Source organism: Burkholderia sp. AU44665 (assembly GCF_030504405.1).
In the GTDB taxonomy this organism is placed as follows: Bacteria; Pseudomonadota; Gammaproteobacteria; order Burkholderiales; family Burkholderiaceae; genus Burkholderia; species Burkholderia semiarida.
The window spans coordinates 1-208,043 of the sequence record NZ_JAUJRI010000011.1; the positions used below are offsets into that span (position 1 = coordinate 1).

192 protein-coding genes, 3 tRNA genes, 1 other RNA gene, 4 pseudogenes and 1 riboswitch are annotated in these 208,043 nt (G+C 67.8%); of the genes and pseudogenes, 98 read left to right on the forward strand and 102 right to left on the reverse strand.

Annotated elements, in window-relative coordinates; genetic code table 11:
• The 6 genes and pseudogenes from QZM15_RS21630 to QZM15_RS21655 all read right to left on the reverse strand — a co-directional run.
• A pseudogene (locus QZM15_RS21630) lies at window positions 1-876 on the reverse strand (hypothetical protein); the annotation flags it as partial.
• A 289-nt stretch (window positions 877-1,165) separates the two neighbouring features.
• Complete coding sequence (locus QZM15_RS21635; protein WP_196755129.1) at window positions 1,166-2,176, reverse strand: HoxN/HupN/NixA family nickel/cobalt transporter; 1,011 nt, start codon at window positions 2,174-2,176, stop codon at window positions 1,166-1,168.
• 166 nt (window positions 2,177-2,342) lie between these two features.
• A complete protein-coding gene (gene fusA / locus QZM15_RS21640) occupies window positions 2,343-4,454 on the reverse strand; it encodes an elongation factor G (RefSeq protein ID WP_060966749.1) in 2,112 nt (703 codons plus the stop codon).
• Window positions 4,455-4,669: 215 nt separating this feature from the next.
• Entirely contained in the window at window positions 4,670-5,170 is a 501-nt protein-coding gene (locus QZM15_RS21645) for a DUF192 domain-containing protein (RefSeq protein WP_034208197.1), read from the reverse strand.
• A 160-nt stretch (window positions 5,171-5,330) separates the two neighbouring features.
• Entirely contained in the window at window positions 5,331-5,543 is a 213-nt protein-coding gene (locus QZM15_RS21650) for a hypothetical protein (RefSeq protein WP_006398520.1), read from the reverse strand.
• Between the two features lie 282 nt (window positions 5,544-5,825).
• Complete coding sequence (locus QZM15_RS21655; protein ID WP_302107227.1) at window positions 5,826-6,404, reverse strand: pseudouridine synthase; 579 nt, start codon at window positions 6,402-6,404, stop codon at window positions 5,826-5,828.
• 277 nt (window positions 6,405-6,681) lie between these two features.
• On the opposite strand from QZM15_RS21655, the gene icd reads away from it, so the two are divergent.
• Both icd and QZM15_RS21665 read left to right on the forward strand, forming a co-directional pair.
• Window positions 6,682-7,938 (forward strand): NADP-dependent isocitrate dehydrogenase, encoded by a 1,257-nt coding sequence (icd, locus tag QZM15_RS21660; RefSeq protein ID WP_006478026.1) that lies wholly within the window; start codon window positions 6,682-6,684, stop codon window positions 7,936-7,938.
• A gap of 282 nt (window positions 7,939-8,220) precedes the next feature.
• Window positions 8,221-10,449: an NADP-dependent isocitrate dehydrogenase gene (locus tag QZM15_RS21665; RefSeq protein ID WP_302107228.1), complete on the forward strand. Its 2,229-nt coding sequence runs from the start codon at window positions 8,221-8,223 to the stop codon at window positions 10,447-10,449.
• Between the two features lie 123 nt (window positions 10,450-10,572).
• On the opposite strand, the gene QZM15_RS21670 is transcribed toward QZM15_RS21665, so the two are convergent.
• Window positions 10,573-10,797 carry a hypothetical protein gene (locus QZM15_RS21670; protein WP_006490888.1) on the reverse strand — a complete coding sequence of 75 codons (225 nt, stop codon included), beginning with the start codon at window positions 10,795-10,797 and terminating at the stop codon, window positions 10,573-10,575.
• Between the two features lie 600 nt (window positions 10,798-11,397).
• Here QZM15_RS21670 and QZM15_RS21675 point away from each other — a divergent pair.
• The 3 genes and pseudogenes from QZM15_RS21675 to QZM15_RS21685 all read left to right on the forward strand — a co-directional run bounded on the left by QZM15_RS21675 (window position 11,398) and on the right by QZM15_RS21685 (window position 15,335).
• A complete protein-coding gene (locus QZM15_RS21675) occupies window positions 11,398-13,005 on the forward strand; it encodes a multicopper oxidase family protein (protein ID WP_124861202.1) in 1,608 nt (535 codons plus the stop codon).
• A 545-nt stretch (window positions 13,006-13,550) separates the two neighbouring features.
• A pseudogene (locus QZM15_RS21680) lies at window positions 13,551-14,108 on the forward strand (hypothetical protein); the annotation flags it as partial.
• A 48-nt stretch (window positions 14,109-14,156) separates the two neighbouring features.
• Window positions 14,157-15,335 (forward strand): YadA family autotransporter adhesin, encoded by a 1,179-nt coding sequence (locus QZM15_RS21685; protein ID WP_302107229.1) that lies wholly within the window; start codon window positions 14,157-14,159, stop codon window positions 15,333-15,335.
• A gap of 272 nt (window positions 15,336-15,607) precedes the next feature.
• On the opposite strand, the gene QZM15_RS21690 is transcribed toward QZM15_RS21685, so the two are convergent.
• Window positions 15,608-15,811: a cold-shock protein gene (locus QZM15_RS21690; RefSeq protein ID WP_004196460.1), complete on the reverse strand. Its 204-nt coding sequence runs from the start codon at window positions 15,809-15,811 to the stop codon at window positions 15,608-15,610.
• 547 nt (window positions 15,812-16,358) lie between these two features.
• Here QZM15_RS21690 and clpS point away from each other — a divergent pair.
• From clpS to QZM15_RS21705, 3 genes are all read left to right on the forward strand, one after another.
• A complete protein-coding gene (gene clpS, locus QZM15_RS21695) occupies window positions 16,359-16,673 on the forward strand; it encodes an ATP-dependent Clp protease adapter ClpS (RefSeq protein ID WP_006398529.1) in 315 nt (104 codons plus the stop codon).
• Entirely contained in the window at window positions 16,670-18,970 is a 2,301-nt protein-coding gene (gene clpA, locus QZM15_RS21700) for an ATP-dependent Clp protease ATP-binding subunit ClpA (protein WP_302107230.1), read from the forward strand. Before clpS ends, clpA begins: the two co-directional genes overlap by 4 nt.
• Before the next feature lie 103 nt (window positions 18,971-19,073).
• Window positions 19,074-20,453 carry an amino acid permease gene (locus QZM15_RS21705; protein WP_302107231.1) on the forward strand — a complete coding sequence of 460 codons (1,380 nt, stop codon included), beginning with the start codon at window positions 19,074-19,076 and terminating at the stop codon, window positions 20,451-20,453.
• Between the two features lie 31 nt (window positions 20,454-20,484).
• Here QZM15_RS21705 and dut read toward each other — a convergent pair whose 3' ends face one another.
• The 5 genes from dut to QZM15_RS21730 all read right to left on the reverse strand — a co-directional run bounded on the left by dut (window position 20,485) and on the right by QZM15_RS21730 (window position 26,699).
• A complete protein-coding gene (gene dut / locus QZM15_RS21710; protein ID WP_060966753.1) occupies window positions 20,485-20,931 on the reverse strand; it encodes a dUTP diphosphatase in 447 nt (148 codons plus the stop codon).
• A 53-nt stretch (window positions 20,932-20,984) separates the two neighbouring features.
• Window positions 20,985-22,196, reverse strand: a complete 1,212-nt coding sequence (gene coaBC, locus QZM15_RS21715; RefSeq protein WP_059646201.1) for a bifunctional phosphopantothenoylcysteine decarboxylase/phosphopantothenate--cysteine ligase CoaBC — start codon at window positions 22,194-22,196, stop codon at window positions 20,985-20,987.
• Between the two features lie 67 nt (window positions 22,197-22,263).
• Entirely contained in the window at window positions 22,264-22,764 is a 501-nt protein-coding gene (lspA, locus tag QZM15_RS21720) for a signal peptidase II (protein ID WP_099316742.1), read from the reverse strand.
• 2 nt (window positions 22,765-22,766) lie between these two features.
• Window positions 22,767-25,604 (reverse strand): isoleucine--tRNA ligase, encoded by a 2,838-nt coding sequence (ileS, locus tag QZM15_RS21725; protein ID WP_059576856.1) that lies wholly within the window; start codon window positions 25,602-25,604, stop codon window positions 22,767-22,769.
• Window positions 25,605-25,706: 102 nt separating this feature from the next.
• Window positions 25,707-26,699 carry a bifunctional riboflavin kinase/FAD synthetase gene (locus QZM15_RS21730; RefSeq protein ID WP_302107232.1) on the reverse strand — a complete coding sequence of 331 codons (993 nt, stop codon included), beginning with the start codon at window positions 26,697-26,699 and terminating at the stop codon, window positions 25,707-25,709.
• 122 nt (window positions 26,700-26,821) lie between these two features.
• On the opposite strand from QZM15_RS21730, the gene purN reads away from it, so the two are divergent.
• From purN to nadC, 6 genes are all read left to right on the forward strand, one after another.
• Window positions 26,822-27,484, forward strand: coding sequence for a phosphoribosylglycinamide formyltransferase (gene purN, locus QZM15_RS21735; protein WP_302107233.1), 663 nt, complete (start codon window positions 26,822-26,824; stop codon window positions 27,482-27,484).
• A complete protein-coding gene (locus tag QZM15_RS21740) occupies window positions 27,481-28,746 on the forward strand; it encodes an RsmB/NOP family class I SAM-dependent RNA methyltransferase (RefSeq protein ID WP_059646213.1) in 1,266 nt (421 codons plus the stop codon). Before purN ends, QZM15_RS21740 begins: the two co-directional genes overlap by 4 nt.
• Before the next feature lie 18 nt (window positions 28,747-28,764).
• Complete coding sequence (locus QZM15_RS21745) at window positions 28,765-30,147, forward strand: mechanosensitive ion channel family protein (protein ID WP_226290192.1); 1,383 nt, start codon at window positions 28,765-28,767, stop codon at window positions 30,145-30,147.
• Between the two features lie 214 nt (window positions 30,148-30,361).
• Window positions 30,362-31,558, forward strand: coding sequence for an acyl-CoA desaturase (locus QZM15_RS21750; protein WP_059576842.1), 1,197 nt, complete (start codon window positions 30,362-30,364; stop codon window positions 31,556-31,558).
• Window positions 31,559-31,771: 213 nt separating this feature from the next.
• Complete coding sequence (gene nadA / locus QZM15_RS21755; protein ID WP_302107234.1) at window positions 31,772-32,908, forward strand: quinolinate synthase NadA; 1,137 nt, start codon at window positions 31,772-31,774, stop codon at window positions 32,906-32,908.
• On the forward strand, window positions 32,905-33,786 hold the full coding sequence (gene nadC / locus QZM15_RS21760; RefSeq protein WP_059646218.1) for a carboxylating nicotinate-nucleotide diphosphorylase: 882 nt from the start codon (window positions 32,905-32,907) through the stop codon (window positions 33,784-33,786). Before nadA ends, nadC begins: the two co-directional genes overlap by 4 nt.
• Before the next feature lie 95 nt (window positions 33,787-33,881).
• Here nadC and nadB read toward each other — a convergent pair whose 3' ends face one another.
• From nadB to radC, 4 genes are all read right to left on the reverse strand, one after another.
• On the reverse strand, window positions 33,882-35,468 hold the full coding sequence (gene nadB / locus QZM15_RS21765) for an L-aspartate oxidase (protein ID WP_124861212.1): 1,587 nt from the start codon (window positions 35,466-35,468) through the stop codon (window positions 33,882-33,884).
• 159 nt (window positions 35,469-35,627) lie between these two features.
• The gene (gene rpmG, locus QZM15_RS21770) at window positions 35,628-35,795 is read right to left on the reverse strand and encodes a 50S ribosomal protein L33 (RefSeq protein ID WP_006478046.1); all 168 of its coding nucleotides are present in this window, start codon (window positions 35,793-35,795) and stop codon (window positions 35,628-35,630) included.
• 17 nt (window positions 35,796-35,812) lie between these two features.
• Entirely contained in the window at window positions 35,813-36,046 is a 234-nt protein-coding gene (gene rpmB / locus QZM15_RS21775; RefSeq protein ID WP_004186391.1) for a 50S ribosomal protein L28, read from the reverse strand.
• Window positions 36,047-36,283: 237 nt separating this feature from the next.
• Window positions 36,284-37,057 carry a DNA repair protein RadC gene (gene radC, locus QZM15_RS21780; protein WP_059646221.1) on the reverse strand — a complete coding sequence of 258 codons (774 nt, stop codon included), beginning with the start codon at window positions 37,055-37,057 and terminating at the stop codon, window positions 36,284-36,286.
• A 135-nt stretch (window positions 37,058-37,192) separates the two neighbouring features.
• Here radC and QZM15_RS21785 point away from each other — a divergent pair, with 135 nt between their 5' ends.
• The 7 genes from QZM15_RS21785 (at window position 37,193) to QZM15_RS21815 (ending at window position 43,411) form a co-directional block, all read left to right on the forward strand.
• Window positions 37,193-37,648, forward strand: a complete 456-nt coding sequence (locus tag QZM15_RS21785) for a peptidylprolyl isomerase (protein ID WP_034208176.1) — start codon at window positions 37,193-37,195, stop codon at window positions 37,646-37,648.
• A 2-nt stretch (window positions 37,649-37,650) separates the two neighbouring features.
• Entirely contained in the window at window positions 37,651-38,631 is a 981-nt protein-coding gene (gene ispH, locus QZM15_RS21790; RefSeq protein WP_059576830.1) for a 4-hydroxy-3-methylbut-2-enyl diphosphate reductase, read from the forward strand.
• 268 nt (window positions 38,632-38,899) lie between these two features.
• Window positions 38,900-39,544 (forward strand): amino acid-binding protein, encoded by a 645-nt coding sequence (locus tag QZM15_RS21795; RefSeq protein WP_124861214.1) that lies wholly within the window; start codon window positions 38,900-38,902, stop codon window positions 39,542-39,544.
• A gap of 211 nt (window positions 39,545-39,755) precedes the next feature.
• Window positions 39,756-40,706 carry a branched-chain amino acid ABC transporter permease gene (locus QZM15_RS21800; protein ID WP_006478051.1) on the forward strand — a complete coding sequence of 317 codons (951 nt, stop codon included), beginning with the start codon at window positions 39,756-39,758 and terminating at the stop codon, window positions 40,704-40,706.
• Between the two features lie 19 nt (window positions 40,707-40,725).
• The gene (locus QZM15_RS21805) at window positions 40,726-41,895 is read left to right on the forward strand and encodes an ABC transporter ATP-binding protein (RefSeq protein WP_059576825.1); all 1,170 of its coding nucleotides are present in this window, start codon (window positions 40,726-40,728) and stop codon (window positions 41,893-41,895) included.
• 23 nt (window positions 41,896-41,918) lie between these two features.
• Window positions 41,919-42,695, forward strand: coding sequence for an ABC transporter ATP-binding protein (locus QZM15_RS21810; RefSeq protein WP_059576822.1), 777 nt, complete (start codon window positions 41,919-41,921; stop codon window positions 42,693-42,695).
• Window positions 42,695-43,411 (forward strand): ABC transporter ATP-binding protein, encoded by a 717-nt coding sequence (locus tag QZM15_RS21815; RefSeq protein ID WP_059576820.1) that lies wholly within the window; start codon window positions 42,695-42,697, stop codon window positions 43,409-43,411. Before QZM15_RS21810 ends, QZM15_RS21815 begins: the two co-directional genes overlap by 1 nt.
• A 184-nt stretch (window positions 43,412-43,595) precedes the next feature.
• Here the strand turns inward: QZM15_RS21815 and QZM15_RS21820 are convergent, their stop codons facing one another.
• The 3 genes from QZM15_RS21820 to QZM15_RS21830 form a co-directional block, all read right to left on the reverse strand.
• Window positions 43,596-44,051, reverse strand: coding sequence for a GNAT family acetyltransferase (locus QZM15_RS21820; RefSeq protein WP_059646226.1), 456 nt, complete (start codon window positions 44,049-44,051; stop codon window positions 43,596-43,598).
• Window positions 44,052-44,064: 13 nt separating this feature from the next.
• On the reverse strand, window positions 44,065-45,249 hold the full coding sequence (locus tag QZM15_RS21825) for an acetylornithine transaminase (protein WP_302107235.1): 1,185 nt from the start codon (window positions 45,247-45,249) through the stop codon (window positions 44,065-44,067).
• A gap of 295 nt (window positions 45,250-45,544) precedes the next feature.
• On the reverse strand, window positions 45,545-46,576 hold the full coding sequence (locus QZM15_RS21830) for a CDP-6-deoxy-delta-3,4-glucoseen reductase (RefSeq protein ID WP_006478058.1): 1,032 nt from the start codon (window positions 46,574-46,576) through the stop codon (window positions 45,545-45,547).
• A gap of 108 nt (window positions 46,577-46,684) precedes the next feature.
• Between QZM15_RS21830 and QZM15_RS21835 the strand changes: the two genes are divergently transcribed.
• Complete coding sequence (locus tag QZM15_RS21835) at window positions 46,685-47,719, forward strand: NAD-dependent epimerase/dehydratase family protein (RefSeq protein WP_059576812.1); 1,035 nt, start codon at window positions 46,685-46,687, stop codon at window positions 47,717-47,719.
• On the opposite strand, the gene QZM15_RS21840 is transcribed toward QZM15_RS21835, so the two are convergent.
• On the reverse strand, window positions 47,702-47,890 hold the full coding sequence (locus tag QZM15_RS21840) for a hypothetical protein (RefSeq protein WP_011546000.1): 189 nt from the start codon (window positions 47,888-47,890) through the stop codon (window positions 47,702-47,704). The two genes, QZM15_RS21835 and QZM15_RS21840, sit on opposite strands and share 18 nt — an antisense overlap.
• A gap of 106 nt (window positions 47,891-47,996) precedes the next feature.
• Window positions 47,997-48,713, reverse strand: a complete 717-nt coding sequence (locus QZM15_RS21845; protein WP_302107236.1) for a 16S rRNA pseudouridine(516) synthase — start codon at window positions 48,711-48,713, stop codon at window positions 47,997-47,999.
• 114 nt (window positions 48,714-48,827) lie between these two features.
• Here QZM15_RS21845 and copC point away from each other — a divergent pair, with 114 nt between their 5' ends.
• The 4 genes from copC to QZM15_RS21865 all read left to right on the forward strand — a co-directional run bounded on the left by copC (window position 48,828) and on the right by QZM15_RS21865 (window position 51,819).
• Window positions 48,828-49,202 carry a copper homeostasis periplasmic binding protein CopC gene (gene copC / locus QZM15_RS21850; protein ID WP_059576805.1) on the forward strand — a complete coding sequence of 125 codons (375 nt, stop codon included), beginning with the start codon at window positions 48,828-48,830 and terminating at the stop codon, window positions 49,200-49,202.
• Between the two features lie 66 nt (window positions 49,203-49,268).
• A complete protein-coding gene (locus QZM15_RS21855) occupies window positions 49,269-49,769 on the forward strand; it encodes a DinB family protein (RefSeq protein WP_059576802.1) in 501 nt (166 codons plus the stop codon).
• 179 nt (window positions 49,770-49,948) lie between these two features.
• A complete protein-coding gene (locus QZM15_RS21860) occupies window positions 49,949-50,722 on the forward strand; it encodes an SDR family oxidoreductase (RefSeq protein ID WP_006478064.1) in 774 nt (257 codons plus the stop codon).
• 167 nt (window positions 50,723-50,889) lie between these two features.
• Complete coding sequence (locus QZM15_RS21865) at window positions 50,890-51,819, forward strand: LysR family transcriptional regulator (protein WP_060311862.1); 930 nt, start codon at window positions 50,890-50,892, stop codon at window positions 51,817-51,819.
• A gap of 73 nt (window positions 51,820-51,892) precedes the next feature.
• Here the strand turns inward: QZM15_RS21865 and QZM15_RS21870 are convergent, their stop codons facing one another.
• The gene (locus QZM15_RS21870) at window positions 51,893-52,780 is read right to left on the reverse strand and encodes a LysR family transcriptional regulator (RefSeq protein WP_124861224.1); all 888 of its coding nucleotides are present in this window, start codon (window positions 52,778-52,780) and stop codon (window positions 51,893-51,895) included.
• Window positions 52,781-52,886: 106 nt separating this feature from the next.
• On the opposite strand from QZM15_RS21870, the gene QZM15_RS21875 reads away from it, so the two are divergent.
• Complete coding sequence (locus tag QZM15_RS21875) at window positions 52,887-53,777, forward strand: alpha/beta fold hydrolase (RefSeq protein ID WP_226222725.1); 891 nt, start codon at window positions 52,887-52,889, stop codon at window positions 53,775-53,777.
• Window positions 53,778-53,807: 30 nt separating this feature from the next.
• Here QZM15_RS21875 and QZM15_RS21880 read toward each other — a convergent pair whose 3' ends face one another.
• Window positions 53,808-54,707: an SDR family oxidoreductase gene (locus QZM15_RS21880; protein WP_226222723.1), complete on the reverse strand. Its 900-nt coding sequence runs from the start codon at window positions 54,705-54,707 to the stop codon at window positions 53,808-53,810.
• A gap of 43 nt (window positions 54,708-54,750) precedes the next feature.
• Window positions 54,751-55,488 (reverse strand): SDR family oxidoreductase, encoded by a 738-nt coding sequence (locus tag QZM15_RS21885; protein WP_059576789.1) that lies wholly within the window; start codon window positions 55,486-55,488, stop codon window positions 54,751-54,753.
• Between the two features lie 120 nt (window positions 55,489-55,608).
• Here QZM15_RS21885 and QZM15_RS21890 point away from each other — a divergent pair, with 120 nt between their 5' ends.
• Entirely contained in the window at window positions 55,609-56,511 is a 903-nt protein-coding gene (locus tag QZM15_RS21890) for a LysR family transcriptional regulator (RefSeq protein WP_226222721.1), read from the forward strand.
• A gap of 121 nt (window positions 56,512-56,632) precedes the next feature.
• Here the strand turns inward: QZM15_RS21890 and QZM15_RS21895 are convergent.
• The 3 genes from QZM15_RS21895 to QZM15_RS21905 all read right to left on the reverse strand — a co-directional run bounded on the left by QZM15_RS21895 (window position 56,633) and on the right by QZM15_RS21905 (window position 59,050).
• Window positions 56,633-56,717: transfer RNA gene (locus QZM15_RS21895), tRNA-Leu, on the reverse strand.
• A gap of 92 nt (window positions 56,718-56,809) precedes the next feature.
• Window positions 56,810-57,985, reverse strand: coding sequence for an ABC transporter substrate-binding protein (locus QZM15_RS21900; RefSeq protein WP_226222719.1), 1,176 nt, complete (start codon window positions 57,983-57,985; stop codon window positions 56,810-56,812).
• A gap of 123 nt (window positions 57,986-58,108) precedes the next feature.
• Window positions 58,109-59,050, reverse strand: a complete 942-nt coding sequence (locus QZM15_RS21905) for a CysB family HTH-type transcriptional regulator (RefSeq protein ID WP_027785173.1) — start codon at window positions 59,048-59,050, stop codon at window positions 58,109-58,111.
• A gap of 214 nt (window positions 59,051-59,264) precedes the next feature.
• Between QZM15_RS21905 and QZM15_RS21910 the strand changes: the two genes are divergently transcribed.
• The 6 genes from QZM15_RS21910 to cobA all read left to right on the forward strand — a co-directional run bounded on the left by QZM15_RS21910 (window position 59,265) and on the right by cobA (window position 65,488).
• Window positions 59,265-60,944 carry a nitrite/sulfite reductase gene (locus QZM15_RS21910; protein ID WP_059576781.1) on the forward strand — a complete coding sequence of 560 codons (1,680 nt, stop codon included), beginning with the start codon at window positions 59,265-59,267 and terminating at the stop codon, window positions 60,942-60,944.
• 25 nt (window positions 60,945-60,969) lie between these two features.
• On the forward strand, window positions 60,970-61,512 hold the full coding sequence (locus QZM15_RS21915; RefSeq protein ID WP_059576779.1) for a DUF934 domain-containing protein: 543 nt from the start codon (window positions 60,970-60,972) through the stop codon (window positions 61,510-61,512).
• On the forward strand, window positions 61,509-62,261 hold the full coding sequence (locus QZM15_RS21920) for a phosphoadenylyl-sulfate reductase (protein WP_226222716.1): 753 nt from the start codon (window positions 61,509-61,511) through the stop codon (window positions 62,259-62,261). The genes QZM15_RS21915 and QZM15_RS21920 overlap by 4 nt, the downstream gene beginning before the upstream one ends.
• Before the next feature lie 75 nt (window positions 62,262-62,336).
• On the forward strand, window positions 62,337-63,299 hold the full coding sequence (gene cysD / locus QZM15_RS21925; RefSeq protein ID WP_059576774.1) for a sulfate adenylyltransferase subunit CysD: 963 nt from the start codon (window positions 62,337-62,339) through the stop codon (window positions 63,297-63,299).
• A 22-nt stretch (window positions 63,300-63,321) separates the two neighbouring features.
• A complete protein-coding gene (locus QZM15_RS21930) occupies window positions 63,322-64,638 on the forward strand; it encodes a sulfate adenylyltransferase subunit 1 (protein ID WP_059576771.1) in 1,317 nt (438 codons plus the stop codon).
• Window positions 64,639-64,738: 100 nt separating this feature from the next.
• Window positions 64,739-65,488, forward strand: coding sequence for a uroporphyrinogen-III C-methyltransferase (gene cobA / locus QZM15_RS21935; RefSeq protein WP_059576768.1), 750 nt, complete (start codon window positions 64,739-64,741; stop codon window positions 65,486-65,488).
• A gap of 134 nt (window positions 65,489-65,622) precedes the next feature.
• Here the strand turns inward: cobA and QZM15_RS21940 are convergent, their stop codons facing one another.
• Genes QZM15_RS21940 through lptF form a run of 3 tightly spaced genes read right to left on the reverse strand, consistent with a single transcriptional unit; the run spans window position 65,623 to window position 68,280 of the window.
• Entirely contained in the window at window positions 65,623-66,006 is a 384-nt protein-coding gene (locus tag QZM15_RS21940) for a sirohydrochlorin chelatase (RefSeq protein ID WP_060311876.1), read from the reverse strand.
• Window positions 66,007-66,033: 27 nt separating this feature from the next.
• Complete coding sequence (lptG, locus tag QZM15_RS21945; RefSeq protein WP_059576762.1) at window positions 66,034-67,182, reverse strand: LPS export ABC transporter permease LptG; 1,149 nt, start codon at window positions 67,180-67,182, stop codon at window positions 66,034-66,036.
• A gap of 3 nt (window positions 67,183-67,185) precedes the next feature.
• Window positions 67,186-68,280: an LPS export ABC transporter permease LptF gene (gene lptF / locus QZM15_RS21950; RefSeq protein ID WP_059576759.1), complete on the reverse strand. Its 1,095-nt coding sequence runs from the start codon at window positions 68,278-68,280 to the stop codon at window positions 67,186-67,188.
• 122 nt (window positions 68,281-68,402) lie between these two features.
• Between lptF and QZM15_RS21955 the strand changes: the two genes are divergently transcribed.
• Genes QZM15_RS21955 through QZM15_RS21965 form a run of 3 tightly spaced genes read left to right on the forward strand, consistent with a single transcriptional unit; the run spans window position 68,403 to window position 71,158 of the window.
• On the forward strand, window positions 68,403-69,914 hold the full coding sequence (locus QZM15_RS21955) for a leucyl aminopeptidase (protein ID WP_059576757.1): 1,512 nt from the start codon (window positions 68,403-68,405) through the stop codon (window positions 69,912-69,914).
• A gap of 34 nt (window positions 69,915-69,948) precedes the next feature.
• Window positions 69,949-70,365 carry a DNA polymerase III subunit chi gene (locus tag QZM15_RS21960; protein WP_006484796.1) on the forward strand — a complete coding sequence of 139 codons (417 nt, stop codon included), beginning with the start codon at window positions 69,949-69,951 and terminating at the stop codon, window positions 70,363-70,365.
• Window positions 70,366-70,390: 25 nt separating this feature from the next.
• Window positions 70,391-71,158, forward strand: coding sequence for a DUF2486 family protein (locus QZM15_RS21965; RefSeq protein ID WP_124861230.1), 768 nt, complete (start codon window positions 70,391-70,393; stop codon window positions 71,156-71,158).
• A gap of 142 nt (window positions 71,159-71,300) precedes the next feature.
• Here QZM15_RS21965 and QZM15_RS21970 read toward each other — a convergent pair whose 3' ends face one another.
• On the reverse strand, window positions 71,301-71,627 hold the full coding sequence (locus tag QZM15_RS21970) for a c-type cytochrome (RefSeq protein WP_059576751.1): 327 nt from the start codon (window positions 71,625-71,627) through the stop codon (window positions 71,301-71,303).
• Window positions 71,628-71,753: 126 nt separating this feature from the next.
• Window positions 71,754-73,427, reverse strand: coding sequence for a dihydroxy-acid dehydratase (gene ilvD, locus QZM15_RS21975; RefSeq protein WP_302107237.1), 1,674 nt, complete (start codon window positions 73,425-73,427; stop codon window positions 71,754-71,756).
• Between the two features lie 135 nt (window positions 73,428-73,562).
• On the opposite strand from ilvD, the gene QZM15_RS21980 reads away from it, so the two are divergent.
• Window positions 73,563-74,477 (forward strand): LysR substrate-binding domain-containing protein, encoded by a 915-nt coding sequence (locus tag QZM15_RS21980; RefSeq protein WP_059646287.1) that lies wholly within the window; start codon window positions 73,563-73,565, stop codon window positions 74,475-74,477.
• Between the two features lie 89 nt (window positions 74,478-74,566).
• Window positions 74,567-75,463, forward strand: a complete 897-nt coding sequence (lgt, locus tag QZM15_RS21985; RefSeq protein WP_059576743.1) for a prolipoprotein diacylglyceryl transferase — start codon at window positions 74,567-74,569, stop codon at window positions 75,461-75,463.
• Window positions 75,464-75,597: 134 nt separating this feature from the next.
• Here lgt and QZM15_RS21990 read toward each other — a convergent pair whose 3' ends face one another.
• The 5 genes from QZM15_RS21990 to QZM15_RS22010 form a co-directional block, all read right to left on the reverse strand.
• Window positions 75,598-76,338: an SIMPL domain-containing protein gene (locus QZM15_RS21990; protein WP_059576741.1), complete on the reverse strand. Its 741-nt coding sequence runs from the start codon at window positions 76,336-76,338 to the stop codon at window positions 75,598-75,600.
• Between the two features lie 180 nt (window positions 76,339-76,518).
• Window positions 76,519-76,980 carry an EVE domain-containing protein gene (locus QZM15_RS21995; protein ID WP_059576737.1) on the reverse strand — a complete coding sequence of 154 codons (462 nt, stop codon included), beginning with the start codon at window positions 76,978-76,980 and terminating at the stop codon, window positions 76,519-76,521.
• A gap of 108 nt (window positions 76,981-77,088) precedes the next feature.
• Window positions 77,089-77,270, reverse strand: a non-coding RNA gene (gene ssrS / locus QZM15_RS22000) — 6S RNA.
• 81 nt (window positions 77,271-77,351) lie between these two features.
• Entirely contained in the window at window positions 77,352-77,666 is a 315-nt protein-coding gene (locus QZM15_RS22005; protein ID WP_011352906.1) for a cell division protein ZapA, read from the reverse strand.
• Window positions 77,663-78,013, reverse strand: coding sequence for an ATPase (locus QZM15_RS22010; RefSeq protein WP_006478092.1), 351 nt, complete (start codon window positions 78,011-78,013; stop codon window positions 77,663-77,665). The genes QZM15_RS22005 and QZM15_RS22010 overlap by 4 nt, the downstream gene beginning before the upstream one ends.
• Before the next feature lie 154 nt (window positions 78,014-78,167).
• Window positions 78,168-78,417, forward strand: a riboswitch (cobalamin riboswitch).
• Between the two features lie 41 nt (window positions 78,418-78,458).
• Between QZM15_RS22010 and QZM15_RS22015 the strand changes: the two genes are divergently transcribed.
• The 5 genes from QZM15_RS22015 to cobC all read left to right on the forward strand — a co-directional run bounded on the left by QZM15_RS22015 (window position 78,459) and on the right by cobC (window position 82,838).
• Entirely contained in the window at window positions 78,459-79,574 is a 1,116-nt protein-coding gene (locus tag QZM15_RS22015; RefSeq protein WP_302107238.1) for an iron ABC transporter permease, read from the forward strand.
• Window positions 79,571-80,386, forward strand: a complete 816-nt coding sequence (locus tag QZM15_RS22020; RefSeq protein WP_302107239.1) for an ABC transporter ATP-binding protein — start codon at window positions 79,571-79,573, stop codon at window positions 80,384-80,386. The genes QZM15_RS22015 and QZM15_RS22020 overlap by 4 nt, the downstream gene beginning before the upstream one ends.
• 61 nt (window positions 80,387-80,447) lie before the next feature.
• Window positions 80,448-81,503 (forward strand): nicotinate-nucleotide--dimethylbenzimidazole phosphoribosyltransferase, encoded by a 1,056-nt coding sequence (gene cobT, locus QZM15_RS22025; RefSeq protein WP_302107240.1) that lies wholly within the window; start codon window positions 80,448-80,450, stop codon window positions 81,501-81,503.
• A gap of 13 nt (window positions 81,504-81,516) precedes the next feature.
• Window positions 81,517-82,269: an adenosylcobinamide-GDP ribazoletransferase gene (locus QZM15_RS22030; RefSeq protein ID WP_302107273.1), complete on the forward strand. Its 753-nt coding sequence runs from the start codon at window positions 81,517-81,519 to the stop codon at window positions 82,267-82,269.
• Window positions 82,254-82,838 carry an alpha-ribazole phosphatase gene (gene cobC, locus QZM15_RS22035; RefSeq protein WP_302107241.1) on the forward strand — a complete coding sequence of 195 codons (585 nt, stop codon included), beginning with the start codon at window positions 82,254-82,256 and terminating at the stop codon, window positions 82,836-82,838. The genes QZM15_RS22030 and cobC overlap by 16 nt, the downstream gene beginning before the upstream one ends.
• A 92-nt stretch (window positions 82,839-82,930) precedes the next feature.
• On the opposite strand, the gene QZM15_RS22040 is transcribed toward cobC, so the two are convergent.
• From QZM15_RS22040 to cobU, 4 genes are read right to left on the reverse strand one after another with little or no spacing between them, the layout of a single operon-like run.
• A complete protein-coding gene (locus tag QZM15_RS22040; protein WP_302107242.1) occupies window positions 82,931-83,848 on the reverse strand; it encodes a cobalamin-binding protein in 918 nt (305 codons plus the stop codon).
• On the reverse strand, window positions 83,845-84,864 hold the full coding sequence (gene cobD / locus QZM15_RS22045; RefSeq protein WP_302107243.1) for a threonine-phosphate decarboxylase CobD: 1,020 nt from the start codon (window positions 84,862-84,864) through the stop codon (window positions 83,845-83,847). Before cobD ends, QZM15_RS22040 begins: the two co-directional genes overlap by 4 nt.
• On the reverse strand, window positions 84,857-85,801 hold the full coding sequence (cbiB, locus tag QZM15_RS22050) for an adenosylcobinamide-phosphate synthase CbiB (protein ID WP_302107244.1): 945 nt from the start codon (window positions 85,799-85,801) through the stop codon (window positions 84,857-84,859). Before cbiB ends, cobD begins: the two co-directional genes overlap by 8 nt.
• Window positions 85,795-86,349, reverse strand: a complete 555-nt coding sequence (gene cobU, locus QZM15_RS22055) for a bifunctional adenosylcobinamide kinase/adenosylcobinamide-phosphate guanylyltransferase (protein WP_302107245.1) — start codon at window positions 86,347-86,349, stop codon at window positions 85,795-85,797. Before cobU ends, cbiB begins: the two co-directional genes overlap by 7 nt.
• 74 nt (window positions 86,350-86,423) lie before the next feature.
• Between cobU and QZM15_RS22060 the strand changes: the two genes are divergently transcribed.
• The 4 genes from QZM15_RS22060 to QZM15_RS22075 all read left to right on the forward strand — a co-directional run bounded on the left by QZM15_RS22060 (window position 86,424) and on the right by QZM15_RS22075 (window position 89,516).
• Window positions 86,424-87,926, forward strand: coding sequence for a cobyric acid synthase (locus QZM15_RS22060; protein ID WP_302107274.1), 1,503 nt, complete (start codon window positions 86,424-86,426; stop codon window positions 87,924-87,926).
• Window positions 87,927-88,008: 82 nt separating this feature from the next.
• Window positions 88,009-88,146 (forward strand): hypothetical protein, encoded by a 138-nt coding sequence (locus tag QZM15_RS22065; RefSeq protein WP_180278209.1) that lies wholly within the window; start codon window positions 88,009-88,011, stop codon window positions 88,144-88,146.
• A 150-nt stretch (window positions 88,147-88,296) separates the two neighbouring features.
• Complete coding sequence (locus QZM15_RS22070; RefSeq protein WP_060966783.1) at window positions 88,297-88,710, forward strand: DoxX family protein; 414 nt, start codon at window positions 88,297-88,299, stop codon at window positions 88,708-88,710.
• A 146-nt stretch (window positions 88,711-88,856) separates the two neighbouring features.
• Entirely contained in the window at window positions 88,857-89,516 is a 660-nt protein-coding gene (locus QZM15_RS22075) for a ParA family protein (protein WP_060311906.1), read from the forward strand.
• 134 nt (window positions 89,517-89,650) lie between these two features.
• Here the strand turns inward: QZM15_RS22075 and panD are convergent, their stop codons facing one another.
• The 4 genes from panD to QZM15_RS22095 all read right to left on the reverse strand — a co-directional run bounded on the left by panD (window position 89,651) and on the right by QZM15_RS22095 (window position 92,246).
• Window positions 89,651-90,037 (reverse strand): aspartate 1-decarboxylase, encoded by a 387-nt coding sequence (gene panD / locus QZM15_RS22080; RefSeq protein WP_011885716.1) that lies wholly within the window; start codon window positions 90,035-90,037, stop codon window positions 89,651-89,653.
• A gap of 44 nt (window positions 90,038-90,081) precedes the next feature.
• On the reverse strand, window positions 90,082-90,921 hold the full coding sequence (panC, locus tag QZM15_RS22085; RefSeq protein WP_124659002.1) for a pantoate--beta-alanine ligase: 840 nt from the start codon (window positions 90,919-90,921) through the stop codon (window positions 90,082-90,084).
• Window positions 90,922-91,180: 259 nt separating this feature from the next.
• Window positions 91,181-92,053, reverse strand: coding sequence for a ScpA family protein (locus tag QZM15_RS22090; RefSeq protein WP_012329011.1), 873 nt, complete (start codon window positions 92,051-92,053; stop codon window positions 91,181-91,183).
• A gap of 4 nt (window positions 92,054-92,057) precedes the next feature.
• A complete protein-coding gene (locus tag QZM15_RS22095; protein WP_006484044.1) occupies window positions 92,058-92,246 on the reverse strand; it encodes a DUF3460 family protein in 189 nt (62 codons plus the stop codon).
• Window positions 92,247-92,494: 248 nt separating this feature from the next.
• On the opposite strand from QZM15_RS22095, the gene QZM15_RS22100 reads away from it, so the two are divergent.
• On the forward strand, window positions 92,495-94,309 hold the full coding sequence (locus QZM15_RS22100) for an autotransporter assembly complex family protein (protein WP_302107246.1): 1,815 nt from the start codon (window positions 92,495-92,497) through the stop codon (window positions 94,307-94,309).
• A gap of 40 nt (window positions 94,310-94,349) precedes the next feature.
• Window positions 94,350-98,402, forward strand: coding sequence for a translocation/assembly module TamB domain-containing protein (locus QZM15_RS22105; protein WP_302107247.1), 4,053 nt, complete (start codon window positions 94,350-94,352; stop codon window positions 98,400-98,402).
• Window positions 98,403-98,493: 91 nt separating this feature from the next.
• On the opposite strand, the gene metG is transcribed toward QZM15_RS22105, so the two are convergent.
• Together metG and QZM15_RS22115 are read right to left on the reverse strand one after the other, a co-directional pair.
• The gene (metG, locus tag QZM15_RS22110; RefSeq protein ID WP_059576690.1) at window positions 98,494-100,650 is read right to left on the reverse strand and encodes a methionine--tRNA ligase; all 2,157 of its coding nucleotides are present in this window, start codon (window positions 100,648-100,650) and stop codon (window positions 98,494-98,496) included.
• Between the two features lie 378 nt (window positions 100,651-101,028).
• Window positions 101,029-101,676: an OmpA family protein gene (locus tag QZM15_RS22115; protein ID WP_059576687.1), complete on the reverse strand. Its 648-nt coding sequence runs from the start codon at window positions 101,674-101,676 to the stop codon at window positions 101,029-101,031.
• 352 nt (window positions 101,677-102,028) lie between these two features.
• On the opposite strand from QZM15_RS22115, the gene apbC reads away from it, so the two are divergent.
• The 5 genes from apbC (at window position 102,029) to QZM15_RS22140 (ending at window position 107,783) form a co-directional block, all read left to right on the forward strand.
• Window positions 102,029-103,120, forward strand: coding sequence for an iron-sulfur cluster carrier protein ApbC (gene apbC, locus QZM15_RS22120; RefSeq protein ID WP_059646323.1), 1,092 nt, complete (start codon window positions 102,029-102,031; stop codon window positions 103,118-103,120).
• A 133-nt stretch (window positions 103,121-103,253) separates the two neighbouring features.
• The gene (gene sodC, locus QZM15_RS22125; protein ID WP_059576681.1) at window positions 103,254-103,790 is read left to right on the forward strand and encodes a superoxide dismutase [Cu-Zn]; all 537 of its coding nucleotides are present in this window, start codon (window positions 103,254-103,256) and stop codon (window positions 103,788-103,790) included.
• A 268-nt stretch (window positions 103,791-104,058) separates the two neighbouring features.
• On the forward strand, window positions 104,059-104,628 hold the full coding sequence (gene dcd, locus QZM15_RS22130) for a dCTP deaminase (protein ID WP_006398615.1): 570 nt from the start codon (window positions 104,059-104,061) through the stop codon (window positions 104,626-104,628).
• A gap of 81 nt (window positions 104,629-104,709) precedes the next feature.
• Complete coding sequence (locus QZM15_RS22135; protein ID WP_060966788.1) at window positions 104,710-106,989, forward strand: arginine/lysine/ornithine decarboxylase; 2,280 nt, start codon at window positions 104,710-104,712, stop codon at window positions 106,987-106,989.
• Window positions 106,989-107,783, forward strand: coding sequence for a lysozyme inhibitor LprI family protein (locus QZM15_RS22140; RefSeq protein ID WP_059646326.1), 795 nt, complete (start codon window positions 106,989-106,991; stop codon window positions 107,781-107,783). The genes QZM15_RS22135 and QZM15_RS22140 overlap by 1 nt, the downstream gene beginning before the upstream one ends.
• An 82-nt stretch (window positions 107,784-107,865) precedes the next feature.
• Here the strand turns inward: QZM15_RS22140 and QZM15_RS22145 are convergent, their stop codons facing one another.
• The 5 genes from QZM15_RS22145 to QZM15_RS22165 all read right to left on the reverse strand — a co-directional run bounded on the left by QZM15_RS22145 (window position 107,866) and on the right by QZM15_RS22165 (window position 113,819).
• Complete coding sequence (locus tag QZM15_RS22145; RefSeq protein ID WP_302107248.1) at window positions 107,866-108,549, reverse strand: HAD family phosphatase; 684 nt, start codon at window positions 108,547-108,549, stop codon at window positions 107,866-107,868.
• A gap of 104 nt (window positions 108,550-108,653) precedes the next feature.
• The gene (gene argH / locus QZM15_RS22150) at window positions 108,654-110,063 is read right to left on the reverse strand and encodes an argininosuccinate lyase (protein WP_059576672.1); all 1,410 of its coding nucleotides are present in this window, start codon (window positions 110,061-110,063) and stop codon (window positions 108,654-108,656) included.
• Window positions 110,064-110,152: 89 nt separating this feature from the next.
• Window positions 110,153-112,495 (reverse strand): fimbria/pilus outer membrane usher protein, encoded by a 2,343-nt coding sequence (locus tag QZM15_RS22155; protein WP_367032345.1) that lies wholly within the window; start codon window positions 112,493-112,495, stop codon window positions 110,153-110,155.
• 70 nt (window positions 112,496-112,565) lie between these two features.
• Window positions 112,566-113,276: a molecular chaperone gene (locus QZM15_RS22160; RefSeq protein ID WP_059576669.1), complete on the reverse strand. Its 711-nt coding sequence runs from the start codon at window positions 113,274-113,276 to the stop codon at window positions 112,566-112,568.
• A gap of 6 nt (window positions 113,277-113,282) precedes the next feature.
• Window positions 113,283-113,819: a spore coat U domain-containing protein gene (locus tag QZM15_RS22165; protein ID WP_059576666.1), complete on the reverse strand. Its 537-nt coding sequence runs from the start codon at window positions 113,817-113,819 to the stop codon at window positions 113,283-113,285.
• A gap of 296 nt (window positions 113,820-114,115) precedes the next feature.
• On the opposite strand from QZM15_RS22165, the gene QZM15_RS22170 reads away from it, so the two are divergent.
• Window positions 114,116-115,111, forward strand: coding sequence for a spore coat protein U domain-containing protein (locus QZM15_RS22170; protein WP_059576663.1), 996 nt, complete (start codon window positions 114,116-114,118; stop codon window positions 115,109-115,111).
• 7 nt (window positions 115,112-115,118) lie between these two features.
• Here the strand turns inward: QZM15_RS22170 and QZM15_RS22175 are convergent, their stop codons facing one another.
• Window positions 115,119-115,928, reverse strand: a complete 810-nt coding sequence (locus QZM15_RS22175; RefSeq protein ID WP_302107249.1) for a helix-turn-helix transcriptional regulator — start codon at window positions 115,926-115,928, stop codon at window positions 115,119-115,121.
• 226 nt (window positions 115,929-116,154) lie between these two features.
• Between QZM15_RS22175 and QZM15_RS22180 the strand changes: the two genes are divergently transcribed.
• On the forward strand, window positions 116,155-116,907 hold the full coding sequence (locus QZM15_RS22180) for a class I SAM-dependent methyltransferase (protein WP_060311923.1): 753 nt from the start codon (window positions 116,155-116,157) through the stop codon (window positions 116,905-116,907).
• Between the two features lie 120 nt (window positions 116,908-117,027).
• On the opposite strand, the gene ppc is transcribed toward QZM15_RS22180, so the two are convergent.
• Window positions 117,028-120,057: a phosphoenolpyruvate carboxylase gene (ppc, locus tag QZM15_RS22185; protein ID WP_099316710.1), complete on the reverse strand. Its 3,030-nt coding sequence runs from the start codon at window positions 120,055-120,057 to the stop codon at window positions 117,028-117,030.
• 208 nt (window positions 120,058-120,265) lie between these two features.
• Here ppc and hemC point away from each other — a divergent pair, with 208 nt between their 5' ends.
• Genes hemC through QZM15_RS22200 form a run of 3 tightly spaced genes read left to right on the forward strand, consistent with a single transcriptional unit; the run spans window position 120,266 to window position 124,430 of the window.
• Window positions 120,266-121,270, forward strand: coding sequence for a hydroxymethylbilane synthase (gene hemC, locus QZM15_RS22190; RefSeq protein WP_099316709.1), 1,005 nt, complete (start codon window positions 120,266-120,268; stop codon window positions 121,268-121,270).
• Window positions 121,270-123,240, forward strand: a complete 1,971-nt coding sequence (gene hemDX / locus QZM15_RS22195; protein WP_059576648.1) for a fused uroporphyrinogen-III synthase HemD/membrane protein HemX — start codon at window positions 121,270-121,272, stop codon at window positions 123,238-123,240. Before hemC ends, hemDX begins: the two co-directional genes overlap by 1 nt.
• Window positions 123,241-123,242: 2 nt before the next feature.
• Window positions 123,243-124,430 carry a heme biosynthesis protein HemY gene (locus QZM15_RS22200; protein WP_104011964.1) on the forward strand — a complete coding sequence of 396 codons (1,188 nt, stop codon included), beginning with the start codon at window positions 123,243-123,245 and terminating at the stop codon, window positions 124,428-124,430.
• 232 nt (window positions 124,431-124,662) lie between these two features.
• On the opposite strand, the gene QZM15_RS22205 is transcribed toward QZM15_RS22200, so the two are convergent.
• The 3 genes from QZM15_RS22205 to QZM15_RS22215 form a co-directional block, all read right to left on the reverse strand.
• Entirely contained in the window at window positions 124,663-125,967 is a 1,305-nt protein-coding gene (locus QZM15_RS22205) for an MFS transporter (RefSeq protein WP_059576642.1), read from the reverse strand.
• A 195-nt stretch (window positions 125,968-126,162) separates the two neighbouring features.
• The gene (locus QZM15_RS22210) at window positions 126,163-126,921 is read right to left on the reverse strand and encodes an SDR family oxidoreductase (RefSeq protein ID WP_034208109.1); all 759 of its coding nucleotides are present in this window, start codon (window positions 126,919-126,921) and stop codon (window positions 126,163-126,165) included.
• A 53-nt stretch (window positions 126,922-126,974) separates the two neighbouring features.
• Window positions 126,975-128,414, reverse strand: a complete 1,440-nt coding sequence (locus QZM15_RS22215) for an aldehyde dehydrogenase family protein (protein ID WP_059576639.1) — start codon at window positions 128,412-128,414, stop codon at window positions 126,975-126,977.
• 278 nt (window positions 128,415-128,692) lie between these two features.
• Between QZM15_RS22215 and ppa the strand changes: the two genes are divergently transcribed.
• Complete coding sequence (gene ppa / locus QZM15_RS22220; protein ID WP_006489643.1) at window positions 128,693-129,220, forward strand: inorganic diphosphatase; 528 nt, start codon at window positions 128,693-128,695, stop codon at window positions 129,218-129,220.
• 54 nt (window positions 129,221-129,274) lie between these two features.
• Here ppa and QZM15_RS22225 read toward each other — a convergent pair whose 3' ends face one another.
• A complete protein-coding gene (locus tag QZM15_RS22225; protein ID WP_302107250.1) occupies window positions 129,275-130,117 on the reverse strand; it encodes a GIY-YIG nuclease family protein in 843 nt (280 codons plus the stop codon).
• Window positions 130,118-130,206: 89 nt separating this feature from the next.
• A complete protein-coding gene (locus QZM15_RS22230; RefSeq protein ID WP_059576635.1) occupies window positions 130,207-131,382 on the reverse strand; it encodes a GNAT family N-acetyltransferase in 1,176 nt (391 codons plus the stop codon).
• Window positions 131,383-131,491: 109 nt separating this feature from the next.
• Here QZM15_RS22230 and QZM15_RS22235 point away from each other — a divergent pair, with 109 nt between their 5' ends.
• On the forward strand, window positions 131,492-133,213 hold the full coding sequence (locus QZM15_RS22235) for an NAD+ synthase (RefSeq protein ID WP_060311931.1): 1,722 nt from the start codon (window positions 131,492-131,494) through the stop codon (window positions 133,211-133,213).
• 83 nt (window positions 133,214-133,296) lie between these two features.
• Window positions 133,297-133,635, forward strand: a complete 339-nt coding sequence (locus tag QZM15_RS22240; RefSeq protein ID WP_006398637.1) for a P-II family nitrogen regulator — start codon at window positions 133,297-133,299, stop codon at window positions 133,633-133,635.
• Between the two features lie 177 nt (window positions 133,636-133,812).
• Here the strand turns inward: QZM15_RS22240 and QZM15_RS22245 are convergent, their stop codons facing one another.
• Together QZM15_RS22245 and QZM15_RS22250 are read right to left on the reverse strand one after the other, a co-directional pair.
• Complete coding sequence (locus QZM15_RS22245; protein ID WP_059576905.1) at window positions 133,813-134,898, reverse strand: porin; 1,086 nt, start codon at window positions 134,896-134,898, stop codon at window positions 133,813-133,815.
• 542 nt (window positions 134,899-135,440) lie between these two features.
• Window positions 135,441-136,367, reverse strand: a complete 927-nt coding sequence (locus QZM15_RS22250; protein ID WP_226222658.1) for a LysR family transcriptional regulator — start codon at window positions 136,365-136,367, stop codon at window positions 135,441-135,443.
• A gap of 134 nt (window positions 136,368-136,501) precedes the next feature.
• Here QZM15_RS22250 and QZM15_RS22255 point away from each other — a divergent pair, with 134 nt between their 5' ends.
• Window positions 136,502-136,999 (forward strand): GNAT family N-acetyltransferase, encoded by a 498-nt coding sequence (locus QZM15_RS22255; protein WP_059646352.1) that lies wholly within the window; start codon window positions 136,502-136,504, stop codon window positions 136,997-136,999.
• A 71-nt stretch (window positions 137,000-137,070) separates the two neighbouring features.
• Here QZM15_RS22255 and QZM15_RS22260 read toward each other — a convergent pair whose 3' ends face one another.
• From QZM15_RS22260 to QZM15_RS22275, 4 genes are all read right to left on the reverse strand, one after another.
• A complete protein-coding gene (locus QZM15_RS22260; RefSeq protein WP_302107251.1) occupies window positions 137,071-137,850 on the reverse strand; it encodes an ABC transporter ATP-binding protein in 780 nt (259 codons plus the stop codon).
• Window positions 137,851-137,868: 18 nt separating this feature from the next.
• Complete coding sequence (locus tag QZM15_RS22265) at window positions 137,869-138,582, reverse strand: ABC transporter permease (protein WP_059576621.1); 714 nt, start codon at window positions 138,580-138,582, stop codon at window positions 137,869-137,871.
• Complete coding sequence (locus QZM15_RS22270) at window positions 138,579-139,268, reverse strand: ABC transporter permease (protein WP_006489645.1); 690 nt, start codon at window positions 139,266-139,268, stop codon at window positions 138,579-138,581. Before QZM15_RS22270 ends, QZM15_RS22265 begins: the two co-directional genes overlap by 4 nt.
• A gap of 226 nt (window positions 139,269-139,494) precedes the next feature.
• On the reverse strand, window positions 139,495-140,277 hold the full coding sequence (locus tag QZM15_RS22275; protein ID WP_059576902.1) for an ABC transporter substrate-binding protein: 783 nt from the start codon (window positions 140,275-140,277) through the stop codon (window positions 139,495-139,497).
• 366 nt (window positions 140,278-140,643) lie between these two features.
• On the opposite strand from QZM15_RS22275, the gene QZM15_RS22280 reads away from it, so the two are divergent.
• A complete protein-coding gene (locus QZM15_RS22280) occupies window positions 140,644-141,354 on the forward strand; it encodes a pirin family protein (RefSeq protein ID WP_302107252.1) in 711 nt (236 codons plus the stop codon).
• A gap of 69 nt (window positions 141,355-141,423) precedes the next feature.
• Here QZM15_RS22280 and QZM15_RS22285 read toward each other — a convergent pair whose 3' ends face one another.
• A complete protein-coding gene (locus tag QZM15_RS22285) occupies window positions 141,424-141,978 on the reverse strand; it encodes a periplasmic heavy metal sensor (RefSeq protein ID WP_302107253.1) in 555 nt (184 codons plus the stop codon).
• A 224-nt stretch (window positions 141,979-142,202) separates the two neighbouring features.
• On the opposite strand from QZM15_RS22285, the gene QZM15_RS22290 reads away from it, so the two are divergent.
• Together QZM15_RS22290 and QZM15_RS22295 are read left to right on the forward strand one after the other, a co-directional pair.
• Window positions 142,203-142,928, forward strand: a complete 726-nt coding sequence (locus tag QZM15_RS22290; RefSeq protein WP_006493394.1) for a response regulator — start codon at window positions 142,203-142,205, stop codon at window positions 142,926-142,928.
• Complete coding sequence (locus tag QZM15_RS22295) at window positions 142,912-144,228, forward strand: ATP-binding protein (RefSeq protein WP_059576612.1); 1,317 nt, start codon at window positions 142,912-142,914, stop codon at window positions 144,226-144,228. Before QZM15_RS22290 ends, QZM15_RS22295 begins: the two co-directional genes overlap by 17 nt.
• A 42-nt stretch (window positions 144,229-144,270) precedes the next feature.
• Here the strand turns inward: QZM15_RS22295 and QZM15_RS22300 are convergent, their stop codons facing one another.
• On the reverse strand, window positions 144,271-144,537 hold the full coding sequence (locus tag QZM15_RS22300) for a hypothetical protein (protein WP_011545926.1): 267 nt from the start codon (window positions 144,535-144,537) through the stop codon (window positions 144,271-144,273).
• 500 nt (window positions 144,538-145,037) lie between these two features.
• On the opposite strand from QZM15_RS22300, the gene QZM15_RS22305 reads away from it, so the two are divergent.
• The gene (locus QZM15_RS22305) at window positions 145,038-146,795 is read left to right on the forward strand and encodes an ABC transporter permease subunit (RefSeq protein WP_027813839.1); all 1,758 of its coding nucleotides are present in this window, start codon (window positions 145,038-145,040) and stop codon (window positions 146,793-146,795) included.
• Window positions 146,796-146,817: 22 nt separating this feature from the next.
• On the forward strand, window positions 146,818-148,155 hold the full coding sequence (locus QZM15_RS22310) for an AAA-associated domain-containing protein (protein ID WP_059576606.1): 1,338 nt from the start codon (window positions 146,818-146,820) through the stop codon (window positions 148,153-148,155).
• 76 nt (window positions 148,156-148,231) lie between these two features.
• Here the strand turns inward: QZM15_RS22310 and QZM15_RS22315 are convergent, their stop codons facing one another.
• Both QZM15_RS22315 and QZM15_RS22320 read right to left on the reverse strand, forming a co-directional pair.
• On the reverse strand, window positions 148,232-148,726 hold the full coding sequence (locus tag QZM15_RS22315) for a hypothetical protein (RefSeq protein WP_059576585.1): 495 nt from the start codon (window positions 148,724-148,726) through the stop codon (window positions 148,232-148,234).
• Window positions 148,723-149,274 carry a hypothetical protein gene (locus QZM15_RS22320; RefSeq protein ID WP_059646366.1) on the reverse strand — a complete coding sequence of 184 codons (552 nt, stop codon included), beginning with the start codon at window positions 149,272-149,274 and terminating at the stop codon, window positions 148,723-148,725. Before QZM15_RS22320 ends, QZM15_RS22315 begins: the two co-directional genes overlap by 4 nt.
• 289 nt (window positions 149,275-149,563) lie before the next feature.
• On the opposite strand from QZM15_RS22320, the gene QZM15_RS22325 reads away from it, so the two are divergent.
• The 3 genes from QZM15_RS22325 (at window position 149,564) to QZM15_RS22335 (ending at window position 151,919) form a co-directional block, all read left to right on the forward strand.
• Complete coding sequence (locus tag QZM15_RS22325; protein WP_081083214.1) at window positions 149,564-149,773, forward strand: hypothetical protein; 210 nt, start codon at window positions 149,564-149,566, stop codon at window positions 149,771-149,773.
• Window positions 149,774-149,911: 138 nt separating this feature from the next.
• Window positions 149,912-151,333: an alpha,alpha-trehalose-phosphate synthase (UDP-forming) gene (otsA, locus tag QZM15_RS22330; protein ID WP_060311941.1), complete on the forward strand. Its 1,422-nt coding sequence runs from the start codon at window positions 149,912-149,914 to the stop codon at window positions 151,331-151,333.
• Window positions 151,326-151,919, forward strand: coding sequence for an AAA family ATPase (locus QZM15_RS22335; protein WP_099316945.1), 594 nt, complete (start codon window positions 151,326-151,328; stop codon window positions 151,917-151,919). The genes otsA and QZM15_RS22335 overlap by 8 nt, the downstream gene beginning before the upstream one ends.
• 30 nt (window positions 151,920-151,949) lie before the next feature.
• Here the strand turns inward: QZM15_RS22335 and QZM15_RS22340 are convergent, their stop codons facing one another.
• Together QZM15_RS22340 and QZM15_RS22345 are read right to left on the reverse strand one after the other, a co-directional pair.
• Window positions 151,950-153,317, reverse strand: coding sequence for an MFS transporter (locus QZM15_RS22340; protein WP_059576575.1), 1,368 nt, complete (start codon window positions 153,315-153,317; stop codon window positions 151,950-151,952).
• A gap of 182 nt (window positions 153,318-153,499) precedes the next feature.
• Window positions 153,500-153,880: a DUF5594 family protein gene (locus QZM15_RS22345; protein ID WP_302107254.1), complete on the reverse strand. Its 381-nt coding sequence runs from the start codon at window positions 153,878-153,880 to the stop codon at window positions 153,500-153,502.
• A gap of 117 nt (window positions 153,881-153,997) precedes the next feature.
• On the opposite strand from QZM15_RS22345, the gene QZM15_RS22350 reads away from it, so the two are divergent.
• Window positions 153,998-154,399: a hypothetical protein gene (locus tag QZM15_RS22350; protein WP_060311945.1), complete on the forward strand. Its 402-nt coding sequence runs from the start codon at window positions 153,998-154,000 to the stop codon at window positions 154,397-154,399.
• A gap of 195 nt (window positions 154,400-154,594) precedes the next feature.
• Here the strand turns inward: QZM15_RS22350 and QZM15_RS22355 are convergent, their stop codons facing one another.
• On the reverse strand, window positions 154,595-154,912 hold the full coding sequence (locus tag QZM15_RS22355; protein ID WP_302107255.1) for a hypothetical protein: 318 nt from the start codon (window positions 154,910-154,912) through the stop codon (window positions 154,595-154,597).
• A gap of 143 nt (window positions 154,913-155,055) precedes the next feature.
• Between QZM15_RS22355 and eco the strand changes: the two genes are divergently transcribed.
• Window positions 155,056-155,556 carry a serine protease inhibitor ecotin gene (eco, locus tag QZM15_RS22360; RefSeq protein WP_059576564.1) on the forward strand — a complete coding sequence of 167 codons (501 nt, stop codon included), beginning with the start codon at window positions 155,056-155,058 and terminating at the stop codon, window positions 155,554-155,556.
• A 29-nt stretch (window positions 155,557-155,585) separates the two neighbouring features.
• Here eco and QZM15_RS22365 read toward each other — a convergent pair whose 3' ends face one another.
• Window positions 155,586-156,209, reverse strand: a complete 624-nt coding sequence (locus QZM15_RS22365; RefSeq protein WP_226290237.1) for a TetR/AcrR family transcriptional regulator — start codon at window positions 156,207-156,209, stop codon at window positions 155,586-155,588.
• Window positions 156,210-156,324: 115 nt separating this feature from the next.
• On the opposite strand from QZM15_RS22365, the gene QZM15_RS22370 reads away from it, so the two are divergent.
• Window positions 156,325-157,065 carry an SDR family NAD(P)-dependent oxidoreductase gene (locus QZM15_RS22370; protein ID WP_302107256.1) on the forward strand — a complete coding sequence of 247 codons (741 nt, stop codon included), beginning with the start codon at window positions 156,325-156,327 and terminating at the stop codon, window positions 157,063-157,065.
• A gap of 52 nt (window positions 157,066-157,117) precedes the next feature.
• On the opposite strand, the gene QZM15_RS22375 is transcribed toward QZM15_RS22370, so the two are convergent.
• Together QZM15_RS22375 and QZM15_RS22380 are read right to left on the reverse strand one after the other, a co-directional pair.
• The gene (locus QZM15_RS22375; protein WP_302107257.1) at window positions 157,118-157,450 is read right to left on the reverse strand and encodes a hypothetical protein; all 333 of its coding nucleotides are present in this window, start codon (window positions 157,448-157,450) and stop codon (window positions 157,118-157,120) included.
• A gap of 210 nt (window positions 157,451-157,660) precedes the next feature.
• Window positions 157,661-157,737, reverse strand: a tRNA-Met gene (locus QZM15_RS22380).
• Window positions 157,738-157,910: 173 nt separating this feature from the next.
• Between QZM15_RS22380 and QZM15_RS22385 the strand changes: the two genes are divergently transcribed.
• The 4 genes from QZM15_RS22385 to QZM15_RS22400 all read left to right on the forward strand — a co-directional run bounded on the left by QZM15_RS22385 (window position 157,911) and on the right by QZM15_RS22400 (window position 159,936).
• Window positions 157,911-158,492, forward strand: a complete 582-nt coding sequence (locus QZM15_RS22385) for an RNA polymerase sigma factor (RefSeq protein ID WP_124659343.1) — start codon at window positions 157,911-157,913, stop codon at window positions 158,490-158,492.
• A gap of 12 nt (window positions 158,493-158,504) precedes the next feature.
• Window positions 158,505-158,813: a hypothetical protein gene (locus tag QZM15_RS22390; protein ID WP_060311957.1), complete on the forward strand. Its 309-nt coding sequence runs from the start codon at window positions 158,505-158,507 to the stop codon at window positions 158,811-158,813.
• A gap of 2 nt (window positions 158,814-158,815) precedes the next feature.
• The gene (locus QZM15_RS22395; RefSeq protein ID WP_059646395.1) at window positions 158,816-159,112 is read left to right on the forward strand and encodes a 4Fe-4S dicluster domain-containing protein; all 297 of its coding nucleotides are present in this window, start codon (window positions 158,816-158,818) and stop codon (window positions 159,110-159,112) included.
• 107 nt (window positions 159,113-159,219) lie between these two features.
• Entirely contained in the window at window positions 159,220-159,936 is a 717-nt protein-coding gene (locus QZM15_RS22400; protein ID WP_302107258.1) for an O-methyltransferase, read from the forward strand.
• 39 nt (window positions 159,937-159,975) lie between these two features.
• On the opposite strand, the gene QZM15_RS22405 is transcribed toward QZM15_RS22400, so the two are convergent.
• Together QZM15_RS22405 and QZM15_RS22410 are read right to left on the reverse strand one after the other, a co-directional pair.
• Window positions 159,976-160,050, reverse strand: a tRNA-Arg gene (locus QZM15_RS22405).
• A gap of 147 nt (window positions 160,051-160,197) precedes the next feature.
• Window positions 160,198-160,380 carry a rubredoxin gene (locus tag QZM15_RS22410; RefSeq protein WP_034190709.1) on the reverse strand — a complete coding sequence of 61 codons (183 nt, stop codon included), beginning with the start codon at window positions 160,378-160,380 and terminating at the stop codon, window positions 160,198-160,200.
• Between the two features lie 198 nt (window positions 160,381-160,578).
• Here QZM15_RS22410 and QZM15_RS22415 point away from each other — a divergent pair, with 198 nt between their 5' ends.
• The 5 genes from QZM15_RS22415 (at window position 160,579) to QZM15_RS22435 (ending at window position 168,674) form a co-directional block, all read left to right on the forward strand.
• A complete protein-coding gene (locus QZM15_RS22415; RefSeq protein ID WP_124659341.1) occupies window positions 160,579-160,983 on the forward strand; it encodes a DUF4399 domain-containing protein in 405 nt (134 codons plus the stop codon).
• Window positions 160,984-161,215: 232 nt separating this feature from the next.
• Window positions 161,216-163,201 (forward strand): ATP-binding cassette domain-containing protein, encoded by a 1,986-nt coding sequence (locus tag QZM15_RS22420; protein ID WP_179231736.1) that lies wholly within the window; start codon window positions 161,216-161,218, stop codon window positions 163,199-163,201.
• 220 nt (window positions 163,202-163,421) lie between these two features.
• Window positions 163,422-165,404 (forward strand): DNA topoisomerase IV subunit B, encoded by a 1,983-nt coding sequence (parE, locus tag QZM15_RS22425; RefSeq protein ID WP_059583758.1) that lies wholly within the window; start codon window positions 163,422-163,424, stop codon window positions 165,402-165,404.
• 227 nt (window positions 165,405-165,631) lie between these two features.
• A complete protein-coding gene (gene parC / locus QZM15_RS22430) occupies window positions 165,632-167,953 on the forward strand; it encodes a DNA topoisomerase IV subunit A (protein ID WP_124861306.1) in 2,322 nt (773 codons plus the stop codon).
• Between the two features lie 262 nt (window positions 167,954-168,215).
• Window positions 168,216-168,674 carry a CopD family protein gene (locus QZM15_RS22435; RefSeq protein ID WP_059583755.1) on the forward strand — a complete coding sequence of 153 codons (459 nt, stop codon included), beginning with the start codon at window positions 168,216-168,218 and terminating at the stop codon, window positions 168,672-168,674.
• Window positions 168,675-168,725: 51 nt separating this feature from the next.
• Here QZM15_RS22435 and QZM15_RS22440 read toward each other — a convergent pair whose 3' ends face one another.
• Window positions 168,726-169,610 carry a LysR family transcriptional regulator gene (locus QZM15_RS22440; RefSeq protein ID WP_226222543.1) on the reverse strand — a complete coding sequence of 295 codons (885 nt, stop codon included), beginning with the start codon at window positions 169,608-169,610 and terminating at the stop codon, window positions 168,726-168,728.
• Window positions 169,611-169,722: 112 nt separating this feature from the next.
• Here QZM15_RS22440 and QZM15_RS22445 point away from each other — a divergent pair, with 112 nt between their 5' ends.
• The gene (locus tag QZM15_RS22445) at window positions 169,723-170,169 is read left to right on the forward strand and encodes a multidrug/biocide efflux PACE transporter (protein ID WP_059583771.1); all 447 of its coding nucleotides are present in this window, start codon (window positions 169,723-169,725) and stop codon (window positions 170,167-170,169) included.
• Window positions 170,170-170,214: 45 nt separating this feature from the next.
• Here the strand turns inward: QZM15_RS22445 and QZM15_RS22450 are convergent, their stop codons facing one another.
• The 7 genes from QZM15_RS22450 to QZM15_RS22480 form a co-directional block, all read right to left on the reverse strand.
• Window positions 170,215-171,420 (reverse strand): chromate transporter, encoded by a 1,206-nt coding sequence (locus QZM15_RS22450; RefSeq protein ID WP_302107259.1) that lies wholly within the window; start codon window positions 171,418-171,420, stop codon window positions 170,215-170,217.
• Between the two features lie 203 nt (window positions 171,421-171,623).
• Window positions 171,624-173,963 carry an EAL domain-containing protein gene (locus QZM15_RS22455; RefSeq protein ID WP_302107260.1) on the reverse strand — a complete coding sequence of 780 codons (2,340 nt, stop codon included), beginning with the start codon at window positions 173,961-173,963 and terminating at the stop codon, window positions 171,624-171,626.
• 216 nt (window positions 173,964-174,179) lie between these two features.
• Entirely contained in the window at window positions 174,180-175,064 is an 885-nt protein-coding gene (locus QZM15_RS22460) for a PhzF family phenazine biosynthesis protein (protein WP_302107261.1), read from the reverse strand.
• A gap of 13 nt (window positions 175,065-175,077) precedes the next feature.
• Window positions 175,078-175,536, reverse strand: a complete 459-nt coding sequence (locus tag QZM15_RS22465) for a RidA family protein (RefSeq protein WP_006478174.1) — start codon at window positions 175,534-175,536, stop codon at window positions 175,078-175,080.
• Window positions 175,537-175,580: 44 nt separating this feature from the next.
• Window positions 175,581-176,762, reverse strand: a complete 1,182-nt coding sequence (locus QZM15_RS22470; protein ID WP_302107262.1) for a PLP-dependent aminotransferase family protein — start codon at window positions 176,760-176,762, stop codon at window positions 175,581-175,583.
• Window positions 176,763-176,914: 152 nt separating this feature from the next.
• On the reverse strand, window positions 176,915-177,823 hold the full coding sequence (locus QZM15_RS22475) for a DMT family transporter (protein WP_059646429.1): 909 nt from the start codon (window positions 177,821-177,823) through the stop codon (window positions 176,915-176,917).
• Between the two features lie 54 nt (window positions 177,824-177,877).
• Entirely contained in the window at window positions 177,878-178,570 is a 693-nt protein-coding gene (locus QZM15_RS22480) for a VOC family protein (protein ID WP_302107263.1), read from the reverse strand.
• Between the two features lie 239 nt (window positions 178,571-178,809).
• Here QZM15_RS22480 and QZM15_RS22485 point away from each other — a divergent pair, with 239 nt between their 5' ends.
• From QZM15_RS22485 to QZM15_RS22500, 4 genes are all read left to right on the forward strand, one after another.
• Window positions 178,810-180,270, forward strand: a complete 1,461-nt coding sequence (locus tag QZM15_RS22485) for a PLP-dependent aminotransferase family protein (RefSeq protein ID WP_059583742.1) — start codon at window positions 178,810-178,812, stop codon at window positions 180,268-180,270.
• 163 nt (window positions 180,271-180,433) lie between these two features.
• The gene (gene htpG / locus QZM15_RS22490; protein WP_302107264.1) at window positions 180,434-182,332 is read left to right on the forward strand and encodes a molecular chaperone HtpG; all 1,899 of its coding nucleotides are present in this window, start codon (window positions 180,434-180,436) and stop codon (window positions 182,330-182,332) included.
• 8 nt (window positions 182,333-182,340) lie between these two features.
• The gene (locus QZM15_RS22495; protein WP_302107265.1) at window positions 182,341-182,937 is read left to right on the forward strand and encodes a chorismate lyase; all 597 of its coding nucleotides are present in this window, start codon (window positions 182,341-182,343) and stop codon (window positions 182,935-182,937) included.
• The gene (locus QZM15_RS22500) at window positions 182,937-183,413 is read left to right on the forward strand and encodes a DNA-deoxyinosine glycosylase (protein WP_124861326.1); all 477 of its coding nucleotides are present in this window, start codon (window positions 182,937-182,939) and stop codon (window positions 183,411-183,413) included. The genes QZM15_RS22495 and QZM15_RS22500 overlap by 1 nt, the downstream gene beginning before the upstream one ends.
• Window positions 183,414-183,448: 35 nt before the next feature.
• On the opposite strand, the gene QZM15_RS22505 is transcribed toward QZM15_RS22500, so the two are convergent.
• Entirely contained in the window at window positions 183,449-183,865 is a 417-nt protein-coding gene (locus tag QZM15_RS22505) for a hypothetical protein (protein WP_302107266.1), read from the reverse strand.
• Window positions 183,849-184,658: a nucleotidyltransferase domain-containing protein gene (locus QZM15_RS22510; RefSeq protein ID WP_316252150.1), complete on the reverse strand. Its 810-nt coding sequence runs from the start codon at window positions 184,656-184,658 to the stop codon at window positions 183,849-183,851. The genes QZM15_RS22505 and QZM15_RS22510 overlap by 17 nt, the downstream gene beginning before the upstream one ends.
• Here QZM15_RS22510 and QZM15_RS22515 point away from each other — a divergent pair.
• Window positions 184,608-184,973, forward strand: a pseudogene (locus tag QZM15_RS22515) (DNA-deoxyinosine glycosylase); the annotation flags it as partial. The gene QZM15_RS22510 and the pseudogene QZM15_RS22515 sit on opposite strands and share 51 nt — an antisense overlap.
• Window positions 184,974-185,036: 63 nt before the next feature.
• Here QZM15_RS22515 and QZM15_RS22520 read toward each other — a convergent pair.
• From QZM15_RS22520 to QZM15_RS22530, 3 genes are all read right to left on the reverse strand, one after another.
• Complete coding sequence (locus tag QZM15_RS22520; RefSeq protein ID WP_124658765.1) at window positions 185,037-185,360, reverse strand: helix-turn-helix domain-containing protein; 324 nt, start codon at window positions 185,358-185,360, stop codon at window positions 185,037-185,039.
• On the reverse strand, window positions 185,357-185,719 hold the full coding sequence (locus QZM15_RS22525) for a type II toxin-antitoxin system RelE/ParE family toxin (RefSeq protein WP_302107267.1): 363 nt from the start codon (window positions 185,717-185,719) through the stop codon (window positions 185,357-185,359). Before QZM15_RS22525 ends, QZM15_RS22520 begins: the two co-directional genes overlap by 4 nt.
• A gap of 315 nt (window positions 185,720-186,034) precedes the next feature.
• Window positions 186,035-186,220 (reverse strand): hypothetical protein, encoded by a 186-nt coding sequence (locus QZM15_RS22530; RefSeq protein WP_104011977.1) that lies wholly within the window; start codon window positions 186,218-186,220, stop codon window positions 186,035-186,037.
• A gap of 148 nt (window positions 186,221-186,368) precedes the next feature.
• Here QZM15_RS22530 and QZM15_RS22535 point away from each other — a divergent pair, with 148 nt between their 5' ends.
• From QZM15_RS22535 to mctP, 3 genes are all read left to right on the forward strand, one after another.
• Window positions 186,369-187,286, forward strand: coding sequence for a hypothetical protein (locus QZM15_RS22535; protein ID WP_059583726.1), 918 nt, complete (start codon window positions 186,369-186,371; stop codon window positions 187,284-187,286).
• Between the two features lie 198 nt (window positions 187,287-187,484).
• A complete protein-coding gene (locus tag QZM15_RS22540; RefSeq protein ID WP_006490660.1) occupies window positions 187,485-187,727 on the forward strand; it encodes a DUF3311 domain-containing protein in 243 nt (80 codons plus the stop codon).
• Complete coding sequence (mctP, locus tag QZM15_RS22545) at window positions 187,724-189,274, forward strand: monocarboxylate uptake permease MctP (RefSeq protein ID WP_059583724.1); 1,551 nt, start codon at window positions 187,724-187,726, stop codon at window positions 189,272-189,274. Before QZM15_RS22540 ends, mctP begins: the two co-directional genes overlap by 4 nt.
• A gap of 89 nt (window positions 189,275-189,363) precedes the next feature.
• On the opposite strand, the gene QZM15_RS22550 is transcribed toward mctP, so the two are convergent.
• The 5 genes from QZM15_RS22550 to QZM15_RS22570 form a co-directional block, all read right to left on the reverse strand.
• Window positions 189,364-189,819 (reverse strand): VOC family protein, encoded by a 456-nt coding sequence (locus tag QZM15_RS22550; protein WP_059583723.1) that lies wholly within the window; start codon window positions 189,817-189,819, stop codon window positions 189,364-189,366.
• Window positions 189,820-190,064: 245 nt separating this feature from the next.
• Window positions 190,065-191,018: a transaldolase gene (gene tal / locus QZM15_RS22555; protein ID WP_059583766.1), complete on the reverse strand. Its 954-nt coding sequence runs from the start codon at window positions 191,016-191,018 to the stop codon at window positions 190,065-190,067.
• A gap of 168 nt (window positions 191,019-191,186) precedes the next feature.
• Window positions 191,187-192,398: a benzoate/H(+) symporter BenE family transporter gene (locus QZM15_RS22560; protein WP_302107268.1), complete on the reverse strand. Its 1,212-nt coding sequence runs from the start codon at window positions 192,396-192,398 to the stop codon at window positions 191,187-191,189.
• A gap of 55 nt (window positions 192,399-192,453) precedes the next feature.
• Window positions 192,454-193,629, reverse strand: a complete 1,176-nt coding sequence (locus QZM15_RS22565) for a VWA domain-containing protein (RefSeq protein WP_059646457.1) — start codon at window positions 193,627-193,629, stop codon at window positions 192,454-192,456.
• 25 nt (window positions 193,630-193,654) lie between these two features.
• Window positions 193,655-194,497, reverse strand: a complete 843-nt coding sequence (locus QZM15_RS22570; RefSeq protein WP_059646686.1) for a MoxR family ATPase — start codon at window positions 194,495-194,497, stop codon at window positions 193,655-193,657.
• 245 nt (window positions 194,498-194,742) lie between these two features.
• On the opposite strand from QZM15_RS22570, the gene QZM15_RS22575 reads away from it, so the two are divergent.
• Window positions 194,743-195,102 (forward strand): cytochrome c, encoded by a 360-nt coding sequence (locus QZM15_RS22575; RefSeq protein ID WP_006478192.1) that lies wholly within the window; start codon window positions 194,743-194,745, stop codon window positions 195,100-195,102.
• Window positions 195,103-195,142: 40 nt separating this feature from the next.
• Window positions 195,143-195,502: a cytochrome c gene (locus tag QZM15_RS22580; RefSeq protein WP_104011979.1), complete on the forward strand. Its 360-nt coding sequence runs from the start codon at window positions 195,143-195,145 to the stop codon at window positions 195,500-195,502.
• A 110-nt stretch (window positions 195,503-195,612) separates the two neighbouring features.
• Here QZM15_RS22580 and QZM15_RS22585 read toward each other — a convergent pair whose 3' ends face one another.
• On the reverse strand, window positions 195,613-196,047 hold the full coding sequence (locus QZM15_RS22585; RefSeq protein ID WP_006490655.1) for a DUF1841 family protein: 435 nt from the start codon (window positions 196,045-196,047) through the stop codon (window positions 195,613-195,615).
• A gap of 240 nt (window positions 196,048-196,287) precedes the next feature.
• On the opposite strand from QZM15_RS22585, the gene QZM15_RS22590 reads away from it, so the two are divergent.
• Window positions 196,288-197,217: a DMT family transporter gene (locus tag QZM15_RS22590; protein WP_302107269.1), complete on the forward strand. Its 930-nt coding sequence runs from the start codon at window positions 196,288-196,290 to the stop codon at window positions 197,215-197,217.
• Between the two features lie 106 nt (window positions 197,218-197,323).
• Here the strand turns inward: QZM15_RS22590 and nth are convergent, their stop codons facing one another.
• Together nth and rsxB are read right to left on the reverse strand one after the other, a co-directional pair.
• Complete coding sequence (gene nth, locus QZM15_RS22595) at window positions 197,324-197,968, reverse strand: endonuclease III (RefSeq protein WP_006478196.1); 645 nt, start codon at window positions 197,966-197,968, stop codon at window positions 197,324-197,326.
• Window positions 197,965-198,980, reverse strand: a pseudogene (gene rsxB, locus QZM15_RS22600) (electron transport complex subunit RsxB). The gene nth and the pseudogene rsxB overlap by 4 nt, the downstream one beginning before the upstream one ends.
• Window positions 198,981-199,136: 156 nt before the next feature.
• Between rsxB and QZM15_RS22605 the strand changes: the two are divergent.
• Window positions 199,137-199,769, forward strand: coding sequence for a TetR family transcriptional regulator (locus QZM15_RS22605; protein WP_059583716.1), 633 nt, complete (start codon window positions 199,137-199,139; stop codon window positions 199,767-199,769).
• A gap of 108 nt (window positions 199,770-199,877) precedes the next feature.
• Here the strand turns inward: QZM15_RS22605 and QZM15_RS22610 are convergent, their stop codons facing one another.
• Both QZM15_RS22610 and QZM15_RS22615 read right to left on the reverse strand, forming a co-directional pair.
• A complete protein-coding gene (locus QZM15_RS22610; RefSeq protein ID WP_059583714.1) occupies window positions 199,878-201,371 on the reverse strand; it encodes a polyhydroxyalkanoate depolymerase in 1,494 nt (497 codons plus the stop codon).
• A gap of 212 nt (window positions 201,372-201,583) precedes the next feature.
• Window positions 201,584-203,413: a glycoside hydrolase family 15 protein gene (locus tag QZM15_RS22615; RefSeq protein ID WP_302107271.1), complete on the reverse strand. Its 1,830-nt coding sequence runs from the start codon at window positions 203,411-203,413 to the stop codon at window positions 201,584-201,586.
• A gap of 166 nt (window positions 203,414-203,579) precedes the next feature.
• Here QZM15_RS22615 and QZM15_RS22620 point away from each other — a divergent pair, with 166 nt between their 5' ends.
• On the forward strand, window positions 203,580-204,827 hold the full coding sequence (locus QZM15_RS22620; RefSeq protein ID WP_089465027.1) for a lactonase family protein: 1,248 nt from the start codon (window positions 203,580-203,582) through the stop codon (window positions 204,825-204,827).
• Between the two features lie 121 nt (window positions 204,828-204,948).
• On the opposite strand, the gene QZM15_RS22625 is transcribed toward QZM15_RS22620, so the two are convergent.
• Window positions 204,949-208,043 (reverse strand): DNA translocase FtsK (locus tag QZM15_RS22625; protein WP_302107272.1); only part of this gene is annotated, 3,095 nt, incomplete at its 5' end.

Below are 208,043 nucleotides of genomic sequence, written 5' to 3' on the forward strand. Positions count from 1 at the left end.
GCCACCGCCACCGCCACCGCCACCGCCGCCGCCGCCACCGCCGCCACCGCCGCCACCGCCGCCGCCACCGCCACCGCCACCGCCACCGTGACCACCGCCGTGACCGCCTCCGTGACCGCCACCACCGCCGTCACCGTGGCCACCGCCACCCGAAGTACCGCCACCCGAAGTACCGCCACCCGAAGTACCGCCACCCGAAGTGCCGCCGCCCGAAGTACCGCCACCCGAAGTACCGCCACCCGAAGTACCGCCACCCGAAGTACCGCCACCCGAAGTACCGCCACCCGAAGTACCGCCACCCGAAGTACCGCCACCCGAAGTACCGCCTCCCGAAGTACCGCCACCCGAAGTGCCGCCACCCGAAGTGCCGCCACCCGAAGTACCGCCACCCGAAGTGCCGCCACCGGAAGTACCGCCACCCGAAGAGCCGCCACCTGAACCGCCGTTGCCCGACGCGTTGCCACCGCGGCCCGTACCGCCCGGGCTGCCCGAGGTTCCCCCCGTCGTTCCCCCGACACCGGCAGGTCCGACGGCGCCGTTCCCGTTGTTTCCGCCGCTACCGTTCCCGTTGCCACTGCCGCTACCTGTCCCACCACCATTTCCGCCGCCGCTGCCGCTCGCGCCGGGACCGCCATTACCGGCGCCCCGGCCGGCATAGACGTGCGCCGCGCATCCAGCCGGATCGGCGGCGCACGGCGAGGCGTTCTCGACCAGCGTCATGATGGTGTCCGCACTGGCGTTCGTGTCGGACGCGGAGTCGGGTGTCGTGTTTTGTGCGACGGCATACGAGCAGCAGCACGCCAACGCGGCTGCGGCCAGCAAGGTTGCACGAGGGCGCCGTCCCGCCGCGCGGAACGGTTGTGTCGTTTTATGCATCATGGCCTCCCCATGCGCGCGATGCCTCGTTGCCGCGCGACGATTTACGTGTAGTGCAGGGGGCTCAGAAGATTCGTTGTCCTATCGTCGGCCGATGACGTTCGGGCCGGCGCTTGACGCCAGCCGCGGACGCGGATCGGCACGCGGGCCCGCCGTGCGGATCCCACTCTGCGAGATTCGTGCCATCGGCCGCTCAGGGCCGTGACGAAAGGCGTGCGCAGTCGCGCGAGCGCGCATGCAGCACCGTTGGGAGGCGTTTTGTTTCCGGAATGAAACGTAGGGGCGTCGTTCAGCGCGCCGGCGCGTCGGCCGCGCGTTGCCAGCGGTGGAACAGGATCGACGCGATCCAGCAGAAGAGGAACAGCGCGACGATGCCGTAGCCGATCGAGCCGAAGCGTTCGCCGATCGCATCGAGCGTGTCGCGCACGGGGCCCGACAGCGCCAGCTTGTCGGCCAGCAGGCCGGCCGCCTCGATCCCGCCGATCGCCAGCGCGACGGCCGCCGACACGAACGTGATGCTCGCGTTGTAGAGCAGCTTGCGCTGCGGATCGTCCATCGCCCAGCCGTATGCCCGAATCATCAGCACGTTGTCGGTCGAGTCGATCAGCGTCATGCCGGCGGTGAACAGCGCGGGAAACAGCATGACCGTATAGACCGGGAGGCCCTGGCTCGCCTGCGCGGCGGCGATCGCGAGCAGGCCGATTTCGGTTGCAGTATCGAAACCTAGCCCGAACAGCACGCCGACCGGGTACATGTGCCAGCTCTTCGACACGAACCGGAACAGCGGGCGCAGCAACCGCGATACGAGTCCGGCGGGACGATGGTCGTGCGCGCCGTCGTGCGTATGCCCGGATGCGCCGCGATAGCGTCGCCACACGTCGCGCAGGATCATCAGGTTCACGCACGCGAGCACCAGCAGGAAGGTGGCCGATACGGCCGTGCCGATCGTGCCGCCGATTTCGCGAAATGCGTCGAACCGGTCGCGCAGCGCGAACGCGGTCAGCGCGATGCCGAGCGTCGCGACGATCACGATCGTCGAATGGCCGAGCGAGAAGAACAGGCCGACGCTCACCGGACGCTGGCCGTCCTGCATCAGCTTGCGCGTCGCGACGTCGATCGCGGCGATGTGATCCGCGTCGACCGCATGACGCAGCCCGAGCCCGTACGCGATCGCCGCGGTGCCGAGCAGCAGCGGATGGTCACGCAGCACCGCGAGCGCCCACAGCCAGACGGCGACGTTCGCGGCGATCAGGCCGGCATAGAGGGTCAGCAGGCGGCGCAGGGCAGGGGTGGGCGGCATCGGGCGGGTTCCATCTGACGAATCGCCATCCATTGTGGCACGCGAAAAAAAGCTCGGCGCGCCGATCAAAAAGGGCCGCGATTCGCCGCGTGCGCCGGACGAAAAAAAGCCCGTCCGGAACCGGACGGGCTTCGCGTACCCGCGACAGCGCGCGGGTGAGCAGTGCTTACTTCGTCTTCGCGTTGATCACGGCTTCCGACACGTTCGCCGGCGTTTCCGCGTAATGCTTGAACTCCATCGTGTACGTCGCACGGCCTTGCGTGGCCGAGCGCAGCGACGTCGAATAGCCGAACATCTCCGCGAGCGGCACTTCGGCGCGCACCAGCTTGCCGCCGCCGCCCGCGATGTCCTCCATTCCCTGCACGATGCCGCGCCGGCTCGACAGGTCGCCCATCACGTTGCCCATGAAGTCCTCGGGCGTCTCGACCTCGACGGCCATCATCGGCTCGAGCAGCACGGGCTTCGCCTTGCGCATCGCCTCCTTGAACGCCATCGAGCCGGCCATCCGGAATGCGTTTTCGTTCGAGTCGACGTCGTGGTACGAACCGAACGTCAGATGCACCTTCACGTCGACGACCGGGTAGCCCGCGAGCACGCCCGACTTCAGCGTGTCCTGGATACCCTTGTCGACCGCCGGGATGTATTCACGCGGAATCACGCCACCCTTGATCTCGTCGAGGAACTCGTAGCCCTTGCCCGGGTTCGGCTCGAGCGTGATCACCGCGTGGCCGTACTGGCCGCGACCGCCCGACTGCTTGACGAACTTGCCTTCGACGTCGGCCGCCGTCGTGCGCACCGTTTCGCGATAGGCGACTTGCGGCTTGCCGACCGTCGCCTCGACGCCGAACTCGCGCTTCATCCGGTCGACCAGGATTTCGAGGTGAAGCTCGCCCATCCCCGAAATGATCGTCTGGCCGGACTCTTCGTCGGTCTGCACGCGGAACGACGGATCTTCCTGCGCGAGCCGGTTCAGCGCGAGGCCCATCTTTTCCTGGTCGGCCTTCGTCTTCGGCTCGACGGCCTGCGAGATCACCGGCTCCGGGAATTCCATCTTCTCGAGGATGATCGGCTTGGCCGGATCGCACAGCGTGTCGCCGGTGGTCGCCTCCTTCAGGCCGACGGCCGCCGCGATGTCGCCCGCGCGCACCTCCTTGATTTCCTTGCGCTCGTTCGCGTGCATCTGCAGGATCCGGCCGAGCCGCTCCTTCTTGTCCTTCGTCGCGTTGAGCACCGTGTCGCCCGACTCGACGACGCCCGAATACACGCGGAAGAAGATCAGCTGGCCGACGAACGGGTCGGTCATGATCTTGAACGCGAGCGACGAGAACGGCTCGTCGTCGCTCGGGTGGCGTTCCGCCGGCTTCTCCGGATCGGCGAAGTCGTGGCCGAGGATCGCGGGCACGTCGACCGGCGACGGCAGGTAGTCGATCACCGCGTCGAGCATCGCCTGCACGCCCTTGTTCTTGAACGCGCTGCCGCACAGCATCGGCACGATCTCGTTGGCGATCGTGCGCTTGCGCAGCGCGGTCTTGATCTCGTCCTCGGTCAGCGATTCATGGTCGTGCAGATACTTCTCGAGCAGTTCCTCGCTCGCTTCGGCCGCGGCCTCGACCATCTTCTCGCGCCATTCGTGCGCGAGATCGACGAGGTTCGCGGGGATGTCCTCGTACGTGAATTTCACGCCCTGGCTTTCGTCGTCCCACACGATCGCCTTCATCTTCACGAGATCGACGACGCCCTGGAAATGGTCCTCCGCGCCGATCGGAATCTGGATCGGCACGGCGACGCCCTTCAGGCGCTCGCCGATCTGCTTCTGCACGCGGAAGAAGTCGGCGCCGATCCGGTCCATCTTGTTGACGAACGCGATGCGCGGCACCTTGTACTTGTTCGCCTGGCGCCACACGGTCTCGGATTGCGGCTGCACGCCGCCGACCGAATCGTAGACCATGCATGCGCCGTCGAGCACGCGCATCGAGCGCTCGACCTCGATCGTGAAGTCGACGTGCCCGGGCGTATCGATGATGTTGATCCGGTGTTCCGGATAGTTGCCGGCCATGCCCTTCCAGAAGGCCGTGGTCGCCGCCGACGTGATCGTGATGCCGCGTTCCTGCTCCTGCTCCATCCAGTCCATCGTGGCCGCGCCGTCGTGCACTTCACCGATCTTGTGGCTCACACCGGTGTAAAACAGGATGCGCTCGGTCGTCGTGGTCTTGCCGGCGTCGATGTGAGCGCTGATCCCGATGTTTCGATAGCGCTCGATGGGGGTTTTGCGGGGCACGTGAACCTCCTGGTGGTTCGGATCGTAAGGGGGCCGGCTGGGCCGGCCCGGACTGGAACAAGCGAGATTTAAAGGATAGCGCTTGTCCGTGGCTTTTGCAGATGCGGGCAGCGTGTGCCGAATCAAGGCGGGCGCCGCGGGCGGGCGAAAAAAAAGCCGGCGCGCTGCGAGCGGCCGGCTCGGGTCGACGCGCGGCGCCGCCGCGGCATGGTCGGTTACTGCGGCTTGGGCAGCCCGTCGAGCTTCATGCCCGGCTTGATGCCCTTCGCGGCGAACCAGCCCTTGCTCATCTCGAGCGCATAGACGCCGTTGTTGCGCGGGCAGTGGTTGTCGGTCGTCTCGGCCTTCATCTCGTCGATGTCGGTGATCGTGCCGTCCGCGCGGATGAACGCGATCGACAGCGGAATCAGCGTGTTCTTCATCCAGAAGCAGTGCACGGCGTTCTCGTTGAAGACGAACAGCATGCCTTCGTTCGGCGCGAGCTGCGAACGGTACATCAGCCCCTGTTCGCGGTCGGCGTCGTTCGCGGCGACGGCCGCGTCGATCACGTACATGCCGGCGCGCAGCTTCACGCGCGGGAACTCGCTCGGCTGCTTGGCGCCGGGCGGCACTTGCGCGCCGGCGGCCTGCATGCCGAGCGCGAGAACGGCGAGCGCGGCGGGAAACACGGCGGCGCGCGCAAGGCGGCCGAGCGACGGGCGCAGGGAGAATGGCACAGCATGGCTCCTGTCTGGAAAGCAAGACCCGCATGGTACGCGATGCGCGGCGGCGGGCACAAAAAAGAAAAAGGCAGATCGCCTTGCGGTGATCTGCCTTTCAACGCCGTAAGAACGGCAGGACTGCGTGTTCTTGACTGCGTTATTACAGCTTGCTTACTTAGTTCGAAGCAGCTGCCGGAGCTTCGGCTTCGCTAGCTGCCTTCTTCGCTGCGTGGTGCTTCTTGGCGTGGTGCTTCTTGGCAGCCTTGTGCTTTGCCGGTGCCGAAGCAGCTGCCGGAGCAGCAGCCGAAGCAGCTTCCGGAGCCGATGCTTGTGCGAAAGCAGCCGTTGCGAAGAGACCAGCGACCAGAGCGGCGATCAGTTTGTTCATGTTGTGTTCCTCAGCTTTAGTTAATTAACCAAATGACCCGGCAATAGGAGTCATGTCGTCTAACGGTGCCATCCACCTTTCGGTTGACAGACGCTTCGAGAAATTTCTCTTTGCGCTGCGGGCGCCGAATCGTATTCGAATAAAACGTCGCTTTCGTGACGCAAACACGGGGTTCGGCTGCCAATGCCGGATAGCTAAGGTTGGCATCTGCGTGGTTTAACGCGCGATCTGCGCGCCCGGTTGACGAAACAGACGACGAAAAATTCGCGCGGCCCGGATCCGCTACACGGCGGTTGCGAAACCGTCCCACGGCGCGCGCGGCGGCAGCGCGATTGTTTCGCCCGGCGCAATGCCGAGCGCGAATATATCGAGCGCGCCGATGCCGACGCGCACCAGGCGCAACGTCGGAAAGCCGACGGCCGCCGTCATCCGGCGCACCTGCCGGTTCTTGCCCTCGGTGATCGCGAGCTCGATCCACGTGGTCGGGATCGCGGCGCGGTAGCGGATCGGCGGATTGCGCGGCCACAGTGTCTCGGGCGGCTCGATGAATTCGGCGCGGCACGGGCGCGTCACGTAGTCGCCGAGATCGACGCCGCGCGCGAGCGCCTTCAGGTCGGCCGGCCCCGGCGCGCCGTCGACCTGCGCCCAGTAGCGCTTCACGAGCTTGTGGCGCGGCTCCGCGATGCGCGCCTGCAGCGCGCCGTCGTCGGTGAGCAGCAGCAGCCCCTCGCTGTCCGCATCGAGCCGGCCGGCCGCGTACACGCCGGGCGTTTTTACCCAGTCGCCGAGCGACGGCCGCGTCTCGTGCGCGGAAAACTGGCAAATCGTGCCGAACGGCTTGTTGAGGGCGATGAGGTTCATGGCAGGGCGCCCGCCCGGCGCCCCGCACGGAGCGGGGGCGGGCGGTCTATGGCAAATGGCGGAATCTTAATGCATAATACGGAACGGCAAGTCCTCTGTCTTATATAAGACATAAGTGAGGTCTTGATACGCAGTGCCGCGGTTCGCGCCGAAGTGCCCGGTTGGGGCGCTAGAATAGCGGCTCGCTGTTGCCGTCACGGGGTGGCCATGCCGCGCCCCCGTCGCGCGCGCAGCTTCGACCAGCATCACCTGCTCAGCCACGTCACTGGAGTCGATCATGCCGTATCAGCACATCAAGGTTCCGGAGGGCGGTGACAAGATCACCGTCAACAAGGACTTCTCGCTCAACGTTTCCGATCAGCCGATCATTCCCTATATCGAAGGCGACGGTACGGGCTTCGATATCACGCCGGTCATGATCAAGGTCGTCGACGCGGCGGTCGCGCATGCGTACAAGGGCAAGCGCAAGATCCACTGGATGGAGATCTTCGCGGGCGAGAAGGCGACCAAGGTGTACGGCCCGGACGTGTGGCTGCCGGACGAAACGCTGCAGGTGCTGAAGGAATACGTGGTGTCGATCAAGGGTCCGCTCACGACCCCGGTCGGCGGCGGCATCCGTTCGCTGAACGTCGCGCTGCGCCAGGAGCTCGACCTCTACGTGTGCCTGCGCCCGGTCCAGTACTTCAAGGGCGTGCCGTCGCCGGTGCGCGAGCCGCAGAAGATCGACATGGTGATCTTCCGCGAGAACTCGGAAGACATCTACGCGGGCATCGAATGGGCCGCGGGCTCCGAGCAGGCGAAGAAGGTGATCAAGTTCCTGCAGGACGAGATGGGCGTGAAGAAGATCCGCTTCCCGGAAACCTCCGGGATCGGCGTCAAGCCCGTGTCGACCGAAGGCACCGAGCGGCTCGTGCGCAAGGCGATCCAGTACGCGATCGACAACGATCGCAAGTCGGTCACGCTGGTGCACAAGGGCAACATCATGAAGTTCACGGAAGGCCTGTTCCGTGACGCCGGCTACGCGCTCGCGCAGAAGGAATTCGGCGGCGAGCTGATCGACGGCGGCCCGTGGATGCGCGTGAAGAACCCGAAGACGGGCAACGAGATCGTGATCAAGGATTCGATCGCCGACGCGTTCCTGCAGCAGATCCTGCTGCGCCCGGCCGAATACGACGTGATCGCGACGCTGAACCTGAACGGCGACTACATCTCCGACGCGCTGGCCGCGCAGGTCGGCGGCATCGGGATCGCGCCGGGCGCGAACCTGTCGGATTCGGTCGCGATGTTCGAGGCGACGCACGGCACGGCGCCGAAGTACGCGGGCAAGGATTACGTGAACCCGGGTTCCGAGATCCTGTCGGCGGAAATGATGCTGCGCCACCTCGGCTGGACGGAAGCAGCCGACACGATCATCGCCGCGATGGAGAAGTCGATCCTGCAGAAGCGCGTCACGTACGACTTCGCGCGCCTGATGGAAGGTGCGACGCAGGTGTCGTGCTCCGGCTTCGGCGAAGTGCTGATCGAGAACATGTAAGACCCCTTCCGGGGTGGGCCGGCACGATGCCGGCCGCCCCGGCGCTGTCTGCCGGCGCCGGAGCGTTTCGTGGATGGCAGGTTTGTTGGCAGGGCGGCCCGGCATCCGGGCCGCGGCGCCGCGATGCGGCCCGCAGGCCCTGCAAGGTAGAACATGACGGCCCTCGCAACACCACCGCCCGGCTGAGCCGGCGCGCCCCTTTCGCGATCGACCCGGTCGCTCCCCGCCGGTTACCGCCGGCGCTCTTCAGTCCCACCATCACGTAGCAATGCTTTGACCACCATGTCCACTTCGCCCAAGATCATCTACACCCTCACCGACGAAGCGCCCGCGCTCGCGACCTATTCGCTGCTGCCGATCGTCAAGGCCTTCACGCGTTCGTCCGGCGTCGCCGTCGAAACGCGCGACATCTCGCTCGCCGGCCGCATCATCGCGGCATTCGCAGACATCCTGCCGTCGGAGCAGAAGGGTTCCGACGATCTGGCCGAGCTGGGCCAGCTCACGCTGAAGCCGGAAGCGAACATCATCAAGCTGCCGAACATCAGCGCATCGGTGCCGCAGCTGAAGGCCGCGATCGCAGAACTGCAGGCGCAGGGCTACGCGCTGCCGGCCTATCCGGAAGATCCGTCGACGGACGAAGAGAAGGCCGTCAAGGCGCGCTACGACAAGATCAAGGGCAGCGCGGTGAACCCGGTGCTGCGCGAAGGCAACTCCGACCGCCGCGCGCCGCTGTCGGTCAAGAACTACGCACGCAAGCATCCGCACAAGATGGGCGCGTGGAAGTCCACGTCGAAGGCGCACGTCGCGCACATGACCGAAGGCGACTTCTACGGCAGCGAGAAGTCGGCGCTGATCGCCGCGGCCGGCAGCGTGAAGATCGAACTGACGACCACCGACGGCGCGAAGAAGGTGCTGAAGGAAAAGACGGCCGTGAAGGCCGGCGAAGTGATCGACGCGTCGGTGATGAGCCGCAACGCGCTGCGCAGCTTCATCGAAGCGCAGATCGCCGACGCGAAGGCGCAGGACGTGCTGTTCTCGGTGCACCTGAAGGCGACCATGATGAAGGTCTCGGACCCGATCCTGTTCGGCCACTTCGTGTCGGTGTTCTACCGTGACGCGCTCACCAAGCACGCGGACGTGCTGGCGAAGGTCGGCTTCAACCCGAACAACGGGATCGGCGACCTCTACGCGCGCCTGAAGGATCTGCCGGCCGACACGCGCGAGGCGATCGAAGCCGACGTCAAGGCCGAGTACGCGGTGCGCCCGCGCCTCGCGATGGTCAACTCGGACAAGGGCATCACGAACCTGCACGTGCCGAGCGACGTGATCGTCGACGCGTCGATGCCGGCGATGATCCGCGATTCGGGCGGCATGTGGGGCCCGGACGGTCAACTGTACGACGCGAAGGCCGTGATTCCGGACCGCTGCTACGCGGGCGTGTACCAGGCCGTGATCGAGGACTGCAAGCAGCACGGCGCGTTCGATCCGGTCACGATGGGCAGCGTGCCGAACGTGGGCCTGATGGCGCAGGCGGCCGAGGAATACGGTTCGCACGACAAGACGTTCCAGATTCCGGCGGACGGTGTCGTGCGCGTCATCGACGAAGCCGGCAACGTGCTGCTCGAGCACGCGGTCGAGTCGGGCGACATCTGGCGCATGTGCCAGACGAAGGACGCACCGGTGCAGGACTGGGTCAAGCTCGCGGTCAACCGCGCCCGCGCGACCGGCGCGCCTGCCGTATTCTGGCTCGATCCGGCGCGCGCGCACGATGCGCAGATCATCGCGAAGGTCGAACGCTACCTGAAGGATCACGACACGAACGGCCTCGACATCCGCATCATGACGCCGGTCGAAGCGACGCGTTTCTCGCTCGAGCGCATCCGTGCGGGCAAGGACACGATCTCGGTCACCGGCAACGTGCTGCGCGACTACCTGACCGACCTGTTCCCGATCATGGAACTCGGCACCAGCGCGAAGATGCTGTCGATCGTGCCGCTGATGGCCGGCGGCGGGATGTTCGAAACGGGGGCGGGCGGCTCGGCGCCGAAGCACGTGCAGCAGTTCGTCGAGGAAGGCTTCCTGCGCTGGGATTCGCTCGGCGAATTCCTCGCGCTGGCCGCGTCGCTCGAACACCTCGGCAACGCGTACCAGAACGCGAAGGCGCTCGTGCTCGCGAAGACGCTCGACCAGGCGACCGGCAAGTTCCTGGACGAGAACAAGTCGCCGGCGCGCAAGGTCGGCGGCCTCGACAACCGCGGCAGCCACTTCTACCTGTGCCTGTACTGGGCGCAGGCGCTGGCCGAGCAGAGCGAGGACGCCGCGCTGAAGGCGCAGTTCGAAGGTGTGGCGAAGGCGCTGTCGGACAACGAGGCGCGCATCCTCGAAGAACTGGCGGCCGCGCAAGGCAAGCCGCAGGCGATCGGCGGGTACTACCGTCCGAACGTCGAGCTGACGAGCCAGGCCATGCGCCCGAGCGCGACGCTGAACGGCATCGTCGACGCGGTCGCCTGACGCCGGCCGCGCACTCGCGCGAGCCGTTGCATGTGCCGGTGCGGCGGATTGAACCGTTCGCCGCCCGGCACACAAGAAAAACGCCCCGGTCGCCCGGGGCGTTTGTCGTTGCGGGGTGGCCATTCAGACGTGAACGATTTCCCATTCGGCGATTTCATGCGGCACTTCGAGCGTCGCGGTGTCGAGTTCGGACAGTTGCTCGCAGTCGCCGCGCGAGATGTGGTCGGCCGCCACTTCGGGGCACGAGAACGCGCCGAGCAGGGCGTTGCCGAACGTCGCTTCCCAGCCGCCGTTACCCGGCAGGATGTAGAACGACCCGAGCGCTGAACCAAAGCGAAATCCCTTCATTTCCGTTCTCCCTTTCTGATCACAAGCGATTCTGTTGCGCCGTCCGCCGGTTCGCCCGGCTGTGGCCCGACTGGCTGCTTGCGCCGGATTCCGTGTCGAACGTCGTGGCGAAGCGTCAGTGCATGGAACCAAGTCTACGTCCGCGCCCCGCTCGAATGGTGCGCGTAGAGCGACTTCTCGAAACAAAAATTCCCTTTTAAAAACAAAGTATTATTTGCAACGTTTTGTATTGCGGAACGTTTTTCGGCATCGCGAAACGGGAAATTTGTGCCCTGCACCACGAATTTTTATAACGCAGTGACTTGTTCCGCATCGTGAAAAATCGGCGGGTGCGAGCATCCGGACGCGGCGGCGGAGAGCGCGAGGGCCGAGCGGAAGGCGCACAGCGCGTTCGCTGGAATGTGCGAAGGGGCGGCGCCCATGCGTGCCGAAACACCGCCCGGCGATGGCGGTCGTGACGCCGTCCGGCGCGGTAACGATGCGTGCTGCGGCGTATCGCCACCCGTCCCGCGGCGGCGTTTTTCGATCCGGCCCTGCGGTTATGATGACGCGATCGCCGCGGCTCTCGCGCGGCGCTGCACGGATAACGAGGATCGATTGATGAGACGGAGAACCTTCCTGTCGCGCACCATCGGTGTCGCGGCCGCGTCGCTGTTCGCGCGCGCCGCGTCGGCGCAGCATGCCGGTCACGCGGGCATGGCCGGCATGGATTCGATGGACGACATGCCGGGCATGTCGGGTATGTCAGGGATGTCGGCGCACGCGCAGCACGGCAAGCCCGCGCCGGCTGCCCTGGCGGCCGCCGACGCGCTGCCGGCCGGCGCGCCGCTCGCGACGTTGCGCACGCTGGCCAACGAAAGCCGCGAGCCCGGCACATTCCGGGCCACGCTGGTCGCTCGACCGGTGGCGCGAGCGCTGCTGCGCGGTGCGCGGCCGACCACGTTCTGGCAGTTCGGCCCGGGCACGCAAGGCCCCGTCGTCGGCCCGCTGATCGACGTGCGCGAGGGCGATACGGTCGAGATCCGGTTCGTGAACAAGCTGCCGCAGCCGTCGACGATCCACTGGCACGGCCTGCCCGTGCCGCCCGACCAGGACGGCAACCCGTCCGATCCGGTCGCGCCCGGCGCGTCGCGCGTGTATCGCTTCACGCTGCCGAAGGGTAGCGCCGGTACGTACTGGTACCACCCGCATCCGCACATGATGACCGCCGAGCAGGTGTTTCGCGGGCTGGCCGGCCCGTTCGTCGTGCGCGCCGCGGAGGATCCGCTTGCCGGCTGGCCCGAGCGCCACCTGTTCGTGTCGGATCTGAAGCTTGCGCGCGACGGCACGATCGCGCCGAACGACATGATGGACTGGATGAACGGCCGCGAAGGCCAGTTCGTGCTGGTCAACGGTGCGCGCCGGCCGCGCATCGACGTCGCGGGCGACGAACGCTGGCGTGTCTGGAACGCGTGCAGCGCACGCTACCTGCGCATCGCGTTCGACGACGGTCGCGCGTTCGAGCAGGTGGGCACCGACGGCGGGCTGTTCGACGCGCCGCGGCGCGTGACGTCGCTGCTGATTGCGCCGGGCGAGCGCGCGGAACTGTTGGTGCGTGCCGGCGATCGTGTGTCACGCGCGGTGCTGCAGGCGGCCGAGTACGACCGCCGCAAGATGGCGATGTCGCACGACGACGGTCACGGCAGCCTGCCGCCCGATCCGGCGCTGGCGCTGGCCGATGTCGCGTTTGCGCCCGCCGAGGCCCGCGCGCTGCCTGCCACGCTGCGCACGGTGCCGCCGCTGGGCGAATCGGTCGCGCACAAGACGGTCGCGTTCGGCGAGGAAATGGACATGGACGCGATGATGAAGGGGGCGGCGCACGGCCGCCCGGCGGGCATGCGCTTCACGATCAACGGCGATACGTACGCGCCGCATCGCGCGACGCTGACGAGCCGCCGTGGCGACGTCGAGCGCTGGGAGATCCACAACGCCACCGACATGGATCACCCGTTCCATTTGCACGGCACGCAGTTTCAGGTGATCGAGCGCGCGTCGAACGGCTCGCGCATCCCCGAGCCGTTCCGCGCATGGCGTGATACCGTGAACGTGCGCAGCGGCGAAACCGTGACGATCCTCACCACGCAGGAGATGTCCGGCGAGCGCATGTTTCACTGCCACATCCTCGAACACGAGGATCTCGGGATGATGGGAACGCTGAAGGTGATGTGATGCCGGATCGATCCGCCGTCGGGCTGGTTTGACGGCGGATCGATCGTCCCGCGATCGCACAGCGGCCATTCCTGTTCAGACGCATCCGATGTTCGATATCCACGCAATCGGACAGCGCTTAATTTCGTACTTGGCTCATATTCTTTTGAGTTGACGGTCCCTATACTCGGTCGAGTGCAATTTCCATGACGCGCTACGGTGCCGGCCCATGCGGGCGGGCATCGCCGGTGTCGCCATGACGTTGCGCGGTATTGACGCGGGCGCAAGACGATATCCGTTTCTCTTGAATTCAAACGATGTCGCGCCATGAGTGACGAAATCAAGTATTTAGGACTCTTATGAAATTAATAAGAAACCCGATGGGCGGTCTGATGAACGAAAAGCGTGCCGTGCGCGTTCTGACCTTGCGTACCATCGCGGCAAGTGTGATCGGCATGTCGAGTCTGTTGGCCACGGATGCGCGCGCAACTGTCGTTGCAGGAGCAGATCGATCAATTGAGCAACGCAGTCGGCCGGTTGGGCGCGACGGCTGATTCGCTGGCCGGATCGATCAACAACATCAACGACAGGCTTGCAAATTCTTCGTTGCCGTCACCCGGCACGGGGCAAAACAGCGTCGCCTCGGGAAAAACTCGAACGCGTCCGCCACGGACAGCACGGCGCTCGGCAATTCGGCGTCGGCGACGGGCGACGCGAGCGTCGCGCTGGGCAAGGGCGCGAACGCGAGCGCCGACCAGAGCATGGCGGCAGGCACCGGCGCGACGGCATCGGGCGCGAACAGCTCCGCGGTCGGCGTGAATGCGTCGGCGACGGGTGTGGACAGCACGGCGCTCGGCAATTCGGCATCGGCGACGGGCGATGAGAGCATCGCACTCGGCAAGGGCGCGAACGCAAGCGCCGACCAGAGCATGGCGGCCGGCACCGGCGCGACGGCATCGGGCGTGAACAGCTCGGCGGTGGGTGTGCACGCGTCGGCGACGGGTGTGGACAGCACCGCGCTCGGCAATTCGGCATCGGCCACGGGCGATGAGAGCATCGCACTCGGCAAGGGCGCGAACGCAAGCGCCGACCAGAGCATGGCGGCTGGCACCGGCGCGACGGCATCGGGCGTGAACAGCTCGGCGGTCGGCGTGAATGCGTCGGCGACGGGTGTGGACAGCACGGCGCTCGGCAATTCGGCATCGGCCACGGGCGACGCGAGCATCGCGCTGGGCAAGGGCGCGAACGCAAGCGGCGAGCAGAGCATGGCGGCCGGCACCGGCGCGACGGCATCGGGCGCGAACGGCTCGGCGGTCGGCGTGAACGCGTCGGCGGCGGGCGTGGACAGCACGGCGCTCGGCAATTCGGCGTCGGCGACGGGCGACGCGAGCGTCGCGCTCGGCAAGGGCGCGAATGCGAGCGCCGAGCAGAGCATGGCGGCCGGCACCGGCGCGACGGCATCGGGCGCGAACGGCTCGGCGGTCGGCGTGAACGCGTTGGCCGCGGGTGTGGACGGCACGGCGCTCGGCAATTCGGCGTCGGCGACGGGCGACGCGAGCGTCGCGCTCGGCAAGGGCGCGAATGCGAGCGCCGAGCAGAGCATGGCGGCCGGCACCGGCGCGACGGCGTCGGGCGTGAACGGTACGGCGCTTGGCGCGCAGGCCGCGGCGGCCGGCAATGCGAGTCTCGCGGCCGGAGCCGGTGCGTACGCATCGGGTGCGAACAGCACCGCGGTGGGTGTCGGCGCGCTGGCGGGCGCGGACAACAGCATGGCGTTGGGCGCGGCAGCGGCGGCAACGGGCGACGCGAGCATGGCGAACGGCGTGCGCGCCCAGGCGCTCGGCGCGCGCAGCGTCGCGGTTGGCACGGGCGCGGTCGCGGCCGGCAACGGCAGCGTGACGCTCGGCTCGGGGGCATCGGCGGCCGGCGCGCACAGCACGGCAATCGGTACGGACGCGGTCGCGACCGGCGCGAACTCCGTGGCGCTGGGGAGCGGCTCGGTGGCGGATCGTGACAATACCGTGTCGGTGGGCACGCCGACGAACGAAAGGAAGATCGCCAACCTCGCGGACGCCGTGCTGCCTTCGGATGCCGTGAACCTCCGTCAACTCAACGCGGTCGCGCGACGTGCCTACAGCGGCGTCGCGGCGGCCACCGCGCTGACGATGATTCCGGATGTCGATCCCGGCAAGACGATTGCCGTCGGCATGGGCTTTGGCAGCTATCTCGGCTATCAGGCCGGCGCGTTCGGCGCGTCGGTCCGGCTCCGCGAGAACCTGAAGATGAAGATCGGCGCCGGCTTCAGCTCCGCGGCGACGACGTGGGGCGCGGGCGCGTCGTACAGCTGGTAACGAATGGCGCTGGCGGCGTTGCCGGGGTGTCGGATCCGGTACGCCGCACGTGTCGCCAGCAAGTGCGGGTATCGGGCGGGCGCGGCGCTTCGGCGGCGCGCCCGTTTTTCATGAGCCGCGCATTCGCATCTTTGGCGCGACAATCGTATATTGCGCGCCGCGATTGTATGAAAACGGCAATCAAATCGCCGATGCATTGGCGCTTTGAAAGATGCGCCACAAAAAAAGAAACCCGGCATATGCCGGGTTTCTTCATCCGAAATCCGTTGCCTTCAGGCAGCCTGGATATTCGAAGCCTGCTTGCCCTTCGGGCCTTGGACGACCTCGAAGCTTACCTTCTGGCCTTCCTTGAGGGTCTTGAAACCCTGCATGTTGATGGCCGAGAAGTGCGCAAACAGATCTTCACCGCCCTCGTCGGGAGTGATGAAACCGAAGCCCTTCGCGTCGTTGAACCACTTAACGATACCAGTTGCCATTTTCCTACTTCCCCTGTCACACAGTCGCTGCTACTTACCACGAGCACGCTCGAAAAGCTAAACGACCGGAAAATACAGCCGTTCCCCCCTCACAAGCTCACCTTCGGCCTCTTTCATTTCGCCGTCAGACGAATTGAAAAAAGTGCCAGCTTGATTGTTGGCGCTCTTTATTGGAGTGTCAAGTGGAATTTTTAGACGGTTGGAGGGTCGTTGTAAAGAACCCATTTTCAGGGTTTTTCCGGCTTTGCTTTGCAGCATGTGGCCAAGCGCGGGGGCTTGAAAAGCCGCATAATCGGCTCATATACCAGGCTCGAGTGACACGCGTTCGAGTCGTCCCGGCTTGTGGGATACTGGATGCGGACACGACGTTCCGGTGCGACTCCCCCTGACGGTTCGTGTTCCGCGCCATGCGTGAAAGCCGGCACCGCAGCCGGCTTTCGTATGGCGCGAGGGCGATCGCGTGTTCCGGGATACCGGGGAGGGCGCCGGCCGGTCGGTCGGGTAATGGCAGGATTGCGGGCCTGTCCGAGTTGTTTAGAATGGGTGTATGGCGATTATCCCGGACAAGCAGGACAGTACCGTCCTGGAACGCAAGCAGCAGAAGCTGAAGCCGCCTTCGATGTACAAGGTGGTGCTGCTGAACGACGACTTCACGCCGATGGAATTCGTCGTGATGGTGGTCCAGGAGTATTTCAAGAAGGATCGCGAGACGGCCACGCAGATCATGCTGAAGGTCCATCGCGAAGGGCGAGGGGTTTGTGGGGTCTATACGCGGGACATCGCGTCGACCAAGGTTGAGCAAGTCGTTACCCATGCGCGGCAGGCAGGGCATCCGCTGCAGTGCGTGATGGAGGAAGCATGATTGCCCAGGAATTGGAAGTCAGCCTGCACATGGCGTTCATGGAAGCACGCCAGGCGCGCCATGAGTTCATTACGGTCGAGCACCTGCTGCTGGCCCTGCTGGATAATCCGACGGCAGCCGAGGTGTTGCGCGCATGTGCGGCCAACATCGAGGACTTGCGTCAGAACCTGCGCAATTTCATCCACGACAACACACCTACCGTCCCGGGCACCGACGATGTCGATACCCAGCCGACGCTCGGGTTCCAGCGCGTGATCCAGCGCGCGATCATGCACGTCCAGTCGACGTCGAACGGCAAGAAGGAAGTCACCGGCGCGAACGTGCTGGTCGCGATCTTCGGCGAGAAGGATTCGCACGCCGTCTACTACCTGCAGCAGCAGGGCGTCACGCGTCTCGACGTGGTGAACTTCATTTCGCACGGTATCGCGAAGACGAACAGCGGCGAAGCCGCGAAGTCGACCGACGCGAACGCGGAAAGCGAGGACGCGAACGCGCAGAAAGAAACGCCGCTCGCGCAGTTCACGCAGAACCTGAACCAGATGGCGAAGGACGGCCGCATCGATCCGCTGATCGGCCGCGAGCCGGAGGTCGAGCGCGTCGTGCAGGTGCTGTGCCGTCGCCGCAAGAACAACCCGCTGCTCGTCGGCGAAGCCGGCGTCGGCAAGACCGCGATCGCCGAAGGGCTCGCGTATCGGATCACCCGCGGCGAAGTGCCGGACATCCTCGCGAACGCGCAGGTGTATTCGCTCGACATGGGCGCGCTGCTCGCGGGCACCAAGTATCGCGGCGATTTCGAGCAGCGTCTGAAGACGGTGCTGAAGGAGTTGAAGGAGCGGCCGCACGCGATCCTCTTCATCGACGAAATCCATACGCTGATCGGCGCGGGCGCCGCGTCGGGCGGCACGCTCGATGCATCGAACCTGCTGAAGCCGGCGTTGTCGTCGGGCACGCTCAAGTGCATCGGCGCGACGACGTTCACCGAGTACCGCGGCATCTTCGAGAAGGATGCGGCGCTGTCGCGGCGCTTCCAGAAGGTCGACGTGACGGAGCCGAGCGTCGAGCAGACGGTCGCGATCCTGCGCGGGCTGAAGTCGCGCTTCGAGGAGCATCACGGCGTCAAGTACTCGTCGGGTGCGCTGTCGGCCGCGGCCGAACTGTCGGCGCGCTTCATCACCGACCGTCACCTGCCGGACAAGGCGATCGACGTGATCGACGAGGCGGGTGCCGCGCAGCGGATCCTGCCGAAGTCGAAGCAGAAGAAGACGATCGGCAAGGGCGAGATCGAGGAAATCATCTCGAAGATCGCGCGCGTGCCGGCGCAGAGCGTGTCGCAGGACGATCGCAGCAAGCTGCAGACGCTCGATCGCGACCTGAAGAGCGTCGTGTTCGGCCAGGATCCGGCGATCGATGCGCTCGCGGCCTCGATCAAGATGGCGCGCGCGGGCCTCGGCAAGATGGACAAGCCGATCGGCGCGTTCCTGTTCTCCGGCCCGACGGGTGTCGGCAAGACCGAAGTGGCGCGCCAGCTCGCGTTCACGCTCGGCATCGAGCTGATCCGCTTCGACATGTCGGAATACATGGAGCGTCACGCGGTGAGCCGGCTGATCGGCGCGCCGCCGGGCTACGTCGGGTTCGACCAGGGCGGCCTGCTGACCGAAGCCGTCACGAAGAAGCCGCATTGCGTGCTGCTGCTCGACGAAATCGAGAAGGCGCATCCGGACATCTTCAACGTGCTGCTGCAGGTGATGGACCACGGCACGCTGACGGACAACAATGGCCGCAAGGCGGATTTCCGCAACGTCATCATCATCATGACGACGAACGCGGGCGCCGAGTCGATGCAGAAGGCGACGATCGGTTTCACGACGCGCCGCGAAACGGGCGACGAGATGACCGACATCAAGCGCCTGTTCACGCCGGAATTCCGCAACCGCCTGGATGCGATCATCAGCTTCCGCTCGCTCGATGAGGAAATCATCATGCGTGTGGTCGACAAGTTCCTGATCCAGCTCGAGGAACAGCTGCACGAGAAGAAGGTCGACGCGCTCTTCACCGACACGTTGCGCAAGCATCTCGCGAAGCACGGCTTCGACCCGCTGATGGGCGCGCGGCCGATGCAGCGGCTGATCCAGGACACGATCCGGCGCGCGCTGGCCGACGAACTGCTGTTCGGCAAGCTCGTCAACGGCGGTCACGTGACGGTCGACGTCGACGAAAGCGACAAGGTGCAGTTGTCGTTCGACAAGCTGGCGAATCCGCCGCACAAGCCGAACGAAGAGACGGTCGAAGTCGAGTAAGCGATCATTCGTAGTTCATGCGAACGGCGCGGGAAGTTCTCCGCGCCGTTTCGTTTTATCCGGCGCCGGCGGCGCGATGGTGGTGCAGGGGAGTGGTAACGCAGTGACACAACAACAACGGTCGTTCGACGATATCGTCGCGCGCGAACAAGGGTTGCGCCACGCGCTGACGTCGGGGCAGATGGCGATGATCGCGATCGGCGGCGCGATCGGCACGGGGCTGTTCCTCGGCAGCGGGTTCGCGATCGGGCTCGCCGGCCCGAGCGTGCTGGTTTCCTATGCGATCGGCGCGCTGATCGCGCTGCTGCTGATGGGCGCACTCGCGGAAATGACCGTCGCGCATCCGACGGCCGGCTCGTTCGGCGCGTATGCCGAGCATTATGTCGGCCCGCTCGCGGGCTTCCTGGTGCGCTATGCGTACTGGTTCGCGGTCGTGTTCGCGATCGGCACCGAGATCAGCGCGATCGCCGTGTTCATGAAGTACTGGTTCCCGGCCGTGCCCGGCTGGTACTGGGTGATCGGCTTCTCCGCGCTGCTGATCGCGGTGAACCTCGCGAGCGTCACGCTGTACGGGACGGTCGAATACGCGTTCTCGTTGCTGAAGATCGCGGCGATCGTCGTGTTCATCGTGCTCGGCGCGTTTCTCGTGTGGTCGGCGCCGGCCGCATCGGGCATCGGTTTCGCGAACTACACCGCGCACGGCGGCTTCATGCCGAGGGGGCCTTGGGGTACCTGGGTCGCGGTGATCGTCGCGATTTTCAGCTACATGAGCATCGAAGCCGTCGCGATCGCGGCCGGCGAGGCGCGCGATCCGCAGCACGCGGTCACGCGCGCCTTCCGCTCGACCGTGTTCCGGCTCGTGCTGTTCTACCTGCTGACGCTGTCGCTGATGCTGGCGATCGTGCCGTGGACGCAGGCCGGCACCGACGAAAGCCCGTTCGTGAAGGTGATGGCCGCGACGCACGTGCCGTATGCGGCGGGCGTGATCAACTTCGTGCTGCTGATCGCGGCGCTGTCGGCGATGAACAGCCAGCTCTACGTGACGACGCGGATGATGTTCAGCCTGTCGCGCGCGCGCCTCGCGCCGGCGGTATTCGGCCGGCTGGGCGCGAACGGCGTGCCGCGCGCCGCGCTATGGATTTCGACGAGCGGCGTCGCGGTGGCGGCCGTGCTGGTTGCGCTCGCGCCCGACACCGCGTTCACCGTGATGATGGCGATCGCGATGTTCGGCGCGCTGTTCACGTGGCTGATGATCTTCGTCACGCACCTGCGCTTCCGTTCGAAGTATCGGGGCCCAGCGCTCGCATTCCGGATGTGGGGGCACCCGTTCGGCAGCCTGCTCGGCGCGGCGCTCGTCGCGGCGATCCTGCTGACAACCGCTTTCACGCGCGAATTCCGGATGACGATGGTGGTCGGCGTCGTGTTCGTCGTGCTGCTGACGCTCGCCTACGCGCTGCATTACCGGCACCGGCACGCGCGCTGATCGTGCGGCCCGGTTTTTCGTGCTGCGTGGCTCAGTGGCGGCCGGTGCTGCCGAAGCCGCCTTCGCCGCGATCGCTCTCGGTGAATTCGTCGACGATGTTGAACTGCGCCTGCACGACCGGCACGATCACGAGCTGCGCGAGCCGTTCGAACGGGTTCAGCACGAATTCGGTCTGGCCGCGGTTCCACGTCGAGACCATCAACTGGCCCTGGTAGTCGGAATCGATCAGGCCGACGAGGTTGCCGAGCACGATCCCGTGCTTGTGGCCGAGGCCCGAGCGCGGCAGGATCAGCGCCGCATAGCCGGGATCGGCGAGGTGGATCGCGAGGCCCGTCGGCACGAGCGTGGTTTCGCCCGGCTTCAGCGTGACCGGGGCGTCGAGGCACGCGCGCAGGTCGAGGCCGGCGCTGCCGGTGGTCGCGTAGGCGGGCAGGTAGTCGCGCATGCGCGCGTCGAGAATCTTCAGGTCGAGTTTCATGCGGTCGTCGAATCGGTCGGGAAGGGCGCGGCGGCCAGTGCCGCCGCGCGGGATCAGATCAGGCGATTGTCGGGCAGGCGCTTCGCGATTTCCGCGACGAGCGCGTGCGCGAGTTCGTCCTTGGGCGCGCGCGGCAGGCGCGTGAGGCCGGCGGCCTCGAACAGCACGACTTCGTTGTCGTCGCGCCCGAACGTCAGCGGGCCGAGGTTGCCGACGAGCAGCGGCACGTTCTTGCGCTTGCGCTTCTCGTCGCCGTGCACGTCGAGGTCGCCGCTTTCGGCCGCGAAGCCGACGCAGAACGGCGGATCGGGCAGCGCGGCGACCGACGCGAGGATGTCGGGGTTCTCGACGAACGCGAGCGCCGGCATCTTGCGGTCGGCCGTCTTCTTCATCTTGTGCTCGGCCGGCTGGTCGACGCGCCAGTCGGCGACCGCCGCCACCGCGATGAAGATGTCGGCATCGGCGACCGCCTGCATCACCGCGTCGTACATTTGCTGCGCAGTCTGCACGTCCTGGCGGGTCACGCCCCACGGCGTGTCGAGCGCGACCGGCCCGGCGACGAGATGCACGTCGGCGCCCGCCTGCTGCGCGGCGCGCGCGAGCGCGAAGCCCATCTTGCCGCTGGAGCGGTTCGTCAGGCCGCGGACCGGGTCGAGCGGCTCGAACGTCGGGCCGGCCGTGATCAGCACGCGCCGGTGCGCGAGCACTTTCGGCGCGAAGTGCGCGACGATCGCTTCATAGATCGCCTCGGGCTCGAGCATGCGGCCGTCGCCGACTTCGCCGCATGCCTGCGCGCCCGAGTCCGGGCCGAGCACCGATACGCCGTCCGCGCGCAGTTGCGCGGCGTTGCGTTGCGTGGCCGGGTTCTGCCACATCTGGCGGTTCATCGCGGGCACGACGAGCAGCGGGCAGTCGCGTGCGACGCACAGCGTCGACAGCAGGTCGTCGGCGAACCCGTGCGCGAGCTTCGCGAGGAAATCCGTCGACGCGGGCGCGATCACGATCGCGTCGGCTTCGCGCGACAGGTCGATGTGCGCCATGTTGTTGTCGATGCGCGCGTCCCACTGGCTCGTATAGACGGGCCGCCCCGACAGCGCCTGCATCGTGACGGGCGTGATGAACTGGGTGGCGGCGTCGGTCATCGCGACCTGCACGGTCGCACCGGCCTTCACGAGCAGCCGCGTGAGTTCGGCGATCTTGTAGCAGGCGATGCCGCCCGTCAGGCCGAGAACGAGGTGTTTTCCTGCGAGTTCTGCGTGTGCCAACTCAGGCCTCCTGGGGTCAAACGGAACGGCCGGCGCGAAGCCGGCCGTCGACACGGAGTATGCGCGCTCAGCGCGAGCCGCGCACGCGCCGCAGCTCGTCGTAGACCAGCAGCACCGCGCCCACCGTGATCGCGGAATCGGCGAGGTTGAACGCCGGGAAGTGCCACGCGCCGAGATGGAAATCGAGGAAGTCGATCACGTGACCGTAGACGAGCCGGTCGATCACGTTGCCGAGCGCGCCGCCGAGGATCAGCGCGAGCGACAGGCTGAACAGGCGTTGCTGGCCGTGACGGCGCAGCAGGAAGCAGATCACGAGCGTCGCACCGATGCCGAGCGCGGTGAACGCCCAGCGCTGCCAGCCGCTCGCGGCCGACAGGAAGCCGAACGCGGCGCCGCGGTTGTACACCAGCACGAGATTGAAGAACGACGTCAGCGCATGCTGCGCGCCGTACGCGAACGTTTTCAGGATCGCGATCTTCGACAACTGGTCGAACAGGATCACGATCAGCGAAATGCCGAGCCAGGGCGCGAGCGCGCCGCTGGCCGGTTTCGACAGGGTCTTCGCCATATTTATGCAGCGCTCCGGATTTCGCCGTTTTCAAACAGGTTCGAGAAGCAGCGGCCGCACAGCGTCGGATGATCGGCGTGCGCGCCGACATCTTCGCGGTAGTGCCAGCAGCGTTCGCACTTCTGGTACTTCGACGCGGCCACGTCGACGCTTTCCTGCGCGTCGTCGTCGACCTTGACGACCGTCGCGGCCGACGTGATCAGCACGAACTTCAGATCGTCGCCGAGGCTCGTCAGCGCGTCGTAGCGCGCGCCGCTCGCATGCACGGCCACTTCGGCCTGCAGCGACGAACCGATGCGGTTCGCGGTGCGCGCTTCCTCGAGCGCCTTCGTCACGTTGCCGCGCACGTCGCGCAGCAGCGCCCACTTCTCGATCAGCGCGGCCGCGCCGGCGACTTCCGGATACGCATAGTAGGTCTCCGTGAAGATCGTGTCGCTCGCCGGCTGGAACACCTTCCACGCTTCTTCCGCCGTGAACGACAGGAACGGCGCGAGCACGCGCAGCAGGCCTTGCGTCAGGTGGTACAGCGCCGTTTGCGCGGAGCGGCGCGCGCGCGAATCGGCGGCGCTCGTGTACAGGCGATCCTTCAGCACGTCGAGGTAGAAGCCGCCGAGATCCTCCGAGCAGTACGTCTGCAGCTTCGCGACGACCGGGTGGAACTCGTACTTCTCGTAGTGGCCGAGCAGTTCCGTCTGCAGTTGCTGCGAGAACGCGACCGCGTAGCGGTCGATCTCGAGCCATTCGTCGACCGGCACCGCGTGCTGCGCGAAGTCGAAATCCGACAGGTTCGCGAGCAGGAAGCGCAGCGTGTTGCGGATGCGGCGATAGCCTTCCGTCACGCGCTTCAGGATTTCCTCGGAGATCGCGAGCTCGCCCGAATAGTCGGTCGACGCGATCCACAGTCGGATGATTTCCGCGCCGAGGCGGTTCGCGACTTCATGCGGGTCGATGCCGTTGCCGAGCGACTTGCTCATCTTGCGGCCTTCGCCGTCGACCGTGAAGCCGTGCGTGAGCAGGCCCTTGTACGGCGCGCGGCCGTCGAGCATCGATGCCGTGAGCAGCGACGAGTGGAACCAGCCGCGGTGCTGGTCGGAGCCTTCGAGGTACAGGTCGGCCGGGAACTGCAGCTGATCCTTGTGCGAGCCGCGCAGCACGTGCCAGTGCGTCGTGCCCGAGTCGAACCACACGTCGAGCGTGTCGCGGTTCTTTTCGTACAGGTTCGCGTCGTCGCCGATCAGCTCGCGCGGGTCGAGCGATTGCCATGCCTCGATGCCCGACTGCTCGACGCGCTTCGCGACTTCCTCGAGCAGCTCGAGCGTGCGCGGGTGCAGCTCGCCGGTTTCCTTGTGCACGAAGAACGCCATCGGCACGCCCCACTGGCGCTGGCGCGACAGCGTCCAGTCGGGACGGTTCGCGATCATGCTGAACAGGCGCTGCTTGCCCCACGACGGGTAGAACGCGGTCGCGTCGACGCCTTCGAGCGCCGTCTCGCGCAGCGTCTTGCCGCCGTCGCGCGGCGCCACGTCCATGCCGGCGAACCATTGCGACGTCGCGCGGTAGATGATTGGCGTCTTGTGGCGCCAGCAGTGCATGTAGCTGTGCGTGTACTTCTCGCTGCGCAGCAGCGAGCCGGCCGCGTTCAGCGCGTCGACGATCTTCGGGTTCGCGTCCCAGATCGACAGGCCGCCGAACAGCGGCAGCGACTCGATGTAGCGGCCGTCGCCCATCACCGGGTTGATGATGTCGGAATCGGTCATCCCGTGCGCCTTGCACGACTGGAAGTCCTCGATGCCGTACGCGGGCGACGAGTGCACGACGCCGGTACCCGTATCGGTCGTCACGTAGTCGCCGAGGTAGACGGGCGCGGTGCGCTGGTAGCCGGGGTGGGCCGACGCGAGCGGGTGGTGGAAGCGCAGGTTCGCGAGCTTCACGCCGGGTGCGGTCGCGACGACGCGGCCGGTCAGCTTGAAGTCGGCCATGCAGGCTTCGACGCGCTCCTGCGCGATGATCAGCAGCCCGCGCTCGGTGTCGACGAGCGCGTAGACGATTTCCGGGTGGAGGTTCAGCGCCTGGTTGGCGGGAATCGTCCACGGCGTGGTGGTCCAGATCACGATGCCGCCTTCGGCGCGCGGCAGCGCCGGCAGGCCGAACGCGTGCGCGGTCTTTTCCGGCTCCGCGAACGCGAACATCACGTCGATGGTCGGGTCGGTGCGGTCCTTGTACTCGACCTCCGCTTCCGCGAGCGCCGAGCCGCAGTCGAAGCACCAGTTCACCGGCTTCAGCCCGCGATACACGTAGCCCTTCTCGATGATCTTGCCGAGCGCGCGGATCTCTTCCGCCTCGTTCACGAAGTTCATCGTCTTGTACGGGTTGGCCCAGTCGCCGAGCACGCCCAGGCGCTTGAAGCCGACCTTCTGCTTCTCGATCTGCTCGGTCGCGTACGCGCGCGCCTTGCTCATCACTTCGGCCGCCGGCAGCGACTTGCCGAACTGCTTCTCGATCTGGATTTCGATCGGCATCCCGTGGCAATCCCAGCCCGGCACGTACGGCGCGTCGAAGCCGGCCATGTTGCGCGACTTGACGACGATGTCCTTCAGGATCTTGTTGACCGCGTGGCCGAGGTGGATGTCGCCGTTCGCATACGGCGGGCCGTCGTGCAGGATGAACTTCGGCCGGCCCTTGCTGGCCGCGCGGATCTTGTCGTAGATGCCGCGCTCTTCCCACTCCTTGACCCACTGCGGCTCGCGCTTGGGCAGGTCGCCGCGCATCGGGAACGGCGTGTCGAGCAGGTTGACCGGATACTTGGCCTGCGGTTTCGAATCGGCTTTCTTGTTGCTCATGATGGGATCGCTATCTAAATCGGGGGACGCTCGGGCGTCGTGAATCGGGTAGGCGCGCGAGCAGGCGCGCGAGGGTGCGGCGCCAGGGCGCCGCCGTCCGGATCAGCTAATTCGGTCGGTGGCCGACGTCGCGAAGCCCGTCGCCCGGCTGCCCGGCGCACGGTCGCGCTCGATGAAGTACGCGCGCGCGTTCGCGACGTCCAGCGCGATCGCGCGCGACAGCGCCTCGAGATCGTCGAACTTCGCCTCGTCGCGCAGCTTCTTCAGGAATTCGACACGGACCAGCTTGCCGTACGCGTCGCCGTGCCAGTCGAGCAGGTGGACTTCGAGCAGCACGCGGCCCGAATCGTCGACGGTCGGGCGCAGCCCGAGGCTCGCGACGCCCGGTAGCGGCTCGGGGCCGAGGCCGTGCACCTGCACGACGAAGATGCCCGCGAGCGCCGGCCGCTTGTGCGCGATCGGCAGGTTCAGCGTCGGGAAGCCGAGATCGCGGCCGAGCTTCAGCCCGTGCGCGACGTGGCCGCTGATCGCATAGCCGTGGCCGAGCGCCTGCGCGGCCGCGTCGAGATCGCCCGCGGCGAGCGACGCGCGCACGCCGGAGCTGGAAATGCGCGTGCCGTCGCTGCCGGCCACCGTGCCCATCTGCTCGACCTCGAAGCCGTGCTGCTCGCCGGCCGCCTTCAGCGTGTCGAAGGTGCCCGCGCGCTTCGCGCCGTAGCAGAAATCGTCGCCGACCATCATCCAGCGCGTGTGCAGCCCGTTCACCAGCGTGCGCTCGACGAACGCCTGCGGCGACTGGCTCGCGAACGTGTGGTTGAAGTGCTCGACGACGACGCGGTCGACACCGTGCTCGCGCAGCGCCTCGAGCTTGTCGCGCAGCATCGCGATGCGCGGCGGCGCGCCGGCCGGATTGAAGAATTCGCGCGGGTGCGGCTCGAACGTCATCACGCACACGGGCAGGCCGCGCGCGTCCGCCGCCGCGCGCACGCGCGCGAGCAGGGCCTGGTGGCCGCGATGGACACCGTCGAAGTTGCCGATCGTCAGCGCGCACGGGGCGCGGCTCTCGGCGTTGGGCAGGCCGCGGAAGACTTTCACGATAGCGGATGCAGCGTCGGGGAATGAGCGGTGGAATGCCGCAAAGCAGAAGATTATAAACGTTCGGGCGGGCCGACGGCCGAGAAGGCGGGAAACGCGAGGGCGAATGGTAAAATTCGCGGATGAAAAAACTCGTGATCCTGATTTCCGGTCGCGGCAGCAACATGGAGGCCATCGTCCGCGCGTGCGCGCAGGAACGCTGGCCGGCCGAGATTGCCGCCGTGATCGCCAACCGGCCCGATGCGGCCGGACTGGCTTTTGCCGCGTCGCACGGGGCGGCGACGGCGGTGGTCGACCACCGGTCGTTCGACGGCCGCGACAGCTTCGACGCGGCGCTCGCCGCCGAGATCGACCGTTTCTCGCCCGATCTCGTCGTCCTCGCCGGCTTCATGCGCATCCTGACGCCCGCATTCGTCAGACGATACGAAGGCCGGCTGCTCAACATCCATCCGTCGCTGCTGCCGAGCTTCAAGGGCACCCACACGCACCAGCAGGCGCTCGACGCCGGCGTCGCGCTGCATGGCGCGAGCGTGCATTTCGTCATTCCGGAGCTCGACAGCGGCGCGATCGTCGCGCAGGGCGCGGTGCCCGTGCGCGCCGGCGACGACGCGGCCGCGCTCGCGCGGCGTGTGCTGGCGGTCGAGCATGTGCTGTATCCGCGTGCGGTGCGCTGGTTCGTCGAGGGGCGGCTGCGCCTCGAGAACGGCCGCGCAGTGGTGGCGCCCGACGAGGCGCGCTGGATTTTCGCGGATCAACCGCATACCGAAACGAGTGAGGGCGTATGAAGCTGCACGGATTCCTGATCGGCCAGACCGAGACTTTGCTGGCCGAGGTGCTGAAATTCGCCGGCCCCGCCGACGCGACGACGAGCCGGTTCTTCCGTGCGCACCCGAAGCTCGGGCACGCGGAGCGCGGCGTGATCGCCGAGGCCGTGTTCGCGGTGCTGCGCCGGAAGATGGAGTTTTCGCATCTGGCCGAGAGCGGCACCGGCACGCCCGCGCGGCGCCTCACGCTGCTGGGCCTGATGCAGACGGTCGGTCGCAATGCGCTGAAGCCGTTCCTGTCCGACACCGAGTCGGCATGGCTCGAACACGTGTCGAAGATCGATCCGGCGAGCCTGCCGGTGCGCATCCGCACGAACCTGCCCGACTGGATTCACCAGGCGCTGTCGGCCCGTTTCGACGCCGAGGAGCTCGCGCAGCTCGCCGCCGCGCTGAACTACCCGGCGCCGCTCGACCTGCGTGCCAACGCGCAGAAGGCGACCCGCGACCAGGTGATCGACGCGCTGCGCGCGAGCGGCATCGATGCGGGCGCGACGCCGTTCGCGCCGTTCGGCGTGCGCGTGGTCGGCAAGCCGGCGCTGACGCGCCTGAAGCTGTTCGAGGAAGGCGCGATCGAGGTGCAGGACGAAGGCAGCCAGCTGCTGTGCTCGCTGGTCGCGCCGCGGCGCGGCGAAATGGTCGTCGATTTCTGCGCGGGCGCGGGCGGCAAGACGCTCGCGCTCGGCGCGATGATGCGCTCGACGGGGCGCCTCTATGCGTTCGACGTGTCGGAGAAGCGCCTCGCGAAGCTGAAGCCGCGCCTCGCGCGCAGCGGGCTGTCGAACGTGAACCCGGTGCTGATCGACAGCGAGCACGACGCGAAGATCAAGCGGCTCGCCGGCAAGATCGACCGCGTGCTGGTCGACGCGCCGTGCAGCGGCCTCGGCACGCTGCGCCGTAATCCCGACCTGAAGTGGCGCCAGACGCGCACCGCGATCGACGAGCTGACGCCGAAGCAGGCGTCGATCCTCGCGAGCGCCGCGCGCCTCGTGAAGAAGGGCGGCCGGCTCGTCTACGCGACCTGCAGCGTGCTCGATGCCGAGAACGAGCGCATCGTCGAACAGTTCCTCGCCGATCATCCCGAGTTCGTGCTGGTGCCGGCGCAGAAGGTGCTGGCCGACCAGCGCGTCGAACTCGAGACGGGCGACTACCTGTCGCTGTGGCCGCACCGTCACGCGACGGACGGCTTCTTCGCCGCGGTGCTCGAACGCCGCGCCGCGCAGTAACGGCTGGCCGGACGGACGATGGAGAGTCTGCAGAGCCGCCTGCTGTCGCGCCGGCTGGCATCGGTGATTCGCGATTTCCACCAGCCGGTGATGATCTGGCAGGCGGCGATTCTCGTCGGTGCGCTGTGTCTCGCGTGGGTGGCCGCGCGCTTCGTGCACGCTCGGATCGATGCGCGGCGCCGGGCGGCCGGACGCGCGCCGGGCGCGGGCGCGCAAAGCCTGAAGCGTGCGTTGTTTCCGTTATTCGGCGGCGTGTTCGTCGGCGGCGCGCAGCTCGCGTTCGAGCCGTTCATGTCGACGTCGCTGCTGTCGCTCGCGCTCGTGCCGCTGTTCGGCATCGGGCTGATCTACGTGCTGTTCTTCTTCGCGCGGCGCGTGTTCGCGCGCGACGGCCACACGCACGCGTGGCTGTCGGTCGTCGAGAAGATCGTGTCGACCGTCGTGTGGGCCGCGATGGTGATGACCGTGCTCGGCATCCAGCGCGACGTGCTCGGCTGGCTCGACAGCGTGCAGTTCCGGGTCGCGACCGCGCACCTCACGCTGCTGTCGGTGATCTCCGGCGCGCTGTGGGTGTGCGTGACGCTGATGGTCGCGATGTGGCTCGGCTCGGTGCTCGAGGATCGCCTGTCGCGCGCGAGCACGCTCGATGCGAACCTGAAGGTCGTGCTGTCGCGGGTCGGCCGCGCGCTGCTCGTGTTCGCGGCGATCCTGATCGGGTTGTCGCTCGTCGGCATCGACGTGACGGTGCTCGGCGTGTTCGGCGGCGCGGTGGGCGTCGGCCTCGGGTTCGGGCTGCAGAAGATCGCGAGCAACTACGTGTCGGGCTTCATCATCCTGCTCGACCGCTCGCTGCGGCTCGGCGATGCGATCAGCGTCGGCGGGCTGCAGGGCGTCGTCACGCAGATCCGCACGCGCTACACGGTCGTGCGCGGCCTCGACGGCAACGAGACGCTGATCCCGAACGAGAAGCTGATCACCGACGTCGTGCAGAACCAGTCGTCGTACCTGACGCGCGGCTACGCGAAGGTCGCGGTGCAGGTCGCCTACACGAGCGACGTCGAGCAGGCACTCGCATTGCTTGCCGAAGCCGCGAAGGACGTGCCGCGCGTGCTGGCCGAGCCGGCGCCGACGCCGTACCTCGCGAGTTTCGGCGCGGACGGGATCGACCTGGAGCTGGGCTTCTGGATCGAGGATGCGGCGAAAGGCACGTCGGGCGTGCGTTCGAGCGTGAACCGCAACATCTGGCGGCTGTTCGGCGAGCACGGGATTTCCATTCCGTTTCCGCAGCGCGAAGTGCGCGTGGTCGGGCTGCCGGACGGCTTTCCCGCGGCCGCAGCGGCGGCCGGGCGCGATCCGGCTGCCGCCAACGGTGCGCTGGACGCTCGCGCGCCGGCGGCATAGCGCTCGCGGCCGGTCAATCGTACCGATTTCGCGGTCGAAACCGGATCGCAGGCCTTTCCCAGTCCGCCCATGGACCGCGCGGATTGCGTGAGGGCAAGAAAATGTTCATTTTTTACAAAGACTTGGAACGGTTGAAGTAAAATTCTGGTCTACACGCGGTATGCTTTCATTCTTCTGACGCCAACGGGCGTCGCTCTCATCACAGGTAACTGCCTTGTTGAATTCCCTGCTCGATTTTCTTTCCCACGGGCTCCTGCATTTTTCGTGGTGGCAGGTCGCGTTGTTCGCGCTCGCCGTCACGCACGTCACGATCATCGGTGTGACGGTCTACCTGCACCGCTGCCAGGCGCACCGCGCGCTGGAGCTGCATCCGATCGCGAGCCATTTCTTCCGCCTGTGGCTGTGGATGACCACCGGCATGCTGACCGGCCAGTGGGCCGCGATTCACCGCAAGCATCACGCGAAGTGCGAGACCGAGGAAGATCCGCACAGCCCGCAGACGCGCGGCATCTGGAAGGTGTTCCTCGAGGGCGCCGAGCTGTATCGCGCGGAAGCGAAGAACGAAGAGACGATGCGCAAGTTCAGCCACGGCACGCCGAACGACTGGATCGAACGCAACGTCTACTCGAAGTACCCGATTCTCGGCGTGAGCCTGATGATGGTCATCGACGTCGCGCTGTTCGGCGTGCTCGGTCTGACCGTGTGGGCCGTGCAGATGGTGTGGATTCCGTTCTGGGCGGCGGGCGTCGTCAACGGCTTCGGTCACTTCTGGGGCTATCGCAACTTCAACTCGGCCGACGCGAGCACGAACCTGTTCCCGTGGGGCATCGTGATCGGCGGCGAGGAACTGCACAACAACCACCATACGTTCGCGACGTCGGCGAAGCTGTCGAACAAGTGGTACGAGTTCGACATCGGCTGGATGTACATCCGCATCATGTCGGCATTCGGTCTCGCGAAGGTGAAGAAGGTCGCGCCCACGCCGCGCCTGAACAAGCCGAAGACGGTGCTCGACCAGGAAACGCTGCAGGCCGTGCTGTCGAACCGCTACGAAGTGATGGCGCGCTACGGCAAGGCCGTCAAGCGTGCCTACCGCCAGGAGCTCGCGCACCTGAAGGAACTCGGTTCGAGCGAGAAGTACCAGCTGATGCGCAGCGCGCGCAAGTGGTTCCACAAGGACGCCGACGGCCTCGACGAGCCGCAGAAGAAGCTGCTGCCGGAAATCTTCGCGAACAGCCAGAAGCTGCATACGTACTTCCAGCTGCGCCAGGATCTCGCCGCGATCTGGGACCGTTCGACCGCGTCGCGCGAACAGCTTCTCGCGCAATTACAGGATTGGTGCCATCGCGCAGAACAAAGCGGCATCAAGGCGCTGCAGGAATTCGCGACGCGCCTGCGCCGCTACGCCTGATTCGAAATCGATTAGAATCTCAGGACGTCACAAACCCCGCGTTGGCGGGGTTTTTTCATTTGGGCGGCTCGTTTTTGCAGGATGGCCCAGGCGCCGGAATTGGTGTGAAGTTTGGGCGCCGCGTCAGGGCCGAAAAACCGCTCACACCGACCGCGAAGCATGGGACCCAAGTAAGCGCTAAAGCGCTAACTTGGGTCGACAGGAGATATGGAGATGCAATCGACGATCAAATCCGTCGAGTACGACCGGCCGGTGTCGGCAGGCACCGTCTGTAGCGTCGGGCAAGCATGGGCCAAGGTGCCCGATGCGCCGTCCGCCGAGGAGCGCGCTGCGCTGAAGGCGCGCATCAAGGCATTGCTCACCCGTGAAAAGGCCGTGCTCGTCGCCCACTACTACGTGGATGCCGAACTGCAGGAACTGGCCGACGAAACGGGCGGCTGCGTGGCGGATTCGCTCGAAATGGCCCGCTTCGGCCGCGATCACGACGCGCAGACGCTGGTCGTCGCCGGCGTGCGCTTCATGGGCGAGACCGCGAAGATCCTGAGCCCGAACAAGCGAATCCTGATGCCCGATCTCGACGCGACCTGTTCGCTCGACCTCGGCTGCCCGGTCGACGAATTCTCGGCGTTCTGCGATGCGCATCCGGACCGTACCGTGGTCGTCTACGCGAACACCAGCGCGGCCGTGAAGGCGCGCGCGGACTGGATGGTCACGTCGTCCATCGGCCTCGAGATCGTGACCGACCTGCACGCGCGCGGCGAAAAGATCATCTGGGCGCCGGACCGCCATCTCGGCAGCTATATCCAGAAGAAAACCGGCGCCGACATGCTGCTGTGGCAGGGCTCGTGCCTCGTCCACGACGAGTTCAAGGGCATCGAGCTCGACCTGCTGCGCGCCGAATATCCGGACGCGAAGGTGCTCGTGCATCCGGAATCGCCGGAAAACGTCGTCGCGCAGGCCGACGTCGTCGGCTCGACCACGCAGCTGATCGACGCGGCCGTCAAGTTCGACGCGAAGCGCTTCATCGTCGCGACCGACCTCGGCATCCTGCACAAGATGCAGCTTGCCGCGCCCGGCAAGACTTTCATCGCCGCGCCGACGGCCGGCAACAGCGCGACCTGCAAGAGCTGCGCGCACTGCCCGTGGATGGCGATGAACGGCCTCGCGAACCTCGCCGACGTGCTCGAGCGCGGTCACAACGAGATCTTCGTCGATCCCGCGATCGGCGAACGCGCGCGCTTGCCGATCGACCGGATGCTCGAATTCGCGGCCGCGCACAAGAAGCGCGTGCAGGCGAGCGGCGACCTGCAGCGCGACCAGCAGCTGTTCGCGAACGTGGGGGCCGCATGAGCAACGCCGTCTCCCCGCTGTTCGACGCCGTCCGCGCCCAATACGGGGCGGCATTCGACGAAGCGATCGCGCGCAACGTGGCCGACGCGATCGCCGAGGACGTCGGTGCCGGCGACCAGACCGGGCGGCTCGTGCCGGCCGGCGAGCGCCGCCGTGCGCGGATCATCGTGCGCGAGGAAGCCGTGCTGTGCGGCGTGCCGTGGTTCGAGGCCGTGATCGCGCGGATCGATCCGTCGATCGTCGTGCAATGGCGCTATCGCGAAGGCGACCGGATGATGCCCGATTCGGCCGTGTGCGAACTCGAGGGGCCGGCGCGCGCGTTGCTGACGGCCGAGCGCAACGGGCTGAACTTCCTGCAGTTGCTGTCGGGCGTCGCGACGGCGACGCGCCGTTACGTCGATCGTGTCGAAGGTACGCGCGCGAAGATCCTCGATACGCGCAAGACGCTGCCGGGGCTGCGGCTCGCGCAGAAGTACGCGGTCCGGGTGGGCGGCGGCGAGAACCAGCGTCTCGCGCTGTACGACGGCATCCTGATCAAGGAGAACCACATCGCGGCGGCAGGCGGCGTCGGTGAAGCCCTCGATGCGGCGTTCGCGCTCGAATCGGGCGTGCCGGTGCAGATCGAAGTCGAGACGCTTGCGCAGCTCGACACGGCACTCGCGCATGGCGCGCAATCGGTGCTGCTCGACAACTTCACGCTGGACATGATGCGCGAAGCGGTACGCGTCGCGGCCGGCAAGGCCGTGCTCGAAGTGTCCGGCGGCGTCAATTTCGATACGGTGCGCACGTTCGCGGAGACGGGCGTCGATCGCATCTCGATCGGCGCGCTGACGAAGGACGTGCGGGCGACGGACTATTCGATGCGGATCGTCGACTGACCGATTCGCGTCCGATCGGACAAAAAGGCCGTTGGCGCGCAAACGCCCACGGCCTTTTTCTTGTGCGGGCGCAGCCGGGAAGGGCGGCGCGCCGCTTAGCGGCGCGAGCGCGGCGTGAGCACGCTCGGCAACGCCTTCGGCAGCGTATGCGGCCAGTCGCGGCTGTAGTGCAGCCCGCGGCTTTCGCGGCGCGAGTACGCGCTCTTCACGATCAGCGTTGCCACGTCGACGAGGTTGCGCAGTTCGAGCAGATCGCGCGTCACGCGGAAGTTCGCGTAGTACTCGTGGATTTCGTCGCGCAGCAGCGACAGCCGGTGCTTCGCGCGTTCGAGGCGCTTGTCGGTGCGCACGATGCCGACGTAGTTCCACATCAGGCGGCGCAGTTCGTCCCAGTTGTGCGCCACGACGACTTCCTCGTCCGCGTCCGACACGCGGCTTTCGTCCCAGGCGGGCAGCGCGGCCGGCGTGTCGGCGTCGAAGCCGGCGGCCTCGATCGCCCCGGCTGCCGCGCGGCCGATCACGAGACATTCGAGCAGCGAGTTGCTCGCGAGCCGGTTCGCGCCGTGCAGCCCCGTGTACGACGTTTCGCCGACCGCATACAGGCCGGCGAGATCGGTGCGGCCGGCGAGATCGGTGACGACGCCGCCGCACGTATAGTGCGCGGCCGGCACGACGGGGATCGGCTGTTTCGCGATGTCGATGCCGAATTCGAGGCAGCGCGCATGGATCGTCGGGAAGTGCTCGCGCAGGAATGCTTCCGGCTGATGGCTGATGTCGAGATACACGCAGTCGATCCCGCGCTTCTTGATCTCGAAGTCGATCGCGCGTGCGACGATGTCGCGCGGCGCGAGTTCGGCGCGTGGATCGTGCGAGGGCATGAAGCGCGTACCGTCGGGCAGCTTCAGCAGGCCGCCTTCGCCGCGCACGGCTTCCGAAATCAGGAACGATTTCGCGTACGGATGGAACAGGCAGGTGGGGTGGAACTGGATGAATTCCATGTTCGACACGCGGCAGCCGGCACGCCATGCCATCGCGATGCCGTCGCCGGTCGCGGTATCGGGGTTCGTCGTGTACAGGTAGACCTTGCCCGCGCCACCGGTGGCGAGCACCGTGTGCGGCGCCTCGATCGTGATCGTGCGGTCGTTGTCGACGTCGAGCGCATACAGGCCGTGACAGCGGCGGCCGGGCAGCCCGAGCCGGTCCGACGTGATCAGGTCGATCGCGTGGTGGTTTTCGAGGAACGTGATGTTCGGATGCCGGCGCGCCCGCTCCGACAGTGTCGCGAGCACCGCATGGCCGGTCGCATCGGCCGCATGGATGATCCGGCGGTGGCTGTGACCGCCTTCGCGCGTCAGGTGAAAGCCGAGTTCGGCCGCGTCGTCCTTCGTGAACGGCACGCCTTGCGAGATCAGCCATTCGATCGCTTCGCGGCCGTGCTCGACGATGTAGCGCGTCGCGCCTTCGTCGCACAGGCCGCCGCCGGCGACCAGCGTGTCGTCGACGTGGTTCTCGATGCTGTCCGCCGAGTCGAGGACCGCCGCGATGCCGCCCTGCGCGTTATCGCTCGCCCCCTCCATCATCGAACGTTTCGCGATCAGCGCGACACGTCGCGTGCTGGCCAGATTGAGTGCGACCGACAGCCCTGCCAGGCCGCTGCCGACGATCGCCACGTCGAATTTCATGCTGCATCTCCATCGTTACGCTTTTTGATCTTGCGTTCCGTCGGCTGTCGCCGCGGAAAGGGGAGAGCATACCGCGTCGGGGGCCCGCGCGTGCGCAAAACAAAAAGCCCCGCATGTGCGGGGCTTTTCGGTCACCGTCAAGCTGGCAGAAACCGGAGATTACTTGATCTTGGTTTCTTTGTATTCCACATGCTTGCGGACGACGGGATCGAACTTCTTGATCGCCATCTTTTCCGGCATGTTGCGCTTGTTCTTCGTGGTCGTGTAGAAGTGACCCGTACCAGCGGTCGACTCGAGCTTGATCTTGTCGCGGGCGCCTTTTGCCATGATTGTGCTCCTTGGGCTTAGGCTTCGCCGCGTGCGCGCAGGTCAGCGAGCACGGAATCGATGCCGTTCTTGTCGATCAGGCGCAGGCCGGCGTTCGAGACGCGCAGACGCACCCAGCGGTTTTCGCTCTCCACCCAGAACCGGCGGTTTTGCAGGTTCGGCAGGAAGCGGCGCTTCGTCTTGTTGTTGGCGTGGGAAACGTTGTTGCCGCTCATCGGCGCTTTCCCAGTTACTTGGCATACGCGTGCCATGAGAGCACTCCTAATACGCTAAATTCGGGGTTCGATCGCCGGTGAAGGTTCCATCGCACCGCCACGTGATCCATGGCTGCACTCAGAACGCCGTAGCCCTTACAGACAAGGCCCTTCGATGGCTAGAACTGGTTGGAAAAAAGACAGACGGCGATTCTAGCAGAAAAAGTTCAGAAAAATCAAACCTAATTTCGCTTCGCCGTTGCGGCGCCCTGGGACGGGCTGCCGCGCCACAGTCTACAGCCAACCGGCCCGCGCGAACGAGAAAGTATCGCTGACGCCGACGACGACGTGATCGAGCAGCCGCACGTCGACGAGCTCGAGCGCGTCTTTCAGCACGCGCGTCAGGCGGCGGTCTTCCGCGCTCGGCTGCACCGCGCCCGACGGATGGTTGTGCGCGACGATCAGCGCCGCGGCGTTCTGTTGCATCGCGCGGCGCACGATCTCGCGCGGATAGACGGCCATCCGCGTGAGCGAGCCGCGCGCGAGTTCCTCCATGTCGATCATGCGGTTGCGGGCGTCCAGATAGACCGCGACGAATACTTCGTGCGGGAGCGTGCCGATCTTCATTCGCAGGCAATCCTCGACGGCGCCGGGCGAATCGATCTGCATGCCGTCCCGTGCCTTCTCCTCCAGCATGCGCCGGGCGATCTCGGTGACCGCGACCAGCCGCGCGGAGCGCGCGGGGCCGATGCCGGGGTGCGCCTCGAAATCGTCGGCGCCCGCTTCGAGCAATCCGCGCAGCGACTTGTACTGCTTGATCAGATCGCGGGCGATGACGAATACGTCGTGACCGGGCTTGCCGGTGCCGAGCAGCAGCGCGATCAGTTCGTCGTCGGTCAGCGCGGCCGGCCCGCGCTCCAGCAGCCGCTCGCGCGGCCGCTCCGGCCGCCAGTCGCCCGGCCGGCGCCTGCGCCGGTTGATCGGGATGACGCGGGCGGGCGGATCGGCCGGTGCATCGGTGGTGTCGCGGCATTCGGCCGACGGCAGGATGAGGCGGGGTGACAGCATGGTCTGAACTCCATTGGCGGCGGGCGGCGTGCGCGACGTCGTCGCACTTTCCGCCTTGCACGCTCAGGTGACTTACAATATTGGCTTTGCGCCGGGCCATTCGGCCGTAGCGGGCGCCGACCGAACGAGTAATTCATGAGCCTCATCGATCTATCCGAAGTGAAGCCCGGTTCCCACGTCACGTTGCATTACCGGCTGGCACTGGCCGACGGCGCCGACATCGTCAACACCTTCTCGGACAAGCCGGCCACGCTGTTGCTGGGCGCGGGGCAACTGGCGCCGTCGCTGGAACAGATTCTGCTCGGGCTCAGGGTCGGCGACCACTCGACTTTTCAGCTAGCGCCCGATCAGGGGTTCGGCCCCCGCAATCCCGACATGCTTCAGCGCGTGACGCTGTCGACGCTGCGCGAGAACGGGATGGTCGGCGACGATTTCACGCCGGGCGAGCTCATCGAGTTCAACGCACCGGATGGCGGCCGCTACGCGGGGGTGCTGAAGGAAGTCGGCGAGACCTCGGCGCTGTTCGACTTCAATCATCCGCTCGCGGGCCAGGCGCTCACGTTCGAAGTGAAAATCATCGGAATCCTGTAATCATGAGTACCACCGATACGCTGTCCGCGCAGACCGTTGCCGCCGACGCCGAAATCCTGCTGGCCCAGCCGCGCGGTTTCTGCGCGGGCGTCGACCGCGCGATCGAGATCGTCGAGCGCGCCATCGCGATGCACGGTGCGCCGATCTACGTGCGTCACGAAATCGTCCACAACAAGTACGTGGTCGAGGATCTGAAGAAGAAGGGCGCGATCTTCGTCGAGGAACTCGAGGAAGTGCCGGCCGGCAACACCGTGATCTTCAGTGCGCACGGCGTGTCGAAAGCCGTGCGCGACGAGGCGGACGTGCGCGGGTTGCGCATTTACGACGCAACCTGCCCGCTCGTCACGAAGGTGCACGTCGAAGTGGCGAAGATGCGCCAGGACGGCGTCGACATCGTCATGATCGGGCACAAGGGCCATCCCGAGGTCGAAGGCACGATGGGCCAGGTCGAGCGGGGCATGCATCTCGTCGAAAGCGTCGAGGACGTGCAGAAGCTCGAGCTCGCCGATCCCGAGCGCATTGCGCTCGTCACGCAGACGACGCTGTCCGTCGACGACGCGGCCGAGATCATCGGCGCGCTGAAGGCGAAGTATCCGAAGATCCGCGAGCCGAAGAAGCAGGACATCTGCTACGCGACGCAGAACCGGCAGGATGCGGTGAAGTTCATGGCGCCGCAGTGCGACGTCGTGATCGTGGTCGGTAGTCCGAACAGCTCGAACTCGAGCCGGCTGCGCGAAGTGGCCGAAAAGCGCGGGGTGGCCGCGTACATGGTCGATGCGCCGGATCAGATCGATCCGGCATGGGTTGCCGGCAAGCGCCGCATCGGCGTGACGGCCGGCGCGTCGGCGCCCGAAGTGCTCGCCCAGGCCGTGATCGCGCGGCTGCGCGAGCTCGGCGTGCGCAACGTCCGCGCACTCGAGGGCATCGAGGAAAACGTGTCGTTTCCGCTGCCGCGCGGGTTGAACCTGCCGCCCGCGGCCTGATCGCCGCATCGCACCCAGCGGAATACCGAAGCGCGCCCGTCGGCGCGCTTTTTTTGTGCCTCGAAATTCACATCGCAACCGTTATTCCCAAGCATGGTGCAACCCGGTTGCTCTGGGCGCGCCCAATCGTGTCTCAAAATTGGTTGCAATGCAGGAAAACCCCATCGAATCAGGATTATTGGCGTCCTATAAATGGAGTTACAATGCGCCCGTTTTCAAGCCGGAATGGCTTTGAAACGGGTTTTGGCAAGGCGCGGGAGACCATTCAATGCATGTGAAGTTGGCTTACGCCGTGTCCGTCGCCGCACCGGTTGCAATGTTTGCCGGCTGCAGCAAAAAGAGCGACGGCGGGGCGGCCAGGGAGGCTGCGGTGTACGCGGCACCGGCGGCCACCGGCGTGCGCGTCGCCGGAACCGGACCTGCGGCGCCATCGGCGCGCCGTATCGCGCAACTGGGCAGGGACAAGGAAAACGGGGCACGTTTGACGATCGAGGAAATCAACACGCATGGCCTGGCGATCGGGCCGGCAGCGGGCATGCAGGTTGTAGCGCGGCAAGTGGCGGGTCCACGGATGGCGGACGATCGCGGCGTTGCCGGTAGCGTGCCGAAGCCATTGTCTCCCCTTCAATTCGATTCGACGAAACAGCGCGCTGCCGCGACCGACCGTGTCGCGGCGCGCAGCCTGGTTCGTACGATGGATTCCGATGCAGTCCTGACGAAAGTCGGGCGCGGCTGTCGCAACGCCTTCCCGGGCGACGCGGCGCGGAATCCGATCCGTCCTGGCGCGATGCTTGCATGGCACTGGACGGGCCAAGGCACGAATGCCGGGAAACCGGATGACGGCCGTCTCGGCATGCTGCCCCACGACTTCAAGGAGGCCACGAACACCGTCCTCGATGTCGTGACGATTTAGCGACGGGACTCATGACGGCACCGGAACAGTGCGGTGCCGTTTTTGTATCCGCTCCGGCGGCAGGTCCGGCCGTACAGGCCGGGCGGCGCGCGCCGGGACGATCCACCCTTACCGGTATCGACTAGTACCCGCAGTGCCGCCGAGAAGGCGCGATTCCTCGCTTACCCGCGGGGCGCAACGTCCTCCGGCAGCACGGGCCAAGGAGCTTTAAATGGATATTTTCGTCCAGCAGGTTCTCAACGGGCTGGTGCTCGGCAGTGTGTACGCCATCATCGCGTTGGGATACACGATGGTGTACGGCATTCTCGGCATCATCAACTTCGCGCACGGCGACGTGCTGATGATCGGCGCGATGGTCGCGCTGTCGGCCATCACCGTGCTGCAGAACCACTTTCCCGGACTCGGCAACGTCGCGACGCTGACGATCGGCCTGGGCATCGCCGCGGTCGTCTGCGCGTTCGTCGGCTTCACGATCGAGCGCGTCGCGTACCGGCCGCTGCGCCGCGCGCCGCGTCTCGCCCCGCTGATCACCGCGATCGGCGTGTCGATCCTGCTGCAGACGGCCGCGATGATCATCTGGTCGCGCAACCCGCTGCCGTTCCCGCAATTGCTGCCGACCGACCCGATCAACGTGATCAAGGCCACCGACACGACGCCCGGCGCCGTGATCTCGGTCACCGAAATCGTGATCATCGCGGTGGCGTTCATCGTGATGGGCGGCCTGCTGCTGCTCGTGCACAAGACCAAGCTCGGCCGCGCGATGCGCGCGATCGCCGAAAGCCCGAATACGGCAAGCCTGATGGGCGTGAACCCGAACTTCGTGATCTCCGCGACGTTCATGATCGGCTCCGCGCTCGCCGCGCTGGCCGGCGTGATGATCGCGTCCGAATACGGCAACGTGCACTTCTACATGGGCTTCATCCCCGGCATGAAGGCGTTTACGGCCGCGGTGCTCGGCGGGATCGGCAACCTCGGCGGCGCGATGGTCGGCGGCGTGCTGCTCGGCCTGATCGAGCAGCTCGGGGCCGGCTACATCGGCAACCTCACGGGCGGCGTGTTCGGCAGCAACTACCAGGACGTGTTCGCCTTCGTCGTGCTGATCATCGTGCTGGTGTTCCGTCCGTCGGGCCTGCTGGGCGAACGTGTCGCGGACCGCGCGTAACGGAAGGGGAGCAAACAACATGACATCCATTCAACCGATCGAATCGTCGACGTCGCTCGTCGAAGAGCGCAACACCGCCAAGACCGTCGTCATCGGCCTGCTCACTGCCGTCCTCGTGATCGCCGCGCCGATCGTGATCGGCTCGGCCGGCGGCAACTACTGGGTCCGCGTGCTCGACTTCGCGATGCTGTACGTGATGCTCGCGCTGGGCCTGAACGTCGTGGTGGGCTTCGCCGGCCTGCTCGACCTCGGCTACATCGCGTTCTACGCGGTGGGCGCCTATACGGCCGCGCTGCTGAGCTCGCCGCACCTGACCTCGCAGTTCGAGTGGATCGCGGCGCTCGCGCCGAACGGGCTGCACGTGCCGTTCCTGATCATCGTGCCGATCGCGATGGCGCTCGCGGCGACCTTCGGGATCCTGCTCGGCGCGCCGACGCTGCGCCTGCGCGGCGACTACCTGGCGATCGTCACGCTCGGCTTCGGTGAAATCGTCCGGATCTTCATGAACAACCTCGACCGTCCGGTGAACATCACCAACGGCCCGAAGGGGATTACGGGCATCGATCCGGTGCACGTCGGCGGCTTCAACCTGTCGCAGACGCACTCGCTGTTCGGCTTCCAGCTGCCGTCGGTGTACATGTACTACTACCTGTTCGTGCTCTGCTCGCTGCTGGTGATCTGGGTGTGTACGCGTCTGCAGCACTCGCGTATCGGCCGCGCGTGGGCCGCGATCCGCGAAGACGAGATCGCCGCGAAGGCGATGGGCATCAACACCCGTAACGTGAAGCTGCTCGCGTTCGCGATGGGCGCGTCGTTCGGCGGCCTGTCGGGCTCGATGTTCGGCGCATTCCAGGGTTTCGTGTCGCCCGAGTCGTTCACGTTCTGGGAATCGATCGTCGTGCTCGCCTGCGTGGTGCTGGGCGGCATGGGCCACATCCCGGGCGTGATCCTGGGTGCGGTGCTGCTCGCGATTTTCCCGGAATTCCTGCGCTCGACGATGAGCCCGCTGCAGCATGCGCTGTTCGGTCATGACATCGTCGATACGGAAGTGATCCGTCAGGCGCTGTACGGCCTCGCGATGGTCATCATCATGCTGTACCGCTCGGAAGGCCTGTGGCCCGCGCCGAAGCATGAGGACAAGATCGCGAAACTGGCGAAGCGCAACAGCAAGAAGCCGGTGCGCGCTTAACCTACGGACAAGGGGATAACCACATGAGCGACAAGCAAATCCGACTGTCCGTCTCGGGCGTGAACAAGCGCTTCGGCGGGCTGCAGGCGCTGTCCGACGTCGGCCTGCAGATCAAGGAAGGCGAGATCTACGGGCTGATCGGCCCGAACGGCGCCGGCAAGACCACGTTCTTCAACGTGATCACGGGCCTCTACACGCCGGACTCCGGCGACTTCAAGCTGGACGGCCAGAACTACACGCCGACGGCCGTGCACCAGGTGGCCAAGGCCGGCATCGCGCGCACGTTCCAGAACATCCGCCTGTTCGGCGGGATGACGGCGCTCGAGAACGTGATGGTGGGCCGCCACGTGCGCACCAAGCACGGGCTGCTCGGCGCGGTGTTCCAGACGCCGGCCGAACGCCAGGAAGAGCGCGAGATCAAGGAACGCGCGATCGAGCTGCTCGACTACGTCGGCGTGCTGCAGTACGCCGACTACACGTCGCGCAACCTGTCGTACGGTCACCAGCGTCGTCTGGAAATCGCCCGTGCACTGGCCACCGACCCGAAGCTGCTCGCGCTCGACGAGCCGGCAGCCGGGATGAACGCGACCGAGAAGGTCGAACTCACGCGCCTGCTCGACAAGATCCGCTCGGACGGCCGCACGATTCTGCTGATCGAGCACGACGTGAAGCTCGTGATGGGGCTGTGCAACCGGATGACGGTGCTCGATTACGGCAAGGTGATCGCCGAGGGTCTGCCGCAGGACGTGCAGAAGAATCCGAAGGTGATTGAGGCATATCTCGGCGCAGGGGTGCACTGATGGCAGCGGCAATGTTGAAAATCAAGGGCTTGCAGGTCAACTACGGCGGCATTCAGGCCGTCAAGGGCGTTGACATGGAAGTCCGTCAGGGCGAGCTCGTGACGCTGATCGGTGCGAACGGCGCCGGCAAGACCACGACGATGAAGGCGATCACGGGCCTGAAGCCGTACTCGGCGGGCGACATCGAGTACGACGGCACGTCGATCAAGGGCATCCCGCCGCACGAGCTGCTCAAGCGCGGCCTGGCGATGGTGCCGGAAGGCCGCGGGATCTTCGCGCGGATGTCGATCATCGAGAACATGCAGATGGGCGCGTACCTGCGCAACGACAACGAGCAGATCAAGAAGGACGTCGACCGGATGTTCGGCTTCTTCCCGCGCCTGAAGGAGCGGGCGACGCAGCTCGCGGGCACGCTGTCGGGCGGCGAGCAGCAGATGCTGGCGATGTCGCGCGCGATTCTGTCGAAGCCGAAGCTGCTGCTGCTCGACGAGCCGTCGATGGGTCTGTCGCCGATCATGGTCGAGAAGATCTTCGAAGTGGTGCGCGAGATCTCGAAGGAGGGCATCACGGTGCTGCTGGTCGAGCAGAACGCACGCCTCGCGCTGCAGGCGGCCGACCGCGGCTACGTGATGGATTCGGGCATGGTCACGATGGAAGGCGACGCGAAGCAGATGCTCGACGATCCGAAGGTGCGCGCCGCGTATCTGGGCGAGTAAGCGATCGAATGAACGGGCCCGGCCGCGCATGGCGCAGCCGGGCTGTCGAAAAGCCGTCACGGGAAACCGTGGCGGTTTTTTTTCGTGTGGCGGGATTCCGATCGTGCCGACCGACGCGCTCGGCGATCCGCTGCCGGACGCGGGGCCGATCGCGCGCCGAATCGCGCCGCGGCCGACGGCGGTCTTACGCGGCCGGCAGCGTCTTGCCGAACGAGATGCGCTCCTCGACGCGATAGCCGAGCGCCGCATAGAAGCGGCATGCGTCGTCGTTGCCGGGCAGCACCTGCAGGTTGATCTTCAGGCAGCCGCGCGCGGCGAGCGCGCGTTCCGCATGCGCGATCAGCGCACGGCCGACGCCGAGCCGGCGCGCGTCGTTCGCGACGCCGAACGAGTAGAGCCAGCCGCGATGTCCGTCGAAACCGGCCATCAGCGTGCCGACGACGCGCGCCCCGCAAGTCGCGACGAAGAACAGTTCCGGCTGCGTCGCGAGCTTCAGCTCGATCGATCGCAGCGGATCGCGGTGCGGCGGCGCACCGGCTTCGTCGTAATGCGGGAACGCGTCGCGCCATACCGCGAGCACGGCATCGGTGTCGGCGCGTTCGAACGGGCGGATCGCGACAGCATCGGCGGCGGCATCCATCGCGGCGGTCTCCTTACAGCGTGTCGAGGATCGACCGCAGCATCGCCATCATCTGGTCGATCTCTTCGGTCGTCACGTTGAGCGCTGGCATGAAGCGCAGCAGGTTCGGCCGTGCGGCGTTCAACAGCAGGCCGTCGGGCTGCATGTCGCGCGCCTTCTCGACGATCTGCGGGCCGATGTCCTTGCCGAGCAGCAGCGCGCGCAGCAGGCCTTCGCCGCGTTCGCCCTCGAAGCCGCGTTCCTCCGACAGCTCGAGCAGCTTGCGCTTCAGATACTCGCCGCGCGCACGCACGCCTTCGAGGAAGCCGGGCGCGACGAGCTGCGAGATCACCGAATAGCCGACCGCCGTCATCAGCGGGTTGCCGTTGTACGTGCCGCCCTGGTCGCCGGCCTCGAATACCGCGACGTCGGCCTTCGACAGCAGCGCGCCGAGCGGTGCGCCGCCGCCGATGCCCTTCGCGAGCGTCATGATGTCCGGCTCGATGCCGGACAGCTCGTACGCGAACAGCGTGCCCGCGCGGCCGCAGCCGCTCTGCACTTCGTCGACGATCAGCAGCAGGTTGTGCTGCTTCGTCAGCGCGCGCAGCGCCTGTATGAATTCGCGCGTCGCCGGGATCACGCCGCCTTCGCCCTGGATTGGCTCGAGCATGACGGCGACGGTCTTGTCGGTGATCAGCTTCTCGACCGAGTTGATGTCGTTCAGCTCGGCCTTCGGGAAGCCCGGCACCTGCGGCGCGTAGATCGTGTCCCAGCCCGGCTTGCCGCTGGCCGACATCGTCGCGAGCGTGCGGCCGTGGAAGCTGTGGTCGAACGTGATGATCTCGTACGCGCCGTTCTTGAACTTGCGGCCCCACTTGCGCGCGAGCTTGATCGCGCCTTCGTTCGCCTCGGCGCCGCTGTTCGTGAAGAACACCTTGTCGAACACGCTGTGCTGCGTGAGCAGGCCCGCGAGCTTCGCCATCGGCTCGTTGTAGAACGCCGGCGACGGGTTCAGCAGCTTTTCGGCCTGCGTCTTCAGCGCCTCGACGATGCCGTCGTTGCAGTGGCCGAGGCTGTTGACGGCCCAGCCCTGGATGAAGTCCAGATAGCGCTTGCCCGTGTGATCGTAGAGCCACGAACCCTTGCCGTGCGTAAACACGATGTCGGGGCGGTTCGTGATGTACATCAGCGAGTCGATCGGGTAATCGTTCAGGGGCATGGCAGCAGACTCCAGCGGGCGTTGAAAGGGAAACGGGCAATAAAAAAGCCACGGAAGGCCGTGGCTGGTGGGTCGAACAGCTTGTGCGTAACCGGTGAAGCGGAGGAGGGTTACGCGCGAGTCCGTGACGAGCCGGCGGCATCCGGGCGGAGCGGCGAGCGGCGACGTCGGAGAGCGGACAGGAAGCGGTTCATGTGCGCAAGCATAAGGCATCCCGCGCCCCACTGTAAACCGCCGCGATGCCACGGATGTGACACGGGCGGCGCGCAGCGGGGCGCGTTCAGGCGCCCGGCGCTCAGACCGGATGCGCGAGATCGGCGGCGCTCGTGAACGAGTCCGCGTAGAACTCGTCGGCCGGCAGCGCGTGGTGCTGCGTGAAATCGCGCTGCGCGGATTCGACCATCACCGGCGCGCCGCACGCGTACACCTGGTGGCCGGACAGATCGGGCAGGTCCTCGATCACCGCGCGATGGACGAAGCCCGTGCGGCCGGTCCACTGGTCGGCGTCGTCCGGTTCGGAGAGGACCGGCACGTACTTGAAGTTCGGGATCTCGCGCGCCCATTGCTCGGCGAGCTCGGCGAGGTAGATGTCCTTCTTGCGGCGCGCGCCCCAGTAGAGCGTCATCGGGCGGGTGATGCCCGAATGCTTCACGTGCTCGATGATCGCCTTGATCGGCGCGAAGCCGGTGCCCGACGCGAGCAGCACGATCGGCTTGTCGGAATCCTCGCGCAGGAAGAACGTGCCGAGCGGGCCTTCGAAGCGCAGGATGTCGCGCTCCTTCATCGCGCCGAACACGTGGTCGGTGAACTTGCCGCCCGGCATGTGGCGGATGTGCAGCTCGATCGGGCCTTCCTCGTGCGGCGCGTTCGCCATCGAGTAGCTGCGGCGCGAGCCGTCCTTCAGGATGAACTCGACGTACTGGCCCGCGAGGTACTGCAGGCGTTCGTTGGCAGGCAACTGCAGCTTCACGACCATCACGTCGTCCGCCTTGCGTTCGAGCGCGGCGATGCGGCACGGCAGCTTCTTGACCTGCACGCCGTCGACGCCGGCGATTTCACGCACGTCGATCTCGAGATCGCATTGCGCCTTCGAGCAGCACAGCAGCGCGAGGCCGCGCGTGCGTTCGTCGTTGGACAGCGCCGACGCGGCGTGCGGGCCCTGTTCGATCTGGCCCGACACGATCTGGCCCTTGCAGGAACCGCACGCGCCGTTCTTGCAGCCGTACGGCAGGTGGACGTTCTGGCGCAGCGCGGCCGCCAGCACGGTTTCGTCCGACTCGACCTGGAATTGCCGGCCGCTTTGCTTGAGAGTGACGTTGAATGCCATAGAACCAAACTAGAACAAAATGGGGGGACCGTGCATGTCGCGCACGGCAGCTACAATGCAAAACCGTTGCGCGTCGCGCAACGGCGGCTACTGAATCTCGCAACCAACATGATCGCGACACGAATCCTGCGCCGGCCGCGCGTATTGATCGTCGGCTGCGGCGACGTCGGCATGCGCTGCGTCGCGCAATGGCGTGACGCGCGCCCCGACCTGCGCATCCTCGCGCTGACGAGCCACCCGGCTCGCCGCAGCGAATTGCGCGCCGCGGGCGCGACGCCGATCGTCGGCGACCTCGATCGCCCGGCGACGCTCCGTCGCCTCGCGGGCGTCGCCCGCACGATCCTGCATCTCGCGCCGCCGCCATCCGACGGCCGCGACGACCGGCGCACGCGTGCGCTGATCGCCGCAACGTCCATGCCCGCGCGTCGGCCGTCTCCGACGGCACCGGCGGTCGGCCGGCTCCGACGGCTGCGCACCGCGGCGCGACAGGCCGGCGCGCCCGTTCGGGCAGCGCGTATTGTACCCGACGGTCTTCGCGCGCCGAGGCTCGTCTATGCCAGCACGACGGGCGTCTACGGCGACTGCGGCGGCGCGCGCATCGACGAAACGCACCCGCTGCGCCCCGCGAACCCGCGCGCGTTCCGGCGCGTGTCGGCCGAGCGGCAACTGCGTGCGGCGACGGTGCGCGGCGTGCTGTCCGCGCGCATCGTGCGCATTCCGGGCATCTACGCGGCTAACCGCCTGCCAGTTGCGCGGCTCGAGCGCGGCACGCCGGCGCTCGAGCCGGCCGACGACGTCTACACGAACCACATCCACGCGGACGATCTCGCGGCGATCCTGCGTCGTGCGGCCGAGCGCGGCAAGCCGGCGCGCGTCGTGCACGCGTCGGACGACACCGAACTGCGGATGGGAGAGTATTTCGACCGGGTCGCGCAGGCGCTGGGTCTGCCGAGGCCGCCGCGCGTGAGCCGCGCGGACGCCGAACGCCTGCTCGAGCCGACGCTGCTGTCCTTCATGCGCGAGTCGCGGCGCCTGTCCAACGCACGGCTCAAGGCCGAATTGTGCGTGACGTTGCGCTATCCGACCGTAGACGATTTCCTTCAAACGCTCGCGCCGGGCAGCGCGTCAGGTGAGCGCCGGTAACGCCTCGATCAGCAGGAAGCACAGCAGCGCACCGATCAGCGCGCCGATCAGGTTCGGGTGATATTTGTGCTTCAGATGCATCGTGGCCAGCAGCCCGCCGATCACGATGACGCCGATGACCGCGAACGCGATCATCACGGACGACAGTTCGAAAGAATGGTTGATGTTCATGATGTCTCCCCCTGCATCGCCGCTCTTGCAGCTTGTGATTTCAGTATAGCGGGGGAACCTGTGGCCGAGAGGCGGCCGGACACCGAACGGTCGTGCGGATTTTCCCTTACAGGGTTTCGACGGGATTGCGCAGCGCGGAAAGGTCGGCTTCGTCGAGCCAGCGCCATGCGCCGGGCGCGAGATCGGCCGGCAGCGTGAAGCCGCCGATGCTTTCGCGGTGCAGCAATTCGACGCGGTTGCTCGCTGCCGCGACCATCCGCTTGACCTGGTGGTACTTGCCTTCGAGGACGGTCAGCGCGAGCGTGTGCGGGGCGCGGGCGTCGGCGGCGACGGCCGCGATCGGCTTCGGCTCGCCATGCAGTTGCACGCCGGTGCGCAGCGCGTGCAGTTGCGTGTCGTCGAGCGGGTGGCGCACGGTCGCGACGTAGGTCTTCGGCACCTTGCGCTTCGGCGACGTGTACGCGTGCACGAACTGGCCGTCGTCCGACAGCAGCAGCAGGCCGGTCGTGTCCTGGTCGAGCCGGCCGACGCACTGCACGCCGCGCGCGACGAGCGGCGCCGGCAGCAGGCTGAACACGCTCGCATGGTGCTGCGGATCGCGCGAACACTCGTAGCCGGCCGGCTTGTTGAGCGCGAGATACGCGCGCGCATGGAACGGCCATGCGGCCTCGTCGACCTCGAACACGAGGCCGTCGGTGTCGAAGATGGCGTCCGGGTCGGTCGCGGCGGCGCCCGCGACGGCGACGCGGCCCGCCTCGATCAGGCCGCGGCACTGGCGGCGCGAGCCGAAGCCCTGGGTGTAGAGAATGCTTTCGAGATCCATAGCGCGCGCATTCTATCAAGCGGCGGCGTAGGGCCGGCATGAACGCGCATGCGCTGGTAAGCTGCCGGAACGCCGTGCGGTGCGCGGCGCCCGCCCATTCTTCACGGACAGTTCATGCGTTTCGATTCATTCCCGTTCGGCCGCCACGCGGCCGCCGTCATCGTCGCAGCAACCGTTTCGTCGGCCGCGTTCGCGCACGCGCATCTCGCGAAGAGCGACCCGGCGTCGGGCGCGATGCTGGCTGCCGCACCGGCCGCCGTCACGATCGACTTCACCGAGCCGCTGGAGCCCGCATTCAGCTCGATCGTCGTCGTCGACGCCGACGGCAAGACGGTGTCGAACGGCCGCGCGCGCATCGACGCGTCGAACCGCAAGCGCATGACGGTGCCGCTCGCGGCGCTCGCCACCGGCGCGTACACGGTGAAGTGGGTGGCCGTCGCGACCGACGGGCATCGCACGCAGGGCGCGTACGGCTTCGGCGTGAAGTGACGCAACGGGGGCGGCAGGCCTGTGCCAGGGTTGCTGCCCGCCTCTATCCGACAGGGAGTCTTCCGCATGAATCCGACGACGCTCGACGCACTCGCCGATTTCCCCCGTCAACTCGAAGCGCATTTCGCGGCCGTGCCCGACGGCTATGCGCGCTGGACGCCCGACGACTGGGCCGGCATACCGAGCGAGCATTTCTCGCCGCTCGGGCAGCTCTGCCACGTGCGCGACATCGAGATCGACGGCTATCACGTGCGGCTGCGGCGCATGCTCGACGAAGACCGGCCGCTGCTCGTGTCGATCGACGGCGACGCGCTCGCGGTTCAGCGGCGCTACGACGACGCGTATGCGTCCGACGTGCTCGCGGCGATCCGCGACGCACGGCGCGAGACGCTGGCGCTGCTGTCGCGCCTCACGCCCGAACAGTTCGAGCGTACCGGCGAATTCGACGGCTACGGCTCGCTGACCGTGCGCGGGCTCGTCCATTACCTGTGCAGTCACGACCAGCAGCATCTGGCCGGCATGCAGTGGCTGCTCGGCAAGATCGACGCGGCGCTGTACGCGCGCTGAACCGGCCGGCGGCCGCGCGATCGACAGCGGAATCCGGCGTCGCCGTCGGTGCGGAAGACCTCCTTGCGCGGCTTCGACTGGACCGATTTTCTGGATGATCCATCCAGCCGCGGCCGGCTGATCGGCGGGGCGCGTGTGCCTACACTCCTAGCTTCGTTCAACGAAAAAAGGAGTCAACCGTGGCAACTCATACGCTCGCAGACAAGGTCGTCCTGATCGCAGGCGGTGCAAAGAATCTCGGCGGCCTGATCGCCCGGGACCTGGCGGGCCACGGCGCGAAGGCGGTGGCGATTCACTACAACAGCGCGGCGTCGCAGGCGCAGGCCGAGGAAACGGCCGCCGCGGTGCGCGCGGCCGGCGCGGAGGCCGCGACGTTCCAGGCGGACCTGACGACGGCGGCCGCGGTCGAGAAGCTGTTCGACGACGCGAAGCAGCGCTTCGGCAAGATCGACATCGCGATCAACACGGTCGGCAAGGTGCTGAAGAAGCCGTTCACCGAGATCAGCGAAGCCGAGTACGACGAGATGTTCGCGGTCAACAGCAAGTCGGCGTTCTTCTTCATCAAGGAAGCCGGGCGGCATCTCGAGGATCACGGCAAGCTCGTCACGCTCGTGACGTCGCTGCTCGGCGCGTTCACGCCGTTCTATGCGGCATACGAAGGATCGAAGGCGCCGGTCGAGCACTTCACGCGCGCGGCGTCGAAGGAGTACGGCGCACGCGGCATTTCGGTGACGGCCGTCGGGCCGGGGCCGATGGACACGCCGTTCTTCTATCCGGCCGAAGGCGCCGACGCGGTCGCGTATCACAAGACGGCCGCCGCGCTGTCGCCGTTCAGCAAGACGGGGCTGACCGACATCGAGGACGTCGTGCCGTTCATCCGCCATCTCGTGACCGACGGCTGGTGGATCACGGGCCAGACGATCCTGATCAACGGCGGCTACACGACCAAGTAACCGGGGGCCGCTTGCGGCCGCGCGGCGCACCGCACTGGCGCGTTTGCGTGGACAATGGACGGGCGCGCGGCCGCGAGGCCGCGCGCCCGTTTTCTCCGTGCCGCCGAAGCCGGCCGCGATGCGCGGCGGCCGGCGGCGACCGTCGTTCGAACCCGGGTTTCCCGCCGATGGACAAGCTGGATCAGGTCAGGATCTTCCTGCAGGTTGCCGAGATGGGCAGCTTCATCAAGGCCGCGCATGCGCTCGACGTGCCGCGCGCGACCGTGTCGGCGGCCGTCCTGCAGCTCGAGACGGCGCTCGGCACACGGCTGCTGCACCGCACGACACGCCAGGTGCAGTTGACTGCCGACGGCGCGCTGCTGGTCGAACGCGGCCGGCGCCTGCTCGCGGAAGCCGACGACCTCGACCGCCTGTTCCGGCGCCGCGACCGCGACGTGGTCGGGCGGCTGAACGTCGATGTGCCGAGCCGGATCGCGCGCCGCGTCGTGGCGCCCGCGCTGCCGTCGCTGTTTCGCCGCCACCCGAAGCTGCAATTGTCGCTCGGCTCGACGGACCGCGCGATCGACCTCGTGCAGGAGGGCGTCGATTGCGCGATCCGCGTCGGGCGGCTCGCGGACAGCAGCCTCGTCGTGCGGCCGCTCGGGCAGTTCACGCTGATCAACTGCGCGAGCCCCGACTACCTGCGCGAATGCGGCGTGCCCGAGCATCCGGATGCGCTCGCGCGCGGGCACTGGGCGATCGGCTATGCGTCGCCGACGACGGGGCGCGAGCTCGGCTGGGAATACTGCGCCAACGGGCAGCGGCACGTGCTGACGCTGCCGAGCCGCGTGATCGTCAACAACGCCGAAACCTATATCGCCAGCTGTATCGCCGGAATGGGGCTGATCCAGATTCCGCGCTTCGACGTCGAGCATCTGCTGGCAAGCGGCGCGCTCGTCGACGTGATGCCCGGCCATCGCGCCGAGCCGATGGACGTGTCGGCCGTGTATCCGCACCGACGGCACCGCTCCCGGCGGCTCAACGCGTTCGTCGAGTGGTTCGGGGAGTTGATGGCCGATGCATTGAACGGCGCGGGCGCGAGCAGCAGCGGCGATTGAAGGCGACAACGCGCGGGTCTCCGCGGGCCGTGCCGCCGTTCGTCGGCCCGTGCGCCGAGCGCGCCGCGGGCGCTCAGGCGGCGAACTGCCGTGTGCGCCCGGTGGCCCGTACCGCGTCGATCAACGCGGCGCCGACGCCCGCGGGCTTCGACGCGAACGCGTAAAAGCGCGCGGCCGGCAGCGCCGGCAGGCCGTCTTGCGGCCCGCACGCGCGCAGGCCGTCGCGCAACTGGCTGCGCGCGAGCGCCGTGACCGCGAAGCCGGCGAGCGCGGCCGACATGCAGCCGGCCATGCTCGCGCTTTCGAACAGCACGCGAAACGGCCGTAGCGCCGCCGCGAGCGCGGACACCGCGGCTTCCCGGTACACGCACGGCTCCGGAAACAGCGCGAGCGGCACGCGTTCCTCGGCGTCGAGCGCCGTATCGGCCGCGAACGCCCACACGAGCGGCTCTTCCCACAGCAGCTCGCCGGGCGTGTCGACCTGTCGGCATTGCTTGCCGAACACGACGTCGAGCCGGCCGAGCGATTGCTCCCGCAGCAGCGACGCGGTGATGCCGACCTTCAGTTCGATCGAGGTGTGCGGATGGCCGTCGCGGAACGTGCGCAGCACCTGCGGCAGCCACGTGCAGGCGAAATCCTCGGACGCCCCGACCCGCAGCGGCCCGTGCGCCGGCGCGCCGCGCAGCCGGGCGCGCACTTCGCGCTCCATGTCGACGATGTTGCGCGCGTACGCGTACAGCGTGTCGCCGGCCGGCGTCAGCGCGATCCGGCGGGTCGTGCGCGCGAGCAGCACGGTGCCGGCCGCCTGTTCGAGCCGCTTGATGTGGCCGCTGACGGCGGACGGCGTCAGCGCGAGGCGCTCCGCGGCCGGCGCGAACCCGCGGCTGTCGACGACTTCGAGAAACGTGCGCAGCAACGCGATGTCGAGCGCGGTCGAGGCGGGCGAGGGCGACGGTTCCATGGATCGATTCGACGCAATATATGAGTAATGAATGATGATACTCCGCGAATCGTGATGAAAGGCCGGCCTACCATCGTATGTTCAAGCCCCTCTGGCGGAGTACACGATGACGACCTATGCGCATGCGACGACCGCGTCGCTCGACATTGCCTATCTCGAATGGAACCCGCGCGGCGAACGCGTGGCCGTGCTGCTGCATGGCTGGCCGGACAGCCCGGTCGGCTGGGAGCCGGTGGCATCGGCGCTCGCCGCGCGCGGCTATCGCGTGCTGGCGCCCGCATTGCGCGGCTTCGCGCCGACGCGCTTTCGCGACGCGTCCGTGCCGCGCAGCGGCCAGCTCGCGGCGCTCGGGCGCGACCTGCTCGAATTCGTCGATGCGCTCGGTATCGAGCGGCCCGTGCTGGTCGGGCACGACTGGGGCGCCCGCGCGGCCGCGAACGCGTGCGGGCTGCAAGACGGTGTTGCATCCCAGCTCGTGATGCTGTCGGTCGGGTACGGCACCAACGATCCCGCTCAGCCGCTGTCGCTGCAGCAGGCGCGCAACTACTGGTATCACTGGTTCATGGCGACGCCGCGCGGCGAGCAGGCGCTGCGCGACGACCGCCGCGCGTTCGCGCGCCTGATGTGGGATACCTGGTCGCCGCCGGGCTGGTATCGCGACAGCGATTTCGACGCAGCGGCCGTCGCATTCGACGGGCCCGACTGGATCGACGTCGTGCTGCATTCGTATCGGCAGCGCTGGGGCTTCGCGCCGGGCACGCCGGCCTATGCCGACGACGACGCGCGGCTGAACCCGGCGCCCGTGCTGGCGGTCCCGACGCTCGTGCTGCACGGCGGCGCGGACGCCTGCAATCATCCGGACAGCTCGGCCGGCCGCGAGCGGTTCTTCGCCGGGCGCTACGCGCGGCACGTGCTGGACGGCGTGGGGCACTTTCCGCAGCGGGAGGCGCCGGCGGCGGTCGCGGACGCGATTCTCGGGTTCTGCGAGGCGGGTTGACGCGCGCCGGCCGGCCCGGCGCGCGAAGGATCAGCCGCCGACGCGCGGCGCGAGCAGGTCGGCGAGCCCGATGTTCCTGAACATTTCGCGGCGAATGCGATCGCCGACGCGGAACACTTCCTCGGCGCCGTCCTGCGACGGATCGACGAACACGCGGTAGGGGCGCTTGCCGGCCGGCGCCGCGACGAGCTCGGCAATCGCCGTGGCGACGGCGCCGGCGTCGGCGTCCGCCGGCTCGAGCGCGGCGAGGCCCGTCAATGCCTGGTCGGCGACGCCCGCGTACGGCCCGCTGTCGTAGGCGGCCTGCACGGCGGTATCGGCCGGCTTGCCGGCATGGAGGAAGTGATTCGTGCCGCGGGTGAACGCGCCCGGCACGACGATCGACGTTTCGATGCCCCAGCGGGCGAGTTCGGCCGCGTAGGACACCGCGAGCGAGTCCATCGCGGCTTTCGCGGCGAAGTAGGGCGCGAGGAACGGCGGCGTGCCGCCGCGCGCCGACGAGGACGACACCCACACGAGCAGGCCGCGGCCTTGACGGCGGAGGTGCGGCAGCGCCGCGCGGTTCACGCGCTGGGTCGACACGACGTTGACGTCGTAGAGCTGCGCGAGCTGTTCGGGCGTGAAGGCTTCGGCCGGCCCGAACACCATGTGGCCCGCGTTGTGGACGACGACGTCGAGACGGCCGTGGTCGGCGATCACGCGCTCGATTGCGGCATCGACCGATGCGTCGTCGCCGACGTCGAGTTCGATGGTGCGCAGATCGACGCCGTGTTCTTGCGCATAGGCGGCGACGGCGGCGGCGCGCGGCGCGTTGCGCCCGGCGAGCTCGCGCATCGACGCGTAGACCGTGTGACCGGCGCGGGCGAGCGCCTGGGCCGTCAGCAAGCCGAAGCCGCTGGACGCGCCGGTGACGAGGACGACTTCCTTCATGAGCGATCTCCTGGCGAAAAGACGAATGGCCGCGAGCGGTCGGTCAGCACATGCCGCCGTTGGCGCGCAGGATCTGGCCGTTGATCCACGCGCCGTCGGGGCCGGCGAGGAATGCAACGACGCGCGCGATGTCGTCGGGCTGGCCGAGCCGCTCGAGCGGGTTCAGCTTCGCGAGCCGATCGACGAGTTCGGGACTCTTGCCCTGCAGAAACAACTCGGTCGCGACGGGCCCCGGCGCGACGGCGTTCACGCGGACGCCGCGCCCGCGCATTTCCTGCGCCAGCACCTGCGTGAGGCTTTCGACCGCCGCCTTGCTGGCGACGTACACGCCGTAAGTCGGCATGCGCATGCCGATCACGCTGGTCGACAGGTTGATGATGCGTCCACCGTCGCGCACCCGCCTGGCCGCTTCGCGGCAGACGTTGAACGTGCCTTTCACGTTGATCGCGAACGTTTCGTCGAACAGCGCATCGTCGCAGTCGGCGATGGCCGCCAGCTTCATCACGCCCGCGGAATTGACTACCACGTCCAGGCCGCCGAATGCGTCGTGGGCGGCGTCGAACAGCGCGGCCACGGCCGCCGGGTCGGCGACGTTCGCCTGCACCGCGACGGCATGGCCGCCGTCGGCGACGATCGCGTCGACCACTTCGCGGGCCGGGCCGGCGCTGCCGGCATAGTTGACGACGACCCGGAAGCCGTCCCGGGCGAGCTGGCGGGCGATTTCCGCGCCGATGCCGCGCGACGAACCCGTGACGAGGGCGACCTGTTCCGATGTGCTCATGTCCTGCTCCTGGTGAATGGGTGAATGCCGTTCGATCCGGCGACAGGACTACTGTAGGCTTCCTCGATCAATAAAAATAATGAATAATGATAAGTAGATGAATGACTGAAAGTATGTCTCATGGGATTCGACAGCAGGTTGCTCAGTGGTATCGGCGTGCTCTCTGCGGTGATCGAGGCCGGCACCTTCGCGCGGGCGGGCGAGGCGATGGGGCTGACGCAACCGGCGGTGAGCCGCGCGGTCGCGCGGCTGGAAGAGCGGGTCGGCATCCGGATCTTCAACCGGACGGCGCGCGCGATCACGCTGACCGACGAAGGGCGACGCTTTTACGAGGCGGTCGCGCCGCTGCTGGCCGGTATCGAGGAGGCGGCGCTCGACGCCGGCCAGTCGAAGGCGCGCGTGAGGGGGCGGCTGCGGGTCAACGTGGACGGCACGTTCGGCCACTACGTGCTGGCGCCGCGGATGGCGGAATTTCTCGACCGCTTTCCCGATCTGTCGGTCGAGATCAGCGTGCGGGACCGGATGGGCGACCTCGTCGCCGACGGCTTCGACGTGGCCGTGCGCTTCGGCATCCCGGAGCCGTCGTCATATCGAGCGCGACTGCTGCTCGAGACGCGCGTGCTGACCTGCGCGTCAGCGGCCTACGTCGCGCGTCACGGCGAGCCGCGGCACCCTCGGGATCTCGCGGACGGTCACCGGTGCGTGCTGATCCGCGATCCGGTGACGGGGCGACCGTACGAATGGGAATTTCATCGCGGCAAGGAAGTCGTGCCGGTCGACGCCGCCGGCAGGCTGATGGTCAACGATACGGGCGGGCTGCTCGGCGCGTGCATCGGCGGCGTCGGCATTGCGCAACTGCTCGAGCTCTATGCGCGGGACATGCTCGCCGACGGGCGGTTGGTCCTGCTATTGCCGGAATGGACCGACGAGACCTTCCCGCTTTACGCGTATCACCACGCGTCGAACCTCGTCGCCGCGAAGGTGAGGGTGTTTCTCGACTTCGTCCGCGAGTTGACGGGCTGAGGACGGCAGGCCGCTGTCGGTCACTCGATGCGGTGAGGAACGCGCGGCCAAAACAAAAAACCCGCGAAGCGGCGAGCTTGCGCGGGTTTCGACAGTGGCAGCGCGGGATGCTGCGAAAGACTGGTGCCCAGGGCCGGAATCGAACCGGCACGCCTTGCGGCGGGGGATTTTGAGTCCCCTGCGTCTACCAATTTCACCACCTGGGCTTGATCCTGGCCGCGCATGGTCGTACGCGGCGAAACGCGAATTATGGCGGAAAACCGAATGCCCGGCAAGCTGCCCGGCATCCGCACGCAAGTCACTGGCTCAGGTAGACGAAGCGGCCCTGCTTCACGACGCCCATCACGCTCGCGCGCTGATCGAGCCCGACGTGATCCTTGTCGTTCGTATTGACGACGCCGTTCGGCACGACGAGTTCGTGCGCGCGTTCGAGCTCGCGGCGCAGCGCCGTGCGGAACGCGGGCGTGCCGGGCTGCGCGGCTTTCAACGCACGGCCGACCGCATCGGCCAGGCGCGGGTACACGCCCGCCGCGTCGCCCGCGAACTGCGTGACCGTGCCGGCGCCGTACTTCGCCTCGTACGCGTCGACGAACGCGAGCGCGGCCTGGCGAGCCGGATGGTCGGCCGGCAGCGTGCGCGCGACGACGACCGGCTGGGTCGGGAACAGCGTCCCGTCGACGTCCTTGCCGCCCAGCTTGATGAATTCCGGCGTCGCGATCCCGTGGGTCTGGTAGACGGGGCCCTTGTAGCCGCGCTCGATCAGCGTGCGCTGCGGCAGCACGGCCGGCGTGCCCGAGCCCGCGATCAGGATCGCATCGGGCTTCGCCGCGATGAGCTTCAGCGCTTGGCCCGTGACGCTCGCGTCGGTGCGGTTGAAGCGCTCGGTCGCGACCACCCGAATCTTGCGCAGCTCCGCGAAGCGCGTGAATTCGTTGAGCCAGCTGTCGCCGTAGCTGTCCGCGAAGCCGATGAAGCCGACCGTCTTCACGCCGTGGTTGGCCATGTAGCGCGTCATCACGTCGGCCATCGCGCGGTCGCCCTGCGCCATCTTGAATGCCCAGGTCCGCGCGCCTTCCTGCGGCTCGACGATCGCGCCGGAGCCGACCAGCGTGATCATCGGCGTCTGCGCGGCGGCCACCGCGTCGAGCGCCGCGAGCGCGGCCGGCGTGATGTTCGGCCCGACCACGACGTCGACGTGATCCTCGTCGACCAGCTTGCGGATGTTGCGCACCGCGTTGCCCGGGTCGGACGCGTCGTCGAGCACCGTGACCTGCACGGGCTGCCCGGCGATCGTCTTCGGCCACATCAGGATCGCGTTCTTGCTCGTGATGCCGATCGCGGCGGCCGGGCCGGTGGACGACAGGTCGACGCCGACCTTCAGGTCGGCATGCGCGGCCGCGCAGGCCAGCACGAGGGCGGCGCCGGCGGCGCGGCGCAACGAGGCGGAAAGCCGTGGCAGGGCGGGAAGCGTCATGCGGGAATCTCCGTCGGGCAGCAAAAAGGGGCGCGATATGCGCCCCCTGTGTTTATACACGCGGGCTCGAGAAAACGCCGGGCCGCCCCGGGTTCTGCCGAGCCCCTCGGGGCCTGGGCGCGCTTACAGCTCGTACGATTCGGATTCGCCCTTGAGCGCCTGTTCGATCAGCTTGCGGTTCAGCGTCGGCGACAGCAGCTCGACCAGCGTATACACATAGCTGCGCAGGTAGGCGCCCTGCTTGAGCGCGACGCGCGTCACGTTGCTGCCGAACAGGTGGCCGACCGGAATCAGCCGCAGGCCGCGGTCGCGCTCGGGATTGAACGCGATGTCGGCCATGATGCCGACGCCGAGTCCGAGCTCGACATAGGTCTTGATCACGTCGGCGTCGATCGCCTCGAGCACGATGTCCGGCGACAGCCCGCGCAGCGCGAACGCATGGTTGATCTTCTTGCGGCCCGCGAACGCGTCGTCGTACGTGATCAGCGGGTACTGGGCGAGATCGTCCAGCGTGACCGGCTTGCGTTCGAGCAACGGGTGGTCGGCCGGCACGACGGCCGCGTGATGCCACTGGAAGCAGGGTAGCGACACGAGCTCCTTGTAGTCGGAGATCGCCTCGGTCGCGATCGCGAGATCGGCCTGGTCGTGAATCACCATCTCGGCCACCTGCGTCGGGCTGCCCTGCAGGATCGACAGGTGGACCTTCGGGAAGCGCTTCTTGAATTCGGCGATCGCGGCCGGCAGCGAGTAGCGGGCCTGCGTGTGGGTGGCCGCGATGGTCAGGTTGCCCTGATCCTGCGCCGCATAATCCTTCCCGACCCTTTTCAGGCTTTCCACTTCCTGCAGGATCCGCTCGACCGATGCAAGGATGATCCGCCCCGGCTCGGTGAGCGAGCGCACGCGCTTGCCGTGCCGCGTGAAGATCTCGACGCCCAGCTCGTCCTCGAGCTCGATGATCGCCTTCGATACCCCCGGCTGCGACGTGTAGAGCGCCTTGGCGGCCTCGGTGAGGTTGAAATTCTGCCGGACGGCCTCGCGCACGAAGCGAAATTGGTGCAGGTTCATTTATAACCCTTCCGCATATCAACAGAATTTTTTAGTCGTTTGAAATATAAGGGGAGTTTATTACGATTCACCGGAGTTTTTCAAATATGGATATCTGTTTTCGTCATTAGCAATCCAGCCGGCAGCGGTTGGCGGCGGTGACGACGGAACGGAGATTCGGGCGCGACGTGGCTAGGACGTCGCGCGGTCACCACGAAAACCCTGGGGTCCCCGAATGTATCAGTACGACCAATACGACCAGACGATCGTCGACGAACGCGTCGCGCAGTACCGCGATCAGGTGCGCCGCCGGCTGTCGGGCGAGTTGAGCGAAGACGAGTTCCGTCCGCTGCGTCTGCAGAACGGCCTGTACATGCAGCGCCACGCGTACATGCACCGCATCGCGATTCCGTACGGCAACCTGCGCAGCGACCAGCTGCGGATGCTCGCGCGCATCGCCCGCGAGCACGACCGCGGCTACGGCCACTTCTCGACGCGCTCGAACATTCAGTTCAACTGGATCCAGCTCGAGGACACGCCCGAGATCCTCGCGAAGCTCGCGTCGGTGCAGATGCATGGCATCCAGACGTCGGGCAACTGCATCCGCAACATCACGGCCGACCAGTTCGCCGGCGTCGCGCAGGACGAAGAGATCGATCCGCGCCCGTGGGCCGAGATCCTGCGCCAGTGGTCGACGTTCCATCCCGAATTCGCGTGGCTGCCGCGCAAGTTCAAGATCGCGGTGTCGGGTTCGAAGCATGACCGCGCGGCCGTGCAGATCCACGACCTCGGCGTGTACCTGAAGAAGAACGCGCAGGGCGAGGTGGTCGCGAGCATTCTCGCGGGCGGCGGCCTCGGCCGTACGCCGATCGTCGGCGCGGTGATCAAGGAAGACCTGCCGTGGCAGCACCTGCTCACCTACTGCGAAGCCGTGCTGCGCGTGTACAACCGCTACGGCCGCCGCGACAACCTGTACAAGGCGCGGATCAAGATCCTCGTGAAGGCGCTGTCGCCGGCGAAGTTCGCGCAGCAGGTCGAGGAGGAGTGGCAGCACCTGAAGGACGGCCCGTCGACGCTTACGCAGGCCGAACTCGACCGCGTGTCGCAGTACTTCCAGCCGCCCGTCTACGAGAAGCTGGCCGACACCGACGCGTCGTTCGAACAGCACCTGCTCGAGAACAAGGCGTTCGCGCGCTGGGTCGAGCGTAACGTCGCGCCGCACAAGGTGCCGGGCTATGCGGCCGTCACGCTGTCGCTGAAGGATCACCGCGTGGCGCCGGGCGACGCGACCGACGCGCAGATGGATCTGGTCGCCGACTGGGCCGACGCGTACTCGTTCGGCGAGCTGCGCGTGTCGCACGAGCAGAACCTGATTCTCGCGAACGTGAAGAAGCGCGACCTGTTCGCGCTGTGGGAAAAGGCGAAGGCGGCCGGTTTCGCGACGCCGAACATCGGCCTGCTGACCGACATCATCGCGTGCCCGGGCGGCGACTTCTGCTCGCTCGCGAACGCGAAGTCGATCCCGATCGCGCTGGCGATCCAGCAGCGTTTCGACGATCTCGACTACGTGTACGACCTCGGCGACCTGTCGCTGAACATTTCCGGTTGCATGAACTCGTGCGGTCACCACCACGTCGGCAACATCGGTATTCTCGGCGTCGACAAGGACGGCGCCGAGTGGTACCAGGTGTCGCTCGGCGGCGAGCAGGGCACGGGCCGCAACGGCGCGCGCCTCGGCCGCGTGATCGGGCCGTCGTTCTCGGCGGAAGAAGTGCCCGACGTGATCGCGAAGCTGATCGATACGTTCGTCGAGGCACGCATCGACGGCGAGCGCTTCGTCGATACGTACGATCGCATCGGCATCGCGCCGTTCAAGGAGCGCGTGTATGCGGCGCGCCAGGCAGTGAACGCGTAACCAACCGGGTAGAAGGAATTTGCAGATGGCTTCGATTATCAAGAACCGCGCAGTGATCGACGACGCATGGCAGGTCGTGCGCGCGGCGGAAGACGGTACGCTGCCCGCGGTCGACGCATTGCCGGCCGGCAAGGTGCTGGTGCCGTTCGCGTTGTGGCAGGCCGAGCGCGCGGCGCTCGTCGCCGCGAAGACGAAGGACGAACTCGGCGTGTGGCTCGCGCCGGATAGCGAACCGGCCGATCTCGTGGCCGACTTCGGCGCGATCTCGCTGATCGCCGTCGACTTCCCGCGCTTCGCGGACGGCCGCGGCTACAGCATCGCGCGCCTGCTGCGCGAGCGGCATGGCTGGACCGGCGAGCTGCGCGCGATCGGCGACGTGCTGCGCGACCAGTTGCTGTACATGTCGCGTTGCGGCTTCGACGCATTCGCGGTGCGGGCCGACAAGGACATCCACGACGCGCTGAACGCGTTCACGGAATTCACGCAGCGTTACCAGGGCGCGTTCGACGAGCCGGCGCCGCTGTTCCGCCGCCGCGCGGCTGCGGCCGACACCAAGGTGAGCGCATGAGCACCGCGACCGCCACCGCGCTGACGCCGGAACTCGCCGCGAAGGTCGAGCGTCTCGACGCGCTGCTCGTGCGCATCGGCGAGCGTCACGACAAGGTGAAGTTCGCGAGCAGCCTCGCCGCGGAAGACATGCTGCTCACGCACGCGATCCTGTCGAAGGGCGTGCCGATCGGCATCTTCTCGCTGAACACGGGCCGCCTGCACGCGGAAACGCTCGGCATGATCGATCGCGTGCGCGAGCGCTACGGCTACGAGATCGAGCAGTTCCATCCGCGGCAGGACGCGGTCGACCAGTATGTGGCCGAGCACGGCCTGAACGCGTTCTACGAGAGCGTCGAGCTGCGCAAGTCGTGCTGCCATATCCGCAAGGTCGAGCCGCTGAACCGCGCGCTGGCCGACGTCGGCGCGTGGGTGACGGGCCAGCGTCGCGAGCAGTCGGTCACGCGCGCGGAGCTGCACGAGGAAGAACAGGACGAAGCGCGCGGGATCGCGAAGTACAACCCGCTCGCCGACTGGACGGAAGCCGACGTATGGGCGTACCTTGACGCGTTCGACGTGCCGGTCAACCCGCTGCATGCGCGCGGCTACCCGAGCATCGGGTGCGAGCCGTGCACGCGCGCGATCCGTCCCGGCGAGGACAGCCGCGCGGGCCGCTGGTGGTGGGAGTCGCGCGACACGAAGGAGTGCGGGCTGCACGTCACGACGATCACGCCGATTCCCGCGAATGCCGACGCCGGCGCCGCGCACTGAAAGCCGACAAGAAACCGAATATTGCGCCGCCCGCGACAGCGGGCGGCACGAACCCAGAAGAGAAGGACTGAAATCATGAGCACGACGCTCGAGCAATCCGCCTTTGCCCCGCCCGCCGGCGCCGACAGCCGCATGGGCCACCTCGACTGGCTCGAAGCCGAGTCGATCCACATCCTGCGCGAACTCGTGGCCGAATGCAGCAAGCCGGCGCTGTTGTTCTCGGGCGGCAAGGATTCGGTCGTCGTGCTGCATCTGGCGCTGAAGGCGTTCGGCCTCGGCGCGAACCGCAAGACGACGCTGCCGTTCCCGCTCGTGCATATCGACACGGGCCACAACTACGAGGAAGTGATCGACTTCCGCGATCGCCGTGCGCAGGAGCTCGGCGCCGAGCTCGTGGTCGGTCACGTCGAGGATTCGATCAAGCGCGGCACGGTCGTGCTGCGCCGCGAGACCGATTCGCGCAATGCCGCGCAGGCCGTCACGCTGCTCGAGACGATCGAGCAGCACGGTTACACGGCGCTGATCGGCGGCGCGCGCCGCGACGAAGAGAAGGCGCGCGCGAAGGAGCGCATCTTCTCGTTCCGCGACGAATTCGGCCAGTGGGATCCGAAAGCGCAGCGCCCGGAACTGTGGAGCCTGTACAACGCGCGCCTGCACAAGGGCGAGCATCTGCGCGTGTTCCCGATCTCGAACTGGACCGAGCTCGACGTGTGGCAGTACATCGCGCGCGAAAACCTCGAACTGCCGTCGATCTACTACGCGCACCAGCGCGAGATCGTGCGCCGCAACGGGCTGCTCGTGCCGGTCACGCCGCTCACGCCGATGCGTGACGGCGAGACGAGCGAGCTCGCGCAGGTGCGCTTCCGCACGGTCGGCGACATCAGCTGCACGTGCCCGGTCGAGAGCGACGCGGACGACGTCGAGAAGATCATCGCCGAGACGGCGGTGACCGAGATCACCGAGCGCGGCGCGACCCGGATGGACGACCAGGCGTCCGAAGCCGCGATGGAACAGCGCAAGAAGCAAGGTTATTTCTGAAGCACACGAGGACATTCACATCATGAGCATCATCGAGAACACCGAAGACCTCGGCGTGCTGCGTTTCATCACCGCGGGCAGCGTCGACGACGGCAAGAGCACGCTGATCGGCCGCCTGCTGTACGACAGCAAGGCCGTGCTGTCCGACCAGCTGTCCGCGCTGTCGCGCGCGAAGAACAAGCGCACGGTCGGCGACGAGCTCGACCTCGCGCTGCTGACCGATGGCCTCGAAGCCGAGCGCGAGCAGGGCATCACGATCGACGTCGCGTACCGCTACTTCGCGACCGCGAAGCGCAAGTTCATCATCGCCGACACGCCGGGGCACGAGCAGTACACGCGCAACATGGTCACGGGCGCGTCGACCGCGCACGCGGCGATCATCCTGATCGACGCGACGCGCGTGACGATCGAGAACGGCGTCGCCGATTTGCTGCCGCAGACCAAGCGCCACAGCGCGATCGTCAAGCTGCTCGGGCTGCAGCACGTGATCGTCGCGATCAACAAGATGGACCTCGTCGACTACAGCGAGGCGCGCTTCAACGAGATCCGCGATGCGTACGTCGCGCTCGCGAAGCAGCTCGGCCTGACCGACGTGCGCTTCGTGCCGGTGTCGGCGCTCAAGGGCGACAACATCGTCGGCGCGAGCGAGCGCATGCCGTGGTACGCGGGCGAGCCGCTCCTCGACGTGCTCGAGTCGCTGCCGGTCGAGACGCAGGCGCATGATGCGCTGCGCTTCCCGGTGCAGTGGGTCGCGCGCCAGGACGGCAGCTCGGCCGACGATTTCCGCGGCTACATGGGCCGGATCGAGTCGGGCGAAGTGAAGGTCGGCGATACGATCGTCGTGCTGCCGTCGAACCGCACCGCGACGGTCGCCGAGATCATCGCACCGGTGCCGGGCGGCACCGCGGCCGTGCCGCATGCGTTCGCGGGGCAGACGGTGACGATTCGCGTCGAGGAAGACGTCGACGTGTCGCGCGGCGACATGTTCGTCACGACCGCCGAGCCGGTCGAGCCGGCGAAGAAGCTCGAGGCCGACCTGTGCTGGTTCGACGAGGCGCCGCTGTCGCCGCAGCGCAAGTACCTGCTGAAGCAGACGACCAGCACGGTGTTCGCGAAGATCGGCGCGGTCAAGCAGGTGCTCGACGTGCATACGCTGTCGCACGCGACTGACCGTCAGGAACTGAAGATGAACGACATCGGGCGCGTGGCGCTGACGCTGCAGAAGCCGATCGTTTGCGACACGTACGATGCGCACCCCGGTACGGGCGCGTTCGTGCTGATCGACGAGGCGACGCATCACACGGTCGCCGCCGGCATGATCCGGGCGTTCTCGGCATAACGCGCATGAGCGGCATGACCGGCGTTCAGCGCCGCCCACGCGGCGGCGCGCGCCGGCCGGCATCCGCATGAGCATGAGCACGACTAGCGAAGCGACAAACATGGGCAAGGTGTATCTGATCGGAGCAGGGCCGGGCGCCGCGGACCTCATCACGGTGCGCGGCATGCGGCTGCTCGAGCAGGCCGACGTGGTGCTGCACGACGCGCTCGTCGAGCCGGCGATGCTCGACTACGCGCCGAACGCGCGCAAGATCGCCGTCGGCAAGCGCTGCGGGCAGCGTTCGACCGCGCAGCACTTCATCAACAAGCAGATCGTCGACGCGGCGCGCGAGCATGCATGCGTCGTGCGGCTGAAGGGCGGCGATCCGATGCTGTTCGGCCGCGCGGAAGAGGAAATGCGCGCGCTCGAGGCGGCAGGCATCGACTACGAGGTCGTGCCGGGCATCACCGCGGCGCTGGCCGGCGCGGCGACGCTGAAGCGGTCTCTGACGCTGCGCGGCGTGTCGCGCAGCGTCGCGTTCGCGACGCACAGCCGCGCACCGGGCAGCGACGAGATCCGCGAGGCCGCGCGCGCCGATTCGATCGTCTACTACATGGGCCGCGACAGCGCGCCCGGCATCGCACAGCAGCTGATCGACGCGGGCCGTGCACCCGCGACGCCGGTCGCGATCGTCGAGGCGTGCAGCACCGCGCGCGAGCGCACGCTGACGCTGACGCTCGCGCAGATGGCCGCGGGCGACGCGCAGGCGTGGCTCGACCCGGCCGAACCGAGCCTGCTGATGATCGGCGATGCGTTCGCCGAACGCGTACGGATCGCGAAAGAGGGCGACGCGTTGCGCAATGCCGCTTGAGTCGGCGGAGCGGTCCGCGTGACAGGCGATGCGGCGATGGGTCCGATAGGTGAAAAAAAGCGCTGGCTACCGAAGCCAGCGCTTTTTTGTTTGGGCTCGCCGCTACGGCTCGCCGCTACGGCTCGCCGCTTCGCTCACGCGTCGCGATCGATCTGCTCGATGCAGTAGCGCGCGACCGCGTCGAGCACGCCGTCGTCTTCGCCGACGGCTGTCGCGCAGCGGATGTCGACGCCCGGATGCGCGGCGCGGCATGCGTCGACGAGTTGCGGCAGATCGCGGCGCACGTGGCCGCCCTGGCCGAAAAAGACCGGCACCACGGTGATGCGCGTGCAGCCGGCCGCGGCTTGCGCGGCCACGGCCTCACCGAGCGACGGCGTCATCAGTTCGAGGAACGCGAGCGACACCTGCGTGGCGGGGGAGCCGGCGCCGCGCAGCCGCGCGGCGAGCCGCTCGAACGGCTCGGCCCAGCGCGGATCGCGGGCGCCGTGGCCGAACAGGACGATACCGTGCGAATGCATGTCGAAGCCTCCGTCGCGACGCGGCGCTCAGTGCCGGTCGACCCACTTGAGCGCGAACAGGCCGAGCGCGAGATAGATGAGGCCCGGCGTCGCGGCAGTGAGCGGCGCGGGCCACGTGTTCAGCGTGCCGATGTGCGAGAACAGCGTGTTGAGCAGCTGGAAGCTCATGCCGAGCATGATGCCGCCGAACACCTTCACGCCGACCACGCCGGCCCGCGTGTGCAGGTACGCGAACGGCAGCGACAGCACGAGCATCACGAACACCGCGAACGGATACAGCAGCTTGCGCCACAGCGCGATGTCGTAGCGCTGCGTGTCCTGCTGGTTCTCGCGCAAGTGCTGGATGTAGCGGAACAGGTTGATGATCGACATGCGCTCCGGCGACACGAGCAGCACCGACAGAATCTGCGGCGTCAGGTCGGACCGCAGCCGGTATTCGGGCAGCGACACCTGCTGCGACCGGTACACGGGGTTCAGCGCATCGGCCGGCTGGCCGCTGACCGGCTTGATCGGCGTCAGCTCGGTTTCGGTCACGCCCGTCAGCAGCCAGTGGCCGGGCGGCTCGTAGCGGCCGGTCTGCGCGATCCGCACGTTCTGCAGCTGGAATTTCGAATCGAATTCGTAGATGCGCACGTTGCTGATCGTCGAGTCGGGCGACAGGCTGCCGACGTTGACGAAGCGCGTGACCTGCTCGCCGTTCTCGCGGGCCGCGAGCGTGTCCTTCACCCACACGCCCGACTGGAAGTTCGACGACACCGACGCGCCGAGCGCCTGCAGCCGCACGCGCTCGGACAATTGATCCGCGTACGGCCCGACGAATTCGCCGATCAGGTAGGTGACGATCACGAGCGGCACGCCGATCTTCAGCAGCGAGCGCAGCGCCTGGTTGGTCGCGAGGCCCGACACGCGGAAGATCGTGAATTCCGAGTTCGCGGCCATCTGCGCGAACACGTAGATCGCGCTGATCAGCGCGGCGACCGGGATGATCTCGTAGAAGCGCGACGGCGTCTGCAGCGCGACGCGCAGCACCGCGTAGCCGAACTTGTAGTTGCCGTGCCCGACCGAGTTCAGCTCGCTGATCAGGTCGAAGAAGAAGAACAGGCCGGAGAACGCGAACAGGATGAAGATGAACGTGACGTAGATCTGCCGCGCGAAGTACTTTTCATAGAGCCGCATCGATCATGCTCCCGAGCGGCCGAACAGCGCGCGTGTCAACAGCGGACGATTGCGCACGCGCAACCAGAAAATGAATGCGACGATCGCCGCGACGAGCACGTGCAGCCCGACGAGGCCGACGCCGAACGACATCTTGCCCTGCTCGATCTGCGCCTGCACGACGTTCAGCAGGTTCGAGTACGTGAGGTAGATCAGCACGGCCATCACGAGATTGATCGTGCGGCTGCGACGCGGGTTCTGGTACGAGAGCGGGATGCCGAGCACCATCAGGTTGATCGCGATCAGCGGCAGCCCCGCGCGCCACGCGAATTCCGCGAGGTTGTCGCGCGTCGGGTTGCGCAGCAGGTCGGGGGTGGGCGTGCTGTTGGTGGTCTGCACGTTGACGACCGGCTTGCTCGTGATCTTCACGCCGTAGCGCTCGAACTCCATGATCTTGAAGTTCGGCTGGCCGGGCGTGCCGTCGTAGCGGCGGCCGTCCTCGAGGACGACGAAACGATCGCCGTCCTTCGAGGTTTCCGTATGGCCCGTCTGCGACACGACCACGTTGAGCTTGCCGTTTTCCGTCGACGTGACGAATACGTTCTGCACCTTGCTCTGGTCGGGCGACATCTTCTCGATGAAGAACACGCGATGATTCGCGGCCGATTCGCGGAACTGGCCGGGCGCGAGCAGCGAGATCTCGTCGCGCTGCTGGAAGCGCGCCTTGATCATCTTGCTCTGCTGGTTCGACCACGGCCAGCCGACGAACGCGAAGAAGGTGATCAGCAGGATGATCGGCGTGGCGAACACGCCGATCGGCTTGATGAGGCGCGTAAGGCTCACGCCCGACGCGAGCCACACCACCATTTCGGAGTCCCGGTACCACCGGGTCAGCACGAACAGGATGGACACGAACAGCGTGACGACGAGCATCACGGCGAGGTAGCCGATCACGGTCAGGCCGATCAGCACAAGCACGTCGCGCGGATCGATTTCGCCGGACGCGGCGTAGCCGACGATGCGAATCATCATCGTCGTGAGCATGATCGTGAGCAGCACCATGAACACGGCGCCAGCCGTATACGCAAGCTCGCGCTGGAGGGAGCGTTCGAAGATCATTCTTGATGAGAAGAGGGCGGGAGGCTGCGCACGCGTGGTGGAGCGCTCGCGCCGCCACGGGAAAAATAGCGGATAATTGCGGCTTTCATCCTTAGCCCAGATTTTATCCGAGGACAAGCGCGATGGACTTTAGCATAAAAGGCTGTGATTGGAGCAAAGGCGAGGCCAAGGGGTTCCTGACCGGGAAGTCCGACTGCATCGTGCTCGGCATCTTCGAGGCGCAGACCCTGTCGGGCGCGGCGCTCGACATCGACACGGCCACCAAGGGGCTGATCTCGCGCGTGGTGAAGGCCGGCGACATGGACGGCAAGCGCGGCAAGACGCTGTTCCTGCACGAAGTATCGGGCATCGGCGCGTCGCGCGTGCTGCTCGTCGGGCTCGGCAAGCAGGATGCTTTCAATCAGAAAGCCTATAACGACGCGGTCACCGCCGCGTGGCGCGCGCTGCTGGCGACCAAGGTCGTCCAGGTCACGTTCTCGCTCGCGCAGCTGCCGGTCGACGAGCGCAGCTCCGACTGGGGCGTGCGCGCCGCGATCCTCGCGCTGCGCAACGAGACCTACCGCTTCACGCAGATGAAGAGCAAGCCGGAACCGGCGTCGCACACGCTCAAGCGCGTCGTGTTCAGCGTCGACCCGGCGGACGAGAAGGCCGCGAAGGTCGCGGTCAAGCAGGCGGTCGCGCTCGCGAACGGGATGGATCTCACCCGCGATCTCGGCAACCTGCCGGGCAACGTCTGCACGCCGACCTATCTCGGCAACACCGCGAAGAAGATCGCGAAGGATTGGGGCCTGAAGGCCGAAGTCCTCGGGCTCAAGCAGATCCAGGCGCTGAAGATGGGCTCGTTCCTGTCGGTCGCGCGCGCGTCGGTCGAGCCGCCGCAATTCATCGTGCTGCACTACCAGGGCGCTGCCGCGAAGGCCGCGCCGGTCGTGCTGGTCGGCAAGGGCATCACGTTCGACACGGGCGGCATCTCGCTGAAGCCGGGCGAGGGCATGGACGAGATGAAGTACGACATGTGCGGCGCGGGCTCGGTGCTCGGCACGATCCGCGCGGTCGCCGAGATGGGCCTGAAGATCAACGTCGTCGCGATCGTGCCGACCTGCGAGAACATGCCGGGCGGCAACGCGACGAAGCCGGGCGACATCGTCACCAGCATGAAGGGGCTGACGATCGAGGTGCTGAACACCGACGCCGAAGGCCGCCTGATCCTGTGCGACGCGCTCACGTATGCCGAGCGCTTCAAGCCGGCCGCCGTGATCGACGTCGCGACGCTGACGGGAGCGTGCGTGATCGCGCTCGGCGCCCACAACAGCGGGCTGTTCTCGACGAACGACGCGCTCGCGGGCGAACTGCTCGACGCGTCGCGCGAGGCGAACGACCCGGCATGGCGCATGCCGCTCGACGACGAGTACCAGGAGCAGCTGAAGTCGAATTTCGCGGATCTCGCGAACATCGGCGGGCGTCCGGCCGGCGCCGTGACCGCGGCGTGCTTCCTGTCGCGCTTCACGGAGAGCTATCCGTGGGCCCACCTCGACATCGCGGGCACCGCATGGAAGGGCGGTGCCGCGAAGGGCGCGACGGGCCGTCCGGTGCCGCTGCTCGCGCAGTTCCTGATCGACCGCGCCGGCCAGTGATGGCGGTACCGACGACGCAGCGGGTGCGCGGGCAATGACGCGGATCGATTTCCACTCGAACGTCGGCGATTCGCTCGCGTATGCGTGCCGGCTGCTGCGCAAGGCCTATCAGGCCGGGCAGCCGGTCGTCGTGCTCGCCGAGCCCGCGCGCCTGCGCGCGCTCGACGAGCGGCTCTGGACGTTCTCGCCGCTCGATTTCATCCCGCATTGCGGCGTCGACAGCGAGCACGCAGCCGGCACGCCGATCGTGCTGGCCGCCGATCTCGATCGCGCGCCGCATCACCACGTGCTGCTGAACCTCGGCGCGACCGTGCCCGCGCAGTTCGCCCGCTTCGAGCGCCTGCTCGAAGTGGTCGGCAACGCGCCGGACGAGCTGGCCGCGGGTCGCGACCGCTACCGGTTCTACCGCGACCGCGGCTACGCGCTGAACAATTACAAGCAGGGCGGCTAGCCGCAACCGTCGACGGAGTGTTCCCGTGACAGAAGCCGATTCATCCTCGATCCCGACGCTGACCGACGTGCTGGTGCCGGGCAAGCCGGCGCCGGCTCGCTCGTCCGCATCGGCCGCCGTGTCCGCGTCGGCCGCACCCCTGCCGCACGACAGCGCGGCGATTCCGGTGCTCACCGACGTGATCGTCCCCGGCGCAGGCGCCGCGCCGGCTCCCCCGAAAACCGAAGCCGACCCCGAATCCGTCGTCGTCGAACCCGTGCCGACGCCGCACGTCCCGGCTGTCGAGTTGCAGGGAGACGTGGTGACGCCTGCGGATGCGGGCGAGACCGATGCGCCGGCCGAACCGGGCGCCGCCGGGCACGTGGTTGCCGAAGAGGCGGCGGCGATGACGGCGCCGCTGCGCTCGTCGCTGGTCGATGAGGGGTTGCCGCAGCCCACGTTCGCCGCGATTGCGCGCGAGGCGGCCGTGCACGCGCCCGAGACGGCAGTGCCGCACGCGGGCCCGTCGGGCACCGCACCGCTGCCGGACGCACCCGCCGCGGCCGCGCTCACGCCCGAGGATGCGCAGCACATCGCCGAACGGCTGCGCCATCGCCTGACGAACTATCTGACCGGGGCGGGGCGCGAGGCCATCGAAGCGCGTTGTCGCGATGCGCTGCATGAACATTCGGCCTGGCTGGTCGGCCAGGTCACGCGCGAAGTCGCACTCGCACTGGAAACCGAGGTGATGGACTGGGTGCGCGATGCGGTCGATGAAGAAATCGCCCGCCGTCGCGCCGGGCATGCCGGCTGAACGGCCATCGTTCGCGACGGTGAAAAAGAGGGAGCGGCTGGGTAAGGGCCTGCGAAGCCGGCGGTGAGGCGCCGGTCCGCCGGTCAGGGCGGCCCGCCTGCGACGCCCTGCACGGCATGGGCACGCCGCGCGGGTGTCCGCGTCAGCGTACCGACAGCACCCACTGGGCAAGCGTGTGCGCTTCGGCGCTCGTCAGTTGCGTATTGGCGGGCATCGGCACGCTGCCCCATACACCGACGCTGCCTTTCACGATCGATTGCGCCAGATAATCGACGGCGTCGCCGCGCGCCGCGTACTTGCCGGCGATGTCGTGGAACGACGGCCCCATCAGCGGCTTGCCGACGGCATGGCAGGCCATGCAGTTCTTGCGTTGCGCCAGCGCGAGCCCGCCGGCCTGGTCGGCACGGGCCGCCGCCGCGCTGCCGGTCAGCAGCGTGGCGAGCAGCACGCGCAATATCGTCTGTTTCATGCGGTTCTCCGCCGGCGGGGACGGCCGGCTTCATGGTCCGCGCATTATAGAAGCAAAGGGGAAGCACGTTTTGCGCGTTCCCCGGCCGCCCCGTTTATCGGGGTCGTATGCGATGCGCGCCCCGTATCAGCCTGTGACCGCCCCCTGGTTCGCCGGCCGGGCGAGCGCCGCGAATTTCGCGAGCACCCCGCGCGTATAGCGCGGCGCCGGCTGTTGCCATGCGGCGCGACGGCGCGCGAGTTCCGCATCGTCGACGTTCAGTTGCAGCAGCAGCCGGTGCGCGTCGATCGTGATCGAATCGCCTTCCTGCACCAGTGCGATCGTGCCGCCGACGAATGCCTCCGGCGCGACGTGGCCGACCACCATGCCCCAGGTGCCGCCCGAGAAGCGGCCGTCCGTGATGAAGCCGACCGATTCGCCGAGCCCCTTGCCGATGATCGCGGAGGTCGGCGCGAGCATTTCCGGCATGCCCGGGCCGCCTTGCGGGCCGAGGTAGCGCAGCACGAGGATGTCACCCGCGCGGATCCGGTCGCCGAGGATCGCGTCCATCGCGCTCTGCTCGTCGTCGAACACGCGCGCCGCGCCCGTGATCACCGGGTTCTTCAGGCCGGTGATCTTCGCGACCGCGCCGTCTTCCGCGAGATTGCCCTTCAGGATCGCCAGATGGCCTTCCTTGTACAGTGCACGGTCGATCGGGAAGATGACGTCCTGATCCGCGCGCGGCACGGCCGGCACGTCCTTCAGTTCGTCGGCGATCGTGCGGCCGGTGATCGTCATGCAGTCGCCGTGCAGCAGCCCCGCATCGAGCAGGATCTTCAGCACCTGCGGAATCCCGCCGGCCCGGTGCAGGTCGGTCGCGACGTACTGTCCCGACGGCTTCAGGTCGCAGATCACCGGCACGCGCTTGCGGATGCGCTCGAAGTCGTCGATCGTCCAGTCGACCTCGGCCGCGTGCGCGATCGCGAGATAGTGCAGCACCGCGTTGGTCGAGCCGCCGGTGGCCATGATCACCGACACCGCGTTCTCGATCGATTGCTTCGTGATGATGTCGCGCGGCTTCAGGTCGCGCTTCACCGCCTCGACCAGCACGCGCGCCGATTCGGCGGCCGAATCGACCTTCTCCTGGTCGGGGTTCGCCATCGTCGACGAATACAGCAGCGACATCCCGAGCGCCTCGAACGACGAGCTCATCGTGTTCGCGGTGTACATGCCGCCGCACGAACCCGACGTCGGGCACGCGTTTTTCTCGACGCCTTCGAAATCCTCCTGCGACATCCGGCCCGCGGTGAATTCGCCGACGGCCTCGAACGCCGACACGATCGTCAGGTCGCGGCCTTTCCAGTTGCCCGGGCGGATCGTGCCGCCGTACACGTAGATGCCCGGCACGTTCAGGCGCGCGAGCGCGATCATGCCGCCCGGCATGTTCTTGTCGCAGCCGCCGACCACCACGACGCCGTCCATCCACTGGCCCTGCACGCAGGTTTCGATGCAATCGGCGATCACTTCCCGCGACACGAGCGAGTACTTCATGCCTTCGGTGCCCATCGACATGCCGTCCGAAATCGTCGGCGTGCCGAAGATCTGCGGATTCGCGCCGGCCGCCTTCACGGCCTCCACGGCCGCGTCCGACAGCCGCTGCAGGCCGGAATTGCACGGCGTGATCGTCGAATGGCCGTTGGCGATGCCGATCATCGGCTTGTCGAAATCGTCCTTCTGGTAGCCGAGGGCGTAATACATCGAGCGGTTCGGCGAACGGGCCACGCCTTGCGTGATGTGCTTCGAGCGGCGGTTGTACGACATGGGGGACTCCATCGTTGTATTGGCGACGCCCGCGAACGGCGTGCCGGTTCGGATCGGTCAAGAATGGAGTGTCCGGTTTGGGATGTCCAATATATTATTCATAGCCTATTAAGTCGTTTTGCGAATGAGTCGAACATGGCCGAACCCACGCCCGACCTGCGCCAGTGGCGCTATTTCGCGACCGTCGCCGACGAGCGCCATTTCGGCCGCGCGGCCGAGCGCCTGTCGATGACGCAGCCGCCGCTGTCGCAGGCGATCCGCGCGCTCGAGGACGCGCTCGGCGTCGCGCTGTTCGTGCGCACCAAGCGCTCGGTGGCGCTGACGGCGGTCGGCGCGGCGCTGCTGCCGGACGTGCGCCGGCTGCTGGCGTCGGCCGATGCGCTGCCGCCGCTCGCGCGGCGGCTCGCGCGCGGCGAGGCCGGCTCGCTGTCGCTCGCGTTCGTGTCGACCGCCGATTACGGGCTGTTGCCGTCGTTGCTGCGTGCGTTCGGCGCGCGCTATCCGCAGGTGCGGCTGCAGCTCGCGGAAGCGACGAGCGACGTGCAGATCGACGAACTCGTGGCCGGGCGCATCGACGCCGGGCTCGTGATTCCGCCCGTGCCGCCGCGTCATGCGGCCGGGCTGTCGTACCTGCCCGTCGTGCGCGAGCCGCTGGTGGTCGCGATGCCGGCCGGGGCGTCCGACGCGCCCGAGGATGCGCCCGTGCAGCTCGCCGAGGTCGCCGCGTTGCCGCTCGTGATCTTTCCGCGTCGTTTGGCGCCCGGCTTTTATGACATCATTACGGGCTGCTACGGCGCGGCGGGGGAAACCCCGCGCATCGGCCAGGAGGCAATCCAGATGCAGACGATCGTCAGCCTCGTGTCGGCCGGCATGGGCGTCGCACTGGTGCCGCAATCGCTGCGTAACCTGCGGCGCACCGGCGTGGTCTACCGGCCGCTTGCCGGCGTTGCGCCGGTCGTCGAGACGGGCCTCGTGTGGCGCACCGGCGACGTGAGCCCCGTGCTCGCCGGCTTCATCGACGTCGTGCGCGCGCAGGGCCTCGCCACGTGACGTGAACGACGGCGCGCGATCGCCGTCCAATGCGCGGTCCTGCATGTGTGCGACGGCCGCACCGTATTCGAAAACTTCTTCGCTAACCCATGATCATTCACCCGAATTTCGACCCCGTAGCGATCCATCTCGGGCCGCTGGCCGTGCGCTGGTACGGCCTCATGTATCTCGTCGCCTTCATCGCGGCGATCGTCGTCGGCCGGATCCGCCTGAAGCTGCCGCACGTCGCGGCGCAGGGCTGGACCGCGAAGGACATCGACGACATGATGTTCTACGGCGTGCTCGGTACCGTGCTCGGCGGCCGGCTCGGCTATGTGCTGTTCTACAAGGCCGATTTCTACTTCTCGCATCCGCTCGACGTGTTCAAGGTGTGGGAAGGCGGCATGTCGTTTCACGGCGGCTTCCTCGGCGTGACGCTCGCGATGGCGCTGTTCGCGTGGCAGCGCAAGCGACACTGGCTGCAGGTCACCGATTTCGTCGCGCCGATGGTGCCGACGGGGCTCGCGGCCGGGCGGCTCGGCAATTTCATCAACGGTGAACTGTGGGGCCGCGTGACCGATCCGACGGCGCCGTGGGCGATGCTGTTCCCGGGCGCGATGCGCGACGATGCGGCATGGCTGCCGAAACATCCGGAACTCGTCGAGAAGTGGCATCTCGCCGACGTGTTCATGCAATACCAGATGCTGCCGCGCCATCCTTCGCAGCTCTATGAAATCGCGCTCGAAGGTATCGCGCTGTTCTTCGTGCTCTTCCTGTTCGCGCGCAAGCCGCGGCCGATGGGCGCCATATCGGCGCTGTTCCTGATCGGTTACGGCCTCGCACGTTTCACGGTCGAGTTCGCGCGCGAGCCCGACGACTTCCTCGGTCTGCTGGCGCTCGGCCTGTCGATGGGGCAGTGGCTGTCGTTGCCGATGATCGTCGCAGGTATCGCGATGATGGTCTGGGCGTATCGCCGCCGCGCGGCGAACGCGAATGCGGCTGCATGAGGCGGCTGCACGAGGTGGCTGCATGACGCGGTATCGATGCACGCGCGATCGGCGCGAGCATCGATACCGGATGCGCATGAAAAACGCCGGCCCTCGGGCCGGCGTTTTGCGTTTCGGCGACTGCGCGATGCGCGTTACTTCATCTGCACGGAGCCGTTGACGGTGACCGACACGGTGGCCTTGCCGCCTTCGACCGCGATCGGCGCGCTCATCTTCGCGCTGTCCATCGGCGCCGCGGCCATCGCCATCATGCGCGGGTACGGCTGCACGTTGCGGCCGCTGCCGACGTTCACGTCGCGGATCGTGTAGCTGCTGTAGCCGAACGCCTTCGCGGCTTCGTCCGCGCGGGCGCGGAACGACTTGATCGCCTCGGTCGTGAGCTTCTGCTCGGCCGCGCGCTGTGCTTCCGGCGACAGCGAGAACTCGACGTTCGCGACCTGCATCAGGTTCGACAACTGGCCTGCCAGCTTCGACGCCGCGGCGAAATCGCGCGATTCGAGCGCGACCTCGGTGCGGCCGCGCCATGCGGAGATCTTGCCGTCGCGATCGGTGCTCGGATACACGGAGAACGCGCCCGTGTGCGCGGTGACGCCCGATACGCCCTTGGCCTGCGACAGGGCCGCGTCCGCACGCTGGTTCAACTGCGCGGTGAGGCTGCCCGGGTCCTTGGCCTGCTGCTCGTAGAACAGCGTGATGTGGATGATGTCCTGCGGTACGTCGGCGCTCGCCTGCGACGAGAGCGACAACACACCCGCCGGCTCCGGAAAGTGCGGGTTCGCCGTCTGGGCGTGTGCGGCGGGCGACGCGAGCGTCAGCGCGACGGGGACGGCGGCGGCGAGGGCGAGCGACAGCGCGAGTGCGGATTTCTTGGTCATTGTTGGACTCCTTGTGCGAGGGCGCGCACGCGGATCACGCGTGCGCGACGCGGGCGTGCCGCGCGACGAAAAAACGACAGCCGGCCCGATCGGCCGACAGCGGTTGCTTAGGCCGCGCGAACGTGCCGCGAGTTCCGTGACGGCAGGGTGTACTGACCAGATTTGACCTTTGGCGCGCGCCTACTTCATCAACTTTTCGGTGATGAACCGCCATTCGGCGCGCGTGACGGGCGTGATCGACAGCCGGTTGCCACGCGCGAGCACGCGCATGTCGGCGAGCTCGTCGTGCTCGCGCAGCGCGGCGAGCGGCACGAGCGGCGATTTCTTCACGAAGCGCACGTCGACGAGCAGCCAGCGTGGCGCTTCCCGCGTCGATTTCGGGTCGTAGTAGGGGCTTTTCGGATCGAACTGCGTGGGATCGGGGTAGGGCGTCGACGATACTTCGGCGAGGCCGGCGATGCCTGGCTCGGGGCAGCTCGAGTGATAGAACAGCACGCCGTCGCCGATCTTCATCGTGTCGCGCATGAAATTGCGCGCCTGATAGTTGCGCACGCCGGTCCACGGCAGCGAGCGCTGCGGTGCGTTGGCGAGATCGTCGATGCTTGCTTCGTCCGGTTCGGACTTCATCAGCCAGTATTGCATGGTCGTGATCGGCGCAGAAGGGGCATGAGGGCCTGCTTGCATGCGCGCGCCGCATGCAAGCAGGCCCTCAAAAAGGAAACGGCATCGGGAACTCCCGATGCCGTTGGATAGGCCCCCACCTTGGCCGCTAGGCCGGCATCCTGAACCTGAGGTTCAGAATTGGTCGCAGTTAGCAGCACTTCGGGTACATCAGACAGAGTGACGCGCGCGCCCGTGCTACAAATTTCCGCAACCGTGCACATGGCATTGGTTCAAGGAATATATGACCTTGGCGAACCAGGCAGGGAAGCTGACTGAACTGTGATTCGATGCGCCAATTTGACCACCGTTGACCGCCGAGATCAAGGGGAATCGACACATCGTTTGAAACGTTACTGCGTCTCGTGCTGTGCGAGCACCGCGCCGAGCTGTTCGTTCATCTGATGCATTGTACGACGGATTTCCTCGGCCGGAAATGCTTCACCGTGCCGCACGCTCGTTTGCAAGCGCAGCAATTCCGAGGCAAGCGACAGCGCCGCCATCACCGCGATGCGATCGGTGCCGCGCACCGAGCTGTTCGAGCGGATTTTCGACATTTCGGCGTCGACGCGCGCGACCGCTTCCAGCAGCGCCGCTTCGGTCTCGGCCGAACAGGCGAGCCGATAGGCCTGACCGAGAATCGAGACTTCGATCTGCTTGGTGCTCATGCATGTTCTCCGTGGCTGGCCGCGTCATCGCCATCCGTGCGCGCCTGCGCATCGAGCAGGTCGAGCTGGTTGTCGGCTTGCTCCGCGCTCTTCGAGCGCGGCAGCTTTTCGAGAATCGCGTTCAGTTTCACCTGGGCGTCGTCGATCTTCGCCGACAACGTGTCGCGCTCGGCCGCGAGCGCATTGCGTTCGTCGCGCAGCTGCGCGAGCTCCGCGCGGACCGTGTCCGCTTCCGCGCGCAATTGCGCGACCTGCTCCTCGAGCGCGAGCCGTTCCGAGTGATAGCGCTTGTTCAGCGAAATCAGACGGCCAATATTTTGAGACAGGGTTTCGAGTTCGTTGAGCATTTGCTGCGTCCTCTAAAGACCCAGCATTTTAGCGCGGAATACCGCGCAATCCGACATCTGTAACGTTTCCAGTCGTAACACCCCTGCTTCTTGCCGCGAATGGGCGCGTCCCGCGCGGGTCCGGACGCTTCCTTGACGCTCGCGCGACCGGCTCCTAAACTGGCGCCGCCTCGGTGCTCGCGCGCAGGACGCGCGGTTAAACGGGAAGCAGGGTGCGGGCTCCACGAGCGCGCCAACCTGCGCTGCCCCCGCAACGGTAAGCGGCCGCGTCGCGTGACGCAGGCCGGCTCGGGCGCGTTTCGCGTGCAGGTCGCACGCGGGCGCGGGCCACTGCGCGTCGTCGCGCGGGAAGGCGAGCCGGACCGCCGCCAGCCCGGATACCGGCCGAGACGGGGAGCCCGCACGGGCTCCATGACGCGCGGCCTGCGGGGAAGCAGGGCGCGCAATGCTTCACGGAACGTTCTTCGATGCCGACCCCAATCGTCCGCCACGCGCCCACGTCGCGCCCGGCCGACTCCCGCAAGCGGATGCGCCGCGCGTCGTGCGTGCGGCCGTGCGCGGCATGAACGCCGCGCGCGCCGCCGCCATCTGGGCCGCGCTGGCCGCCACGGTCGCGCTGCTGTTCGTCGCGTCGCTGTCGATCGGCAGCGTGCCGATGTCGCCGTGGCAGGCGCTCGCGTCGCTCGTGCCGCATGGCGGCGATACCCTCGTTGCCGATATCGTGACGACGCTGCGCCTGCCGCGCGCGCTCGCGGGCTTCGCGTGCGGCGCGCTGCTCGCGCTGGCCGGCGCGTTGTTGCAGGTGCTGCTGCGCAATCCGCTCGCCGAGCCGTACGTGCTGGGCGTGTCCGGCGGCGCGGCCGGCTTCGCGCTCGTCGCGATGATCGCGGGCGGCGCGTGGTGGCTCGTCGACGCATCGGCGTTCGCGGGTTCGCTCGTCTCGGTCGCGCTCGTGCTCGGTCTCGCGAGGCGCGAGGTGTGGCGCGGCGAATCGCGCGATGCATCGCCGCGGCTGCTGCTCACGGGCGTCGTGATCGCGGCGGGGTGGGGCGCGCTCGTCACGCTGTTGCTGTCGCTCGCGCCCGACGCGCGGCTGCGCGGCATCATCTTCTGGCTGACGGGCGACCTGAACGGCACGACGGCGCCGTGGTTCGCGTGGGGCGCGCTGCTGCTGTGCGCAGGCGTCGCGCTGCCGGCCGCGCCGCAACTGAACGTGCTGCTGCGCGGCGACGCCACCGCGCAAGCGCTCGGCGTGCCGGTCGCGCGCCTGCGCGTGCGGATCTATCTCGTCGCGTCGCTGGCCGCCGCGGCCGCCGTGACGACGGCCGGCACGATCGGCTTCGTCGGCCTCGTCGTGCCGCATGCGTTGCGGCTCGCGTTCGGCAACGACCAGCGGATGCTGCTGCCGGCCGCGATGCTCGCGGGCGGCGGCGGCGTGATGGCGGCCGACCTGCTCGCGCGTACCGCGATCGCGCCCGCGCAATTGCCGGTCGGCGTGATGACCGCGTTGATCGGCGTGCCGGTGTTCCTGTGGATGTTGTTGAGGAGACCGATGCGATGACGGGTGCCGCACTGAACGCCGCTGCCGGCGACATGCGCTACACGGCCGTCGACCTGACGCTGAAGGCCGGCGCGCGCACGCTGCTCGACGGCTTCACGCAGGCGTTCCGCCCCGGCGAGATCTGGTGCGTCGCCGGGCCGAATGGCGCCGGCAAGACGACGCTGCTCGCCACGCTCGCGGGATTGCGGCCGCCCGCCGCAGGACACGTCGAGATCGACGGCCGGCCGCTTGCCGCGTGGCGCCCCGAACGACTCGCGCAGCGCCGCGCGCTGATGCCGCAGCAATTACACGATGCGTTCAGCGCGACCGTGTTCGACACGGTGCTGCTCAACCGCTTTCCGTATCTCGGCGGCTGGGGCTGGGAGCGCGACGGCGACCGCGCGGCCGCGCGCGCTGCGCTCGCGACGTTCGACCTCGCCGCGCTCGCGTCGCGCGACGTGATGTCGCTGTCGGGCGGCGAGCGGCAGCGGGTCGCGCTGGCCGCGACGCTGTGTCAGGATGCGCCGCTGATGCTGCTCGACGAACCGCTCGCGCATCTCGACCTGCATCACCAGATCGACTGCCTGACCGCGCTGGCTGCGTGGCTCGCGGCCGGCTCGCGCACGGTGATGTTTTCGTGTCACGACCTGAATCTCGCGCGGCGTTTCGCGACGCATGCGCTGTTGCTCGACGGCCGCGGCCATGCGTGGGCCGGCCTCGTGCACGACGTGCTGACGCCCGAGCGCGCGAGCGACGCGTTCGGCTATCCGCTCGTGCTGATCCGCGAGAGCGGCCGCGATGCGCTGCTGCCGGCGTGGCCTGCGCGACCATGACCTTTCCTGTTCCGACTTTTCCGATGCGCGGCGCATGCCGCGCGCACGACACGGCTCCTCGATGATGACTCCGACCCAATTCCCGCCCGCGATCGCGCCGCTCGACGACGCATTGCGCCAGCGCCTGCAGCATGTGATCGACCACAAGACCAAGCCGCCCGGCAGCCTCGGCCAGCTCGAGGCGCTCGCGCTGCAGATCGGCCTGATCCAGCGCTCCGAGCGGCCGGTCGTGCAGCGTCCCGTGACGATCGTGTTCGCGGGCGACCACGGAATCGCCGCCGAAGGCGTCAGTCCTTACCCGCAGGCGGTGACCGCGCAGATGGTCGCGAACTTCCTGGCCGGCGGCGCGGCGATCAATGCATTCTCGGCCGTCGCGCAGAGCACGCTCGAGATCGTCGATGCGGGCGTCGCGTCGCCGCTGCCGCCGTCGGACCGGCTGGTGTCGCTGCCGCTCGCGCGCGGCACGCGCAACTTCGCGGCGGAGCCGGCGATGACGCGTGAAGAAGCGATGACGGCGCTGGCGGCCGGCGCGGCGCGTGTGCGCGTGCACGCATCGCTCGGCACGAACGTGATCGGCTTCGGCGAGATGGGGATCGCGAACACGTCGTCGGCCGCCTGTCTGATGAGCCGCCTGCTCGACGTGCCGATCGACGCATGCGTCGGGCGCGGCACGGGCCTCGACGACCAGGGGCTCGCGCACAAGCGCGCGGTGCTCGGCCGCGCGCTCGTCAAGCACTCGCATGCGATCGCGCCGCTCGACGTGCTCGCGACGTTCGGCGGCTTCGAGATCGCGATGATGACGGGCGCGTACCTCGCGGCCGCGAGCGAGCGGATGACGATCCTCGTCGACGGCTTCATCGCGACCGCCGCGCTGCTCGTCGCCGAGCGCATCGCGCCCGGCGTGCGCGACTACTGCGTGTTCTCGCATACGTCGCACGAGGCCGGGCACCGGCGCATGCTCGAACATTTCGGCGCGAAGCCGCTGCTCGCGCTCGACCTGCGGCTCGGCGAAGGCACGGGCGCCGCGCTCGCGCTGCCGCTGGTGCGCGCGGCGGCCGCGTTCCTCGCCGAGATGGCGAGCTTCGAATCGGCCGGCGTCGACGATCGTGACGCCTGAGCGCGCGCGCGGCATGCGGGCCGAACTGCGCTACTTCTTCGTCGCGCTCGGCTATTTCACGCGCGTGCCCGTGCCGCGCTCGATCGGCTACACGGCCGGCGATCTCGACCAGGCCGCACGCTATTTCCCGCTCGTCGGCGCCTGCGTCGGCGCATGGGGCGCGCTCGTCTATCTCGTTGCACTGCGGGCGCTGCCGGCATCGATCGCGGTCGGGCTGTCGATGGCCGCGACGCTGTTCGCGACCGGCGCATTCCACGAAGACGGCCTCGCCGACAGTTGCGATGCGTTCGGCGGCGGCTACACGTGCGACGACGTGCTGCGCATCATGCACGATTCGCGGATCGGCACGTTCGGCGCGGTCGCGCTCGTGATCGCGCTCGGGCTGAAATGGCAGGCGCTCGCGTCGATGCTGCCGCTGCGCGCCGCATGGACGATGATCGCCGCGCATGCGGCGAGCCGCGCGATGGCCGTGAGCCTGCTGACGACGCTCGACTACGTGCGGCCAGAAGGCAAGGCGAAGCCGGTCGCGCAACGGATGGGTGCACGTGCCGCGTGCATCGCGGCGGTGTTCGGATTGCCGTGGCTGTTCTGGCCGGACTGGCGCATGGGCGTTGCCGCATGCGTGGCGCTCGTGCTGTTGCGCGCGTGGCTGGCCCGCTATTTCGTGAAGCGGATCGGCGGCTATACGGGCGACTGTCTCGGTTTCGCGCAGCAACTGGGCGAACTGGCGATCTATCTCGTGGTGCTCGGATGGATGTCGTCCTGATTCGTCATCCGGCCGTCGGCATCGAGCCCGGCGTTTGCTACGGGCGCAGCGACGTGCCGCTCGCCGAATCGGCTGATGACGGCGCGCGGGCCGTGCGCGCGCATCTGGCGGAACTGGGGGTGCCGTCGCCGGAACAGGTGTGGACGAGCCCGCTGACGCGCTGCGCATCGGTGGCCGAACGGCTCGCGCGGGTGTTCGACGCGCCGCTGCGGCGCGATGGCGATTGGCAGGAAATGGATTTCGGCGCGTGGGAAATGCGGCGCTGGGACGATATCGACCGTGCGGCGCTCGATGCGTGGGCGGCCGACCTGATGCATGCCTGCGCGCACGGCGGGGAAAGCGTCGCGCGATTCGCCGCGCGGGTTGCACGGCAGGCGGATGCGCTTGCGGCGTTCGACGGGCCGCAATGGATCGTCACGCACGCGGGCGTGATCCGCGCATTCGCGTCGCATGTGCTGCGCATACCGCTCGATACGTTGCTCTCGCGGCCGGTGCCGACGGGCGGAGTTGTGTGGCTGCGCATGGAGGATGCCGCGCGAACGTGGGAAGTCGTGCACTGGGACGCATAGGCGCACTTGCGTCTGCATGTGAACGACGCTCTGTCTCGCACACCGTACGCATCCGGGCATCGGTGCGCGATGCATCCGCAGCCCGCCGGAAATCAGCGCGCCGGCCGCCGCGCACGCGCGGCATCCAGGTCCTCGCACAGCGCGGCCGCGCCTTGCAGGATCCGCGGCGACGGCCGCGTCAGCAGATCGCCGTCGATCGCGAACAGGTTGTTGCGCGCCACGGCCGTCAGCGCGGGCCACGCGCGCCAGCGCGCGAGGCTCGGCAGCGGTTCGTTCGAACGGGTCGCGCCGGCGCTCGTCGTCACGATCGCTTCCGGATTCGCGGCGAGCACGGCCTCGTCGGTCACGGCGGGCGCCAGCGGCTTGAGCGACGCGAACACGTTGCGGCCGCCGCAGAGTTCGAACACTTCGTTGATCAGGTGCGTGCCGTTGAGCGTCGTCAGCGGGCGATCCCACACCTGGAAGAACATCGTGACGGGCGGGCGTGCCGCGTAGCGTGCGCGCAGGGTGGCGATGTCCCGCGTCAAGGCGCCCGCGGCGGCATCGGCGGTCGATTGCGTGCCGAGCAGCGTGCCGAGCCGGCGCAACGACGACGACACGTCGTCGAGATGCTTCGGTTCGCTGAAGAACAGCGGGATGTGCAGTGCGCGCAGCGCGTCGGTCTGCCGCTGCGCGTTGCCGTGCCGCCAGACGACGATCAGGTCGGGCTTCAGCGCGGCGATGCGTTCGAGGTCGAGCGCCTTGTTGTCGCCGACGCGCGGCACCGCTTGCGCGGCGGGCGGATAGTCGCTGTACGTGACGGTGCCGACGAGCTTCGCGCCGCCGCCGGCCGCGTAGACGAGTTCCGTCGCGTGCGGCGCGAGGCTGATCACGCGCTGCGCGGGCGCGGGCAGCGTGACGGTATTGCCGGCGTCGTCGCGGGCCGTGACGTCGGCGTGGACGAGCGGCGCGTGGGCGAGCGCGGCCAGCAGCGCGGCCGGCGCAAGCCGGCGGAACGGGCGCGGACTCATGCCGGGCTCCGCTGCAGCACCGGCACGCAATGCGGGAGCGCGTCGCCGAGGCGGCGCCATTCGTCTTCGCTGCCCGGCAGGCCGACGCGCACGCTCGACGGGGTCGGGAAGTGCCGCGTCCAGATCCCGCGCGCCGCGAGCGCCGCATGCAGCGCCGCGGCGCGCGGGTCGTCGGTCCAGCTGAAGAGCGGCGTCGCGCGGACCGCGAAGCCGTGCGCGCGCAGCAGCGCGGCCAGTCGTTCGCCGTCGGCCGCAAGCCGCTCGCGGGCTGCAGCTTGCCACGCGCGGTCGGCGAACGCCGCGGCGACCGCGTGGCGCGCGGGGCCGCCGACCGTCCACGCGCCGAGCCTGCCGCGCAATGCGACGATTTGATCGGGGCACGCGAGCACGAAGCCCGCGCGGATCCCGGCGAGCCCGAAGAACTTGCCGACCGAGCGCAGCACGACGAGCCCCGGACGATCGACGTGCGGCGCCAGCGACGGCGTCGCGCCCGTATCGGCGAACGCTTCGTCGACGATCAGCGTGCCGCCGCGTGCGGCGAGTTGCGCATGCCAGCCGAGCAGACGCCCGGTCGGCACGCATTCGGCGGTCGGATTGTTCGGGTTCCCGACGATGACGTGGCGCAGCGTCGCGGGCAGCGTATCCGTGCGGATGTCGAGCGTGACGACGCGATGGCCGTAGCGCGCGAACGCGGGCGCATATTCGCCATACGCGAGCGCCGCGACGCCGGCCTCGCCGGCCGGCAGCAGCGCGGGCAACGCGCGGATCGCGGCCTGGCTGCCGGCGACCGGCAGCACGTGCGCGGCATCGGGTGCGTGGTAGTACCGCGCGGCGCAGGCCGCGAGGCCGTCGCCGTCGTCGGGCAGCCGGCGCCAGGCGTCGGCCGGCACGGGCGGCACGGGATAGCCGACCGGATTGATGCCGGTCGACAGGTCGAGCCACGCGTCGTACGGAATGCCGTGGCGGCGGGCGGCCTCGTGCAGGTTGCCGCCGTGCGCGATGGATGAATCAGACATGATGGGTGGCCATGACGAGTGCGCCGCTCGCGACCAGCAGCGCGAGCCACAGGGCGAGCGTGCGCGTGACGAGCGACAGCGCGGCGACGATGTGAAGGGCGGTTGCCGTGGCGCCGGTGCCGAGCGCCGGGCGATCCTCGATCTCGCCGTGATAGACGGCCGGGCCGCCGAGCTGCACGTTCAGGCTGCCGGCGCCCGCGGCCATCACGGGGCCCGCATTCGGGCTGTCCCAGTGGCGCGCCTGCGTGCGCCAGCAGCGCCACGCGGCGGCCGTGTCGCCGAGGAGCGCATAGCTCGCGGCGGTGAGGCGCGCGGGAATCCAGTTCAACGCGTCGTCGATGCGTGCGGCGGCCCAGCCGAAGGTCAGGAAGCGCGGCGTGCGGTAGCCCCACATTGCGTCGAGCGTGTTCGCGAGCCGGAACAGCAACGCGCCGGGGCCGCCCGCGACGACGAACCAGAAGAGCGCGCCGAAGATCGCGTCGTTACCGTTCTCGAGCGCCGATTCGACGGCCGCGCGCGACAGCGCCCCTTCGTCAGCGTTGCTCGTGTCGCGCGACACGATGCGCGCGGTCAGCGTACGCGCCGCGTCGAGGTCGTGCCGCAGCAGCGCGGCGGCGATCGGTGCGACGTGGTCGGCGAGGCTCTTCGCGCCGAGCGCGAACCACAGCAGCGCGACGTGCAGCGCAGCCGCGAGCGGCCACGGCAGCACGGCGACGAGCCAGGCCGCGACGGCTACCGGCGGCACGACCGCCGCGAGCCACGCGGCGACGCCGACCACGCGGCCGCGTCGGCCGGTGTTCAGCGCGGCTTCGATGCGCGCGGCGAAGCGGCCGAACGCGACGAGCGGATGCCAGCCGGCCGGCTCGCCGATCGCGCGGTCGACGAGCGCGGCCGCGACCGCGAGCATCGCGACGACGGGCAGCGACAGCATCAGCATGACGGGGCGCCCGCCTTGAGGTCGAGCGGCAGCCCGGCAACCAGCAGCGTGACGCGCGTCGCGAGCGCCGCCACGCGCTGATTCAGGCGGCCGAGCTCGTCGACGTAGCGGCGCGTGACGGAACCGAGCGGCACGACGCCGAGCCCGATCTCGTTGCTGACGACGATCACCTTCGCGCGCGCGCCGCGCAACGCGCGTTCGAGCCGCTCGACCTGCGCCGCGTACTGCGCATCGTCGAGCGGTTTGCCGTCGGCGGGGCACAGCAGGTTCGTGAGCCACAGCGTCAGGCAGTCGACGAGCAGGCAGGCGTGCGGATCGTCGAGCCGCGCGAGCGTGCCCGCGAGATCGACGGGGGCGTCGGCGAACCCCCATTCGGCGGGCCGGCGCGCGCGGTGATGCGCGATGCGCTGTTCGAACTCGGCATCGGCGGCGGTCGCGGTCGCGATGTAGGTGACGGGGCGGCCGCTGTCGGCGGCGAGCCGCTCGGCATGCGCGCTCTTGCCCGAGCGCGCGCCGCCGAGGACGAAGGTGAGGTCGTGCGGAATCATCGCGTGATTGTAACGGCGCGGGCGACCCGCGGCGCGCGATAATGCCGCCTTTGCTTCGCGATACCTTCTACACGATGAATGCACCCGAGCCGCGGCCGCGCGGCACGCTGATGATCCAGGGCACGACGTCCGATGCGGGCAAGAGCACGCTCGTCGCGGGCCTGTGCCGCCTCGCGCGCCGCGGCGGCGCGCGCGTGGCGCCGTTCAAGCCGCAGAACATGGCGCTCAACAGCGCGGTGACGGTCGACGGCGGCGAGATCGGCCGCGCGCAGGCGCTGCAGGCGCTGGCCGCCGGCGTCGCGCCGCATACGGATTTCAATCCGGTGCTGCTGAAGCCGACGAGCGACCGCGGCGCGCAGGTGATCATTCACGGCAAGGCGCGCATGAACCTCGACGCGCGGGCGTATCACGACTACAAGCCGGTCGCGTTCGATGCGGTACTCGAGTCGTATGCGCGCCTGCGTGCCGGGTACGACACGGTGATCGTCGAAGGCGCCGGCAGTCCGGCCGAGATCAACCTGCGCGACGGCGACATCGCGAACATGGGCTTTGCCGAGCGCGTCGACTGCCCGGTCGTGCTCGTCGCCGACATCGATCGCGGCGGCGTGTTCGCGCATCTGGTCGGCACGCTCGCCTGCCTGTCCGACAGCGAGCGCGCGCGCGTGCGCGGCTTCGTGATCAATCGCTTCCGCGGCGACCTCAAGCTGCTCGAACCGGGGCTCGACTGGCTGCGTGCGCGCACGGGCAAGCCGGTGTTCGGCGTGCTGCCATACCTGCACGGGCTGCTGCTCGACGCGGAGGACATGCTGCCCGGGCAAGCGCGCAGCGCCGCCGCACGCGGCGAAGCCGGCGTGTTGCGCGTCGTCGTGCCCGCGCTGCCGCGCATCAGCAACCACACCGACTTCGATCCGCTGCGCGCGCATCCGCAGGTCGAATTCACGTACTGGAAGAGCGGCCCCGTGCCCGACGCCGACCTGCTGATCCTGCCCGGTTCGAAGAGCGTGCAGCGCGACCTCGCGTGGCTGCGCGACGCGGGCTGGGACGCGCTGATCCGGCGCCATCTGCGCTACGGCGGCAAGGTGATCGGCATCTGCGGCGGCATGCAGATGCTCGGCCGCACGCTCGACGATCCGCTCGGCCTCGAGGGCGCGCCCGGCAGCGTGCCGGGGCTCGGGCTGCTCGATTTCGACACGACGCTGCAACCCGACAAGACGCTGAAGAACGTGACGGGGCACCTCGCGCTGCCGGGCGCGGCGGCCGTGCACGGCTACGAGATCCACATGGGCGACACGCGCGGGCCGGCGCTCGCGACGCCTGCGCTGACGCTGGCCGCCGATGTCCCGGAGGAGGGCACGCGTCCCGACGGCGCGATGTCCGCCGACGGCCAGATCCTCACGACCTACGTACACGGGCTGTTCGACGCGCCCGACGCCTGCGCGGCGCTGCTCGCGTGGGCGGGGCTCGACGGCGCGGCCCGCATCGATTATCCGGCGCTGCGCGAGGCGTCGCTCGAGCGGCTGGCCGACACGTTTGCCGAGCACCTCGATCTCGACGCGCTGTACGCCGAGTTTCGTTGAGTCCGCGCCGGTCCGCCCTCGCTTTTTCCGCGCCATCGCGTACAACGAAGGAGGGCGGAGGTCCGCCCGAAGGAGGGTGACGATGAGGGCTCGATGGTGGTGGAGCGTACTGCTTGCGGCGCTGCTGGGCGTGTCGTCGGCGGCGCATGCGTGCGATTCGTATGCGCCGGGTGGCGGCCAGTCCGGCGGCGATGCCACGCCAGGCAAGAGCGGTTACTGAGCGGGATGCGGGGCATGATCGGTCATGCCCTTTTTTTTCGCGTCAATTCGTTCCAAAGGAGAATCAATTTAAGCCGGTTGGCGTGTTTATCGGTCGAATCGATTCGAATAGAGTGCGATCCATTCCCATCCACTCACGAAGGACTCCGTCATGAACCCCAACCGCCTGAACGATTTCGCCGCGACGCTGTTGCGCGTCGCCCTCGGCGTGCTGTACCTCGCGCACGTCGCGCAGAAGGTGTTCGTCTTCACGCTGCCCGGCACCGCGCAGTTCTTTGCGTCGATCGGCCTGCCGGGCTGGCTCGCGTACCTGACCACGTTCGTCGAACTGGCGGGCGGCCTGGCGCTGCTCGCGGGGTTCCGCGTGCGCGTCGCCGCGCTGGTGCTGCTGCCGTTCATGCTCGGCGCGGTGGCCGCGCACCTGCCGAACGGCTGGAGCTTTGCGTCGCCGCACGGCGGCTGGGAATATCCGGCGTTCTGGGCCGTCACGCTGGCCGTGCAGGCGTTGCTGGGCGGCGGCGCGTTCGCGATCGGCGCGCGGGAGGCCGCCCTCCAGCGCGCGTGACGTGAAGGAAAGCGGACGAAAGGGGGCGTGGTGCCGCGCCACCGGTTCCGGTGACCCCCCGTTTGCCGATATCATCGCTCCCTGTATCCGCAATCGAGCGGCGCCTGCCATGCGGCCGGCGCCGCGCGGCTTTTTCGGGGGAATTCATGACGGTCATCGTGGTGGCGAATCCGAAGGGCGGCGTGGGCAAGAGCACGCTGTCCACCAATCTAGCCGGCTATTTCGCGGCGCAGGGCGCATGGGTCGCGCTGGCCGACCTGGACCGGCAGCAGTCCGCGCATGCGTGGCTCGACCTGCGGCCGGCCGGCTTGCCGGCGATCGAGGCGTGGGAACTCGATCCGGACGCGCCGTCGAAGCCGCCGCGCGGGCTCGAATACGCGGTGATCGACACGCCGGCCGGCCTGCACGGCACGCGGCTCAACGTCGCGCTGCAACTGGCCGACAAGGTGATCGTGCCGCTGCAGCCGTCGATGTTCGATATTCTCGCGACCCAGCAGTTTCTGGAACGTCTCGCCGGCGAGAAGGCCGTGCGCAAGGGCAGCGTCGAGGTTGGGATCGTCGGGATGCGGGTCGATGCGCGCACGCGTTCGTCCGACCAGCTGCACCGGTTCGTCGAAGGGCTCGGCCTGCCGGTGCTCGGCTACGTGCGCGACACGCAGAACTACGTGCAGATCGCCGCGCACGGCCTGACGCTGTGGGACGTCGCGAAAAGTCGTGTCGAGAAGGATCTCGAGCAGTGGCGGCCGATCGTCGAATGGGCCGAGCGCCGCGCGCCGAAGGCCGAGAAGGCCGTGAAGGCTTCCTGAGCGCCCGGGCCGTCCCGGCCGGCGCGACACCCAATGAGAAAGGGCCGGATTCCGTGGCGTACGGTCTCCGGCCCGTCGCCGGCAAACGGCAGCGCCGCAGCCGCGCGCCGCGGCCCGCGCGCGTGCCGCTCGGCTTACGTCCAGCTCTGCGTCGGCACGTGATCGCGATGGCCCTTGATCTTGTTGCCTTCGTCGATGAACACGAGCTTCGGCTTCCAGCCGGCCTGCAGTTCGGCTTCGTCGACCATCGCGAACGCCGCGATGATCACGAGGTCGCCCAACTGCGCGCGGCGCGCGGCCGAGCCGTTCAGCGAGATCATCCCGCTGCCGCGCTCGCCCTTGATCGCGTACGTCGAGAAGCGCTCGCCGTTGTTGATGTTCCAGATGTCGATCCGTTCGTTTTCGATGAGGCCCGCCGCTTCGAGCAGGTCTTCGTCGATCGCGCACGAACCTTCGTAGTGCAGTTCGCAGTGCGTGACCGCCGCACGGTGGATCTTCGATTTGAGCATGTGGCGCTGCATGGGGTCTCCGTGATGCGTCGTGAGAGGCGCGGGCGGGCCGGCCGTCAGATTTCCAGGTTGTCGATGAGGCGCGTCGCGCCGAGCTTCGCGGCCGCGAGCACGACGAGCGGCTCGCCGGCTTCGAGTTCGGCGGCGCTCGGTGCGATCAGGTTCGCGCGGCGGCGGATCGCGACGTAGTCGGGCGCCCAGCCGCGTTCGGCCAGGTGCGTGTGCGCGTGCTGCTCGAGCTTGCCGAGGTCGCGTTCGCCGCCGAGCACGCTGTCGCGCACGCGCTGCAGCGTTTTCGCCAGTTCGGGCGCTTCCTTGCGCTCGTCGGCCGTCAGGTAGCGGTTGCGCGACGACAGCGCGAGGCCGTCCTCGTCGCGCACGGTCTCGGCCGCGACGATGTCGACCGGCAGCGCGAGCTGCTGGCACATCCGGCGCACGATCATCAACTGCTGGTAATCCTTCTTGCCGAACACGGCGACGCGCGGCTGCACGCAGGACATCAGCTTCGTGACGACCGTGCACACGCCGGCGAAGAAGCCGGGACGGAACTCGCCCTCGAGTATCCCGCCCAGGTCGTCCGGCGGCAGCACGCGATACTCCTGCGGCTCCGGGTACATGTCGCGCTCGGTCGGCGCGAACAGCACGTACACGTTTTCCTGCTGCAGCTTCTCGATATCGTCCTGGAGCGTGCGCGGGTACTTGTCGAAATCCTCGTTCGGGCCGAATTGCAGCCGGTTGACGAAGATGCTCGCCACGACCGGGTCGCCGTGCTGGCGCGCGAGGCGCATCAGCGACAGGTGCCCTTCGTGCAGGTTGCCCATCGTCGGCACGAACGCCGTGCGGTTCTGGCCGCGCAACTGGTCGCGCAGTTCCTGGATCGAGCTGATGACTTTCATGATCGGGTAGCGGGTTCCTCGCGCAGGTGCGCGTGGGCGCCGCAGCAGCGGCGCCGGGGTCGAAGCGGACAACGCCGGCGCGCGGGCGGCGCATCGGGCGTCGGCGGATTGTAGAGGATTTGGCCGCGCGACGCATCGATAAAAGTACGATCGTTCACTTTATATCTGGCCATGCCGGACACCCGCCGGACGGCCTTCCGCCGCGGCGAAGCGGCGAGCGTCGGGACGAACCGGGAACGGGAAGCGGCGGGGGCGGCCCTTACGCGGGCAGGTATGCGAGACGCACGTAGATCGGCGCGAACGGCTCGGCCTGCGTGATCTCGAGCAGCGATTCGCGCGCGAGCTCGAGCATCGCGATGAAGTTCACGACGACGACCGGCACGCCGCGCGACGTGTCGAACAGGTCGGCGAATTCCATGAAGCGGGCGTTCTGCAGCCGGCGCAGGATCAGGCTCATGTGTTCGCGCACCGACAGCTCCTCGCGGGAGATCTTGTGGTGCTGGACGAGCTTCGCGCGCTTGAGCACGTCGGCCCACGCGGCGCGCAGGTCGTCCGAATTGACGTCGGGAAAGCGCGGCGTGACGCTTTGCTCGATGTACACCTCGGCGCGCAGGAAATCGCGGCCGAGCTGCGGCAACTGGTCGAGCCGCTGCGCGGCGAGCTTCATCTGCTCGTACTCGAGCAGCCGGCGCACGAGTTCGGCGCGCGGATCCTCGGCTTCCTCGCCGGTGTCGGCCTTCTTGACCGGCAGCAGCATCCGCGACTTGATTTCGATCAGCATCGCGGCCATCAGCAGGTACTCGGCCGCGAGCTCGAGGTTCGACGTGCGGATCTGGTCGACGTAGCCCAGATACTGCGCGGTGACCTGCGCCATCGGGATGTCGAGCACGTTGAAGTTCTGCTTGCGGATCAGGTACAGCAGCAGGTCGAGCGGGCCTTCGAACGTCTCGAGGAACACCTCGAGCGCATCGGGCGGGATGTAGAGATCCTGCGGCAGCTTGAAGAGCGGCTCGCCGTACAGGCGAGCGAACGCCGCGACACCGTCGACCGTGTCGGGCGTCGAATCGGCGCCCGCGGGCGCGGCGATCGCGTCGTCCTGCCGGGCGGCGCTGGCCTCGTCGGCGGCGCTCACGTCGTCAGAAGTTCTGGTAGTAGACGTACGGCGTCTGCTTCACGCGCGATTCCTGCTGCTCGGCGCGCTCCTCGAGATCGATCGGCTGCTTGTCCCACAACAGGGAACGGCCCTTGCGCTGCTCTTCCTCGAGCGTCGGCTTCTGCTGCTTGAGCTGGTTCAGGAACTGCGTGACGTCGGACTGGTACGGCATGGCTGGATCTTCCGTTTCGGGCGGCGCACGATGCGCCGGATTCACGATGGCGGGATTTTACCGCATCGCGGGGAACAGCCGGCGCCAATCGCGCGTCGAATCGGCGGGCCGGTGCCGACAGGGATCGTGCGGCGGCCGTGCCCGGGGCTGGCATTCTTTCACAATCGTTTGGCTGTGACGCCCGCGCCCTGTGGTCAAATACAGGGTTTTCCACGAAACCGTAACAAACCAGCACGGCGAGGTCATATTTGGCGGGGCAGTCGAACCATCGAGCACACACGGCGCATGATGCAGGCCCGCGCGCGGCGCGCGATCACGCCGGCGCCGCGGCCCGCGTCGCGCGGGCGGCCCTCGCGGGCTGCCTGGCCGCGTGCTTCGCGCTGCCGGCCCATGCGAAGTACGACGTCGACATCGACGCGCCGCGCTCGATCCGCAAGCTCCTGAAGACGCATCTCGATATCGCCCGCTTCGCGAAGCGCGACGACATCAGCGACGACCAGTTCGACTTCCTCGTGACCGCCACGCCGCAGCAGGTGCGCGATCTGGCCGCGACGGCCGGCTATTTCTCGCCGATCGTGCGCACCGACGTGCGCACCCGCGACGGCAAGCGCGACGTGCGCATCGCGGTCGATCCGGGCAAGCAGACCGTCGTGTCGACGGTCGACCTGACGTTCAAGGGCCCCGTCGAAACCGAGGATCCGAAGCAGGAAACCGCCACGCGCTTCGCGTTCTCGATGAAGCCTGGCGACCCGTTCACGCAGTCCGACTGGGACGACGCGAAGAGCGCGGCGCTCCGGCAACTGCAGTCGCGCCGCTATCTCGGCGCGAAGATCGCGTCGTCCGAGGCGCGCATCGATCCGCGCACGCAGCGCGCGACGCTCGCGGTCGCGTTCGACAGCGGCCCGACGTTTACGATCGGCAAGGTCGACGTCGACGGCGTGCGCCGTTATCCGGAAAGGATCGTCACGAACGTCAATCCGCTGTCGGAAGGCGAGATCTACGACGTGCGGCGGATCGCCGAATTGCAGCGGCAACTGCAGAACACGCCGTACTACGCGAGCGTCGCGATCGACGTCGGCGACGATACGTCGAAGCCCGAGCGCACGCCCGTGCACGTGAAGGTCAGCGAATTCCCGTACAACAACATTCGCGGCGGCGTCGGCTTTGCCACCGATACCGGGCCGCACGTGCAGGGTTCCTATACGTATCTCGACACGTTCGGCGCCGCGTGGCCGCTGACCGTGTCGGGCCGGGTCGACCAGATCCAGCAGTACGGGCAAGTGCAGTTGTCGATGCCGCCGGGCGAGCGGGGCTGGACCAACAGCGTGCTCGCGTCGTACACGAACACCAACGTGTCGGATACGCGCATCTACAGCGCGCGGGTCGGCGTGCAGCGTACGCGCACCGGCCAGTTCATCGACTATGCGTATTCGCTGATGTACTACCAGGACCGGCTCGACCAGAACGGCGCGGGGCCGACCACGAGCCGCGCGCTGGTGCCGCAGTGGGCGTGGACCCGCCGCAACGTCGACGATCCGCTGTTCCCGCGCTCGGGCAACCTGATTCACGCGGAGGCCGGCTTCGCGGTCAAGCACGTGCTGGCCGACGAAACCTTCATTCGCGGCTACGCGCGCGGGCAGCAATACCTGCCGATCGGCAAGCGCGACCTGTTCGTGTTCCGCGCGGAGCTCGGCGGCGTGTTTACGAGCGGCAGCTCGTCGGGCGTGCCGGCGTCGCTGCTGTTCCGCGCGGGCGGCTCGAATTCGGTGCGCGGCTACGGTTACCAGAGCATCGGTAACAGCGTCGCCGGCTCCGTTTTGCCGACCAAGTACCTGATGACGGGGACGGCCGAATACCAGCAGTGGTTCAACCGCGACTGGGGCGCCGCGACGTTCTTCGACATCGGCACCGCGACCGATGCGTGGGGCGAGCGCGTGTTTTATCCGGGCGTGGGCGTCGGTGCGCGCTGGCGCAGCCCGGTCGGCCCGATCAACGTCGACGTCGCGTACGGCTTGCGCAACCATAGCGTGCGCCCGTACCTGACACTCGGCATCGCTTTCTGAACCTGTCGCCCTGTTCACGACGACACGCACGACGAACCGCATGACGAAGGACCCGAACGACACGCCGCCGCCTCACGATCCGGATTCGCCCGACGGCGCGCCCGATACGCCGCCGCGGCCGCCGCGCGCGCCGCGGCGCGGCCGCGCGTGGCGCGTTCTCGCGTGGACGCTCGCGTCGCTCGTGCTGCTCGTCGTGCTGGCGGCGGGGCTCGTGGTCGGGGCGGTGACGACGGAGCGCGGCACGCGGCTCGCGTGGCAGGCGGCCGGCAAGGTGCTCGGCACGCGGCTCGCCGGCACGCTCGACGGCGGCTCGCTCGCGACCGGCGTGCGCTTGCGCGGGTTCGCGTGGACGAGCCCCGACGGCACCGGCACCGAGGTTCGCATCGACCGGCTCGACGGTCGCTGGGCGCTGACGCGCGCGCCGTGGCGGCTGTCCATCGCGTATCTGCGCGCCGGCACGATCGACGTGCGGATCGCGCCGGGGCCGTCGACGCCGAGCACGACGCCGCAGAACCTGAGCCTGCCGCTGCAGGTGCGGATCGACGACCTGCGCGTCGATCGCCTCGCCATTCACGACGGCGGCTCGACGACGCAGCTCGACCATCTCGCGCTGAACGGCCGCAGCGACGGCCGTCATCATGAACTCGTGCTCGACGGCGTCGATACGCCGTACGGCGCGCTGACTGCGCGCGCGAAGCTCGACGGCGTGAAGCCGTTCGCGCTGACGGGCGAGGCGACCTACGCCGGCAAGCTGTCCGACGAACCGGTCGACGCGCGGGCCCGTGTGTCGGGCTCGCTCGAGGCGCTCGTCGCCGACGTCGACGCGAGCGGGATGAAGCTGAACGGGCGCGCGCACGTCGAGGCCGCGCCGTTCGGCCCGGTGCCGCTCACGCGTGCGTCGCTCGCGTTCGACCACGTGAACCCGCAGGCGCTGTCGCCCGGCGCGCCCGCGGCCGATCTCGCGGTGCGCGCGGAACTCGCGCCGGTGAGCGCGCCGGCGGGCTCCGCGCCCGCGAAGGGCTTCGCGGTGACGGGCCCGGTGTCGATCGTCAACGCGAAGCCGGGCACGCTCGGCGACCATCTGCTGCCGGTGATCGACGCGCACGCGACCGTGCATCTCGACGCGCACGCGCAGCGCATCGACGGCCTCGCGCTGAAGCTGATCCGCGACGGCAGCGTGACCGGCGGCGGTACGCTCGCGGGCGGCAAGGGCCGCTTCGACCTGAAGGTCGCGAACCTCGACCTGAACGCGTTCGTCGCCGAGCTGCGGCCGATGCGCCTCGGCGGCCCGCTTGGCGTGACGCTCGCGGGCGACGTGACGACCGTCGATTTCAACCTGAACGACCCGAAGCTCGCGCTCGGCGCGCGCGCCAAGGTCGCGCTGACGCGGCAGCAGACCGTGCTGACCGACACGCGCGTGACGGCCGGCAAGGGGCGCATCGACCTGACGGGCGTGTTCCGCCACGACGCGCATTCGACCTATGACGCGAAGGCGACGCTGACCGCGTTCGATCCGCTGCTGCTCGCCGCGGCGAGCGCGCCGAAGGCGGGCGGCGGCAAGGCGCCGGCGAAGGCCGCCAAGGCGCCGGCCAGGCGCGGCGAGACGCGCGTGTCGGGCACGCTGACCGCATCGGGCGGGTTCGCGCCGCAAGTGTCGACGAAGGCGACCTTCAAGCTCGCCGACAGCCTGTACGACGGCGTGCCGCTGACGGGCGCCGGCGTCGTGCAGCTCGCCGGCTCGCGGATCCTGCCGAGCAACGCGAACCTGTCGATCGCCGGCAACCACGTCGACCTGCGCGGCAGCTTTGGCGCACCCGGCGACCGGCTGCGCTTCGTCGTCGACGCGCCGCAGCTCGACCGGCTCGGCTTCGGCGTCGAAGGGCTCGTGCAGGCGCAGGGCGACCTGACCGGCAGCTTCGCGCATCCGAACGTGACGGCCACCTACAAGGCCGAGCACGTCGTCGTCGGCTCGAACCGGATCGGCACCGCGCAGGGCCGCGCGGACATCCGCGACGGCGCGCACGGCGCCCTCGTGTTCACGGCCGACGCGGCCGACATCGCGCTCGGGTCGTTCCAGTTGAAGTCGTTGCGCGCGAACCTCGACGGCACGCGCGCGAAGCACACGCTCGACGCATCGGCGCTCGGGGCGGCCGGCGGCCGCGTGATCGACCTGACGCTCGCGGCGAACGGCGGTGTGGTCGAGACCCGCGACGGCATGCGCTGGGACGGCACCGTCACGCGTCTCGCGAATCGCGGCACGCCGGCGCTCGCGCTGCAGGCGCCGCTGACGATATCGGCCGGCGCCGGGCGCGTGACGCTCGGCGCGACGCGGCTCACGCTCGAAGGCGCGGCGATCGACCTGAAATCGTTCGTGTTCGATCACGGCCAGATGCGCTCGGCGGGCGCCGTGACGGGCGCGTCGGTCGCGCGTTTCCTCGAGGTGCGCCAGGCGCTGACCGGCCAGCGGCCGCCGGTGCGGACCGACGTCGTGCTCGATGCCGACTGGGATTTCTCGCTCGGCGCGAACGCGACGGGCTACGTGCAGGTGAAGCGCCGCGGCGGCGACGTGACGATCGAGACCGGGCGCGGCATCGCGTCGCTCGGCCTGACCGACCTGTCCGCACGCGCGAGCTTCGCGCCCGGCAACCGGCTCAACGTGACGGCGCTCGCGAAGGCGAGCCGGATCGGCACGCTCGACGCGAACGTCGCAGTGCCGTTCGCGCTGCGCGACGGCGTGTTCGGTATCGTCGACGACGGTCCGCTGTCGGGCCGCATCGAAGCCGACATCCCGGCGCTGAAGACCACCGGTAACCTGTTCGGGCCGAGCTACCTGCTCGGCGGGCGCGCGGCGCTGAAATTGACCGTCTCCGGCACGCCGGTGAAGCCGAACCTGTCGGGGACGCTGACCGGCGACGAGCTGTCCGCGACGCTGATCGATCAGGGCGTGCAGTTGAAGGACGGGATCGTGCGCGTGAAGCTGTCGGACAACCTCGTCGAATTCCAGCAGGTCGAGTTCCACGGCGGCGACGGCACGCTGCGCGCGCTCGGCCGCGTGCGCCTCGACGGCGAGGCGCCGGACCTGACCGCGAGCATCGTCGCGGACAAGCTCGAACTGTTCGCGGCGCCCGACCGCAAGCTGTCGCTGTCGGGCAAGGCCACCGTCGCGAACGACGGGCCGCGCGGCGCGCTGTCGATCGACGGCAAGTTCATGGTCGATCGCGCGCTGTTCGACCTGCCCGAGCAATCGGCGCCGCACCTGTCCGACGACGTCGTGATCGTGCAGCCGGACGGCACGGTGCGCGGCGAGACGCCGACCGGCACCGCGGCCGCGAAGCCGAAGCCGGTCGACAACAAGCCGGCGCCGTCGCTGGCGCCGCGCGCGAACATCGACGTCGGCCTCGGCAACAACTTCCGCTTCAAGGGCCACGGCGCGGATCTCGGGCTGCGCGGCACGATCACCGTGATGAGCGCGCCGGGCGTGCCGCTGCGCGCGGTCGGCAACGTGCGCGTGACCGAAGGCTCGACGTACACGACGTTCGGCCGCAAGCTCGCGATCGAGAACGGCTTCTTCACGTTCAACGGCCCGGTGTCGAACCCGGGCGTGAACATTCTCGCGATGCGGCGCAACCAGGAGGTCGAGGCCGGCGTGCAGGTGGTCGGCACGATCCAGTCGCCGACGGTCAAGCTCGTGTCGGAGCCGAACGTCACCGACAACGAAAAGCTGTCGTGGCTGCTGTTCGGGCACGGTACCGACCAGGGCAACAACGTCGGCCAGCAGGGCGCGATGACCGCGGCGCTCGGGCTGCTCGGCAGCGTGACCGGCAAGCGTGTCGCACAGACTTTCGGTCTCGACGAGGTGTCGGTCGGCCGCAGCGAAGTCGGCCTGACCGATCCGCAGGTCGTGCTGGTGTCGAAGGCGATCAACGAGCGCTTCGTGCTCGGCTTCGAGCAGGGGCTGCAATCGGCGAGCAACGCGTTCAAGGCGACGATCAACCTGACGCGCTTCTGGTCGGTGTCGGCGTACGGCGGCACGTTCCAGGGTGTCGACCTGAACTACACGCGGCGCTTCGATCGGTGGTTCGGGCAGCGGTGAGGGCGGGCACGGCGTACCGGGCGACGATAAAAAAGCCCCGCACGATTCGCATCGTGCGGGGCTTTTTCGCGCCGGCAGCAGCGCGTTGCGCTTACTTCACGCGCATGCCCGGCTTCGCGCCGCTGTGCGGCTCGAGGATGTAGAGGCCCGGTTCCGCCTTCTCGTCGGTGGCCGACGCGGCGAGCACCATCCCTTCGGACAGGCCGAACTTCATCTTGCGCGGCGCGAGGTTCGCCACCATCACCGTTAGCTTGCCGACGAGCTGCTCGGGCTGGTACGCGGACTTGATGCCCGAGAACACGTTGCGGGTCTTTTCCTCGCCGACGTCGAGCGTGAGCTGCAACAGCTTGTCCGAGCCTTCGACGGCCTGGCACGCGACGATCTTCGCGATGCGCAGGTCGATCTTCGCGAAATCGTCGATCGAGATCGGCGCGTCGTCGGCGCCATTCGCGGCGGCCGGCTTCGCGTTCGCCTTCGCGTTGTTCTTCGCGTCCTTCGCGGCGTTCGCGCTCGCGGCGGCCGCACCCGTTGCTCCGGCCTGCAGCGAATCGCGGTTCGCGGCCAGCAGCGCTTCGATCTGCTTCGCATCGACGCGCGTCATCAGATGCTGGTACGCCTTGATCGGCTGCGCCGACGACAGCGGCTTCGCGGCATCGGCCCACGCGAGCGGCGCGATCCCGAAGAACGCTTCGACCGCTTCGGCGACGCGCGGTATCACCGGCTTCAGCGCGAGCGACAGCAGGCGGAACGCCTCGAGGCTCACGCTGCAGGTTTCGTGCAGCGCGACCGCGTTGGCCGGATCCTTCGCGAGATCCCACGGCTTCGCGCCGTCGACGTACGCGTTCACTTCGTCCGCGAGCTCCATCGTGTGGCGCAGCGCGCGGCCGTATTCGCGTGCTTCGTAGCTCGCGGCGATCTGCGCAATGGCATCGCGCAGCTTCGCGACGAGCGGATGGTTCATCGCGCTGTCCTGCACGCGGCCGTCGAAACGCTTGATCAGGAAGCCGGCCGCGCGGCTCGCGATGTTCACGTACTTGCCGACGAGATCGCTGTTCACGCGCGCCTGGAAGTCGTCGAGGTTCAGGTCGATGTCTTCCATCGTCGCGTTCAGCTTCGCGGCGAAGTAGTAGCGCAGCCACTCGGGGTTCAGGCCCGTGTCGATGTAGCTCTGCGCGGTGATGAACGTGCCGCGCGACTTCGACATCTTCGCGCCGTCGACCGTCAGGAAGCCGTGCGCGAACACGTTGGTCGGCGTGCGGTGGCCCGAGAACTCGAGCATCGCGGGCCAGAACAGCGTGTGGAAGTACAGGATGTCCTTGCCGATGAAGTGGTACTGCTCGGCCTTCGAGCCGGGGCGGATCCACGCATCGAAATCGACGCCGTTGCGCGCGCACAGGTTCTTGAAGCTCGCGTAGTAGCCGACCGGCGCGTCGAGCCACACGTAGAAATACTTGCCGGGCGCGCCCGGGATCTCGAAGCCGAAGTACGGCGCGTCACGCGAGATGTCCCAGTCGGCGAGCTTGGCTTCGCCGGCGTCGCCGAGCCATTCGCGCATCTTGTTGGTCGCCTCGGGCTGCGCGAGGCCGCTCACCCATTCGCGCAGGAACGATTCGCAGCGCGGGTCGGACAGGCGGAAGAAGTAGTGCTTCGAGGTCTTGCGCACCGGCGTCGCGCCCGACACGACCGAATACGGGTTCAGCAGCTCGGTCGGCAGGTAGGTGGAGCCGCACACTTCGCAGCTGTCGCCGTACTGGTCCTTCGCGTGGCACTTCGGGCACTCGCCCTTGATGAAGCGGTCCGGCAGGAACATTTCCTTGACCGGATCGTAGGCCTGCTCGATTTCGCGTTCGGCGATCAGGCCGGCTTCCCGCAGCGCGAGATAGATCTTCTCGCTCAGCACGCGGTTCTCGTCCGAATCGGTCGAGTAGAAGTTGTCGAACGACACGCCGAAGCTGTCGAAGTCGCGCTTGTGCTCGGCCCACACGCGGTCGATCAGCTGCTTCGGGGTCAGGCCTTCCGCCTCCGCGCGCAGCATGATCGGCGTGCCGTGCGTATCGTCGGCGCCGATGTAGTAGACCTCGTGGCCATGCATTCGCAGCGTCCGCACCCAGATGTCGGTCTGGATGTACTCGACCAGGTGGCCGATGTGGATCTGCCCGTTGGCATAGGGCAGGGCGGACGTAACGAGGATCTGGCGGCCGCCTTGCGGCGCCGCAGCCTGCACGGAAGTGAGGTCGGATGCGGACATAGGGTCTGGAGAAGAACAGCGGGAAAAACGACGGGAAACTGCGATTCTAGCAGGGGCGCGGACCAGCGCGGCGAGCATGCGCCGCGACGGGGCGGCAGCGGGGACGAGGCCGCACGTGCGGCGTGCCCGGCCGTGTTGTGCTGCGCTGCAGCACGAATTCGGCGGGCAAAAAAAACCGGGGCGGATACGGCCCCGGAGCAACAACGACAAGAGGAGAATGGTGACGCGCCGGCAACACCAGCCGCGTACCGTAAATACTGACCACGGCCTGCGACAGAAGTTCGAAAATTTTTTCGATTTGTTACCGGCCCCGCCCAAAGCCTTGCCGGGCGGGGCTGTGCGGGCAGGATGCCCGCACGTCTCCCCTCGTGGTCGTGCTTACTGATGCTGTTGCGGCGCGCGCAGGTAGATCTCGACGCGGCGGTTCTGGGCGCGACCGGCTTCAGTCGCGTTGTCAGCGATCGGGTTCGACGGGCCCATGCCTTGCGCCGACAGACGACCGCCGTTCACGCCGCGCTGCACGAGCGCGTTCACGACGCTTTGCGCACGGTTCTGCGACAGCGTCTGGTTCAACTGCGCCGAGCCCGTGCTGTCCGTGTAGCCGACGATCGACGCCGTCAGTTGCGGGTTCTGGTTCAGCGTCGTCGCGAGGTCGTTCAGCAGCGGCGTGAACGCCGGCGTGATCGCGTACTGGTTCGTCGCGAACGTGACCGAGCTCGGCACGTTCAGCTTCAGCGAGCCGTCCGGCTGCTCGGTGACCTGCGTGCCCGTCTGCGCCGCCGACGGCGCGAGCTTGTTCTTGATCGCTTGCCAGTTGTAACCCGTCACGCCGCCAACCAGTGCGCCGACGCCCGCGCCGATCGCCGCGCCCTTGCCGCCGCCGGCCAGTGCGCCGATCCCTGCGCCCAGCGCCGCGCCCGTGCCGGTGCCGACGGCCGTATTGTTGCCTTGCTGCGTGGCGCAGCCTGCGAGCAGTGCGCCGGCGAGTGCGAAGACGGACAGGCGAGTCGCGATTTTCATGTTCATCTTGGATTCCTCTCTTGGTTGAACGAGTCGACAACGACGACAAACAACAGTTATGGCTCCCTGCGCGGGCCGTCCGAAAAAGGAGGGCCGGCCTGCGCTCGCGGCAGCCGCCGAGGCGCTCGCATGCCCTGTCCGTCAGCGGGGCTGTTCGGGCGGGGCGACGCGTCAGCCTCTACAATATAGGCGGTGAATGGCCGATTTGGCCCTATAGCATGCCGCACGCGAAGAGTGCGCCGGGTCGCGCGTTCGCGCAATGGCGTGCAACAGATTCTTTCACTTTTCCCGATTTTCGCAGCGTAATTTGATATTTTTTGACGTTTGCGCGCGAGAAAAACGTTTTCACGGAGTCTTGATGAGCATTGACCGGGCACAAGTCGACGCCGCGCTGGCGGCAGTCGTCGACCCCAATACCGGCCGCCCGTATGCGGCGAACAAGGGCGTGCGCAACGTCGCGATCGACGGCGACGTCGTGGCGCTCGACGTGGTGCTCGGTTATCCCGCGCGCAGCCAGCACGACGACGTGCGCGCGCGCGTCGCCGCGGCGCTCCAGGGCGTGCCGGGCGTGCGCGACGCGCGCGTCGCCGTGTCGCAGGAAATCGTCGCGCATACGGTGCAGCGCGGCGTGAAGTTGTTGCCGAATGTGAAGAACATCGTCGCGGTCGCGTCGGGCAAGGGCGGCGTCGGCAAGAGCACGACGGCCGTGAACCTCGCGCTCGCGCTTGCCGCGGAAGGCGCGTCGGTCGGCATACTCGACGCCGACATCTACGGCCCGTCGCTGCCGACGATGCTCGGCATCCACGGCCAGCGCCCCGAGTCGCCCGACAATCAATCGATGAACCCGCTCGTCGGCCACGGCTTGCAGGCGAACTCGATCGGCTTCCTGATCGAGGAAGACAACCCGATGGTGTGGCGCGGCCCGATGGCGACGTCCGCGCTCGAGCAGCTGCTGCGCCAGACCAACTGGCGCGAGCTCGACTACCTGATCGTCGACATGCCGCCGGGCACCGGCGACATCCAGCTCACGCTCGCGCAGCGCGTGCCCGTCACCGGCGCGGTGATCGTCACGACGCCGCAGGACATCGCGCTGCTCGACGCGAAGAAGGGGCTGAAGATGTTCGAGAAGGTCGGGATTCCGATCCTCGGCATCGTCGAGAACATGAGCATCCACATCTGCTCGAACTGCGGCCACGAGGAGCACATCTTCGGCGCCGGCGGGGCCGAGCGGATGGCGAAGGATTACGACGTGAACGTGCTCGGCAGCCTGCCGCTCGACATCGCGATCCGCGAGCGCGCCGACAGCGGCACGCCGACGGTCGCGGCCGATCCCGAAGGCGCGCTCGCGCGTCGCTACCGCGACATCGCGCGCGGGGTCGCGCTGGCGATTGCCGAGCGATCGCGCGACATGACGTCGAAGTTCCCGTCGATCGTTGTTCAAAATACGTAAAACCCTTGCGGGGCGGGGCCTTACGCTGTTTACGGCGCCGCGAGGCGCGGTATCATGGCGACTTTTCCCGGGTCCCTTTACCCGCCCGGCGCGGCCGCCGTGTCAAACGGCCGCCAGCCGGCATGAGGATCGAATGAAACAACGACATCACGGCGTGCGCGCCGGCCGCGCCCGGCGCGCGCTGCTGGCCGCCGCCGCGCTGGGCCTGCTGGCCGGCTGTACCTCCTTTTCCTCGTCGCACGAAAAACGGGCCGACGCGCAACTGCAGCCGACGGTCGGCTCGCAGGCGCGCGGCGCGGTGACATTCGTCGAGCGCCCGGACGGCGTGCAGGTCACCTACAACCTGGTCGGCCTGCCGCCGAACAGCGATCACGCGCTGCAGGTGCACGAACGCGGCGACTGCAACGCCGGCGACGGCTCGAGCGCAGGCCCCGTGTTCGCGCCGGCCGCCGACCGGCTGCGCGCCGGGGCGCGCGTCGCCGGCGATCTCGGCAACATCCATGCGGACGCGAACGGCGTCGCGGCCGGCTTCATCGTCGCGCCCGATCTGGCCCTCGATGGCGTGCGCTCGGCGATGAACCGGGCGGCGCTGGTGCACCGCGACTCGAGCGACCCGGCGTTCGCGCAGCATGGCGCGGGGCCCGCGCTGGCGTGCGGCGTGATCCGTTGACGGCCGCCGCGTGCGTGGCCCGATGATCGCGTAAAATGTGCGCCTTTCCCGGCCGCCGCTTCGCGGGTAAGGCCCCCACCGACTGTCACGCAGCGTTTCCAGGCGCCCTGAATATGCAACGACCCCAACGCTCACTTCGTTCGTTGTCCCCCGACGGGACGGCCAGCCGCCCACGGCCGGCTTTGCAAAGCCGGCCGGCTGCGCAGGCGCAGAGCGGTGCTCTGCGAATTCCCTGCTACGCCCTTGGGACGGCCCGGCGGAGGCTGGCATGAGCATCAAGTCCGACAAATGGATTCGGCGCATGGCCGAAGAGCACAAGATGATCGAGCCATTCGTGCCCGATCAGGTCCGCGCGTCCGAGGACGGCCGCCGGATCGTCAGCTACGGCACGTCGAGCTACGGCTACGACATCCGCTGCGCGGACGAATTCAAGATCTTCACGAACATCAACTCGACGATCGTCGATCCGAAGAACTTCGACGAGGGTTCGTTTGTCGATTTCAAGGGCGACGTGTGCATCATCCCGCCGAACTCGTTCGCGCTGGCCCGCACCGTCGAATATTTCCGCATCCCGCGCACCGTGCTCACCGTCTGCCTCGGCAAGTCGACCTACGCGCGCTGCGGGATCATCGTCAACGTGACACCGTTCGAACCCGAATGGGAAGGCTACGTCACGCTGGAATTCTCGAACACCACGCCGTTGCCCGCGAAGATCTACGCGAACGAAGGCGTCGCGCAGGTGCTCTTCTTCGAAAGCGACGAGGTGTGCGACGTGTCGTACGCCGATCGCGGCGGCAAGTATCAGGGGCAGCGCGGTGTCACGCTGCCGAAAACCTGATCTGGTTGCATAACGTCTCACCAGTTTCCGGGTGACCGCTGCGCGTGACGCGCCGCGGTCGTTCTTTTTGGAGAATCGCCCATGAAGTTTCGTTTCCCCGTCGTCATCATCGACGAAGATTTCCGCTCCGAGAACATCTCGGGCTCCGGCATCCGGGCGTTGGCCGAAGCGATCGAGAAGGAGGGCGTCGAAGTCCTCGGCCTCACGAGCTACGGCGATCTGACGTCGTTCGCGCAGCAATCGAGCCGCGCGTCGTGCTTCATCCTGTCGATCGACGACGACGAACTCATGCTCGGCGAAACCGGCCCGGACGGCGAGCTGCCCGAGCTCGCGACCGCGATCATCGAGCTGCGCGCGTTCGTCACCGAAGTGCGCCGCCGCAACGCGGACATCCCGATCTTCCTGTACGGCGAGACGCGCACGTCGCGCCATCTGCCGAACGACATCCTGCGCGAACTGCACGGCTTCATCCACATGTTCGAGGACACGCCGGAGTTCGTCGCGCGCCACATCATCCGCGAGGCGAAGGTCTATCTCGATTCGCTCGCGCCGCCGTTCTTCAAGGAGCTCGTCAAGTACGCGGACGAAGGCTCGTACTCGTGGCACTGCCCCGGTCACTCGGGCGGCGTCGCGTTCCTGAAGAACCCGCTCGGCCAGATGTTCCACCAGTTCTTCGGCGAGAACATGCTGCGCGCGGACGTCTGCAACGCGGTGGACGAGCTCGGCCAGCTGCTCGACCACACGGGCCCGGTCGCGGCGTCCGAGCGCAATGCGGCGCGCATCTTCAGCGCCGACCACCTGTTCTTCGTGACCAACGGCACGTCGACGTCGAACAAGATCGTCTGGCATGCGACGGTCGCGCCCGGCGACATCGTGCTGGTCGACCGCAACTGCCACAAGTCGATCCTGCACGCGATCACGATGACGGGCGCGATCCCCGTGTTCCTCACGCCGACGCGCAACCATTTCGGCATCATCGGGCCGATCCCGCGCGACGAATTCAAGCCGGAGAACATCCGCAGGAAGATCGAGGCGAACCCGTTCGCGCGCGAGGCGATGCGCCAGAACCCGGACATGAAGCCGCGCATTCTGACGATCACGCAGAGCACGTACGACGGCGTCGTCTACAACGTCGAGATGATCAAGGACCTGCTCGGCGACCTGCTCGACACGCTGCACTTCGACGAAGCGTGGCTGCCGCACGCGACGTTCCACCCGTTCTACCGCGACATGCACGCGATCGGCGACGGCCGTCCGCGCACCGGCGCGCTCGTGTTCGCGACGCACTCGACGCACAAGCTGCTCGCGGGCATCTCGCAGGCGTCGCAGATCGTCGTGCAGGATTCGGAGAACCGCACGTTCGACAAGCACCGCTTCAACGAGGCGTACCTGATGCACACGTCGACGAGCCCGCAGTACGCGATCATCGCGTCGTGCGACGTCGCGGCCGCGATGATGGAGCCGCCGGGCGGCACCGCGCTCGTCGAGGAGTCGATCGCCGAGGCGATCGACTTCCGCCGCGCGATGCGCAAGGTCGACGCCGAATACGGCGACGACTGGTTCTTCAGCGTGTGGGGCCCGGACAACCTGTCCGAGGAAGGCATCGGTTCGCGCGACGACTGGATGCTGAAGCCGAACGACCACTGGCACGGCTTCGGCCCGCTCGCGGAAGGCTTCAACATGCTCGACCCGATCAAGGCGACGATCATCACGCCGGGGCTCGACGTCGACGGCGAGTTCGGCGAGACCGGCATTCCGGCCGCGATCGTCACGAAGTACCTGGCCGAGCACGGGATCATCGTCGAGAAGACCGGGCTGTACTCGTTCTTCATCATGTTCACGATCGGCATCACGAAGGGCCGCTGGAACTCGATGGTGACGGAGCTGCAGCAGTTCAAGGACGACTACGACAACAACCAGCCGCTGTGGCGCGTGTTGCCGGAATTCGTCGCGCAGCATCCGCGCTACGAGCGCGTCGGCCTGCGCGACCTCTGCACGCAGATCCACGACGTGTACCGCGCGAACGACATCGCGCGCCTGACGACCGAGATGTACCTGTCGGACATGGAGCCGGCGATGAAGCCGTCGGACGCGTTCGCGAAGCTCGCGCACCGCAAGATCGACCGCGTGCCGCTCGACGAGCTCGAAGGCCGCGTGACGAGCATCCTGCTCACGCCGTACCCGCCGGGCATTCCGCTGCTGATCCCGGGCGAGCGCTTCAACAAGACGATCGTGAACTACCTGCGGTTCGCGCGCGACTTCAACGAGCGCTTCCCGGGCTTCCACACCGACATCCACGGCCTCGTCGCGGAAGAGGTGAACGGCCGCGTCGAGTACTTCGTCGACTGCGTGCGCGACTGATGGCGACGCATGGACGAATCCGGACGATGCGCGCGGCGCTGGCCGCGCTCGTCGTCTGGGCGGCAGGATTGACGGGGCTCGCGGGCGCCGGTGTCGCCCATGCGGAAGTCGCGGCGGCCGACCCGATCGACGTCGCGATGCGGCAATGCCTCGCGCGGCGCGACCGGTCGTCGCCAGCCGGACAGATCCAGTGCATGGGCGAGGCGCAGCAGCAGTGGCAGGCCGTGATGGACGGCGCGTACCAGCGCCTGTTGAAGGATGCGCCGGCCGACGCGAAGCGCGGCTGGCAGGACAGCCAGCGCCGCTGGCTCACGTGGCGCAAGGACGAGGTGCTGCTGCTGAAGGCCGTGTACGACACGACGCGCGGCACCGCGTATGCGATGTCGAGCGCCGACTTGCAACTGCAGCCGGTGCGCGATCGCGCGCTGGCGCTGCGCGGGGCGGCCGATCGCTATGCGCCGCCGCCCGCCGCCGTGCCGGTCGCGGCGACGAGCGGTGCGCAGGGCGGCGCCAAGCCGGCGAACGCGCCGCGCGAGCCGGCGCTGCGCCGCGTGCGGCCGTGTGCGCAGGATGCCGCGTGCGAGCACGCGCTGTTCGACCTGAACCGCTATTACCAGAAGTTGCGCCGCAAGATGCCCGCGCATTCGGCCGCGACGCTCGTGCGCGCGCAGCGCGCGTGGGTGGCGTTCCGCGATGCGACCGCGCCGCTCGTCGGCGAGGACGGGCGCGTCGACCTGATCGGCGCGCGCATCGCGACGATGAAGCGGCTGTCGGAGACGGCCGGCAACCGGTAACGACTGCCGCGCCGCTGCCGAGCCGGCGACACGACAAAACGGGCACCCGAGGGTGCCCGTTTTGCATGGCGCGGTGTATCGCCTACGCCGACTGCGACATGCCCTGCAGCCCGAACCACGACGGCACGAGCGCGAGCGCATCGTCGAGCGACGCGAGCACGTGCAGGCTCAGCGCGACGATCTCCGGCGTCGGCGCCTTCAGGTCGGGCACGGTGACGACCGCCGCGCCGGCGCCGGCGGCCGACAGCGCGCCGAAGTCGCTGTCCTCGAACGCGATGCACGCGTGGGCCGGCACGCCGAGGCGTTCGGCCGCGAGCCGGTAGACGGCCGGGTCGGGCTTGCCGCGCGCGACTTCGTCGCCGCCCGCGACCGCGCGGAAGAACGGCAGCACGCCGACCGCGTCGAGCCGCGCGCGGATCACGTCGCCCGCGGACGACGACGCGACCGCGCACGGAATGCCGGCCTGCGCGAGCGTGTCGAGCAGCGCAAGCGCGCCCGGCTTCAGCGGAAACTTCGGATGGGGCTCCGGGGCGGCGAGCTGCTCGCGCACGCGGACGCGCACCGCGTCGAACGTAGCGGGGTCGCCGATCAGCCGCGCGAGGATCACCTGGCCTTCGGCGAACGAGCGGCCGACGATCTGCAGGTAATCGATCTCGGTCAGCACGACGCCGTGCGCGTTCGACACGTCGATCCACGTGTTCATGATGGTCCGCTCGGAATCGACGAGCAGGCCGTCCATGTCGAAGAGCGCGGCGGAGAAGGTCATCGGGAGCATCCGTGAAGCGGTGAAGCGGCGAAGGCGACGAGCGGCACGATGGCCGCCCGAATGAAAAACGGACGCCGCGGGCGTCCGTCCGGAACCGCGGGCCGTTACTGGCCCAGCGCGGCGCGGGCAGCCTTGGCGGCTGCACGCACCTGGTCGGGCGCGGTGCCGCCCGGGTGGTTGCGGCTCGCGACCGACCCTTCGAGCGTCAGGTAGCCGAACACGTCGTCGCCGATCAGGTGCGCGACGTTCGGCAGTTCCTGCTTCATTTCGTCGAGCGTCAGGTCGGCGAGGTCGATGCCGCGATCGTCGCAGATCTTCACCGCGTGCGCGACGGCTTCGTGCGCGTCGCGGAACGGCAGGCCGCGCTTGACCAGGTAGTCGGCGAGGTCGGTGGCGGTCGAGAAGCCCTGCAGCGCGGCCGCGCGCATTGCATCCGGCTTCACGGTGATGCCGGCGACCATCTCGGCGAAGATCCGCAGCGTGTCGGCGACGGTGTCGACCGTGTCGAACAGCGGTTCCTTGTCTTCCTGGTTGTCCTTGTTGTACGCGAGCGGCTGGCCCTTCATCAGCGTGAGGAGCGCCATCAGGTGGCCGTTCACGCGGCCGGTCTTGCCGCGCGCGAGCTCGGGCACGTCGGGGTTCTTCTTCTGCGGCATGATCGAGCTGCCGGTGCAGAAGCGGTCGGCGATGTCGATGAAGCCGACGCGCGGGCTCATCCACAGCACGAGCTCTTCGGAGAAACGCGACACGTGCGTCATCACGAGCGCCGACGCCGCCGTGAATTCGATCGCGAAGTCGCGATCGGACACCGCGTCGAGCGAGTTCGCGCAGATGCCGTCGAAGCCGAGCGTCTTCGCGACCGCGTGGCGATCGATCGGATAGCTGGTGCCGGCGAGCGCGGCCGCGCCGAGCGGCAGGCGGTTCACGCGGGTGCGGCAGTCGCGCATGCGTTCCGCGTCGCGCGTGAACATCTCGACGTATGCGAGGAGATGGTGGCCGAACGTGACCGGCTGCGCGACCTGCAGGTGCGTGAAGCCCGGCATGATCGTGTCGGCGTTCTGTTCCGCGAGGTCGATCAGCGCGCCGCGCAGGTCGTTCAGCAGGCCGCCGATGCGGTCGATCTCGCCGCGCAGCCACAGGCGGATGTCGGTCGCGACCTGGTCGTTGCGCGAGCGGCCCGTATGCAGGCGCTTGCCGGCATCGCCGATCAGCGCGGTCAGGCGCGCCTCGATGTTCAGGTGGACGTCTTCCAGGTCGAGCTGCCATTCGAATTCGCCACGCTCGATCTCGCCCTTGATCTGCGCCATCCCGCGTTCGATCGCGGCCAGGTCGTCGGCGCTGATGATCTTCTGCGCGGCGAGCATGTTCGCGTGCGCGAGCGAGCCGGCGATGTCGACGAGCGCGAGGCGCTTGTCGAAAAACACCGACGACGTGTAGCGCTTGACCAGCTCCGACATCGGTTCCGAGAAGCGGGCCGACCAGGCCTCGCCCTTTTTGTGCAGTTGGGACGTCATGGCGATTCTTCGAAGGGGAGTTGGGCGGCCGTGCGCCGCCGAGGGAATCCCGCGATTCTAACATTCGCGAAGCGGGCGGCCGGCGCGCGCTACCGCGGGCTGCAGGTCAGCGGGCCGATGCGCGGCAGCGTGCCGTCGTCCGGCCGCCGGTACGCGAATTCGACGGTGCAGTCGCGGCCGCCGCCGGAAATCTCCAGGTGGTTGTTCGCGACGAGGCCGTCGACGAAGGTCAGGCCGTCGTAGCCGACGATCGTGCGCTGGCCGCTTTCGACGTGGCGGACCTCGAGCCCCGGCGGAAGCGGCGTGCCGTCCGACGCGCGCAGCGCGATCGACGCGGCGCTGTAGCGCGTGATGGCGAAGTGCGCGAGCACGCCGGAGCGGGCCTGCGGCACGACGTCGAGCGTCGTGTCGGCGATCCGCGCGTCGGCCGGCAGCGCGCTGCCGTCGATCGCGATGCGATTGTTCTGGTACGCATTCAGGTCGGGCACCAGCAGGTAGCCGGCGTGGTCCGTCGCGCCGATCAGCCGGTTCTGGTGTAGCACGGGCACGCGCCCCGTGTCGGTCGAGACGAGCGCGAAGCCGTCGTCGACGCGGCGCGCCGTCATCACCCGGCCGTCCATCAGCACGAACGCGCCGGTGACGTCGACCGCCGCGTTGGCGCGCCCGTCGAACGATTGCGCGAGCAGCGTGAGCTGGCCGGCGCGGCCGAGATACTGCAGCTGGCCCTGCCCGTAGCGGGTGCCCGCTTGGGTGCCGGCCTGCACGTTCCAGCCGAAGCCGCCGCCGTAGTCGGGCGGCCGCGATGCATTGAGCGTGTAGGTCGATTCGCCGTTCTGCCGCCCGGCGTTCGCGGAGACAGACGTGTTGCCGCCCAGCCCGATGCTCAGGCTCACGAAGAAGCCGCGCGCATCGCGTTGCCGGAAGTCCTGGAAGCCGCTGAACGTGATCGAGGTCAGCCCGCCCAGATTGACGAGGTAAGCGATCGAGCCGATCCGCGACGCGGCGACGCCCGGATACTTGAGGGCCAGATAGCTGAACGACAGCGTTTGCGCGCGCAGGAACGGGAACGACACCGTCACGCGATCGGTGGCGCGCGAGACCGGCACGCCTTCGCGGCTGCCCAGGTCGACGTAGTCGCCGAATGCGCGCAGGGTCTGCGCGTCGATCGAGAAGCGCGGCGTCACGTACTGGTAGCCGACGCCCGCCTGCACGCCGGTGCTGCCCGGCGCGCTGAGCGCCAGCGACGCGTTCGCCACGCCGCGCTCGCCGAGGCGTGCGAGCACGCCGGCGCCGGCGTTGTAGACGCCGGCCGTCGCTTCCCCGTGCGCTTCGACGGTCAGCCGCTCGCTGATCCCGTAGCGCAGCGAGCCGCTCGCCGCCGGCGTGCGCGCGTAGTCGAACGAATCGGTGCCGTACGCGCGGCGCAGGAAACCGGCTTCGACCGAATAGCTGGCGAGGCCGGGGGCCAGCAGGCGCGTATCGACGTACAGCGGAATCGACGTCGCGATCGAGCGGCCGAGCGCGTCGCGCGTGACGACCGTCGCGTTGCCCGCGCCGGTGATGCCCGGCACGCTGTTGATCACGAATGGCCCGCTCGGCACGTCGCCGCTGAACTGGCGCACGTTGTTGACGTACAGGTCGACCGACGTCGGCACGACCGCGCTGCCGGACAGCGCGGGCACCGGAAACGTGACGAGGTCGGGGCGCAGGCCGAAATTGCTGCGCCACTGCACGCCCCCCAGGCGCAGCGAGCGCGTCCAGGACAGCGACGACGAAATCGTGTCGCCGACCTGGGTCGTCGTGAGCGTGCGGGGATTCGAGCGGGTCCAGGACGTGTCGTAGCGCACGTAGCGCCGGCGGTCGTCGTACAGGTACGCGATGCCGGTGCTGCTGAGTACGCCGGCCGGATCGAAATAGCGCGCCTCGCTCCAGACCGCGAGCGGCGCGCGCGCGACGGTTTGCGCGTAGGCATCGTAGTTCAGCACGAAGCCGCGGCCGGACGTCGCCGGCGGCGCGGCGGCGAGCGCGCGCGTATCGAACGTGTGCGGAATGCGCAGTGCATCGGGCACGCGCAGGTCGAGCGTCTGCCGGCCGGCGTCGTAATCGTAGCGCAGCCCCGCGAGCGTATCGAGCGCGACGAGCGTGTTCGACGGTGCGTTCGCGGGGCCGCCGGTCGCGATGCCCAGATCGTTCAGGTCGGCGGAGCCCGCGTACAGCCGCCCGTCGATCTGCCGGAACCGGGCGATCCGGTGCGTCGGTTCGCCGTTGAGCGACACGTCGAGATACAGCCCGTCGGCTTGCGCCGCGGCTTCGGACACGGCGGCGGCCGGCATCGGCGCCGGCTGCGCGCATACGGCGGGCGCGCGCAGCGCGAGTATCAGCGCCAGCGCGAGCAGCGCGGCGGTGGGTCGGGCCGGCCCGGCGTGTCGCACGGGGCAGTCGGCCCGGAGGATCTTGCTCGGCGTCGGCACGGGCAACGTCGTGCGATCCTGCCCGGGTGGCTCAGGGCACCGGCAGCCGGGCTTCGACCGGCTGCGCGTTGACGGTCGCCTGGATCTTGACGAAGGGCGCGCCGGCGTCGAGCTTGAGCGGCCAGCGTCGCGTGCTGCCCGCGAGCGCATAGCCGAGTAGCCCGCGCGTGATCTCGTGGACGCCGCCTCGCGCATCGACCAGCCGGACCGCGGAAATCTGCGCCCGCCGTCCGCCGCGATTGTCGACCGCGAGCCGCATGCCGGTCCCGTCGGATTCGATGCGCCAGTCGAGGCGCGGGGACGCTTGCGCGGCGTCGGGCTCGACGAATACGGGCACGGAATAGCGCAGCCGGATCGTCACGCCGTTGTCGACCGGCGCGCCCGGCGCGGGCAGTTCGTCGATCAGCACGCGATAGCTCTCCTCTGCGGCCGGCGTGCCGCGGCTCGTGCGCACGAGCCGGATCAACTGCTCGGCGTTCGCGTCGATCTGCAGCAGCGGCGGCGACGCGGCGAGCGCGTCGGTCGGCGTCATCACGTCGGTGCCGTTTTCCTGCGTCCAGCGATAGGTGCGGACCTGGCCGTAGATCGGCCGCCCGCCCGGGTTGCTGAGCGTCATGCTCGCGGCTGCCGCCGAAGGCGGCAGCTCGATCGTCACGGGCGTGATCTGCAGCGTGGCGGCATGCGAAACCGCCGCCGCCCACCCGACGCACAGCGCGGCAAAGGCGCGCGGGAACAATCGCACGGCCCGTCAGAAATAGACGGTGGCGGTGACCGAGGCCTGGTAGGTGTCGGGCTTCGGCGTCGCCTGCGCGGGCACCTGGCCGTACACGTTCAGCACCTGCGCGGAACCGGTGCCGGTGCCGCCGACCGTGTCGGTGCCTTGCGTGTTGCCCCAGATCGTCGAGTGGCCGGAGTCCTGGTAGAGCTGGTAGCCGACCGTCGTGCCGGTATTGCCCGTCGTGGTGCCGCCCATCAGGCGGCTGGCGACGGTCGAGCCGGTTACCGCGCCGGCGTCGAGTCCGATGTTGTAGGGCGTCGAGTTCGTGCAGGTGACGGAGACCGTCGTCTGCTGGTTGACCGTCGACGCGAGCACGCCGGTGGTGCCGAATGCAAGCGGGTTCGCGGCGATCGTGCAGTTCGCCTGGATCGTGAGCGTGACGTTGAATTGCGCGGTGGCCGTGCCGTTCGAATAGACTGCGGCAACGGTGACGGGCTGCAGCACCGGCGCGAATGCGAACGTGGCTGCGAGCATGGCTGAAAAAACACGACGTCGGGAATCTATCATTATGATTGTCTCCTGCCGTTCAAGGGGTCGCCCGGCCGCGGAGTGCCTGCCGCGTGGTCTGTTGCCGGTCGCCGTTACCGCTCTGTCGTTGGTGGAAGACTACTCCACGGCTTTGGTCGCGCGCAATGGAGAAAACGCCGACCTGGCGTGCATTGCCCGGGGGGCGGACGGATTCCATCGGCCTATTTGACACGGATCAAGTAACAGTGCGAACGATCGATGCGCGGATGGATACGATGAGGGCGCGGCCCGATCCGCGAACCCGATCGTCCGGACGTTTTTTTCGGGGGAGATGCATGGAGGCTGACGGCTTCGATCTGGCGCGCCGCTGGATGCGCGCGCTCGCGTCCCTGCTGCTGGCGGCGCTGCTCGGCATGCCCTGGATGCCGGCGCGTGCGGATACGTGCACGGTGACGCCGCCGGTGCCGAGCTTCGGCTCGGTCAGTCCGATCACGCAACAGGCCTACACGACGACCGCCACGATGACCGTGAACTGCACGTGGGACGCGCTGAGCCTGAACACCGGCGTGCTCGTGTGCGTGAACCTCGGCGGCACCAGCCCGCGCTACCTGAGCAACGGGGCGAACCAGATGCAGTACGACCTGTATCAGGACGCCGGCTATTCGCAGGCCTGGGGCGCCGTGAGCAGCGGCACGACGCCGATATCGCTGACGTTGACGAAACCGGCGCTCGGCACGTCCGCGAGTGCGAACGTGACCATCTATGGCCGCATCGCGCCGAACCAGCCGACCGTGCCGACCGTGAACAACGGCAGCACCGTCTATACACAGAGTTTCAGCGGCAACCAGGCCGCATACAGCTACAGTTTTTCGCTGCTTGGCGTGCTGCCGACACCGTGTGTGTCGCAGTCGACGGCCGGCACGATGACGGTTACCACGACCGCCACCGTCATCAACAACTGCATCATCAGCGCGACCGGCGTCGCGTTTCCGCCCGCAGGCGTGCTGGCGTCCGCGCTGACCGCCAGCGGCTCGATCAGCGCGCGCTGCACGAACGGCGACGCATTCCGGATCGCGTTGAACGGCGGCGGCAGCGGCAACGTCGCCGCACGCACGATGCAGCGCGCGGGCGGCGGGTCGGTCAGCTACCAGCTCTATCAGGACAGCGGCTTCACGCAACCATGGGGCGACGGCACCGCCGGCACGTCGATGGCGACCGGCACCGGCAGCGGGTTCGCGCAGGCGATCACCGTGTACGGCCGCGTGCCCGCGCAAGCGACGCCGGCGCCCGGCAACTACAGCGACACGATTACCGCGACGATCAGCTTCTGAGCCGCGCTCAGTCGCGCACCAGCACGACGAGCTTCAGGTCCTCGCGGTGCGCGGGTTTCAGCGTGATCTGCTGGTACACGAGGCGGCCGTCGGCCGGATGGTCGAATTCGCGGCGCCCGCCTTCGCGCTCGAACACGTCCTGCGACGCCCAGTACTGCGCGAACGCGTCGCTGCCGGCCGTCAGCGCGTCGATCAGCGCGCGCGTCGGCGCGTCGGTCAGGTGGCGGATCGCGTCGGCGCGGAATTCGGCCGCGAGCCGCCGCGCACGGGTTTCCCAGTCGACGATCAGCGTGCGTGCAGCCGGCGACATGAACGTGAAGCGCAGCAGGTTGCGGTCGTGCTCGCCGTCGAGCCAGCCGGAAAAGAGCGCGGCGGCCGGCGGGTTCCACGCGAGCGCGTTCCATTGGCGGTCGAGCACGTAGGCGGGCGTCGCGATCGCGGCGACGGTCGCGGCGAGCGTCGGCGGCAGGTCGCCGCCCGCGACGTCGGGCTCGGCCGGGTCGCGCTGCGCGGCCAGCTCGAACAGGTACGCGCGTTCCGCCTTCGACAACTGCAGCGCGATGGCGATCCGGGCGAGCGCGTCGGCGGAGGCCGACACGGGCCGGCCCTGTTCGATCCACGTGTACCAGGTCGGGCTCACGCCGCACAGTTGCGCGACTTCCTCGCGCCGCAGCCCCGGCGTGCGGCGGCGCGGGCCGGGCGGCAGGCCGACGGCCTGTGGCGACAGCCGCTCGCGATGGGCGCGGATGAATTCGCCGAGCGCGCGGGCGGGCGTGGCGTCGAGCGGCGGGACGAGGGCGGAGGACGGCTGGTTCATGCGGAAACGGCGAAGTGGAAGCGAAGACGCGGCAACGATCGAACGATCAGACAGGTGGATCGAATACCAGAATAACTGCTTAACTTGTACTGGTACAAATGCAGGCCTATTGTAGCGGCTCGCGCGCTGGCAGGGCAGCGGGCGTCCCCCACAATACGTTGCACGGGGCCGGATCGCGCGCGCAAGCGTGGGGTTCGGCCGACGGCATCAAGGAAAGGAGCGAACGATGAAACACCACGACCAGGTCGCCGACGCGTTCGGCACGACGGCCGCCGCCTATCTGACGAGCACGGTTCATGCGACGGGCGCCGACCTGCGGGCGCTCGCCGACGCGGTGCGCGCGACGCCCGACGCCGCGGTGCTCGACCTCGGTTGCGGTGCCGGCCACGCGAGCTTCGCGGTCGCGCCGCACGTGCGCGAGGTGGTCGCGTACGATCTCGCCGCGCCGATGCTTGCGACCGTCGATGCGGCCGCGCGCGAGCGCGGGCTCGCGAACATCCGCACGCAGCAGGGCCCGGCCGAGCGGCTGCCGTTCGACACCGCGACGTTCGACTGGGTCGTGAGCCGGATGAGCGCGCACCACTGGCACGACCTGCGCGCGGCGCTCGCCGAAGTGCGCCGCGTGCTGAAGCCGGGCGGCCGCGTGCTGATGATCGACATCGCGGGCAACGATCATCCGCTGCTCGATACGTACCTGCAGGCTGCGGAAGTGCTGCGCGACGCGTCGCACGTGCGCGACTACCGCGCGGACGAATGGCTCGCGATGTTCCGCGCCGCCGGTTTCGACGCGCGGGTGCACAGCCGCTGGCGTCTGCCGATCGATTTCGACACGTGGGTCGCGCGCATCCGCACGCCTGCCGACAGCGTCGCCGGCATTCGCGCGCTGTGGGCGCATGCGCCGGACGAGGTGCGCGGCTACTACGCGGTGCAGGCCGACGGGTCGTTCGAGCACGACGCGTTGCTGATCGACGCGCACTGAGCGGGCGGCGCGCGCCGCGCCGTTTCGCGATCGCATGAAAAAAGCCGCGATACGCACGAACGCGTATCGCGGCTTTCGTTATCCCGGCCGGCGCGAAACCGCGCCCGCGCCGCCCGCGGATCAGCCGGTGTTGCGCAGGCCGGCCGCGATCCCGTTGATCGTCAGGTGAATCCCGCGGCGCAGCCGCGCGTTCGTGTCGCCCGCGCGGTGACGCTTGATCAGCTCGACCTGCAGGTGGTTCAGCGGATCGAGATACGGGAAGCGGTTCTTGATCGAGCGCGCGAGCAGCGGGTTGGTCGCGAGGCGGCCTTCGTGCCCGGTGATTTCAGCGAGCGCCCGCGACGTGCGCTCCCATTCCGCGACGATCCGCTCGAACACGTGCTTGCGCAGCTTGCGATCGGGCACGAGCTGCGCATAGCGCGACGCGACCGCGAGATCCGTCTTCGCGAGCACCATGTCCATGTTCGACAGCAGGTTCGAGAAGAACGGCCAGGTCTTGTTCATCTTCTTCAGCAGCGTGACGCGTTTCGCGCGTTCGGCGTCGTCCCCGGCGCCGTCGAGATACGCGCTCACCGCGCTGCCGAAGCCGTACCAGCCGGTCAGCAGCAGCCGGCACTGGCCCCACGAGAAGCCCCACGGAATCGCGCGCAGATCCTCGATCTTGCGCTGCTTCGGGTCCTGCAGCTTGCGCGACGCCGGGCGGCTGCCGATATTCAGCTCGGCGATCTCGGTGATCGGCGTCGACGCGAAGAAGTAATCGGTGAAGCCCGGCGTTTCATAGACGAGCGCGCGGTACGCGGCCATCGCCGAGTCGGACAGCGTCTGCATCGCGGCCTCGAACGCCGGCAGTTGCGCCGGTGCGTTCGACTGCGGCAGCAGCGACGCCTCGAGCGTCGCGGCGACGACCGTCTCGAGGTTGCGCCGGCCGATCGACGGGTTCGAGAACTTGCTCGCGATCACCTCGCCCTGTTCGGTCAGGCGGATCTGGCCGTTGACGGTGCCCGGCGGCTGCGACAGGATCGCCTGGTAGGTCGGGCCGCCTCCGCGGCCGACCGTACCGCCGCGCCCGTGGAACAGCCGCAGCGTGATCTTGCGCTCGCGGAACAGGTCGACGAGCGCGAGTTCCGCGCGATACAGCTCCCAGTTCGACGTGAGGAAGCCGCCGTCCTTGTTGCTGTCCGAGTAGCCGAGCATCACTTCCTGCTCGGCGCCCTGGTGCGCGATCAGCGCGTCGATGCCCGGCAGCGCGAAGTAGTCGCGCATGATGCGTGACGCGTCGCGCAGGTCGGGGATCGTCTCGAACAGCGGGATCACCATCAGGCTGTTCTTCGCGTCGCTGCCCGGCACGCCGAGCGTGCCTTCGAGCAGGCCCGTCTCCTTCTGCAGCAGCAGGACTTCGACGAGGTCGCTGACGGTTTCCGTATGCGAAATGATGTAGTTGCGCACCGCACGCGCGCCGAATTGCGCGCGGACCTCGCGCGCCTTCTCGAACACGCCGAGCTCGCTTTGCGCGAGCGCCGAGTATTCGATGTACGGCGAGCGCAGCGGGCGCGGATCGGCGAGCGCGGCGAGCAGCACGCGCAGCTTGTCTTCCTCGGCGAGCGCCGCATAGTCGGCCTCGACGCCCGCGCGCGCGAACAGCTCGGCGACCACCGCCTCGTGGATGTCGGAACTCTGGCGCAGGTCGATGCTCGCGAGATGGAAGCCGAACACTTCGGCCGCGCGCACGAGCGGCGCGAGGCGCGGCGCGGCGAGCGACGCGCCGTGGTGTTCGTCGAGCGATGCGGTCAGCACCTTCAGGTCGGCGACGAACGCTTCCGAATCTTCATACGGGACCGCACGCACGGGCGGCGCGCCGCGGCCGGCGCTGCGCACCGGCACCGTACCTTCGCCGAGACGCACGCGCGCGCTCGCGGCGAGCCGCGTATAGATGCCGATCAGCGCGCGGCGATACGGTTCGTCGACGCGGTGCGGCGACTGGTCGGGCGACGCGGCCGCGAGCGCCTTCACCGCATCGTTCGCGCCGACCAGCAGGTTCGACACCGACAGCTCGGCGCCCAGCTTGTGCACCTGTTCCAGATAGTGTTCGAGGATCACCGCGGCCTGACGGTTGATCGCCTCGTCGAGCGTCGCGGCGGTCACGTTCGGGTTGCCGTCGCGGTCGCCGCCGATCCAGCTGCCCATCTGGAAGAACGCGGGCACGCGGGCCGACAGGCCGTGCTCGGCGAGCGCGGCCTCGATGTCGCCGTACAGCGCGGGCAATTCGTCGAGGAACGTCGCGCGGTAGTACGACAGCGCGTTCTCGATCTCGTCGCCGACCGTCAGGCGCGCGTCGCGCAGCATGCGCGTCTGCCACAGCGCGGTCACGCGCGCGCGCAGCATCGCCTCGTTGTACTGGCGCTCGCGCGCGGTCAGCTCCTGGTCGCGCTCGGCGAGCAGGCGCGCGATGTCGTGCTGCGCGTCGAGGATGCTCTTGCGCTGCACTTCGGTCGGATGCGCGGTCAGCACCGGCACGATCAGCGCATCGTCGAAGAAGCGCTGCAGCAGGCGCTTCGACGCGTTGCCGGTGGTTTTCAGCTGGTCGAGCGCGTACGCGACCGTGCCGGGCTGCGGCGCGGAGCCGGCCAGCGCGTGGATGCGGCGGCGGCGGTTGTGGTGGCGGTCTTCCGCGATGTTCGCGAGGTGCGAGAAATAGCTGAACGCGCGTACGACGCTCACCGTCTGCTCCGGCGTCAGCTTGCGCAGCTTCTTCTCGAGCGTCTGCGCGGCTTCGCTGTCGTCCTCGCGGCGGAACTTGACCGCGGTCTGGCGGATCGTCTCGACGACGTCGAACACCGTATCGCCTTCCTGTTCGCGCACGACGTCGCCGAGCAGGCGGCCGAGGAAGCGGATGTCCTCGAACAGCGGGCGGTCCTTGTCGTCGCGCGCGCGGGTGCCGGCCTTCGGCGCGACGGCGTCGCGGGCCGCGGGGCCGGCGGCTTTCGTCGTGCGTTTTGTCTGACGTATCGCGTCTTTCGGTTTCGTTGCCGTTGGTTTCGTTGCCGCTTTCGCACGGCCGTTCGCGGCGGTGGCGACGGTGTCCGTCGAGGCGTCGGAGGAGGACAGGGCAGCATTGCGGCGCGCCGTACGCGCCGATCCGGAAGACTTCACGATGGGTTTCCTTGGGAAAGCTCGAGTCAAAAGGAACTGCGGAAACTGCGGGAACTGCGGTCAAGCAACCAGCTACGTGCGGCACATCCGCACAACGGCGCCGCGACCCGCACGGAAGCAGGCCGGGCGCAGGCTCCGGGCCCGGGCGGGCCGGAGCGTGCGTGCTACCATTGTTCGATCTTCAATCCCGTCCTTCGATGTTCCAGCAATGAATTCCGAGACCCCCGCGGCCGGGCCGCAACAGGCACGACCGCCCGCGACGTTGACGATTGCTTCGCGCGAGAGCCGCCTGGCGATGTGGCAAGCCGAACATGTGCGTGATGCGCTGCGCAAATTATATCCAGCTTGTGACGTGAAAATCCTCGGGATGACGACGCGCGGCGATCAGATTCTCGATCGCACGCTGTCGAAGGTCGGCGGCAAGGGCCTGTTCGTGAAGGAACTGGAAGCCGCGCTGGCCGACGGTCGCGCCGATCTCGCCGTGCATTCGCTGAAGGACGTGCCGATGGCGCTGCCCGACGGCTTCTCGCTCGCCGCGATCATGGCGCGCGAAGACCCGCGCGACGCCTTCGTGTCGAACGACTACGCGTCGCTCGACGCGCTGCCGGCCGGCGCGGTCGTCGGCACGTCGAGCCTGCGCCGCGAAGCGATGCTGCGTTCGCGCTATCCGCATCTCGAGGTCCTGCCGCTGCGCGGCAACCTCGACACGCGCCTCGCGAAGCTCGACCGCGGCGACTACGCGGCGATCATCCTCGCGGCCGCCGGCCTGAAGCGCCTCGGCCTCGAAGCGCGGATCCGCGCGCTGCTCGACGTCGAGGCGAGCCCGCCCGCGGCCGGCCAGGGCGCGCTCGGCATCGAGATCGCCGCGCATCGCGACGACGTCGCCGCGTGGCTCGCGCCGCTGCACGACACGCAGACCGCGCTCGCGGTCGAGGCCGAGCGGATGGTGTCGCGCGCGCTCGGCGGCAGTTGCGAGGTGCCGCTCGCCGCGCACGCGGTGTGGCGCGCGGGCGAGCTGTACCTGACGGGCCGTGTGTCGACCACCGACGGCAAGCGCGTGCTGACGGCCGAGGAGTGCGGCGCGGTCGTGACCGTCGCCGATGCGCTCGCGCTCGGCCGCGCGGTGTCCGACGAACTCGAGGCGCAAGGCGCGCTCGACATCGTCCAGGCGCTGCTCGCGAGCTCGCCGGCCGCGGGCAAGGGCGACGCCTGATGGCGGGCGGCGCGCGCGCGTTCACCGCTGTCCTGACGCGTCCGGACGGGCAGTCCGATGCGCTGGCGTCGCAACTGGCCGACGCCGGCTGCGACGTGCTCGAATTCCCGCTGATCGATATCGCGCCGGTCGACGATCCGGCGCCGCTCGACGCCGCATTCGCGGCGCTGGCCGACTACGCGCTGGTGATTTTCGTGTCGCCGAACGCGATCGACCGTGCGCTCGCGCGGTACGACACGATCTGGCCGAACGCGCTGCCGGTCGGCGTGGTCGGGCCCGGCAGCGTCGCGGCGCTCGCTCGTCACGGCATCGCGGCGCCCGCGCATCGCGTGATCGCGCCGCAGGCGCCGGCCGATGGCGGCGTGCCCCATTACGATTCGGAAAGCCTGTTCGCGAGCATCGAGGCCGCGTTCGGCGGCGCGCAGGCGCTGGCGGGCAAGCGCGTGCTGATCGTGCGCGGCGACGGCGGGCGCGAATGGCTCGCCGAGCGCCTGCGCGAAGCCGGTGCGGACGTCACGCTCGTCGCGGCCTACCGGCGCGTCGTGCCGGAGCCGCGCGTCGGCGCGTGGGAGCGCGTGCACGCGCTGCTCGACGGCCAGCCGCACGCATGGCTCGTCACGAGCTCGGAAGGCGTGCGCAACCTGCACGAGCTCGCGCGGGCCCATCTGAACGATGCCGAGATCGACGCGCTGAAGCATGCGCCGCTCGTGACGCCGCACCCGCGGATCGAGCAGACCGCGCGCGCATTGGGTTTTGATAGGATTACGCTGACCGGCGCGGGCGATGAGCGCATCGTCCGCGCGTTTCGAACGATGGCCGACGAGGCCGTCCAACCGGCGACAGCCGTACCGGTGACTAAACGCATGACAGATACCAACGATTCCAAAAGCGTCGCTTCCCAGCCGGCCGCTGCATCCGCACCGCCGTCCAGCCCTCCTTATCTCGCGTCCGAGCCGCGTGCGCGCCGCGGCGGCAGCGCGGTGCTGTGGCTCGTCGTCGTCGTGCTCGGCTGCGCGGCGGGTGTCGGCGGCTACGCGCTGAACCGCAAGATCGACCGGCTCGACGGCACGTTCGTCGCCCGTCAGAAGGCGCTCGACGCGCAAGCGGCCGAAACGCGGACGAAGACCGAGCAGGCGCTCGCCAGCACGCACCAGGTCGACACGCAGCTCGCGCAGCTCGACGGCAAGCTCGCCGATGCGCAGAGCGCTCAGCAGGCGCTGCAGCAGCAATACCAGGACCTGTCGCGCAACCGCGATGCGTGGATGCTCGAGGAAGTCGACCAGATGCTGTCGAGCGCGAGCCAGCAGCTTCAACTGACCGGCAACACGCAGCTCGCGCTGATCGCGCTGCAGAACGCCGACGCGCGTCTCGCGACGTCGCAGAGCGCGCAGGCCGTCACGGTGCGCAAGGCGCTCGCGCAGGACATCGAGAAGCTGAAGGCCGCGCCGGCGGCCGATCTCACCGGGCTCGCGATCAAGCTCGACGACGCGATCGCCAGGATCGACGCGCTGCCGCTGTCCGGCGAGGCGATCGTGCCGCACGCGGCGCCGAAGGCCGCGCCGGCCGACGCCGCGTCGTCGGCCGCCGCCGGCGAGCCGCGCTGGAAGGTGTGGTGGCACGGCTTCTCCGCCAGCCTCGGCCAGCAATTGAAGGGCCTCGTGCAGGTGCGCCGGATCGACAACGCGGACGCGATGCTCGCGTCGCCCGACCAGGGCTATTTCGTGCGCGAGAACGTGAAGCTGCGCCTGCTCACCGCGCGGCTGTCGCTGCTCGCGCGCAACGACGGCGCGATGAAGGCCGACCTGCACGCCGCGCAGGCGTCGCTCGCGAAGTATTTCGATCAGGCGTCGAAGGACACGCAGACCGTCGAGGATCTGCTCAAGCAGGTTGACGGCGCAGCGCTGACGGTCGCGGTGCCGAACCTGAACACGAGCCTGAACGCCGTTCAGCAGTTCAAGAGCCGGGGGTAACGATGACGCTTCGAGGAATCGTCTGGCTCGCGATCCTGTTCGCGATCGCCGCGGCGCTCGCCACCGTCGGCCGTTTCGACGCGGGGCAGGTGCTGCTCGTCTATCCGCCGTACCGGGTCGACGTGTCGCTGAACCTGTTCGTGATCGCCATCGTCGTGCTGTTCATCGTCGTGTACGCGCTGCTGCGCATCGTGCGCAACATCTGGCGCATGCCGCAGCGGGTCGCCGCGTATCGGGCGCGTTCGCGCAACGAGAAGGCGCAGGCGTCGCTGCGCGATGCAATCTCGAACCTGTACGCGGGCCGCTTCTCGCGTGCGGAGAAGGCCGCGCGCGAAGCGCTGGCGGTCGACGCGAACCTGGGCGCCGCGAGTCTCGTCGGGGCCACGGCCGCGCACCGCATGCACGAGTACACGCGCCGCGACGAGTGGCTGTCGAAGGTCGACGCGCCCGAATGGCAGGATGCACGGCTGCTCGCCGCGGCCGACATGCGCGCGGACGCCCGCGACGCGGACGGCGCGCTTGCCGCGCTGGCCGACATGCAGGCCGGCGGCAAGCGCATTCATGCGCAGCAGGTCGCGCTGCGGGCGCAGCAGCAACTGAAGAACTGGGCCGAGGTGCTGAAGCTCGCGAAGGCGCTCGAAAAGCGCGAGGCGCTGCATCCGGCCGCGGCCGTGCGGCTGCGCCAGCAGGCGGCGGAAAACCTGCTGCGCGAACGCCGGCACGACGCGGACGCGCTGCTCGAGGTATGGCAGTCGCTGTCGACGGTCGAGCGCCAGTCGCCGCGCCTGGCCGATCTCGCGGCCGAGTTGCTCGTGCCGCTCGAACGCCGCAACGAAGCGCGCCGCATCGTCGAGGACGCGCTCGCGCACAACTGGGATGCGCGCCTGCTGCGCCGTTACCCGGACACGGCCGGCGCCGATGCGCTGCCGCTGATCCAGAAGGCCGAGGGCTGGAAGAAGGATCATCCGGAAGATGCCGACCTGCTGTTCGCGCTCGGCAGGCTCTGCCAGCAGCAGCAGCTGTGGGGCAAGGCGCAGTCGTTCCTCGAATCGGCATTGAAGCTGGCCGACAACGAGGCGCTGAGAGTGCGTGCGCATCGTGCGCTCGCCCGCCTGTTCGAGCAGCTCGGCGAAACCGACAAGGCCGCGAAGCACTACCGCGAAAGCGCGCTGGCGATCACCGTGGTGTGATGCGGCGCTGCGGTACACGCCCCGAATGCCGATCGGCCTTCGGGGCTTTTTTTCGTCCGTCGTGGGGCCGCCGGGACGCAGGATGCCGTCATCCGGCCGGTGCGGGCCTGGCCTGCCCGGAATCGAAAACGCCCCGGCGGCCGGACGATGCCGGCCGTCGGGGCGATCTCGCGAGCACCGGCCATCGACCGGCGTATTCGGTCGTTCGCGGTGCGCCGTTACACGCCGCGCATCACTTGTCGACGAGCCGCTTCGGCACCGACAGCGCAAGCAGCCCGCCGAGCACGAGGAACCCGGCCAGCATGTACATGCCCGCATCGTTGGTGCTCGTCGCCTGCTTGAGCCAGCCCATCAGGTACGGGCTCAGGAAGCCCGCGAGGTTGCCGATCGAGTTGATCATCGCGATGCCGGCGGCGGCGGCCGTGCCGCCGAGGAATGCGGTCGGCAGGCTCCAGAACAGCGGCAGCGTCGTCAGGATGCCGATCGTCGCGAGCGTGAGGCCGAGCATCGCGAGCGCGGTCTGGTGCGCCCAGATCACCGACAGCACGAGGCCGAGCGCGCCGATCGCGGCCGGAATCGCGAGGTGCCAGCGGCGTTCGCGGCGCTTGTCCGCGCTGCGCGCGATCAGGATCATCGCGACCACGGCGGCCGCATACGGCACCGCCGACAGCAGGCCGATCATGACGGTGTCGGTCACGCCGGTCGCCTTGATGATCGTCGGCAGCCAGAAGCCGACGCCGTAGAGCCCCATCACGAACGAGAAATAGATCAGCGCCATCAGCCAGACACGCGGGCTCGACATCACGGCGCCGAGCGGCAGGTCCTCCTTGGTGGCTTCCTCCGCGTCGACGTTGCGGGCGAGCAGCGCCTTTTCTTCGTCGGTCAGCCACGTCGCCTTCGCGATCCGCTCGTCGAGCGTGAAGAACACGAGCACGCCGGCGAGCACCGACGGAATGCCTTCGAGCAGGAACAGCCATTGCCAGCCGTGCCAGCCGCTCACGCCGTCGAACGCCTTCAGGATGAAGCCCGAGATCGGCCCGCCGATCACGCCGGACAGCGCGACTGCCGTCATGAAGAACGTGGTCATCCGGCCGCGCCGGTGCGCGGGATACCAGTAGGTGAGGTAGAGGATCACGCCGGGGAAGAAGCCCGCTTCGGCGACGCCGAGCAGGAAGCGCATCACGTAGAACATCGCGGGCGTCGTGACGAACATCGTCAGGATCGAGATCACGCCCCACGTCGCCATGATGCGGGCGATCCACACGCGGGCGCCTACCCGGTGCAGGATGATGTTGCTCGGCACCTCGAACAGGAAATAGCCGAAGAAGAAGATGCCGGCGCCGAGCCCGTACACGGTATCGCTGAGGTTCAGGTCGCTCGCCATCTGCAGTTTCGCGAACCCGACGTTCACGCGGTCGAGATACGCAACCACGTAGCACAGCAGCAGGAGCGGCACGAGCCGCCACGACACCTTGCGGTAGGTTGCTTCCTCGAATGCGCCGGACGAGCCCGGCAGCGATTGCGTCGATGTTGCCATGTTGTCTCCTGTCGACCCGGGCTGACGCTTGAGCGGTTACCTGGATCCCATGCTGTGCGGTCGATCGAAGGCCGCGCTCGGGCGCGTGCCTGGATTCGATGCACCGCTGTCCTTGTAGTGGGCCGGAGCAGGCGCGGTGGTGCCCGATCCGGTTTCGTGCGAAGCAATGCGGGCTAACCGTATGGCCCGGTGCGACTAGATGCAGCGCCCGCCGTCGACTTCGAGGCACACGCCGGTGATGAATTCGGCTTCGTCGGACGCGAGGTACAGCGCGGCGTTCGCGATGTCCTGCGGCGTCGAGAAGCGGCCGAGCGGGATCGTCGCGAGGAAGCGGCGGCGATTTTCCGGGGTGTCCTCGCAGCCCATGAACTCGGTCATCAGCGCGGTTTCGCCGAGCACCGGGTTGATGCAGTTCACGCGGATGCGATCGGCGCCGAGCTCGGCCGCGAGCGATTTGCTCGCGGTGATCATCGCGCCCTTCGTGCTGTTGTACCAGACGAGGCCCGGGCGCGGCCGCACGCCGGCCGTCGACGCGACGTTCACGAACACGCCGCCGCCCTGTGCGCGGAAATACGGGACGAAGGTCTGCACGCACCAGAACAGGCTCTTCATGTTGACCGCGTACACGCGGTCGAATTCGGCTTCCGTCACGTCGAGCACGGGCTTGTTGCGGTGCGTGGTGCCCGCGTTGTTCACGACGATCTGCACCGCATGGAAATCGTCGAGGGCGGCCTGCAGCAGCGCGCGCCAGTCGTCCTCCTTCGACACGTCGCCGGCCACCGCGATCGCCTTGCCGCCTGCGAGCGCGATCTCGCTCGCGACGCGCTCGGCCGCCGCGCCGTTGAGATCGTTGACGACGACGTTCGCGCCTTCGCGCGCATAGGTCTTCGCGATGCCTTCGCCGAACCCCGAGCCGCCGCCCGTGACGATGGCCGTCTTGCCGCTCAACCGCATGGTGTGTCTCCTGTGTTTGTCATGAGAGTCGTCGTGTGCCGCGTGCCGCGCGTTCAGCCGTGCCGGATCGCGATCGTCTTCAGCGCGGTGAAGCCGTACAGCGCCTCGAAGCCTTTCTCGCGGCCATGGCCCGAATGGCCGACGCCGCCGAACGGCAGCTCGACGCCGCCGCCCGCGCCATAGTTGTTGATGAACACCTGCCCCGCGCGCAGACGCCGCGCCAGCCGCATCTGGCGTGCGCCGTCGCGTGTCCAGATGCCCGCGACGAGGCCGTACGGCGTGCCGTTGGCGAGCGCGACGGCTTCGTCCTCGTCGACGAAACGCATCGCCGCGAGCACGGGACCGAACACTTCTTCCTGCGCGAGCCGGTGCGACGGCGGCACGTCGCGCAACAGCGCGGGCGCCTGGTAGAAGCCGGTTTCGGGCGCGTCGGCGACGACCTGCCCGTGCGCGGCCATCGGAATGCCGTCGTGCTGTGCGTCGGACAGGAAATCCCACACGCGTTGCTGCTGCTTCGCGTTGATCAGCGGGCCGCAATCGAGATCGGCGCGGCTCGGGCCGACGCGCAGCCCGTTGAACGCGGTGGCGAGGCGCTCGACGAGCGGCTCGTACACCGCGCGCTCGATCAGCACGCGGCTGCCGGCCGAGCAGGTTTGCCCGCCGTTCTGCACGATCGCGGACACGAGCACGGGCAGCGCCGCGTCGAGATCGGCATCGGCGAACACGAGTTGCGGCGACTTGCCGCCGAGTTCGAGCGTGACCGGCACGTGGTTCTCGGCCGCCATCTGCGCGACCAGCTTGCCGGTGGCCGGCGAACCCGTAAACGAGATATGGTCGATGCCCGGATGGCGCGCGAGCGCGGCGCCCGCTTCGTGGCCGTAGCCGGTGACGATGTTGAGCGCGCCGGCCGGCAGCCCGGCCTCGGCGGCCAGCTCGGCGACGCGCAGCACGGACAGGCACGCGTCTTCGGCCGGCTTGACCACGCATGCGTTGCCGGCCGCGAGCGCCGCGCCGACGCTGCGCCCGAAGATCTGCATCGGGTAGTTCCACGGCACGATATGGCCGGTGACGCCGTGCGGCTCGCGCACGGTCAGCACCGTGTAGCCGGCCTGGTAGGGGAGGGTTTCGCCGTGCAGCTTGTCGGCGGCGCCCGCGTAGAACTCGAAGTAGCGCGCGAGCGCGGCTGCATCGGCGCGCGCCTGCTTCAGCGGCTTGCCGGTGTCGCGCGCCTCGATCGCGGCGAGTTCCTCGAGATGGTCGGCCACGCGTGCCGACAGCCGCATCAGCACGCGGCCGCGTTCGGCGGCGCTCGCCGCGCCCCACGGGCCTGCGAACGCGTCGCGGGCCGCGGCGACTGCGCGCTCAATGTCGGGCGCCGTGCCGCGCGCGATCGTCGCGAATGGCTGGCCGTCGGACGGATCGACGACCGCGATGGTTTCCAGTTGCGCGGGCAACGTCCATTCGCCCGCGATGAAGTGCTTCGCTTCTTCCATGTCTCCTCCGGTCGACCCAAGCCAGCGCTCCAGCGCCTACGTGGATCCCATGCAAAGCCGTTTGCGCTTCGGCACTTTACCCGGCTTCCGTGCCGTGTGGTCCACGCACACCGCCGCCGGCTCGACGGCCGGACATCCGGAACGATTATCGCGCCGATCGTCATCCGGACGCCACCGGTCGATTGGCTATAATGGCGCATTCCTTTTGGGGGGCGCTGCGGCGGTGCATCGGCCGCGGCGCCCTGTCCCGAATTCCCATCGACCTACAGAGAGTGCTCATGAGCTTCAATCATGTTCCGGCCGGCAAGGACCTGCCGCAAGATTTCAACGTGATCATCGAGATTCCCGCGCAAAGCGATCCGGTGAAGTACGAGGCGGACAAGGAACTGGGCCTCCTCGTCGTCGACCGCTTCATCGGCACGGGCATGCGCTACCCGGTGAACTACGGCTACATCCCGCAGACGCTGTCGGGCGACGGCGATCCGGTCGACGTGCTGGTGATCACGCCGTTCCCGCTGCTGGCCGGCTCGATCGTGCGTTCGCGCGTGCTCGGCATGCTGCAGATGACCGACGAGTCGGGCGTCGACGCGAAGCTGGTCGCGGTGCCGCACGACAAGATCTGCCCGATGACGGCGAACCTGAAGACGATCGACGACGTGCCCGAGTACCTGAAAGATCAGATCAAGCACTTCTTCGAGCAATACAAGGCGCTCGAGAAGGGCAAGTGGGTGAAGGTCGAAGGCTGGGCCGGCATCGAAGCCGCGCACAAGGAAATCACCGACGGCGCCGCGAACTACAAGAAGTAAGCGGCGTGCCGGCCGCTGGCCGGTGCGTACGGAGCGCAAACCGCGCGTGTCTCGTCAGGAGGCCGCGCGGTTTTGTTTTGCGCGGGCGGTTTTCCGGCTGGCGGACGCGGAGACAGGCGAGGGCGTGGCCGGTGCTTTCTTCGCGCGTTTCGCGCGGGGCGGGGCAATGGACGGAGCGATCGCTTCGGCGGTTTTCGTGGCCGAGGAACGGCGGCGGGCCGGTGCGGAAGCGGCGTCCTCGCGTACGTTCGCGGCGAGTTTGCCGGCGGCGGCTGGTGCCTTCCTGGTTGACGATGCGGATGGCGGCTGGCCGGTTTTCTTGACCGGTGTGCCACGCGCCGAGGTCTTTTTTGCGGCTGCATCGCCGTCGGTTTTTGCGCGTTTCGCGTCCGGCGCGGCTCGATTTGCCTTCGTCGACTTCGACGCTTGTTTGCCATTCGCAGGCTTCGCCGTGCTCGCGGCCGTTGCAGACCCGACAACGTTCCCGGTCTTCACCTTTTTCCCGGCAACCTGTTCCGTGGCAGCCGTCTTCGCCGCATCGTCGATGTTTTCCGCCTGCCCCTTCTTCCGCCCGCGCGCCGTCGCCTTCGTCCCCGTCGTGTCGCCGCTCTCGTCGAGCGTGATCACCACCGGCACCACCGATTCGAGCGTCCGCAAGCCAGCCGCCAGCTCGCGCTTTTTCGCGGGCGTGAGCCGCTTCACCCAGTATTCGGCGCGCGACGCGCTCGACCGGTCGGGCAGCGGAAACGACGCGAGCACCGCGCGCGGCTTGCGCGAGCGCGTGTAGCGCGCGCCCTTGCCGGACGCGTGTTCGTCGAAGCGCGCGGCGACATCGGTCGTGATGCCCGTGTAGACGCTGTCGTCGGTGCATTCGATCAGATACAGAAACCAGGACATGGCGGGGCGGCGGGATGCGAAGCCGCCAGTGTCTCAGAATTTGCGCGTGCTCCGGTGCGTGACGTGCGGTGACGTGATGCGGCTCGCCGTCAGGTACCGCGCCGGAACGGATCGTGTTCGCGCAGTTCGTCGACGTACGCGTGGATATGCTCGGTCTCGCGTTCGAGAAAGCGCGCGACCGCATCGGAAAACGCCGGATGCGCGAGCCAGTGCGCGGAATGCGTGACGGTGGGAAGGAAGCCGCGCGCGAGCTTGTGCTCACCCTGCGCGCCGCCTTCGAACGTGTCGAGCCCGGCCTCGATGCAGAATTCGAGCAACTGGTAGTAGGCCGTTTCGAAATGCAGGCAGGGCACGTGCTCGATCGCGCCCCAGTAGCGGCCATACAGCGTGCCGCCGCCGTGCTCGCCGCGCCGGTACACCGCGAGCGCGCTCGCGATCGGCTGGCCGTCGGCTTCCGCAATCACGAGCAGCAGGTTCTCGGGCATCGTCGCGCCGATCGTGCGAAAGAAGTCGAGGTTCAGGTACGGGCTCGAATAGTGCTCGCGGTAGGTCTGCCGATAGCAGCGCGAGAAGAAGCGCCAGTCGGCGTCGGTGATTTGATCGCCGGCGAGCCGCCGGAACGTCACGCCCGCGTCGTGTACCTTGCGCCGTTCCGCGCGGATGTTTTTGCGCTTCTTCTGCTCGAGCGTGCCGAGGAAATCGTCGAAGTGGCGGTACCCGTCGTTGAGCCAGTGAAACTGCACGCCCTCGCGCAGCATCATGCCCATCGATTCCAGCAGCCGCGCTTCATCGCCGGTCGGGAACAGCACGTGCAGCGACGACACGTCGCTCTGCTCGGCGAACGCGAGCAGCGTGGCCGCGAGCCGGCGGCGCGCGTCGTCGCTGGCCGCGAGCAGCCGCGTGCCCTGCACCGGCGTGAACGGCACCGCGCACAGCAGCTTCGGGTAATAGGGCAGGTTGTTGCGCTGGTACGCGTCGGCCCATGCCCAGTCGAACACGTATTCGCCGTACGAATGCTGTTTCGCGTAGACGGGCGCGGCGGCCGCGAGCCGGCCCGTGTGCGTGTCGGTCAGCGTGACGAAGTGCGGCGACCAGCCGGTGTCGTCCACCGCGCAGCGCGCGACGTGCAGCGCGTCGAGGAATTCGTGGCGCAGGAACGGCGTGGGCTGTGCGTCGCGCGCGAGCAGCGCGTTCCATTCGTCGGCCGGCACCTCGGCGGGGGACGACAGGATGCCCGTGCGATAATCGATGCGTTCGTGTTTCAAGCGTGAATCCGTACCGTTGGATGTTGCCGGATGCGGGCCGTCGCGGCCCGCGCCCGGATCGATTTCGTCAGCCGTTCAAGGCGCGCCGCCGGGCTGCGCCGCTCCCGCCATGAAGACCCGACTCGCTCTCGCCCAGATCAACGTCACCGTCGGCGATTTCGCCGGCAACGTCGCGCGCATCGTCGCGGCCGCGCGCGCCGCGCACAACGATGGTGCGCAACTGATGGTCGCGCCCGAACTCGCGCTGTCCGGATATCCGCCGGAAGACCTGCTGCTGCGGCCCGCGTTCTACGCGGCGGCGGCCGCCGCACTCGATGCGCTCGCCGACGCGCTGAAGGCGTTCGACGGGCTCGCGGTGCTGGTCGGGCATCCGTTGCGCGGACCGGGCAGGGGTGCGGGCAGCGGACCGGGCAGCGCGTCAGCCGTCGATGGTAATGCAAACCGCCCGATCGAGCGCGGCGTGCCGCCCACCGATACCTTCAACGCGGTGTCGCTGATCGTCGGCGGCGAGATCGTCGGCACCTACCGCAAGCAGGATCTGCCGAACGCCGAGGTGTTCGACGAGAAGCGCTACTTCGCGACCGACACCGAGCCGCTCGTGTTCGAGCTGAACGGCGTGAAATACGGCGTGATCATCTGCGAGGACGCATGGCATGCGTCGGCCGCGCAGATCGCGAAGGCGGCCGGCGCGCAGGTGCTGCTGATCCCGAACGGCTCGCCGTACCACATGAACAAGGAAGCGGTGCGCATCGACATCCTGCGCGCGCGGATTCGCGAGACCGGGCTGCCGATGGTCTACGTGAATCTCGTCGGCGGCCAGGACGAGCTCGTGTTCGACGGCGGTTCGTTCGTGCTCGACGGCGAGGGCGCGCTCGTCGCGAAGATGCCGCAGTTCGACGAAGGGCACGCGATCGTCGAATTCGACGGCGCGCGGCCGCTGCCCGGCGCGATCGCGCCCGAGCTGTCGACGCATGCGCAGGTGTATCGCGCGCTCGTGACGGGCGTGCGCGACTACATCGGCAAGAACGGCTTTCCCGGCGTGCTGATCGGGCTGTCGGGCGGCGTCGATTCGGCGCTGGTGCTGGCCGTCGCGTGCGATGCGCTCGGGCCCGAGCGCGTGCGCGCGGTGATGATGCCGTCGCGCTTCACGGCCGACATCTCGACCACCGATGCGGCGGAGATGGCGCGGCGCGTCGGCGTGCGTTACGACGAGATCGCGATCGCGCCGATGTTCGATGCCTTCCGCGCCGCGCTTGCCGATGAATTCGCGGGCCGCCCCGAAGACGCGACGGAGGAGAACATCCAGGCGCGCATCCGCGGCACGCTGTTGATGGCGCTGTCGAACAAGTTCGGCTCGATCGTGCTGACGACCGGCAACAAGAGCGAGATGGCGGTCGGCTACTGCACGCTGTACGGCGACATGGCCGGCGGCTTCGCGGTGATCAAGGACATCGCGAAGACGCTCGTGTACCGGCTCTGCCGCTATCGCAACGAAACGACCGACTACGGGCGGCGCGACGTGATCCCCGAGCGGATCCTGACACGCGCGCCGTCGGCCGAACTGCGCGAGAACCAGACCGACCAGGACAGCTTGCCGCCGTACGACGTGCTCGACGCGATCATGCGGATGTACATGGAAGAAGACCGGCCGCTCGCCGAGATCGTCGCGGCCGGCTACGCGCAGGCCGACGTCGAGCGCGTGACGCGGCTCATCAAGATCAACGAATACAAGCGCCGCCAGGCGCCGATCGGCATCCGCGTCACGCACCGCGCATTCGGGCGCGACTGGCGCTACCCGATCACCTCGCGCTTCACCGAACGGCTCGATTGAGCGGTGCTGGGCCGGATGCGGCCCGCCGGCTTACAATCGGGATCGCGATTTTTCACCCAAACGAGCATTGAGGGACAACCATCATGAAACGCATCACCGCCATCATCAAGCCGTTCAAGCTGGACGAAGTCCGCGAAGCGCTCGCCGAAGTGGGTCTCACGGGCCTGACCGTGACGGAAGTGAAAGGCTTCGGCCGCCAGAAGGGCCATACCGAGCTGTATCGCGGCGCGGAATACGTCGTCGATTTCCTGCCGAAGATGAAGATCGAGGTGGTCGTCGCTGAAGCGCAGGTCGATCAGGTGATCGACGCGGTGATCGGCGCGGCGCGCACCGGCAAGATCGGCGACGGCAAGATCTTCGTGTCGGACGTCGAGCGTGTGATCCGCATCCGCACCGGCGAAGAGAACGAAGCGGCCGTCTGAGCGCCGCGTCCGGGCCGTTCGATCACTTCCCGGCCGCTTCGGCCGATCGGGCCGCGGGTCGCACGCATCCGCCGCCCAAGAAAAAACGGTGCGGATACCCGGTTGGGTACCGCACCGATACGCGCCTCTCGCAGCAGCGTGGAAAACGTTGTCGAATCGTTCTTTGACGGCGCCTGATCAGAACAGATGCTGGATACCGGCGTAGACGCCGGTCTGGCTGCCGCCCGGATGCGGGTTGCCGGTCGACACGGCGGTGCCTGCATTGTTCGCGTTCAGGCCGAAGTTGGCCGTCGAGCTGTTGCGCACCGTGGCGACCTGGACGTCGAACAGCGTGCGCTTCGAGATGTTGTACGAGCCGCCGACCGTGTAGATGTTCGCGTTGCCGCCGCCGTGGTTCGCGTTCACGTGATACACGGCCGCGATCAGCGCCGCTGCCGGCGTGGCTTGCCACGTTACGCCGCCCCACACCTGTTGCGTACCGGTCACGCCGGCGTTCGCTGCCGGGCCGCCGCTGCCGTCGGCGCGCGATGCCTGGTAAGCCGCCTGAACCTTGAACTGGCCGAGGAACACGTTCACGCCCGCGAAGTATTCACGCGAGTAGTTGAACACGTCCGAGAAGCGACCGTTGCTGTCGCGCGTTTCGTCGTAGATGCCGCGCAACTGGAACAGCGAGTTCGTATAGGTGACCTGACCGCCCATGGCACGGCCGGGCGCGCCGGCCGTCGTGTTGCCGTTGAAGCTGGTCGAGTTCGAGAACGAGAACTGGCCGTAGAAGTCGAGGCCGTAGACCGACGGCGACTGGTACGACACGTTGTTGCTGGTCTTGTTCCAGTTGCGGCCGCGCACCAGCGAGGCCGTCGACCAGGCCGACTGGCCGAACGGGTCGAAGTCCCACACGCCGTTGGCGATCGCGAGTTCGCGACCCAGCAGCAGCGTACCGTAGCGGTCGTTCGAGATACCGACGGTCGCGAAACGATCCCAGATCGAGCCGCTCGTGCCGAGGCCGCCGTTCATCGTGTTGAACGCGCCTTCGAGGTGGAACAGGATCTTGTTGCCGCCGCCGATGTCCTCGCTACCCTTCAAGCCCCACAGGCTCGTGCCCCAGTCGCCGCTCTCCGCACGGTAGCGATGGCCGTCCTGCAGGCCGTTCATGTACTCGAGGCCGGCATCCAGGCGGCCATACAGCGTGACGCTGCTCTGCGCGTGCGCCGTCACCACCCCAGCAGCCATCAGCGCGGCCGCGACCAAAGCTTTCTTCATCATCTCCTCCATACCCTGTCAAAAAGTCAACCCAGACTGCACGAGATGCCCGGAGCGCGAGCGCCGGGCAAAAGCGGGATAACCAGGGAGACCTCGTGCAGGGCCGGTAAGCGCGGCACGCGGGCAAGCAGACGGAAAACCGTTGAGCGGTCCCGCGCAGCCGGGTCGGCCTGCGGGGTCTCCTTGTTGTGTCGTGAAGCTAAACTACATTTCACGAACTTCGTTTTGCTACTTTGGTTACTAATTTAGCAAAAATACAATTTTGTGGCGACGGAAATCGTTGTTTGACTAACCGCTGTCGCCAAATTGCCATGCAACACGGTGCGCGACAGGTGTCCCAAGGGTGCTCGATTACCGGAAAACCCTTGTGCCACAAGGGAAACGTGGTTTCCGCGGGCGTGGGTCAAGGATTGCCACTATTGACGTTGCCAGGGCGCCGGCGTAAGCGCGAAAGTCGCGAAATTGGTAAGTATTTCGTAATGATTCGGGCGATTGCCGCCATCGCCGGTCGACGCCGGGAACGTCCGTGCTGCCGCGTGCCGCGCTCAGTCCGGGCTCGGCCGCGCGTCGAGCATCTGCGCGCGAATCCAGCGGTGCGCATCGGTGCGCGCATGCTTCGCGTGCGAGTAGACCTTCACCGTGTAACGCGGGATCTCGAACGGCGCGGGGAAGATGCGGATCGGCGCCGCGTGCCGCAGCGCCTGCGCGGCGCGGTTCGGCACGGTCATCAGGAGTGCCGACTCCGCGATCACGAACGGCGCGGCCAGCACGGTCGGCAATTGCACGGCCACGTGCCGCGCGAGGCCGAGGCGATCGAGCACGTAGTCGACGACGCCGCGCGACTCGTTCCACGGCGTGACGACGACGTGGCGAGCCGCCAGATACTGGTCGAGCGTCAGCCGCCGGCGGATGTCCGGATGCGCGGCGCTCGCGATCACGACGTAGTCGTCGGAGAACCAGTCGAAGTCCTCGATGCCCGGCGCGTCGGCCGCCGATTCCTCGTGGTAGCCGAGCGCGAAGTCGATACGGCCGGCCGCGAGCTCGTCGACGGAAATCTTGCGGTCCGAATGGACGACGCGAATCCGCAGGTGCGGCGCCACGTGCTGGATGCGGGCCAGGAACGCCGGCAGTACCGCGAACGCCGTGTAGTCGGTCGCGGCGAACACGAACGTGCGGTCGCTGTGCGCCGGATCGAAGCGGCGCGCGCGGGCGAGCCCCTTCGACATCGCATCGAGCGCGTCGCCGACCCACGTGGCGATGTCGTCGGCGCGCACGGTCGGCTGCATCTCGTTGCCGAGGCGCACGAACAGCGCATCGCCGATCGCGTCGCGCAGCCGCGCGAGCGCGTGGCTCAACGCCGACGGGCTCAGCGCGAGTTCGTGCGCGGCCGCCGCGACCGACCGGTGGCGGTACAACGCGTCGAACACGAGCAGCAGGTTCAGGTCGAGGCGGCGCAGATCGGGATGCATCATGTTCAGGTCTGGATGAAGAAACTGCACTTCCTGCAGGCACGGCGCGAACGTAGCATGACGGTTCGAACGGCGCCAGTGCGGTTGCGCGGCGCCGCTTGTCCGTTTCACATCCGGGCCGGAGGAGGGCTCAACCCGTGCAAATCGATATTCGCTCCGCGACCGTCGCCGACGTGCCGCTGATCCTGCGCTTCATCACCGAACTGGCCGTCTACGAGAAGGCCGAGCACGAAGTCGTCGCCACGCCCGAATCGCTCGAACGCAGCCTGTTCGGCGAAGGCTCGCCGGCGCGTGCGCTGATCTGCGAGGTCGACGGCGAGCCGGCCGGGTTCGCCGTGTATTTCTTCTCGTATTCGACGTGGCTCGCGCGGCAGGGGCTGTATCTGGAGGATCTGTACGTGTCGCCGCGTTTTCGCGGCGCCGGTGCGGGGCTGCAATTGCTGAAGGCGCTCGCGCGGGTCGCGGTCGAGTCCGGCTGCGGGCGTTTCGAATGGAGCGTGCTCGACTGGAACGAGCCGGCGATCCGCTTCTACGAGCGCGTCGGCGCGGCGCCGCAGAGCGAATGGGTGCGCTACCGGCTGGCGGGCGACGAGCTGCGCGCGTTCGCCGACGGCGCGCCGGTGAGCGCCGCGTGACGGGTAAACGTGAAACGGGCGCCGCGCGGCGAACCGCGGGGCGCCCGTTCGGGCGTGGCGGGTGACGGGCGTTACTTGAGGCTGCCCGACAGGAACGCGCGCAGGCGCTCGCTCTTCGGATTCGCGAGCACCTCGGCCGGCACGCCTTCCTCCTCGACGCGGCCCTGGTGCAGGAACATCACGTGATTCGACACGTTGCGCGCGAAGCCCATCTCGTGCGTGACGACGATCATCGTGCGGCCTTCCTCGGCCAGCTTCTGCATCACCTTCAGCACTTCACCCACCAGCTCCGGGTCGAGCGCGGAGGTCGGCTCGTCGAACAGCATCACGTCCGGATGCATCGCGAGCGCCCGCGCGATCGCCACGCGCTGCTGCTGGCCGCCCGACAAATGCGACGGATACTGCTTCTCGACGCGCGGCGCGAGGCCGACCTTCTCGAGATACTCGCGCGCACGCTCCTCGGCTTCCTTCTTCGGGATGCCGAGCACGTTCACCGGCGCTTCCATCACGTTCTCGATCACGTTCATGTGCGCCCACAGGTTGAAGTGCTGGAACACCATCGACAGCTTGGTGCGCACGCGCTGCAGCTGCTTCGGATCGGCCGCGCGCAGCGCGCCCGTCTTGTCGAGCGCGGTGCGCACTTCCTCGCGATCGACGAAGATGCGGCCCGCGTTCGGCTGCTCGAGGAAGTTGATACAGCGCAGCATCGTGCTCTTGCCGGAGCCGGACGAGCCGATCACGCTGATCACGTCGCCCGAGTTCGCCTTCAGCGACACGCCTTTGAGCACCTCGTTGTCGCCGTACCGCTTGTGGAGATCGTCGACGAAAAGCTTCTGGGTCTGGGAGTTCATCAGTAATCCTGCGAAAACTTACTTGCCTTGCGGGCGCAGATACGCGAGCCAGCGGCGCTCGGCCTGGCGGAACAGCCACACGAGCGTGAACGAGATCACGAGGTAGAGCAGGGCGGCGATGCCGAACGCGTGGAACGACATGTAGGTCGCCGAGTTCACGTCGCGCGCGATCTTCAGGATGTCCGGCACGGTCGCGGTGAAGGCCACCGTCGTCGCGTGCAGCATCAGGATCACTTCGTTGCTGTACAGCGGCAGCGCGCGGCGCAGCGCCGACGGCAGGATCACGCGGCGATACATCGTGAACGGGGACATCCCGTACGCGCGCGCGGCCTCGATCTCGCCGTACGACGTCGCCTTGATCGCGCCCGCGAAGATTTCGGTGGTGTACGCGCAGGTGTTCAGCGTGAACGCGAGCAGCGTGCAGTGCATCCCGTCGCGGAAGAACGCATCGAGCATCGGCGTGCCGCGCACGGCCTGCAGGCTGTAGAGGCCCGTGTAGCAGAGCAGCAGCTGCACGTAGAGCGGCGTGCCGCGGAACACGTACGTGTACAGCCACACGGCGCCCGACAGCCATTTCTTCTTCGACACGCGCGCGACCGCGAGCGGCACCGACAGGCAGAAGCCGAGGCCGATCGACACGACCAGCAGCCACAGCGTGATCGCGACACCGGTGATGCGATAGCCGTCGGTGTACAGATAGTTGCGCCAGTATTCTTGGATGAGTTCGATCATAGGTCAGCCTTGCGGACGCCGGTCGAGTAGCGCTTTTCGAGCCACATCAGCACGAAGTTCGAGATCGTCGTGATGGCGAGGTAGACGGCGCCCGCGATCAGCGTGAAGAAGAAGAACCGCAGCGTGCCCTTGCCGGCGTCCTGCGACGCCTTCACGACGTCGGCCAGGCCGATGATCGACACGAGCGCGGTCGACTTCACGAGCACCTGCCAGTTGTTGCCGATGCCCGGCAGCGCGAAGCGCATCATCTGCGGGAACATGATCCGCGTGAATACCTGCCAGTTCGTCATCCCGTAGGCGCTGCCGGCCTCGAGCTGGCCGCGCGGCACGGACAGGAACGCGCCGCGGAACGTCTCGGTGAAGTACGCGCCGTAGATGAAGCCGAGCACGAGCACGCCGGCGAGGAACGGGTCGATGTCGATCTGGTCCCAGCCGAGCGCGTCGGTCGCCATGTTCAGCCAGATCTGCAGGCTGTAGAACAGCAGCAGCATCAGCACGAGATCGGGAACGCCGCGGATCAGCGTCGTGTAGACGGTGCCGACGCCGTTCGTGACGCGGTTGCGCGACAGCTTCGCGCCGGCGCCGAGCAGCCCCAGCAGGAACGACAGCGCAAGCGAAAGCACCGCCAGCTTGACGGTTTGCCAGGTGCCGGCGAGGATCAGCGGGCCGTAGCCTTGTAGAAACATATGGGGTCCCTGGTGTGGTCCCTGGGGGCGCACGCCGTGCGCCGCGAAAGACGCGCCCGCCAAGCTGCGCGGAACGCCCCGTGCGTATCATGACCGTCCGCCCCGGCAACGGTGCCGGGTCTACCCGTCGCGAGCGGCGGGCAAGGGGCGGGCGGCGCGTGGTTGACTGCCTGTACTGCGCGGACGCGGGGCCGCCCCCGCATCCGCTGCTTCTTCTTGTCCGCGTTCAGCGGGCCGGCGCCGAATAGACGCTGAACGAGAAGTACTTGTGCGACAGCCGGTCGTACGTGCCGTCCTTGTGCATGTCGGCCAGCGCCTGGTTGATCCTGAGCTTCAGGTCGGTATCTTCCTTGCGCAGGCCGATCGCGGTGCCGTCGCCGATCGTCTTCGGATCCTTCACTTCCGGCCCGGCGAACGCGAAACCCTTGCCGCGCGGCGTGCGCAGGAAGCCGTAGTCGGCCTGTAGCTCGTCCTGCAGCGTCGCGTCGAGGCGGCCCGTGCCGAGATCGGCATAGACCTGGTCCTGGTTCTGGTAGGGAACGATCGTCACGCCCTGCGGTTCCCAGTACGCCTTCGCGTACGATTCCTGCGTCGAACCCTGCTCGACGCCGACGCGCTTGCCTTTCAGCGACGCGACCGTCGGCCGCAGCGGCGAGCCGGCCTTCGCGATCATCCGTGCGGGCGCGTCATACACCTTGTCGGAGAAGTCGATCTGCTCGCGGCGCTTGTCCGTGACCGTCAGCGACGACACGATGACGTCGTACTTCTTCGCTTTCAGCGCCGGGATGATCCCGTCGAGATCCTGCGCCACCCACACGCATTTCACGTTGATCCGCTTGCAGATTTCCTTGGTGAGATCGACGTCGAAACCGACGATCTCGCCGCTCGGCGCGGTCGACTCGAACGGCGGGTAGCTGGCGTCGACGCCGATCCGCACGGTCTTCCACTCCTTCGCGAAGGCGCTGCCCGCCACGAGGGCGAGGGCGGCGCACAGGGCGGCCTTCTTCATTTCCATCCTTCTGTTGCTGACTTTCCGGGGGCGCTCGCGGCCGGTCGGACCGGGCGCCGCGGCGTATTCTAGACGGCCAAAAATCGCCGATAGGCGCTCTGGCGTGGGCGGCCGCCTCGAGGGCGAACGCCAAAAGGGCGGTATTTTACCCGAACGCGATACCCGGAAAACGGCAATCCGGCGCGATCGACCGATTCCTCGATTCGGCTGTTGCGGCAGTCGTGGCATTCGCAACGAATATTCCGGCAATTGGTGGCGTGCTTGCAACAATGAGGTGCATTGGCGGCGGATTGTGGCGCGTTCGGCGCCCCCCTACAGTGGAGGTAAACCCGAACAGAACACCTGCGCCCCCGAGCGTCCACCTCCATGTTCCAGATCCTGCGCGCCGAAGACCGCTGGCACACGCGCCACGGCTGGCTCGAATCGAGTCACAGCTTTTCATCCGCCTGCCGCACCGGGCATGAGCCCGCGCCGGTGCGTCCGCCCGTCGGCGCGTTGTGCGTGCTGAGCGAGGACCTGATCGCGCCGACGCGCGGTTTCGGGATGCAGCCGCGCCGCGACGTGGAGATCGTCGCTTACGTACTGGATGGCGTGCTTGCGCACCGCGACAGCCTCGGCTGCGGCGCGATCGTCCGAACCGGTGGCGTCCAGCGGATGAGCGCCGGCACGGGGCTCGTGCACAGCGAAACCAACGCGTCGCGCGACCGGCCGCTGCACCTGTTGCAGATCTGGCTGCAGCCGGCCGGGCGGGGCGGGCGGCCCGATTACGAGGCGCGGCGTTTCGCCGACGACGAGAAGCGCGGCCGGTTGAGGCTCGTCGCGGCGCCCGGCGGCGGCGACGGCGCGCTGTCGATGCGGGCGGACGCGCGCATCTTCGCGGGGCTGATCGACGGCGACGAGACGACGGCGTTCGACGTGCCGGCCGGGCGCAGCATCTACGTGCACGTGGCGCGCGGCGAGGTCGAGGTCAACGGCCGCGCGCTGGCGGCCGGCGACGGCGCGCGGATCGGCGGGGCGGACGCGGTGGCGTTCGCGCGCGGCCGGCTGGCCGAGGTGCTGCTGTTCGACGTCGCCTGAAACGAAAAAGGGGACGCAGGCCGGTGCCTGCGTCCCCTTCGGCGCCGCTGCGCAACGCGGCCCGCCCGCTTACTGCGCCGGCGCCGACGCACCCTTGGCGGCCGCGCGATGCTGCTCCCACCGCGCCTTCATCTTCTCGTGGCGCTGCTCCATGTTCGCGAACTGCTGCTTGAGCGCCGTGCTGACCATCGTCTTCTGCTGGTCGTTCAGTCCGTTGTAGAACGTGAGCCATGCGGCGGACGTCTGCTCGCGCAGTTGCGCGTTCTGCGCCTCGGCCTGCTGGCGCGCCGAATGCATCGCGCTCAGGTCGAGGATCGGCTGGTTCTGCTGCGCCTTGAACTGCTCGCGCATCTGCTCGTGGCTCTTGCGCATCGCGTCACGGTTCTGCTTCATCGTGTTGACGGCCGCCTGCCATTGCTGTTCCTGCGACGCATTGAGCTTCAGCTGGTCGTGCAGTTTCATGATCGCGCCGAACGGGCCGCCTTCATGCTCGCCGTGCATCCGGTGCATGCCGGGGCCGCCCGGCGGCGGCACGTCGTTGGGCTGCGCGGCATGCGCGGTGCCGAATGCGAGAGCGAGCAAGGCGGCGGCCGCGATGGCCACGCGGGAAGTCTTCTTATACATTTCAGAAACTCCTTGAATCCAAAGGGTCCGACGATGCGGTGCCGGGGAAGCCGGGTACCGCATCCGGTAAGACGCAGGTTAGCGATGCAGGCCCCGGCGGGTGTTACGCAGGGTGGCGGCCCGGTTACCGTGCATTACAGTTCCCTTGCGCGGTAACCCGCAGTAACCCTTTCGTCCCTTTGTTTCGTTCTTCGACTCCACCCTCGCGCGGTAAACTTCGAGCCATGACTACCCAGATCCTCATCGTCGACGACGACCAAGAACTCCGAGACCTGCTGCGCGACTATCTCGTGCGCCAGGGGATGGAAGTGTCCGTGCTGCACGACGCGGCGACGCTCGAGAAGCGCCTCGAGCGCGAGCGGCCCGACCTCATCGTGCTGGACCTGATGATGCCGGGCGTGGACGGCCTGACCGCGCTGCGCCAGTTGCGCGCGGCCGGCGACGACATCCCCGTGATCATGCTGACCGCGCGGGCGGACGACGTCGACCGCATCGTCGGGCTCGAGCTCGGCGCGGACGACTACCTCGGCAAGCCGTTCAACCCGCGCGAGCTGCTCGCGCGCGTGCAGGCCGTGCTGCGCCGCCGCCGCGCGACGCCGTCGGCCGCCGCCCCCGAGCAGCGCGAGCCGTTCGCGTTCGGCCGCTTCCTGCTCGATTTCCAGGCGCGCACGCTGTCGGTCGACGGCAAGCCGGCCACGCTGTCGAGCAGCGAATTCGCGCTGCTGAAGATCTTCGTGAACCATGCGCTGCGCACGCTCACGCGCGAGCGGCTGCTCGAGCTGCTGCATGGGCCCGAGTACGACGGCACCGACCGCGGCATCGACGTCCAGGTATGGCGCCTGCGCCGCATCCTCGAAACGGATCCGTCGACGCCGCGCTTCATCCAGACGGTCCGCGGGCGCGGCTACGTGTTCGTGCCCGACGGCGAGGCCCATGCGCAAACCCATTGATTCACTGTTCGGGCGGCTGGCGCTGCTCGTCGTCGGCGTCCTGCTGCTGTCGCACTTCGCATGGTTCTTCGCGATGCGGCTCGAGCGCAACCAGATGCAGACGCGTTATGCGGTCGAGGAGGCCGCGTTCCTCGTCGATGCGGTGCGCCAGCACGTCGCGCGCACGCCCGACCAGCCGCTGCCGTCGCGCGTGAGGCTCGTGTCGCCTGACAGCGCCGACGTGCCGAAGGGCGGCGATTCGGGGCTGCCGCCGCCGCTGAAGCGGTTTCGCGACGACGTGAGCGAGCGCATGCCGCCCGGCACGCAGGTCGAGATCGGCGCGCCCGGCCATCCGCCGGTGCTGTGGGTGAAGGAGCCGGCCGACCGCAACTGGATCGTGGTGCCCGTGCAGCCGCTGCGGCCGCCGCGCTCGCTCGACCGGATGCTGCTGTGGCTCGGCACGATCTTCTCGGCCGGCGTGATCGCCGCGCTGTTCGCCGCCTGGCAGTTGCAGCAGCCGCTGCGCTCGCTCGCGCGCGCGGTCGCGCGTTTCGGCCGCGGGCAGCCGGTGCCGCCGCTGCGCGAACGCGGCCCGCGCGAGCTGCGCCAGCTCACGCGCGGCTTCAATCAGATGGTGGAGCAGGTGTCGCAGGCCGAGAGCGATCGCGCGGTGATGCTGGCCGGCGTCGCGCACGACCTGCGCACGCCGCTCGCCCGGATGCGCCTGCGGGCCGAAATGATGGACGACGCGCGGTTGCGCGACGGCGTCGTGCGCGACGTCGACTCGATGTCGCACATCGTCGACCAGTTCCTGGTATTCGCACACGGCGGGGCCGACCGCAGCGAGCCGGTGCCGGTCGATCAGGCCTGCGAGCGGATCGCGCGCAGCTATCGTGCGGTCGCGCCGAACGCGCCGACGGTCCAGACGCGGCTGGAAGCCGATCCCGGCTTCCGGCTGCCGACGGCGACGCTCGACCGGATCCTGTCGAACCTGCTGGACAACGCGCATGCGTACGGTGCACCGCCCGTATTCGTCGAGACGGCGCGCACGCCGGCCGGCTACGTGCTGTCGGTCAGCGACAGCGGCGGCGGCATCGCGCCGCGCGACCTCGCGGCCGCCACGCGGCCGTTCGTGCGGCTCGATCCCGCGCGCGGCGGCAACGGCCACAGCGGGCTCGGGCTCGCGATCGTCGAGCGGCTCGTGCTCAGGCTGGGTGGCGCATGCGACATCGGCAATCGCCCCGAAGGCGGCCTGCGTGTGTCGATGACGTTCCCGTTCGAGGCCGTGCCGAAGGACGAACCTCACGAACAAGCCGCATGAGCGGCTGCGGCGCCTGCCCGGCCGGGCAGGCGCCGCGCGGCTTCATTCGCCGAACAGCGTGCCGAGCGTCTCGGCCGCATTGCTGTCGATCGTGTTGTAGGTCACCGTGGTGGCCTCGAAGATATAGACGGTCGTATACCGGCCGAGGCGCTCCAGGATTTCCTCCTGCAGCGATTCCGGCACGACGTTCATGTTCAGGTACCATGCCGTGGACGACAGCCGCGTCTGGAACGACCCGTACTCCTGCATCAGTTCATAGAACGCGTCGGCATCCTGATCGCGACAGACGATCACCAAGTTTCCTGCCATTCCCTTCCTCCCGCTCGTCGGTCGATCCCCGTGGCCTGTTGACAGAGGGCCGTGCACATTGCCGCGACACGGCCGAACCGGACCCGGGGGCTAGCCCCGATCATACCTGCTTCGCCGTATCCGGCTGCTGATGCCGCACAGGGTTTGTGGCCGCATGCGGGTGGCGGGTTCACGGCCGGGCCGGATCACGGCATAATTCGGGCCTGCGTGCCGGCCGCAGGACCGCGGCCGGGCCGTTCCGTACCGCGCGCCCGCCATCCGCCCATGCGCCGGGCACGATCCCTGCGCTGCCCGCGCCGTCCCGGACGGTTGTGCCTGAAATACAGGTTGGTGTAGTGTCGTGCCGTCGCGGCCCGGCTCGACCGGCCGCGGCCGCGTGTGCGCGCACGGCGCGCCGCGCGCGCGAAATCGCCAGTCAATCGAATTACCGCGCCCGTGCGCTTTGCCATGAATCAACATCGACTGCCGGCTTCGTTCGGCCTTACCGGGGAGGGCGCCTGATGAACGTCGGATTCTTCAATCCGAACCGGACCGCCAACGCATCCGCGTGGCGTGTGCTGCCGAATCGGTGGGACTTCATCGCCTTTCCGCTGATCATCTGCCTGATCGCGATGGCGGTGGTCGGCTTCCACGAAACGATGGCGCCGATCGGCGTGCTGCAGACGCAGAAGATCTCGCTCGATCCGTCGAACCTGCCCGAATACGCGCTGCGCACCACGCTGCGGATGCTCGCCGCGATGGTCGCGTCGCTCGCGTTCACGCTCGTCTACGGCACGCTCGCCGCGAAAAGCCGCCGCGCGGGCATGGTGCTGATCCCGATCCTCGACATCCTGCAGTCGGTGCCGGTGCTCGGCTTCATCTCGTTTACGGTCACGTTCTTCCTCGCGCTGTTCCCGAGCCGCGTGCTCGGCGCCGAGCTGGCCGCGATCTTCGCGATCTTCACGAGCCAGGCGTGGAACATGACGTTCAGCTTCTACCAGTCGCTGCGCACGGTGCCGCGCGATCTGGACGAAGTGTCGCGCGGCTTCCACCTGACGTCCTGGCAGCGCTTCTGGAAGCTCGAGGTGCCGTTCTCGATGCCGGGCCTGATCTGGAACATGATGATGTCGATGTCGGGCGGCTGGTTCTTCGTCGTCGCGTCCGAGGCGATCACCGTCGGCAACCAGACGATCACGCTGCCGGGCATCGGCGCGTATCTCGCGCAGGCGATCTCGGACAAGAACTTCGGCGCGATCGGCTGGGTGATCCTGACGATGACGGTCGTGATCCTCGCGTACGACCAGTTCCTGTTCCGCCCGCTCATCGCGTGGGCCGACAAGTTCCGGATGGAGAACACCGCGTCGGGCGATGCGCCGCAATCGTGGCTGCTGGACCTCGTGCGCCGCACGCGGCTGATTCATCAGCTGCTCGTGCCGGCCGGCTGGTTCTTCGCGAAGGCCGCGCGGATTCCGCTGCGCCTGCCGCTGTCGGGCGCGATGCGCTTCACGCTGCCGAAAGTCGAGAAGAAGGCGTCGCGCACGGTCGACATCGCGTGGGCCGGGCTCGTGCTGATCGGCACCGCCTATATCGTGTGGCGCGTCGTCAGCTTCGTCGCCACCGGCGTGACGATGGCCGAAGTCGGCCACGTGCTCGTGCTCGGGCTCATCACGCTGCTGCGCGTGGTCGTGCTGATCTCGATCGCGTCGGTGATCTGGGTGCCGATCGGCGTGTGGGTCGGGCTGCGCCCGAAGCTGGCCGAGAAGCTGCAGCCGCTCGCGCAGTTCCTCGCCGCGTTCCCGGCGAACCTGCTGTTCCCGGTGTTCGTGATCGTGATCGCGCGCTTCCACCTGAACGCGGACATCTGGCTGTCGCCGCTGATCGTGCTCGGCACGCAGTGGTATATCCTGTTCAACGTGATCGCCGGTGCGACGTCCTACCCGAACGACTATCGCGAAGCGGCGACCAACTTCCGCATCCGCGGCTGGCAGTGGTGGCGCCAGGCGATCCTGCCCGGCATCTTCCCGTACTACGTGACGGGCGCGATCACCGCATCGGGCGGCGCGTGGAACGCGAGCATCGTGTCCGAAGCCGTGCAGTGGGGCAGCACCCGGATCGAGGCGCACGGCCTCGGCGCCTACATCGCGCAGACCACCGCCGCCGGCGATTTTCCGAAGATTATCCTGGGCATCGCCGTGATGTCCCTGTTCGTCACCCTGTTCAACCGCCTGCTGTGGCGCCCGCTGTATGCCTTCGCCGAAGCGAAGCTGCGGCTCGACTGAGACCGATTGAGAGCGAAACGCGATGCACAATCCGAATGCTGTAAACGCCCCCGTCCAGACGTCCCAGCCGCCGCGCCCCGGTGAAGAAATCCTGCGCGTCGAGCACGTCTGCCGCGGTTTCAACAAGACACAGGGCGAGCTGCTCGTGCTCGACGACGCGAACCTGTCGCTGCGCGAAGGCGAGATCGTCGGGCTGCTCGGCCGGTCGGGTTCGGGCAAGTCGACACTGCTGCGCATCATCGCCGGGCTGATCGAGCCGACCGGCGGCGAAGTGACATACCTCGGCAAGCCGCTGCGCGGGCCGGCCGAGGGTGTCGCGATGGTGTTCCAGACCTTCGCGCTGTTCCCGTGGTTGACCGTGCTGCAGAACGTGGAAGCCGGGCTCGAAGCGCTCGGCGTCGGCGCGCGCGAGCGGCGCGAGCGTGCGCTCGCGGCGATCGACCTGATCGGACTCGACGGCTTCGAGAACGCGTACCCGCGCGAGCTGTCGGGCGGCATGCGTCAGCGCGTGGGCTTCGCGCGCGCGCTCGTCGTCGATCCGACGATCCTGCTGATGGACGAGCCGTTCTCCGCGCTCGACGTGCTGACCGCCGAGACGCTGCGTACCGATTTGCTCGATCTGTGGACGCAAGGCCGCATGCCGATCAAGTCGGTGCTGATCGTCACGCACAACATCGAGGAAGCGGTGTTCATGTGCGACCGCATTCTCGTGCTGTCGTCGAACCCGGGCCGCGTGATCGCGGAGATCAAGGTGCCGTTCAAGCACCCGCGCAATCGTCTGGATCCGGCGTTCCGCAAGCTCGTCGACGACATCTACGCGAAGATGACGGCCCGCCAGACCGGCGAGGCGACGAAGAAGGGGCTCGAGCTCGGCAGCTGGCTGCCGCAGGTGTCGACCAACCTGATGGCCGGCCTGATCGAGACGCTCGCGATGGCGCCGTACCATGGCCGCGCGGACATGCCGGAAATCGCGCGCACGCTGCACCTCGAGGTCGACGACCTGTTCCCGATCGCGGAAGTACTGCAGTACCTCGGCTTCGCGGACGTGCGCGAAGGCGACGTGTTCCTGACGCCGCCGGGGCGCGTGTTCGCGGAGTTCGGCACGCAGGAACGCAAGCTGATGTTCGCCGATCACTTGCTGAAGCACGTGCCGCTCGCCGCGCGGATCAAGAAGGTGCTGAACGAGCGCCCGGGCCATCGCGCGCCGCGCGTGCGCTTCGAGCAGGAGCTCGAGGATTTCCTGTCGGACGGCGCGGCCGAGGAAACGCTCGACGCGGTGATCGACTGGGGGCGGTACGGCGAGATCTTCTCGTACAACGACCAGACCGAGATCTTCAGCCTCGAGGACGTCGAGTCCTGATGTGATCGGGGAGCTCGGTGTAACTACGTATCGCAGAATCCCAGGCGCCACGCACGATGCGCGGCGCATCGCGTCGTTACTGCAAATTCCCCCACCGATCGACGGCCGGTTCCGCCGACGCCCACTTCCAGTGCGTGCCTTGCTGGCACGCATTCGCGAAATACCAGTCGGCCTTGTCGCCGTCCTTCACCGAGAACGCGAATTCCTTGCACAGCGCGAGCGCCGACGAGTACGCGCGCGTGACGCGCACTTCGCCTTCGCCGTTTTCCAGCGGCAGCGTGTTCTTCACCTTCCACGGCTTCACTTCGCCGACGGCCAGGCTGCCGGCTGTCTTCGCGATCGCGTCCTGCTGGTTCTGATGAAGCTGCTTCATCGTGCGGTTGACGGCTTCGTCGGTCGCGGCCTGCACGGCAATCCCGACGCCCACGCCGACCGCCGGGTTCGCGGTGACGAGGCCCGTCGCCGCGCCGGCCAGCGCACCGCTCGCCGCGCCGACCGAGCCGCAGCCCGACAGCGCGAGCGTCGCCGCGCACAGCGCGCCGATCGCCGCGATACGGATCGCCACGCTCATTGCAGCGCGCCCCAGCGCTCGGTCGCCGGTTCCGCCGACGCCCATTTCCACACGGGGCCGTCGCGGCAGATGGTGGCGACGTAGAACGCCGATTGCGCGGGCTTGTCGGCCTTCGCCGGCGTATCGACCGCGAACACGATTTCCTTGCAGTCGAGCGGGCCGACGCTGATCATCCGGCTGACCGTCACGCGGCCCTGCTCGTCGTCCTCGATCGGGAACGAATGGTGCGTCGACCACGGCGCGACGCCGCCGACGTCGAGCGGGCCGGCCGCCTTCGCGATCTGTTCCTGCGTGTAGCGGTGCGCGACGCGTTGCGTGTACTGGACGCCCGCCCGTGCGCCGGCGACGGCGCCGAGGCCGATGCCGGTGGCGACGGCGGCGTTGTTGGTGACCTTGGAGGCGATCGCGGCGCCCGCGATACCGGCGCCGGCCGTCGCGCCTTCGCTGTACAGCGAATTGCAGCCGGACAGCAGTGCGGCCGCGGCGATCACGGCCAGCACGACGCGCGCCGGCGTGGCCCGGCGCGGCGATTCGAAGCGAATGTTCATCCCTGAGTGCAAGTCCTGTCTGGGTGAGCGGCGACGCATGCACGCTCCTGATGCCGCGTCATTGTTTCGCAATTGTCATGGGAAAACTGCAAAGCTTTGACAAATCGCCGTGCGGCGGGCCGCGTGCGCGCGGGCGGCGTTATTGTCGAATAGATGAACGACGAGGGGTCGAAACGTTACAAATTGAAGGTAATTGTTACCTTCGGATGCGATCGCGCGACCTAGACTGTTTTGTTATGGAATGTTTCTACGACGGCCTCGAGCCGCGCCGCATATGAGACACCCAGCCATGCGCCGTTCGAAACGGTTGTCACACCGGCCACCCGACGCGGCGGCCGGCCATCCGGAAGACCGCCCGCGTCCGCGGACCGACGCGCCATCGGCCCCGCCCGCGGGCGCGCCGGACGAGGCGCCGTCGGACGGCGACCACAACCAGGGTGGTGCTCGCCCGGAAGGGCTCGACTATCAACGCGACCTCGGTCAGGAGCAGGACGCTTGATACGGTCGTCGCCGCATTCCACCGCCGTATTTCATTGCAATTCTCGGAACTGAGTCGCCGCGCGGCCGCCTTCGGGCCGCCGCGCCTGCTTTGGCGCGCGTCGCGCGTCAGCCAATCGAATCGAGGAGGGGAAGTCGCATGAGCAGATTGATCGTGGTATCGAATCGTGTCGCCGCCGGCGAGGACACGCGCCCGAGCGCGGGCGGCCTGGCCGTCGGCGTGATGGACGCGCTGCGGGAAACGGGCGGCGTCTGGTTCGGCTGGAACGGCGAGATCGTCGGTGCGCCGGACGCCGAGCCCGCGATTCAGCGGGACGGCAACGTGACCTACGCGACGGTCGGCCTGACCCGGCGCGACTACGACCAGTACTACCGCGGCTTCTCGAACGCGACGCTGTGGCCGGTGTTCCATTACCGCGGCGATCTCGCGCGCTTCGACCGGCAGGAGTACGCCGGCTACCTGCGCGTGAACGCGATGCTCGCGAAGCAGCTCGCGGCGCTGTTGCGCCCGGATGACCTGATCTGGGTGCACGACTACCACCTGCTGCCGTTCGCGCACTGCCTGCGCGAGCTCGGCGTGAAGAACCCGATCGGCTTCTTCCTGCATATCCCGTTTCCGTCGCCCGACGTGCTGCGCCTCGTGCCGCCGCATGAGGAACTCGTGAAGTTCATGTGCGCGTACGATGTCGCGGGCTTCCAGACCGAGGCCGACAAGCAGGCCTTCACCGACTACATCGAGCGGCGCGGCATCGGCGCGGCGAGCGACGACGGGATGCTGCATGCGCACGGCCGCGTCGTGAAGGTCGCGGCCTATCCGATCGGCGTGCATCCCGACGCGATCGCGCAGGCGGCCATCCAGTACGGCGCTCGCAAGCCGGTGAAGATGCTGCGCGAGGCGCTGGGCGACCGCAAGCTGGTGATGAGCGTCGATCGCCTCGATTATTCGAAGGGGCTCGTCGAGCGCTTCCAGTCGTTCGAGCGGATGCTCGCGAATGCGCCGGGCTGGCAAGGGCGCGTGTCGCTGCTGCAGATCGCGCCGCCGACGCGTTCCGACGTGCAGACCTACCAGCAGATCCGCGAGACGCTGGAAGGCGAGGCCGGCCGCATCAACGGCCGCTTCTCGCAGCTCGACTGGACGCCGATCCAGTATCTGAACCGCAAGTACGAGCGCAACCTGCTGATGGCGTTCTTCCGGATGTCGCAGGTCGGCTACGTGACGCCGCTGCGCGACGGGATGAATCTCGTCGCGAAGGAATACGTCGCGTCGCAGGATCCGGCCGATCCGGGCGTGCTCGTGCTGTCCGAGTTCGCGGGCGCGGCGGCCGAGCTGACCGGCGCGCTGCTCGTCAATCCGTACGATCTGTCGCAGATGGCCGAGGCGCTCGAACGCGCGCTGTCGATGCCGCTCGCGGAGCGGCAGGCGCGTCACGAGGAGAACCTCGCGCGGCTGCGCGAGAACGACCTGTCGGTCTGGCGCGACACGTTCGTCGCCGACCTGCGCAGTGTCGCGGCGGCGGCGTCGGTCACGCGGCGCGCGGGCCAGCGGGCCGCGCATGCGTGAGTTCGCGCAGCGTGCGGCGAGTGACGACGAAGAAGCCGACGACGCAACCGGCCGCTTCTTCGTCGTGACGGGCGGCCCGGGTTCGGGCAAGAGCACGTTGCTCGATGCGCTCGAGCGCGCCGGGTTCGCACGTTCGCAGGAAGCCGGGCGCGGCGTGATCCGCGACCAGATGGCCGTCGACGGTCCGGCGCTGCCGTGGCGCGACCCGGCTGCGTTCGCCGAGTTGATGCTGAGCTGGGAGATGCGGTCCTACCATCTCGCGCGGCACGCGCGCGGGCCGGTGTTCTTCGACCGCGGCGTGCCGGACGTGATCGGCTACCTGAAGCTGACCGGCTTGGCGGTACCCGCGCACGCGGAAGCGGCGGCGCGGCGTTTTCGTTATCACCGGCGCGTGTTCATCGCGCCGCCGTGGCCCGACATCTATGCGCAGGACACCGAGCGCCGGCAGGATTTCGCGGAAGCGGTGCGGACCCATGACGCGATGGTCGATTGCTATACGTCGTACGGCTATCGGCTGATCGAGTTGCCGCGCGCGAGCGTGAAGGCGCGCGTGCGCTTCGTGATGGACACGCTCGACGCCGCATGACACCCGCCGCGGGTGCGGCGCGCGACGGTGTCAGGCCGCCGGGTCCGGCGGCGGCGACGCGATGCGCAGCAGGCTGACGACCGCGGCCACCGCCGCGAACACCGTGGCGACATAGAGTGCGATCGTCGGCCCGCGATCGGGCGCGAGCCCGAAAATCAGCGCGACGAGCGCGGCGCCGAACGTCTGGCCCGTCAGGCGCGCGGTGCTCAGCATGCCGCCGGCGCCGCCGCTGCGCTCGCGCGGCGCCGACGACAGCATCGCGCGGTTGTTCGGCGACTGAAACAGTCCGAAGCCCGCGCCGCACAGCGCCATCCGCCACACGATGTCGACCGTGCCCGGGTGCGCGCCGATCGTCGCGAGCGACAGCAGCCCGGCTGCAAACAGCGCAAGCCCGATCCCGCCGAGCATGCCGGCCGAATAGCGGTCCGACAGCACGCCCGCGAGCGGCGCGGCGAACACGATCACGAGCGGCCACGGCGTCATGTAGAGGCCCGTCTCGACCTGCGAGAAGCCGAGCGAATGCTGCAGCCAGAACGGCAGCGCGACGAACGCGAGCATCTGCGACGTGAACGACGCCATCGACGTGTAGATCGACAGCGCGAACATCGGGATGCGCATCAGGTCGACGGGCAGCAGCGGCGCCGGCTGCGACAACTGACGCTTCACGAAGAAGTAGCCGACCACGCCCGCGATGGCCAGTTCCGCCGCGACGTACGCATGACCTTCGCCGTGACCGAGCCCGTCGACGGCCGTGATCAGGAGGCCGAACACGCACGCGTTCATCAGCGCGCTCGGGAAGTCGTACGGCGCGTCGTGCAGCGGGTTGGCCGGCAGCGCGCGCAGGCTGCCGAGCACGGCCGCGATGCCGATCGGCACGTTGACCGCGAAGAGCCACGGCCACGACGCGAACGACAGGATCGCGGACGCGACCGTCGGGCCGATCGCCGATGACAGCGCGACCACCATCGCGTTGATCGACAGCCCGCGCCCGAGCATCGACGACGGGTAGATCATCCTCACGAGCGCCGCGTTGACGCTCATGATGCCGGCCGCGCCGAACCCCTGGATCACGCGCATCACCGCCAGCATCGGCAGCGAGCCCGCCAGCGCGCAGCCGAGCGACGCCGCGGTGAACAGCGCGAGCCCGGCGATGTAGATGCGGCGATAGCCGATGCGCTCGCCGAGCGACGCGAGCGGCAGCAGCGTGATCGTGACCGCGAGCTGGTACGCGTTGACGATCCAGATCGACGCGGCGTCGGACGCGTGCAGGTCGCGCGCGATGGTCGGCAATGCGACGTTCGCGATGGCGCCGTCGAGCACGGCGAGCGTGATGCCCAGGGCGACGCAGACGATCGCCCAGTAGCGTTGCGGAAGCGGCAGGCCGGTATCGGCGTTCATGGCGGGAGCGAGAGCAGGGTTGTCCGCGCACCCGCTTGCCGGTTGCGTGCGCAACCATGTACGCGGGGGGCGGCGATGAACGGCCCGGCCGGCGCGGCTGCACCGGGGCGGGGCCGGTCGAGTGTATCACCGGGCCGCATCGTGCGACGCCAAGCCGCGAGGTGGCCGGCTGGCGCGCGCATTCAGCCTTCGAAGTCGAGACCGCCGAGCCGCACGAGCGGCTCGGCCTGCGTGCGCGACGCGAGATCGATGTCGCGCGCGCTTTGCCATGCGCCGAGCTTTCTCGGCAGCGCGGCGAGGTAATGCTCGAAGCGTTGCGGGCCGTCGGGTTCCATCAGCCGCTCGATCTCGTCGGTGTCCCACGTCAGTTCGAGATTCAGCGGACGCACGAAGCCGCTCACGTGCTCGTGCGGCGCGCTGCGGATCTGCACGCGCGTCGGGTGCCCGTGCCCGCCATAGGGGACGACGTCGGCCCGCACGTGGTCGGCGAAGAACGCGGCGATCGCCTGCGCGATGCGCGGCGCGAATTCGGTATCGAAACGGCGGGCGGTTTCGGGCTGCATGAAGGCGTCTCCTGTGTGCCGAAAATCGTAGCACGGCGACGACGCGTTTCGGCGTGGGCAATACCGGTAATCGCGCGTTACCACTTGCTGCATCTATTACGGCCGCGTCCCGCCACAATGCATCGCATCCAGTACCACTTCGCGTGGGAGTCCATCATGAAAAAGATTGCCGCAGTGTGTGTCCTCGCCGGTTCGCTCGCGGTGGCGGGGCCGGCGTCCGCGCATGGCCGCGACGGCGGCGCCGTCATCGGCGCATTAATCGGCGGCGCGGTGCTCGGCGCGATCGTGACGTCCGCGATGAATCCGCCCGTCGCGTATCAGGCGCCCGTGTACCAGGCGCCGGCCTATCAGCCGCCGACGTACTACCCGGCGCCCGCATACCAGCAGCCGGCCTATCCGACCTACCAGCAGGCGCAGTACCAGGACGACGGCCCGAACTATTGCTACGACCGCTACCAGCGCGCGTACGTGTGCGGTGCGCCCGTGTCCGGCGGCTACGCGCGGCCGGCCGGCTGGTAAGCGGGCCGCGCGCGAGCGCGGTTCCGGGCCGGTCGGGCCGGCGCCCGCCGGCGTTGGCTTTGCCGGGCCGGACGACGAAAGGCCCTCGTTTCATGCGAGGGCCTTTCGTCGTTTGCGTGGCCATTCTGTGGCCGGAGTAATGCGCCGCCGGCCATCGGCGGGCCGTGCGTGGATACAAACGGTTGCAATTGAACGTCAGTGGCGATGACCGCCGCCGTCGCCGCGACCGTGTCCGCCGCCACCGCCTTCGTTCCAGTCGCCACGGCGTCCGCCGCCGCGCCACCAGCCGTTGCCGCGGTTGCCGTCCCAGCGATGGTGGTCGCGCCGGCCGCGATCCCAGTCGCGTCCGCCGCCACCGCCCCAGATGTTGACCGTGCCGTACACGGGGGACGGGGCGTACGCATAGCCGGGATCGGAATAGTAGGGCTGCCCGTAGCCGTATCCGGCGTCCGGGGCGACGACGCAGCCGGCCAGCAGGGTAGCGACGCCGGCGGCAGCAATGAGCTTGAGCATGATGTTCTCCGTTGATTGCGCTATAAGTACCGCGCTCGGGGATTGCCGGCTGTTTGCAATTGTGTCGCCAAATTACAGCTCCGTAAGGTCTTGCGACGAAAGTGTTAGCATCCGGGGCTCATTGGTTTTTCAGGAGCACATCGATGAAATTCGCGATCCGGGCCGCGCTGGCCGCCTTCTGCGTGACGACCGCCGCCGCAAGCGTGGCCGCGCCTGCCTCCGCGCCTGCCGTATCCGCCGAGTCGATCAAGATGTTTCCGCAGGCAGCGGCCGGCCAGCAGCGCGCCGTGATCGCGCTGCCCGCGCTCGAGAACGAAGGCGATGCGCGCGTCGAGCTGATGATCGGCAAGACGTTGCAGACCGACTGCAACCAGCATTGGTTCGGCGGCGAGCTGACCGCCGAGGATGTGAAGGGGTGGGGCTACACGTATTACCGGCTCACCGACGTGAAGGGGCCGGCATCGACGTTGATGGCGTGCCCGGGCCAGGCGCCGCAGCAACGGTTCGTGCAGGTGCGCGGCGACGGTCAGCTGCTGCGCTACAACAGCCGCCTGCCGCTCGTCGTCTATGTGCCGGACGGCTTCGACGTGCGCTATCGCGTGTGGCATGCGTCGAAGGACGTGCAGCAGGCTGCGAAGCAGTAACCTTTCCTTCGGCGGTGCCCTGCCGCTATCTATGCACCGGCCGCGCTGCTCGTGCCGACGAGCGCCGGCCATGCGGCCAGCGCGGCCTGCGCGACGGCCTCCAGATCGCGGCGGCTCGCGCCGTCGCGCGCCTGGATCGACATGCCTTGCTGAACCGTCACGTAGTAGCGGGCGATTGCGTCGAGGTTCGCGTGCGTTGATATTTCGCCTGCCGCGACGCCTTGCACGAGGCGTTCCCGCAGCGCGTCCACCGTGCCCTCGCGCATCGCGATCAGCGTTTGCCGGACCATATCGGAACGTTCGGCCGGATGCAGCGCCGACAGCACGATCAGGCAGCCGGCCGGCTTCGAGCGCCGCGTGAACACGCGTGCGGTATCCATCAGGTAGCTGCGCACGGCCTCGTACGCGCTGGCCGCCCGTTCGACGCCGCCCCAGATTTCCCGCCCCTCGGTTGCGCGGTAATGCTCGAGCGCTTGCCGGAACAACGCTTCCTTGCTGCCGAAGGCCGCATACAGGCTCGGCGACGCGATACCCATCGCGGCCGTCAGGTCCGTCATCGACGCCCCTTCGTAGCCGAGACGCCAGAACACCTCCATCGCGCGATCCAGCGCCGCTTCCTTGTCGAAGCTTCTCGGTCGGCCTCGTTCAGCCATTGTGTCCGTTCCTTCGTCGATATCTGTATCGATCGATAAAATAAATCAATTGACTGCGCGGTGCAACGTGCCACATTCTGTGTCGGTCGTTACATAAATTGGGAAAGGAACCGACATGAATCGACTTCAAGGCAAGCGTGCACTCATCACGGGCGGCAGCCGCGGCATCGGCGCGGCGATCGCGAAACGGCTGGCGGCCGATGGCGCGGACGTGGCGATCACGTATGAAAAATCCGCCGAGCGGGCGAAGGCCGTCGTCGCCGGCATCGAAGCCCTGGGCCGCAGAGCCATTGCGATCCAGGCCGACAGCGCCGATCCGGTGGCGGTGCGCAACGCGGTCGATCGTGCCGCGGAAGCGTTGGGCGGCCTCGACATTCTCGTCAACAACGCGGGGATTTTCCGGGCCGGCGCGCTGGACGACCTCACGCTCGACGATATCGACGCGACGCTGAACGTGAACGTGCGCGCTGTGATCGTCGCGTCGCAGGCGGCGGCGCGGCATCTCGGGGAGGGCGGGCGCATCGTGTCGACCGGCAGTTGCCTCGCGACGCGCGTGCCCGATGCCGGGATGAGCCTTTATGCGGCGAGCAAGGCCGCGTTGATCGGCTGGACGCAGGGGCTCGCGCGCGATCTCGGCTCGCGCGGCATCACGGTCAACGTCGTGCATCCGGGGTCGACCGATACCGACATGAACCCGGCCGACGGCGAGCATGCCGATGCGCAGCGTGCGCGGATGGCGATTCAGCAGTACGGCAAGGCCGACGACGTGGCCGCGCTCGTGGCGTTCGTCGTCGGGCCGGAAGGGCGGTCGATCAACGGGACGGGGCTGACGATCGACGGCGGCGCGAACGCGTAAAGGCCGATGCCCGGCGTGAGCTGGCCGGGTGGGAGGTGTGTGTTCGCGCGCCCTACTGGCAGCCGAGGCGCTGGTGCTCGGCTTCCAGGTCGGCCCGTTTGTCGTAGGTGCGCAGTTCGTTGCGCGGCTTGCCGTCCGGGCCTGTTCCTCGCACGACCTTCTGGCCGCGGTCGGGCGAATGCGTGACCGCGTCGATGCCGGCGGCCAGTTCCCGGCAGCGGGCGTCGGGGGAGGTGCTTTCCGGGTGCGGGGCTGCCGAAGCCGTGACGTTGGCGATGCCGGGGCTGACGTAGCGCTGTTTGGCGGGAGCCGAGCCGGTGTCGGCGGCGTTTGCCGCGGCGGTCATCGCTGAAAGCGCGGCGAGCGCCGCGATCGTTCGAATCATTCGAGAATTCCTTGTGTTGAACCGAAGAAGGTTCGGAATTCTACGCAATGTTCGGTGCATGTCCGCGGCGAACGGGCGACGTGCGATTGTGTGTCGCACGTCGTGGCGAGCGCTCGATTGCACCATCTTCGTGTACCGCGCCGCGCGCGCAAGCAATATTCCCCAGACAGCAAAAAGCCCGCTTGCTTTCGCAAAGCGGGCTTCGGTATTTGGTTGCGGGGGTAGGATTTGAACCTACGACCTTCGGGTTATGAGCCCGACGAGCTGCCAGACTGCTCCACCCCGCGGCGCGAAGTGTACTTGGGTCGGTGCGCGGAGTCAAACGATTCGTGCAAAGACGGGCTGATGTCATATCGGGCCTGTTCCTTGAAACCCCTGCCACGCAGGGGAGCCGATGCGTGCAGCCGCAAATTTTTTACACTCGCCACAATATTCGCGCGCCTGAAACGTCTTCAGACGCATGGAACCGCCACCCACTTCGCAAACGATGACCGACCCCGACCGCGACATCACTGCGACAGTGATGCGTGAGCGAACGAGGCTAGGGAACTTCATTCGGCGCCGGATCCGCGACCCGGACGATGCCGAGGACGTTCTGCAGGATGTGCTTCACGAATTCGTGCAGGCTTATCGGCTTCCTGCGCCAATCGAACAGGCGAGCGCATGGCTGTTCCGTACCGCGCGCAACCGCATCATCGATCGTTTCCGCAAGAAGAAGGAACAGCCGCTGACCGATCTGACCGATGCCGACGACGAAGCGGACAGCGAGTATCGCCTGGATCTCGCGCTACCGGCACACGATGCCGGCCCTGAAGCGCTCTACGCTCGCACGCTGCTGCTCAAGGCGTTGCAGGATGCGCTCGACGAGTTGCCGACGAATCAGCGCGAGGTTTTCATCGCGCACGAACTGGAAGGGCTGTCCTTCAAGGAACTGGCCGCGCAGAGCGGCGTCACGCTCAATACGCTGCTCGCGCGCAAACGCTACGCGGTCCTGCATCTGCGTGCTCGACTGCAACCCATTTATGACGAACTGGATATCTAGAGGAGTCGACGGATGAATTTTCGAATCAGATGTGCGGGCAAGGCGCTGCTCGTGGTGGTCGCCATCGGCGTGCTCGGATGGGTCGTCATGATGCTGTGGAACTGGGTGATGCCGGCGCTATTCGTCGGCGCCCGGACGATCGACTTCGCCCATGCGCTGGGCCTGCTCGTGTTGAGCCGCATCCTGTTCGGCGGATTCCGCGGACACCGCGGCTGGCACGGCCGGCGCCACTGGCGCAAGTGGGAAGCCATGACGCCCGAAGAACGCGAGCAATTCCGGGCCGCATGGCGGTCGCGTGGCAAGCGGCCTACGGGGGAGTGAACATGCGCGAGAAATCAACGGCCGACTGCAAGCAGAAGGCGGGCGTGATTGCGCCCGTCGTCGATCTGAAACGTTGTGAAGGCAAGGGCGATTGCGTCACCGTCTGCCCTGAAAACGTGTTCGAGGTCCGGCGCATCGATCAGGCCGATTATCTCGATCTTGGCCTGATGCATCGCTTGAAGCTGCGCGTGCACGGAATGAAAGTCGCGTACACGCCGAATGCGGACGCGTGCAGATCATGCGGGCTTTGTGTGACGGCGTGCCCTGAACGGGCGATCACGCTTGCCCGACGGGCATAGCATCGCTCGTGCTCGCCGACGATCGAACGGCAGCGCAGGGAGCCTGACGGCGGCCTGGCAGTCGATGGATACGCCGTCTACGTCATCAACTTCGTGAAGGAATGGACTTGGCTGCAACCACCAACGCTCTTTTGCAACGGCTTCATGAAGAAAGCCGGAGCGAAATCATCGCCCGCGCACGCGCGCAGTTCCAGGGGCCGAACGAGGCGTTTCCGACGCTCGTCGACGAATACGAAGCACTCGCGCCGAGGTTGCGAGGACGGTTTCTCGAAACGTTCGGCCTGTTCACCGAGGATTTCGAATCATCGGGAGGCAGTGCGCTATCGTTGGCTGTGTCGGCGGAAACGGGAAGGTTTTTGCGCAACATGGTGCTGTCGCAACGGCCGAGCAGAATCCTCGAGCTCGGCAGTTCCTGCGGCGTGTCGACGCTGTATTTCGCCGATGCGCTGCGCACGTTGGGCCGTGGCGTGGTCATTGCAACCGAATGCGATGCGCTCAAGTGTGCGCGTTTGCGGGCTCATGTCGAAGCTGCGGGCCTGGATGCCTATGTCGACGTGTGGGAGGGCGATGTATTCGAGACGGTTGCCGAGCTGGAAGGGGCCGTCGACATGGTGTTTATCGATGTATGGGCAGACGCGTACTTGACGCTGTTCAGACAGATCGAGCGCTTGCTGCGGCCCGGAACGGTCGTGCTGGCCGACAACATGTACACGGCCGAGGAAGCCGTTCGACCGTACAAGCACTACCTCGACGAGGATCCGCGGTTTTCGACCACGACGCTGGATTTTGAGTCGGGGGTGGAGTTTACGGTCGTTGTGGCTTGAGGGAAGGTTCTTGCGAAGCCGGGGCAGTATCGGCTTGTCTGGTCCCCCCGACAGGAATCGAACCTGTATCTAGCGCTTAGGAGGCGCTTGTTCTATCCATTGAACTACGGGGAGAGCCAAGTCCGGACAATCGCGCGAAAAACGCGAACCGGACGGCGGAGTGGACAGCGCGCAGAGTATAGCAAACGCGCGGCGCGTCGGCGGGGCGGAATGCACCCGCGACGCGCGTATCGCGTAATCACCCGCGATCGGAACGGGAAATCAGAAATCGACGACGACGAAATCTTCCTTGCCCACGTCGCACAGCGGGCAGCGCCAGTCGGCGGGAATGTCGGCGAAACGGGTGCCGGCCGCGATGCCTTCGTCGGGCAGCCCTTCTGCTTCGTTATAGACCCACCCGCAAATCAGGCAGACCCAGCTCTGGTATTCGGTTACTTCACTCATGTTGCGCTCGGGATAATGGAATTCGGCGATGCCGTCCGCAGCCCTCGCCAGCGGACGAAACGCGCCATGGTACCGGAATTTCGCCGAACGCCAGCGTAACGTCGTTTTAAACGTACGCATCGCGAACAACCGGCGCCATCGCGTCGGCCGGGCATGCGGTGTATGCTTCGTGGGCCTGTCAATCTGAAGGAGGAAACGATGCTCAATAGAAAGTGGATCGCGGGTGCAGTCTGTGTCGCGGCGATGGCCGTATCGACGCTCGCGCGCGCCGAAGCGCGTGTGTTCTTCGTCGAGCCGAAGGACGGCGCGACGGTGTCGAGCCCCGTGCACGTGAAGTTCGGTCTCGAAGGCATGGCGCTCAAGCCGGCCGGCGACATGACGCCGGATACCGGTCATCATCACCTGCTGATCGACGGCAAGCCGGTGCCGAAGGGCGACGTGATTCCGGCGACCGACCATTCGCTGCATTTCGGCAAGGCCCAGACCGAAACCGACGTAAAGCTGCCGCCCGGCCAGCACACGCTGACGCTGCAGCTCGGTGACGGCGCGCACCGTTCGTACGGTCCCGAAATGAGCTCGACGATCACGGTCAACGTGAAATAACCGCGCATCCCGCGCAGGCGGCCGCCGCGCTGCGCGCGGGATCTGCCGATCGGCCGGCCGCGGGGGCTTCCGGTCGGTATTTGCCCGTTCAAGCAGGCACGCAAACCGCGGCCGGCATGCGCACCGGAAACCGGCCGCAACCCGCTCACGGCACCGCGCCGACACGCTTCGAGCGCGCCCTGCGGCCCTCGTCCATCCAGCCGAGCCGATGCCGCCCTCCGCGCCCGGTACAATGGGCGCTTCCGATTTCTCTCTTCGCCGTTTCCCCATGTCGCTCTATTCCATTACCGGCGCGCAGCTCGCGTTCGGTCACGTCGCGTTGCTCGATCACGCGGATTTCTCGCTGGAAGCCGGCGAGCGGGTCGGCCTGATCGGCCGTAACGGCGCGGGCAAGTCGTCGCTGCTGAAGATCGTCGCCGGTCTTGCCAAGCCCGACGACGGGCTGATCACGCGCCAGCAGGAGCTCGTGACCGTCTACGTGCCGCAAGAGCCCGAGTTCGAGCCGGGCGCGACGGTGTTCGACGCGGTCGCGTCGGGGCTCGCGCATACGCGCGAACTGCTCGAAGAATACGATTCGATCGCGCACCGCCTCGCGGAGATACCGGAAGGCGCCGAGCACGATGCGCTGCTCGCGCGGATGAACGCGCTGCAGTCGTCGCTTGACGCGCACGACGCATGGAACTGGCGCACGCGCGTGTCGATGACGCTCGCGCAGATCGGCCTGCAGGACGGCGACGCCAGCGTCGACGCGCTGTCGGGCGGGATGCAGAAGCGTGTCGCGCTGGCGCGTGCGCTGGTGCTGCAGCCGGACGTGCTGCTGCTCGACGAACCGACCAACCACCTCGATTTCGACGGCATCCGCTGGCTCGAGGAGTTGCTCGTCGCGCAGCGCGCGGGCCTGCTGTTCATCACCCACGATCGCGCGTTTCTCGATCGCGTCGCGACGCGCATCGTCGAGCTCGATCGCGGCCGGCTGCTATCGTATCCGGGCAATTTCTCGGCATACCAGACGCGCAAGGCGCAGCAGCTCGAAGTCGAGCGCGTGGAAAACGAGAAGTTCGACAAGCTGCTCGCGCAGGAAGAAGTGTGGATCCGCAAGGGCGTCGAAGCGCGCCGTACGCGCAGCGTCGGGCGCATCGCGCGGCTCGTGCAGATGCGCAACGAACGCGCGGAGCGCCGCAATGCGCAGGGCAACGTGAAGCTCGACGTCGCGCAGGGCGAGAAGTCCGGCAAGATCGTCGCGGAGCTGACGGACGTGACGAAGCGCTACGGCGGCCGCACGGTGGTCGACCGCTTCTCGACGACGGTGATGCGCGGCGACAAGATAGGCTTCGTCGGCCCGAACGGCGCCGGCAAGACCACGTTGCTGAAGCTGATCCTCGGCGAGCTGAAGCCCGACGAAGGCACGGTGCGCACCGGCACGAACCTGCAGGTCGCGTATTTCGACCAGATGCGCGCGCAGCTCGACCAGGAGAAGAGCCTGGCCGATACGATCAGCCCCGGTAGCGAATGGGTCGAGATCGGCGGCGTGCGCAAGCACGTGATGAGCTATCTCGGCGATTTTTTGTTCGCGCCGGAACGCGCGCGTTCGCCGGTGAAGTCGCTGTCGGGCGGCGAGCGCAACCGGCTGCTGCTCGCGCGCCTGTTCGCGCGTCCGGCCAACGTACTGGTGCTCGACGAACCGACCAACGACCTCGACATCCCGACGCTCGAACTGCTCGAAGAGCTGCTGGCCGACTACGACGGCACGGTGCTGCTGGTCAGCCACGATCGCGCGTTCCTCGACAACGTCGTGACCTCGGTGATCGCGGCGGAGGGCGACGGCAAGTGGCGCGAATACGTCGGCGGCTTCACCGACTGGCAGATCCAGAGCGAGCGCTCGGAGCAGCTCGCGCAGCAGGAAGCGGCGAAGCGCGCGGTCAAGGAAGCGGCGCCCGCGAAGGACGAACCGGCGAAGAGCGCGGCCGGCCGCAACGCGCAGCGCACGGTGAAGCTGTCGTTCAACGAGCAGCGCGAACTCGATTCGCTGCCGGAGAAGATCGCCGCGCTCGAAGCGGAGCAGAAGACGATCAATGCGCAGCTCGAGGACGGCGCGATTTTCGCGAAGGATCCGCAGGAAGGCACGCGCCTGACCGAGCGGTTCGCGGCGATCGACGACGAATTGCTCGCCGCGCTCGAACGGTGGGAAACGCTCGAGGCGAAGCGCAAGCCGGCGTGACGCGCAAGGCGCGCGCCGATCCCGAGATTGGCGCGCCACGCGGAACCAGTAAAATACCGCGCGTCCAGGGTCGCGCCGCGCACGCCGCGCGCCCGCTTTCGGAGCAGTCCAAGCACACCGTTGTTTCGATTCGCTTTTTTACGGAACTCAACGTTTTGTCCACGACGTTATCCACACGAGGTGTGGACAACGTCCCGATGAATGACGAAATTCAGCGCCTATGTCAACGAAGAAACCCAGCGCGGCCTATAGCGAAGCATCGATCAAGGTGCTCAAGGGTCTCGAGCCGGTCAAGCAGCGGCCCGGCATGTACACCCGTACCGAGAATCCGCTGCACATCATCCAGGAAGTCATCGACAACGCGTCCGACGAGGCGCTTGGCGGCTACGGCAAGCAGATCACGGTCACGCTGCATGCGGACCAGTCGGTCTCGGTCGAGGACGACGGCCGCGGTATCCCGTTCGGCATGCATCCCGAAGAGGGCGTGCCGGTCGTCGAGATCGTGTTCACGCGCCTGCACGCGGGCGGCAAGTTCGACAAGGCCGCGGGCGGCGCCTATACGTTCTCGGGCGGCTTGCATGGCGTCGGCGTGTCGGTGACGAACGCCCTCGCGACGCGTCTGGACGTGACGGTCTGGCGCGACGGCAAGATCGCCGAGCTCGGCTTCGCCGACGGCGACGTCGTGAAGCCGCTCGCCACGCAGGCGGCGGGCCGCGGCGAGAAGAAATCCGGCACGCGCGTGCAGGTGTGGCCGAATCCGAAGTACTTCGATTCGCCGAACCTGCCGCTCGGCGAGCTGCAGCGCCTGCTGCGCTCGAAGGCCGTGCTGCTGCCGGGCGTCGAGGTCGTGCTCGTCAACGAAAAGACGGGCGAGCGCCAGACCTGGAAGTATGAAGACGGCCTGCGCGGCTACCTGCTCGACGAAATGAACGGCAGCGAGCTGCTGATCCCGCTGTTCGAAGGCGAGCGCTTCGCCGACTCGCGTTCGACCGACGAAACCTTCGCCGAGGGCGAGGGCGCGTCGTGGGTCGTCGCATGGAGCGAGGAAGGCTCGCTCGTGCGCGAGTCGTACGTGAACCTGATCCCGACGCCGGCCGGCGGCACGCACGAGTCGGGGCTGCGCGACGGCCTGTACCAGGCGGTGAAGAGCTTCGTCGAACTGCACAACCTGCAGCCGAAGGGCGTGAAGCTGCTCGCGGAAGACGTGTTCGCGCGCGTGTCGTTCGTGCTGTCGGCGAAGGTGCTCGATCCGCAGTTCCAGGGGCAGATCAAGGAGCGGCTGAACAGCCGCGACGCGGTGAAGCTCGTGTCGTCGTTCTCGCGTCCGGCACTCGAACTGTGGCTGAACCAGCACGTCGAGCACGGCAAGAAGCTCGCCGAACTCGTGATCAAGCAGGCGCAGGCGCGCACGCGCGCGGGCCAGAAGGTCGAGAAGCGCAAGAGCTCGGGCGTCGCGGTGCTGCCCGGCAAGCTGACCGATTGCGAGACCGAAGATATCGCGCGCAACGAACTGTTTCTCGTCGAGGGCGACTCGGCGGGCGGCTCCGCGAAAATGGGCCGCGACAAGGAATACCAGGCGATCCTGCCGCTGCGCGGCAAGGTGCTGAACACGTGGGAAACCGAGCGCGACCGCCTGTTCGCGAACAACGAGGTGCACGACATCTCGGTCGCGATCGGCGTCGATCCGCACAGCCCGGACGACACCGTCGACCTGTCGAACCTGCGCTACGGCAAGATCTGCATCCTGTCGGACGCGGACGTCGACGGCTCGCACATCCAGGTGCTGCTGCTCACGCTGTTCTTCAAGCATTTCCCGCAACTGATCGAGCGCGGCCACGTGTACGTCGCGCGCCCGCCGCTGTTTCGCGTCGATGCGCCCGCGCGCGGCAAGAAGCCCGCGCAGAAGCTCTATGCGCTCGACGACGGCGAGCTCGAAGCGATCCTCGACAAGCTGCGCAAGGACGGCGTGCGCGACACGCAGTGGAGCATCAGCCGCTTCAAGGGCCTCGGCGAAATGAGCGCCGAGCAACTGTGGGACACGACGATGAATCCCGACACGCGCCGCCTGATGCCGGTGAAGCTCGGCGAGCTCGACTACGAGGCGACCGTCGCGCGGATGACGATGCTGATGGGCAAGGGCGAGGCAGCCGCGCGGCGCGGCTGGCTCGAGGAAAAGGGCAACGAAGTCGAAGCGGACATTTAGTGCAGTGTTCGACGCCAATCGGCACTGATGCGCGGCGGCTTCGCGCCCGTGGCGGCGTCGCAAATCCTCGCGATGTGTCTGGCATCCGCTGCGGTTTGCTTCTTGCCACGAACGCGAATCCGCTGGCGCATCAGCACCGCTTGACATCGAACACTGCACCGCCGCTTCCGCGCGGCCGGGCATGACGCCCGGCCCGGCCTCACGCCACTTACGAATACGGAATTCAGATGGACGACAACACTTCCGATCTCTTCGCCAGCCCCGACGCGCCCGAGAGCGACGCGCTGACGCTCGGCAACTACGCGGAGCAGGCATATCTCAGCTACGCGGTCAGCGTCGTGAAAAGCCGCGCGCTGCCCGACGTGTGCGACGGCCAGAAGCCGGTGCAGCGCCGGATCCTGTTCGCGATGAACGAAATGGGCCTGGGGCCCGACGCGAAGCCGGTGAAGTCGGCGCGCGTGGTCGGCGACGTGCTCGGTAAATACCACCCGCATGGCGACCAGTCGGCGTACGACGCGCTCGTGCGGCTCGCGCAGGATTTCTCGCTGCGCTATCCGCTGATCGACGGGCAGGGCAACTTCGGCTCGCGCGACGGCGACGGCGCGGCGGCGATGCGTTACACCGAAGCGCGGCTCACGCCGATCTCGAAGCTGCTGCTCGACGAAATCGACCAGGGTACGGTCGACTTCATGCCGAACTACGACGGTTCGTTCGAGGAGCCGAAGACACTGCCGAGCCGCATGCCGTTCGTGCTGCTGAACGGCGCATCGGGCATCGCGGTCGGCCTCGCCACCGAAATCCCGTCGCACAACCTGCGCGAAGTCGCGGCTGCGGCGGTCGCGCTGATCCGCAATCCGAAGCTCACGCACGCCGAGCTGATGAACCTGATTCCCGGCCCGGACTTCCCCGGCGGCGGCCAGATCATCTCGAGCGACACCGAAATCTCGGCGGCGTACGAAACGGGCCGCGGCAGCCTGAAGGTGCGTGCGAAGTGGAAGATCGAGGATCTCGCGCGCGGCCAGTGGCAGCTCGTCGTGACCGAGCTGCCGCCGAACACGTCGGGCCAGAAGGTGCTCGAGGAAATCGAGGAGCTGACCAATCCGAAGCTCAAGCTCGGCAAGAAGACGCTGACGCCCGAGCAGCTGAACACGAAGAAGGCGATGCTCGACCTGCTCGATGCGGTGCGCGACGAGTCGGGCAAGGAAGCGGCCGTGCGGCTCGTGTTCGAGCCGAAGTCGCGCACGATCGACCAGACGGAATTCGTGAACACGCTGCTCGCGTACACGAGCCTCGAATCGAACGCGACGCTGAATCTCGTGATGATCGGCGCCGACGGCCGGCCGGGCCAGAAGGGCCTGCTGACGATCCTCGACGAATGGGTGAAGTTCCGCCAGCTGACGATGACGCGCCGTTGCCGCCATCGTCTCGCGAAGGTCGACGATCGCATCCACATCCTCGAAGGGCGGATGATCGTCTTCCTGAACATCGACGAGGTGATCCGCATCATCCGCGAGTCGGACGAACCGAAGGCCGCGCTGATGAGTGCGTTCGGCCTCAGCGAGCGGCAGGCCGAGGACATCCTCGAAATCCGGTTGCGCCAGCTCGCGCGGCTCGAGAAGATCAAGATCGAGAAGGAACTCGAAGCGCTGCGCGACGAGAAGGCGAAGCTCGAGGAGCTGCTGGCGAACGAAAGCGCGATGAAGCGGCTGATGATCAAGGAGATCGAGGCCGATGCGAAGCAGTACGGCGACGATCGCCGCACGCTGATCCAGCAGGAAAAGCGCGCGACGTTCGAGGCGAAGGTGGTCGACGAGCCGGTGACGGTGGTCGTGTCGCAGAAGGGCTGGGTGCGCGCGCTGAAGGGCCACGGGCTCGATCCGGCCGGCTTCACGTTCAAGGCGGGCGACCACCTGTACGCGGCGTTCCAGTGCCGCACGCCGGATCGCCTGATCGCGTGGGGCAGCAGCGGCCGCGTGTACTCGGTCGACGTGGCGGTGCTGCCGGGCGGGCGCGGCGACGGCGTGCCGGTCACGTCGCTGATCGAGCTCGAATCGGGCTCGCACCTGATGCACTACTACGCGGCGCCGGCCGACCAGCAACTGCTGCTCGCGTCGAGCAATGGCTTCGGCTTCCTCGCGAAGGTCGGCGACATGGTGAGCCGCGTGAAGGCCGGCAAGTCGTTCATGACGATCGATGCGGGTGCGGTGCCGCTCGCGCCGATGCCGGTGCTGCCGAACGCGACGCAGGTCGCGTGCCTGTCGAGCGGCGGGCGCCTGCTGGTGTTCGGGATGGACGAAATGAAGACGCTGTCCGGCGGCGGCCGCGGCGTGATCCTGATGGCGCTCGACGACAAGGAAACGCTCGTGCAGGCGCTGGCGATCGATCCGGCCGGCGTCGTGCTGATTGGCACGGGGCGCGGCGGCAAGGTGCAGGACGAGACGCTGTCGTACGCGGGGCTCGCGCCGCACATCGGAAAGCGCGCTCGCAAGGGCCGCGCGCCGGACACGAAGCTCAAGGTCGTCACCGAGCTGCGTCCGCTGCTCGGCTGACGCCGCGCGGTCGTCCGGTTCGTCCGGAACATCCGGTTCGGCCGCGGTCGCAGGCCGCACGTCCGCTTCGGCGGGCGTGCGGCTTTTTCTTTTGGGCGAGGGATTCGGGTAAGCAAGCGTGGCGCCGTCACGCGCAACTTGCAAAATAATGTGAAATCGCGCCGCGGGCCTGAACCGCGACGCGGCTGGCGGGTCGAACGTCGCTCGATGCCGCGTGCGACGCGGCCGTTCGCTGCACCCCACTCATCACAGGATCGTCCTCATGTCCCACGCCGTTGCCGTCGCGCTGTTTCTTCATCTGCTGGCCGTCGCCGTGTGGGTGGGCGGGATGGTCTTCGCACACTTCTGCCTGCGCCCGGCGCTGTCCGACCTGTCGCCGCAGCTGCGCTTGCCGCTGATCGAGGGCGTGTTCGGCCGGTTCTTCAACTGGGTTTCAGGGGCCGTGATCGTGATCCTGCTGTCCGGCGGCTTCCTGCTGATGAGCTTCGGCGGCGCGCATGCGACGTGGTCGCTGCATGCGATGGCGGGGCTCGGCGTCGTGATGATGCTGATCTTCGGGCACATCCGCTTCGCGCTGTTTCCGCGCATCCGCCGTGCGGTGCAGGCGCAAAACTGGCCGGACGGCGCGCGCGCGGTGAATGCGATGCGCCTGCTCGTCGTCGTGAACCTCGTGCTCGGCGTCGTCACGATCGGCGCGGCCGTGCTGTCGCGCGGTTTCTGACCGGCCGGCGTCAGGCCGCTGCTTTCAGCCGTGGGCCCGGCGCACGCGCCGCTACGCGGCCAGCATCGCATCGAGCAGCCATGAACCGGCCGGGCCGAGCGGCCGGTTGCGCGACCAGACCGCATCCACCCGCACGCGGCGCGGCCACCCGCGTGCACGCAGCTCGCACAGGCGGTCGCGTGCGAAGTGTTCGACCATCCAGCGCGGCAGTTCCGCCCAGCCGAACCCGAGTACCGCCATCTCCAGCAGCATCAGGTAGCTCGGCGCCAGCCAGTGCTGCGTGCCGACGACGATCCGGTCGTCGGTGCCGCGGCCTTCGGTCGTCACGTAGGTATTGAGGCGCAGTTCGCGCACGTCGCGCAGCGCCGCATGCGGCACTTCGGCGTCGCCGTATTCGACGAGCGCATGCGTGCGGCCGACGAACAGCCCGATCTCCGATTCCTCCGCCACCGTCGCCGCGCCGATATCGGCCGGGTAGGCCGCGCGCGCGGCCATCAGCCCGAGTTGCGCGCGGCCTTGCTGGATCAGGTCGAGCACGTCGTCGTGCTCGGCGATCTGGCATTCGAGTTCGAGCGCCGGAAAGCGCCGTTCGAGCGCCATCAACGTTTCCTCGTAGCGCTTCGACTGGTACGTATCGGACACGACGAGCGTGAGCCGCGCTTCCTCGCCGCGCGCGAGCCGGGCGGCCGTGCGATCGATCGCCGCGCTGGCCTCGAGCGCGCGCTGCACCTGCGGCAGCAGCGCGCGACCGGCCTCGGTCAGCGTCGGCGCGCGCGTCGAGCGATCGAACAACTGCACGCCGAGATCGATTTCGAGATTCGCGATCGCTTCCGACACGGTCGACTGACGCTTGCCGAGCTTGCGGGCGGCGGCCGTAAACGAGCCGAGCAGCGCCGCTTCGACGAAGGCGAGCAGGGCTTCGGGGGCGTGGTGCATGCGGTGCTCCGGGCAGCGTTATATCGGTAAAACCGATGATACCAAACTGGATTGGCACGGTATCGCCGATCAGAATGGCCGGCATGGATCAGCTAATGCATGGGAGTGCATCATGAAACAGATCAACAAAACGGTGACGGAGCGCCTGCTGCACGCGCTGACGTTCGAACTGGTGGCGATCGCGCTGTGCGCGCCGATCGGCGCGTGGCTGCTCGACATGCCGGTGTCGCACGTCGGCGTGCTGACGGTGATGGTGTCGCTGATCGCGATGGCGTGGAACATGACCTTCAACGCGCTGTTCGACCGCTTCGAGCGGCGCGCCGGGTTGTCGCGCACGCTCGGCATGCGGATCGCGCACGCGGTGACGTTCGAGCTCGGCCTCGTCGCGATGGTGGTGCCGGTTGCCGCGTGGTGGCTGAACGTGAGCCTCGTCGAGGCGCTGCTGCTCGACCTCGGCATCGTGCTGTTCTTCCTGCCCTACACGTTCTGCTTCAACCTCGCGTACGACGCGCTGCGCGCCCGCTGGATGGCACGCCGGGTCGCCGTGCAGGCCGGTTGAGGCGGCAACGCGGGCCGCGCCGGGCAGGGCGACGGCCGCCGTCCGTCAGTGCGCGGCCCACAGCCACACGCTGCATGCGACGGCGACCGCGCCGTACACGGCATAGACGGGCACCTTGAAGCGCGTGAAGCACAGCGTCGCGAAAGCGCCCGTCAGCCAGTAAACGGGGTCGGCCGGCTCGCGATGCAGGATCTTCACGACGGCGACGACGAGAAAGCCCGTCGTCGCCGCGCGCAGCAGGCGCATCCCGTGCTCGAAGCGCGAATGGCGCTTGAGCCGGAGCAGGTGGTTCTGCGCAAATACGACGAGGCATCCCGACGGAATGAACAGCGCGGCCGTGGCGAGCAGCGCACCGATCCAGCCGTCGGTCAGGTAGCCGAGAAACGGCACGACGTTCAGCAGCGGCCCCGGCGCGACCGGCGACAGCGCGAAGGCCAGCGTGAAGTCGTGATCGGAGATGCCCGTCGCCGGCGACACGAACAGCGTCTTGAGCACCGGCAGCGCGGAGAAGCCGCCGCCGAACAGCGTCATGCCGGCGCCCGCGAGGCGCGGCCACAGCAGGTCCGCCTGGTAATCGCCCGGCAGCGGCACCGCGAACAGCATGACGAGCACGCCGAGCAGCACGAGCAGGCCGCGGTCGCGTTTCGACAACGTGAAATCGACCGCGTCGCGTTGCGACGGGCCCGTCAGCCAGCCTGCTGCAAACGCGGCGAACAGAATCCCGACGAAAGCGGCCGGACTATGCGCGAAAGCGAGCAGAATCGTCGATAGCGCGGCGATCGTCTGTTCGAGCCGCGTGCGCGCGAGCGCACGCACCTGCTTGACCCACGTGACGCCGATCAGCGCGGCGAGCACCATCCCGAAGTGATTGATCAGCATCGGCGCGGCGAGCGAGCGCACGAGCGGCGTCTGATAGAAGATCGCGAACAGCGTCATCAGGATCGAGAACGGCAGCACGCTCGCGATGCCGGCGACCCATGCGCCGGCGCGGCCGTGCAGCGTCTGGCCGACCTGCACGGCGACGTTGCAGCCGACGGGCCCCGGTACGAGCCATGCGAGCGCGACGAGATCGCCGAAGACGTGCGGCTCGATGCGCTGCAGCCGCTCCACGTAGTGGCGTTCGAGTTGCGCCATCATCGAAAGCCCGCCCCACGAGACGGCCGAAATGCCGGCGACGACCTTGAACAAGGCCCATAGGGATGCGGGTGCCTCTTCGACACGCGCGGTCGCTTCGACTTCGACGGTTGTCATGATTGTGTGGTTGGCGCAGGGCCGGATCTTTCGCGTAGGGCCGTGCCGGCGGCCCGCCGACACGTCGGCCCTCCCGATTGTCCGCCGCGCATCGTGACACTACCATGCGCGAAAACGCTAGTTAATGAACTAAACGATCGGATCGGAAAACGTAACAATTGCGGCGGCGCGCAACCCGCGTCGCGGCGGCAGCGGTGTGGTGTTCAGCTGCCCGTGCTGCCGGTCGCGCGTTGCGCGACGACGTTCAGGCGCTCGCCGCGCACGCCGAAGCGTGCGATCAGCGCGGGAATCGCGTCGGCCGGCACCGGGCGCGAGAACAGGAAGCCCTGCGCCTCGATTTCGCCGAGCGCGGACAGCCACGTGATCTGCTCCTCGGTCTCCGTGCCCTCGACGACGACGGTCAGCCCGAGCGAGCGCGCGAGATGCACGATCGACGACACCATCACGCACACGCTGCGATCGTTCGGAATCGCCTGCACGAACGAGCGGTCGACCTTCAGCGTGTCGACGGAGAAGCGGTGCAGGTACGACAGCGACGAATAGCCGGTGCCGAAATCGTCGAGCGCGATCCGGATGCCGAGCTTCTTCAGCGCGACGATCTTCTCGGACACGAGTTCCGGATATTCCATCATCGCGGTTTCGGTGATCTCGATCTCGAGCCGGTTCGCGTCGATGCCGGTGTCGTGCAGCGCCTGCGAGATCGTCTCGATCAGGTCGCCGCGCCAGAACTGCACGGGCGAGATGTTGACCGCGAGCGTCAGTGTGTCATGGCCTTCGTCGCGCCAGCGCGCGATCTGCTCGCACGCGGTGCGGATCACGAAGTCGCCGATCGGCACGATCAGGCCGGTCGATTCGGCGATCGAAATGAATTCGTTCGCGGAGATCACGCCGTGCTCGGGATGGTCCCAGCGCGCGAGCGCCTCGAAGCCGGTGATCGTGCGGTGCGTGAGGTCGATCTTCGGCTGGTACGCGAGGAACAGCTGTCCCTCGGCGAGCGCGACGCGCAATTGCTGTTCCCAGCGCATCAGGTGGTCGGCGCGATGCGACAGGTGCGGCGCATAGAACTGGTAGCAGTTCTTGCCGGCGTCCTTCGCGCTGTACATCGCGAGGTCGGCCTTTTTCAGCAGGTCGATCTCGCTTTCGTTCGCGACGGTGTGCAGCGCGATGCCGATGCTCGCATGCAGCACGAACGAGCTGCCGCGTACGTCGAACGGCTCGCTGAACATCCGGATGATCGCTTCCGCGAGCCGCACCGCGCGCCGCTCGACGTCGTCGCCCTTCATCACGACGACGAACTCGTCGCCGCCGATGCGCGCGAGCGAGCCTTCGTCGCCGACCGCATTGGCCAGGCGCGACGCGGTCATCTGCAGCACGATGTCGCCGGCGTTGTGGCCGAGCGTGTCGTTGACGGTCTTGAAGTTGTCGAGATCGATGAACAGCAGGCCGAGCCGCGACAGGCTCGCGGGCATCGACACGTCGTTGCGCAGCCCGCGCAGCGTCGCATAGCGGTTCGCGAGGCCGGTGAGCAGGTCGTATTCGGCAAGCTGGGTCATTTCGCGCTCGCGGCCGAGCAGCTTGCCGATCAGGCCGGTCGCGACGCCGAAGAACGCGAGCATCGCGAGCGTGATGAAGCTCGTCATCAGCAGGTAAACGTTGCGCGTGTGGGTGTAGTCCGCGAACTCTTCCGTCTGCGACAGCCCGACCATCACCGCGAGCGGGTAGCCGTCGAGGTGGCGGTACGACACGATGCGCGTCACGCCGTCGATCGGATCGATGATCGTGCCGGTCACGCGCTCCGCGATCGGGTAGACGCCCGACGCGGAGAACGCGCCCGGCGCGTTGTTCACCGAGCCCGTGCGCCGCGCGAGCACTGCGCCCGTGTCGGACACGACCGCGATCACGCCTTCCTTGCCGATGGCCGCGTTGTTGTAGAAATCGTTCGTGAAGTAGCTCGGGTCTTCCGATACGACGACGATGCCGGCGAAGCTGCCGTCCGGATTGTTCAGGCGCCGCGTCATCTGCAGCGTCCAGTGGCTCGACACGCGGCCGAGCACGGGCTTGCTGATGAAGAGGCGATCGTCGTTGTGCGCGAGGTGGACCTTGAAGTGCTCGCGGTCGGACAGGTTGATCGGCTGCGGATGGAGTTCGGCGGTGTTCGCGAACAGGATGCCTTTCGCGTTGACGAGCGACACCTGGATCAGCGTATCGCTCGGCACGACGCCTTTCTCGACGGCGCTCGCGAGATTGAAGCGCGCCGGCGATTTCTCGAATTCGAACTTGACGAAGCGGGTGATCTGGTCGACCTGGTGGATCGCCTTGACCGTATGCTGCTCGAGCGCGGACGACAGGATCGCCGCGGAAGCCGCCGCTTCCTTGTACGCACTGTCCTTTTCAACGGACAGGCGCGCGATGATCACGGCCCACAGCAGCGCAAGCGCCAGCATCCCGAGCAGCGGGATGGCAAACAGCGCACGCCGGCGCGACTTGCGCGGCGCGCGCAGCGGCCGGTTCGGCGGCGTGTGATTGGACCGGGCGGAGCTCATCGAAGAGGGTGGCGTCCTGCTCGCGTGCGCCATCCGTCTGGATGGCCGGCTATGGTTCGGATTGTCCCGACGTCTGTTCGTTCGCGGGACGCGCAACCATGGACAGACCTCCGAAACAACGGATTAGGCCCGATATTACTGGTTGGAACGTTTTTGCGATAGTTGGGCAAAGCGCGGGGCGCCGGACGCGCCCGTACCATCGCACATCGCGAAATGTCAGTGGGGTGAACGGAACGTGCCGTCGACGACCGTGACGACTTGGCCGCCGATCCAGGTCGTGCCGTCTTCGTCGTACCGGACGAAGACGCGGCCGTCGCGGCCGATCGCCGTGCCCTGGCGGGCCGTATACGACGGGCCGGGGCGGCGTTCCTGCCGCGTCAGCAGCCCGGCCAGCGCGGCGTTCGCGCTCCCGGTGACGGGATCCTCGCCGGGCGTGCCGAACGTGCCGCCCGTCATCAGGCAGCGGATCTCGAACGTCGCGGGGCCGCCTTCGGCGTGCGGTGCATAGGCGGCGAGGCCATCCACGCCGTAGCGGCGGGTCAGTGCCGCCAGTGCGGCCGGGTCGGGCGACAGGCCGATGCACGCGTCGGCCGACTTCAGCCGCACGACCAGCCACGGCGCGCCGTTGTCGACCGCGCACGGCTCGGCATCGAGGTCGAGCGCGTCGCTGCGCAGCGCGGCGGCCAGTGCCGCGTAGTCCGAACGGTCGAGCGGCGTGACGCGCGCCGGCGGCGCGGCGAACGCCCAGCCGCCGGCCTGCTCGCGCAGCGCGACCCGGCCGACCCCGCACTGCTGGATCAGCCGGCCCGGCGTGCGCGGCCGCGCGCCGCTTTCGAGGAACGCGTGCGCGGTGCCGAGCGTCGGGTGGCCGGCGAACGGCAGTTCGCCGCCCGTCGTGAAGATCCGCACGCGATAGTCGGCTTGCGGATCGGTCGGCGTGCAGAGGAACGTCGTTTCCGACAGGTTCGTCCAGCGGGCGATCTCGAGCATGGTGTCGTCGCCGAGCGAATCGGCGTCGAACACCACGGCGAGCGGATTGCCCTTGAACGGCGCCGACGTGAACACGTCGACCTGCTTGAAGCGAACCAGACGGCCGGCCATCGCGACGCGCGCGTTACGCGACTTCGGCGATCAGTTCGATCTCGACGCACGCGCCGAGCGGGATCTGCGCGACGCCGAACGCCGAGCGCGCATGCTTGCCCGCGTCGCCGAACACTTCGGCGATCAGCTCCGATGCGCCGTTCGTCACGACGTGCTGTTCGGTGAAGTCGAGCGTCGAGTTGACGAGGCTCATCAGCTTGACGATGCGCGTGACCTTGTTCAGGTCGCCGGTGTGCGCGTGCAGCGTCGCGAGCAGGTCGATCGCGATCGAGCGGGCGGCCGCCTTGCCGTCTTCCGTTTGCAGATCCGCGCCGAGCTTGCCGGCCCAGACCTTGCCGTCCTTCTTCGCGATGTGGCCCGACAGGTACACCGTGTTGCCGCTTTGCGCGCTCATCACGTAGGCGGCGGCCGGCGCGCCGGCGGTCGGGAGCTCGATGCCGAGCGACTTCAGTTTGTCGTAGACGTTAGCCATGCGTTCGATTCCTCGTAGAGAGTCGTGACAGGGAAAAAGGGGGATCAGAGGCGCTCGCGCAGCAGCTTGCCGAGACGCGCGACGCCTTCCTCGATCTTCTCGGGCGGCACCGTCACGAACGACAGGCGCAGCGTGTTCTGCTGCGCGTTCTCCGCGAAGAACGGCGCGCCCGGCACGAAGGCGACGTGGTTGTCGACGGCCGCGGCGAGCAGCTTCATGCTGTCGATCTGCGCGGGCAGGTTCACCCAGATGAACATCCCGCCTTCCGGGCGGTTCCACGTGACGCCTTCCGGCATGTGGCGCGCGAGCGCGCCGAGCATCGCGTCGCACTGCGCGCTGTACAGCTCGCGGATCGTCGGGATGTGCTCGTCGAGGAAGCCGTCCTTGATCACTTCGTGCGCGATGCGCTGCGTGAGCGTCGGCGTGTGCAGGTCGGTGGCCTGCTTGGCCTGCACGAGCTTGAAGTGGAGTTCCTCGGGCGCGATGATGTAGCCGATCCGCAGGCCCGGCGCGAGCACCTTCGAGAACGTGCCGAGGTGCACGACGTGGTCGGGCGCCATCGACAGCATCGTCGGCAGCGGCTCGCCCTGGTAGTTCAGCGCGCCGTACGGATCGTCCTCCAGCACCGGGAACGGGCTCGACTGCGCGAACGCGGCGAGCGCGCGGCGGCGCTCGACGGGCAGGCGGCGGCCGGTCGGGTTCTGGAAGTTCGGCTGCGCGTACAGCAGGCGCGCGCCTTGCGTGAGTTCGGGGGTAAGACCTGCCGGCAGCAGGCCCTGCTCGTCGGTGGGCACCTGCACGTAGCGCGGCTCGTACAGCGAGAACGACTGCAGCGCGCCGAGGTAGGTCGGGGTTTCGACGAGGACCGGGCTGCCCGGATCGACGAGCGCCTTGCCGAGCAGGTCGAGCGCCTGCTGCGAACCGGTCGTGATCAGCACCTGCGACACGCGCACGCTGTAGCGCTCGGCGATCCACTCGCGCAGCGGCAGGTAGCCTTCGGTCGCGCTGTACTGGAGTGCCGCGGCCGGCGCGTCGCGCAGCACGCGGTCGGCGGCGGCGCGCATGCGTTCCGCCGGGAACGTCGCGGGAGCGGGCAGGCCGCCGGCGAACGAGATGACCTCGGGGCGTTCCGTGACCTTCAGGATCTCGCGGATCGCAGAGCTCGTCAGCTTGCGGGCGCGTTCGGAAAGCTGCCAGTGCGGCGGATGCAGGTCGCTCGGATTCATAGTCTCCTCGTTCGGATATCGTGGTCAGTCAAGAAAGGTCGTTCGGGCGGATCGCTTCGACGCCGCCGGGTGGGCGAGCGCGAGCACGATGAAGCCTTCGCGGCTGGGTAGGCAATACCGATCAGGCAAAGCGTCCATTATGGCGCACCTCATCAGCCGGCGCGAGCGGGGCGCGGTGCCGTGGCCACCGCCGAGCGGCGCCCGAGCACCACGGTCGCGATCACGGCCGCCGCGAACAGCCACGTGGACGGCGTGACCGTTTCGCCGAACAGCAGCGCGGAAAAGGCGATCGTGAAGAAAATCTGCAGCAGCTGCACCTGGCCGACGCGCGCGGTGCCGCCCATCGCGAGCCCCGCGTACCACGCGAAAAAGCCGATGAATTGCGAAAAGAGGGTCACGTACCCGAACGCGAGCCACGTGCGCAGGGCGAGCGGGCCCGGATGCGCGGCGTGCTGCGTCCACGCGAGCCAGCCGACCGGCAGCACGAGGAACGGCGCCGACACGACGAGCGCCCAGCAGATCACCTGCCAGCCGCCGATCTGGCGCGCGAGGCGCGCGCCTTCCGCATAGCCGAGCGCGCCGATGCCGACCGCGACGAGCATCAGCGCGTCGCCGGCCTGCACGGTGCCGCCGCCGTCGCGCAGCGCGAACGCGATCACGAGCGCGCTGCCGGCCACCGCGCTGGCCCAGAACGCCTTCGACGGCCGTTCGTGCGACAACCACGCCGCGTACAGCGCGACGAACAACGGTTGCAACCCGTTGACCACCGCGCCGTGCGAGGCCGGCACCGATTTCATCGCCCAGGCGGAGAACACCGGATACGCGATGATCACGCCGGCCGACGTGATCGCGAGGCTCTTCAGTTGCGCGCGGGTCGGCAGCGGCTCGCGGCGCCACCACAGCAGCAGGCCGGCCGGCACGGCGGCGGCGAGCGCGCGGCCGAGGCCGTTGAGCAGCGGATTGAGTTCGGATACGACGATCCGCGTCATCGGCAGCGTCAGGCTGAAGATCATCACGCCGATGAGGCCGAGCAGCATGCCGCGGGTTTCGCGCGAATTCATTCGTGGGTGTCTCCGTCTTGCTGGGTGTGTGTAATGGAACGGGCGTCAGCGAGCTCAGCGCAGCGTGCGCGTGCCCTGCGGCGTGTCGAATTCGGCGACGAGCGCGGGCGGGCCGTCGGTGGATTCGACGTCGAGCAGGTGCGCGGCGCCGAGCCAGTCGAGTTGCTCGCGGACCGTATCCGCACGCGGATGGGCGCCCTTGAGCGCCTTCAGCGCGACGCCGTCGTTCGGCAGCGAGTCGGCCGGATGGCGCGGGCTGTCCCACTGGATCAGCGACGGCACGAGGCCGTCGCCCGCCCCTTGCCATGCGGGGAAGCTGCCGTCGTCGGGCACCGTGAGGCCCCAGCTCAGGTCGCCGCGCCGCATCGCGACGACGGGCGCGATGCGGGCCGGGTACTGGCGCTGCCACAGCGCAAGCTGGCGCGGGCGGTCGACGCGGGCGACCCAGTGCGCGAGAAACGGGCCCTGCGCGAGCCGAGCCTGAATCGCCGGATCGTCGAGCCCGAACAGCCGCGCGCGCGGCGGCTTCGCATCGTCGCCCGGCGCGGGCGCATCGGGGTCGATCGCGATCACTTCGAGGTAGAGCCCGCCCCACGCGCCGAACAGCGCATTGTGGGTCCGCATCAGCGGGTGGCGGCCGCCGCCGGCCGGTTCGATGCCGAGCGCGTCGGCGACATGGCGCACGCCTGCGTCGAGGGTGCGCGCGGCAATCACGAGATGGTCGAGTGTCAGGGAGCGGGCTGGCATGAGCGTCGGTCGGGAAGCGAAAGTGTCATGGTAGGCGGACGACGTACCGGGCGGGGGCCGGGCCGGCCGGCGCACCGGCCGCGATGCGGGCCGGCGGGCGCGGCGCCTGGTATGGCGCGGCCGGAACGGCGGCCGCACGATCGCCATTCCGGTCAACTGTAATCGTCGCTACCGGCACAGTAACGGTACAATCGGCGCGATAGCCTTCGGTACAGTTGGAGCCGCCGCCCATGTCCACCATGTCCACCGTCCCACTCGCCCAGATTCCCGCGCCGCACGACACCGCCACGCTCACGCTCGTCGACCAGCTGGTCCAGTGGGCGCGGCGGCGGATCGACGAACGCGTGTTCCGTCCCGGCATGCGCATGCCGTCGATCCGCAAGCTCGCGCTCGACAAGGGCGTGTCGCGCTTCACCGTCGTCGAGGCCTACGAGCGCCTCGTCGCGCAGGGCTACCTCGACTCGCGGCGCGGCTCCGGCTTCTACGTGCGCGAGCGCACGGGCGCCGGCCCGCAGCCGGCCGACGGCGTCGCGCGCGTGGCCGAGGCCGCGCCCGTGCACAACACGATCGACGTCGTCTGGCTGCTGCGCAACATGCTGCACACCGTCAGCCCGGAGAAGGGCCCGGGCCTCGGCTACCTGCCGGGCCGCTGGCTCGACGGCGAGCTGATCACCGGCGCGCTGCGCGCGCTCGGGCGTCAGTCGGGCGCGCAGATGCTCGGCTTCGGCACCGCGCAGGGCTTCCTGCCGCTGCGCCAGCAACTGCAGACGCGTCTGGCCGAAGTCGAGATCGGCGCGAAGCCCGAACAGATCGTGCTGGTGTCGGGCATCACGCAGGCGATCGACCTGATTTCGCGGATCTACATGCGACCGGGCGACGCGGTGATCGTCGGCGATCCCGCGTGGTTCCAGATGTTCGGCCGTTTCGCTGCGCAGGGCGCGCAGCTCGTCGGGATGCCGTATACGCCCGACGGCCCCGACCTCGACGCGCTCGAAACCCTGGTGCAGATGTGGCGGCCGAAGATGCTCGTGATCAACTCGGTGCTGCAGAACCCGACCGGCACGTCGCTGTCGGCCGCGCAGGCGTTCCGGATCCTGAAGCTCGCGGAGGCCTACGATTTCCTCGTCGTCGAGGACGACGTGTACGGCGACCTGTGCCCGCCAAGCTATCCGGCCACGCGCCTCGCGAGCCTCGACCAGTTGAAGCGCGTGATCTATCTCGGCAGCTATTCGAAGACGCTCGCGGCGAACCTGCGGGTCGGCTACGTGGCGTGCGCGCCGGAAATCGCGAAGGCGGTGACCGACCAGAAGATGCTGGTCGGGATGACCACGCCCGAGCTCAACGAGCGCGTGCTGTACAAGATCCTGACCGAAGGGCATTACCGGCGCCACGTCGAGCGGCTGCGCGCGCGGCTCGACGGCGTGCGCGACAAGACCGCGCGGATGCTCGAGCGCACGGGGCTCGGGCTCTTCACGATGCCGGCGGCCGGGATGTTCCTGTGGGCCGATACGGGCGTCGATTCGGACGCGCTCGCGGCGGTCGCGCACGAAGCCGGCTTCCTGCTGACGCCGGGCAGCCTGTTCTCGCCGCAGCAGTCGCCGTCCACGTGGATGCGCTTCAACGTCGCGAATTGCGGCGATCCGGCGCTGCCGGGGCTGCTGGCGGGCTACATCGACTCGGCGGTGCGGCGCGCGTCGTGACGCGGCGCGGCGCGGGGGGCCGGCTCTTGAAATGCCGCGCGCCGTCCCCAGATACGCGCGCAAACCGTTGGCGCCAGGCGGTCATACGTCACGGGTCCGCCGGCATCGCGCGCCGGGCGCCGGCGTCACCCCTTTTCAGTTCAAGTAAGAGGAAACAGCATCCATGGCACATGAAACGATGAGCTTTCAGGCAGAGGTCAAGCAACTCCTCCACCTGATGATTCATTCGCTCTACAGCAACAAGGAAATCTTCCTGCGCGAACTGGTGTCGAATGCGTCCGACGCGGCCGACAAGCTGCGTTTCGAAGGGCTCGCGGACAGCGCGCTGTACGAGAACGATCCGAACCTGCGCATCCGCATCGGCTTCGACAAGGCCGCGCGCACGATCACGATCGACGACAACGGCATCGGCATGAGCCGCGACGAGGCGATCGCGAACCTCGGCACGATCGCGCGTTCGGGCACCAAGGAATTCTTCACGAAGCTGTCGGGCGACCAGCAGAAGGACGCGGCGCTCATCGGCCAGTTCGGCGTCGGCTTCTACTCGGGCTTCATCGTCGCGGACAAGATCACCGTCGAAACGCGCCGCGCCGGCCTGCCGGCGAACGAGGCCGTGCGCTGGGAAAGCGCCGGCGAGGGCGATTTCACGATCGACGCGATCGAGCGCGCGCAGCGCGGCACGACGATCACGCTGCACCTGCGCGAAGGCGAGGACGACCTGCTGTCGTCGCACCGCCTGAAGTCGATCATCCAGAAGTACTCCGACCACATCGCGCTGCCGATCCTGATGCGCAAGGAAGAGTGGGATCAGGAAAAGGGCGAGATGGTCCTGAAGGACGAGGACGAAACCGTCAACCAGGCGAGCGCGCTGTGGACGCGTTCGAAGAGCGACGTCACCGACGAGCAGTACACGCAGTTCTACCAGCACATCGCGCACGATCACCAGGATCCGCTCACGTGGACGCACAACCGCGTCGAGGGCCGCAGCGAATACACGCAACTGCTGTTCGTGCCGGCGCACGCGCCGTTCGACCTGTGGAACCGCGATTATCGCGGCGGCCTGAAGCTGTACGTGAAGCGCGTGTTCATCATGGACGACGCCGAGCAGCTGCTGCCGCAATACCTGCGATTCGTGAAGGGCGTCGTCGATTCGGCCGACCTGCCGCTGAACGTGTCGCGCGAGATCCTGCAGGAAAGCCGCGACGTGAAGGCGATCCGCGAAGGCGTGACCAAGCGCGCGCTGTCGATGCTCGAGGAACTCGCGAACGCGGAAGACGACGCCGGCAAGGAGAAGTACAAGACGTTCTGGCGCGCATTCGGCCAGGTGCTGAAGGAAGGCGTCGGCGAGGATCACGCGAACCGCGAGCGCATCGCGAAGCTGCTGCGCTTCGCGTCGACGCACGGCGACACCGACGCGCAGGACGTATCGCTCGCCGACTACGTGTCGCGCATGAAGCCCGAGCAGAGCAAGATCTATTACGTGACCGCCGATACGTGGCAGGCCGCGAAGAACAGCCCGCATCTGGAAGTGTTCCGCAAGAAGGGCGTCGAGGTGCTGCTGCTGACCGACCGCGTCGACGAATGGATGCTGTCGTTCCTGCACGAGTTCGACGGCAAGCCGCTCGCGAGCGTGGCCCGCGGCGATCTCGATCTCGGCGAGCTGAACGACGAGGAAAAGAAGGCGCAGGAGCAGGCCGGCGAGGCGATCAAGCCGGTCGTCGAGAAGATGAAGGAAGCGCTCGGCGACAAGGTGAAGGAAGTGCGCGTCACGTTCCGCCTGACCGATTCGCCGTCGTGCCTCGTCGCGGACGACAACGACATGAGCGGCTACCTGCAGCGGATGCTGAAGGCGGCCGGCCAGAACGCGCCGGCGATGCAGCCGATCCTCGAGATCAATCCCGAGCACGCGCTCGTGAAGCAGTTGAATGCCGACAGCGCCGATTTCGGCGACTGGTGCCATCTGCTGTTCGATCAGGCGCTGCTGGCCGAAGGCGGCATGCTCGACGATCCGGCGAGCTTCGTGAAGCGGACCAACGCGCTGCTGCTGTCGCGCGCCGCGTGAACGCGCGCATGCGATTCGACGGCGCGCAGGCCGGCTGGCGCGAGACGCCGCGGCCTGGCTGCACGCTCGACCAGCGCGACTGGCTGACGCGCGGCGGATCGCTGACCGCGCATCTCGCGCGGCTCGGCCGCGTGAACGTGCGCGTGACGCGCGAGGCCGTCGACCGTCCGTGGTTCGACGAGCCGGACGCGCTCGCCAGTTCGCCGCGCGCGCCGATGTGGGTGCGCGAGGTGATCCTGTCGGTCGACGGCACGCCGTACGTCGCCGCGCACAGCATCGCGCCGCTCGCGGCCAGCAAGGGTGTGTGGCAGGCCATCCGGCGGCTGCGCACGCGGCCGCTCGCGGAGCTGCTGTACAGCGATCCGCAGGTCGAGCGCTCGGCGCTCGTCAGCCGGCGCGTGATCGCCGGTCATCCGTTGTATGCGCTCGCGAGCCATGCATTGCAGGGTGCGCGCGCGCCGCATGCGTTTGTCGCGCGGCGCTCGGTGTTCCAGCGTCACGGCAAGCCGCTGATGGTGACCGAGTGCATGTTGCCGGCGCTGTGGTGCCATCTCGCCGCGCACGGCGACGGGCCGCGATCCGTCGGGTCGTACGGAGACGCGTGATGCTGCAAGGCTTTCCGCCGGTCGTCGCGGCGAATACGCACACGATGATCCTCGGCAGTTTTCCGGGCGAGGCGTCGCTCGACGCCGCGCAGTATTACGCGCATCCGCGCAACCAGTTCTGGCGGCTGCTCGGCGCGGTGCTCGGCGAACCGACGCTGCATGAACTGCCGTACGACGCGCGGCTCGAGCGCGTGCTGTCGCACGGCATCGGCATCTGGGATGTCCTCGATGCATGCCATCGGCAAGGCAGTCTCGATTCTGCGATCCGGAATGCGAAGCCGAACGACTTTGCGTCGTTGCGCGAGCATGCGCCGTTGCTGAAGAAGGTGTGTTTCAACGGGAAGACGGCGGGGCGCTTTGCCGACGTGATCGGGCAGGCCGGGTATGAAACGCTGGTGCTGCCTTCGTCGAGCCCGGCGAATGCGATGCTGTCGTTCGAGCAGAAGCTGGAGCAGTGGCGCGGGATTCGTCCCTGAAACTCGTTGGATTCAGAGTATCCCGCGAAGCAGTATCAGGTGGACGGCAGCAGGTGGTCGAGTAGAGATACGGTTTCAATGAGTTCAGCAGTGAGCCGAACCAACTCGGCGGTCAGACTCGCTGGAAGATCTATGTTGCCCTCGTATTCGGCCGCATTGCGCCTGCGATGGCAGGTATCGAGCACGCGCCATTTTTCGGTCGGCCAGCCGATCGTGTGTTCGAGACACTGAAAGACCAGATATCGGTCGTCGCTCCGGTATCCGTGAGCCCGTAACGCGGCGTGAGCGGCATCGTAGGCGAGGATGAACTGGCTCTCCGTTGCCATTCCGTTGCTGCTTGTGACGGTATCGAGCAAGGTTCGAGCGAGGCCGAGCAGATGCTCGAATTCGCCGCGGTTCGCCGGAAGGGGTTTGAGTTTTCCGATGCGTACGAGGTTATCCAATGCGGTCAATGTCGTCCTCGGTTCCTATAATCATCAGCTTCGGTTGGCGCAGCACTTCCGCGAGGAACGGATGACTTTTGCGTTTCCGTTCGAGAAATTCCTCGTGAGTGTATTGTGTGATCTGGACCGAGCGGCCGAGCTGTCTTTCAGCCGATTCGAGTGCGGCCATGATTTGTCCATAGCTGAGCGTCTCACTGACCAACATAACATCGACGTCGCTACCGGCGTGGTCGCTGCCTTGGGCAACCGAACCGTATACAAAGGCGAGTTGTATCTCTGAGGTCAGCGGTGACAGCGCTTCGCGGAGCACCTCGACGACCCCGAAGGTTTTGAGGATGATGAGACGCAGCTCGCTAAAAATGGGGCTGCCGGCGAACGCTCGCACCTGTTTGAGATTGGCGATGCGTCTGGTTTCGATGAGGCCACCTTTTTCGAGACGATTCAGTTCACGCTGGACGCTGGCACTACCGAGACTGGTCAGCCGGATCAACTCTTTGACGTGAAACCACTGTTCGGGCTGCCCAAACAGGCAGGCCAGAATGGGTTGCTGTGCACTGGAAAAGAGGGCGTCGCCGAGCTTTGTCATAAGCCGTGAGAATAGCACGATCGAGCCAGAATTTAGCACGATCGAGCCAAATTTTAGCTCGATGAGCGACCGTTTCGGCGGATCTAGATAGCAGGGATATCGCGAGACGTTGGTGATGGCCACGGCGAGCCGTGATGGGCCAGATGTCAAATTGACCAAAATACCAACCAGTTCTGGCGGCTGCTCGGCGCGGTGCTCGGCGAACCGACGCTGCATGAACTGCCGTACGACGCGCGGCTCGAGCGCGTGCTGTCGCACGGCATCGGCATCTGGGACGTCCTCGATGCATGCCATCGCCAGGGCAGTCTGGATTCCGCGATCAGGAACGCGAAGCCGAACGACTTCGATTCGCTGCGCGCGCATGCGCCGTTGCTCAAGCGCGTGTGCTTCAACGGCAAGACGGCCGGGCGGTTCGCCGACGTGATCGGCCAGGCCGGGTACGAGACGCTCGTGCTGCCTTCGTCGAGCCCGGCGAATGCGATGCTGTCGTTCGAGCAGAAGCTCGAACACTGGCGCCGAATCGTGCTTTGATCGGCCGGCGCCGCCGGTAGCCTGGACGGCCCGCGCATCGGAGCGATCGAAACGACGCTGTCGTCAGGTGGCGAATACGACTTCGATGTGCCCTTCGGCTTCGGACCGACGGTCGGGCCCGACGACGATCCGCACGTCGCGTCCGAGCTTCGCCAGGCATTCGAGCATCTTCGTTTCGCTCACGCCGCGAAACTGCCCGCGCAGCATGTTCGACAGCTTCGGCTGCGTGATGCCGAGCAGCCGGGCCGCATGCTGCTGCGTCCATTTGCGTGCCTTGATGATTTCCGCGATCTTCGCGGCGAGTTGGGCCTTCACCCGCATTTCGTCGGCATCGCGCATGCCCAGGTCCGCGTAGACGTTCCCGCTGCCCTGTTCGATTTCGATCATCGCCTTTCTCCTTGTGCGTGTGCGTCGGCCGCTTTCAGACGCGCGCGGATCAGATCGTTGTCCGGCTTCGGTGTCGCGATGCCGCTCGGCGATTTCTTCTGGAAACAGTGCAGCACGTAGACGCTGTTTCCAAGCTTCACCGTGTAGACCGCGCGGTACGTGCCGTTGTCTTCCGATTCCACGATCTCCAGCACGCCGGCCGAGCCGAATCCCGTCAAGGGCTTGGCGTGATCGTGCTTGCGCCCTGTCTGCGCGAGATACAGCGCATAGCCGAACGTGTCCTGCACGGTTTCGGGCATGACCTTCAAATCCTTGCGCGCCGAGCCGAGCCAGTACAGCGGTTTGATGTATGGATCCATCGACGAATTTATCCCTATTTGGATATATTTTCAAGGGCCGCGCAGGCATTCGGCGCGGCCGTTCGAATGCGGTGTCAGGAGCGGGCAGGCGAGAAGTGGCCACCGACGGGCGGTGGCGGTTCAGCGATCGGATGCTGCCGACGGGAAATGCGATGTGAACGCCCGGCCGGGCGGCCGTTGCTTCACATTGTTGCGTCGCGTGGAGAGTCGAGACAATTCAGCCGTTCGACAGAGCGCCGTCGCGGCGCATCGATGACGGAAGGAAGGGCGTGGCTGACGAACCGCGACGCATGGGCTTGCGTGTCGCGTCGACGCTCAGTCGTCGTTGCCCCATCGCCAGCGGGGCTGCTCGCCCTTGAGCCAGCACACCGCAGTCAGCAGCGCGACCAGCACCACGAGGCAGGTGGCGTACACCACCGGCGACCGATGCGGCGGCACGAGCCAGGCACTCGCGATGACGCCGATCGCGATGGTCTCTTTTGCATCGCAATTGCGATACATTGTCCCGTACGCCCATGTCGCCTGCAAGTCGACCGAATGGCCAGTCGACCGACCGCTCTCGCCACCGGCGGCCCTGGCCCCCACCAATGCTATCCTCTCGTCCGCTCATCCAGCATCACCCAGCATCACCCAGCGAGATTCAACCATCATGACCCGACTGATCAAGCGTGCGTCCGCCGAGGCGCGCGCGTTCAAGCAACGCCAGCCGTCCGCGTACAACGGCTCCGAAAAACTCCAGCCGCCGCGCGTGAAGCGCCGCCCGGACATCGACGAACACGACGACGTGCCGGTGCTCGAAGCGCCGCGCAAGCCGCGCTTCGCGCCCGTTACGTTCTCCGAAGAAGGCGGCGTGCGCTTCCTGCACTTCGGCACCGAGTGGGTGCAGGGCGCGATGCGGATCTCGAAGCCGCTGCATATCGAGCTCGAATACGCGCAGCAGATGATGGCGTGGCTGCTGTTCCTCGAAACGCCCGAGCGGATCGTCCAGCTCGGGCTCGGCACCGGCGCGCTGACGAAGTTCGCGCATCGTTTCCTGCCGCACGCGAAGGTCGAGGCCGTCGAGCTGAACCCGGCCGTGATCGTCGCCGCGCGCACGATGTTCGCGCTGCCGCCCGACGACGCACGCCTCGTCGTGCACGAAGCCGACGCATGGGATTTCGTCAACGATGCGGCCAACCGCGGCACGACCGGCGCGATCCAGATCGACCTGTACGACGCGACCGCGCGCGGCCCCGTGCTCGACAGCGTCGCGTTCTACCGCGCGGTGCGCGGCTGTCTGGCCGATGCCGGCATCGCGACGATCAACCTGTTCGGCGATCACCCGAGCTTCGTGCGCAACATGAAGCACCTGAACGCGGCGTTCGATCACCGCGTGATCGCGCTGCCGGAAGTGCACGACGGCAACCGGATCGCGATCGCGTTCTCGGGCCCGGCGCTCGACGTGCCGTTCGCGCAGCTCGACGCCCGCGCGAAGCTGATCGAGGACACGCTGAAGCTGCCCGCGCGCAAGTGGGTGAAAGCTTTGAAAGCAACGACCGGCGCACGCGACACGTCGTTCGCGATCTGACGCCGGAGGCACCGGCGCGGGCCGGTGCAGCCACGCGACAAGGGGCGGATCACCTCGGGTTCGCCCCCGCTTGACCGCGTGCTCGCGGCTCCTATACTGGCGCGAAGCCAGGGGAGCCGCAGCCTACCCGTGTTGCCGCTCCTCTCGGCGCCGTACCCGCTCAACAAGATCGATAACCGGGATAGAAGAGGAGACGTCATGGCTCACGATGCCGACGCCAACCGGGCCGCCAAGCGCTGGCTCTGGCTGCTGGTACTGCCGCTGATCGCGATGGTCTGGGTGCCGTCGTACAGCAAGATCGAGCCGCAATGGCTCGGTTTTCCGTTTTTCTACTGGTACCAGTTGCTTTGGGTCTTCATCAGCGCGGTGATCACCGCGTTCGTGTACTTCAAGACCAAGAACGCGTGGAAGGCGAGCGGCACGCAAGGAGGTGCGCAATGAATCTCGGCGCGACCTTCGTCTTCGTCCTGCTGTTTATCGGCGTCACGATCATCGGTTTCCTGGCCGCGAACTGGCGGCGCGGCGATCTCGCCCATCTCGACGAATGGGGCCTCGGCGGACGCCGCTTCGGCACGATCGTCACGTGGTTCCTGCTCGGCGGCGATCTCTACACGGCCTATACGTTCGTCGCGGTGCCCGCGCTCGTGTTCGGCGCCGGCGCGATGGGCTTCTTCGCGCTGCCGTACACGATCCTGATCTATCCGTTCGCGTTCGTCGTGTTCCCGAAGCTGTGGAGCATCGCGAAGCGGCACGGCTACGTGACGGCCGCCGATTTCGTCAACGCGCGCTACGGCAGCCGGATGCTCGCGCTCGCGATCGCGGTGACGGGCATCGTCGCGACGATGCCGTACATCGCGCTGCAGCTCGTCGGCATCGAGGTGGTGATCGGCGCGCTCGGTTTCGACACGACCGGCTTCGTCGGCGACCTGCCGCTGATCATCGCGTTCGCGATCCTCGCCGCGTACACGTACACGTCGGGGCTGCGCGCGCCCGCGATGATCGCGATCGTGAAGGACGTACTGATCTACATCACGATCGCGGCCGCCGTCATCGTGATTCCCGCGAAGCTCGGCGGCTTCGGGCACATCTTTTCCGCGGTGCCGCCCGCGAAGCTGCTGCTGAAGGCGCCCGACGCGGCGAGCCTGAACGGCTACAGCGCATACGCGACGCTCGCGGTCGGCTCGGCGCTCGCGCTGTTCCTGTATCCGCACTCGGTCACGGCGATCCTGTCGTCGTCGTCGGGCAATTCGATCCGCCGCAACATGGCGATGCTGCCCGCATACTCGTTCGTGCTCGGCCTGCTCGCGCTGCTCGGCTACATGGCGCTCGCCTCCGGCGTGAAGGACATGCCGCAATACGCGCCGTACTTCAAGGCGTTCGGCCCGAACTTCGCGGTGCCCGCGCTGTTCCTCGAGTACTTCCCGTCGTGGTTCGTCGGCGTCGCGTTCGCGGCGATCGGCATCGGCGCGCTGGTGCCGGCGGCGATCATGTCGATCGCGGCCGCGAACCTGTACACGCGCAACATCCACCGCGAGTTCGTGAACCGCAACATGTCGCACGACCAGGAAACGCACGTCGCGAAGCTCGTGTCGCTGATCGTGAAGGTGGGCGCGGTGGCGTTTATCCTCGGGCTGCCGCTGACCTACGCGATCCAACTGCAACTGCTCGGCGGGATCTGGATCATCCAGACGCTGCCGGCGATCGTGCTCGGCCTGTATACGCGGGTGCTCGACCATCGCGGGCTGCTCGCCGGCTGGGCGGCCGGCATCGTCTGCGGCACGTGGATGGCGATCTCGCTGAAGCTGGCGAGTTCGATCTTCACGATCCACCTGTTCGGCCTCGCGATTCCCGGCTACGCGGCCGTGTGGTCGCTGGTCGTGAACCTGGTGGTGTCGGTGGTCGTGAGCGTGCTGGTGCGCGCGATCGGCATGGCGCATGCGGAGGATCGCACGCGGCCGGAGGATTATCTCGACGTCGTCGAGGGTTGATACGGGCCGAGCGCGGCGGCGTGCCGCGCACGCGCCGCGCGGCAACGAAAACGCCCGCCACCGCGAGATGGCGGGCGTTCGTTCCTGCGTCAGCCCTGTGCGCGTTTCGCGAGTTCCTCGCGCTGCGACAGGTCCTCGACGTTGACCATCCAGTGCACGCCGAAACGATCCTTCGCCATCCCGAAGCCGAGCGCCCAGAACGTCTTGCCGAACGGCATCGTCACTTCGCCGCCGTCCGCGAGCGCATTGAACAGCTTCTGGCCTTCGTCGACCGTTGCCGGGTTCAGCGACAGCGAGTAGCCGGCATGCGCGGCGCCGGCCGGCTGGCTGCAGTCCCCGTCCGAGCACATGATCATCGAGTCGCCGATCGTGAAGCTCGCGTGCATCACCTTGTCGGCCATCTCCGGCGACATCGGGTAATCGGGATTCGGCGGTGCGTCCTTGAAGTGCATCTTGAACACCGTCTTCGCGCCGAGCGCCTTTTCGTAGAACTGAAGGGCTTCGTCGGCACGACCGTAGAACGTCAGGTACGGTTGAACTTGCATCGTTGTCTCCTGTGGGCCGGGCAGGCGGATCGGCGCCGGCTCGGGTACTGCGGGGATTGACCGGGACGGGCGCGACGGGATGCGGCCGCCGCACTCGTGACGTGGATTGTAGTGCCCGTGCTCGACGATGGAATGAAAAATAAAAACGGCCGCGAACAGGCAGTTCGCGGCCGTTCGTCGTGCCTGTTGACGGCTGTTGTCAGTCTTGCTGACAGATCAACCGACACCCGTCACGCACGCGCGATTCAGCGCAGCGCGTCGATCAGCTTCTCGAGCTTCACCGCGTCGGCGGCGAACACGCGGATGCCTTCGGCGAGCTTTTCGGTCGCCATCGCTTCGTCGTTCAACTGGAAGCGGAACGATGCCTCGTCGATCGCGACGCGCTCGGACGGCTTGTCCTGCAGCGTGTCCGGCGACAGCTTGCGGGCGACCGTCTCGTTGCTCTCCTGCAGCTTCTGCAGCAAATCGGGACTGATCGTCAGCAGATCGCAGCCGGCGAGTTCGGTGATCTGGCTCGTCGTGCGGAAGCTCGCGCCCATCACTTCGGTCTTGTAGCCGAACGTCTTGTAGTACGTGTAGATGCGGCGCACCGATTGCACGCCCGGATCGTTCGCGCCGCCGTCCTTCGCTTCATTCCATTCCGCGCCGGCCTGCTTCTTGTACCAGTCGTAGATGCGGCCGACGAACGGCGAGATCAGTTGCGCGCCGGCTTCCGCGCACGCGGCGGCCTGCACGAGCGAGAAAAGCAGGGTCATGTTGCACTTGATCCCTTCCTTCTGCAGCACCTCGGCCGCGCGAATGCCTTCCCACGTCGACGCGAGCTTGATCAGGATGCGCTCGCGGCCGACGCCGGCCGCTTCGTACAGCTTGATGAGCTCGCGACCCTTGTCGATCGAGCGCTGCGTGTCGAACGACAGGCGTGCGTCGACCTCGGTCGACACGCGGCCCGGGATCAGCTTCAGGATTTCGGTGCCGAATGCGATCAGCAGGCGGTCGATGATGAAATCGGTGCTTTCGTTGCGGTGATCGCGGACGGTTTTCTCGAGGATCGGCTTGTACGCATCCTTCTGGACGGCCTTCAGGATCAGCGACGGGTTCGTGGTCGCGTCCTGCGGCTTGTATTGCGCAAGCTGCTGGAAGTCGCCCGTGTCGGCGACGACGGTCGTGTACTGCTTCAGCTGGTCGAGTGCGGTAGTCATGGCGATTCGGAAGAAGAGCGCGGGGCGCCGGGTTCTCACGGGCCGCGCGAGCGCGGCGGCGAAGCGAAGCGGCGCCGGGCGCCGCTTCCGATCCATCATTTTAGGCCCGATTCGTGTCGGGCACGTTTTGGCGTGCCGGGCGCGCGCCGCGGCAGGCGGCGAGCCGCGTCACGCGGGGCGCCGCGCGTTCAGGATCACCTGCGTGACGACGCCCGCGACGAGCCCCCAGAACGCGGAGCCGATCGACAGCAGCGTGAGGCCCGAAGCCGTGACCATGAACGTGACGAGCGCCGCTTCGCGCTGCTTCACGTCCTGCATCGCGTTCGCGAGCCCGCTCATGATCGAGCCGAACAGCGCGAGCGCCGCGACCGACACGACGAGCGCCTTCGGCAGCGCCGCGAACAGCGCGGCGATCGTCGCGCCGAAGATCCCGGCGATCAGGTAGAACGTGCCGCACCACACGGCGGCCGTGTAGCGCTTCGCGTGATCCTCGTGCGCTTCGGGGCCCGTGCAGATGGCGGCCGTGATCGCCGCGAGGTTCACGCCGTGCGAGCCGAACGGCGCGAGCAGCAGCGACGCGAGGCCGGTCGTCGCGATCAGCGGCGACGACGGCGTCGAATAGCCGTCCGCGCGCAGCACCGCGATGCCCGGCACGTTCTGCGACGCCATCGCGACGACGAACAGCGGAATGCCGATGCTGACGATCGACGCGATCGAGAACGCGGGCATCGTGAACACGGGTTGCGCGAGCGCGATGTGGAAGCGGCTGAAGTCGAGCAGCCCGAGGCCGCCGGCCACCGCCGTGCCGACGATCAGCGTCGTCGGAATCGCATAGCGCGGCGCGAGCCGCTTGACGATCAGGTAGGTGAAGAACATCGCGAGCACGAGCGCGGTCTGGAACTGCGCGGCGCGGAAGATCTCGATGCCGATCTCGAACAGGATGCCCGCGAGCAGCGCGGCCGCGATGCCGGCCGGAATCCGCTTCATCAGCGTGTCGAACAGCCCGCTCACGCCGACGGCCGTCAGCAGCAACGCGCACACGACGAACGCGCCGATCGCGTCGCGGTAGGGCACGCCGGGCAGCGACGCGATCAGCAGCGCGGCGCCGGGCGTCGACCACGCGACGACGACGGGCGCGCGAAAGCGCAGCGACAGGCCGATGGTCGTCAGCGCCATGCCGATCGACAGCGCCCAGATCCACGACGAGATCTGCGCGTCGGTGAGGTGGGCGGCGCGGCCGGCCTGGAACATCAGCACGAGCGAGCTCGTGTAGCCGGTCATCATCGCGACGAAGCCGGCGACGAGCGCGGACACGGACGTATCGGCGAAAAAGCGGCGGCCGCCGGCGCGGCTGGCGCTCGCGGTGGGCGAAAGGTTCATGCTCTCTCCGGGGCGGCCGCTCGGATGCGGCCTGGGTATCTGCGGGTGGGTGTCGTTACTTGCTGAGTGCGCGCATCGCGGTTTCGAGGCCCGCGAGCGTGAGCGGATACATGCGCTGGCCGAGCACGTCGCGAATGATCGCGATCGATTGCCGGTATTCCCATAGCCGCTCGGGCTCCGGGTTCAGCCATGCATGGTGGGGGAACTGGTCGGCGAGACGGCGCAGCCACACGGCGCCGGCTTCCGGGTTGTTGTATTCGACCGAGCCGCCGGGCTGCAGCACCTCGTACGGGCTCATCGTCGCGTCGCCGACGAAGATCAGCTTGTAGTCGGGCGTGAACTTGTGCAGCACGTCCCACGTCGCGGTGCGCTCCGAGTGACGGCGGCGATTGTTCTTCCACAGATGGTCGTACACGCAGTTGTGGAAGTAGAAGAATTCGAGGTGCTTGAATTCGGCCTTCGCGGCCGAGAACAGCTCTTCGGTGCGCTTGATGTGGTCGTCCATCGAGCCGCCGACGTCGAGCAGCATCAGCACCTTCACGTTGTTGTGGCGCTCGGGCACCATCCGCAGGTCGAGCCAGCCGGCGTTCGCGGCCGTGCTGCGGATCGTGCCGGGCAGGTCGAGCTCCTCGGCCGCGCCTTCGCGCGCGAAGCGGCGCAGCCGCCGCAGCGCGACCTTGATGTTGCGCGTGCCGATCTCGACCGAATCGTCGTAGTCGCGGTACGCGCGCGCCTCCCACACCTTCACCGCGGTGCGATTGCCGTTCGACGGGCCGCCGATGCGCACGCCTTCCGGGTTGTAGCCGCCGTGCCCGAACGGCGACGTGCCGCCCGTGCCGATCCATTTGTTGCCGCCTTCGTGGCGTTCCTTCTGCTCGTCGAGCAGCGCCTTCAAACGCTCCATCAGCTTGTCGAGGCCGCCCATCGCCTCGATCTGCGCCTTCTCCTCGGCCGACAGCTCGCGCTCGAGGCGCTTCTCGAGCCAGTCGAGCGGGATGTCGAACGCCTCGGACGGCAGGGCGGACACGCCGTGGAAATACGCGCCGAACGCCTGGTCGAACTTGTCGAAATATTGCTCGTCCTTGACGAGCGTCATCCGCGCGAGGAAGTAGAACGCGTCGATCGACGGCGAGATCAGCCCGGCCTTCAGCGCTTCGAGCAGCGTCAGGTATTCCTTCACCGAGACGGGCAGCTTGGCTGCGCGCAGCGCGTAGAAGAAATTGAGCAGCATGGCCGGGCCTTCGCGGGTGAGGGGGTTACCGGTTGTGCCGGTTCATGTAGACGAGCCGTTCGAGCAGGCTCAGATCCTGCTCGTTCTTCAGCAGCGCGCCCGCGAGCGGTGGCACGATCTGCTTCGCGTCCGCGCCGCGCAGCGCGTCGGCCGGGATGTTCTCGGCGAGCAGCAGCTTCAGCCAGTCGAGCAGCTCGGACGTCGACGGCTTCTTCTTCAGGCCCGACACGCCGCGCAATTCGAAGAAACTCTCGAGCGCCGCGCGCAGCAGTTCCTCGCGGATGTTCGGGAAGTGCACCGCGACGATCTTCTGCATCGTCGACGGGTCCGGAAACTGGATGTAGTGGAAGAAGCAGCGGCGCAGGAACGCGTCGGGCAGCTCCTTCTCGTTGTTCGACGTGATGATGACGAGCGGGCGGTGCTTCGCGCGGACCGTCTCGCGCGTCTCGTACACGTGGAATTCCATCCGGTCGAGCTCGCGCAGCAGGTCGTTCGGGAATTCGATGTCGGCCTTGTCGATTTCGTCGATCAGCAGCACGCTCGGGCGCTCGGCGTCGAACGCCTGCCACAGCACGCCCTTGACGATGTAGTTCGCGATGTCCTTCACGCGCGCGTCGCCGAGCTGCGAATCGCGCAGCCGCGATACGGCGTCGTATTCGTACAGGCCCTGCTGTGCCTTGGTGGTCGACTTGATGTGCCACTGCAACAGCGGCATGTCGAGCGCGGCGGCCACTTCCTCGGCGAGCATGGTCTTGCCGGTGCCGGGCTCGCCCTTGATCAGCAGCGGGCGTTGCAGCGTCAGCGCGGCATTGACCGCGAGCTTCAGATCGTCGGTGGCGACGTAGTGCGAGGACCCTTCGAAACGCATGGCGGCGCTCTTCTTCATCGGGAAAAAAACCCAGTATAAGTCAGAAGGGCTGTGCGGGCGGGCCGCGCCCGCGTATCGTTGCGGGGCTGCGGCGGGGCGAGCCGGGGGCGCCGTATGGACGCGTTCCCCGCCGACGCGGTACAATCTGGCCGTTTTTTTTGGCCTGCGTGGCGACCGACAAGCAAAACGGCGCGGGCCGTTGCCGCTTCGGCGCCAGTTTCCCCTCAAGCTAGGTTACAAGAGCTATGAACAAATTCGTCGGCAAACACGTCGTTGTCGCAGCGCTCGTGGCGCTCGCGGGCAGCGCGCAGGCGGCCGGTGTGGTCGGCAACCCGAAGGACGGGGCGAGCAAGGCCGCCATGTGCATCGGTTGCCACGGCATCCAGGACTACCGCGCGGCGTACCCGGAGGTCTACCGGGTGCCTGTCCTCGGCGGCCAGAACCAGCAATACCTCGAGAACGCGCTGAAGGCCTACCGCAAGAAGGATCGTCACTTCCCGTCGATGAATGCGATCGCCGGCTCGCTGACCGACCAGGACATCGCGGATCTGTCGGCGTACTACGCCGCCCAGAAGGCCGACACGAAGGACAACCCCTACAAGTAAAGCGCGCGCCGCCGATCTCTCCGGCGGGACAGGAGCATTCATGAACAACGCATTCAAGACGGCGGCGGTTGCACTGGTGGCCGGCCTCGCGATCGGTACCGCCCACGCCGCGGACATCTCGAAGGGCAAGGAACTGGTCGAATCGCACAACTGCGCGGCCTGCCACGGCGCGCAACTGAACAAGCCGATCAACGCGGAGTACCCGCGTCTGGCCGGCCAGCACGCCGACTATCTCGTGTGGGCGATGCGCCAGTACCAGATGGGGCTGACGAACCCGCTGCTCGGTCGCAACAACGCGATCATGCAGGCGCAGGTCCAGAACCTGTCGGTCAGCGACATGAAGGACATCGCGTCCTACATCGAGTCGCTGAAGGAAACCGACCTCGTATTCAAGAAGTAAGCGCGACGGGCCTCACGGGCTCGCGCAGCAAGCATGCCCCGCCTCGGCGGGGTATTTTTTTGCCCGCTCCACGGGGCCGCCGGCGCAGGCCGGGGTGCCGGCCGGGCCGCTCAGTCGCGCGACGCGCGGCGCAGGATGCGCTGCAGGTACGCGTCGGTATCGGGCGGCGTGTTCGTGCGCTGCGCCTCCCAGATCGTCTCGCCGAGGCATTCCATGATCGCGTGCTGCGCATCGTGGGTCGAGTCGAGCTTCGCGGCCAGCTTGTCGTGCGCGGCGCGGATGCCGGGCGGCTGGTCGATCGACAACTGCTCGCTGATCGCGAGGTGCATCGACAGGTGCAGGAACGGGTTCGTGCGGCCTTCCTCGGGCGTGTAGTTGCGCGCCGCCGCGCCGTCGGCGTCGGCCAGTTCGTCGTGGTATTCGGGATGCTCGACGATCCAGTCGGCTGCGATCGCTTCCAGCGGCGTCAGGATCTCGCCCGCGCGCTGCTTGCGCCAGGTCTCGGTGAAAAAGCGACGCACGTCGTCGCGGCTTGGATTGAACATGGTGGGGAAACGTCGTGATTCGGGCGGCGTCATGCCGCGTCGGGCATTGTACGCCGGCGCGGCGGACGGCGCTGGCGGTGGCCTCGGGCGGCTGGAGGCGGGCGGCTGGAGGCGGGCGGCACGGCGCGGGTCGTTGCGGCCGCCCGTCGCGCAACGGGTAAGCGCGGGCTAGGCTCGCCGCCGCCGCGCCGCTACACTCCGACGATTCCCGTCACGGCGCCTTGCTCGCCCGCTTTGACCATGACCGCCACCGTCCGCTCATCGTCCGCCGCCCTGCAGGGCGCGCTCTACGTCGCGTTGTCCGCCGCCGCGTTCGGCGCGATGGCGATTTTCGGCCGCTATGCGTACGCGGCCGGCGTCGACGTGCTCGGGCTGCTGATCGTGCGCTTCGCGATCGGCGGCGCGGTGCTCGCCGCCATCGCGCGGCAGCGCGGCGTCGCATGGCCGCGCGGCCGCGCGCTCGTGCCGCTCGTCGCGATGGGCGCGGTTGGCTACGTCGGGCAGTCGTTCTGCTATTTCAGCGCGCTGCAGCACGCGCAGGCGAGCCTCGTCGCGCTGCTGCTGTACCTGTATCCGGCGTTCGTCACGCTGCTGGCCGCGTGGTGGCTCGGCGAGCGGCTGACGCGCGCGAAGGCCGTCGCGCTGGTGCTGTGCGTCGCGGGTTCGGCGCTGATGGTCGGCGGCGGGCACGGCGAGCCGCTCGGGATCGCGCTTGCGCTGGCCGCCGCGGTGATCTACTCGCTGTACATCGTCGGCGGCACCAAGGCGACGCGCGGCGTCGAACCGCTCGCGACCACCGCGATCATCTGCCTGTCGGCCACCGCGACGCTCGTCGCGATCGCCGTCGTGCGAACGGCGGCGTTCGGCGCGCCGCCGCGGTGGCCCGCGACGGCCGGCGGCTGGGCATCGATGCTCGCGATCGCGCTGGTGTCGACGGTCGCCGCCATGCTCGCGTTCTTCGCGGGGCTCGAGCGGCTCGGGGCCGCGCGCACGTCGATGCTGTCGACGCTCGAACCGGTCGTGACGGTCGCGCTCGCGGCGCTGCTGTTCGGCGAAGCGTTGTCGCCGCTGCAGTGGGCGGGCGGTGTCGCGATCCTGGCGGCCGTGCTGGCGCTCGTGCGCGCGGGCGGCGCGGCCGCCGACGACGCGACGGCGACGTCCAACGCGTAGTCGGGAGGGCGGGGGCACGCCGCCGGCGCCACGGCGACGCCGGCCGGTTGTCGCGCGCGGCCGGGCAGCCAGCGCGGCGCGTCGATACGTCAGCCGCGGCTGATGCTCACTCGTTGGGCGGCGGCGTCTTCGGCCGGAATTCGCACAGCGGTTCGATCGCGCAGTGCCAGCATTCGGGCCGGCGGGCCTTGCATACGTAGCGCCCGTGCAGGATCAGCCAGTGATGCGCGTCCTGCAGGAATTCCTTCGGCGTGAACTTCTCTAGCGCGGCTTCGACGGCCCGCACGTCCTTGCCCGGCGCGAGACCGGTGCGATTCGCGACGCGGAAGATATGCGTGTCGACCGCGATCGTCGGCTGGCCGAACGCGGTGTTCAGCACGACGTTCGCGGTCTTGCGGCCGACGCCCGGCAAGCCTTCGAGCGCCTCGCGATCGGCCGGCACCTCGCCGTCGTAGCGCTCGAGCAGGATCCGGCACGTCGCGACGACGTTCTTCGCCTTGGTGCGATAGAGGCCGATCGTCTTGATGTACTCGGTGACGCCTTCTTCGCCAAGCGCGACGATTTGTCGCGGGGTGTTCGCGACCGGAAACATTTTCCGCATCGCCTTGTTGACCGACACGTCGGTCGCCTGCGCGGACAGCATCACGGCGATCAGCAGTTCGAACGGCGTCGAGTATTCGAGCTCGGTGGTCGGATGCGGATTGAGGCTCTGCAGCGTTTCGTAGATCGCGCGTCGTTTGCTGGCGTTCATGGAGCGTTCTGGTCGGGCGGCGTGGACGGGCCGTCCGGATCGTCGTTGCCTGCGTCGTTGTCGTTGTCGTGGTCGCCGCCGCCCGACGCCGCATCGGCGTCGCGCTGCGCCTGCTGTTCGGCGAGCCGCTTGCGGCGGGCCTCGGCCGCGTCGATCTGCGCCTGGACGGCCGCGCTCACGCCTTCGGTGTTCTTCGGCCCGGCGCCTTGCCCGGACAGTTCTTCCTTCTTTTTGCGCGCGCGTTCGAGTGCGGCGGCGATGATCGCGCGTTTCTTCGCTTCGGCGTCGTCGGCCGGTGCGGCGGCCGGCGCGCCCGACTGTACGGCGGAGGGTTCCGCGGCCGGTTTCGCGGTACTCGCGGCGCGGCGAGCCGCGGCGCGCGCTTCGGCGGCCTCGCGCTCGCGACGCTGGCGCGCAAGCCGCAGATCGTGGCGCTCGCGCGCGGCGTCGGCTTGCTCCTGCGACCACGCATCCCAGCCCGTGCGATCGCCGGTCACCGGCAGCATCGCGATGCAGTCGACCGGGCACGGCGGCACGCACAGGTCGCAACCCGTGCACAGCGACGCGACGATCGTGTGCATCTGCTTCGGCGCGCCGACGATCGCGTCGACCGGGCACGCCTGCATGCACAGCGTGCAGCCGATGCACAGGTTTTCGTCGATGAACGCGACCGCGCGCGGATGTTCGCTTCCGTTCACGGGGTTCAGCGGAATCACCGGCTTGCCGAGCAGGCGCGCGAGGCGCGCGATGCCTTCGGCGCCGCCGGGCGGGCACTGGTTGTAGTTCGCGTCGCCGGCGGCGATCGCCTCGGCGTACGGACGGCAGCCGTTATAGCCGCACTTCGTGCATTGCGTCTGGGGAAGCAGATCTTCGATGCGATCCGCGAGTGTTTTGGAATCGGTCACGGTGACAACAGGCTGACAACGGGCGCCGCGGCGCCGAATGGCTCTCGGCCGCGTCGGGCGCGGCCGGAAAGGTTTGCCAAAGCTCGATTATCGCCGATTTCCCGCATTGCGCTGGACGCCGTCTATGCGCATAATCGAACCGCTTTTTTGCAGGGGCTCAGCAGGAGGGTGGCCGCCCGCGGCGCGCCCGTTCCAGGGCGGCCGGCGCCGAGGCGGTGGGGGTGCCGGTCCGGATCAAGCGGCTCACATAGCAAAACGCCACCATGAATCAGCCAAAAATCAAAAGAGATCCTGAAGGTACGCGCCGCCGCATCCTGATGGCGGCGGCCGAAGAGTTCGCGAATGGAGGGCTGTTCGGCGCGCGCGTCGATCAGATCGCGCGCCGGGCCGAAACGAACGAGCGCATGCTCTATTACTACTTCGGCAGCAAGGAGCAGCTCTTCACCGCCGTGCTCGAACACGCGTTCTCCGCGCTGACGGAGGCCGAGCGCGTGCTGGATCTCGATGGCGTCGCGCCGGTCGAAGCCGTCACGCGGCTCGCGCATTTCGTGTGGGATTACTACCGCGACCATCCGGAGCTGCTGAGGCTCATCAACAACGAGAACCTGCACGAAGCGCGCTATCTGCACAAGTCGACGCGGATCCGCGAGATGATGTCGCCGATCGTCGCGAAGCTCGGCAACGTGCTGATGCGCGGCCAGAAGGCCGGGCTGTTCCGCAGCGACGTCGATCCGCTGCGCTTCTACGTGACGCTGTCGGGGCTCGGCTACTACATCGTGTCGAACCGCTTCACGCTCGCCGCGACGCTCGGCCGCGACTTCACCGATACCGACGAGCGCGCGGAGATGGTCCGGATGAACACCGAGGTGCTGCTCGCGTATCTGCTGCGGCGCTGACGCGACGCATGGAGGAGCCGGTGCGCCGCTGGTTCGCGGCCGCGCCCGGATAAGAAAACGCCGCCGTGCGCAAGCTACGGCGGCGTTTTTGCGTCGGAGCGCGGTGTGTCAGGCGGCCTTGCGGGCTCGCATGGCTTTGGTGCGCGGGCTGCCTGCCGCGCGTTTCGCGGCCGGCGCGGCCTTGGCGGCGGGCGCGACCGTCACGGCCGGCGCCTTCGCGCGCGTGCCGCGCGTGCGTTTGGCGGCGGTGGCGCGCACCGCCGTTTCCGGTTCCGGCTCCGGCTTGGCGGCCGGCACGACGCCGATCGCGGTCGCATCCTGCGCATCGACGGGCAACTTCGCCGCGCCGTTCTTCGGCTCCGGCGCATGCTCGCGAATGAAGTCGCGCAGTTGCGGGTAGATGATCGTGCGCCAGCGGCGGCCCGAAAAGATCCCGTAGTGGCCGCACTTCTCGGCGGTCAGGCTGCGGCGATCGTCTTGCGGGATGCCCGTGCACAGCTCGTGCGCGACGTGCGTCTGGCCGCTGCCCGAGATGTCGTCGAGTTCGCCCTCGATCGTCATCAGTGCGGTGTGCTTGATGTCCTGCGGCCGCACGCGCTCGCCCTCGACGTCCCACGTGCCTTCCGCGAGCCGGAATTCCTGGAACACGACGCGGATCGTCTCGAGGTAATACTCGGCGGCCATGTCGAGCACCGCGTTGTACTCGTCGTAGAAGCGGCGGTGCGCTTCGGCGTCGTCCTCGTCGCCGCGCAGCAGGCTCTGGTAGAAATCCCAATGCGATTGCGCGTGCCGCTCCGGGTTCATCGCGACGAAGCCCGTGTGCTGAAGGAAGCCCGGATAGACCTGGCGGCCTTCGCCCGGATAGTTCGCGGGCACCGTGTGGATCACGTTGTTCTCGAACCACGAGGTCGAGTGCTGCGTCGCGAGCGAGTTCACGGAAGTGGGGCTGCGGCGCGCGTCGATCGGGCCGCCCATCATCGTCATCGTGAGCGGCGTGTCCTCGCCGCGGCTCGCCATCAGCGAAATCGCCGCGAGCACCGGCACCGTCGGCTGGCATACCGAGATCACGTGCAGGTTGCGCGCGCCGATGTGACGGATGAATTCCTGGATGTACGCGATGTAGTCGTGCAGGTGGAACGGGCCGACCTCGACCGGCACCATCCGCGCGTCGATCCAGTCGGTGATGTAGACCTTGTGATCCTGCAGCAGCGTGCGCACCGTGTCGCGCAGCAGCGTCGAGTGGTGGCCCGACAGCGGCGCGCAGACCAGCACGACCGGTTCGTCCTTCAGTTGCGTGACGGCGTCGGCGTCGTCCGAATAGCGCTTGAAGCGCAACAACCGGCAGAACGGCTTCTCGATGATCGTCTGCTCGACGATCGGGATGTTGTGGCCGTCCTTGACGATCTGGTGAATGTTGAATTCCGGCTTTTCGTAGTCCTTGCCGAGCCGATACATCAGCTCATAGGCGGCCGCCATCCGCGGTGCGCCGGGCATCAGCGAGAACGGGCTCGACGGATTCGCGAACGACTTCGACGCGGCCTGGGCCCAGGCCGTGAGCGGGCTCAGCATGGCCCGCTGGAATTCGTGCAATTGGTAAAGCATGCAGACTACTCCCGCGTGGGGGACGGTGCGCAAGGGCGGCGTGGGGCGTCGCGGCGTGCCGTGTGGGTCAGCGACCGGCCATGTTGCGATGCAGCCGGACAATCGTGTCGATCATATCGGACAACGATCGGTGTTGCAATGCAACATTTCCTCGGATTTTCATCAAAGCTTTGCGAATTGACGATCTCTGAACAAGGCTTCCCGGCCGCCGCTCAGCGGCCGGTGGCCATGGCCGGCGCGGGCTGGCCGGCCGCGCGCGCCATCGCGTCTTCGTGGTGCATCAGGTTCATCGCGGTATGCACGAGCGCCACGTGCGAGAACGCCTGCGGGAAGTTGCCGACGAGCCGGCCGGCCACCGGGTCGTATTCCTCCGCGAGCAGCCCGAGGTCGTTCGACAGCGCGAGCAGCCGGCTGAACAGCCGATGCGCGTCGTCGATCCGGCCGAGCAGCGCGTAGCTGTCGACCAGCCAGAAGCTGCACGCGAGAAACGTGCCTTCGCCGGGCGGCAGGCCGTCGTCGTATTCGGTCGTGCGGTAGCGCATCACGAGCCCGTCGTGCAGCAATTCCCGTTCGATCGCATCGACCGTGCCGACGATGCGCGGATCTTCCGGCGGCAGGAAGCCGAGCTGCGGCAGCAGCAGCACGCTCGCGTCGAGCTCGTCGCTGCCGTAGCTCTGCGCGAACGCCTGCTTGCCTTCGTGCCAGGCGTTCGCGCAGACGTCCGCGTGGATGCGCTCGCGCAGCGCGCGCCAGCGGTCGAGCGAGCCGGGCAGCCGGAACATTTCCGCCGACTTGATCGCGCGGTCGAACGCGACCCACGCCATCACCTTCGAGAACGTGAAATGGCGGCGGCCGCCGCGCGTTTCCCAGATTCCTTCGTCGGGCTCCTGCCAGATCTTCTCGAGATGGTCGAGCAGCGCGCACTGCACGGACCAGACCGTGTCGTCGGCCTGCAGGCCGCCCACGCGGGCGAGGTGCAGCGCGGCCATCACCTCGCCGAACACGTCGAGCTGGAGCTGGTTCGCGGCGCCGTTGCCGATGCGTACCGGCAGCGAATCCTGGTAGCCGGGCAGCCAGTCGAGCTCCATTTCCGGCAGCCGGCGCTCGCCGGCGATCCCGTACATGATCTGGATCTGCTCGGGCGAGCCGGCCATCACGCGGCCGAGCCACGTGCGCCACGCGCGCGCCTCGTCGTAGTAGCCGCCGCGCATCAGCGCGAGCAGCGTGATCGTCGCGTCGCGCAGCCAGCAGTAGCGGTAGTCCCAGTTGCGGTTGCCGCCGATCTTCTCGGGCAGCGACGTGGTCGGCGCGGCGACGATGCCGCCGGTCGGCTCGTACGCGAGCGCCTTCAGCGTGATCAGCGAGCGGCGCACGGCGGCCGCGTAGCGGCCCTGCACCTGGCAGCGGCCCGACCATTCGAGCCAGTAGTTCTCCGTGCGCGCGAGCATCGACAGCGGGTCGCGCGCGGGCGGCAGCCGCATGTGCGACGCCGCGTAGCCGAGCGAGAACGGCACGCGCTCGTCGGCGCGGACCGTGAATTCCGCGAGCGTATGGAGGTTCTTGCCGGTGAGCGGCACCGGCGTGCGCAGCACGACGGTATCGGGGCCGGCGATGGCCTTCATGCCGTCCTCGCGGGTCAGTTGCGTGACCCACGGAATCGAGAAACCGTAGTCGAAGCGCAACACGAGCTCCATGCGCATCTTCATCGTGCCGTGGCGGCCGACGACGATCCGCACCAGTTCGGACCAGCCGTTGCCGGGCGGCATGAAGTCGATCACGGTGACGGCGCCGTCCGCGCTTTCGTAATCGGTTTCGAGAATCAGCGTGTCGCCGCGATAGCGGCGTGTCGTGTGCGTGATCGCGGCGTCGGCGGCCGGAGCAAGCAGCCAGCGGCCGTGCTCGGGCGTGCCGAGCAGCGCCGCGAAGCAGGCGCCCGAATCGAAGCGGGGCCAGCACAGCCAGTCGACGGAGCCGTCTTTTGCGATCAGCGCGGCCGTGTGGCCGTCGCCGACGAGGGCGTAGTCTTCGATCAGGGCGGGCATGGGCAGGCGATCCTTGGGTATTCGAATTCACAATGCGGACGTCGGCGGCCCGGACTTCACGCCCGGGCGCCGCGCCCCGTATACTCGGCCGGGCGGCGGAGCGCATGAACGGCCGGCGTTTCGTCCTATCTCAACACTTGAAGCGACTCGATGCAAGGAGGATTCAATGCCCAACCGTTTACGGGAGCGTGACGCACGCGCTTCGACACGAGGGTTCCCGCTTAGGTTCGCTCACTGGATGAAAGGTTTCGCGATCGTGCTTTCCCTGTCCGCGACCCATGCATTCGCGCAGCAATCGTCCGCCCCGGCCGACGGCGTCTACAACCTGCTCGTCGGCACCTATACGGGCGGCGGCAGCGACGGGATCTACGTTTACCGCTTCGACACCAGGACGGGCAGCGTCGCGCCGGTGTCGTCGGCGAAGACCGTGAATCCGTCGTATCTGTTGCCGAGCCGCGACGGTCGCACCGTCTACGCGGTCAACGAGCTGCCCGGCGACGACGGGCCCGCGACGCAGCGCGGCGGCGTCAGCGCGTTCCGCTTCGACGCGAAGACGGGCGCACTCAGCTTCATCGACCGCGTATCGTCGGAGGGGAACGACCCTTGCTATCTCGCGCTGTCGCCGGACGGCAAGTACCTCGTCACCGCCAACTACTCGGTCGCGGCCGACCCGGGCGGCAGCTTCGCGGTGTTTCCGCTGCGCGACGACGGCGGGGCCGGCCAGGCCGTGCTGACCGTCCACCACGAAGGCACCGGGCCCGTGAAGGGCCGCCAGGACGGCGCGCACGTGCATTCGACGGTGTTTTCGCCGGACGGCCGCTACCTGTTCGTGCAGGATCTCGGCGCGGACAAGATCTACGGCTACCGCTACACGGTGGACGGCAGCCGCGGGCTGATCAGCCCGACCGACACGCGCTACACGCCGGTGAAGGCCGGCTCGGGCCCGCGTCACATGGTGTTCGGCGCCGACGGCCGCTTCGCGTACGTGACGAGCGAGCTCAACGCGTCGGTCGAGGTGTTCGGCTATCACGACGGCAAGCTGACGCCGGTTCAGACGGTGCCGATGACGGCGCCGGGCTTCAAGGGCAAGGTCGGTGGCGGCGCGATCCACCTGTCGCCGGACGGGCGCTTCCTGTACGCGAGCAACCGCGGCGACGCGAACGACCTCGTGATCTACGCGGTGAACAAGGCCGACGGCCGGCTCAAGCACGTCGGCCGCCAGTCGAGCCTCGGCAAGACGCCGCGCGAGTTCCTGATCGATCCGACCGGCAAGTGGCTGATCGTCGGCAACCAGGACAGCGACACGTTCTACGTGTTCAGCCGCGATGTCGAAACGGGGCAGCTCGGCGCGAATCCGCAGAAGGTCGCGGTCGGCAAGCCGGTCGACTTCAAGCTGGTGCCGGTCGAGCAGTAAATCCCGGTCGATTCCCGGCCGATGCAAGAAGGGCGCTGCCGATGCAGCGCCCTTCGTATTTGGGGCAGCCGCTTGCGCGGCGCGCCCGTATCGATGAATCGCGGCCGGCGGGCCGCCGGCCTCAGTCGGCCGCGGCCGGCACGAGCACCTCGCGGCTGCCGTTGATGCCCATCGCCGATACGAGGCCCGCCGTTTCCATCTGCTCGACGAGGCGCGCCGCGCGGTTGTAGCCGATGCGCAATTGCCGCTGCACGGACGAGATCGACGCGCGCCGCGTGCGCACGACGAACGCGACGGCTTCGTCGTACAGCGGATCGGCTTCCGCATCCGGCGCGTCGCCGAACAGGTCCTGCGTCGCGCCGTCGGCGGCCGGGCCGTCGAGGATGCCTTCCTCGTACTGCGGCTCGCCGAACTGCTTCAGATACTCGACGATCCGGTGCACTTCCTCGTCGGCGACGAACGCGCCGTGCACGCGCTGCGGATAACCGGTGCCCGGCGGCAGGAACAGCATGTCGCCCATCCCCAGCAGCGACTCCGCGCCCATCTGGTCGAGGATCGTGCGCGAATCGATCTTCGACGATACCTGGAACGCGACGCGCGTCGGGATGTTCGCCTTGATGAGGCCGGTGATCACGTCGACCGACGGACGCTGCGTCGCGAGGATCAGGTGGATGCCGGCCGCGCGCGCCTTCTGCGCGAGGCGGGCGATCAGTTCCTCGATCTTCTTGCCGGCGACCATCATCAGGTCGGCCAGCTCGTCGATCACGACGACGATCAGCGGCAGCGTCGACAGCGGCTCCGGATCGTCGGGCGTCAGCGAGAACGGGTTGCCGATCTTCTTTTCCTTCGCTTGCGCGTCGCGGATCTTCTGGTTGAAGCCCGCGAGGTTGCGCACGCCGACGGCCGACATCAGCCGGTAGCGTTTCTCCATTTCGCCGACGCACCAGTTCAGCGCGTTCGCCGCGAGCTTCATGTCGGTGACGACCGGCGCGAGCAGGTGCGGGATGCCTTCGTAGACCGACAGCTCGAGCATCTTCGGGTCGATCATGATGAGCCGCACGTCTTCCGGCGTCGCCTTGTACAGCAGCGACAGGATCATCGCGTTGATCGCGACCGACTTGCCCGAACCCGTCGTGCCGGCCACCAGCATGTGCGGCGCCTTCGCGAGATCGGTGACGACCGGGTGGCCGGTGATGTCCTTGCCCATCGCGATCGTCAGTTGCGACGGCGAATGCTGGTACTGGCGCGATTCGAGAATCTCCGACAGGCGGATCATCTGGCGCTTCGCGTTCGGCAGTTCGAGGCCCATGCAGGTCTTGCCGGGGATCGTCTCGACGACGCGGATCGACGTGAGGCCGAGGCCGCGCGACAGGTCCTTCATCAGCCCGACGATCTGGCTGCCGCGCACGCCGAGCGCGGGTTCGATCTCGAAGCGCGTGATCACGGGGCCGGCCGATGCGCCGACCACCGTCACCGGCACCTTGAATTCCTGCAGTCGCTGTTCGATCACCTGCGCGGTTTGCGCGAGGTGTTCCTCGGTGATCGTTTCGACGTCGTCTGACGCAGGCTCGAGCAGGTCGAGCGTCGGCAGTTCGACGTTGAACGACGCGGGTGCGTGGAATTCGAACGCGTTCGGGCGCGGCTGACGGGCGGGGGCGGCCGGGGCCGGTTCGGTGGCCTCGATCGCCTGGGTGGCCGGTGCGCCGATCGGTGCGACAGTGGGCGGTGTCGGCGCGGCAACGACGGCCGCAGGCGGATGCGGGAGGCTCCCGCCGGGGAGGGCCGTTGCCGGCGCTGCCGTGATCGGCGCCTCGGTCACGTCGTGCGACATGGACCAGCCGGACGACGTGGCGGCAGCGGCGGGCGGTGTCGTGAACGTCCGCGTTGCGACCGTGGCAGGGACGAACGCGATCGACGGGGCCTGCGTCGCGGTGGGCGCATCGATCGACATCAGCGGTCCGGTTGCGGCGGCAGGCAAGCCCGTGACCGGGTGAGCCGGCGTGGCGGCGAGCGCGGCTGTCGGCGCGATCGCGCTGAAGGATGGCGACGTCGTGGCGGAAACGGCCGGCGACGCGGGAAGGGCGATGGCCGGCTGCGGAGCGGCTGCGCCGGGTGAGCCGGATGAGCCGGATGGAGCGGACGTCGTCGCACCGGTCGAGGTGGTCGTCGTGTCGGCTGGACGCGTCGATGCGGGCGCGGAAGACGGCGCCGCGATCGGCGTGGTTGCGGAAAGCACGGGCGCCGACGTTCCGGCGATCGACGAAGAGGGCAGGGCGGCGAACGGGACGATGCCGTCGGCAGGCTTCACGTCGGCGTGCGCATCGGCGGCACGTTCAGGCACGTTGGCCGGTGCGGCGCGATCGATGACAGGCGCCGGTTGCGTGTCGTCCTTGTCGTCGGTATCGGGCGAGCCGGCCGGATGGCGGGTGGCCGGGTCGCGAACCGCCGTATCGTCTGCCTGCGCGGAGGCGGGATCGGCGGATTCCGATCCCGCGGTGTCCGCCAGCGATTCGGCGACCGGATTCCCGGTCGACACGTCGAAGGCGGAAGCCGGCGGGCTGGCGACGTCTTCCCACGGCGCGACGTCGACGGGCGTGTCGAACGAAGGCGCGGCGGGCGCATCGTCGACGGGAGGGATCTCGTCGTCGGCACGAGGCGAAAACACGCGATCGTCGACGCGGGTATCCGGCAGCGCGTGCGGGGTGGTGTCATCAAACGACGGGGTGGGCGAATCGTCGACTGGAGCCTGTGTCATGCCGGATTCCGCCGGCATGAAGGCGTCGAGCACGATCGGCGCGGTGTCGTCATGCGCAGGTGCGGCTTCGTGTTCGGCCGGGGCAGGGATGTCCTGCGCTGCGATGCCGTGCGTCGCGGAGACGAACGCGTCCGACACAGCCGCCGCTGCCGGCGCGCCCACGCCACCTGCCGCCGCGGCTACGCCGGCAGCGGCAGCGGTTGCGGTTGCCGTGTGCGTCGCGTCGGCCGGCTGTGCGCCGCCCAGCGCCGCCCATTGCGCGGTGCTGGCTTCGATCGCGCGCAGCGTGTCGTGAACGCTCGGCGCAGGCGTGATCGGCGCGGCCGGTTTTTCCGTCCACGCATAGAGCGGCGCGCGTGCCGGCGCGGGCGGCGCCGGGCGGCGTCGTGTCGCGTCCGGCGGCAGGCCGGCTGCCGCCGTGCCGGCGGCCGGACGCACCGGCGGACGCTGCGGTTGCGTAC

Excerpts from the sequence above, each read along its gene's own strand:
- QZM15_RS22370 (WP_302107256.1), top strand. The coding sequence starts at position 156,325 with ATGAATCGACTTCAAGGCAAGCGTGCACTCATCACGGGCGGCAGCCGC.
- QZM15_RS22470 (WP_302107262.1), bottom strand. The coding sequence starts at position 176,762 with ATGAATCCGAGCGACCTGCATCCGCCGCACTGGCAGCTTTCCGAACGC.
- QZM15_RS22005 (WP_011352906.1), bottom strand. The coding sequence starts at position 77,666 with ATGAGCACCAAGCAGATCGAAGTCTCGATTCTCGGTCAGGCCTATCGG.
- QZM15_RS22245 (WP_059576905.1), bottom strand. The coding sequence starts at position 134,898 with ATGATGAAGAAAGCTTTGGTCGCGGCCGCGCTGATGGCTGCTGGGGTG.
- QZM15_RS22510 (WP_316252150.1), bottom strand. The coding sequence starts at position 184,658 with ATGCAGCGTCGGTTCGCCGAGCACCGCGCCGAGCAGCCGCCAGAACTG.
- QZM15_RS22250 (WP_226222658.1), bottom strand. The coding sequence starts at position 136,367 with ATGATGCATCCCGATCTGCGCCGCCTCGACCTGAACCTGCTGCTCGTG.
- QZM15_RS21650 (WP_006398520.1), bottom strand. The coding sequence starts at position 5,543 with ATGAACAAACTGATCGCCGCTCTGGTCGCTGGTCTCTTCGCAACGGCT.
- cobC (WP_302107241.1), top strand. The coding sequence starts at position 82,254 with ATGGATGTCGTCCTGATTCGTCATCCGGCCGTCGGCATCGAGCCCGGC.
- QZM15_RS22520 (WP_124658765.1), bottom strand. The coding sequence starts at position 185,360 with ATGATCGAAATCGAACAGGGCAGCGGGAACGTCTACGCGGACCTGGGC.
- QZM15_RS21915 (WP_059576779.1), top strand. The coding sequence starts at position 60,970 with ATGGCTTCGATTATCAAGAACCGCGCAGTGATCGACGACGCATGGCAG.
- QZM15_RS22550 (WP_059583723.1), bottom strand. The coding sequence starts at position 189,819 with ATGCAAGTTCAACCGTACCTGACGTTCTACGGTCGTGCCGACGAAGCC.
- lptG (WP_059576762.1), bottom strand. The coding sequence starts at position 67,182 with ATGCGGCTCTATGAAAAGTACTTCGCGCGGCAGATCTACGTCACGTTC.
- QZM15_RS21875 (WP_226222725.1), top strand. The coding sequence starts at position 52,887 with ATGACGACCTATGCGCATGCGACGACCGCGTCGCTCGACATTGCCTAT.
- QZM15_RS22290 (WP_006493394.1), top strand. The coding sequence starts at position 142,203 with ATGACTACCCAGATCCTCATCGTCGACGACGACCAAGAACTCCGAGAC.
- QZM15_RS21690 (WP_004196460.1), bottom strand. The coding sequence starts at position 15,811 with ATGGCAACTGGTATCGTTAAGTGGTTCAACGACGCGAAGGGCTTCGGT.
- QZM15_RS22375 (WP_302107257.1), bottom strand. The coding sequence starts at position 157,450 with ATGATTCGAACGATCGCGGCGCTCGCCGCGCTTTCAGCGATGACCGCC.
- QZM15_RS22495 (WP_302107265.1), top strand. The coding sequence starts at position 182,341 with ATGCGATTCGACGGCGCGCAGGCCGGCTGGCGCGAGACGCCGCGGCCT.
- QZM15_RS21840 (WP_011546000.1), bottom strand. The coding sequence starts at position 47,890 with ATGAACATCAACCATTCTTTCGAACTGTCGTCCGTGATGATCGCGTTC.
- QZM15_RS21665 (WP_302107228.1), top strand. The coding sequence starts at position 8,221 with ATGTCCACTTCGCCCAAGATCATCTACACCCTCACCGACGAAGCGCCC.
- QZM15_RS22615 (WP_302107271.1), bottom strand. The coding sequence starts at position 203,413 with ATGCCCGCCCTGATCGAAGACTACGCCCTCGTCGGCGACGGCCACACG.
- QZM15_RS21820 (WP_059646226.1), bottom strand. The coding sequence starts at position 44,051 with ATGGATGCCGCCGCCGATGCTGTCGCGATCCGCCCGTTCGAACGCGCC.
- QZM15_RS21885 (WP_059576789.1), bottom strand. The coding sequence starts at position 55,488 with ATGAGCACATCGGAACAGGTCGCCCTCGTCACGGGTTCGTCGCGCGGC.
- QZM15_RS22175 (WP_302107249.1), bottom strand. The coding sequence starts at position 115,928 with ATGAACCAGCCGTCCTCCGCCCTCGTCCCGCCGCTCGACGCCACGCCC.
- QZM15_RS22480 (WP_302107263.1), bottom strand. The coding sequence starts at position 178,570 with ATGCCAGCCCGCTCCCTGACACTCGACCATCTCGTGATTGCCGCGCGC.
- QZM15_RS22365 (WP_226290237.1), bottom strand. The coding sequence starts at position 156,209 with ATGGCTGAACGAGGCCGACCGAGAAGCTTCGACAAGGAAGCGGCGCTG.
- clpS (WP_006398529.1), top strand. The coding sequence starts at position 16,359 with ATGGCGATTATCCCGGACAAGCAGGACAGTACCGTCCTGGAACGCAAG.
- QZM15_RS22095 (WP_006484044.1), bottom strand. The coding sequence starts at position 92,246 with ATGCCGTACCAGTCCGACGTCACGCAGTTCCTGAACCAGCTCAAGCAG.
- panD (WP_011885716.1), bottom strand. The coding sequence starts at position 90,037 with ATGCAGCGCCACATGCTCAAATCGAAGATCCACCGTGCGGCGGTCACG.
- QZM15_RS22010 (WP_006478092.1), bottom strand. The coding sequence starts at position 78,013 with ATGCTCAACGAACTCGAAACCCTGTCTCAAAATATTGGCCGTCTGATT.
- rpmB (WP_004186391.1), bottom strand. The coding sequence starts at position 36,046 with ATGGCACGCGTATGCCAAGTAACTGGGAAAGCGCCGATGAGCGGCAAC.
- QZM15_RS21835 (WP_059576812.1), top strand. The coding sequence starts at position 46,685 with ATGATCGCGACACGAATCCTGCGCCGGCCGCGCGTATTGATCGTCGGC.
- QZM15_RS22605 (WP_059583716.1), top strand. The coding sequence starts at position 199,137 with ATGAATCAGCCAAAAATCAAAAGAGATCCTGAAGGTACGCGCCGCCGC.
- panC (WP_124659002.1), bottom strand. The coding sequence starts at position 90,921 with ATGAAAGTCATCAGCTCGATCCAGGAACTGCGCGACCAGTTGCGCGGC.
- clpA (WP_302107230.1), top strand. The coding sequence starts at position 16,670 with ATGATTGCCCAGGAATTGGAAGTCAGCCTGCACATGGCGTTCATGGAA.
- QZM15_RS22345 (WP_302107254.1), bottom strand. The coding sequence starts at position 153,880 with ATGCAGCCCGAAACCGCCCGCCGTTTCGATACCGAATTCGCGCCGCGC.
- sodC (WP_059576681.1), top strand. The coding sequence starts at position 103,254 with ATGAAACAACGACATCACGGCGTGCGCGCCGGCCGCGCCCGGCGCGCG.
- QZM15_RS21830 (WP_006478058.1), bottom strand. The coding sequence starts at position 46,576 with ATGGCATTCAACGTCACTCTCAAGCAAAGCGGCCGGCAATTCCAGGTC.
- QZM15_RS22460 (WP_302107261.1), bottom strand. The coding sequence starts at position 175,064 with ATGGCCGGCCGTCTGGTTCGCTTCAAGCAGGTCGACGTGTTCACGTCG.
- QZM15_RS22580 (WP_104011979.1), top strand. The coding sequence starts at position 195,143 with ATGAACAACGCATTCAAGACGGCGGCGGTTGCACTGGTGGCCGGCCTC.
- QZM15_RS22075 (WP_060311906.1), top strand. The coding sequence starts at position 88,857 with ATGACGGTCATCGTGGTGGCGAATCCGAAGGGCGGCGTGGGCAAGAGC.
- QZM15_RS21845 (WP_302107236.1), bottom strand. The coding sequence starts at position 48,713 with ATGGATCTCGAAAGCATTCTCTACACCCAGGGCTTCGGCTCGCGCCGC.
- QZM15_RS22295 (WP_059576612.1), top strand. The coding sequence starts at position 142,912 with ATGCGCAAACCCATTGATTCACTGTTCGGGCGGCTGGCGCTGCTCGTC.
- QZM15_RS21960 (WP_006484796.1), top strand. The coding sequence starts at position 69,949 with ATGACGCGGATCGATTTCCACTCGAACGTCGGCGATTCGCTCGCGTAT.
- tal (WP_059583766.1), bottom strand. The coding sequence starts at position 191,018 with ATGACTACCGCACTCGACCAGCTGAAGCAGTACACGACCGTCGTCGCC.
- parC (WP_124861306.1), top strand. The coding sequence starts at position 165,632 with ATGGACGACAACACTTCCGATCTCTTCGCCAGCCCCGACGCGCCCGAG.
- cobA (WP_059576768.1), top strand. The coding sequence starts at position 64,739 with ATGGGCAAGGTGTATCTGATCGGAGCAGGGCCGGGCGCCGCGGACCTC.
- QZM15_RS21990 (WP_059576741.1), bottom strand. The coding sequence starts at position 76,338 with ATGACCAAGAAATCCGCACTCGCGCTGTCGCTCGCCCTCGCCGCCGCC.
- otsA (WP_060311941.1), top strand. The coding sequence starts at position 149,912 with ATGAGCAGATTGATCGTGGTATCGAATCGTGTCGCCGCCGGCGAGGAC.
- QZM15_RS22340 (WP_059576575.1), bottom strand. The coding sequence starts at position 153,317 with ATGAACGCCGATACCGGCCTGCCGCTTCCGCAACGCTACTGGGCGATC.
- QZM15_RS22500 (WP_124861326.1), top strand. The coding sequence starts at position 182,937 with ATGCTGCAAGGCTTTCCGCCGGTCGTCGCGGCGAATACGCACACGATG.
- QZM15_RS21880 (WP_226222723.1), bottom strand. The coding sequence starts at position 54,707 with ATGAAGGAAGTCGTCCTCGTCACCGGCGCGTCCAGCGGCTTCGGCTTG.
- QZM15_RS21785 (WP_034208176.1), top strand. The coding sequence starts at position 37,193 with ATGAGCCTCATCGATCTATCCGAAGTGAAGCCCGGTTCCCACGTCACG.
- QZM15_RS22440 (WP_226222543.1), bottom strand. The coding sequence starts at position 169,610 with ATGCACCACGCCCCCGAAGCCCTGCTCGCCTTCGTCGAAGCGGCGCTG.
- icd (WP_006478026.1), top strand. The coding sequence starts at position 6,682 with ATGCCGTATCAGCACATCAAGGTTCCGGAGGGCGGTGACAAGATCACC.
- QZM15_RS22060 (WP_302107274.1), top strand. The coding sequence starts at position 86,424 with ATGAATGCACCCGAGCCGCGGCCGCGCGGCACGCTGATGATCCAGGGC.
- QZM15_RS22135 (WP_060966788.1), top strand. The coding sequence starts at position 104,710 with ATGAAGTTTCGTTTCCCCGTCGTCATCATCGACGAAGATTTCCGCTCC.
- QZM15_RS22570 (WP_059646686.1), bottom strand. The coding sequence starts at position 194,497 with ATGCGTTTCGAAGGGTCCTCGCACTACGTCGCCACCGACGATCTGAAG.
- QZM15_RS22170 (WP_059576663.1), top strand. The coding sequence starts at position 114,116 with ATGGAGGCTGACGGCTTCGATCTGGCGCGCCGCTGGATGCGCGCGCTC.
- hemDX (WP_059576648.1), top strand. The coding sequence starts at position 121,270 with ATGGCGGGCGGCGCGCGCGCGTTCACCGCTGTCCTGACGCGTCCGGAC.
- QZM15_RS22565 (WP_059646457.1), bottom strand. The coding sequence starts at position 193,629 with ATGCTGCTCAATTTCTTCTACGCGCTGCGCGCAGCCAAGCTGCCCGTC.
- QZM15_RS22445 (WP_059583771.1), top strand. The coding sequence starts at position 169,723 with ATGAAACAGATCAACAAAACGGTGACGGAGCGCCTGCTGCACGCGCTG.
- lptF (WP_059576759.1), bottom strand. The coding sequence starts at position 68,280 with ATGATCTTCGAACGCTCCCTCCAGCGCGAGCTTGCGTATACGGCTGGC.
- QZM15_RS21940 (WP_060311876.1), bottom strand. The coding sequence starts at position 66,006 with ATGCATTCGCACGGTATCGTCCTGTTCGGCCACGGCGCCCGCGATCCG.
- QZM15_RS22590 (WP_302107269.1), top strand. The coding sequence starts at position 196,288 with ATGACCGCCACCGTCCGCTCATCGTCCGCCGCCCTGCAGGGCGCGCTC.
- apbC (WP_059646323.1), top strand. The coding sequence starts at position 102,029 with ATGAGCATTGACCGGGCACAAGTCGACGCCGCGCTGGCGGCAGTCGTC.
- lspA (WP_099316742.1), bottom strand. The coding sequence starts at position 22,764 with ATGGCGAAGACCCTGTCGAAACCGGCCAGCGGCGCGCTCGCGCCCTGG.
- eco (WP_059576564.1), top strand. The coding sequence starts at position 155,056 with ATGAAATTCGCGATCCGGGCCGCGCTGGCCGCCTTCTGCGTGACGACC.
- QZM15_RS21890 (WP_226222721.1), top strand. The coding sequence starts at position 55,609 with ATGGGATTCGACAGCAGGTTGCTCAGTGGTATCGGCGTGCTCTCTGCG.
- QZM15_RS21970 (WP_059576751.1), bottom strand. The coding sequence starts at position 71,627 with ATGAAACAGACGATATTGCGCGTGCTGCTCGCCACGCTGCTGACCGGC.
- hemC (WP_099316709.1), top strand. The coding sequence starts at position 120,266 with ATGAATTCCGAGACCCCCGCGGCCGGGCCGCAACAGGCACGACCGCCC.
- QZM15_RS22350 (WP_060311945.1), top strand. The coding sequence starts at position 153,998 with ATGCATCGCATCCAGTACCACTTCGCGTGGGAGTCCATCATGAAAAAG.
- QZM15_RS22320 (WP_059646366.1), bottom strand. The coding sequence starts at position 149,274 with ATGAACATTCGCTTCGAATCGCCGCGCCGGGCCACGCCGGCGCGCGTC.
- QZM15_RS21855 (WP_059576802.1), top strand. The coding sequence starts at position 49,269 with ATGAATCCGACGACGCTCGACGCACTCGCCGATTTCCCCCGTCAACTC.
- QZM15_RS22210 (WP_034208109.1), bottom strand. The coding sequence starts at position 126,921 with ATGCGGTTGAGCGGCAAGACGGCCATCGTCACGGGCGGCGGCTCGGGG.
- QZM15_RS22285 (WP_302107253.1), bottom strand. The coding sequence starts at position 141,978 with ATGTATAAGAAGACTTCCCGCGTGGCCATCGCGGCCGCCGCCTTGCTC.
- htpG (WP_302107264.1), top strand. The coding sequence starts at position 180,434 with ATGGCACATGAAACGATGAGCTTTCAGGCAGAGGTCAAGCAACTCCTC.
- cobD (WP_302107243.1), bottom strand. The coding sequence starts at position 84,864 with ATGTCTGATTCATCCATCGCGCACGGCGGCAACCTGCACGAGGCCGCC.
- QZM15_RS22260 (WP_302107251.1), bottom strand. The coding sequence starts at position 137,850 with ATGAACTCCCAGACCCAGAAGCTTTTCGTCGACGATCTCCACAAGCGG.
- QZM15_RS21900 (WP_226222719.1), bottom strand. The coding sequence starts at position 57,985 with ATGACGCTTCCCGCCCTGCCACGGCTTTCCGCCTCGTTGCGCCGCGCC.
- lgt (WP_059576743.1), top strand. The coding sequence starts at position 74,567 with ATGATCATTCACCCGAATTTCGACCCCGTAGCGATCCATCTCGGGCCG.
- QZM15_RS22200 (WP_104011964.1), top strand. The coding sequence starts at position 123,243 with ATGACGCTTCGAGGAATCGTCTGGCTCGCGATCCTGTTCGCGATCGCC.
- QZM15_RS22140 (WP_059646326.1), top strand. The coding sequence starts at position 106,989 with ATGGCGACGCATGGACGAATCCGGACGATGCGCGCGGCGCTGGCCGCG.
- QZM15_RS22450 (WP_302107259.1), bottom strand. The coding sequence starts at position 171,420 with ATGACAACCGTCGAAGTCGAAGCGACCGCGCGTGTCGAAGAGGCACCC.
- QZM15_RS22065 (WP_180278209.1), top strand. The coding sequence starts at position 88,009 with ATGAGGGCTCGATGGTGGTGGAGCGTACTGCTTGCGGCGCTGCTGGGC.
- QZM15_RS22390 (WP_060311957.1), top strand. The coding sequence starts at position 158,505 with ATGAATTTTCGAATCAGATGTGCGGGCAAGGCGCTGCTCGTGGTGGTC.
- QZM15_RS22240 (WP_006398637.1), top strand. The coding sequence starts at position 133,297 with ATGAAACGCATCACCGCCATCATCAAGCCGTTCAAGCTGGACGAAGTC.
- QZM15_RS22420 (WP_179231736.1), top strand. The coding sequence starts at position 161,216 with ATGGGCGCTTCCGATTTCTCTCTTCGCCGTTTCCCCATGTCGCTCTAT.
- QZM15_RS22335 (WP_099316945.1), top strand. The coding sequence starts at position 151,326 with ATGCGTGAGTTCGCGCAGCGTGCGGCGAGTGACGACGAAGAAGCCGAC.
- cysD (WP_059576774.1), top strand. The coding sequence starts at position 62,337 with ATGAGCACGACGCTCGAGCAATCCGCCTTTGCCCCGCCCGCCGGCGCC.
- QZM15_RS22270 (WP_006489645.1), bottom strand. The coding sequence starts at position 139,268 with ATGTTTCTACAAGGCTACGGCCCGCTGATCCTCGCCGGCACCTGGCAA.
- QZM15_RS22280 (WP_302107252.1), top strand. The coding sequence starts at position 140,644 with ATGTTCCAGATCCTGCGCGCCGAAGACCGCTGGCACACGCGCCACGGC.
- QZM15_RS22235 (WP_060311931.1), top strand. The coding sequence starts at position 131,492 with ATGAAGACCCGACTCGCTCTCGCCCAGATCAACGTCACCGTCGGCGAT.
- radC (WP_059646221.1), bottom strand. The coding sequence starts at position 37,057 with ATGCTGTCACCCCGCCTCATCCTGCCGTCGGCCGAATGCCGCGACACC.
- QZM15_RS22165 (WP_059576666.1), bottom strand. The coding sequence starts at position 113,819 with ATGATAGATTCCCGACGTCGTGTTTTTTCAGCCATGCTCGCAGCCACG.
- QZM15_RS22315 (WP_059576585.1), bottom strand. The coding sequence starts at position 148,726 with ATGAGCGTGGCGATCCGTATCGCGGCGATCGGCGCGCTGTGCGCGGCG.
- QZM15_RS21825 (WP_302107235.1), bottom strand. The coding sequence starts at position 45,249 with ATGCCCCTGAACGATTACCCGATCGACTCGCTGATGTACATCACGAAC.
- QZM15_RS22030 (WP_302107273.1), top strand. The coding sequence starts at position 81,517 with ATGCGGGCCGAACTGCGCTACTTCTTCGTCGCGCTCGGCTATTTCACG.
- metG (WP_059576690.1), bottom strand. The coding sequence starts at position 100,650 with ATGTCCGCATCCGACCTCACTTCCGTGCAGGCTGCGGCGCCGCAAGGC.
- QZM15_RS21810 (WP_059576822.1), top strand. The coding sequence starts at position 41,919 with ATGAGCGACAAGCAAATCCGACTGTCCGTCTCGGGCGTGAACAAGCGC.
- QZM15_RS21745 (WP_226290192.1), top strand. The coding sequence starts at position 28,765 with ATGGAGAGTCTGCAGAGCCGCCTGCTGTCGCGCCGGCTGGCATCGGTG.
- QZM15_RS22560 (WP_302107268.1), bottom strand. The coding sequence starts at position 192,398 with ATGAACCTTTCGCCCACCGCGAGCGCCAGCCGCGCCGGCGGCCGCCGC.
- rpmG (WP_006478046.1), bottom strand. The coding sequence starts at position 35,795 with ATGGCAAAAGGCGCCCGCGACAAGATCAAGCTCGAGTCGACCGCTGGT.
- QZM15_RS22385 (WP_124659343.1), top strand. The coding sequence starts at position 157,911 with ATGGAACCGCCACCCACTTCGCAAACGATGACCGACCCCGACCGCGAC.
- QZM15_RS21980 (WP_059646287.1), top strand. The coding sequence starts at position 73,563 with ATGGCCGAACCCACGCCCGACCTGCGCCAGTGGCGCTATTTCGCGACC.
- QZM15_RS21815 (WP_059576820.1), top strand. The coding sequence starts at position 42,695 with ATGGCAGCGGCAATGTTGAAAATCAAGGGCTTGCAGGTCAACTACGGC.
- parE (WP_059583758.1), top strand. The coding sequence starts at position 163,422 with ATGTCAACGAAGAAACCCAGCGCGGCCTATAGCGAAGCATCGATCAAG.
- nadC (WP_059646218.1), top strand. The coding sequence starts at position 32,905 with ATGAGCAACGCCGTCTCCCCGCTGTTCGACGCCGTCCGCGCCCAATAC.
- QZM15_RS21655 (WP_302107227.1), bottom strand. The coding sequence starts at position 6,404 with ATGAACCTCATCGCCCTCAACAAGCCGTTCGGCACGATTTGCCAGTTT.
- QZM15_RS22325 (WP_081083214.1), top strand. The coding sequence starts at position 149,564 with ATGCGCCGTTCGAAACGGTTGTCACACCGGCCACCCGACGCGGCGGCC.
- purN (WP_302107233.1), top strand. The coding sequence starts at position 26,822 with ATGAAAAAACTCGTGATCCTGATTTCCGGTCGCGGCAGCAACATGGAG.
- QZM15_RS22275 (WP_059576902.1), bottom strand. The coding sequence starts at position 140,277 with ATGAAGAAGGCCGCCCTGTGCGCCGCCCTCGCCCTCGTGGCGGGCAGC.
- QZM15_RS22485 (WP_059583742.1), top strand. The coding sequence starts at position 178,810 with ATGTCCACCGTCCCACTCGCCCAGATTCCCGCGCCGCACGACACCGCC.
- QZM15_RS22530 (WP_104011977.1), bottom strand. The coding sequence starts at position 186,220 with ATGTATCGCAATTGCGATGCAAAAGAGACCATCGCGATCGGCGTCATC.
- QZM15_RS21795 (WP_124861214.1), top strand. The coding sequence starts at position 38,900 with ATGCATGTGAAGTTGGCTTACGCCGTGTCCGTCGCCGCACCGGTTGCA.
- QZM15_RS22300 (WP_011545926.1), bottom strand. The coding sequence starts at position 144,537 with ATGGCAGGAAACTTGGTGATCGTCTGTCGCGATCAGGATGCCGACGCG.
- QZM15_RS21635 (WP_196755129.1), bottom strand. The coding sequence starts at position 2,176 with ATGCCGCCCACCCCTGCCCTGCGCCGCCTGCTGACCCTCTATGCCGGC.
- argH (WP_059576672.1), bottom strand. The coding sequence starts at position 110,063 with ATGACGTCCCAACTGCACAAAAAGGGCGAGGCCTGGTCGGCCCGCTTC.
- QZM15_RS21920 (WP_226222716.1), top strand. The coding sequence starts at position 61,509 with ATGAGCACCGCGACCGCCACCGCGCTGACGCCGGAACTCGCCGCGAAG.
- QZM15_RS21930 (WP_059576771.1), top strand. The coding sequence starts at position 63,322 with ATGAGCATCATCGAGAACACCGAAGACCTCGGCGTGCTGCGTTTCATC.
- QZM15_RS22115 (WP_059576687.1), bottom strand. The coding sequence starts at position 101,676 with ATGAACATGAAAATCGCGACTCGCCTGTCCGTCTTCGCACTCGCCGGC.
- QZM15_RS22410 (WP_034190709.1), bottom strand. The coding sequence starts at position 160,380 with ATGAGTGAAGTAACCGAATACCAGAGCTGGGTCTGCCTGATTTGCGGG.
- QZM15_RS21740 (WP_059646213.1), top strand. The coding sequence starts at position 27,481 with ATGAAGCTGCACGGATTCCTGATCGGCCAGACCGAGACTTTGCTGGCC.
- QZM15_RS22455 (WP_302107260.1), bottom strand. The coding sequence starts at position 173,963 with ATGAGCTCCGCCCGGTCCAATCACACGCCGCCGAACCGGCCGCTGCGC.
- QZM15_RS22395 (WP_059646395.1), top strand. The coding sequence starts at position 158,816 with ATGCGCGAGAAATCAACGGCCGACTGCAAGCAGAAGGCGGGCGTGATT.
- copC (WP_059576805.1), top strand. The coding sequence starts at position 48,828 with ATGCGTTTCGATTCATTCCCGTTCGGCCGCCACGCGGCCGCCGTCATC.
- QZM15_RS22310 (WP_059576606.1), top strand. The coding sequence starts at position 146,818 with ATGCACAATCCGAATGCTGTAAACGCCCCCGTCCAGACGTCCCAGCCG.
- QZM15_RS21905 (WP_027785173.1), bottom strand. The coding sequence starts at position 59,050 with ATGAACCTGCACCAATTTCGCTTCGTGCGCGAGGCCGTCCGGCAGAAT.
- ileS (WP_059576856.1), bottom strand. The coding sequence starts at position 25,604 with ATGAGCAACAAGAAAGCCGATTCGAAACCGCAGGCCAAGTATCCGGTC.
- QZM15_RS22265 (WP_059576621.1), bottom strand. The coding sequence starts at position 138,582 with ATGATCGAACTCATCCAAGAATACTGGCGCAACTATCTGTACACCGAC.
- QZM15_RS22575 (WP_006478192.1), top strand. The coding sequence starts at position 194,743 with ATGAACAAATTCGTCGGCAAACACGTCGTTGTCGCAGCGCTCGTGGCG.
- nadA (WP_302107234.1), top strand. The coding sequence starts at position 31,772 with ATGCAATCGACGATCAAATCCGTCGAGTACGACCGGCCGGTGTCGGCA.
- QZM15_RS22610 (WP_059583714.1), bottom strand. The coding sequence starts at position 201,371 with ATGCTTTACCAATTGCACGAATTCCAGCGGGCCATGCTGAGCCCGCTC.
- QZM15_RS22415 (WP_124659341.1), top strand. The coding sequence starts at position 160,579 with ATGCTCAATAGAAAGTGGATCGCGGGTGCAGTCTGTGTCGCGGCGATG.
- QZM15_RS22105 (WP_302107247.1), top strand. The coding sequence starts at position 94,350 with ATGACGAAGGACCCGAACGACACGCCGCCGCCTCACGATCCGGATTCG.
- QZM15_RS22145 (WP_302107248.1), bottom strand. The coding sequence starts at position 108,549 with ATGACCTTCTCCGCCGCGCTCTTCGACATGGACGGCCTGCTCGTCGAT.
- QZM15_RS22355 (WP_302107255.1), bottom strand. The coding sequence starts at position 154,912 with ATGCTCAAGCTCATTGCTGCCGCCGGCGTCGCTACCCTGCTGGCCGGC.
- QZM15_RS22015 (WP_302107238.1), top strand. The coding sequence starts at position 78,459 with ATGCTTCACGGAACGTTCTTCGATGCCGACCCCAATCGTCCGCCACGC.
- QZM15_RS22435 (WP_059583755.1), top strand. The coding sequence starts at position 168,216 with ATGTCCCACGCCGTTGCCGTCGCGCTGTTTCTTCATCTGCTGGCCGTC.
- QZM15_RS22540 (WP_006490660.1), top strand. The coding sequence starts at position 187,485 with ATGGCTCACGATGCCGACGCCAACCGGGCCGCCAAGCGCTGGCTCTGG.
- QZM15_RS22525 (WP_302107267.1), bottom strand. The coding sequence starts at position 185,719 with ATGGATCCATACATCAAACCGCTGTACTGGCTCGGCTCGGCGCGCAAG.
- dut (WP_060966753.1), bottom strand. The coding sequence starts at position 20,931 with ATGAAACTCGACCTGAAGATTCTCGACGCGCGCATGCGCGACTACCTG.
- QZM15_RS22535 (WP_059583726.1), top strand. The coding sequence starts at position 186,369 with ATGACCCGACTGATCAAGCGTGCGTCCGCCGAGGCGCGCGCGTTCAAG.
- QZM15_RS22205 (WP_059576642.1), bottom strand. The coding sequence starts at position 125,967 with ATGGCAACATCGACGCAATCGCTGCCGGGCTCGTCCGGCGCATTCGAG.
- mctP (WP_059583724.1), top strand. The coding sequence starts at position 187,724 with ATGAATCTCGGCGCGACCTTCGTCTTCGTCCTGCTGTTTATCGGCGTC.
- QZM15_RS22465 (WP_006478174.1), bottom strand. The coding sequence starts at position 175,536 with ATGGCTAACGTCTACGACAAACTGAAGTCGCTCGGCATCGAGCTCCCG.
- QZM15_RS22215 (WP_059576639.1), bottom strand. The coding sequence starts at position 128,414 with ATGGAAGAAGCGAAGCACTTCATCGCGGGCGAATGGACGTTGCCCGCG.
- QZM15_RS21675 (WP_124861202.1), top strand. The coding sequence starts at position 11,398 with ATGAGACGGAGAACCTTCCTGTCGCGCACCATCGGTGTCGCGGCCGCG.
- QZM15_RS22475 (WP_059646429.1), bottom strand. The coding sequence starts at position 177,823 with ATGAATTCGCGCGAAACCCGCGGCATGCTGCTCGGCCTCATCGGCGTG.
- nadB (WP_124861212.1), bottom strand. The coding sequence starts at position 35,468 with ATGAAATTCGACGTGGCGATCGTCGGCAGCGGCCTGGCAGGGCTGTCG.
- QZM15_RS21670 (WP_006490888.1), bottom strand. The coding sequence starts at position 10,797 with ATGAAGGGATTTCGCTTTGGTTCAGCGCTCGGGTCGTTCTACATCCTG.
- QZM15_RS22585 (WP_006490655.1), bottom strand. The coding sequence starts at position 196,047 with ATGTTCAATCCAAGCCGCGACGACGTGCGTCGCTTTTTCACCGAGACC.
- QZM15_RS21865 (WP_060311862.1), top strand. The coding sequence starts at position 50,890 with ATGGACAAGCTGGATCAGGTCAGGATCTTCCTGCAGGTTGCCGAGATG.
- QZM15_RS21870 (WP_124861224.1), bottom strand. The coding sequence starts at position 52,780 with ATGGAACCGTCGCCCTCGCCCGCCTCGACCGCGCTCGACATCGCGTTG.
- ilvD (WP_302107237.1), bottom strand. The coding sequence starts at position 73,427 with ATGTCGTACAACCGCCGCTCGAAGCACATCACGCAAGGCGTGGCCCGT.
- QZM15_RS22070 (WP_060966783.1), top strand. The coding sequence starts at position 88,297 with ATGAACCCCAACCGCCTGAACGATTTCGCCGCGACGCTGTTGCGCGTC.
- QZM15_RS22040 (WP_302107242.1), bottom strand. The coding sequence starts at position 83,848 with ATGAGTCCGCGCCCGTTCCGCCGGCTTGCGCCGGCCGCGCTGCTGGCC.
- QZM15_RS21800 (WP_006478051.1), top strand. The coding sequence starts at position 39,756 with ATGGATATTTTCGTCCAGCAGGTTCTCAACGGGCTGGTGCTCGGCAGT.
- QZM15_RS22620 (WP_089465027.1), top strand. The coding sequence starts at position 203,580 with ATGCCCAACCGTTTACGGGAGCGTGACGCACGCGCTTCGACACGAGGG.
- QZM15_RS21995 (WP_059576737.1), bottom strand. The coding sequence starts at position 76,980 with ATGCAATACTGGCTGATGAAGTCCGAACCGGACGAAGCAAGCATCGAC.
- QZM15_RS22020 (WP_302107239.1), top strand. The coding sequence starts at position 79,571 with ATGACGGGTGCCGCACTGAACGCCGCTGCCGGCGACATGCGCTACACG.
- QZM15_RS22180 (WP_060311923.1), top strand. The coding sequence starts at position 116,155 with ATGAAACACCACGACCAGGTCGCCGACGCGTTCGGCACGACGGCCGCC.
- QZM15_RS22305 (WP_027813839.1), top strand. The coding sequence starts at position 145,038 with ATGAACGTCGGATTCTTCAATCCGAACCGGACCGCCAACGCATCCGCG.
- ppa (WP_006489643.1), top strand. The coding sequence starts at position 128,693 with ATGAGCTTCAATCATGTTCCGGCCGGCAAGGACCTGCCGCAAGATTTC.
- ispH (WP_059576830.1), top strand. The coding sequence starts at position 37,651 with ATGAGTACCACCGATACGCTGTCCGCGCAGACCGTTGCCGCCGACGCC.
- cbiB (WP_302107244.1), bottom strand. The coding sequence starts at position 85,801 with ATGCTGATGCTGTCGCTGCCCGTCGTCGCGATGCTCGCGGTCGCGGCC.
- QZM15_RS21910 (WP_059576781.1), top strand. The coding sequence starts at position 59,265 with ATGTATCAGTACGACCAATACGACCAGACGATCGTCGACGAACGCGTC.
- QZM15_RS21805 (WP_059576825.1), top strand. The coding sequence starts at position 40,726 with ATGACATCCATTCAACCGATCGAATCGTCGACGTCGCTCGTCGAAGAG.
- nth (WP_006478196.1), bottom strand. The coding sequence starts at position 197,968 with ATGAACGCCAGCAAACGACGCGCGATCTACGAAACGCTGCAGAGCCTC.
- dcd (WP_006398615.1), top strand. The coding sequence starts at position 104,059 with ATGAGCATCAAGTCCGACAAATGGATTCGGCGCATGGCCGAAGAGCAC.
- cobU (WP_302107245.1), bottom strand. The coding sequence starts at position 86,349 with ATGATTCCGCACGACCTCACCTTCGTCCTCGGCGGCGCGCGCTCGGGC.
- QZM15_RS21955 (WP_059576757.1), top strand. The coding sequence starts at position 68,403 with ATGGACTTTAGCATAAAAGGCTGTGATTGGAGCAAAGGCGAGGCCAAG.
- cobT (WP_302107240.1), top strand. The coding sequence starts at position 80,448 with ATGATGACTCCGACCCAATTCCCGCCCGCGATCGCGCCGCTCGACGAC.
- QZM15_RS22225 (WP_302107250.1), bottom strand. The coding sequence starts at position 130,117 with ATGTCCTGGTTTCTGTATCTGATCGAATGCACCGACGACAGCGTCTAC.